Source organism: Micromonospora sp. NBC_01638, assembly GCF_045209745.1.
Classification (GTDB): Bacteria; Actinomycetota; Actinomycetes; order Mycobacteriales; family Micromonosporaceae; genus Micromonospora.
In genome coordinates this window covers 2,685,849-2,916,034 of record NZ_CP109273.1, presented here as the reverse complement: position 1 = coordinate 2,916,034, position 230,186 = coordinate 2,685,849, and the positions used below count along the sequence as shown (strand labels likewise).

The following is a 230,186-nucleotide window of genomic DNA, read 5'->3' as shown; positions in this document are numbered from 1 at the left end:
AGCCACGACGGCGTACGCCGTCACCGCGGCCAGGATGATCGCGAGCGTGCGCCAGCCCTCGCGGGCGCGGAGGCAATGCGCCCCGCCGAGCACGAACGCGAGGCCGAGCAGCACGAAGCCGATGATGTCGTCCTCGCGCGGGTTCTCGATGATGCCGCCGGCGAGCCGCCAGACGATCGCGCCGACCGCGATGAGGGCTCCTGCGACGACGAGCGCCCAGAGCGCCGCGAAGAGCAGCCCGCGCGGTCGGTCCTCCGACGCGACACCGCCTGCGGGCAGGCTGCGACGGTCGGGCGCGAGGAGCACGATCGGCACGACGAGCAGGGCGAGCCATCCGACCGCGAAGATCGCAGCGCCGACGAGGTCCTGACCCTGGATGGCCGACGAGACCACGCTGGTGATGCCAATCGCCGCGACCATCGCGACGAACCAGGCGGTGAGCGCCGACCGCCGGCGCGGCAGTACGGCGAGGACGATGCCGGCGGCGCCGACCGCGCCCATGACCGCGGCGCTCACGGTGTCGGCCATCCGGTGCAGTTCCGGCGTGCGGGTCCAGCCGTGGTCAATGGTGTCGGCGAAGCTCACCCACGGCGTGAGGATTGACAGCCACACGCCGAATCCGACGATGAGCAGCAGCGCGATCGCGGCGACGATGATGCGGAACGCGATGTGGCGACGGACTCGCGTGGGCGACGCGGGCACGGCCGGAAACGCTTCGGCGGACAGGGACATGGAATCTCCTCCGGATCATGAACTGGTGGACTGGGTCGTGCTCGACCAGCGTCGCGGCACGAGGGCGCCCCGGGACAGGGCGAGGGAACCCGTCGACTCGGGCGATGTGCCCGGCCGAACGGGACACTGGCCCGTGGCGTCCCGGGCGCACGGGCTCCAGACTGATCCCCATGTGGGTTCCGAGAGTCTTCGTCGGCGCAGTCGCCGTACTCGTCGGCGTGGCCGGCCTGGCGGGCGCGACGGCCGAGGGGTTCGCCGCGGCCGCCTACGGCGCACGGCTTCCCCTCGCGCTCGCGCTGGCCGGCACGCTGGTCGGTGTCGGATGGTCCGTCGCCGGTGCGCTCCTCGCCTGGCTCCGCCCCGCCAACGCGATCGGCTGGCTCCTCCTGGTCGTCGGGGCCATGACCCAGCTCTCGATGACCGAGGAGGCGTTCGCCGCAGCCGAATGGCTCGGCCCCGCAGCGGCTGCGGGCGACCGGATGGCACGCGCTCCCGGACTGGTCCTCACCCTGGTCGGCGGATGGAGCATCATGACGATGCTGGGCACGCTGCCCGCGTTCTTCCCCACCGGGCGCCCGCCCGGACGTACCTGGTGGGGGCCGGTGGGCGTCGTCGCCCTCGGCGCGGTGCTCATCCAGCTGCACTGGCTCGCGGGGCAGCCGTCGGACGGCCCGCTCGGCACCGTGTCGTTCGTCGTGTACCTGGCCGGTGCGGCGACGATCTGGGTGCTCGCGACCGTCAGGTTGGCCAGGTCGGCCGCGCCGCGACGCCAGCAGCTCGCGTGGCTGCTCGGCAGCGTCATCCTCATCCTCGTGGTGAACTTGCTCGGCGACAGCCTGGTCGCCCAGGTCGCTCAGGTCACGAGCCTGTACCTGCTGCCGGCGGCGATCGCGATCGCTGTGCTGCGTTATCGTCTGCTGGGCATCGACGCCTCACCGCGGGCGGATCCGGTGCGGGTCGTAGCCGAGATCGGCACGCACGTCGGCGCGCCGGCCGACACCGACGGTGAACTGCTCAACGCGGTACTCGCCGCCGTGCGGCGGTCGGTCGGCGCCCCCGGCGCCCGGATCCGCGACGCCTCCCGATCGGTGATCGCGTGCAGCGGCGACCTGCAGCCCGACGTCGAGCTTCCCGCCACGGCGTTCAGCGCCACCCTGGCGGTCGGCGACATGCCGCTCGGCGTGCTCGAGGTCGCGCCGAAATGGCCGCAGGAGGGGTTCGCACGGCGCGAGGAACGGATGCTCGCCGCGCTGGCCGCGCAGGTGGCCGCCGTGCTCCACGCGCGGGGCCTGGCCGAACAGCTGGAAGCGCAGCGGGATGCCACGGTGGACGCCCGCACCCGGGAACGCGAACGGCTCCGCCACGAGCTGCACGACGGGCTCGGGCCCGCCCTGACGGGGATGGGACTGGGGCTTGCCGGACTGGAGGACGCGATCCGGGCGTCCAGTGCGACCACCGCGCTGCAGATCACAGGGGTGCTCCGAGCCGAGGTGGCCGGGACCGTGTCGGAGGTGCGTCGCATCCTCGACGACCTGCAGCCGGCGGCGCTCGAGGAGCGCGGCTTCGCCGAGGCGATCCGGCGCGGGGTCGTCTCGGTGGCCGCGACCCTGCCGGTCAGCGTGGAGGTCGGTCCGCTGCCCGTGCTGCCGCCGAGGGTGGAGCAGACGGCCTACCGGGTCGTGGCCGAGGCGGTGACCAACGCCGTCCGCCACGCCGGCGCCACGCAACTCGACGTGCGCGTGCGAGGCGACGAGGACGACAACCTCGTTATCGACGTGCGCGACGACGGCGCAGGATTCGACCCGTCCCGGCCGCCGCGCGGCGGGATCGGCCTGGCCTCGATGCGGGCACGCGCCCGCGAGCTCGGCGGCGAGGTCGCGATCAGCTCGTCGGACACGGGCACCACGGTGACGCTGAGGGTACCGACGGCGGTGCGGGTCGCATGAGCATGTCGGTCGATGCATCCGCCCCCGTGCGTCTGGTCGTCGCCGACGACCACCCGATGTTCCGCTTCGGCCTGCGCGCGGCGCTGGCCTCCTCACCCGACGTCGAAGTCGTCGGCGAGGCCGCCGACGGCGCGGAACTGGTCCGTCTCGTGGAGGAACTCTCGCCCGAGGTCGCGCTCACCGACCTCGAGATGCCCGGGGTCGACGGGCTCAGTGCCCTCGCCATGCTCACCGCCCGCTTCCCCGACCTCGGGGTGCTCGTGCTGACGATGCACGCCGACGACGAGCGGCTGCTCGCCGCGGTCCGCGCCGGCGCCCGCGGCTACCTGCTCAAGGGCGCGGAGCGCGAGGAGATCACCCGCGCCGTCCTCGCGGTCGCCGCAGGCGGCACCATATTTGGCGGAGAGATCGGTCGCCGGATCGCCGCGTACGCGACACGGCCGCCCACCGCCGCGGGCAAGGTCTTCCCAGAGCTCACCGATCGCGAGCACGAGGTGCTCGGCCTCGTGGCGGCAGGGCTCGGCAACCATGAGATCGCGGCCAAGCTCGTCCTCTCCGAGAAAACCGTACGCAACCACGTCGCCGCCATCCTCGCCAAGCTCCAGGCACGCGACCGTGCGGCGCTCGTCGCGCGCGCCCGCGACCGCGGACTCGGGCAGCATCCGGTCGCGTGACGTTGTGCGCGGTCGAGGATCGGCGCCTGCGCCGCGTCTCGAGACCTGCACGTCGGTCTCAAGAGTTCGATCAGTTTTTCCGCGACGCTGGCGGGCCGGGCGTTGGCCTGCTCGGCCCGCCGGGTCGACGGCAGGCGGAATGGCCTACGGCAACCACCCACGGCCCGCGATCAGGAGAAGTGCGTCTTCGGCCGGCTGAGTCGCTCCCCGTTGGTGATCAGGTCGACCTTCTCGTTGTAGAAAGCGATCAGCCCGGCGATCGGCAGGAGCGCCGCGGTGGGGAAGGTGTACGACCAGGCCAGATCCGGGTGGACCGTGCCGGCGACACGCACGGACCAGTAGCGGCTGGTCCGGCCCTTGTACGGGCAGGAGGTCGTCGTCTCTGACGGCACAAGGTGCCCGAAGTTCACCTCAGTCCGGTTGAGGTAGTAGCGAGTCGGCAGACCGGTCTCGAAGACCAGCACCGGCGACGCCGACTCGGCCAGCACGACCCCGTCGAGTTCCACCCGCACGTGACGAGTGGACCGAATCGCGTCCACCCGGGCATACGGATTCCGGGGGTGTACGAAGACCTCCTCGTCCTCCTCGAACCAGCTGTCCATGGCGGCCCAGTCGAACCGCACGGTGTCCGCCAACCCTGGCAGCGCGTCGTCTCCGTACCACCGGGCGGACGAAGGACGGGACGTGTCGCCGACCCGCAGCCCATGCACCCGCCCGGTCCCACACCGGATCCGCTCCGTGCGGTGCTCATCGATCAGGAGGCTACGGTTCACGTCGGCGACCGGGATGTAGTACTGGGGGTAGAAGGGCTCCTCCCACACGTACTGCGCCCGCCTGGTGTCCAGCACCAGTTCGTCGGCAAGGTAGGCGCGGATCCGGCGCGGCACCGGCTCAACGCGGTCGTCCGGGGCGATTGCCTTCGGATAGTTCGGCACCCTGTCCTCCAATTCAGCAACAGCCCGGTTCGGGGGTATTGGCTCAACGATCAGGAGGGCTTGGGTGTATCGCCGATTCAGTGTCCAAGCGCTCGGCGACATCGTCGCCGTGCTTCGCGACGCGACCCCGCCGAGCGCCGCGATCTCGACCGGGCGCAGGACCGGGTCGCGGCGCTCGCCGACCCGGTCGGCTTCGTGGAGTCGGACGTGACCCGCGCCGATTACGCGGCCAGAATCGTGCGGGGCGGCCTGCCCGAGGCCACGGTCCGCGCCGACTCGCAGCGCCGCCAACAGTTTCCTCGACGCGTCCGTGGACGATGAAGATCAAAACATCGCTTTCGCTGGGCAGGCCGTCCACCATTTCGCTCACACCTCAACGGGGAGTCCGGCTTTCGAGGGTGCGGGGCCCTCAGGCGACGATCGGCAGCCGTCGCGTGTTCGGGGGAACCTCGTTGATGCACGCCACCGGATGCCCGGCGTCGCGCTCGACCAGGGCTGGCGGCGCCACCGCACAGGCGTCGAGCGCCTGCCAGCAACGGGTCCGGAACCGGCAGCCGCTGGGAGGGTTCTCCGGGCTGGGCGGGTCACCCCGGAGCAGGATCTGCTCGCGTCGGGCATGCGGGTCCGGCACCGGCGCGGCGGAGAGCAACGCCTGGGTGTACGGGTGCGCCGGCTGGTCGAAGATCTCCGACACGGTGCCGGTCTCCACGACGGTGCCGAGGTACATCACGGCGACCCGGTGCGAGATGTGCCGCACCACGGACAGATCGTGGGCGATGAAGATGTACGCCAGGCCGAGGTCCCGCTGCAACGTCCGGAGCAGGTTGATCACCTGCGCCTGGACCGATACGTCCAGCGCCGACACCGGCTCGTCGCAGACCACGATCTCGGGTTGCAGCGCCAGCGCGCGGGCGATGCCAATGCGCTGCCGCTGTCCACCGGAGAACTGGTGCGGATACCGGTCGACGTGCTCGGGATTGAGGCCGACGGTATCCAGCAGCTCCTGGACCCGGCGGCGGCGCCGTTCGGCGGTGCCTAGTTCACCGTGCACGGTGAACGGTTCGGCAATGATCTGGCCGACGGTCATTCTCGGGTCCAGCGAGGAGTACGGATCCTGGAAGACGACTTGAATTCGCCGGCGCAGGTCGCGTAGTTCCCGTCCGCGCAGGCCGGCGATGTCGGTGCCCCGGTAGCGGATCTGCCCGTCGGTGGGCTGTTCCAGTCGGGTCAGCAGCTTGGCGAGGGTGGACTTGCCGCAGCCGGACTCTCCGACGACGCCCAGCGTCTCGCCCGCACGCAGCTGGAACGAGACGCCGTCGACCGCCTTGACCACTCCCATCTGCCGGCGGATCAGGCCGCCCCGTCGGACCGGAAAGTGCTTGGTCAGCCCCTCCACCTCCAGCAGCACCTCGCCGGTCATGACGTGCTCCGACGGGTTCGGCCGATGACGAAGCCGAAGTTGTGCGGGTGCACCGGATGGCTGCGCGGCACCGAGAGCAGGATGCCGTCGCCGGGCGAGCGGTACTCCTCGAGGACGGTGAGGTCGACCGGGGAGAGCAGCCGGCCGAGCAGTTCCCCCTCGGTGGTGGCGGTCAGCAGCCGCTCCTCGGTGATCTCGGGTACCAGCATTCCGCCGTAGGTGGGCCGCAGGTCCCAGGCCACCTCGACGTCCGTGACCGACCGGGACGTTACCGGCTCATCGAGCATCCCCAGGGAGGCCATCACCCGGCGGACGCCGTCAACGTTGCGGGCGACCCACTCGTCCTCGCTGCGGAAACCGAAGCCGAGTCCGCCGACCTCGACGCCGATGGATGGCACCCCGGCTGCGGTGGCGGCGTCGAAGACCGAGTTCGGGAAGACGACCGCGGCGTCCTCACCCTGGATGTACGGCATCCCGAAAGCCACGGCCAGTTCCCGGCTGGCCGTGGACAGCGGACCGGTCGCGTCGTAGAGAACAACGCCCCAGGTGCTGCCCCACGGGCCGGGGTGGAAGTCCAGCAGGTGGGTGGAGCGCTCGACGATCTGCTCGACGAGCACCCGGCCGGTCCGCCCGGTAATCGACTCGGTGTCGCGCAGGATCGCCTTGTTCAGGTTGACGAAGCCGACCTGCTGGATGTCGTTGGAGTACCGGGTGACGGTGCGCAGCGCGTACGGGTTCGCGGCCGGCACCACCACCAGGGTTCCGCGCAGCGTGGCCGGGTCGGTGCCGGCCAGCACCGCGCGCAGCACCGCGTGCGAGAACCACTCGTTGCCGTGCACCCCGGACAGCAGGGTGAGCGTCGGCCCGTCGGCAGCGCCGGTCACCGCGTGGGCGTGGATGGCCAGTTCCGAGCCGTCCAGGTCGGTGAGTACGGGGAACCGGAAGAGTCGACGTTCTCCGGCCGGGGCTCGTAGCGGCGTGCGGTTGGTCATGTCGTCACGGCCTTTCCGGGATCGGCGAGGTGGGGGCGGGTTCCGGTGGGAGGGTCATCGTGCGGGGGCAGGTGCAGGCACGCGGCCCGGTGGCCGGCGGCCACCGGGACGAGATCCGGCACCGCCACCGAGCAGTCCGGGGTGCTGATCGTGCAGCGCGGGGCGAACGCGCACCCCGGCGGCAGCGCGGTCATCGTCGGCGGTGAACCGGGGATCGCCCACAGTTCCTCGTCGGCGGGCCGGTCGAGGCGGGGTACCGAGTTCAGCAGCCCTCGGGTGTAGGGCATCGCGGGGTGGTCGAACACGTCGGCGGCGGTGCCGACCTCGACCAGCCGGCCGGCGTACATAACCGCGATGCGGTCGGCGATCTCGGCCACGATGCCGAGATCGTGGGTGATCAGCAGGATTGCCGCGCCGGTACGCTCCCGGACCGCCCGCAGCGCGGCGAGCACTTGGGCCTGCACGGTCACGTCCAGGGCGGTGGTGGGTTCGTCGGCGATGATGAGGTCGGGATCGTTGGCGATGGCCATGGCGATCACGACCCGTTGGCGCATCCCGCCGGAGAACTGGTGTGGGTAGTCGCCGAGCCGGTTGCGGGCGTCGGGGATCCCGACGGTGTCCAGCAGTTCCACGGCGCGGGCCCGGGCCGCGGCCCGGGTGCAGGCCTGGTGGACCCGGACCGCCTCGGCGACCTGGTCGCCGATGGTGTGCACTGGGCTCAGCGAGGACATCGGGTCCTGGAACACCATGGCGATGCGGCTGCCGCGCAGCCGCCGGAACCGTGGTTCGGCCAGCCCGACGAGTTCCTGGCCGGCGAAGCGGATCGAACCGCTGACGGTGGCGGTGGGCGGCAGCAGTCCCATCAGCGCCGCGGCGCTGACGGACTTGCCGGAGCCGGACTCGCCGACCAGGCCGACCACCTCGCCCCGGCGCAGGTCCAGGTCGAGGTGGCGCACTGCCGGCACGTCGCCGTTGTCGGCGGCAAACACCACCCGCAGGTCGCGGACCGACAGCAACACATCGTCGGGTACCGGGTCGATGCGGGCCGCCGGCTGGGCCAGGTACCGGCGGCGCCGCGGCCCCTTGGTCTGGGTCGGGTCGAAGGCGTCGCGCAGCCCGTCGCCGATGAAGTTGATCGACAGCGCGATGAGCAGAATGACCAGGCCCGGGAAGTAGAACAGCCAGGGACGGGTGGCGACCGCGGACTGGGCGTTGGCCACCAGCAGGCCGAGCGAGGTGTCCGGGGGCTGGACCCCGAAGCCGATGAACGACAGCGCGGTCTCGGCGAGGATCGCGGTGGCGACCAGGATGGTCACCGACACGATGATCGGGGCGGCCACGTTGGGCAGAATGTGCCGCACCATGATCCGCAGATCGGAGGAGCCCAGCGCCCGGGCGGCCGAGACGAACTCGCGTTCCCGCAGGCCGAGCACGACCCCGCGGACCACCCGGGCGACGCTGGTCCACATCAGTGCGGCGAGGACGACCGCGATGAGCACCCAACCGCCATTGCCGGCGAAGTTGTGCCCGAGCACGGCGGCGACCGCGATCGTCGGCACGGTGAGGAACAAATCCACCAGCCGCATCAGCAACGCGTCGGTACGTCCCCGGTAGTACCCGGCGACGATGCCGATCACGGTGCCAACCAGTGCCGCGCCGAGCGCCACGGTAAGCGCGATCAGCAGCGACTGCTGGGTGCCCCGCATCACCTGGGCGAGCAGGTCATGGCCGAGCGAGTCGGTGCCCAGCGGGTGAACCGCCGACGGTGGCTGCGAGTTGTCGGGGGTGATCTCGTCGTGCCCGTAGCGCCACAGCAGCGGGCCGACGAAGGCGAACACCGCGACGAGGACGAGCACCACCGACGCGGCGGCGGCGAGCCGGTGCCGACGGAACCGGGCGAGGACGGTGCGCCGCTGTCCGGGCGTGGCGGCGTTGGCGGACACCGGTGGCGATTCAGCGGACACGGCGGATCCTCGGATCGAGAGCGGCGTACAGGATGTCGGCGAGCAGGTTGAACACGACCACGGCGACCGCTGCCACGAGCAGCCAGGCCATCACGGCGTTGACGTCCCGCCCGTTGATGGATTCCAGCAGGTAGTCGCCCATGCCCCGCCACTGGAAGACGGTCTCGGTGACCACCGCCCCGGCGAACACGGCCGTGAAGTCCAGCGCGATGACCGTCACCAGCGGGGTGAGCGCCGTGCGCAGGGCGTACTTGCGCAGCACGGTCCGCCGCCGCAGCCCCTTCGCGGTGGCGAGTTTCACGTAGTCGCTGCCGAGCACGTCCAGCATGGACGAGCGCTGGAAACGACTCCATGCCGCGAAATTGATCAGGACCAGGGTGATGGTCGGCAGCACCAGGTGCCCGGCGAGGTCGGCGATCCGGCCGCCCAGGGTGGGCGGCGGGATCACCGAACTGTCGCCGACGGTGTAGATCAGTGTATGACCGACCAGGGTGTTCAGCTCGATGCCGCCCTGCTTGAGCAGCACCGCCAGCCAGAACGACGGCATCGCCAGGAACAGGAAGCCGGTCGAGGTGAACAGGTAGTCCAGCCAGGAATATTGGCGGACCGCGCTGACGACCCCGACCAGGATCGCCAGCACGGTCGCGATCAGCATCGCGATGAGGACGAACCGCATCGTGATGCCCAGGCGCGAGCCGATCTCCATGCCGATGTCGGCGTTGCGGTCCACCGACGGACCGAGGTCACCCTGGAGGACCCCGGTCAGCCAGTTCCAGTACCGCTGTAGCACGGGCTGGTCCAGCCCAAGCCGTGCCTCCTCGGCGGCGATCGTGTGCGGCGGTACCGGTGGTTGTCGCTCCCGCAGTTCGGCCAGCGGATCACCAGACTTGGCGACGGCCAGGAATATCAGGAACGTCGACACGAACAGCACCGGTATGGCGACGAGCAGCCGCCGCAGGGCGAAGCCCACGATCTCCATGAGGAACCTTCCCGCGCCCGCTGCCGGTCAGCCTTCGCCGCCGGTGATCTTCCGGAGCCGTCCCCAGTGCCAGAACGGGATCCGGAAGTCGACCTGGTCGGCCCATCCATAGAACTCGTTGCTGCGCAGCAGGTAGATGCAGTACCAGAAGAGCGGGATCACGTTGACGTCCCGGGCCCACACCTCCTGCAAGCGCCGGTAGTGCTCGATCCGCTCGGCCGGGTCGGTGGTGGACCGGGCGGCGACGTAACAGGCGTCGGCGTCGGGGTTGGCCAACGCGAGGTGGTTGCGCTGCCCGCCGCCTTCCAGCCGGCTGGCGGTGATGTCCGGGTCCGGCATCATGTTGCCGCCGCTGATGGTCAGGTCGAAGTCGCCGTCCCGGCCGATCTGCCGCGCCCAGGTCTCCGAGTCCAGGCCGGCGAACTCGACGTGCACGCCGATCGCGGCGAGGTCCTCGGCGATGCTGCGGGCCAGCCCGCCGTGGCCGTCGAAGGTCGCCATGTAGAACATGCGCAGCGACAGTCGGCGCCCGTCGGCACCGCGCGGGTAGCCGGCCTCGTCGAGCAGCTTCTCGGCTGATGCCGCGTCGTGCCCGGCGGCGGTGACGTCGCGGGCCACGGCGAAGCTGCTGCCGGGGAAGAAGTTCGCCCACGGCTCGGACCAGCCCGGCTCGGCAAAGCGCTCGAGGCGGCTGCGGTCCACCGCGTGGGCGATCGCCAGCCGCAGCCCGCGGTCGGCCCACCGCTCCTGCCGGTAGTTGAAGCTCAGCAACGCCACGCCGGGCCCGCGCTCGCGGTAGACGGTGGCGTGGGCGGAGCCCTCGGCCAGCGGGAGCCGCTTCATGGTCAGCACGTCCTGCGGGGCGAAGTGCGCCCGGCCGTCGGCGATCATCCGGACGCACTCGTCGAGGTCCGGTTCGACGACGATGGTGACCCGGTCGACGCCGGCTGGGGGCCCCCAGTACCCGTCCCAGGCCTCCAGCACGATCCGCCCGCCGGGCTCCATCTCGACGAACCGGAACGGGCCGGAACCGACCGGCTTCTGGTTGTACGGGTTGGTCGCCCAGTCGGTGCCCTCGTACAGGTGCCTGGGCAGGACGTGGGTGGCGGCGAAGTTGCCGAGCTGGGTGAGGAAGGCGGCGTTTGGCTCCGCCAGGTGGTACTCGATCAGATGGTCGTCGAGCACCTTGATGTCGGCGATGCCGTGCAGGAAGGACGCGGCGTGGTAGCCGTTGGCCAGCGCGGTCAGGTGGGTGTAGGCGACGTCGTGGGCGGTCACCGGCTGGCCGTCGTGCCAGCGGGCGTGGCGGTTGAGGGTGAACCGCCAGCGCCGGGCGCCGTCCAGGCACTCCCAGTGCTCCGCCAGGTCCGGGTAGGACGCGGCCCCGCCAACCTCGGTGACGACGAGGCGGCTGAAGATGTTGTTGGCGACGAAGTAGCCGGCGCCCCCGACGACGTTGCGGTACGACTCGTTGATCTCGGTCGTGCCCTCGGGTACGACGACGATGTACTCGTCCAAGTCTCCTCCTCGGTGTAGTGGGTTGCCCGGGGATGCCCAGGCCGTTACGGAAGATCAGCGCCCGGGATGTCCGGGCGGCCGGCGGCGGGTCAGGCGGGCCGGATCCGGCCCCAGTGCCAGAACGGCACCCGGAAGCCAACCTGGTCCGGCCAGCCGAAGAAGCTGTCGCTGCGCAGGTAGTAGGCCGCGTACCAGAACAGCGGCACCCAGTCGACGTTGCGGGCCCAGACCCGTTGCAGCTCCCGGTAGTGCTCGCCGCGCCGGGTCCGGTCCGTGGTGGCTCGGGCGGCCGCGTAGCAGGCGTCGGCCTCCGGGTCGGAGAGTCGGGCGTGGTTGCGCCCGCCACCGGTCTCGAACCGGCTGGCGGTGATCTCCGGGTCGGGGACCATGTTGCCGCCGCTTATGATCAGGTCGAAGTCGGCGTCCCGGCCGATCTGCCGCGCCCAGGTCTGCGAGTCCAGGCCGACGACGTCGACCTCCAGCCCGACGGCCCGCAGGTCCTCGGCGACCGCGGCGGCGATGCCGGCGTGTCCGGTGAAGGTCTTCATGTACGCCAGCCGCAGTGCCGGCTGGTGGCCGGCTGAGGTGATGCCGGCAGCGTCGAGCAGCCGGACCGCTTCCGCCGGATCGTGGGCCGGCGCGGTGGCGTCCTCGGCGAACGCCCAGTCCACGGTGCGTGGCAGGTAGTGGGCGTACGGCTCGGACCAGCCGGGATCGGCGAGCGGGGCCAGCCGGCGGCGATCCACGGCGTGCGCGACCGCGGTCCGGGCCCGCTGGTCGCGCCACCGGTCCTGGGTGTGGTTGAAGCCGAGCACGGCGATGCCGGGGCCGCGCTTGCGCCACACCGAGGCGGTTGTGCTCCCCTCGGCCAGGTGCAGCCGGGGGAAGGTGAGCACGTCCTGGACCATGTAGTGGGCCCGCCCGTCGGCGACCTTGCGGACCGCCTCGTCCAGGTCGGGTTCGATGTCGAGGATGACCCGGTCGATCTGGGGACGGGGACCCCAGTACCCGTCCCATGCCTCAAGGACCACCCGCTCGCCGGGCACGTGCTCGACAAACCGGAACGGTCCCGAGCCGACCGGCTGCTGGTTGTACGGGTTGGTGGCCCAGTCGGTGCCCTCGTACAGGTGCTTGGGCAGGATGTGGGCGAACACCAGGTTGCCCAGCTGGGCGAGGAACCCGGCGTTGGGTCGCCGCAGCACGTACCGCAGCTCGTGCGGGCCGAGGACCTCGATGTCCTGCACGTCGTGCAGGAACGACGCGGCGTGGTACCCGTGGGCCAGCGCGGTCAGGTGGGTGTATGCGACGTCCTCGGCGGTGACCGGTTCCCCGTCGTGCCAGCGGGCGTGCCGGTTGAGCTGGAACCGCAGCGTCCGGGCGTCGGGGGCCATCTCCCAGTGCTCGGCGAGATCCGGGTAGGCCGCCGGGGAACCGGTGTCGAAGACGACCAGCCGGCTGTAGATGTTGTTCGCCACAAAGTAGCCGGCCGATCCGACGAAGTTGCGGTAGACCTCGTTGAATTCCACGGCCGGGGCCGGGACCTCCACAATGAAGTCCCGGCCGGGCCGGAGCTCAGCCGTCACTCTTGATACCCCACTCCTGAGTGTTGTAGCTGGTGCCGAAGCGGGTCGCGTTGGGCCGCACGTTGCCGAGGTCGCTGCGGTACGCGATCAGAGTCGGCGTCTGGTAGATCGGCAGCGTCACGGCCTGCTCGCTGATTCGGGCGTCGACCTTGTTCAGCAGGTCGATCACCTGCTGCGGGTCCAGGGTGCGGGCGGCGTTACTGAGCCAGCCGTCGATATCCTGGTCCTTGTAGCCGGTGTGGGTGCCCTTCGAGCCGAACACCGACTGGGCGGTGGCGGTCGCGATCACGTCCAGGTTGGTACCGAAGACGATCAGGTCGAAATCACCGGTGTTGACCGTGGTGCCGAGGCTGTCGGTCTCCTGGAGTTGGAGCGTGACGCCGAGCTGCTTGAGCTGGTTCTGGACCAGCACAGAGGTGTCCAGCCGGACCTGGTTGCCCTTGCTGTAGCGCATCCGCAGCGGCGGCACCGGCTTGCCCTTGGGGTCGGTGAGCCGGCCGTCGCCAATCACGTAGCCGGCGTCGGTGAGGATCTTCTTGGCCGCCTCGATGTTGCCGTCGCCGAGCCCCGCCGAGGTGACGTTGTCGGCGTACGCGTCGACGCCGTCCAGCTTCTGGCCGGGCATGAAGTTGCGGTTGCCCAGCGGCTTGCTGCCGGCCGCGAACTGGCCGATGGTCTTGTCGATGATCGCCTGCCGGTCGACCGCGGTGAAGATCGCCCGGCGCAGGGCGACGTCGGCCAGGGCCGGGTGAGCGGTGTTGATGTCCAGGTGCTCGTAAACCAGACCCGAGGCCAGCGCGGTGGTGACGTTGTTGATGCCCTTGAGCTGCTGGACGAGGTCGAGGGTGGGGCGGGGCACCACGACCTGGATCTCGTTGTTGGCCATCGCGGTGACGGCCTGCCGCTCGTCGGTGAGGATCCGGAAGACGAGCTGGTCGAGGTGCGGGCCGTCGCCGTACCACTTGGGGTTCTTCTTCATGGTGACCGACTGGTTCGGCACGTACTGGTCGATGAGGTACGGCCCGCCTGACCAGGTCGGCACGGTGGTGCTGAAGTAGTCGTTGAACGAGGTGGCCAGGTCGCCGTGCTGCGCGGCGATGTGCGCCGGCAGCAGGTGCGGGAACATCAGCCGCCATGGCTGGTAGGTGTTCTTGAACTCGACGGTGACGGTCTTGCCGTTGTCGCTGCCGGTGACTGAGGCGACCTGGTCGTACCCGGCCTGGGTGGCCGGCTCGCAGGTCGGGCACTGCTGCGGGTCCTGGACCTGCCAGGTGTACTTGAAGTCGTCGGCGGTGATCGGCGTGCCGTTGGACCAGGTGGCCTCCGGGCGGATCCGGTACTCGACGGTCTGCGGTGAGTCCTTGATGACCTTGGCCTCGGTGAGCAGCGCGTCGTTCTTGGCCATGGTGAAGTCCGGCAGGGAGATCATCGCGTGCGGAAGCACGGGGTTGAGGATCTGCCGGTAGCCGAAGACGTCACCGGTGGCGTGCAGGATGTTCCAGTTCTTGACGTCGACCTCGATCGAGTAGGCGAGCGTTCCGCCGTCGGCGACCTTGGCCTTGTTGGCGTCGACCTGGCCGGCTTTGACTCCGGAGCCGACGTCCTCACCCCCCGCCCCACTGGTGCAGGCGGCGAGGACGGGCAGCAGGGTGAACGCCGCTGCCGCCGCCCGGAGGCGGCGGTGGGGGTTTCGGTGTGGCACGGGGGACCTCCCGGTACGTGGACGTGCGTGGTGCTGCGAGGGGGCTGGCATCAGAGGGGTGATGCGCTAGTGCCGGGTGCCTGTACGTCAGCCAGCCGGTGTCACTCCGTCGTGCGCGGCGGGCCATACGGCCTCCGGCAACCCGGATGACTTTCCACACTGCGGATAGTAGTATCCGCAACGTGGGTGTCAAGTACTCGTTTAGCGGAACTCCCGTCGGCCGGGCGGACACTTCGCGGACGTCGGCGGATCGACTCGGGTGGCGGCAGCACCCGACCCCCCGCACCGCATACGATGTGCGCCGCGCGGGCATTGGCGAGCGCGAGACCACGGCGGCACGGGAATGAGGGATATGGCGCGCGGGAGCGAAGGCGACAGCGACGGCTCGGGCGGCGGCGTCCAGTCCGTCAAGCGGGCGTTACAGATCATGAATATGATCGCCGACACCGGAGCACCGTGCGGGCTGTCCGAGCTGGCGAGCGCCACCGGACTGCCGATCGCCACCATCCACCGGCTGCTCCGGACCCTGATCGGCGCCGGCATGCTCCGTCAGGAACCGGACCGGCGGTACGCGCTCGGCAGCGCGTTGATCCACCTCGGCGACCAAGCGCTATCGATGATCGCCCCGCTGGTCCGGCCGCACCTGGCGACGCTGGTGGACATCCTCGGCGAGACCGCCAACGCGGCCCGGCTCGAGGGGACGCAGATCGTCTATCTCGCCCAGGTGCCGTCCCGGCACCAGATGCGAATGTTCACCGAGGTCGGCCGCCGCGTGGAGGCGTACCGGACCGCGGTCGGCAAGGCGATGCTCGCCCAGCTTGACGACCAGGTGATCGCCGAGGTCTACGCCAACACCAAGTTCGTCGCCACAACGCCGACCACCATCACAGACCTGGACGACCTGATGCGGGAGCTGCGGACCATACGGGAGCACGGCTACGCGATAGACGACGGGGAGCAGGAGGTCGGGGTGCGCTGCGTGGCGGTGGCGGTGGCCGGCCCCCCCGGCACGCTGGCACTGTCGGTCTCCGGACCGACCGCCCGGATCAACGACAGCCTGGTCGCCAAGGCCGTACCGCTGTTGCAGCAGTCGTCCTCGGCGATCGCGGCGGCGAACCGGGCCAGCTACGCCGGGCCGCCGACCCCCCGGGCACCCCGCTAGCCTCGCCCGTCCGCCGGCCGGCAGGCACCGGCCGGCGGACATTGGGCACAGTTAACTGACGCTCCGGCAGCCGGTTCAGCTGGCGAGCAGCCGGTATGCCGGAAGGGTCAGGAAGTCGACGTAGGTCGCGCCGAGCGCGACCTCCTCGAACACCTCGCGGGCAGCCTCGTACCGGCTGGCGGCGAACCGCTCCGGGCCCAGCTCGGTCCGGAGCGCGGCGACCTCCTCGGCGATCAGATTCCGGACCAGCTCCGCCGTGACCACCTCACCGCTGTCCAGCGCCGTCCCGGTGTGCACCCACTGCCAGACCTGGGACCGGGAGATCTCCGCCGTGGCGGCGTCCTCCATCAGGTTGAAGATCGCCACCGCGCCGGTACCGTGCAGCCACGCCTCGACGTAGCGGAGCCCGACCGCGATGTTGTTGCGCAGTCCCGCCTCGGTCACCGCACCCGGCGTGGCCGCGATGTCGAGCAGATCGTCAGCGGTGACCTTCACGTCGTCCCGCTGCTGGTCGACCTGGTTGGGCCGATTTCCCAGGACCGCGTCGAACACCTCACGGCAGACCGGCACCAGGTCCGGGTGCGCGACCCAGGAGCCGTCAAAGCCGTCGCCAGCCTCGCGCTCCTTGTCCGCCCGCACCTTGGCCAGCGCCGCCGCGGTGACCTCCGGCTCCCGCCGGTTGGGGATGAAGGCTGCCATCCCGCCCATCGCCATCGCGTCCCGCCGGTGGCAGGTCGCGACCAGCAGGTCGGTGTACGACCTCATCATCGGAGCCGTCATCGTCACCGAATTGCGATCGGGCAGCACGAACCTGGAGCCTGCGTCACGGAAGGTCTTGATGATGCTGAACAGATAGTCCCAGCGGCCGGCGTTCAGTCCCGAGGCGTGCTCGCGCAACTCGTAGAGGATCTCATCCATCTCGAACGCGGCGGTGATGGTCTCGATGAGCACGGTGGCCCGAATTGTGCCGTTGGGGATGCCGAGCGCCTGCTGCGCGTAGCGGAACACGTCGTTCCAGAGCCGCGCCTCCCTGTGACTCTCCAATTTGGGCAGGTAGAAGTACGGCCCACTACCACTGGCGAGCAGCCGGCGAGCGTTGTGAAAGAAGTAGAGACCGAAGTCGACCAACGCCCCGACGGCCGGCGCCCCGTCCACCAGGAGGTGCCGTTCCTCGAGGTGCCAGCCGCGCGGCCGGACCACGATCGCCGGCAGCGGCCCGTCGGTAAGCTGGTACCGCTTGCCCTCCGGGCTCGTGAACTCGATTCGCCGTTCGATGGCGTCGGTCAGGTTGAGCTGGCCGGCGACAAGGTTCGCCCAGGTCGGGGCGGTGGCGTCCTCGAAGTCGGCAAGCCAGACCTTGGCCCCGGAGTTCAACGCGTTGATCGTCATTTTCCGGTCGGTCGGGCCGGTGATCTCCACTCGCCGGTCACGCAGGTCGGCCGGGGCGGGTGCCACCCGCCAGTCGCCCGCCCGGACATCCGCCGTGTCCGGCAGGAAGTCCAGCCGCCCGGTCCGGGCGATCTCGACACGCCGGCGCACCCGCTCTGCGAGCAGCCGGTCCCGGTCGCCTTGGAAGCGGCGGTGCAGGTCTGCAACGAACGCGAGCGCGTCGAGGGTGAGCACGTCCTCGCCGCCTGCTACGGCCGTTCCAACGATCGTCACCGAGGCGTCTGTGGCCACGCTCGACTCCCATCTTTCGTATCGTGAATACACAATTCCGCATGGCGGAAGACGAGGGGTACCATAACACCAGGGCGGGTCTTCCGAAACCACGTCCGACACCACGAGAACCCGGATGTGGCCCTCCCCGCCGATGGCTCCCCACGACCCCGGTCCGTACCTGGCGAGCCGGTCCCCCGCCGACCGGCTCGGGGCCGGCACCGGACTCAACCAGCGAGGCGAAGCTGCCGTCCGGAGTCCACACCGGACGGGTTCGAGCTCCTTCGGCGTGGTTGTCAGGCGATGCGGCGGGTCCGGGCAAGCGCGATCCCGCCGAGCAGTGCGGCGGTCAGCCCGAGACCGAGGGCCGCGTAGCCGCCGACGATGCCGTTGCCGGTACCGGGCCCACCGTCGGCGGTGACCACGACCAGCGCGCCGGCGACGATCCCGATGCCTCCCGCCGCGAGGGCCACCGCTGACGTCCACTTCGCGTTGCCGTTGGTGGAGCGGGCCAGAGCCAGCCCGCCGATGAACGCGCCAGCCAGCGCCACGAGGGCGGCGGCGGTGGCCACGACACGGTCGCCGGTCAGGGTGTACGCGTCGACGGTGGGCGCGGCGAGCAGCTCACTGATGGGCATGGGGGTCTCCTTCGTTTTCTCTGCCGGATGTCGCTAAATCCTGTCCGTTGGCCGGCCGGATGGCGTCGTGCAGACGTAGACATTCACGCTGCCGCCTGCGCGGCACGTGGCTGCTGCGGGTGCGGGCGGCGAGGCACGGCGATACCGCGTACGTGGTAGGACCTGGTCCGTCGTCGGCACGACTCGCCGGGGGCCGGCATCGGGCTATGGTGCGCGCATGAGCAGGATCGGTGTCCGGCAATGGCTGATCGCGGTCGGTGTGGCGGCGGTTCTGCTGCTCAACGGGCTGTCCGGTGACCGCTCCACCACCGGAGGTGATCCGCTCGGCTTCGCGTTGCTGGGCGCGGGCGGCCTGGCGCTGGCCGCGCGGCGACGCGCTCCGGTCGCCGTGCTGGTCGTCACCGGCGTGTGCGCGGTGGGCTATCAGGCCGTCGGTTTTAATGTGTTCGCGGTCGCGTATCTGGTCGCGGTGTACGCGGCGATGCGGGCCGGACACCGGACCGCCACCGCAGTGACCAGCGTGATCATGCTGGCTGCGCTTCCCGCGGCGGCGATGACCTCAGGCCTGCCCATCGGCGAGGCGTTCACGCAGGCCAGGGGTGTCCTCGAACTGGCCTGGCTGATCGCCGCCGGCGCGGCCGGTGAGGCGCTGCGCCAGGCCGAGCGCCGGGCGGACGAGGCCGAGCGCACCCGCGAGGAGAGCGCGCTGCGCCGCGCCGACGAGGAACGGCTGCACATCGCGCGGGAGCTGCACGACTCGCTCACCCACCAGATCTCGGTGATCAAGGTGCAGGCCGAAGCCGCCGTGCACCTGGCCCGCAAGCGCGGCGAGCCGGTGCCGCAGGCGCTGCTGACGATCCGCGACGCCGGTCGCGAGGCGTCCCGCGAGCTGCGCGCAACCTTGGAAGCGCTCCGCGACGACGGCAGCACCGTCGCGCACGGGCTCGACCAGGTTGCGGATCTGGTGCAGCGGGCACGGGTGAACGGCCTCGAAACAACGCTGACGATCGAGGGACACCGCATGGGATTGCCCGCCACGGTAGACCGGACCGCGTACCGGATCGTGCAGGAGTCGCTGACCAACGTCACCCGACATGCCGCGGCAGCCACCGCCTCGGTCCGCGTCGAATACCGTCCCGACGCGATCATCGTCCAGGTCGAGGATGACGGCACGGCCACGCCGGCGTCCGCGCTGGTGCCCGGTGTAGGGCTGCTCGGGATGCGTGAACGGGTAAGCGCCCTCGGCGGACGGCTCCGCGCCGGGGCTCGCAGCGAGGGCGGTTTCACCGTTCATGCCGAGCTTCCGGTGCCTGGGGCGTCGTGATCCGCGTCCTGCTGGTCGACGACCAGCCGCTGATCCGCAGCGGGTTCCGCGCGCTGCTCGATGCCGAGGACGACATCGTGGTGGTGGCCGAGGCCGCCGACGGTCGTGACGGGGTGACGCTTGCCCAACGGCACCTGCCCGATGTCGCGCTCATCGACATCCAGATGCCCGTCGTCGACGGCATCGAGGCGACCCGACGCATCGCCGCCGACCCGGCCCTGGCCGGGGTGCACGTGGTCATCCTGACCAACTACGGCCTGAACGAGTACGTCTTCAACGCCCTGCGAGCCGGCGCGGCTGGGTTTCTCGTCAAGGACATCCAGCCGGAGGACTTCCTGCACTCCGTCCGCGTCGCCGCACGCGGCGACGCGCTGCTCGCACCAGCGATCACCCGCAAGCTCATCGCCCGGTATGTCGCTGCGCCACCGCTGCGGTCCGACACCGGCGCGCTGGCGCAGCTGACCGCCCGCGAACGCGAGGCCGTCGCCCTGGTCGCACAGGGCCTGTCCAACGGCGAGATCGCCGAACGAATGGTGATCACCACGGTGACCGCCAAGACCCACGTCAATCGCGCCATGGCCAAGCTGAACGTCCGCGACCGCGCGCAACTCGTCGTGCTCGCCTACGAATCCGGCGTGGTGATCCGCGGCGGCCGATGACAGCTACGGCACCAGTTCACGCCAAGGCCGAGTCGGTCGACCCTGCTCAGTGGCGCGACGCCAGGCCGGGTACACGTAGGGCAAAGGCGGTCCGTGGGCGACTGGGCCTGGCAGGATGACGCCTCGTCAGGTGGCGGTCGGCGCGAGGCGGAGCAGCAGGTCGGCGTACCGGCTCGATTCGGCGATGGTGGCCGCGTTGGCCTGATCGCTGCCCTCGGCCCAGGCTCGGGCCGCGTCGGGGGTTTTTCCGAAGGCGACGTGGCGGGCGATGAGCCGTTCGAGGCGTACGGTCTCGTCCACCTCCAGGTACCAGGTGCTGTCGACAAGGTCGCGGATGAGCTTCCAAGGCTGCGTGTCGAGCAGCAGGTAGTTGCCCTCGGTGACCACGATCGGTGTCGCCCGGGGCACTGGGATGCTCGAACCGATCGGCTCCTCGATGTCGCGCCGGAACGCCGGAGCGTAGACGATCTCGTCGACCTGTTCGCGCAGCCGGCGGAGGAGGGCGACGTAGCCGTCCGCGTCGAAGGTGTCCGGAGCGCCCTTGCGGTCCCGGCGTCCCAGCGATTCGAGGACCTCGTTGCTCAGGTGGAAGCCATCCATCGGGACCAGGACGGCGTCCGAACCGAGCTGATGTACGAGGGCCTCCGCCACGGTGCTCTTGCCGGCACCGGGCGGTCCGACGATCCCGATGAGCGTCCGGTCGGATCCCACTGACAACGCCCGGGCGCGGTCGGCGAGTCCGGCGAGCGTGAGCGCCTCAGCGGGTGGCCTGGACATTGTCCGCTTTCCCGTGTTCCTGGTGCTTCTCGCGTGCGCAGCCGCACGAGTCTCGGTGCCGGAAGGCGGCCGGCACCACCACGGACTGCGGCGGGCGGTCCGGTTGCCGGATCCGGGCGAGCAGAAGCTCGACGGCGCTCGACGCAAGCCTGGCGGCGTCCTGCGCCATGGCCGAGATCTGGGGATCGAACAGGTCGGCCCACTCGAAGTCGTCGTAGCAGATCACGGCGATGTCGCGGGGCACCTTCAGGCCGGCACGGCGGATGGCTCGCATCGCCCCGAGGGTCATCTGGTTGTTCGAGACGACCAGGGCGGTGGCGGGTTCGTCCGAGGCGAGGTGTTCGACGAGACGCTGCTCCGCGACGTGTTCGTCGGACTCCCCGGCGATGACGAGGCCCGGATCGGTCGCCAGCCCCAGCTCCGCTACGGCCTTGCGGTATCCGGTGAGCCGGTCCTGGGCGGACATCTCCCTCATGGCGCCGCTGACGTAGCCGATCCGGCGATGTCCCTGCGTCGCCAGGTGGGCCGTGAGGTGGTGGATCGAGTCCACGCACTCGGAGTACACCTGGTCGCCCGGCAGGGTCGACCGGCGGTCGAGGAAGATGATCGGCAATTCCTCGTCAAGCAGCTTCCGCAGGCACTGGGTGAGTTCCTCGTTGCCTTCGAGTGGATTCACGATGAGCCCACTCACCCGCCGCGCCAGCAGGTGGTTGATCACGTCCAACTCGACCTCGGGGTCGTCGTTGGTGTCGGCCAGGATCAGGGTGTACCCGGCCCGGCGCAGGTGCCGCTCGATGTCCCGGATGAGCGCGGCGAAGTACGGGTTGGTGACCACGGACATCGCGAGCCCGATGGTGTCTGTCGACTGGGTGGCCAGGGCTCGGGCTGCGAGGTTGTGCCGGTACCCGGTCGATTCCAGCGCTTTGCGGACGAGTTCCTCGGTTTCCGGGGCGACGTTGCGGGTCTTGTTGAGCACGTGCGACACGGTCGTCGTCGACACCCCGGCGATCCGTGCCACCTCTGCCATCGTTGCCACTCGCGCTCTGCCTCTTTCCCGTGCGGCTACCTGTCCTGCGGCTGCTGCCGGCTGCCGGCGCACTGCGAGGAGCTTCAATCTAGCCAAACGCAAGCCCTTGCGCAAGCGGTTGCGCGTGGATACAGTTCCGCCATCATCTCGGCGCGCAAGCGGTTGCGCAGAAGAGAAGTGCTGGTGAGGGCTATCCGACGGCGTAGTACGGCCCGCATGGACATGGGGTGCGGAACTCCCCGCGGTCGGCCATATCAGCCCGACAAAGGAGCACGTGGCATGAAGAGAACCCTCCGGACAGTTATCGGCGTAGCCATGGCAGGCACCCTCGCCTTCTCGATGGCCGCCTGCGGCGACGGCTCGACCGCGAACAGCGGTGGCGACGACAAGCAACTGACCATCGGGTTCGTCCCGGGCATCGCCTCCGACCCGTTCTTCAAGGCGATGCAGATCGGTGCTGAGGCGAAGGCCAAGGAGCTGGACATCAAGCTGCTGTGGCAGGGAGCGCCGGGCGAGTACTCACCCCAGTCGCAGATCCCGTTCGTCGACTCGATGCTCACCCAGCGGGTGGACGGGCTCGTCCTCGTTCCCACTGATCCGGACGCGCTCCAGCCCAGCGTCACCAAGGCGCAGTCGGCCAAGATCCCGGTCGTGACCGTCGACACCACGGTCACCGACCAGAGCTATCTCACCTCGGCTATCACCGGTGACAACGTTGAGGGTGGCCGGCAGGCGGCCAAGACCCTGGCCGAGCAGATCGGCAGGTCCGGTGAGGTCTTCCTGATGTCCGGCTCGCCGACGGCGACCACCAACCAGCTGCGGGAGAAGGGCTTCACCGAGGAGTTGAAGAACTACCCGGACATCAAACTCGTCGGCAAGGAGTACGCCAACAGCCAGCCGGCCAGGGCGACCTCCGCCGTCAACACGATCCTGCTGAAGCACCCGAACCTCAAGGGCATCTTCGCCGTGGACGGAACGTCCGGCACCGGTACCGTCGCCGCGCTGCGAAACGCGGGCAAGTCCGGCCAGGTCCAGCTCATCGGCTACGACGCCTACGAGAACCAGGTGGCCGACCTGAAGGCCGATGTCTTCAGCGCCCTCGTTGCTCAAAAGCCCGGCGATCAGGCCGCGCTCGCGCTGCAGAACCTGGTGGACACGATCCGTAACCAGAACGTCGACAAGATCGAGAAGGACGTCGTGATGTCGAACGTGGTGATGACCAGGGACAACCTGGCCGAGACCGAGCAGTACCAGTACCCGGCCAAGTAATCGGCAACAGCGGCGAATCGTCACGAGGAGGGATTGCCATGACGGCCGACACGATGCAGCAGGACGCGACTGAGACCCGAGGCGCGCGCCTGAGAGCGGTACTACTACGGCAGGACGTGATCCTGCTCGGCGTGCTGGTCGTCATGGTGGTCTTCTTCACGACGATGAACCCGCTCTTCTTCACCCGGTTCGCCTTCGCCAACATCCTGCAGGACTGGGCGCCGGTCATGTTGCTGGCGATCGGGCAGACGTACGTCATCATCACCGGCGGCATCGACCTGTCGGTGGGGTCGACGCTCGGGCTGAGCGGCGTCGCCGCCGCCATGACGATGAGATCCCTGAACGAGGGCGGTACCGCCACCGGCGCGACGATCGCCGTCGGCGTGGTGGTGGCCCTGGCCACCGGTCTCGCGGTCGGCCTGGTCAACGGACTGCTCATCACCCGGGCCAAGCTGGCACCGTTCATCGCCACGCTGGCGACCATGGGCGCCGGGGCCGGCCTGACCCTGGTGCTCACCGGTGGGGTCCAGATCGCCGGCGGCCCGGCCGCGGTGATCCGGCTCGGCAACACGCAGTACCTGAACCTGCTGACCATCCCACTGATCATCGTCTTCGCCGTCCTGGCGGTCACCTGGCTGGTGCTCAGCTTCACCCGGTTCGGTCGCTGGACGTACGCGGTGGGCTCCAACGGCTTCGCCGCCCGGGGCGCCGGGATCGGCGTCGACCGGCACCTGCTGAAGGTCTACATGCTGGCTGGGCTGATGGCCGGCCTGGCCGGTCTGTTCGTCTACTTCCGGCTGGGTTCGGGCTCGCCCACCTCCGGGCAGGGCCAGGAGCTGGCGGCGATCGCCGCGGCGGTCATCGGCGGCACCAGCCTGGTCGGCGGCAGCGGGCGGATGTCCGGCACCGTGCTCGGCGCGCTCATCACGACCGCGGTGCTGAGCGGTCTGATCCTGATCGGCGTCGCGCCGAACTGGCAGCAGGTGGTCATCGGCCTCCTGATCGCCGTGGCGGTCGGAGTCCAGCAGATCAACGTTCGTACCAGGAAGGGAGCAGGCCGTGGCTGACGCGCCCATCTACGAGGCCCGCGGGGTCACCAAGTCCTACGGCAGCGTGCAAGCGTTGACCGACGTCGACCTCTCCATCCGGGCCGGCGAGATCGTCGGACTGGTCGGCGACAACGGGGCCGGCAAGTCGACCCTGGTGAAGGTGCTCTCGGGCGCACACCAGCCGGACTCCGGAAGCGTCTACCTCGACGGCGTGGCGCGGGCGTGGAAGTCGCCGCACGAGGCGCTTGAAGCGGGCATCGAGACGTTGTATCAGGACTCCGGCCTCTGCCCCGACCTGACGGTCAGCGGCAACGTGTTCCTCGGTCGGGAGAAGCTGCGGCCGGGGCTGCTCGGCAAGCTCGGGTTTCTCGACAACAAGGCCATGGCCCGCGTCGCGCACGAGGAACTGGAACGGGCCGGAATCGGCCTGACCGGAGTACGCCGGAACGTGAACCAGCTCTCCGGTGGGCAGCGGCAGGCCGTGGCCATCGGCCGCGCCGTCGCCTGGGCCCGCAAGGTGATCGTCCTGGACGAGCCGACCAACCACCTCGGCGCGCGACAGTCGGGCGAGGTGCTGAAGGTGGTCGCGGGGGCGCGGGAACGTGGCCTGGGCGTCGTCTTCATCTCCCACACACTCCCGCACGTGCTCCAGGTGACCGACCGCATCGTCGTGTTGCGCCTCGGCCGGGTGGTGGCCGACGAGCCGACATCCTCATTCACCCCGGACTCGCTGCTGAAGGTCATCACCGGACTGCAAGACACCGGGACGGGGCCCAGGACATGACCGTAAGACTGCAACTCGCCATCGACGCACCGGAGCACCTCGCACTCATCCCGCGCGTCGGTCAATACTTCGACGTCATCGAGGTCGGCACGCCCGTGCTCAAGCGCTTCGGGCTCGCCGCCATCAGCACCGTACGGGAGCTTGGTGGCGGCAAGCCGGTGCTCGCCGACACCAAGACGGCGGACGGCGGGGCGTTCGAGGCCGAGATGATCTTCGCCGCCGGGGCCGCCATGATGACGGTGCTCGCGCACGCCTCGCTCGCCACCCGCCGAAACGCCGACGAGGTCGCCCAGCGGTACGGGGGCGAGGTGGTGCTGGACACCATCCTCGACGGCGGCCTGGACGTCGAACCACTGCTGGACGGTCGCCCGCCGCAGGACGTCTGGCTGGCCCTGCACGCCCCGTCAGACGCCAGGCGGGCCGGCGTCGGGACCGAAGACCACATCGACCGGGTGGCCCAGCGGCGGCAGCGCGGATTCCGGGTCTCCCTGGCCGGCGGGATCCGACGCGCCAACCTGGCCCGCGCCCTCGAGGTGGCCCCCGAGATCGTGGTGATCGGCTCCGGCGTCACCGAGGCCACCGACCCGGAAGGAGAAGCGGCATGGATCAGGACCCAGGTCGACGCGTCGACTCCTGGCATCTGAGCGGCACCGAACTGAGGTCGGTCCTCTCCGGGCTGCCGGCCGACGAGTACGACCGGTTCGTCGCCGGCTTCGACCAGGTGACGAGCGGTCGGCTGTTCCTCTCCGGGCAGGGCCGATCCGGGCTCGCCGCGCAGATGGCGGCGATGCGTTTCATGCACCTCGGCCTGGCGGCGCACTTCGTCGGCGAGGCCACCGCACCGTCGGTGCGCTCCGGCGACACGTTGGTGATCGTGTCGGGCAGCGGGCGTACGCCGGTCAGCGTCGGCTTCGCGCGGATCGCCACGTCGCAGGGCGCGCGGGTCCTCCTCGTCACCCACCAGCGGGAGAGCCCGCTGCGGGACCTGGCGGACTCCTCGATCGTGCTCCCCGCGGCCACCAGCCAGCAGTTCGGCGGGACGCTCTTCGAGCAGTCGGCGCTGATCCTGCTCGACTCCGTCGTGCTGGAGCTGATGCGAACGCTGCCCGACCCGGACGCCACGATGAGCTACAACCACACCAACCTGCAATGACGGCGTCAGTAGGGCAAGGGTCGCCGGCCCCCGGCGTGGTCGTGGTGAGCGACGCGTTGGTCGACATCATCGAGTACGAGGACGGGACCCGCACCCGTCATCCGGGCGGTGCCGGGCTCAACCTCGCCGTCGGCGTACGGCGGCTCGGGACGGCGGCGGTGCTGGCAGCGCCGGTCTCCGCCGATCACCTCGGCGGGTGGCTACGGCACGCGATCGCCGACGCGGGCGTCACCCTGGTGCCGCTCGCCTGCTCGCTGCCGACCGGGACGGCGATCTCCCGACGGGTGGCCGGCGAGCCGGTCTACGAGTTCTCCGCCGCGATCCACGAACGGCGCTACTCGTACACCCCGGTGGACCTCGCGGCCATCGCCGCCGGCTCCGTCGTGGTGGTCAACTCGTTCCCGATGCACGACCCCGGCCAGGTAGCGGCGCTCGTCGAGGTCGTCCGCCGAGCCGGACGGACCTTCGTGGTCGACCCCAACGTGCGGCCCTCACTGGTCCGGGACGTGCCGGCGTACCGGTCGGGATTCCGGCGGCTCGCCGAGGTCGCCGACGTGGTCAAACTGAGCTTGCAGGACATCGCCGGCCTGGACGTCGGTGACCCTGCGGAGTTCGTGGCCGACCTGCTGCGCTCGGGCGTGCGGGCGGTCGTGTTGACCAGGGCCGCCGACGGAGTTTCCGTGCATACCGCGGACGGGGTGGTCGCGACCGCGCCGGTGCCGGTACGGCCTGGGCCGATCATCGACACGATGGGTGCGGGAGACGCGACGCTCGCGCGCCTCGTGTGCGGATTCGCCGAGTTTGGGATCGACCTGGACACATCCAAGTGGAGCGACCTGGCCCGCGAGGCGATGGACCTCGCGGCCGACGTCTGCCGGATCTCCGGCGGAAACCTGGCCGCCCTGCGGCTCACAGAACGGGAAGAGTGATGAAGCAACTGAGCAACGCCACCCTCGCCGCGCTGCCCGCCGAGGTGGACGCGCCCCGGTACGACCGGACGGCGCTGCGCGGCGGGATAGTGCACTTCGGTGTGGGGCACTTCCACCGCTCGCACCAGGCGATGTACCTGGACCAGCTGATGCGCCGCGGCCAGGCCACGGACTGGGCAGTCCACGGCGTGGGCGTCCGGCCCGCCGACGAAGGTGGCCGGAACCGGCTCGCCGCCCAGGACCACCTCTACACGCTGACGGTGAAGGAACCCGACGGCAACCGGCGCAACCGCGTGATCGGCTCGCTCCTCGACGTCCGGTACGCCCCGGAGGACCCGGCCAGCGTCGCGGAGCGGATCGCCGACCCGGCAACCCGCGTGGTGTCGCTGACCATCACCGAGGGCGGTTACGGCATCGACCAGGTGACCGGCGAGTTCACCGGGGAGTCTGCGGAGATCCAGTCGGATCTGCGCGCCGAGGTGCCGAACGCAACGCCCTTCGGGTTGGTGCTCCAGGCGATGCGCCTGCGGCGCGACCGCGGTGTGGGCGGACTGACCATCATGTCCTGCGACAACATCCAGGAGAACGGTGCCGTGTCCCGCACCGCGTTCCTCGGCTTCGCCCGGATGAAGGACCCCGAGCTGGCCCGCTGGATGGAGCAGGAGCTCTCCTTCCCGAACTCGATGGTCGACCGGGTGACGCCGGCGACCCTGGACGTCGACCGCGCCTACCTGGAGCGGACCTACGGCTACCGGGACCGGTGGCCGGTCACCTGTGAGCCGTTCCACCAGTGGGTGCTGGAGGACACGTTCGTCGCCGGCCGCCCTCCACTGGAGGACGTCGGCGTGGACATCGTGGCGGACGTCGAACCCTACGAACTGATGAAGCTGCGGCTGGCCAACGGCACCCACCAGGCGTTGTGCTACTTCGGTTTCCTGCTCGGGCACCAGTATGTGCACGAGGCCATCGCTGATCCGGACGTCCGAGCGATGCTGCTGCGTTACGTCGACGAGGAGGCGGTGCCGACCCTCAAGCCCATCCCCGGGGTCGACTTCCACGCCTACGGCCGCACCGTGATCGAGCGCTTCTCGAACCCGGAGATGAGCGACCCACTGACCCGCATCTGCGCCGACACCTCGGACCGCATCCCGAAGTTTCTGCTGCCCGTGGTCACGGCGCAGCTGAACAGCGGCGGACCGGTGGGCATCTGCGCCGCGGTCGTGGCGGCCTGGGCCCGGTACGCCGAGGGCGTCGACGAGCATGGCCGGCCCATCGAGGTGGTGGATCCGCGTCGGGACCGTCTCATGGCGACCGCCCGCCACAACGGGGACAACCCCACCGCGTTCATCGAGGACCGGTCGCTGTTCGGCACCCTCGCGCAGTCCGCCCGGTTCGTCGAGGCCTATACCGAGGCCCTGCGGCTGATCCGTGCCGACGGCGTCCGGGCCGCCCTCCGGCAGATCGTGGCGGCACCCTCGTCCTGAGCGTGGCCTCCCGGATCCGCACGGGCACCGCCAGACGGTTTCCGGTCTCCGGGCCGTCGCGGGCCGGTCGGCGGCGAGCTGGCCTTCAGTCACCTGGGGGCCCGGAGCCAACTGGCTCCGGGCCCGGTTTCTGCCACGCTCAGGGGCTGGTGCAGGTGACGTTGCTGGGTGGGGTGGCGCCGTTGCCAGTGGCGGTGAACCCGAACGTGGTCGAGGCGTTCGGGCCGACTGTGCCGTTGTAGGCGGCGTTCTTGACGGTGACGTTACCGGTGGTGCCCGTGTTGATTCCGCTCCAGAGGCTGCTGATGGCCTGGCCACTCGCCAGGGTCAGTCCTACGGTCCAGCCGTTGAGTGTCGTAGCGGTGTTGTTGGCTACGGTCACCTCAGCCTGGAAGCCGCCGGGCCAGCTGTTGATCGCCCGGTAGGTGGCGGTGCAGGTGCCCGGCTGACCGGTGGGCGGCGGGGTCGTCGGCGGCGGAGTCGTGGGGGGCGGGGTGGTCGGCGGCGGGGTGGTCGGCGGCGGGGTCGTGGGGGGCGTGGTGGACTCGAACTGACTGAAGAACCGCCAGATCTCACCCGAGGTCCACGTCCGGGAGTCGTTGGGGCTCGAAGACCCGTCGACTGGGCTGGGGGTGTGGTCACCATCGAACGCCGCCCACTGCACCGGGTACCCGGCTCGGCATCCTGAATAGGCAGTGGTGATGTGGGTGAGGCTGCCCCGGCTTGGCTCGCGTGGGCTCTGCGCGGTGCAGCCGTTGTTCCTGACGAACGTGTCGCGAATCTGCCGACCCTGGGAGATGTTCAGCACGCTGTCGTAAATGCCGTGGATGCCGAAGTAGGCGACCGGCTGGGTGCCGCCGTTACATCCGCTGAGGTTAGCCCCGGACAGGACGGTGACCGCGCGGATGACGGTGGGCCGGGCGCAGGCCACCGCGTAGCTCATGGCCCCGCCGTAGCTCCAGCCCAGGGCGAAGCGCTGGGTCGTGTCGACGCAAAGATCATTCTCGACCTGTCGGGAGATGTCGTCGAAGAGCGTCAGGTCCCGACCGTTGGTGTTGGCCCAACCGGCGTCGAGGCCCTGGGGCGCGACGAAGATGGTGCTGTTGTTCGACAGCGGCTGGAGCCCGTAGTAGCCGGCCGAGGTGACGTTGTTGGCCGAGCCGTTCAACCAGTGGAATCCGAAGATCAGTCGGTAGGGGTGGTTCCGGTCGTACCCGTCCGGGATCCGCAGGTTGTAGGTGCGACTCTGTCCGCTGCTCTGGATCGTGCGCGTCCCGCTGGTCAGTGTGGGGGCCTTGCCGCAGCCGGCGGTTGCCGCGAGGGTGCCGTTTGTCGCCGCCACCGCCGCCTGGCGGAAGCTGCCACTCAGCGCGCCGCCGGCGGTGGCCGCGAGGAGAACCGCTGCGGCTGCGATGGACGGGAATACCTGCCTACGTTTCAGCATTGCTTGACTCCTTGCCGTTGGGCGTCTTGTGCCGGCGGTGCTGCGTCGTCGATCGCCCTCGGTCCACTGGGCTGAGGGACGGGTCGCACCAGGCTGCCTGCGGCGGTGTGTCAGGAGCAGGGCATGTGGCCGGGGCGGAGTCGTCCGGCGACCAGCTGGGGTCGCCTGGCGTCGACGGAGTGGCCCGGACTGGTCACCGACCGGGAAGACGGCGGGAGGGACGCGCCCTCGGCATGTCTTCGCCGGCTGGCTGGGGTGACCTGGAGCGTGCCCTTCGCTCCCGGGCCAAAGATAGCATGTTATCGATAACATGCTGATCCAGATGAGCCCTCTGCCTGCGCGATTGTTCACGAACTGGCGACGCCCCGCAGGCGCTCATCAGCCTGCGGGGCGTCACTCGATCACTGCTGGAGCTGCGTTGGGCTGGTCAGCCCGACTTCACCGAGATGAAATACCAGACCTCGTCGGTGGTGCTGCCGTCGGCCTTGCGGCCCTTGACGACCAGGTACGTGCCGGTTGCCTCGGTCGGCGTCCAGGTGATCGACGCGCGGCCCTCCGCGTTGGCCTCGACCGCCCCGGGGACGCCACCGATGGTGTACTCGAACGACGTGATTCCGGGCGTACCGCCGCTGAACTCGAACCGGCCCTCGACGCCCACTCCCCCGCCGGAGGTGTCCTGCGGATACTCCTCGGAGAAGACGTACGGCGCGGTGCCGACCTGGAACGGGTACTCGGTGATCGGCGAGAGCCGGCCGTCCTCGGTGCGGCCCTGCACGGTGAGCATGTTGAGCCCGTTACGGTCCGGCACGACCGTGACCAGGGTGTTCCAACTGTCCCCGATAGGCACGGTCAGTTCTGGACCGTCGTTGAGCCGGTAGCGGTACTCCACCACTTCGGGAGTCCATGAGGTGCTGAAGCCGAAGTCACCGGGCACGCCGATGCCACCCCTCGGGCTCCACTCGGAGAACTGGCTCCACACCGAGACCCGCGTGTCGCGGACCGGGACCGTCATCTCGCGCTCCGGTGACGTCGTCCCGTCCTGAGCGACACCGGTGACCCTGGCCGAGAACCAGCCGCCGCCCGCCTGCGGTGTGAACGACACGGCCGCCGTGCCATCCGGCCGTGTCGCGACGGTCTGGTCTTCACCGAAGTCGAGCGAGTAGCGGAACTCCTTGGTGTCGGGCAGCACCGAGCGGAACGTCAGCGTCATCGGCTGACCGCCCGCACCGCCGTTTGCCGGGTCGGTGGTGACGACCGGCGCCTCGAACGGCTGCCAGGTGAAGGTCTTCTCGGGCGACCGGGTGCCATCGGCAAGCAGAGCCTGAACGATCAGCGTGTTGTCGCCGGTGTGCACCGGCGTCACGTTGATCTCCGTGCTGCCTCCGTAGCCGTCGAGCGCGACCTCCGGTCCGCCGTCGAACCGATAGGCGTACCCGGTCACGTCCGGCAGCTGGCTGCTCAGGTAGAACTGCACCGGCAGGCCGACGCCATCGATCCGCGTCAGGTGTTGCAGCGTCGGCGAGTACACGTTCGGTACCGGGTCGATGATGTTGAACTGGTGGTAGGTCTCCCTCGACTTGGTGCCGTCCGCCTGCACCGACTGCACGACCATGCCGTGCCATCCTGCGGTCGCCGTCCACGGCACCACAGCGGTGCCGTCCGCGGCCGCCTGGACGGTCTGTGCGACGCCGTCCAGGACATACTCGTAGGCAACGACGTCACGGTTGCGCGGCTTGAACGTGAACGAACCGGTCTTGCCGGCGATCTGGTCGGTGTCGAAGTTGAACTCGGCCGACTCCACCCCGGGAGCGTCGGTGACATAGACCCGCAGGGTGTCCTGACCGATGAGTTTGTTCTTCACGTAGCTGCTGACGACAACCTCGACCTCGCCGGTCTCGGTGAACGTCAGCTGACCGGTGGCTTCGCCGCCGACGGCCGTAACCCGGGTTTCGGGGCCGCCCTTGATCTGATAGCCAAATGCGGTCGTCTCGGGTTTCCGCGCGGTCAGCGTGAGCGTGCTCGGCAGGCCGACGCCGCCCTGCTCGATTTCCGCGCTCGGAGCGGTGGCGGCGACGTTGAAGCGGTAGCGCTTCTCCGGCCCCTGGTTGCCCACCGCGTCGACTGAGCGGATGGTGAGTTCCTCGAACCAGTCCCGCTTCGGGGTGTATTCGAGGACCGCCGTGCCGCCCGGACGCCGCGCCTTGACCTGACCGGAGTAACCGCTCGAGTCATGCCACGTGAACGCGACCACGTCGAGGTCGCCGCCCGCGTCGAGGCGGAACTTCCCCTTGAGGCCGGTGCCGCCGCCGGACGTGGTGCCCTCGGGGTAGAGCTTCGAGGCGACGGCCGGCGGGTTCGCCGGCGCCGTCTTGTCCATGACGAGGTAGCAGACCGTGCTCCACGGGCCGGCGTCGTAGTAGTCGCTGGCGCGGGCCTGCCAGGCAAGGAGGTCACCGTCGGCGTACTGACTCAGGTCGGTGCCGTAGTTGTAACTGTAGAACTCGCGGCGCTGGTCCGGGTGGTCCACCGGCCAGATCGCGTAGAGGATCGACGGGTTGTCGCCTTCGTCAGGGTCGTTCGCGGTGGACTTGAACGAGGTCGACGCCGCCGCTGGCGATGGCTTGGTGAGCGTGCCGCACGGGCGGGTCGGGCTCTCAAGGCGCAGGTCGGTCACGGTTGGCGGGTGGTTGGACGTGGAGCTCAGCGTCGGCTGCTGGAAGGTGCGGCCGGCGCGCGGGTCCGCCTCCTGGGCTGCCGTGATCCGGTATTCGATGGTGATCGATTTCTCGTGCCGGCCGAGCGCGGCGTTGAGAGTCGACACCATGTCGATGCCCAGGTAACTGGGGCAGTAGTAGGCACCCTGCCCGCGGTTGACGGAGATCAGCTTGTCGAGCTCGGCGGGCGGGTTGCTCCAGGTCGTCCCGGTCTTGACCGGGGCGGTCCGCCACAACTCGATCGTCGCGGCGGTGGAGCAGTCGGTGACGGTGTCCTCGTACGTGTACAGGTACGAGTTGTGCACCACCGTGCCCTTGAGCTGCGTCAGGTCGTAGGTGAAGTAGGAGCGGTAGGTGTGCGCCTTGTGCGCGTCGTCGACCAACGTGCCGACGGGCGGCGCGACCGACGGGTTGACGAATTTCGTCTTTGGGCTCTGCGAATCGAGATAGGCCCAGCTCGACAGAGGTAGATTGACCGAGGTGGCGGCGAGGGCCGGCTGGCCGGTGGCCAGGACGGCGGTGGCAACACCCACCACGGTTGCCAGCATCGCTGATCCGATGCGTTTCATTTGGACGGTTACCTCCACATGACGGCGCCCTGCTCGACTCCGTTCCGCGTCATCGTATCGACGAGCGACAAGGGTTTTTGATCCGAGGATCCACTGTGTAGCAAACCTGTCATTCCTGCGTTTTCACGGAAGCCACGTCGACGGCCGGTGTGCAACGGGATTCAGGCCCGCCGTTCCGCCCATTCGGCAGCAACCTCGTCCGGATCACCGGTGCAGAACAGCGGCGGATCGTGCAGCAGGAAGTCGCGGTGGCTGATGTTCCAGGCGTACGCCCCGGCCATGGCGAAGGCCAGCACGTCACCCACGCCGATCGGCCCGGCGCTGGCCGACCGGGACAGTACGTCCTTCGGGGTGCAGAGTTGCCCGACCACGGTGACCGGTCCTCCGTCGGTGCGCGGGCCGTCGCGGCCCCGCCGCCGGTGCACGCGGAATGGCTGCGCGTGCCCCTTCGCCGCCGGTGTGCGCAGGTGGTGGGTGCCACCGGCCACCACCACGAACCACTCGCCGTAGGAGCGCTTCACGTCGATGACCTCGGTGAGGTACGCACCGCAGTAGGCGGTGACCGACCGGCCCGGCTCGATGCGCAACCGCACTCCCGGGTACGCGTCGAGGACGTCCGCCAGGGCCCGGCCGTAGCCCTTCCAGTCGAACCGGGCCGCCGGATCGGTGTAGTCGACGGCCATGCCCCCGCCGACGTCGACCTCGACGGCACCGACCTCGGCGACTGCCCAGCGGACCACGGCATCGGCGACCGTGGCGGCGAGCGGGGCGTCCAGCCCGCTGGCCAAATGGGCGTGGATTCCGCGTACGTCGATGCCGGCGGGCGGGCGGCGGGCGCACTCGACCGCGTCGGCCGGGTCCATGCCGAACGGGCTGGGTCCGCCGCCCATGACCAGGCTCGCTCCGGGCGCGTCGACCGGCAGGTTCACGCGCAGCAGCACCTGGGCCGGCTCACCGCAGGCTGCGGCCAGCGCGCCGAGTCGCCGAAGCTCGGCGGGCGATTCGACGTGGATGCGGTGCACCCCGGCGGCGAGGGCGGCGGCGAGGTCCGCGTCGGTCTTGCCCGGCCCGGCGTACGCGGCCGGGGCCCGTCCCGGCAGAACCTCGGCCAGTCTCCGCAGCTCGCCACGGCTGGCGGCCTCGAACCCGTCGACGACCGGGGCGAGGGCACGCAGCACACCGGGATCCGGGTTGGCCTTGACCGCGTAGAGCAGCTCGACCTGCCGGGGCAGCGCCGCCCGGATGGCTCGGGCGTGCGCGGTCAGCGCGTCGAGGTCGTGGACGTACACGGGTCGCGTCACCGTGGCCCGCCCATCGGGTTGGGCACCGGCACGAACGGTGCTGCCCGGTCCGCGTCGCGCCGCCAGCGGAGCAGGAGGTTCGCCTTGGCCACCAGCGGCTCGCCACTCAGCAGCGCGCGCAACTCGGGCGGATCGTCGAGGTCGGCGGCCACCGCCTCGATGACGGCCCTCAGCTCCTGCCACAGCCGCCGTTCGATGCCCGGTCGCGCGTCGGCAAGGGCCCCGCAGATGCCACCGAGGTTATTGACGAACAGGCAGTAGACGATCCGGCGGCGGGCGTCGCGGGGGCCGTAGCGGACCTGCGCCGGGACACCGTCCGGCCAGGTGGTCCACCGATCGGTGTCGAGCTTCACCCCCTCCAGATCGCGCAGCAGCATTCGCACCGGGCGGCGGTCGCGGTCGAGCACGACGACCACGTTCTGCAGGTGCGCCTCGTGCACGACGCCGTGGCTGAGCCAGCAGTGCAGCACCGCCGGCACCAGCAACCCGACGTACGCACGCCACCAGGCCACCGGATCCGCTGTCCCGAGTGGTGCGGCGGCCAGCGCCGCCGCCAGGATCGGGGTGTCACCGGGACGCAGGTGCGGGCGCAGGCCGCTGCGCAGGATCGTCCCGTACGCCTCGTCCGGGCCGGGAGCGTCCACCGTCCGGTAGGCGGGCTCGGCGAGCAGCCCGACCCCGTCCGGCATCGGCACCCGGGCCAGCAGGCCGGTCAGGGCCACCGCGCCGGTGAGTTCGTAGCGGGCGTTCTTGCGGAGGCAGTTGGTGATCCGTACGTGCAGGCTGGTCTTGACGAACAGGTCGGCGTCCGGGGCGTAGAGCGTGCGGACGCTCGCCGTCGGCCGTACCGGCACACCGGCCTCCCCCAGGTCGCGCAGCCTCGGGTGCGTCGGCGGGATGAGCGACAGCTGCCAGGGATGCACCGGCAGGACGCGGTGACCGCGCGGGGGGCGCGGCGGGTCGAGGGCGGCCACGAGCGGATCGAACGGCCCGTCGCCGACGATCAGATCGTCCGGTACGGCGAGCCAGTGCAGCCGGAACGACGTGCGCAGCTCCGGCGCGTACGCCCGCCAGCTGTCCGGGTCACCGCTGCGCCACTTCGGGGTGGGGTGGTGCGGGTGGCCGAAGACCAGTGACTGCTCGGAGTCGACGTACGCGTCGATGGCGGGCTCGCCGGTAGGGGTCGGATCCTCGGCCGGCCGGTCGGCCAGCAGCCGGGCCACGGTGTCCCGGCTGGCCCGGACCTGCTCGGTGAACTCGTCGTTCACGAGGCCGGTACGGGTGGTGAGTTCCGCCGCGACAAGACCGGCCAGCCCGTCCGCGTCCAGGTCCTCCCACCGTCCGCCGTCGGTCATCCGCTGCACGGGGCCGGCGTAGCGGTGGGCGCCGAGCGGGGAGCCTCGCGTGACGACACAGCGCACGGTGACGCCGAGGTGCCGCAGCAGCAGACGTGCGGCACCGTCGACCACGGTCGGGGTGCCGTCCGGCAGGGCGAGCTCCCGGATCAGGCAGCCGAAGAGGGCGTGGGCGGCGGCCAGGTCGGCGAGCTGGCCGGTGTCGGTGGCCGGCCGGGAGCACAACCGCGCGCTCGTCATCGTGTCTCCCGGAGGTAGTTCGGGCCGGTACGCAGGTAGTACTTGTTGATGTCGGCGCAGCCCAGCCGCTGTTTGGGCAGCAGGGTGCCGGCGGTGAGCATCGCCTTGATGGGCAGGTGGGCGGCCCGCAGGACCCGCTCGGTGAAGGTTCGTATCGCCGGTCCGTCGCCCCAACGGTCGCAGGCGGCGGCGAGCCGGGGCGCCAGCGCTTCGGCGGGTGACGGCACGGGCAACCCTCGGGCGGCCAGGGCAAGCAGGGGTGCGGCGGCGGCCAGGTGCAGGGTGATGGTGATGAACACGTCGGCCAGCTCCGGTGGATCGCGTGCCCACATCCGGTCGTCGTCGAGGGCGAGCCCGCCGGGGCCGCCGTGGCGCGCGTCGAGTCGGGCGCCGTCGTTGTCCTTGTAGAGCAGGCCGACCGTACCGTCGGGGTGCACCAGCAGGTGGATGTTCTGCGGGTGCGCCTCGAGGGCGATCCCGTGGCGTAGCCAGAGGAAGACGTGCCAGTCGAGCAGCAGGTCCAGGTAGGACTCCAGGAGCGCCCCGGGCCGCTCGGGGATGATCCGTTCGAGGACGGTGCCCGCGACCGGGTCAGCCGCGGCGAGGGCGGCGACCGGCACCACGTGGACGCCAGCCAGGTCGCGGGGGAATCGGCGCAGCAGGAAGCTGCGCCGCTCGTCGCCACCGACGTGCGCCCAGGTGCTCTCGTCAGCGTGTCGGATCCGGCCGGCGAAGGCGGGTTCCGCGCTGGCGATCCGGTCGAGCAGCCCGGCGACGGCCGCGCCATCGCCGAGCGAGCCCGGGTGCAACGTACGTCGGTTGCGGGCGCCGAGGCTCGCGGTCGGCAGCGGCAGCTTGAGGTGCAGGTACGGGTCGTGGTCGAGCGCCACCGTCCGCATGGAGAGGGTGGGCCGCGCGGTGAGCACCGGCAGGTCCGTCACCGGTAGCGCGTCGCGGGCCGCGGTGATCGGGTGCGCCGGGAGCAACAGCTGATCCGGCCGCTGTGCGCGCGGCCACCAGGACGGGAGTTCGCCCACGAGCCGGACGTCCTCGGCGGAGGCGGCGTACCACCGCAGCGTGAGACGCGGGGCGTGCTCCGGGGCGTACCGGAGCAGTTCGTCGTCACTGAGACCGTGCCGGCAGCGGTCGGTGGGGTAGACCGAATGGCCGTGGTGGGCGGCGAGCACGTCGTCCAGGAGCGCCGCCGGCAGGCCGGTCGGGGTGATCGCACGTTCGGCGGCCACCTCGGCGAACACCCGTGCCTGGTTTCGGGCTGCGAGCCGCCGGGCGCGGAGGTCGGCGCGGCACTCGGCGCTGAAGTCCCGCCAACCGGTCTCGGCGTCGGCGTCGCCGTGTGGGGCGAGCAGGGTCAACAGTCCTTCCAGGGTGTCCGTACGGTGGGTGCCGTCGGCGCCGAGCAGCAGGACCCTCGGCGCGGCGCTGCGCAGGGCCTGCTGGAAGCCGTCCACCCGAACCGGGATGCGCAGCAGACCGGCGGGATGCGGCACCTGCCACCAGTCGGGCCCGTCCGGTTGGCCGGCGCTCAGCAGACCGAGGTGATCCTCGCGCAGCAGGGCGTCGAGCACCCGGGCGAACACCTCCCGCTCGCAGTCGTCGCTCACTCGACGATGGTCCACTGGAGGTCGCTGCGGAAGGCGGCCAGCGACTGCCGGACGACGCCCTGGTCGGGGCCGACCGCGTGCAGCACTGCGAGGTAGTCGCGGTTCGTCCCGGTGTGGTCGGCGGTGTGGCCCACCGCACGCAACGGATGGCAACCCAGCCGGACATCGCCGTGGACGATGTCCAGCCGGCCCGGTGCGGCGGCGAGCCGGCCGGACCGGTCCGCGCAGACGTACTCGACCTGGGCATACCTGTCGACGGTGGCGGGCAGGGCGAGAGCGGCCAACGGCTCGCCGAGGTGCAGCCGGATGACGTACTCGAACAACGGCACGCCGAGCAGCTCGGCGAGGATCAGGTCCATCCGGTCGCCGATGAGGCGATAGTTCACCTCGATCAGCCGGACCCGGCCGTCGGAGATGACGTACTCGGTGTGGCAGGCGCCGAAGCCGACCCCGAGCGCGTCGAGCCGCGCCCGCAACTGGGTGCTCGCCTGCTCCGCCGGGGGCGACCAGGCGAGGCGCTCCTCGGTGAAGGTCGGTGGCGGGCCGAGGCTGGTGCGCCACCCGCCGAGGGAGGCCAGCGCCGCGCCGTCGCCGAGGGTTTCGAAGGTCCGTAGTTCCCCGGCGAGATACTCCTCGACCACCAGGGCCACGTCTGGTCGCCGGCCACGGATCTCGGTGACCCGGGCGACCAGTTCAGGGTGATCGGCCACCAGGTAGGCGTCCTCGCTGGCCACCCCCTCGCGGGGTTTCACCACCGCCGGAAACATCCCGACCGGCACCTCCGGTGCGGCACCGGGGTCGAGGGTGATGGTGCGTACCAGATCGAGCCCCGCAGCCGCGATCGCCCGGCGGGCTGCGGCCTTGTCCTTGCAGCGACGGGCGGCGTCGGGGTCCTTGCCGGGCAGGCCGAGCTTGCGTGCGGCGATCGCGGTGGCCTCCTGGAGATGGTCGCTATTGGACAGTAGCGCCACCGGTCGGGTTGGTGCCGTCGCCGCGACCACCGCAGCCGCGTCCCGGACCGCGCACCGCGCCACCGGCGCATCCGCCGGCCATTGCGCGGGCCGGTCGGTCAGCACGGTGGTCGAGAGCCCGAGCGCCGCCGCCGCGGGGAGGAACCCGTCCAGGACGGCGTCGGTGGGGTTGAGCGCGGTCAGGTACAGCCGCATACCGTCGGTGCCGCCCGTGTCGGGTCGGGAGTAGTCCATGTCAGAGCGGTCAGGGTGCCGAGCCGGCCCTTCATGCCGCTTTCCAGTAGCCGAGGGAGGTCAGCCGGTCCTTGTCGACGCCCAGCGTCCGTCGGATGTGTCGGGTGATGCCACGGGTGGTGGCTGCCTCGCCGGCCACCCAGTAGTGACCCGCGCCGCTGGCCGGCAGGGCGGCGCAGACCGTGTCGACGAGGTGTTGGCCCGCGTCGCGCCGGGGCACCCAGGTGACGTCGTGGTGCGCCCGGGCCCGCGGCACGAGAGCCTTCGCGCCCTCGTGGGCGTACTCCAGCCAGACCGTCGCCGGGATGTCGGCGCTGGCGTCGAGCAGGCTGTTCACCGCGGGCAGGGACGCCGCGTCGCCGACGAGGTAGAGGTGCTCGGGCGCGGGGTCGGGCAGTTCGAACGCGCTGCCCTGCACGGTCGCGCCGATGGTGTCGCCGACCTGGGCCGTGGTGGCCCAGCGGGCGGCGCGGCCGTCGTGAATGGCGAATTCGAGGGTGAACCGGCCGGTGGACGGGTCCGGGTCCACCAGCGTGTACGCGCGCTGGTGTGCCCGGCCGTCGTTGTCGAACCAAAGCCGGATCCACATCGTGGGGTGCACGTCGCACGCCTCCAGCAGGCCACCCCCGTCCAGGAGAAGCCGCTGGTAGTGCCCGTCGATCGATTCGGTGCCCAGCACGGTCAACCGAAAGTCCCGGCCTCCCATGGCCTTGAGGACCAGGCCCTTCCAGTTCCGTTTCACGCACCCCTCCAGGTAAGGTCATATTTGGTTAGGGCAGGGTAACCTAAGTCGCGCCGCGGATGGAACAGAGGACAGCGCCCGATGACGTACCAGGAGAAGATCGCTGGTCTCGGCGAGTTGTCGTTGCTCACCGTGCGGCCCGACCGGGACGCCACACTCCTGCACGGCTGGGTCACTCTCCCCCGCAACTCCTTCTGGGGCATGGGGTCACACACCCTGGAACAGGTACGCGAGATCTACACCTTCGTGGACAGTCTGTCGACCCACCACGCGTACCTGATCATGGTCGACGGGGAGCCGATCGGCCTCTTTCAGAGCTACCAGCCCGAGGCGGACCCGGTCGGCGAGCGCTACCCGGTGCAGCCCGGTGACCTGGGGATGCACCTGCTGCTCAGCCCCGACCGGCGCCTCGCCCGCGGCCTCACCAACGCCGTCGGCCCCGCCCTCGCCCGCTTCCTGTTCCGTGACCCGGCCGCCCAGCGGATCGTCGTCGAGCCGGACGTACGCAACCACCTCGCCCTGCGCCGGCTGGAGATCGAGGGCTTCACCTTCGACTCGGAGATCGACATGCCGGACAAGCGCGCCCAACTCGCGTTCCTGACCCGCGCCCGGTTCGAGGCGAACCACCCGACGTCGGAGCGCACGCCCGCAGCGCCCGCGCTGACCGCCCTCAAAATCGGAGACTGACGGCAGCGGGTGGGATTACAGAATTCTCGGGCCGCCAGCCGGCCGGATGCGACCCGGGGGCCGTCAGCGGCGCACGATGGGCGGCGACGCCGGGTATGGTGCGGGGTGTCGGTGTCGCCGGGCGCTCGCCCGTGAACGAGACACCCTGATCGGGCGCCAGCGTGAGCGCCGAAACGTCACCAGGTCGCACGGCGCGAGTTGCCGGCGCCCAGACGCACTCCTTCGCAGAAGACAGGAATCCTGCATGACTTCGAACGACAACGGTCGCCCCGCCTTGTTTCTCGCCACGTCGAACGCCGATGGGCTCGATGGGGCGGCGGTGACCTTCGACGGCAGCGAGGAGGCCATGCGGCGTCTGCGCCACCCGTTCGCGGTAAAGCCTGCCCAGCAGGCCCCGACCGCTGGCGACGACTCCGATCAGCGCGGCTGATCCGGCCTTCGTCGAGCGTCACCCACCCGCACGGGTTCATACTTTCGGCTAGTAATTAATCCATCTTTCGGGTAGTGTCCGGGTCATCAAATGAATGACATGACGCGGTGGCGAGGCCCGTGATCGTGGCCTTGCGACAGCGCATTTTTGCCCGTACATGCGCCCCGGCGGCAGCCGGTTCGGAGATCTTCCGGTCGACTCGATCGACGGGCATGTCCGGGAAGGACCCACCCATGGCCATCATCGCCGGAACAGCGACCAGCACCCACCTCGGCCAGCGGAGCAGTGACCAGACCCCGGACGACCTTCTGGCCGTCATGGCGGCGACCCCGGCTGACGACCCTCGCCGCCCAGTTCGGCGGGACCGCGCCATCGAGGCCTGGTTGCCGCTCGCACGGCATCTGGCGCGGCGCTACGCCGGACGCGGCACACCCGACGACGACCTGGCCCAGACCGCCTCGGTCGGCCTCATCAAGGCCGTGGACAACTTCGACCACAGCCGCGGTGTCGACTTCACCGGGTACGCCATTCCCACCATCATCGGCGAGATCAAGCGGTACTTCCGGGACCGCACCTGGGCGGTACGCGTGCCTCGCCGCCTCCAGGAGCTGCGACTGTCGATCAGCGCGGCGAACAGCGCCCTGACCCAGACCATCGGCCGCTCGCCGACCGTGGCCGACATCGCGTCCTACCTCGACGTGTCCGAGGAGACCGTCCTGGAAGGGCTGGAGGGTGCACGCGCCTACCGGGCCACGTCGCTGTCCACCCCGATCGGGGTGGACGGCAACCGGGAACTCGCGGACACCATCGGCGGCGACGACCACGAGTTCGACCTCGTCGAGATCCGCGTCGCCCTCGGCCCGGCCCTCGCCACGCTGCCGGAGCGCGAACGCCAGATCCTGAGCCTGCGCTTCCATGGCAACCTGACCCAGGCCCAGATCGCCGACCGGATCGGTGTCTCGCAGATGCACGTCTCCCGGCTGATCACCCGATCGTTGGCCACACTGCGTCACCACCTCGTCGACGTCAGCGCCTTCTGACACCGGCACCCTCGCGCTGCCCCACCTCCCGGTCCACGCGCAGCAAAATCCACCGAATGCGGTCAGGAGCGGGTCGCGGCGAGGTTGCGGAGATGCGCGAGCGGCAGGTGCGGCGGCCGCCACTCCACGAAGAGGGCGGTCGCGTCGTCCTCAAGTCTGTCGTCCTGGTAGCCGACGACTGCGCGTACCAGGCGACGCATCGTCTCCGGGCTGGGCAGCCCGTCGTTGAGGGCGCGGTTGACGAAGTCGACGAGCCGGTCCAGCCCGAACTGCTCCCCATCCGCGCTCCGCGCATCGGTGATGCCGTCGGTATAGCCGAGGATGCGGTCGCCCGGGTGCAGATCCTCGACGTGCACCCGTGGGCGGCGGGGGGTCAGGTGGCCCAGGCCGAGCGGCAACGCGGTCGGCCCCGGCAACTCCCGAATGGCCTTGCCGTCGCGCAGCAACATGGCACCGGGATGACCCGCGTTGATCATGCTCAGTCGACCGGTCCGGTGGTCCAACTCGATGAGCAGCCCGGTCGCGAAGAAGTTCGGGTGCTCGGAACGCACCCACCGGTCGATGCTGATCGCCGTGTCGACCAGGTCGAGGCCACACCGGCGGGCGTTGCGGTACGCGCTGACCACCAGTGAGGCCAGGGTGCTCGCCTTGATGCCGTGTCCACAGGTGTCGAAGAGCCCGACGCTGAGCACGTCGTCGTTCAACGCGTAGTCGAAGATGTCGCCGCCGACGTCGTAGCACGGTTCGAGGATGGCGGTGATCACCAGGTCGTCGGTGGCGAACGTCAGCGGCGGAAGCAGGCCCCACACGATCTCGGCCGCGACCTGCATCGGGAGACGGCGCCGCATCCGCTCGACCACGTCACCGTAGAGCCGGCGGTTGACCAGGATCTGGGCGACGTTGACCGCCACCTCCCAGGCTGGCCCGTCCATGGCCTCGTCGGCGGCACCCGGCGAGACGACCTCCAGTACGCCCATCCGTTCGCACCCGAGCAGCAGGGGCACCCAGACCCGGTCCGGGTTGTCGGGCGCGCGCTGGATGTCGAGGTTGGTGAAGGCCCGGCCCGCGAGGGTCGTCTCGATCGACAGCTCGTCCCGGACGAGACCCGCGCCGAGCAGGGGCACAAGGAGGGACTGCGTGTAGTCGGCCAGATAGATCACGATCTCGCTGGCGTTGATGGCGGGAGCCGCGCGGGCGACCAGCTGAGACAGCTCGTCCGGCCCACCACGGGGCGCGTTGAGCTGCAGCCAACGCACCACCTCAGCGACGTCGACCACGCTCCACCTCCCCCTGTCCTCGCCGATCGTAGGAGCACGGTAGGGCGAGCGTGAGGCTACCCTGCCCCGCCGCGTTCCTCGCGTGCCGATCGCACCCTCCCGTCCCAGGCATCCCACCCATCTCACTAAATTCGCCATCTTTGCCGCATTAAGTGTGCAAAGGTCCGTTTTATCTATCGCTGCGGTTCGGTGCCGCCTCCAGTCGCCGCACGACCGGCGTCTGGTGAGATGCCTTCGCGAAAGGGCACGTCGTGACAACCAAAATGTTCAGCCATCCGCGGCGCGCGGTCCTGTCCGCACTGGCGGCCGTCGCCGCCAGCGGCACAGCCGTCGCCGTCCTGCTCATGAGCGGCACCGGCGCGAGCGCCGCCGAGGCACCGGTGAGTCTCGGGACGGCGGCGAACTTCTCCGTGCTGGCCGGCTCCACGGTCACCAACACCGGTCCGAGCTTCCTCGCCCAGAGCCTCGGCGTCAGCCCCGGCAACACCGCGCCAGGCTTCCCGCCGGGAACCGTCGGCGGAGAGACCCACCTCGGCGACGCCGTCGCACTCCAGGCCAAGAACGACCTGACCACCGCCTACAACGACGCCGCCGGCCGGACTCCGTTCACCAACCTTCCCGCGGAGCTGGGCGGCTCCACGCTGATCCCCGGGGTCTACCGGATCGGCGCCGCCCAACTGACCGGAACCCTGACGCTCAACAGTCAGGGCGACCCGGCGGCGGTGTTCATCTTCCAGATCGAGTCCACGCTCATCACCGCGTCCAACAGCAGCGTCGTGTTCATCAACGGGTCCTCGCCCTGCAACGTCTACTGGCAGGTGGGCAGCTCGGCCACGCTCGGCACCGGCACCCGGTTCATGGGCAACATCCTGGCTCAGGCCTCGATCACCATGAACACCGGTGCCACCCTCCAGGGCCGTGCCCTGGCACAGACCGGCGCTGTCACCCTCGACACCAACACCATCAACGCCCCGGTCTGCCTCCAGCCGACGGGAACGCCCACCCAGACCCCGACGGGCACGCCGACCGGCACACCGACGAGCACACCGACCGGCCAGCCCACGGGCACACCGACCGGCCAGCCCACGGGCACACCCACGGGCCAGCCCACGGCAAAGCCCACCCGTACGGCGCTGCCCGTCACCGGCGGCAGTGGCGGTAGCACCCTGCTGCCCGTCCTGACCGGAATCGGCAGCATCGCCGTCACCGCCGGCGCAGCCCTGCTGCTCCTCTACCGGCGCCGGACGTCCGAGTCCTGACCGATGTGCCCCGGCGGCCGGCGACCAGCCGGCCGCCGGGGCAGCACCACCAACGTCAGACACGCGCTCACCCAATTCCGTCACCCGGCGGTGGGGCCTCCACCATCGCGGTGAGGAGAGCGGGCACCGGCACGGTGGCGAAACCCACCCGGGCGTCACTCGCCCCGTACGGCAACCACAGCTCACCGTCGTGGACGAGCGCCCCGCAGGAGTAGACGACGTTGGGTACGTACCCGTCCCGGTCGTGCTCATCGGGTGACAGGAGCACACCAGGCAGGTGCGCGACGACCCGCTCCGGTCTGTGCAGGTCGAGCAGGAGCGCGCCGATCGCGTAACGGCGCATCGGCCCGACGCCGTGGGTGAGGACCAGCCAGCCGACGTCGGTTTCGATGGGAGATCCGCAGTTGCCGACCTGGATCAACTCCCAGCTGTCGCGCGGGGCGTGCAACGGGGTCGGGGCCTGCCAACGGTTCTCGCCGTCCAGAGCGGTCAGGCCAATTGTCTCGCCGTCGGCGCGGCACAGCGCCAGGTGCCGGCCGCCGACGGTACGCGGAAACAGCGCGATCCCCTTGTTACGAGCACCCGGCCCGCGCATCGGGGTCATCTCGAAGCGGCGCAGGTCGGTGCTGACCAGCGCACGGGTGGCGATGCTCCGACCGTCGTAGGCGGTGTAGGTGGCCCGGTACACCGGCCCGGACTCATCGACGAACCGGACGAAGCGCGCGTCCTCCATGCCGTTGCTCTCCGCCGGGGTGGCCGGCCAGAGCACCCGTTGGTGCAGAGCCGTGCCGGCGGGGAATGACGTGGCGTAGCTACCGGCGTTGGTGCGACGCAGTTGTTCGAGGGTGCCCAACCCGGTACTGCGGGAGAGCAGATCGGGTGGCAGGTTGCCGAGCACCCGCTCGAAGGTGGCCTCGTCGTACCACTCGGGCAGGGCGTCCAGCACGGTGGCGGCGACCTCGTTGTCGCAGTCCTCCTCGGCCAGGCCGGCAACGAGCAGGTCCCGGCGGTGCCGTACGCCCACCCGCTGCCCGACGGCCAACGGGCCGGACCGGTCGGCGATTGTGAGCTGTCGCCCGGGTCCGAGGACCGCGGTGGCGAACCCGATGGACGACACGTGGCCCTCGCCGACCTGGCGCAGGCTGACCGCGACGCGCAGTTGCCCGGCACCCAGATCGGTCTGGTCCGGGTGGACCACCATCGACGGGTTGCAGAGGGCGGCGGCCTCGACGGCGTACTCATGGCTGAAGTAGGCGCCGACCAGCAGTCGGCTGGTCGGCGAGAGATCCCGGGCCCGGGCGGCCCGGTGCCGGACGAGGTCGTAGTGGTGGTGGAACGTGCCGGCCAGGTCGCGGTGCCGGGCGCCGAAGCGGTCGAAGGTGTCCCGCAGCAGCCGGCCGGTCTCCTCGTCGTCGAGGTGCGCGACCCGGTCGATGAGGGCCTGCGCGCGGGTGCGTACCACCGCGGCGTCCTCACCCGGAACGAAGAGCTTGATGATGACCCGGCGTGGATCCGGTGTGAGGGTGACGTCCTGCCGGACGGCCAGACTCCGGGTCACGACCACCTCCGGGCGTGCTGCAGCGTGGAGATGAGCGCGAGGGTGGATTCGGCGCCCTGGTTCAGGTTGGGCCCGTGCGCGGTCAGCCCGTCGTAGCCGCCGCCGGTCGCCGGATCCCACATCACCGTGCCGAGGTCGTTGTCGCCGAGGAACCACCCGACCGCCTGCCGCACCCCGGTGTCCCACTCGGGGTCCCCGGTGACCATGGCCGCCGTGGCGCAGGCATCGGCGAGGGCGGCGACCTCGATCGGCTGCTGGTCGTGGTGCAGTCGTACGGCGCCGCGCCGCCACCCACCGGCGGGTACGACCGACAGCCGCCCGCCGCGGAGCTGGACAGTGCGCAGCCAGGTCAACATTCGCAGACCATCGTCGAGAGGTGGGCCACCCTCGCGAAGCTGGCTGGCCGCGATGACCACCTCGGCGAGGGCCGCGTTCGCGTAGGTCAGCTCCTGCCGTGGCCACGGCCACCGCGGGTCGGACCCGGCCGGGCCGACCGTGCTGGCCGCGTCCGCCAGCAGGGACGCGGCGGCGACGTGGCCCGGGTGCCGGCGGAGCACCTCGGCCGCGCCCAGACCGGCGAAGGCCATCGTGTGCGGGGCCTTGGTGCGCCGGGTGGCACCCCGGCTGAACGCGACCAGCGCCTCTTCGCGTACCCAGGACGCGGGGCTGCGGGCGACGGCCGTGCCCAGGCCCCACAGCGCCCGGCCCCACCAGTCGCCGAGCCCTGGTTCGTCGGCCCAGTGCCGGTCGTGCCCGAGTCGGTTGTGAAAGGCGCCGCCGGAGTCCTGCGCGTGGGTCAGGAACGCGAGGTAGCACTCCGCGAGCCGGAGCAACTCCTCGCTCGGCTCCGGCTCGCGGCTGACGACCACCAGGCCGCGGGCCACGTCGTCGGTGCAGTAGCCGTGCTCGCGGCGGACGATGCCGTGCCGGGCATGCTCGAACAGACCGGTGTCGTCGCTCAGCCGAGCCAGATGCGCGAAGCTCGGCGGGGGTGCCGTCACCCAGCGCCCACCCGTCGATGTCCAGGGGCGACCGGTGGTCGCCGTCACGCCGGCACGACGCTGACGGCGGGCGAGCGGGCATCAGTGAGCTCTACGGCGAGGGCACCGTAGCGGGCTGCCACCGCAGGCCAGCGCAGGTGCGCGGCCAGCGGGCGAACCCGGCCGGCCAACCGGGCGGTCAGGCCCGGTTCGGTCAGGACCCGCCGGATCGCCGCGGCCAGCGCCGCCGGATTCTGGTGGGGTACGACAAGACCCGGCCCACCGGTCAGCAACTCGACGGCATGCGGGAACGCCGTCGCCACGACGGGCACCCCGGCGGCCACCGCTTCGATGAGTACGCCGGAGGTGACCTGTTCGCGGGAGTCGTAGGGCAGGACGACCACGTCGGCGGAGCGGATCAACCGGCCCAGTGCCTCCTGGTCGTGGTAGACGTCCTGGTAGTCGACGGCGTGCGCGACGCCCAACTGGGCACCGAGCTGGTGCAGCCCCGCCCGGTACACCTCACCGTGGTGCTCGATCACCTTCGGGTGGGTGCGCCCCGCCACCGTGTAGGTCGGAGTCGGATCGAGATCCTGCAACCGCGCGAGGGCCCGCAACGACCACTCGATGCCCTTGCCGGGCCCGAGCAGCCCCCAGGTCAACAGGTGCGGGCGGGTGCGCCGGTCGACGGGCACACCGGCAAGCTCGGCAGCGCCGTGCGGGATGACCGTCACCTTGCCCGCTGACACGGCGTACCCGACGAGCAGCCGGTCGCGGGCGGTGTCGGTCATCGTGACAACCGCCCCGGCGGCGGCCACGATCTGCTCCAACAGGGACTTCTGCCGGGCGGAGGGCTGACGGAGCACGGTGTGCAGGACCACGATGCTCGGCACGCTGAGCCGCCGCAGTAACGGCAGGACCTCCTCGCCGTCGCTGCCGGGGTAGATGCCGTACTCGTGCTGGACGATCGCCACGTCGAAGGCGTTCAGGGCGGCGGCCGCGTCCCGCCAGCCGGCCGGGGTACGCGCCGACCACGTGTGCACGACCCCGGGCACGGGGCGCTGGTCGTCGCCGTGGTCAGTGACCCGGACGATGCCACCGTGGGTGCCGTCGGCGGTCATCTGGGCGGCGAGGGCGGCGTTGAACGTGGCCAGTCCACACCGGGTCGGTGGGTGGGTGCTGAGGAATCCGTAGCTGAGCATGGACGTCGGGCCTTCCGGTTGTCGGCCACCACCGGAGTACGGGGCGAGCCTCACGCGGGGACGGCGCACGCCGGTCAGCGTGTGTGACCGGCGGAACGGAGTTCGGGGCGGTCCTGTCAGTTGCGGACGAGCTGGTCGTAGACAGCGAGATAGTCGGTGACCATCCGGTCTGCGCCGAAGCGCTGCCGAGCCCGCGCCCGACACCCGGCCCGATCGAGGCCGGCGGCTTGGGTGACCGCCTCGACGGCCTGGTCGACGGTGTGGACGAGGAAGCCCGTCACCCCGTCGTCGACGACCTCCGGCATGGACCCCCGCTTGTAGGCGACGACCGGGGTGCCGCAGACCATCGATTCCACCACCGACAGTCCGAACGGCTCGTCGAAGGCGATCGGGTGCAGCAGCGCGGTGCTGCCGCCCAGCACCTCCGCGCGCCGTCGCGGACCCACCGACCCGAGGAAGATGACCTGGTCGCCGTCGATGTGCGGGGCCACCTGTTCGGCGAAGTACCGCTCGTCCTGCACGATCCCGCAGATGGTCAGGGGGCGGCCGGCGCGGCGGGCGACCTCGATCGCGGTGTGGGTGCCCTTGTCGGGATGGATCCGGCCGAAGGCGGCCAGCCCAGGGCCGGCGTCACCGCTGAACGGCAGCCCGCTGGGATCGACGCCGTGGTACACCGTGGCGACGTAGTCGAGCTCAGGTGCCCGGTCGGCGTCGGAGATCGACACGTACGACGAGCGGGCCCGGGCGTAGGCGGGCAGGATCCCCGCACCGGAGAAACCGTGCACTGTGGTCAGCAGCGGAGCGCGGCAGTGCTCCGCGAACGCCAGTGGCAGCCAGTCGAGGTGGCTGTGCACCAGGTCGAACTGCGCCGAGCGGGCCATCGCGTGGGAGACGTGCATCGCCTCCCACACCCGACCGTCCATGTCCGGATCGTCCGCGTACCCCCGTGGGCAGACTCCGTCGAGCTGTGCGGAGGTGACGGAGTCCAGTGTCGCGAAGAGCGTCACGTCGACGCCACGGCTGGCCAGCCCCTCCGCGAGCAGGCCGGTCACCTGCTCCCACGGGCCGTAGTGGTGCGGGGGCGTACGCCAGGCGACCGGGCCGAGCAGCGCCACCCTCACGGGGATGGCGCGTCGGCGAGGTCAGCTGGGTCGAGGTGCAGGGTGGCGAGCAGCCCGGAGTGCTTCGCCGGGTCCACCCGCTCCGGGAGCTCGCGCTCGACCCAGTCGGCCCGGGCCTGCTGGCCCCGGTCGCGAAGTGCGGAGACGATCCTGTGCCTGGCGATCCTCATCTGGTGCTCCCCTGGTTAAGGCGTTCAGAACGATCATTGGCACGGACAGCGGCGTGAACGCGCAGGTCACATCCGGACCATCAGCCGTCCGCGCCGCGCTGAGTTCGGCGAATCCGACAGCCGGGACGTGATCGGCGATCAAACAGCACGACCAGCACGTCGCGGCGATGGGGGATGACGATCGGTTACGCCCCGAATGGGCTGGTTGGCGACGACGTCTGGCGGCCACCGGGTCCCGGGCGACATGTTCACCGTACGCCCTCACGGTGTGTGGCTGCACGCGCACCGTCAGTCGGGCCTGTCGGAAGCGACCGCCTCAGTCCGCCCTCGCTGAGGCCAGCCAGCAACTCTACCCGAGTTGCAGGCGAAATGCGGAAAAGTCGCACAGGAAGCAGCCGTCGTAGAGGTTGACCACGACCAGGCACGGCGGCGCTGACGGCGAGATGGGCATCGAGGATCGCGTCGAGCGCCACCTCGACCTGCGGCACCGGCAGGTGCTGGAACGGATCCTAGGTTTCGGCCACCGATGCCGGGAACTCGTCCCAGCCTGAACCGACCTCCGCCGAGCAAACCCAGCGCGCAGCCAACCCGGGTGGAACTGGCGCTGCTCGACCACTGCCCCGGCGGTACCGTCCGCTGACCGGTGCGGCGGCCGACACCGCCGCCAGACATCGTTGGAGGCGCACCATGGAGCTGACCGAGCCGACCATCTGGAGCACCGACCGGTTGGAGCTGGGCGAAGGGCTGCGCTGGGTCGACGACCGGCTGGTCCTCGTCGACCTGCTGGCCGGACGACTGCTGGAGACCGACGGCGACGGCCCGGCCCCGCTACGGGAGTTGCGCCGCCTCGACGTTCCGCTCGGCGCGGTCGCCCCGGTGGCCGACCGGCCCGGCGACTGGCTGGCCGCCGCCGGGACCGGCGTCACCCTGCTGCCCGCCACCGGCGACCCCCGACCGGTCGTCGAGCTGGTCGCCGACGCGGCCGAGCCGACCCGGATGAACGACGCGGTCGCCGACCCGCACGGCCGCTTCTGGGCCGGCAGCATGACGTACGCCGGGGTGGCCGGCGGGGGCACGCTGTACCGGCTGGCCCCGGGCGCGGCGCCGGTGCCCGCGGTGACCGGGCTGACCATTCCGAACGGGCCAGCGTTCGACGCCGCCGGCACCACCATGTACCTGGCCGACTCGCCGCGCGGCGAGGTTGACCGGTTCAGCGTCGACCCCGGCACCGGGGCCCTGCACGGGCGGGAGCCGTTCCTGCGGCTCTCCCCCGCTGACGGCGGCCCGGACGGGATGACGGTCGACGCGGCGGGCCACCTCTGGGTCGCGCTGTGGGGCGGCGCGGCGGTACGCCGCTACCGGCCAGACGGCACGTTGGAGCGGGAGATCCGGCTGCCGGCGAAGCAACCTGCCGGTATCTGCCTGGGCGGCCCCGACCTGCGCCGACTCTTCATCGGCACCGCCCGCGTGGGGCTGGCTGCGGCAGGCCCGGCGGACGGCGCGCTGCTCGCGGTGGACGTCCCGGTCCCCGGCCTGCCCACCGCGCACGCCACCGCACCGGCGGGCTGACCGCTTCCCGGGCTGACCGCCTTCCGGGCTGACCGCCGACGAGCCTGACCACGGCGAGGCATACCGGACGCCCGGGCGGGAATAGCGGCAGGCGGGGTCACCCGCGGCCGGCGTGGGTCGGGCCCACCGGCAGGGGGCGAGACGATGAGCACCGTGGGACGGGCGTCATGAACGGGCCGGTGGGCGACGAGCCGATCGGCGAGTTGGAGCTGGTGCACACCTTCACCGGCCCGATGCCGACCGGGGTGAGCGTCTCGCACCGGGGCCGGATCTTCGTCAACTTCCCGAAGTGGGGCGACGAGGTGCCGGCCACCGTCGTCGAGCTGCGCGACGGCCGGGAGGTGCCCTACCCCGACCAGCCGTGGAACGACCCGTCCGGCGACGACGACGCGGGCGCCTTCGTGTCGGTGCAGAGCATCGTGGTGGACCCGGCCGACCGGCTGTGGGTGCTGGACACCGGCAGCCCGATGTTCCAGCCCACAAAACCCGGCGGCCCGAAGCTGGTCCGCGTCGACCTGGACACCGACACGGTCGCCCAGGTGATCACCTTCCCGGCGGACGTGGCGCTGCCAACCACGTACCTCAACGATGTCCGCTTCGATCTGCGGCGGGGCGAGGCGGGGGTCGCCTACATCACCGACTCGGCGGCCTCCGGGCCGAACGGCATCATCGTCGTGGACCTGGCCAGCGGGGCCTCATGGCGGCGGCTGCACGACCACCCGTCCACAAAGGCGGAGCCACTGGCGGCGTTCCGCCCGGTGGTCGAGGGCCGGCCGTTCCTCGAACGGCCGGCGGACGGGCCGCCGAAGCCAGTGACGATGGGCTCCGACGGCATTGCCATCTCGGCCGACGGCAACCGGCTGCACTACTGCCCGCTGGCGTCCCGGCGCTGGTACAGCGTTTCCACAGAGGCGCTGGCCGAACCGGGCGTCACCCAGGAGGCGGTCGCCGCGACCGTTCTCGACGAAGGCGACAAGGGCACCGCCTCGGACGGGTTGGAGAGCGACGACGCGGGCCGGCTCTACCTCACCTCGTACGAGCACAACGCGGTGCTGCGTCGGCTGCCGGACGGAGAGTACGAGACTCTGGTCCACGACCCACGGCTGCTCTGGCCCGACACCATGTCCGTGGCCACCGACGGGTACCTCTACGTCACCGCCAACCAACTGCACCGGCAGCCGCAGTACCAGCGTGGCCAGGACCTGCGGCGCCGGCCGTACGCGCTGTTCCGCACCCGCATCGACGCCGGCCCGGTCCTCCTGCGCCCCTGAGTCGGGCACCGGCCTAGTATGCAGTGATCAAGTGCTGGAAAGTAGGTCCACGGACCGCCTCCGACCTACTTTCCAACCCTTGATCACCACACTTCACGTCGACGTGAAGACGGGGACGGGCACGTCCGGCGTGGCTACGGCCGTTCGGCGACCTGGGCGACGAACGCAACCCACGCCGCCGGAGGGAAGGTCAGCGCCGGACCAGATGGATCCTTCGAGTCGCGCACCGCGACGACGCCCGAAAGGTTGTCGGCAACCTCGACGCAGTCGCCGCCGTTGCCGCTGCTGCGGGCGCTCTTGCGCCACCGTGCGCCGGTCAGTTCCATGTCTCTGCCATCTCCGTAATTAGGTCGACCGATTGCCAGTGGGACAGCGCCTCGCCACGTACGTTTTCCCACGCTGCCAGTATCGCCGCGATGTCTTCGGCACCGGTAACGACTTGCCCCTGAAGCTGATTGTCGAGATAGCCGGCGGTTCGGTGCTCGGGTCCTACGGCGATCACGAATGGACCGTTCAGCCCGGCGTACGCGCCGACCGATGACGGAACGATGTGGACGCGGACGTGTGGTGCCTCGCACGCGACGAGGAGCGCCTGCACCTGCGCGCGCATGGTGGCCCGACCGCCAACAGGCCGCCGCAACGCGGCCTCGTCGACAACGGCCGTGAAGTGGGGCGGGTCGTCGCGCGTCAGGATGCTTTGCCGGGCGAGCCGCGAAGCTAGGTGCCGCTCTATGTCGCCTCGCGCGATGACGTCGGCTCCGGCGAGCACGGCGCGAGCGTACGCCTCGGTTTGGAGCAGACCCGGCAGAACGACCGACTGATACGACCGCAGCGAGATCGCCTCGCGCTCGATTTCCTGCCATGGCCGGAACCAAATTGGCTCGCGACGTCTCGAAGTGTCCGGCCAAATGTCCCCAATGGGTCGCCGGAGCGCGCCCGCCGCCGCCTCCCGATGGCGTGGGTGGGGTATGTGGTCATGGTTGAGCCAGCGCGCGACCGTCTTTCGGTCTACCCCGACTCGCTCTGCCAGGGACTCGATTGTGTGCCCCGTATCGCCAAGGGCGGCGCGCAATGCGTCGTTCACGGCCTCTTCCCGTCGGATGCATGGAATGTCTAGCGACCATATCGCCTACGGGCTGTTTCTGTCCCGTCACGGCTCGCAGGGTGCTAGTAGACGGCGCGACCGGCAGGGACCACGTGCAACCCGGCGGACGTGTTCGTACCGGGACCGCCTTCTTGGGCAAGCACTCACGAGGCGGCCCCACCCAACGCCAGCCCAGGGGGAAACTTGCCGGACGAGAAGCCAGAAAAGCCGAAGCCAGCACAACCACAGCCGGCTGACCCGCCGCCCGCGAACCCGGACGCGCCGATCACCCCTTACGATCCGTGGCCGCCAGGATCGATGATCCCGCCGTTTGGCCGCCCCAGCATGAACAGTGTCCCGTCGCACCGCCGGGTGTCGCGGTGACCGCCCGGACGTTCATGGCGGGCGACGTGCTGCACCTGACCCGTGCGGCGAGCCCGCAATTCATCCGGCCAATCACCGTGCGGGTCATCCGCGAGCTTGTCGACCGGCACCCGCCGTACAGGTGGACGTGGATTGAGGCGTACGAATTGGCCGCGAACGGCGCTGCCGTCGCGCGCCGCGAACTCTTCCTGATGCCGGAGGGTGCGTGCCGGCAGACTGTCCCGCCGCCCACGCCGGTTCGGCGTCCGGTCCGTCGTGGCCCGACGAGGGCTTGCTGATGCCCGGCCGTCCGGAGCACTCTCCACTGAGACCGTCGTGGCGTTGCCCGATGTGCGGGATCGCCTGGCCCTGCTCGGCCGCGAAGCTGCGACTCCTCGGGAAGTACCGCGAGGATCGCCCGGCCCTACTCGTCCATCTGGCGTCGCTTCAGGCGGACGCCATGGCCGACCTCACCGCGCTTAACCCAAGCACCCCGCCGGCTGACCTGGCCTCGCGTTTCGTCGGCTGGGCCCAGGCTCGCTAGCTTCCTCCGGACCGCCCGCCCTGGGTCGCGCCTTTCCCTTGGAGAAAGGCCCCAGGGCGGGCCCCAACGGGCTCTTTCCCGAAGCAACGTCGGGGCGGCCGTCAGGTGGTCGGCAGGGTGCGGTCCAGCAGGTCGAACAGGGCGGCCCAGTGGCGCTCGGTGGCCTGCTGGTCGTACGCCGGGGTGTCGGCCATGGTGAAGCCGTGGTGCGCGCCCTCGTACACCTCGGAGCGGTGGCGCACACTGGCAGCGTCGAGCGCCTTCTCCAGCGTGGCGATCTGCTCGGGCGTCATCGACTGGTCCTCGTCGGCGTGCCCGAAATACACCTCGCCGGTGATCGAGTCGACGCCCAGGTGCGGACTGTCCGGCGCGTCGGTGACGAAGCGCCCGCCGTGGAAGCTGGCGATCGTGGCGATCCGGTCCGGGTGCGCCTCGATGGCCCGCAGCGCGTTCGTGCCGCCCATGCAGTAACCGGTGATCGCGACCGGGCCCGGCCGGACGTCGCTCCGAGCGGCCAGGAAGTCGAGGTACGCGGCGGTGTCCCGGCTGATCACGTCGGCGGTCAACGCGCCGATCAGAGGCATGGCCTTCGCGAAGATGGCGGCACGCTGGTCGGCCTCGCCGAGTCGGGACAGGTCGAACAGCGGTGACCGGCCGCCCCGGTAGAACTGGTGGGGCGTCAGCACGAGGTAGCCCCGGGCGGCGATCCGCTCCGCCATCTCCACCAGGCGTGGGCGCGGCCCGAAGGCGTCCATGAAGAGCAGCACCGCCGGGAAGGGTCCGTTGCCGTCCAGCCGCGTGAGGCACGCGTCCGCCACCCCGTCGCCGGTCGGGATGTCCACCGTCGTCGTCTGCACTGGAGCCTCCTCGTACGCCAACCGTCGGTCCACCGGAAACGCTACTCGCCACACCATCGACCCCGGCACCTGGCCGAGGGAGATCGACCCGCAACCGCGCGCAGCCGGCGGGCAAGCGTGAACGGGGCGTCAAGAATCGGCGGTGGCCCGTCAGAACGGCGCATCGGCCGGCGATCCAGCGTCGTCGGGCGGTGACCGTCAGCCCGCCCAAGACCCTCACGTCCTACGTCGACGAGTTCGGGCCGTCGACGACCTGGCGAAACTGGTACGGCTCACGGCCGACGGCGCCCTGGTGCCCGAGATCGGCTGGCGGGGCTCCTGGGAGCGCTTTGGCGGGGCGGCCGACGCACTACGCGGCCCGACGTGTGGCCGGAAAGGCGGTCTTCGACGTCGAGCCCCACGCGTGAGCACACGCCGGCCCTGCGCGAACCGGGCGCTCGACGACCACCGCGTGATGCCGGGGTCAGGGGACCGGCGGCTGGGGTTCCTGTTGCGTGTGGTGGTCCAGTAGGCGGGTGAGTAGTTGCACGAACTGGTCGCGTTCGGCGGGGAGCAACGGGGCTAGCAACTCTTCGTGGAGGTCGTCCAGGACCTTGTCGAGGCGGCGCAGGTGCCGGCGGCCCTGGGCGGTGATCGTGATGACGTTGCGGCGGCGGTCGCCGGGATCCGGTGCCCGCTCGACGAGGCCGCGCTCCGCCAGTTCGTTGAGGACGCCGACCATGTCGCTGCGGTAGATGCCAGTGCGTCGGCTCAGCGTCGCCTGGCTGCCCGGGCCGTATTCCTGCAACGAGGCGAGCACGGCGTAGTGCCACCTGCGGGCGTCGGTCTTGGCCAGCCCTTCGGTCATCAGCCGGTCCGACTGCGCGGACAGTTGTGACAGCAGGCGACTGGCCCGTCGGCGCAGCCTGTCCGGCGTCTTGATCCCGCCGTCGTCGGGCATGTCCGCGGCTTCGGCTCTGCTGGTCATGACGCTAATCATACCCGATTGCGTTAGTCGGACTAACGATGTACGTTCGTTTTTGTCATAAACGTTAGGGAAGTAAACGTTAGAACTAAAAACGGATTTGGAAGTCATCGTGACGACCACGGCCCATACCTTCGGTGCCGCGCTCATCGGCCAGACCGAGAAGGCGCTCAACGCGATCCTGGACCGGCAGCTCGCCGGGACCGGCATCACCGAACCCCAGTGGGTGACCCTCACGCTGACCGTGGCCAGTGGCGGGGCCATCGACCGGGCCGAGCTCATCCGCCGGGTCGGCGGTGCCACACAGTTCAGCCAGGCGGCGGTGGCCGAACGCATTACCGAGCTGACCGCCGCAGGGCTCCTGCGCGACGGCGGCGGCGGCCGCGTCCAGGTCACCGACGAAGGGCAGGCGCGCTGGACGCAGGTCCGCACCGCGATCGGCCCGATCACCCAGGGACTGTGGGGCGACCTGCCGGCCGAGGACCTGGCCGCCGCGGGCCGCGTCCTGGGCATCGTCCTGGACAGGGCCAACGCGGTGCTGGTCGGCCCCTGAACCCTTCTTCCTCGAAACTCGCCACCTGGCACTACCGCGACGGCCAAGCGGCATCCAAAACACCCGCCATCCAGGCATGACCATCCGCACTCGATCCTCCGCGCGCTCGACCTGACCCCGCCGGCGGACCCGCGTACCGCGCAGAACGCACCGGCGTGGGTCGCGCCCGGCCGGAGCGCGCCGGTCAGGGCCGGTAGCGGTAGCCCATCCCGGGTTCGGTGATGAGATGCCGGGGGCGGGCCGGATCGTCCTCCAGCTTGCGCCGCAGCTGGGCCAGGTACTGCCGCAGGTAGTTGGTCTCGTTCTGGTATTCCGGCCCCCACACGTCCTGTAGGAGTTGGCGCTGGCTGACAAGCTTGCCGGGGTGGCGCAGCAGTTTCTCCAGCACGCTCCACTGGGTGGGGGTCAGCTTGACCTCGGCGCCGTCGTCGCGCAGCACGCTGTGGTCGGCCAGGTCGACGGTGTGCTGGCCGATCCGCAGTGCCGGCACCGCCTCGCTGGGCGCGCCGAGGCGGCGGGTGACCGCGCGGATGCGGGCCAGCAGTTCCTCCACCCCGAACGGCTTGGTGACGTAGTCGTCCGCCCCGGCGTCGAGCGCCGCAACCTTGTCCTCGCTGCCGTCCCGGCCGGAGAGCACGATGATCGGCACGGCGGTCCACCCGCGTAGACCTCGGATCACCTCCACCCCGTCGATGTCGGGCAGTCCGAGATCCAGCACCACCAGGTCGGGCGGGTGGCTGGCGGCGGCCTTCAACGCGGCGGCACCGGTTGCGGCGATGTCCACCTCGTACCGGCGGGCGCGCAGATTGATCCGCAGGGCACGCAGGATCTGCGGTTCGTCGTCGACGACCAGGATGCGCGTCATTCCTGCGGCCCCTCCGAGCTGGTCTGCGCGGCTGGCAGCCGCAGCACCATGGTGAGTCCACCGCCGGGGGTGGTCTCGGGGGTGATGCTGCCACCCATCGCCTCGGCCAACCCCCGGGACAGCGCAAGGCCGAGACCGACGCCGGTCTGGTTGTCCCGGTCGCCGAGGCGCTGGAACGGCAGGAAGACGTGCTCCCACTGGTCCTCCGGGATGCCCGGCCCCCGGTCGATCACCCGCAGCTCGACCTGGCCGGCGTGTGCGCTGGCGGTGATGGTGAGGGGCTGGCCGGGCGGGCTGTAGCGCAGCGCGTTGGCCACGATGTTGACCAGCACCCGTTCCAGCAGGCCCGGGTCGGCGTTGGCGGCCGGCAGGTCGGCCGGGATGTCCGTGCCGACGGTCGCGGCCGCCGGGCCAAGTTCGTCCAACGCCAGGGGTACGGCGTCCTCCAGGCCGATCGCGGTCTTCGTGATGCCGAGGACACCGGCCTGGAGTCGGCTCATGTCCAGCAGGTTGCCGACCAGTCGGGCGAGGCGGTCCAGCGACTCCTCGGCGGTCTCCAGCAGTTCCTCACGGTCCTGCTCGTCGAATTCGATGTCGTGGCTGCGCAGGCTGGTCACGGCCGCCTTCGCCGACGCCAGTGGCGTACGCAGATCGTGGCTGACCGCCGCGAGCAGCGCGGTTCGCATCCGGTCCGCCGCCGCCAACGGTCTGGCGGTGGCGGCCTCCTCGGCGAGCCGCTCCTGACGCAGCGCGACAGCGGCCTGGGCGGCGAACGCCTCGATGATTCGTCGGTCGGCGGCCTCCAACCGCCGGCCGCTGAGCACGACGGTGATCCGGTCGTCGACCGGCACCGCCGTCTCGCCGCCGTCGGGTGTGCAGGCCGGCTGCTCGCCGACGCTGGCCACGACACACCAGGCGTGCTCCTCGCGGGCCCGCTCCGGACGCCCACTGGCGTCCTCGGCCAGCTCCAGCACGCTCACGGCGCGCAGCCCGAAGGTCTCCCGGAGCTGGTCCAGCAGCGCGGGCAGGGGGCGTTCGCCGCGCAGCACGCCACCGGCGACGGCGGCGAGGGTCTGCGCGTCGGCGGCGGCGCGAGCGGCCTCCCGCGTACGCCGGGCGGCCACGTCGACGACCCAGCTCACGGCCAGCGCCACACCGACGAAGACGGCCAGGGCGAGCAGGTTGTCCCCCTCGGCGATGGTCAACGTGCGGTAGGGCGGGGTGAAGAACCAGTTGAGCAGCAGCGAGCCGCCGAGCGCGGCGACCAGGGCCGGCCACACCCCGCCGACCAGGGCGACCCCGACGACCCCGGCGAGGAACAGCAGGATGTCGTTGGTCAGCGTCAGGTCGGGCAGCGTCTTCAGCAGCAGGGTCAGCAGCGGCACGCCGAGCACGGCCAGCGCGAAGCCGAGCAGCCGTCGACGCCGGGACAGCGCCGCCGGCACGGCTGCTGACCGCCGGCCCTTGCCGGCCTGCTTGTGGGTGACCAGGTGCACGTCGATCGACCCGGAGAGCGCGGTGGTGGTCACCCCGACACCACGGGCGAAGATCTGCGCGAAGCGGCCCCGCCGGCTGGCGCCGAGCACCAGCTGGGTGGCGTTCACGCCCTGGGCGAAGTCCAGCAGCGCGGCCGGCACGTCGGTGCCGAGCACCTGGTGGTACGTGCCGCCCAGGCTCTCCACCAGCACTCGCTGGCGGGCCAGTTGGGCCGGGTCGGCGCCGGCCAGGCCGTCACTGCGGGCCACGTGCACGGCGAGCAGGTCGGCGCCCTTGCTGCGGGCCGCGATCCGCGCCGCCCGGCGGACCAGCGTCTCGCCCTCGGGGCCACCGGTCAACGCGACCACGACCCGTTCCCGGGCCTCCCAGGTGGCCGCGATGCCCTGCTGGTTGCGGTAGCGGTCGAGCTGCTCGTCGACCTTGTCGGCCAGCCAGAGCAGCGCCAGTTCGCGCAGCGCGGTGAGGTTGCCGACCCGGAAGTAGTTGTCCAGCGCAGCGTCGATCTTGTCGGGTCGGTAGATGTTGCCGTGCGCCATCCGCCGGCGCAGCGCCTCGGGGGTCATGTCGACCAACTCGACCTGTTCGGCGGCGCGGACGATCTCGTCCGGCACGGTCTCCCGCTGGGTGGTGCCGGTGATCTGCGCAACGACGTCGTTGACCGACTCCAGGTGCTGCACGTTGACCGTGGACAGCACGTCGATCCCCGCGTCGAGCAACTCCTGGATGTCCTGCCAGCGCTTGCCGTGCCGGGAACCGGGCACGTTGCTGTGCGCCAACTCGTCGACCACCGCGATCTCCGGCCGGCGGGCCAGCACCGCGTCCAGGTCCATCTCGGTGAACTCGGCGCCGCGGTAGTCCATCCTACGGCGAGGCACCTGCTCCAGGTCGCCGAGCATCGCGGCCGTGTGCTGGCGGCCGTGGGTCTCCACGAAGCCGATCACCACGTCGGTGCCGCGCGCGGCACGCCGCTGGGCCTCCTCCAACATGGCGTACGTCTTACCGACGCCGGGGGCGGCCCCGAGATAGATGCGCAGTTCTCCGCGTGGCACGGGAACATCCTTCCTGGTCGGGCTCACCGAGGCGGGAACCGGGCGAGGCTGTCCCCGTGAAACGGCCTCGCCCGGTGGTGACGCCCAGGTGCTGCTCAGCGTGCTGCGAACTGCTTGTCGAGGGCGATGTTGAGTTCCAGCACGTTGACCCCCGGCTCGCCCATGAAGCCGAGCCCACGACCGCCGGTGTGCTCGTCCACCAGCTTGCGGACCGCCGCCGGGTCCGCGCCGCGCTCCCGCGCGACCCGGTTCACCTGCAGCTCGGCGTACGCCGGGCTGATCTGCGGGTCGAGGCCGCTGCCGCTGGCGGTGACCGCGTCGGCGGGCACTGCCGGGTCGGCGGGCGCGTTGCCGCGGATCGGGGTGACCACCCCGCCGGCAGCGACGTAGTCCTCGCCGGGCTGGGCCGGCTCCACCGGCACCCCCTGGTACGAGGTGACAAACGGAGTGGCCGGGGCGGCCTGGTTGACGCTGACCACCCGGTTGACCGGGCCGGTCAGACCCTCCGCGCGGAAGACCGCGAGCACGGCACCCACCCCGTCGTCGGTGCAGAAGGGGCGTCGCCCGTCGACACCGTTGAGCTCGCCGACCTCCTTGCTGCGCCCGCACACCTGGGTGAGCAGGCTCTCGCTGGACTCCTCCGGGTCGGTGGCCAAGGTGTCGACCACGCTCTCCGGGCCCAGGTTGCTGGCCGAGGTGGAGGTCGGGTCGTACCCGTCGCCAGCGGCGGAGGGACGGGACTGGAAGTAACGGGGAACGGGGTTGCCGTCCGCGTCGGTGAAGGACTGGCCGATCAGCGCGCTGCCGACCGTCGTCCCGCCCGACTCGATCAGCGAGCTGTCGGACTTGTGGTTGAGGCCGGGCAGCTTGCCGACTGCGACCAGGCCCAGCGGGTAGACCAGGCCGAGCAGGACCGTGAAGACGAGCACGGCGCGCAGGGCGGCGAGGTGTTGGGCGAGCCAGTTGGGTAGGCGCATCACGAAATCCCCGGGATGAACTGGATGAGCAGGTCGATGAGCTTGATCCCGATGAACGGCACGATGATGCCGCCCAGTCCGTACACCAGCAGGTTGCGGCTGAGCAGCTTCGACGCGGCGGCCGGCCGGTACCGCACGCCGCGCAGGGCGAGCGGGATCAGCGCGATGATCACCAGGGCGTTGAAGATGACCGCGGACAGGATCGCCGACTCCGGGCTGGACAGCCGCATGATGTTCAGCGCGTCCAGGCTCGGGTAGAGGCCGGCGAACATGGCCGGAATGATCGCGAAGTACTTCGCGATGTCGTTGGCGATGCTGAACGTCGTCAGCGCGCCACGGGTGATCAGCAACTGCTTGCCGATCTCCACGATCTCGATCAGTTTGGTCGGGTCGGAGTCGAGGTCGACCATGTTGCCGGCCTCCTTGGCGGCCGACGTACCGGTGTTCATCGCCACCCCGACGTCGGCCTGAGCGAGCGCCGGCGCGTCGTTGGTGCCGTCACCGGTCATCGCGACCAGCCGGCCACCCTCCTGCTCCCGTTTGATCAGCGCGAGCTTGTCCTCCGGCGTCGCCTCGGCCAGGAAGTCGTCCACCCCGGCCTCGTCGGCGATCGCCTTCGCGGTACGCGGGTTGTCACCGGTGATCATCACGGTTCGGATGCCCATCCGGCGCATCTCGTCGAACCGCTCCCGCATGCCGGACTTGACGACGTCCTTGAGGTGGATGACACCCAGCGCGCGGGCCGGCTCACCGTCGACGTGCTCGGCGACGACCAGCGGGGTGCCGCCGGTGCTGCTGATCCCGTCCACGATCTCGCCGACCTGCTCGGTCGGGTGGCCGCCGTTCTCCCGTACCCACTTCATCACCGCGGCTGCGGCGCCCTTGCGAACCCGGCGGGCCGTGCCGACCGCGCCGCCGTCCACGCTGGCGTCCGGGGTCAGGTCGACGCCGCTCATCCGGGTCTGCGCGGTGAACGGTACGAAGGTGGCGTGCGGCATCACGCCGGGCTCGCGCTCACGCAGCCCGAACTCGTTCTTCGCCAGCACGACCACCGAGCGCCCCTCCGGGGTCTCGTCGGCCAGGCTGGACAGCTGCGCGGCGTCGGCAACGGTCGCGGCCGTGACCCCCTCGACCGGTACGAACTCGGCGGCCTGCCGGTTGCCCAGCGTGATGGTCCCGGTCTTGTCCAGCAGCAGGGTGTTGACGTCGCCGGCCGCCTCGACGGCCCGGCCGCTCATGGCCAGGACGTTGCGCTGCACCAGCCGGTCCATGCCGGCGATACCGATGGCGGAGAGCAACGCGCCGATGGTGGTGGGGATCAGGCAGACCAGCAGCGAGATCAGCACCACCCCGGTGACACCGGAGTCGGTGATCGCGCCGGTGTTCGACGCGGCCGCCTGGTACGCCTTGGAGAAAATGGCCAGCGGCTGAAGGGTGACCACGGCCAGCAGGAAGATGATCGTGAGCGCGGCGAGCAGGATGTTCAGCGCGATCTCGTTCGGCGTCTTCTGCCGGTTGGCACCCTCGACCAGGGCGATCATCCGGTCGATGAAGCTCTCCCCCGGCTTCTGGGTGATCTGCACGACGATCCGGTCGGAGAGCACCTTGGTGCCACCGGTGACCGCGCTGCGGTCACCACCGGACTCCCGGATGACCGGGGCCGACTCGCCGGTGATGGCCGACTCGTCGACGCTGGCGATGCCCTCGACGATGTCGCCGTCACCGGGAATGATGCCGCCGGCCTCGATGAGCACGACGTCGCCCTGACGCAGTTCGGGCGCGGGCACCGCCTCGTCCCGGTACGTGTTGGCCCGCGCACCGGACTTCCAGTCGATCAACCGGGTGGCGATGGTGTCCTTCTTCGCCTGCCGCAGCGTCGCGGCCTGGGCCTTGCCCCGACCTTCGGCGACCGCCTCGGCCAGGTTGGCGAAGACCACGGTCAGCCAGAGCCAGATGGTGATCGCCCAGGCGAACACCGACGGGTCGGTCACCGCCAGGACGGTGGTGAACGCCGCGCCGACCTCGACGATCAGCATCACCGGGTTGCGCCACACCGTGGTCGGGTTGAGCTTGCGCAGCGCATCCGGCAGGGACCGGATCAGCTGCGTGGGGTCGAGCAGGCCCCCGCCGACCCGGTTGCCCTGGGTGGCCGGGGTGCCGGGGAGCTGCTCTGTTGGCGCGGACGTGACGGACATGTCCTCGTTCCTCATGATGGTCAGAGCCCCTCTGCCAGCGGGCCGAGCGCCAGCGCGGGCAGGAAAGTCAGTGCGACGAGGACCACCGTGACGCCGACGACCATCCCGACGAACAGCGGTCGGTGGGTCGGCAGGGTGCCCTCGGACGCGGGGGTGGGTGCCTGGCGGGCCAGCGAACCGGCCAACGCGAGCACGAAGATGATCGGCAGGAACCGGCCCAGCAGCATGCACAACCCGAGCGCGGTGTCCCACCAGGTGGTGTTCACCGTGATGCCGCCGAAGGCGGAGCCGTTGTTGTTGCTGGCCGAGGTGAACGCGTACAGCACCTCGGAAAGGCCGTGCGGGCCGACGTTGAGCGCGGTGGCGTTGTTGCCGGTGGCGAACGCGGCCGCCGTACCGACCAGCACCAGGATCGGCGTGATCAGGAAGTAGAGCGACGCGAACTTGATCTCCAGCGAGCCGATCTTCTTGCCCAGGTATTCAGGGGTGCGGCCCACCATCAGTCCAGCCACGAAGACCGTGATCACCGCGAGGATGAGCAGGCCGTAGAGACCCGAACCGGTACCACCCGGCGCGACCTCACCGAGCATCATGTTGACCATGGCCATCATGCCGCCGAGCGAGGTGAACGAGTCGTGGAACGAGTTCACCGCACCGGTCGAGGTCAGCGTGGTGGCTGCGGCGAAGGTGGCCGAGTTCGACACGTCGAACCGCACCTCCTTGCCCTCCATTGCCGCGCCGACCGCCTGCGGCACCGTGCCGTGGCCGGCCAGCTCGAAGATGTTGGTGATGGCGACGCTGGCGAACGCGAGGATGCCCATCACTGCGGCAATGGCGTAGCCCTGCCGGTTCTGCCCGACCATCCGGCCGAACACCCGGGGCAGGCTGAACGGGATCAGCAGGATCAGGAATATCTCCAGCCAGTTCGTCCAGGTGGTGGGGTTCTCGAACGGGTGGGCGCTGTTGACGTTGTAGAAGCCGCCACCATTGGTGCCCAGCTCTTTGATCACTTCCTGGCTGGCGACCGGACCACCGGTGATGGTCTGGGAGCCGCCGGTCAGCGTCGTGACGTCGGTGCCGCCGGACAGGTTCTGCACCGCCCCGCCGATCATCAGCGCGATGGCGCCAAGCACGGCGATCGGCAGCAGGATCCGCAGCACGATCCGGGTCAGGTCGACCCAGAAATTGCCGAGCTGGCCGGTGCGACTGCGGGCGAACCCGCGCAGCAGGGCCACCGCCACCGCGATGCCGACCGCCGCCGAGACGAAATTCTGCACCGCCAGACCGGCCATCTGCACCAGGTGGCCCATCGTCGACTCACCCGAGTACGACTGCCAGTTGGTGTTGGTCACGAACGACACGGCGGTGTTCCACGCGCCGTGCGGCACCACCGGGTCGAAGCCCAGCGACAGCCACAGGTGGTTCTGCACCCGCTGGAACAGATACAGGAACAGGAGCGAGATCGCGGAGAACGCCAGCACGCTGCGGGCGTACACACCCCAGGTCTGCTCGGCTGCCGGGTTGACCCCGACCAGTCGGAAGATTCCCCGCTCGACCCGCGACTGCTTGGTGCCGGAGACCGCCCGGAACATGTAGTCGCCGAACGGCTTGTAGACGGCGACGATGGCCGCCACCAGCGTCAGAACGAAGATGACGCCCGCTGTTGTCATGGTCATCAGAAGCGCTCCGGAAACAACAGGGCGAACACCAGGAACGCGCCCAGGACGATCGCGAGCACCAGACCAACGGCATTGACCGCGTTCACAGCTTCTCCACCGCCCGGACCACCAGGGCGAGCACTGCGAACAGCACCACCGTCAGGACCACGAACACCACGTCAGACACGCTGACTCCTCAGACCGGAAAGGTTCGTCGCGACCGCCTTCCGGTCGCGCGGGGCAATCAAAGCCCCAGAACCTGCCGGACGACAGGGGTCATAACGCGACCATGACGGGGCCGCACCTTTTCTTGACGTGGTTTTCACACCTGCTCCGCTAAACAGGTGAAATGCGGCACAACCCCCAGGAGGGGCGGCACGGGAAGGCGCGCCGAGGCGAACGCCCCCATCCTCGTCGATCTAGGGCGAATCGTTGTTCGAGGAGATCAACTCACGACGATCTGACCTAGATCGACGAGGGGTGGGGCGGGGGGCGGGGGGCGGGGGGCGGGGGGGCGGTCAGGCTGGGCGGCGGGCTACTAGGACGTCGCGCATGATCGACTGGTCTACCCGGTGTCGCAGCGCACGGTAGGGCTCGGCGTCGACCACGGTCAGGCCGGCGTCGGCCAGCGCCGCCGCCGCGTCGTCGCGGCTGGCTACGTGGGTGTTCCAGGAGATACCGAGCGCACCGCCGGGGCGCAGCAGCCGCGCCCAGACCGGAGCGGCGTCCGCGAGCAACGCCAGCGGATCGCGGGTCAATCCCTGCTGGGCGGTACGACTGCCGTGCTGCACGCCGTACGGCGCGTCGGCGACGACCAGGTCGACGGTCTCCGGGCGGAAGAACTCCGCCGAACGGGTGGTGTCGGCGTTGACCACGTCCAGCAACTGCACCTGACCGGCCTTGTGCTCCTCGCGGCTCGGCGCCAACTCGATCCGGACGCGCCGGCCGACCACCTTGCGCTCCCGCCGCACCGGCCCCGACTCCAGCACCCGGTGCTTGACCCGCTTCTGCTTCAGCCAGGTGGTGATGAACGCCCGGTACGCCTCGACGTCCTTCTGGTCGCGTTCGATCCCGGCAGCGTCGAAGCCGTACATCAGCGCCTGGTTGAGGGTGGTGCCCCGACCGCAGAGCGGGTCGAGCACCCGGAACCGCCGGCTGGTCAGCTCAGCGGCCCAGTCCGAGGCGAGCAGAGTGACGTTGAGCAGCAGCTTGGTGAACTGCTCGTTGGTCTTGCCCGGGTACTTCTGGATGGTGAGCAGGTCGTCGTCGTAGCGGTCCAGCCGGCTCCACTCGATCGGCCGTAGCAGCTCACCGACGATCTCGAACAGCGCGTAGCCCGCGGAGAGGTTGCCGAGCATGGTCAGGTCCCGCTCGGTCAACCCGTCACCGGTGAAGGTGACGTAGGAGGCCCCACCGACGATCTCGGTGCCCAGCTCGCCGATCCGGCCGTCCAACGCCGAACGGCCAAAGATCTCCAGCTCGGCCCGGGTGAGGTCGACAGCGGAGCGGGCGTACACCCGGTTGGTGGCGGGCAGGATCAGCAGGCCGTAACGCGTCATGATCCGGCGAGTATTCCACAACAGCCCCCGGTCGCCGGGAACCGGAGCGCCCATCGGAGCGACTACCGATACATGGGGTGTGAGCAGTGGCGGGAGGTCCTGTCCGCGCAGTTGGACGGGGAGGAGACCGCCGCCGAACTGACGGCGGCGCAGGGGCACCTCGACGGGTGCGCCGATTGCCGGGCCTGGTTCACGGCGGCGGCTGCGGTGACCCGTCGGGTCCGTACCCGGTTGCTCTCCGAAATGCCCGACCGGACCGAGGCGATCCTGGCCGCCATCGCTGCGGCTCCGGCCCGTCGGTCGTGGTGGCGGCGCCGGGCCGGACGCGGCCGGCTGGTCGCCAGGCTGCGCGCGGCGCTCGGGCTGCTCGGCGCGGCGCAGTTGGTGCTCGGCCTGGCCCAGGTCGGCCGGGGTGCGACCGCCGATCACCTGCACCCCACCGGTCAGCACCTGTGGCACGAGTCGGCCGCGTGGAACGTGGCGGTGGGCGCCGGGTTCCTCTTCGTGGCGGTGCGCCGCAGCCCGCCCGCCGGGCTGCTGCCGATGCTCAGCGCGTTCGTCGGCACGTTGCTGCTGCTCTCGGTCAACGACCTGGCCACCGGATCGGTGGGCGGGGAACGGCTGGTCAGCCACGGGTTCCTGGTGATCGGCTACCTGGTCATCGTGCTGCTGTCCCGGCCCGGTCTGCGCCCCGGTGGGCCCACGCCGCAGCGGCAGCCGGCACCGTCACGCTGGCGGTTCGGCGCCGACGAGGTGGACCGGCCGCTGCGGGTGGTCCGCCCCGAGTCGTACCCGGGTCAGGCCGCCAACCGCCACGCCGCCCCGGCGGCGCGTACGGGTCAGGCCGGCGGCCGACGCGCCGCCTGAGCGGGCGCGCTCAGCGCTCACCCTCAGCGCTCAGCCTCGGTCCGCAGCGCTCGCCCTCAGTCCTCTGGTCGAGGCGGTTCGCCGCCGGCGATGACCTGCGGGATGACCTGTTCGACGATGGTCAGCAGCGTGGTGGTGAGCAGCAGGTGCACCTGGGCGCGGGTCAACGCGCCCCGTTGGAGCCACTCCCGGGCGGTCGACGTGGCCAGCCCGCAGTACGCCCGGACCATCCCGCGCAACTCCTCGTGGTGCTCTGCCTCGCCGGCCAGCCCGACGGCGACGAGCATGCGGTCCGCGGCGACCTCCTCGGCCTCGGCGAGGACCCGCTCCACGTCGGCGTCGCCGCCCATCCCCCGCGCGGTGACCGCCGCCAGCCAGGAGGTGCTGTGCCGGGACACCACGTCGAGGAACCAGGTGACGCTCGCGTCGACGCGGGTCCGCAGGTCCCCCTTGGGCAACCGTTCGAGGGCGACCTCCGGGATGGTCACCATGACCCGGACAACCTCCAGGTAGAGGTCCTTCTTCGTGCCGAAGTAGTGGTTGACCAGCCCACGAGCGACACCGGCCTCCCGAGCGACGTCGGTGGTCGACACGTCCGCGTACGGGCGTTCACCGAACAGCCGGACCGCACAGGCCAGGATCTGCCCGCGCCGGGCGTCCGGCTCCAGACGGCGGCGGCGCGGAGCCGTCTCGACACTCATCTGCCCGACCCTATCGGCAGCTCACGACGTCGGCCTCGACCTCAACCGCCGCCCCACCTTGATCAAGTGATGAGAAGTAGGTCAACACCGTTGCGTTAGGGCGGGGCCGGCAAGGCAGGGCCTGGTCACTGGGAGTCCCTCCGGTGGCGAGGGTGTTCGGGTCCTCTCCTTTGCTCTGCTTCAGCGGAGGCAACACCCGGTGTCCGGATATCGGACGCGCGGTGTTGCCTGGGTTGAAGCAGAGCAAAGGAGGCGATGCATAGGTGCCGACGCCTCGTCCGACGTTCACCCTGCCTGGCCGGGTGGGGTTTCGGTGGCCACGACCCGGTGACGCATCCCGTTGATCGTGTCGAATAGTGACAGTTGCGCACCGGGGTGAGGCCGTTCCCGGCGGGCGATCAGGCGGGTGCCGGGCGGGAAGCCGCTGGTGTCGAGCAGCCCGGTGATCTCGCAGATCTCGGCGCCGTCACGCAGATCGCCGTCGGCGTCGCCGGCAGGCGCTGGAGCATCGAGCAATCCTTTCAAGCCAACATGAGCCGCTACGCCCGGCAAGCCCGCACAGAACCGTAAAACGGATCTCCTGTTGGATTACTAGCGGCGATCGATCCCGTTCTGTACATCTGGCGGCTATTGCATGGACAGGAAAACCCCTTATTCTCCACCCGCTCAACTCCCCCCAACGGAGGCTATCTCGATGGACCGGAACAGGCGTAAACGAACACAAAACGTGTTCGGCGTCCTCCTCGCAAGCGGCGCGCTCCTCTTGACCAGCGGGGCGCCCGCGCTGGCCGAATCAGCGGCCCCGGACCCCTTTATCAGTGAGATCCACTATGACAACGCCGGTACCGATGTCGGCGAGGCGATCGAGATTGAGGCGCCGGTCGGCTTCGACCTGAGCGGCTGGCAGATCGTTCTCTACAACGGCGCGAACGGTGCGGCGTACAACACCCGTACGCTGAGCGGCGCGGTCCCGGCGGCTGGCGTCGTCGTCGCCGAATACCCGGTCAACGGCATCCAGAATGGCGACCCCGACGGCGTCGCGCTGGTCTCCCCCACCAGCTCGGTGGCGGAGTTCCTCACCTACGGGGGAACCTTCACCGCGATCGGCGGCCCGGCCAACGGGTTGACCGGCATCGACATCGGGGTCAAGGAGAGCACCAGCACCCCGGTCGGTCAGTCGCTGCAGAAGATCAAGGGCACCTGGAACGCCCCGGCGGCCAACACGTTCGGTGCCCGTAACGGCGGCGGTAACCCGGATCCGGATCCGGACCCGGGCATCGGCTGCACCGTCACCGTCGACCGCACCATCGCGGAGGTTCAGGGCACGGGCAGCGCCACGTCGCTGGCGGGCACCCGGGTCACCGTCGAGGGTGTGGTGACCGCTGACCACCGCACCGGTGGTTACAACGGTGTCTACGTGCAGACCGCCGGCAGCGGCGGAGACCGTCCGGTCACCGGCGGCACCGCCTCCGACGGCATCTTCGTGTACCTGACGACGAACACCGCCAACCACCCGGCGACCGCGATCGGCGACCGGGTACGGGTCAGCGGCACGGCGAGCGAGTTCAACGGCCTTACTCAGTTGACCATCGCCGCCAAGGGCGACGTGCAGATCTGCGAGCACGGCGCGACGCTGCCGGCCCCGGTCCCGGTCAGCCTGCCGCTGGCCGACGACGCCCGCGAGTCGGTCGAGTCGATGCTGGTGGCGCCGGTCGGCCAGTACACCGTCTCCGAGGTGTACAACACCAACCGGTACGGCGAGGTCGTGCTGGCTGCCGGTGACCGTCCGGCCGCGAACGCGACCGACGTCGCCCGGCCGGGTTCGGACGCGGCGAAGCAGGTGATCGCCGACAACAAGCTCCGCCGGGTCCTGCTCGACGACGGCAAGACCACCAACCTGTCCACCTCCGGGCTGCTGCCGCCGTACCTGTCCAAGGAGAACCCGCTGCGGGTCGGCGACTCGGTCGAGGCGTATGGGCCGGTCGTGCTGTCGTACGGCTTCAACGAGTGGCGCCTGCAGCCGGCCAACCCGGTCAGCGCGGACACCTCGACGGTCGACCGCACCACCTTCAAGGCCACCAACCCGCGCACCTCGGCCCCGGCGAACGTCGGCGGGGACATCCGGGTGGCCAGCTTCAACGTCCTCAACTACTTCGTGCACTTCGGCGGCGACGCCCGGGGCGCGGCGAACGAGGCCGGGCTGGCCAAGCAGGAGGCGAAGATCGTTGCGGCGATCAGCGCCCTGGGCGCCGACGTGGTGGGCCTTGAGGAGATTGAGAACTCGGTCCGGTTCAACACCAGCGACCCGCAGCAGGCGCTGAAGCGCCTCGTGAACGCGCTCAACGTGAAGGACGGCGCGGGGACGTGGGACTACGTCCGCACCCCGGCGGAGCTGCCCGGCCCGGACCAGCAGGACTTCATCACCACGGCGATCATCTTCAAGCCGGCGAAGGTCCAGCCGAAGGGCCTGGGGCGGTCGGTCAACGACGAGACGGTCTGGTTCAACGCCCGTGAGCCGATCGCGCAGACCTTCACCGCGGGGAAGATCTCGTTCACCGTGGTCGTCAACCACCTCAAGTCCAAGAGCGGCACGGGCACCGGCGACAACGCCGACGCCGGTGACGGTCAGGGCAGTTGGAACGGCGACCGGGTCCGGCAGGCCAAGGCGCTGACCACCTTCGTCGACCGGGTCAAGGCCGACAGCGGCACCGAGGACGTGCTCCTGCTGGGTGACTTCAACGCCTACACCCAGGAGGACCCGATGCAGGTCCTCTACGGCAAGCAGTTCAAGGACCTGAACGACACCGGGAAGGCCACCTACGTGTTCGGTGGCGAGTCCGGCTCCCTCGACCACACTCTCGCCTCGCCGTCGCTGGCGTCGCGGATCACCGGGGTCGATGTCTGGCAGATCAACGCGGTCGAGTCGTTCGCCTTCGAGTACGACGGTCTGGCGGCCTTCTACGAGCCGACCCCGTACCGGGCCAGCGACCACAACCCGGTCGTGGTGGGCATCAGCACCAGCGCGAAGCCGGTCAACCTGCAGCTGCTGAGCATCAACGACTTCCACGGCCGGCTGGAGTCCCCGGCCACCGTGGGTGGTCAGCCTGTCGGCGGCGCCGCTCAGCTCGCCGGCCTGGTCGGCCAGCTGCGGGCGCAGAACCCGAACACGGCCTTCGTCTCCGCGGGTGACAACATCGGCGCGTCCACGTTCATCTCGGCGATCGACGGGGACGCCCCGACGATCGACGCGTTGAACGCCAGCGGGCTGGTCGCCTCGGCGGTCGGCAACCACGAGTTCGACAAGGGCGTCGCCGACCTCACCGGCCGGGTGTCCGACCGCGCCGACTTCCCGTACCTGGGCGCCAACGTCTACCGCGGCGACACCCGGGCGCTGTCGGCGCACTCGGTCAGCACCATCGGTGGGGTCCGGGTCGGCTTCGTCGGCGTGGTGACCGAGCAGACCGCGTCGCTGGTCAGCCCGGACGGCATCGCCGGCCTGACCTTCCGCGACCCGGTGGCCGAGGCCAACCTGGTGGCCGGCCAGCTCAAGGACGGCAACCCGGACAACGGTGAGGCCGACGTGGTGGTGCTGCTCGCGCACGAGGGCGCCGCGACGGAGAACATCACCTCCGCCGAGGCGCTGGCCAACGACCCGGTCTTTGGCAAGTTCACCCGGGTCAACGCCACCATCGACGCGATCTTCAGCGGTCACACCCACCAGCCGTACGCGTTCAAGCTTCCGGTCCCCGGGTCAGACAAGCTGCGTCCGGTGGTCCAGGCCGAGGACTACGGCCTGCGGTTGGGCAAGGTCGCGCTCACCTTCGACCCGAACACGGGCTCGGTGACCGCCGCCGACGCGCAGCTGGTCGACGTGGTCGGCGCGCCGCAGGACCCGGCGGTGGCCGACATCGTGGCCGCCGCCAAGACCAAGGCCGCCGAGCTGGGCAAGCAGAAGCTCGGCTCGATCACCGCCGACGTGAAGCGGGCCTACAGCGCCACCGGTGCCGAGGACCGGGGCAAGGAGTCGGCGCTGGGGAACCTCATCGCCGACGTGCAGCTCGCCGGGACCAAGGACGCCGGCCGGGGTGGTGCGCAGATCGCGTTCATGAACCCCGGTGGCCTGCGGGCCGACCTGCTCTACCGGACCGACGGCACGGTGACCTACGCCGACGCCTTCGCCGTCCAGCCGTTCGCCAACGACGTGGCCACCAAGAGCTACACCGGTGCCCAGGTCAAGCAGGTGCTGGAGGAGCAGTGGCAGCCGGACGGCGCGTCCCGCCCGGTGCTGTGGCTCGGTGTGTCGAAGGGGTTCAGCTACACCTACAACCCCGAGGCGCCCAAGGGCTCGCGGATCACCTCGATCAAGCTCAACGGCACCCCACTCGACCCGGCGGGCACCTACCGAGTCACGATGAACTCGTTCCTCGCCGCCGGTGGTGACAACTTCACCACCCTCGGCAAGGGCACCAACCCGGCCACCACCGGCGACAACGACCTCACCATGCTGGTGAGCTACTTCGCCGCGAACTCGCCGGTGACCGCGGACACCCAGCCGCGGTCGGCGATCGGCCAGGCCGGCCCGCAGTGCACCACGACCATCACGGGCCAGTACAACAAGCCGCTGGTAGTCACGGCCGGCCTGACCTGCCTGGAGAACGCCACGGTCTCCGGCCCGGTCACGGTCAACCCGGGTGCCTCGCTGGTGGCCACCGGCGGCACCATCAGCGGTCCGGTCTCCGCCACCCGCCCGGTGCTGTTCGACCTCTCCGGTGTGACGGTGTCCGGCCCGGTGACGGTGTCCGGCGCGACCGGCGAGCTGAAGATCATCAAGGGCAAGGTCAACGGCCCGCTGTCGGTCACCGCCAACACCGGCGGAGTACGGATCGACACGGTCACCGTCGGCGGTCCGATCTCCGTCAACAGCAACACCGGCAGCCAGCCGGTGGTTGTCGCCGGGAACACCATCAGCGGGCCGCTGGCCTGCTCGGGTAACACCCCGGCCCCGGTGAACGAGAGCCGGCCGAACAGCGTAAAGGGCCCCGCGTCGGGCCAGTGCGCGCGACTGTAATCCGAATGTGATCCCCGGTCAGCGGTCGGAGCCAGCCAGGCTCCGGCCGCTGATCCATTTGCGGGTGGGTGCCTGGCTGCTTGATCGACTCGGACTCCTTGAAGTCGGGGTAACCCAGCGCTGCGGATAGCCCGACTTCAAGGAACCCGAGTTGATCAACGTAGGCGCTGCCGGGCCCCGGTCGTCTACCCTCTGCGACCGCCCCGACGACCTGCTCCCGGCTGCCGATCGAGACTTATTGACATGCCGCCAACAGCGCGCGAGGGTGGTGCACATGCCGACGCCCCCGCCCGACGGTCCCCCCTCGCCCTGGCGCGAGCCGGAGCACGACGACCTGGCCGACCTGGCCCGCACCTTCTTCACCAAGGAGGTGCTGCCGCACACCGACCGCCTGCTGGCGCAGGGCCATCCGGACCGCGAGCACTATCGGCGCGCCGGTGAGCTGGGGTTGCTCGGCCTGTCCGTTCCGGAGGAGTACGGCGGCGGGGGCGGCGCGTTCACCCACGAGGCCGTGCTGCTGCACGAGCAGACGTACACCGGGGAGAGCAGCCTCGGGCTGGCGGTCCACAGTGGCATCGTCACCGGCTACCTGGTGGCGTACGGCAGCGAGGAGCAGAAGCGGCGCTGGCTGCCCGGCCTGTGCAGCGGGGAGCTGGTCGGCGCCATCGCGATGACCGAGCCGGACGGCGGCTCCGACCTTCAGGCGATGCGTACCCGGGCGGTCCGCGACGGCGACGACTACCTGGTCACCGGCGCGAAGACGTTCATCACCAACGGCGGCCTGGCCGATCTGATCATCGTGGCGGTGAAGACCGACCCCGAGCGGCGAGCGGCCGGCGTCTCACTGCTGATCTGCGAGGTCGGTGGGGATCCGGAGGGCTTCCGCCGGGGCCGACTGCTGTCCAAGATCGGGCTGCACGCCAACGACACCGCCGAGCTGTTCTTCGACGAGTTCCGGGTGCCGGTGGCCAACCTGCTCGGCGGCGCCGAAGGGCTGGGCTTCATCCAGCTCATGCAGCAGCTTCCGCAGGAACGGCTGGTCATCGGCGTCGGCGCGGTCGCCGCGATGGAACGCGCGGTCGCGCTGACCGTCGCGTACGCCAAGGAGCGCTCCGCCTTCGGCAAGACGCTGATGGGGCATCAGAACACCCGGATGGTGCTCGCCGAGTGCGCCACCCGTACCCGGGTCAGCCGGGTCTTCCTGGACGACTGCATCGTCCGGCACACCCGCCCACCGCGGCGATGGCGAAGTCATGGCTCACCGACGGGCAGTGCGAGGTCATCGACCGGTGCCTACAGCTCTTCGGCGGCTACGGCTACACGACGGAATACCCGATCGCCCGGATGTACGCGGACGCCCGCGTCCAGAAGATCTACGGCGGCACCAACGAGATCATGAAGGAGTTGATCGCCCGTGCCCTCTGAGGCGTACGTCTATGACGCGGTCCGCACCCCGCGCGGACGCGGCCGGGACACCGGCTCGCTGCACGGGGTCAAGCCGATCTCCCTGGTGGTCGGCCTGATCGACGCGCTGCGGGAGCGCAACCCCGGCCTGGACGTCAACCGACTGGAGGACCTGCTGCTCGGCATCGTCACCCCGGTCGGCGAGCAGGGCGGCGACCTGGCGCGGGCCGCCGCCCTGTTGGCCGGGCTTCCGGACCAGGTGGGCGGGGTGCAGCTCAACAGGTTCTGCGCCTCCGGGCTGGAGGCGGTCAACTCCGCCGCCGCGCGGATCCGCTCCGGCTGGGAGCACCTGCTGCTTGCCGGCGGGGTGGAGTCGATGTCCCGGGTGCCGATGGGCTCCGACGGAGCGGCCTGGGCCACCGACCCGCAGACCGCGCTGGCCACGTCGTTCGTGCCGCAGGGCGTCAGCGCCGATCTGATCGCCACCCTGGAGGGCTTCACCCGCGACGACGTGGACGGCTACGCGCTGCGGTCGCAGGAGCGGGCTGCCAAGGCGTGGGCCGGCGGGCACTTCGCCCGCTCGGTGGTGCCGGTCCGCGACGGCAACGGGCTGGACATCCTCGCCGTGGACGAGCACCCGCGCCCGGAAACCACCCGGGAGGCGTTGGCCCGGCTCACGCCGTCCTTCGCCACGATGGGCGAGGCCGCTGGCTTCGACGCGGTCGCGCTGCAGAAGTTCCACTGGCTGGAGGCCATCGAACACGTCCACCACGCTGGCAACTCGTCGGGCATCGTGGACGGCGCGGCGCTGGTGCTGATCGGCTCGGGCGAGGTCGGCCGGGACCTCGGCCTCACCCCACGCGCCCGGATCGTCGGCGCGGCGGTCACCGGCGCCGACCCGACGCTGATGTTGACCGGCCCGATCCCGGCCACCCACAAGGCGCTCGCCGCCGCCGGGCTGACCCTCGACGACATCGACCTCTTCGAGATCAACGAGGCGTTCGCCGCGGTGGTGCTGAAGTATGTCCGCGACCTGGGCCTCGACCCGGACCGGGTGAACGTCAACGGCGGCGCGATCGCTCTCGGCCACCCGCTCGGCGCGACCGGAGCGATGCTGCTCGGCACGGCGTTGGACGAGTTGGAGCGCCGTGACCTGCGCCGCGCCGTGGTGACCCTCTGCATCGGCGGCGGTATGGGCGTCGCCACCGTTCTTGAGCGCTGCTGACCCGGAGGACGACCATGACCAACACCATCCGGTACGACCGCGGCGCCGACGGCATCGTCACCCTCACCCTGGACGACCCCGACCAGCCCGCCAACACCATGAACCGGGCGTACGCCACGTCCATGAGCAGGGTGCTCGACCGGCTGGAGGCTGAGCGCGACGAGCTGACCGGGGTCATCGTGACCAGCGCGAAGTCGACTTTCTTTGCCGGTGGTGACCTGCCGGAGATGATCCGGGCCACCCGCGCTGACGCGCCTGCGCTGACCGAACTGCTCAGCACCATCAAACGGGACCTGCGCCGACTGGAGACGCTGGGCCGGCCGGTGGTCGCCGCGGTCAACGGCTCCGCACTCGGCGGTGGCCTGGAGATCGCGCTCGCCTGCCACCACCGGATCGCGCTGGACGTGCCCGGCAGCCGGCTCGGGCTGCCCGAGGTGACGCTGGGCCTGCTGCCCGGGGCGGGCGGTGTCACCCGGACGGTACGGATGCTCGGCCTGGCCGGGGCGTTGACCACGGTGCTGCTCACCGGCCGACGGATGCGCCCGGCCGACGCCCTGGCCGCCGGTCTGGTCGACGAGGTGGTCGCCACCCCCACAGAGCTGTTGGATCACACACGGGCCTGGATCGCCGCCAACCCGCACCCAACGCAGCCGTGGGACCGGCCGGATTACCGGATGCCCGGCGGCACCCCGGCCAGCCGTTCACTGGCCGCACAGCTGCCCGCCTTTCCGGCCACCCTGCGTAAGCAGCTCAAGGGTGCCCGGTTGCCCGCACCCGAGGCGATTCTGGCCGCCGCCGTCGAGGGCGCACAGGTCGACCTGGAAACCGCGTTCACCGTGGAGACCCGCCACCTGATCGGCCTGCTCACCGGCCAGGTCGCCAAGAACATGATCGGTGCGTTCTTCTTCGACCTGAAGGCGGTCAACGGCGGCGCGGCCCGACCGACGGGGATCGACGTCGCTCCGGTGCGCCGGGTGGCGGTGCTCGGCGCCGGCATGATGGGCGCGGGCATCGCGTACGCCTGCGCCAGCGCCGGCCTGGACGTGGTGGTCAAGGACGTGAGCCCCGAGGCCGCTGGCCGTGCCCGGGAGCACGCGGAACGGCTGCTGGCCCGCAAGGTACGCAAGGGCCGCGCAACGGAGGCGGACGCCCGCACGGTGCTGGACCGCATCACCACCACCGACCAGGTCGACGCGCTGGCCGGCTGCGACGCGGTGATCGAGGCGGTCTTCGAGGACCCGGCGCTGAAGCGGACCGTCTTCGCCGAGGTGCTGCCGGTGCTGGCACCGGACGCCCTGCTCGCCTCCAACACCTCCACCCTGCCGATCACCGCGCTGGCCGCCGGGGTGGACCGACCGGCCGACTTCATCGGCATGCACTTCTTCTCCCCGGTGGATCGGATGCCACTGCTGGAGATCGTGGTGGGTGAGCGGACCGGCGACGCCGCGCTGGCGCGGGCGTTCGACCTGGGCCGGCGGATCGGCAAGACCCCGATCGTGGTCAACGACGGCCGGGGCTTCTTCACCAGCCGGGTGATCGGTCGGTTCCTCGACGAGGCGGTCGGCATGGTCGCCGAGGGTGTCCCCGCCGCGTCGGTCGAGCAGGCCGCCCTCCAGGCCGGCTACCCGACCGGGCCGCTGGCGCTGGCCGACGAGGTCAGTCTCACCCTGATCCAGCGGATCCGCCGCCAGTTCGAGGCCGCCAGCGAAGAGTTCCTGCCGCTGCCGGCGCACCGGCTCGTCGACGAGCTGGTCGACGCGTACGACCGGCCGGGGCGCGCCACCGGACGCGGCTTCTACGCGTACGACGACGGCACCCGGGGCCGGTTGTGGCCCGGTCTCGCCGACCTGACCACCGACGCCGGCCGGGCGGTGCCGTTCACCGACCTGCAGGAGCGGATGCTCTTCGCCGAGGCGCTCGACGCGCTGCGCTGCCTCGACGAGGGCGTGCTGCGGACCGAGACCGACGCCAACATCGGCTCGATCTTCGGCATCGGCTTCCCGGCCTGGACCGGCGGGGTGATCCGCTACGTCCGGCAGTACGCGGGCGGCCCGGCCGGCTTCGCGGCCCGCGCCACCGAGCTGGCCGACCTCTACGGCGACCGGTTCACGCCCCCCACCGACCTGGTGGACCGGCTCGCCGCGTCGACCGCCCGCCCGGCCGAACCAGCGGGCGTCGCGTGACGGCGTCGGGCGGGTCGGCGCGTGGCGGGCCGCTCGCCGGGGTGCGGGTGGTCGAACTCGCGAGCCTCGCCCCGGCGCCGTTCGGCTGCATGGTGCTCGCTGACCTGGGCGCGGACGTGGTGCGGGTGGACCGGCCGGGTGGACCGGGTGCGGGACGGCTGGCCGCGCCGACCGGCGGGCCGTTGCAGCGCGGCCGGCGGGTCACCACGCTGGACCTGAAATCCCCGACCGGAGTGACGGACCTGCTGCGCCTTGTGGATCGGGCGGACGTGCTGGTCGAGGCGTACCGGCCGGGGGTGGCCGAGCGGCTCGGCTTCGGGCCGGAGGTCTGCCAGGCCCGCAATCCCCGTCTGGTGTACGCGCGGATGACCGGCTGGGGTCAGGACGGCCCGCTGGCAGCCCGAGCCGGGCACGACATCGACTACATCGCGGTGGCCGGGGCGTTGGAGCCGCTGGGCCGCGCCGGGGAGCGCCCGTACGCGCCGATGAACCTGCTCGGTGACTTCGGCGGGGGCGGCATGCTGCTCGCCGTCGGCGTGCTGGCGGCACTGCTGGAACGGGAGCGCTCCGGCTTCGGCCAGGTGGTCGACGCGGCGATGGTGGACGGCTCCGCGCTGCTCACCTCGTTCCTGCACGGGCTGCTCGGCACCGGCCTGTGGGCCGCACCGCGCGGGCGCAACATGTTCGACGGCGGGGCACCGTTCTACGACACGTACCGCACCGCCGACGGTGGATTCATGGCCGTCGGCGCGATCGAACCGGCCTTCTACGCCGTACTGCTCAGCGGCCTCGACCTCGCCGACGACCCGGACCTGCCCGCCCAGTACGACCCGAGCGGCTGGGACGAACTGCGCCACCGGTTCACCGAGCGGTTCGCCGAACGGACCCGGGCCGAGTGGACGGCGGTCTTCGCCGACCTGGACGCCTGCGTCGCGCCGGTGCTCGCCCCCGGCGAGGCTCACCAGCACCCGCACAATGCGGCCCGGGACACCTTCGTCGAGGTGGGCGACGAGATCCAGCCCGCCCCGGCGCCCCGCTTCGACCGGACACCGGCCGCCCTGCCCACGCCAGCGCCGGACCCGGAGCGGGACGTCCAACCCGTCGACACGATCCTCACCGGCTGGCAGTGACGGACGGCGGCACACCCCGTCAACCGGCGACCAGGGCTAGGCTGCACGGGTGGCAGCGTGCCCCGAGCTGACCTGGCCGCGAGCCCTTCGGGGACGCGGTCGAGGTTCCTCCGGGGTAACCCCGGGGGCGTCACATCCACCTGGGCAGCACACCACAGGTGCGTCGGCACGCTTCGCGAGCCTCTGCACCCGTACGACCGGGCATCGTCGGGGCGCGCTGCCACCCTTCCCGGTGCGGCCGTGACGACGGTCGCCTCCCTGGCCGTCGCGCTCGGCGACGCGTTCCTCGCCGCCGAGCGGTGGCAGCGCGGCGGCCTGGTCGAATCGGGCGGGCGGGTGCTGGGCGTACGCCGACGGTGGCTGTGGCCGCTCGCGGTCGCGGTGCTCGCCGCGTACCCCCGTGCCCCGCACGACCGGCCCCGGGAGCTGGCCGCCTTCCTCGCGGACCTTGCGCTGCTGACCGAGGTGGTCGACGCGGCGCGGCAGCGCGGCCAACCGATCGTGGTCCGCGCCCGGCCGGTCACTCCGACCCGGACGGTCCGTCGGCCCTGGTCGACCCCGGTGCTGGACGACCTGGGTGACCTGGCCCGGCTGCTCGACCTGACCCCGGAACAGCTCGACTGGTACGCCGACCGGCGGGGAATGAACCGCCGCGCCGACGATCATCGGTTGCACCACTACCGGTACCGCTGGGCGGCCGGCGGTCGGTTGATCGAGGCCCCAAAGTCGCGGCTGCGCGCGCTGCACCGGCGTTTGCTCGCCGAGGTGCTGGGCCCGCTGCCGGGCTGGTGGTCAACGAACGGCCGGCGGTGCCGCGCACCGAGTACGACCTACTGCGCGCGATCCTGCACAACGCCGCCTGCACTGGCCTGGCCGCGCAGAACCACGCCGGTCATCCGGCGTTCGCCGAGCACCTGACCGGCCGCGTCGCCTGGCTGAGCCACGCCCACCCCACCCGATCCGCGAAACTGGCGAGGCTCCTGACCGCCGCCCTGGCTGGGCCGGTGCCGCGATCGGATCTTCCACGGGAGTGAATGAGTATGGGTACGAACAGTTGGAAGGGCCACGTCAACGGGATCCTCTACGGTATCCAGTTCGACCGGGCGCTCGACGACACAGTGGTGACCCGGGTCGCCTACGGGGTGACCGGCGGCCTCTACCCAGGTGAACGGGCCGAGACGCTGGAGGCGCTGGCCCATGCGCTGCGCCATCCAGGCCCCCTGAACGACCAGATCGAAACCCACCACAGCGAGGAGAGCATCCGCATTTTCCTCACCCAGCTCTCCGCAGCCCTGACCACCCCATCTTCGGGTTGATCAAGAGGTTTGCCTCAGAGAACCGTCCTTTGGTGACGTAAACCTCTTGATCACTCGGTGTGGCCGGGGGTGCCGCGCCCGGGCGGGGCGGTTGTACCAGGTGGCGAAGAGGGCTATCGCCAGCAACAGCTCTGCCAGGTCACCGCCGTAGTACATGAGTTGGGCGGCCGACTGGAGTGCCGCCGGGTCACGGTCGGTGAGGCCGGGCGGGAGGGTTCCGGCTTGCGCGTACAGGTACTTGGCCAGCACGGCGTGGCCGCCCGCCGCGCCGAGTAGCGCGCCGACCCGGACCGCCAGCCCCGGGCGACGCGGCGCCGGGTCCGGGCCCGCCAACGACCAGGCGAAGAGGTACCCGGCGGCCAGGTAGTGCAGGTGCAGGGCGTGGTGCAGAGCAGGCTGACGCTCCGCCGCCGCGTACAGCGGGGTGAGCAGGACCAGCGCCAGCCCGCCCGTGCTCAGCAGCGCGGCGGTGACCGGGTGGGCGATCAGGTGCAGCGGGCGGGCGCGCAGCAGCCGGCCCACCGCCCGACGTACCGGCGTTGGGGCGACCCGCAGCAGCAGCGTCACCGGGGCGCCGAGGACCAGCCCGAGCGGGGCCAGCATGCCGAGCAGCAGGTGCTGCGCCATGTGCCCGCGCGGGTCCTCGGGGAGTTGGGCCAGCGGCCCGACGGCAACCGCCAGTAGGGCGCAGCCGACCAGCCACGCGGCGGTGCGGCGGTGGTCCCACCCCCGTGGGTCGCGTACGGCGGCCAGCAGGTAGCCGCCCGCCAGCAACGCGACCGGGAGCAGCGGAAACCAGCTCGGCGCATCCGCCCCGTGCCCACCGTGCGCGAGCGTGGGCGGCGCGGACCAGCCCGGCAGGCCGGCGAGGACCGCCGTCACCGGGGGCCGTCGTCCGGCCGGCGGGACCGGGCCCACCACACCACGGCGGCGCCGGCCAGCAGCAGCACCGCGCCGGCCACGTTCCACACCACGTCGTACGGCACCAGGTGTACGCCGTAGCGGATCTGGTGCAGCCGGAGCACCTTGTGGTCGACCAGCCCGTCGAAGAGCTGGAAGCCTCCGGCGCCGAGCAGGAAGCCACCCCAGGCCAGCCGGGCCGACAGGGCACGTCGCCGGCGCAGGTCGGCGAACCAGAAGAACCCGCCGACCAGGGCGATCACCTCGGCGGCGTGCAGCAGCCCGTCCGAGAGCAGCGCCACTGACGGGGTGGACCGGTCGTAGAAGTGGTGCCAGGCCAGCAGCTGGTGAAAGACGATCTCATCCACCGCGGCCATGATCGCGATGCCGATCAGGACGCCGACGAGCGTGGAGGAACGAACGTCGACAGTCCGTGCGCCTGGCAGGCTCCGATCGGCCATCACACACCTCGCATCCATGCCGGGTCAGGGCTCCGAACCGGACGGATCATATCTACCGGAGTTTCTCCGGACGCTGTGGGAGTGATCGACACAAGTTCGGTGATACCGGGGTGTCCGGCCTGGTGGGACACCCCGACTTCTGGGATTTCGTGTTGGTCAGGGCTGCTGGGCGCCGCGCCCCGTCGCGTGCCGGCGGTGACCTCCCCGTTTCGCGACTCCCGCACGACTCACGGCATGATCATGGAACCTGAAGGGGCAGCGGATCCCGAGAAGGCAGCGAAGCACGAGAAGGAGGTGCCCGTGCCGGACGCGGACGAACTCGTCGCCAACGCACTCGCGGCGGTGCGCGGTACCGACGTACGGCAGGCCGAACGACAGCTGGACCAACTGATGGTCGGCACCGGCGCGGCGGACGGCACCACGGCGGTGGACGCCGCGCTGCTGCGTCGCCTGGTCCGCGGCCTGAGCCGGCTCTGGCCGCGCGGTTGGCAGCCGGTCGACGTGGACCGGATCATCAGCCGACGGCTCGACGCCCGATCGGCCCGGTTGGTCCGCGACGCGATGGCCGTCCAACGGCGCGAGCAGGCAGAGCCGGTCCCGGCCTGGTGGGACGAGCAGCTGCGAGAGCTGGCCGCCGAAGTGCGGTGGGACGACGACCTGGCCGTGCTGACCTACTGGTCGGCACATGTCGGGCTGGACCGGCCCGACGCGCTCCGCGCGGCCGTGGACATACTCGCGCTGGTGGAGGGCCTGCCGCCGATCGCGGTGCTGCGCCCACCGCCGGGCACGACCGGCGCGGCGACCGCCCGGACGGCCGGTAGGACCCGCAGCGGGTCGCCGATGCTGGACCGGGTGCGGGCCCTGCTGGCCAAGGCCGAGTCGACGACCTTCCCGGCCGAGGCGGAGGCGCTGACCGGTAAGGCGCAGGAGTTGATTGCCCGGCACAGCATCGACGAGGCGCTGCTGGCCGCCGGGTCGGAGCGCGGCGACCTGCCCGGCGGGGTACGGCTCAGCACCGACCCCCCGTACGCGGGCGCGAAGGCACTGCTGGTGCAGGAGGTGGCGGCGGCGAACCGGTGCGAGGCGGTCTGGTCCGACGATCTCGGCTTCGCCACCGTGCTGGGCTGGCCGGCCGACCTGGTGGCGGTGGAGTTGCTCTACACCTCGCTGCTCGTCCAGGCCACCGGGGCGATGCTGCGGGGGCGCGCCGAGCGGCGGCCGGGGTCGGGGCGGCGGACAAAGGTCTGGGACGAGTCCTTCCTCAACGCGTTCGCGCTGCGGATCGGCGAGCGGCTGGGCGCGGCCACCGAGGCGGCAACCGACGCGGCGGACCGGGCGGCAGCCGAGACGGCCGGGTCGGAGCGGCTGCTGCCGGTGCTCGCGGCGCGAGGCGAGGCGGTCCGGGAACGGCTGGACACGCTCTTCCCCGGTGTCACCCGGCACCGGCTCAGCGTCCGGGACGCCGAGGGCTGGTCGTCCGGCACCTCGGCCGCCGACCGGGCGTCGTTGGACGTGGGCGGGGGGCGCAAGCCCCGACAGGTGCCCGGCCGGCCCGACCCGCGCTGACCCCGTCCGGCGTGGGACCGCCACCGGAGGACTTTTCTGCGATTTCCTTCGGTACGCCGTAGGGGACGGGGTCTCGGCTCCGACCTTCCGGTGAACCGCCCCCCGACCGGGGTGCGGCCAATGCCTGAGGAGCGTCGCCGTGAAGTACATGCTGCTGATCTGGAACCGGCCCGGCTTCACCGAGGAGCTGACCGAGCAGGACCGTACCGCCCTCTTCGGCGAGGTCGACGAGATCATGAAGGAGCTGACCGAGACCGGTGAGCTGGTCGACGGCCAGGCGCTGGCCAACCCGTCGCAGACGTTGACGGTCCGGCTCGTCGACGGCAACCCCGAGATCGTCGACGGGCCGTTCATGGAGAGCAAGGAGCAGTTCGCCGGCTACCTGACCGTCGACTGCGACAGCCCACAGCGGGCCGCCGAGATCGCCGCCCGCTGGCCGGACGTACGGCACGGCGGCGCAATGGAGGTCCGCCCGGTCATGGAGCAGGCCGGAACGGAGATGTGACCGGCGACCGGACGGTCGAGGATCTGCTGCGCATGCTCGCGCCGCAGGTCCTCGGCCTGCTGGTCCGTCGGCACGGCCAGTTCGACCGCTGCGAGGACGCGGTCCAGGAGGCACTGCTCGCCGCCGCGACACAGTGGCCCGGGCAGGGCGTACCGGACAATCCCCGCGCCTGGTTGCTCACCGTGGCCACCCGCCGGCTCACCGACGAGTGGCGCAGTGAGAGCGCCCGCCGGGACCGCGAGGTGGCGGTGGCACTGCGCGAGCCGACGTACGCCGGGGTGGCGCCGGCGGCCGACGCGGAGCCGGCCGTCCCGGACGCCGACGACACACTCACCCTGCTGTTCCTCTGCTGCCACCCGGCGCTGACCGGATCGGCGCAGGTGGCGCTCACCCTGCGTGCGGTCGGCGGCCTCAGCACCGCCCAGATCGCCCGAGCACACCTGGTGCCGGAGGCGACGATGAGCCAACGGATCCGCCGGGCCAAGCAGCGGATCGAGGCCGCCGGAGCCCGGTTCGCCATGCCCGAACCGGGGGAGCGGAACGAGCGGCTGCGGACAGTGCTGCGCGTGCTCTACCTGATCTTCAACGAGGGGTACACCGCGTCCAGTGGCCCGGACCTGCACCGGGCCGAGCTGACCGGTGAGGCGATCCGGCTGGCCCGCATCCTGCACGGGCTGCTGCCCGACGACGGCGAGGTGGCCGGGCTGCTGGCACTCATGCTGCTCACCGACGCGCACCGGGCGGCCCGGCTCGGCCCGGACGGGGAGTTGGTGCCGCTGGCCGAGCAGGACCGCACCCGGTGGGACGCAGCCGCCATCGCGCAGGGGATCGCGCTGATCACCGAGGCGTTGACCTGGTCGCCGCCCGGCCCGTACCAGCTCCAGGCGGCGATCGCCGCGGTGCACGCCGAGGCGTCGACGGCGGCCGAGACGGACTGGCGGCAGATCGTCGCGCTCTACCGACTGCTGGCCCGGATCGCGCCGAACCCGATGGTCACCCTGAACCAGGCGGTGGCAGTGGCCATGGTGGACGGGCCCAGGGCCGGGCTCGCCCTGCTCACACCGCTGGACGCCGACGAGCGCACCGCCGGGCATCACCGGCTCGCCGCCGTCCGGGCCCACCTGCTCGAGTTGGCCGGGGACGCCGAGGCGGCGCGGGCGGCCTACCTGGCCGCGGCACGCGGCACCACGAGCCTGCCCGAGCAGCGGTACCTGGAGGTCCGGGCCGCCCGGCTGGCCGGACACCAGTGAGCGTGACCGGGTTGCCGTTTTGGCAACAATCTTTGCGCATGAACCGGTCACCGGCCAGAGTCGGTGGCGACGCGCAAAGGAGCAGGCACAGGTGACCGAGCAGCACGAGTTCGACAAGGACTACTGGGAGCGGCACTGGCAGCAGGCGCACCACGACCGCCCCGGCGCGATGAGCACGAACCCCGCGCACCCGTACCTGGCCCGGGAGACCGGCGCTCTGGTGCCGGGCTCGGCGCTGGACGCCGGGTGCGGCGCCGGCGCCGAGGCGATCTGGCTCGCCTCCCACGGCTGGCAGGTCACCGCGGTCGACATCGCCCCCGTCGCCCTCGCCCGGGCCGCCGAACGCGCGACCGGCAGCGGGGTGTCCGAGCGGGTGCGGTGGGTGGCGGCGGACCTGACGGCCTGGGCCCCGGAGGCGCGGTTCGACCTGGTCACGACGCACTACGCGCACCCCGCGATGCCACAGCTGGACTTCTACCACCGCATCGCCGGGTGGGTGGCGCCCGGTGGCACCCTCCTGATCGTCGGGCATCTGCACACCTCCGAAGCCACCGAGCAGGGGCACGGGCACGCACACGGGCGTGGACACCACCCGCCCGACGAGGCATCGGTCACCCTCGCGGACATCACCGCCGGTCTGGACGGCGCCAGCTGGGAGATCATCACCGCCGAGGAGCACCGCCGCACGGCGCCGGGCCGGGAGGCCCCGCTGCGCGACGTGGTCGTCCGCGCCACCCGACGCCGCTGAGCACACCGCTGCCGGCCGTCGGGCGGCGCGGACCACCCGACGGCCGGCAACGGCGGCGGTCACACCTCGGGTTCGATGGCCGGGCAGCTGGCACCCCGAGCGGGCACCGCCTGATCGATCAAAACCAGCCCTTGCACATGCCAAGGAAAGTTAGCAGGTGCCGTCGGGCGGAAGCGGAATCAGCGGGATCTCAGGGTCGCTGGAAAGGCCCCGACACACAGCACGCCGGGCCGGTGATTGATCACCGGCCCGGCGTGCGGGTTACGTCGTACGTCAGCTCTTGAAGGCGTCCTTGATCTTCTCACCGGCCTGCTTGAGCTTGGCGGTGGACTGGTCGGCACGGCCCTCAGCCTCGAGCTGCTCGTTGTCGGTGGCCCGACCGGCGCCTTCCTTCAGCTTGCCGGCCGCGTCCTCGCTGGCGTTGTTGATCTTGTCGTCGATACCCATTGCCAACCTCCAATGCAAGCGTCGCTACCACCACAGAGGTACCCCCGCCGTCGCCGGCCCAACCATCACCGCCGTCACAGATCACCGACGGCCGGGCGGAACCGGCGCAGTCGCAGACTGTTGGCCACCACGAAGACCGAGGACAGCGCCATCGTGGCACCGGCGATCATCGGGTTGAGCAGCCCGGCGGCGGCCAACGGCAGGGCCGCCACGTTGTAGCCGAACGCCCAGAACAGGTTGCCCCGGATGATGCCGAGCGTGCGGCGGGACAGGCGGATGGCATCCACCGCAGCGTCCAGGTCGCCCCGGACGAGGGTGAGGTCGGACGCCTCGATCGCCACGTCCGTGCCGGTGCCCATGGCCAGCCCGAGGTCGGCCTGGGCCAGCGCCGGGGCGTCGTTGACCCCGTCGCCGACCATCGCCACCGACCGCCCCTCGGCCTGGAGCCGCTTAACCACGTCGACCTTGCCGGCAGGCAGCACCTCGGCGATCACCTCGTCGATGCCCACCTCGGCGGCGACCGCGCGGGCCACGATGGTGTTGTCCCCGGTCAGCAGGACCGGGGTGAGCCCCAGCGCGCGCAGCCGGGCCACCGCCGCCCGACTGGTCGGCCGAACCACGTCGGCGACCGCGAGCACGCCCCGGGCCCGCCCGTCCCAGCCAGCGACGATCGCTGTACGTCCGGCGGCCTCCGCGTCGCTGCTGGCCCGCTCGACCTCCGGCGGCACGTCGATCTCGTGCTCGCGCAGCAGCCGGGCCCGGCCGACCAGCACGACCCGCCCGTCGACCGTGGCGGTCACACCCAGCCCTTCGAGGTTGCGGAAGCCGGTCACCGGGGGCAGCGCGCCCGCCTCGGCGGCACCCGCCGCGACCGCACGGGCGATCGGATGCTCGGAGGCAGCCTCCACCGCGCCGGCCAGCCGGAGCAGCTCCGCCCGGTCCTCCCCGCTCGCCGGCACCACGTCCACCAGGGTCATCCGGCCGGTCGTCACGGTGCCGGTCTTGTCCAGCACCACGGTGTCCACCCGGCGGGTCGACTCCAGCACCTCCGGCCCCTTGATCAGCACACCGAGCTGCGCGCCCCGGCCGGTGCCGACCAGCAACGCGGTCGGGGTGGCCAGCCCGAGCGCACACGGGCAGGCGATGATCAGCACGGCCACGGCGGCGGTGAACGCGGCGGTCGGGCCGGCCCCGGTGCCGAGCCACCAGCCGAGGGTGCCCACGGCCAGCGTGATGACGATCGGCACGAAGACGCCGGAGATCCGGTCGGCGAGCCGCTGCACGGCCGCCTTGCCACTCTGCGCCTGCTCGACCAGGTCGGCCATCCGGGCGAGTTGGGTGTCCGCGCCAACCCGCGTCGCGGTGACGACCAGCCGCCCGCCCGCGTTGATCGTGGCACCGACCACGCTGTCACCCGGGCCGACCTCGACCGGCACCGACTCACCGGTGAGCATGCTGGCGTCGACGGCAGAGGTGCCCTCGTCGACCACGCCGTCGGTGGAGATCTTTTCCCCGGGGCGGACCACGAACCGGTCACCGACGGCGAGCCGGTCCACGGGAATCAGGGTCTCCACCCCGTCGCGCAGCACCGCCACCTCCTTGGCCCCGAGTTCGAGCAGAGCGCGCAGGGCGGCACCGGCGGTCCGCTTGGATCGTGCCTCGAAGTAGCGGCCGGCCAGGATGAACACGGTGACCCCGGCGGCCGCCTCCAGGTAGATGTTGCCGGCGCCGTCGGTGCGGGTGATGTCGAAGCGGAACGGGTGCGTCATCCCAGGCATCCCGGCGTCACCGAGGAAGAGCGCCCAGAGCGACCAGCCGAACGCCGCCAGTGTGCCGAGCGAGACCAGCGTGTCCATGGTTGCCGCGCCGTGCCGCAGGTTGGTCCAGGCGGCCCGGTGGAACGGCAGCCCACCCCAGACCACCACCGGGGCGGCCAGGGTCAGCGACAGCCACTGCCAGTAGTCGAACTGCCAGGCCGGGACCATGGCCAGCAGGACCACCGGCACGCTCAACGCCACCGAAACCCAGAGCCGGGTACGCGGGCCGCTCAGCGGATCCGCCGGCGGCTCGGCGGTCGGCGGGGCCGGCAGTGCGGCCTTGTATCCGGTCTTCTGCACGGTCTCGATCAGGTCGTCCGGCGTGACGCCGTCGGCGTACCGGACGGTCGCCTTCTCGGTGGCGTAGTTGACGGTGGCGCTCACCCCGTCCATCCGGTTGAGCTTCTTCTCGATCCGGGCGGCGCAGGCGGCGCAGGTCATCCCGCCGATCGACAACTGGATCTGGTTCGGCGCCTCGGGCAGCGGTCGGCTGGTGGTGGTCATCTCTGGTCCCGTCAGTTGTGCCCGTGCCCGGGGGTGCCGTGGTCGGCGCCGCCGGTCGGTGCGGGTCCGCTCGGGTCGCCCCCGGCCGGTGGAGCGTCGGCCGGTGAGGTGCCGGTGACGACGGTGAACTCGGCGGTGTGCACCGCCCCGCCGTGCCGGAAGTCAAGGTAGAGCCGGTAGCTGCCAGCCGAGGGCACGTCGGCGCGGAAGGTGACCGCCGGGCCGGGTTGGGTCCGGCCGTCGCCGGGCGTCCCGTCCGGGTGCACATGCAGGTACGCCAGGTCGCCCCGGCGCAGTGCCACCAGGTGCCCGTACGCGCCCAGGTAGGGCTCCAGGTCGGTGACCGGCTGCCCGCTCCGGCTCACGGTGAAGGTCAGCGGCGACGTGCTGCCGGGTTGCGGCGCACCGGTCAGGGTGACCGTGTAGCCGTCGACGGTGGTGCTGGTCGCCGGGGCGGGCAACGGCCGTTCGGTCAGCTCACCGGGAATTGTCACGTCCACGCCGAGGGTCAGCGGCTCGCCCCCGGTCGGGGTGAAGTCGGCGAACGCCCGCCACTGCCCGGGGCCGGCCAGCGGGGTGTCGACCCGCCAGGTGCCGTCCGGGGCCAGGTCGGGGTGCACGTGGCGGAAGCCGGAGAGGTCCCGTCGGGCGACGATCAGGTGCATCCGCTTGTCGTGCGCCACGTCGTACCGGGTCACCGGGCGCCTGTCCGGTCCGGTGACCCGGAAGGCGAACTCGTCGGCCGGGGCGTCGACCGGTTCGAGGGTGTAGCCGCGGTCGGAGACGAGCAGGCCGCCGGGGAGCCGGTCGGTCGCCTGGTCGTGCTCCCCCGTCGCGTGGGCGGCACCGCCGTCGTGCCCGCTGTCGGCGACCGGGGCGGGGTCGACCAGACGGCCGATCCCGTATGTCGCGCCAAAGACCGCCGCCAGACCGACGGCAAACCCGGCCAATCTCGTCACGGTGCGCATGCCGGCCCTCCGATCACGCGTCGACGAGGTCGTAGCCGGCCTCGTCGACAGCGGCCCGGACAACCCCGGTGTCCAGCGGCTGGTCGCTGCTGACGGTGACCCGGCCGGCCGCGAGGTCGACCTGGACGTCACGCACGCCCTCGATGGCGCCAACCTCGGCGCTCACCGCGCTGACGCAGTGCCCACAGGTCATGCCCTGCACCTGGTACGTCGTGTTGACCATCGAATCGTCTCCCTTGCGCCAGTACCGATACCCGGTTGGGGTATGTCGTCAGAACAGGACGTTAGCATACCCCCCAGGGGTAAGCTATCCTCGTCGCATGACCGCACCCACCCCGATCCGCGGATACACCGCCAGCAAGGACCAACTGCTCGCGCGGCTCCGCCGTGTCGAGGGGCAGGTCCGCGGCATCGAGAAGATGGTCGACGACGACCGCTACTGCATCGACGTGCTCACCCAGATCTCCGCGATCCAGGCCGCCCTCGACAAGGTGGCGCTCGGGCTGCTCGACGGGCACGCCCGGCACTGCATGCACGAGGGGGCGGCCGAGGGCCGGGCCGACGAGATGGCCACCGAGATGATGGCGGCTGTCGGCCGGCTGATGAAGCGCGGCTGACAGCCCTCAGTCCGGCGCCGGGTCGAGACGGACCCGGCGCAGCAACTGCGCGTTGAGCGCCACCACGATGGTGGACGCGGACATCAGCACCGCCGCCACCGCCGGGCTCAACGCCACCCCGGCCCGGGCCAGCACCCCGGCCGCCAGCGGCAGCGCCACCACGTTGTAGCCCGCCGCCCAGGCCAGGTTCTGCCGCATCTTGCGATACGACGCCCGGGACAGCCGGACCACGGCACCGACCCCGCGCGGGTCCGACGACGCCAGCACCACCCCGGCGGATTCGATCGCCACATCGGTGCCCGCGCCGATCGCGATGCCCACATCGGCACGGGCCAACGCCGGGGCGTCGTTCACCCCGTCGCCGACCATCGCCACGGTCAACCCCCGGCGCTGGAGTTCGGCCACCCGGTCGTCCTTCTCCGCCGGCAGCACCTCGGCGAAGACCTCGTCGACGCCGGGCCGGAAGCCGAGTTCGGCCGCGACCGCCTCGGCCACCGACCGAGCGTCACCCGTGATCATGGCGATCGTCCGGACGCCCTCGGCACGCAGCTCGGCGATGGCCCGCCGTGCCTCCGGACGCACCTCGTCGGTCAACGCGAACGCGCCGAGCACGGTCTGCGGCAGCCGCACCAGATGCAGCACCGCGGCACCCCGCGCCGACCACCGCCCAGTCGCCGCCTCCAGCTCCGCCGGGAGCGGCAGGCCCAGTTCCCGCAGCAGCACCGGCCCGCCCACCGCGTACTCCGTACCGTCGATGGTGGCCTGCACACCGCGGCCCGGCAGCGACCGGAACCCGGCGGCCGGGAGCGGGCCTGCGGGCCCGGCCGCCGCCACGATCGCCCGAGCCAACGGATGTTCACTGTCCGACTCGACGCCCGCCGCGATCCGCAGCACCTCGTCCCGCTCGGCGCCAGGTGCCGTCACCAGGTCGGTGAGGGCGTGCTCGCCCCGGGTCAGCGTGCCGGTCTTGTCGAAGAGCACCGCGCCGACGGTCCGCATCCGCTCCAACGCCAACCGGTCCTTGACCAGGATCCCGGACCGCGCGGCCAGCGCGGTGGAGAGGGCCACGACCAGGGGAATGGCGAGTCCCAACGCGTGCGGGCAGGCGATCACCAGGACGGTGACCGCGCGGACCACCGCCTCGTCCGGCTGGCCGAGGACGGTCCAGACCAGCACGGTCAACACAGCGGTGCCGGTGGCCAGGTAGAACAGCGCGGCGGCGAACCGGTCGGCCAGCAGTTGGGCCCGCCCGCCGGAGGCCTGGGCCTGCGCGACCATCCGCTGGATGCCGGCGAGCGCGGTGTGCTCGCCCAGCGCCTCGACGCGGACCCGGATCGCCGAGTCGGTGGCGACGGTGCCGGCCACCACCCGGTCGCCCGGCGAACGGGCGACCGGCCGCGACTCGCCAGTGATCATCGACTCGTCCAGTTCGGCGCCGCCGTCGACGATCCGGCCGTCCGCCGGCACCCGACCCCCTGGGCGGACCAGCACCACGTCACCAACCCGCAGGTCGGTCACCGGCACCGCCTCGACCCGTCCGTCCGCCGCCACCCGCTCGGCCTCGTCCGGTAGCAGCGCGGCCAGCGCCGCAAGCGCTCCCCGGGCCTGCCCGATGGCCTTCATCTCCTGCCAGTGCCCGAGCAGCATGATGGTGACCAGCGCGGCCAACTCCCACCAGAAGTCCAGGTCAAAGGCGCCGACGCTGGTGGCCAGGGACGCGGTGTAGGCGACGGTGATCGCCATCGCGACGAGCAGCATCATGCCGGGTGCCCGGTCCCGCACCTCCCGGACCGCGCCGACCAGGAACGGCCAACCGCCCCACCAGAACACCACCGAGCCGAGCACCGGACCCACCCAGGAACGGCCGGGGACCTTCCCGCTCAGGCCCAGCTGATCCGACACGAGGTGGCTGGTCAGGACCACCGGGACGGTGAGCACCAGGCAGACCCAGAAGCGGTGACGAAACATCGCGGGATCGTGCCCGGCGTGCTTGTCGTGCTGCACGTGCGCGGCGGGGGCCGCGTGCTGCTGGCGGTCCGGTTCGGGTGGCGACGGGTCGGGCATGTCTCCAACATGCCGCGCCGGGGGCCCCACATGGGCGGTTCAGCCGCCGACACTCCGCCACGACCTACAGCCCCGGATCGGGGTGGTTAGCATTCCCCACGATGATCCCCCGTCAACCGTCGCACAGTCGAGCACCGGCGCCTCCATCCCGTGGCCCAGCCCCCGCCCAGCCGGACCCGGCACTGACCGTCAGTGATCAAGTGCTCGTCAGCCAGCGATCCGCCGCGCCGCTCGGTCCGTATTCGCGGTGGCGGTGAACCGACCGGCCCGCTGACACGTACCCCGCACCGGATCGTTGGGAGTCTCGCCTTGGGTTCCGACCACACCCGTCCCGCTCCGTCCGCCCCGCCCCGGGTGCGACGGATCCTCGTCATGACCGTGGTGCCCCTGTTCGTCGCTACCGTGCTCGCCGCGGTGCTGCTCTGGCCGCGCGGCGGCCCACCGCAGACCGACGGTGGGGCGGACGTACCGCGCTATCCCGGCACGGTGACCCGGGTGGTCACCGAGCCGTGCCCGCCGGTGCCGTCGGCCCCCGAGGGCGCGCCGAGGTTCGGCGCCGGGCCGTGCGGCACGGTCGACGTCCGGGTCGACGACGGGCCGACCGCCGGCCAGAAGGTGCAGACACCGGTGCCCGACGGGCCCGGTGCCCCGAGGGTCGACGTCGGCGACGAGGTCATCCTGGTCGAGCTGACTGATCCGGCCGATCCCGCCACCAGCAGCTGGAACATCGCCGAGCACCAGCGCGGCACCCCGATGGTGTGGCTGGCAGTGGTCTTCGCCGCGGCGATCGTGGCGTTCGGTCGGTGGCGGGGCCTGGCCGCGCTCGCCGGGCTGGCCGCCAGCTTCGCCATCCTGCTCACCTTCGTGCTGCCGGGCATCGGCGCCGGCAGATCACCCCTGCTGGTGGCGGTGGTCGGCGCGGCCCTCATCATGTTCGTCGTGCTCTATCTGACGCACGGGGTCACCGCGCAGACCTCGGTCGCGGTCCTCGGCACCCTCGGCAGCCTGGTGCTGACCGGCGTGCTCGCCACCATCGCCACGGCCGCAACCCACCTCACCGGCTTCGGCAGCGAGGATGCCACCACCCTGTCGATGTTCCAGGGCGACGTGGACCTGCACGGCCTGCTGCTCGCCGGGATCATCATCGGCTCGCTCGGGGTGCTCGACGACGTGACGGTCACCCAGGCCGCCACCGTCACCGAGCTGGCGAACGCGAACCCCGGGCTGACCCGGTTGCAGCTGTACCGTGCGGCCACCCGGGTCGGCCGCGCGCACATCGCCTCCACGGTCAACACCATCGTGCTGGCGTACGCGGGCGCGTCTCTACCGCTGCTGCTCCTGCTCACCGCCGACTCGCGACCGATCGGGCAGATCCTCACCAGCGAGTTCCTCGCGCAGGAAATCGTCCGTAGCGCCGTCGCCACACTCGGTCTGATCGCGGCCGTGCCGCTGACCACCGGGCTGGCCGCGGTGGTGACCGCCGCCGGGCGCGCAGACGAGCCGGATCAACCGCGGACCCCGCCCTTATTCACCGCCGCCGATCGGTGGCCGGAGCCGGACAGGAGCACGGAAACGGCATGGTGACACTCCTCAGCGTGACCAGATCAGGTATCCGCCCTGAGAACCACGCCACTGGTCACTCAACGCTATGGCGAAATGACACTTTTGATCGGCATCCAGGCGTAGCTCACCCGGCCGGCTCTCAGGTAACCTCGCTGCCGGTTACCGATGAAGGCGCGACGCGGCGCCTGCGGTGCCACCGCCCAATCGCCAACCGGCGAACCGGGGACCCAGGTACCTGGGGTGAATCCGCGTCAGCGGTAGGGGCCACTTCCGCCCCGAACCCGTCAGCTAACCCGGTCGGCGGTCGACGGAAGGGAACATTGTGACGGCACCCCTACGCCGCTGGTTGACACCCGTGGTGGCCGTGATCGCCGCACTGACTGTGCTCGCCGGTCCCCTCCCGGCCAACGCCGCCCCGACGACCCCCACACCGTCCGGGCACGAGGAGGACAACGAGCCCAAGCTGCTCAACGACGTCATCGAGCAGGCCAACCGCGACTACTCCGCCGCCAAGTCCAAGCTGGACAAATCCAAGAAGCGGCAGCAGGAGCTGGCCCTGGAGGTCCACCGGGCCAAGGCCGACCTGGACGCGCTGGCCCCACAGGTCGGGCAGATCGCCGCCCAGTCGTATCGGACCGGCCGGATCGGGGCGATCGCGATGCTGCTGGAGAGCGACGCTCCCGACTCGTTCGTCGAGCGCGCCGCGGCGCTCGACGAGATGAACATGGTCAACGAGAAGAAGCTCGCCGAGGTCAACACGGTGAAGGCCCGCGCCGAGCAAGCCAAGCTGGCCCTCGACACGGAGGTCCGCGAGCAGCAGAAGCAGACCGCCGTGATGGCGAAGCGGAAGAGCGAGGCGGACAAGGCGCTTTCCCTGGTCGGCGGGAAGGGCTTCACCGGCGGTCTGGTGGACGCCACGTCGATGGTCGCGAAGATCGGCCCGGGTCGCACCGCGGACGGTGACTGGAAGCCCCAGTCGTGCAGCGAGAATGACCCGACCACTTCCGGCTGCGTCACCGCCCGGACGCTGCACGCGTACAAGGAGGTCAAGCGGGCGGGCTTCAACCGGTTCGTCGGCTGTTACCGCTCCGGCGGGCCGTGGGAGCACCCGAAGGGCCGCGCCTGCGACTGGTCGCTGCAGAAGAGCGGCTTCGCCCCGTGGCACAACGACGACACCCGGACGTACGGCAACAACGTCGCCGCGTTCCTCATCCGTAACGCCGACCGGCTCGGCATCTACTACGTGATCTGGAACCGGCAGATCTGGTTCCCGGCGACCGGCTGGAGTTCGTACAGCGGGCCGTCGAACCACACCGACCACGTCCACATGTCGCTGCTCTGACCCGCACAATCCTCTCGAGGGCCGTTCCGCGTCGCGCGGGGCGGCCCTCGACGCGTCAGGCGGCGGAAGGCGTGGCCGGATCGGTCGATCCGGCAGGCACGTCGAGCGTCCCGAAGCCGGCCGGCACGGCGGCCACCAGGCGCACCGCTCCGGCGGCGAGTCGGTACGACACACCCACCACCGCGCACCGCCCCTGCGCCACCTCGTCGGCCAGCACGGGCGACTGCCTCAGCAGCGTCTCGACGGTCTGCGCGATGTGGATGTCGACGATGCCGTCGATGTCGTCCACGCCCTCGGCTCCGGCCCGGCGCAGGCTGGGCAGCACGGCGTCGACCACCGCCCGCAGGTGCCCACGAGGTGGGGTGCCGGTCGCGGCGACCTCCCGGGCCGCCTGCACCGCGCCGCACGAGTCGTGGCCGAGCACCACCACCAGCGGGGTGCCGAGCACGGTCACCGCGTACTCCACGCTGCCGAGCACCTCCGGGCCGGCGGTGTGCCCGGCCGTACGGACCACGAACAGGTCACCCAGCCCGCGGTCGAAGATGATCTCGGCAGCCAGGCGGGAGTCGGAGCAGCCGACGATCACCGCGAACGGGTGCTGCCCGTCGGCCACGGCAGCCCGGTGCCCGGCATCCTGATTGGGATGGCGTGGGGCACCGCTCACGAAGCGCCGGTTGCCGGCGGCCAGCTCGGCGTACGCCCGGGCCGGTTCGCCGAGCGCGTACGCCCGGTCGGTGGTCCGCTGCGGACCCGGCTGCCCGCTGGGAGTTCCGGTCTGGCTCATTCCCGCACCTCGTCTCGACGCATTTGACCTGGTCAACGGGCTCTTCGCCCGGGCGGCGGGCGCTGGCTCGGTCACCACCGTCACACGCACCGTAAGGTACGTCAAGATATACGTGATATAGATTTCATACGTTGACCTCGGTTCGACCCTGGGTAACGGCCCGAGGGCAGGGCGGACAAGACTCCCGTCGTGGGCAGGACGGACATCCGGAGAGGCGGTCACACGATGACGAGCACCGCGACGGGCGACACCGGCGGCGGGCGGAACTGGACGTTCCTCACCAACCACGGGCACGTCCTGCTGGCCATCGCCCGCGACCCCACCGCCCGGCTGCGCGATGTCGCGGCCGAGGTCGGCGTGACCGAACGGGCCGCGCAGGCGATCGTCGCCGACCTGGAGGCGGAAGGCTACCTGCGCCGCACCCGCGTCGGGCGGCGCAACGAATACACCCTCAACCCGGCCGGCCGGTTCCGGCATCCCGCCGAGGCCGACCGCCAGGTCGGCGACCTGCTCGCGCTGTTCGCCGAACCACCCCCCGCGAAGTCCAGCCCTCGGGCCTGACCCCTCGGCGGGCCGCGACCCGCCAGGGCACAGCGGTAATCTTTGCGGGTGCGCGAATGCCCGCCGTTGAGCGCGACCAACACGTCCCGCCGTACCAGACGTGCCGTTCGGGGCGTCCTCAGCGCAACGCTGGCGGCCCTGCTCGGCACCGGCCTGGTGGCACCCACCCCAGCGACCGCAGCACCGCCCAACTGTGGTCCACGCGGTGATGAGCGCCTGACCGAGATGCCGTGGGCGCTGCGCCGGCTGGAGCCGTCCTCGGCGTGGCAGCTGTCCCGGGGCGCCGGAGTGACGGTGGCGGTGATCGACTCCGGGGTCTCCGCCACCCACCCGCTCCTTGAGGGCCAGGTGCTCGAGGGCCGCGACTTCAACGACCTGGCGGCCAACAAGGGCCAGTGCGACGAAGCCGGGCACGGCACGATGATCGCCGGCATCATCGCGGGTCGGGAGGGCATGGGCGTTCCGTTCAGCGGCATCGCCCCGGCCGCCCGCATCCTGCCGATCCGGGTCCTGCCGAAACTCGGGGGAACCAGCGACCCGAAGCTTCCCGGCGAGATCGCCGCGGCCATCGACTGGGCGGTCGCGCAGGGCGCCGACGTGATCAACCTGTCCCTGACGACAATTCCCAGCACCGAACTGACGGCGTCCGTCGAGCGCGCGCTGGCCAAGAAGGTCGTGCTGGTCGCCGCCGCCGGCAACGGGACGGGGCAGCAAACGGACCGGCCGGGATACCCGGCCGCGTACCCCGGGGTGATCGCTGTCGGTGGGGTGGACGAGCAGGGCGGTCACGTGGGCACCTCGATCAGCGGCGACTACGTCGACATCGCCGCACCGGGGTTGCAGATCATCGGGCCGGCACCCAACGGGCCCGGCTACCGCCTCGTGGCAGAGGGCGGCACCAGCTACGCCGCCGCGTACGTCACGGGAGTGGTCGCGCTGGTCCGGGCCGCCTACCCGAATCTCAACCCGCAGCAGGTCGCCGATCGGCTGGAACGCACTGCGGACAACCCACCGGAGGGCCGCAACGCCGACATCGGTTACGGGGTGGTCAACCCGTACCGGGCGGTGTCGAGCCTGCTCGGCACCCGGGCGAACCCGCCCGCCGGCGCGATCCCGGCGCCCGTCGTGCACGACGACCCGCTGAGCTGGCAACGCCCGGTCGCGATCTGGGCGGCGGCGATAGGCGGGCTGCTCACCCTGCTGCTGCTTATCGCGCGACCGATCGTGGCCCGGGGCCGTCAGCGCGGCTGGCGCCCGGGCCGACGCACGGACTCACCGGCTGCCGGCTGACCGGCGGGACGCCGCGCTGCCGACGCAACGCAATGCGGCTCCGGTCGGGGGCGAACCCGGACCGGAGCCGCAGCGGCGAATGCCTCAGCGCCACACCTTGGAGTTGCTCATCTCGGTGGAGACGTAGTTCTCACGGGCGATGCCGACGGCACCGCCGATCTCGTTCAGGATCCGGTTGATGTCCCGGACCGCCGTGTCCCACTTCGCCTGGTGCTGCTCGTAGGCAACCCGGTCCTCACCGTCCCAGTGGAGCTTGGACAGCATTGACCGCAGCGTGTCGAGCTTCTCGTCGATGGTCTTCGAGATGGCCAACATCTGCTGGTTGCTGCTCTCGAGGACCGCGTAGTCAACCTTGATCGTCACGATTTCCTCCTCTGCTCGCTGCAGATCACGGGTTGAGAGCAGAGTGGAACTTGTCCAGCATCTGCTGCTGCTCTTCGTCGTTGACCTGGTGCGTCGTACCCGACTTGTCGAGCAGTTCCGCGATGCTGTCCATCGCCGTCAGCAGTTTGACGGTGTCCTCGTTCCAGCGCGTCATCAGCGACTGGAAGCCCGTGGACGCCTGACCCTTCCACGCCATGGCCAGGTCGTCGACCACGTTCCACAGCTTCTTCAGCTCGCCGTCGACCTCGCTGCGCGTGGACCGCACGTCACTCGCGGCGGTATGCAGAGTCGCAGCTTCGACCTCGAACGCCATGCTTCACACCCTTCCGTCATGTTGTGGTGGCGGCTTCGCCGCACCCCTCCCCCGCGGCAAGGCACCAACACCCCACCGACGGACACTCCTGTGAAGACCGTAGCGGAACCTGTCCAGCCACCGCAGCCCTGGTCGGCGACGTTCAATGGATGGTGGTGAATCGGACCGGGATGGTTCACCACGCCCCACCGAACGCCCGATCCACTCAGGACGGCTCAGACCAGGCGGTCTGGATCAGCTGCTGGCCATCGCGACGGCGGACGAGGGTGCCCCGGCCGGGCGGTTGCGGGCTCGGGCGCAACGTGCCGAAGACCGCGCCCTCCTCTCGGTTGCCGGACATCAGTAGGCCCGGCGAGTCCAACTCGCGCAACCGCTGCAGCACCGGCTCGTAGAGCGCCCGGGACACCCCACCGACCCGACGTGTGATGATCAGGTGCAGACCGATGTCGCGGGCCTGCGGCAACAGCTCCTGCAGGGCGCTGAGCGGGTTGCTGCCACCGGAGGCGACCAGGTCGTAGTCGTCCACCAGGACATACAGGTCCGGACCCTTCCACCAGCTGCGATCGCGCAGCTGTGCGGTGGTCACGTCCGGACCGGGCAGCCGGTTGGACAGCGCGCTGCGAATCGAGCCGAGCCCCTGGGCGAATGCCTGGTTGGACGGTGCGTAGTCGAGCAGGTGATCGCCCTCCACCGCCCCCAGCAGGCCACGCCGGTAATCGGCGATCACCAGCCGGGCCTGAGCGGGCGTGTACCGCTCGGTGATGCCCTGGGCGATCAACCGCAGCAGGTTGGTCTTGCCGCACTCCGCGTCGCCGAACACCGTCAGGTGCGGCTCGTTGGTCAGGTCGAGGTAGACCGGCGCGAGCGCCGACTCGTTGACCCCGATCGGCAGACCGGGTGCCGACCGATCGATGATCCGGGCCAGCTCGGTCACCGGCAGCCGACGCGGCAGCAGCCGCACCTTCGGCGCCGGACGGCCCGGCCAATTCGCCGCCACGTGGCCGGCCAGGGACAGCGATGCCTCGCTGAGATCCTCAATGTCCCGACGGCCGTCGACCCGCGAGATGGCGGTGAGGAAGTGCAACTTGTCCCGGGTCAGGCCGCGACCCGGCGACTTCTCCGGCACGTTCATCGCCGCGCGGCGGTCGATCTCGGACTCGGACGCGTCGCCGAGGCGCAGCTCCAGCTTGGTGCCGAGCAGATCCCGCATGTTGATCCGGATTTCCGCCCACCGCACCGCGGTGAGCACCACGTGCACGCCGAAGCCGAGGCCCCGGTTGGCCAGCGTGGTGATGGTCTGCTCCAGCTCCTCGTACTCCTGGCGCAGCGTGTTCCAGCCGTCCACCACCAGGAACACGTCACCGAACGGGTCATCGGCGAACTCGCCGGCGGCGCGGCGACGACGGTAGCTGGCCACCGAGTCGATGCCGTGCTGGGCGAAGCGGTTCTCCCGGTCGTCCAGGACGGCGACCACCTCAGCCACCGTCCGGCGGACCGCCTCGACGTCCCGGCGACCGGCCACCCCGGCCAGGTGCGGCAGGCGCTCCAGGCTGCGCAGCGCGCCCCCGCCGAAGTCCAGGCAGAAGAACTGCACCTCACGCGGCGTGTGGGTGAGCGCGAGCGAGGCGAGCAGCGTACGCAGCAGCGTGCTCTTGCCACTCAGTGAGCGGCCGACGATGACCACGTTGCCGCCGGCCCCGGCCAGCTCGACCATCATCGGGTCGCGGCGCTGCTCGTAAGGGCGGTCGACCACGCCGACCGGCACGGTCAGCCGTCCGCGCCCGGACCAGGACGCCGTGCACAGCCCGTAGGTCGGGTCGACCGCCAGCGGGCCGAGCAGCTCGCCCAGACCCGGCGGGTCCGCCAGTGGCGGCAGCCACACCTGGTGGGCAGGGCGGCCCCGACCTCTGAGCTGGTCGATCAGCACGTCGAGCATCGCCACGGCCTTGCCGTCGGCCGGCTGGTCCGGCTCCGGAGCGGTGTCCACCGGCATCTGCGGGACCTGTGCCGGAATGAAATCGAGGCCGTACGGCACGATCCGACGTTGCACCAGCGCCTGCGAGGCGGAGGCCTGCTGCCCCGGCGCCCGGTACGCCCCGGACACGTACGCGGCCCGGAACCGCAGCATCGTGCTGGTGTCCGTCTTCAGGTAGCCGTGGCCCGGCGCGTTCGGCAGCTCGTACGCGTCCGGCACGCCAAGCACGATCCGGCTCTCCACGGCGGAGAAGGTACGCAGACCGATCCGGTACGACAGGTGGGTGTCCAGGCCGCGCAGCTTGCCCTCTTCGAGCCGCTGACTGGCCAGCAGCAGGTGCACGCCGAGCGATCGGCCCAACCGGCCGATCATCACGAACAGGTCGATGAAATCCGGCTTGGCGGCGAGCAACTCGCTGAACTCGTCGCAGATGATCAACAGGCTGGGCATCGGGGCCAGCGGCTCACCGGCCGCACGGGCCTTTTCGTACTCGAAGCGCGAGACGTAGTTGCCGGCCGCCCGCAGCAGCTCCTGCCGGCGCACCATCTCGCCAGCGAGGGCGTCGCGCATCCGGTCGACCAGCGGCAGCTCGTCGGCCAGGTTGGTGATCACCGCGCTGGTGTGCGGCAGCGCCTCCAGCGAGGCGAACGTCGCGCCGCCCTTGAAGTCCACCAGGACGAAGTTCAGTTCCTCCGACGAGTGGGTCACCGCCAACGCGGCCACCACCGTACGGAGCAACTCGCTCTTGCCGGACCCGGTGGCACCGATCACCAGACCGTGCGGGCCCATGCCTTCGTGCGCCGACTCCTTGAAGTCGAGCTCGACCACGTTGCCATCCGGGCCGACGCCGAGCGGGATACGCAGCCGGTCCCGGTGACCACGCGGACGCCAGGTGTTTTGCACGTCCACCGTCGCGGCGTCACCCACGCCGAGCAGGTCCGGCAACTCCGTGCTGCGGGCCAGCGGCTCGTCACTGCTGGCCTGCTGCTGGGAAAGCCGGTAGGGGGCGATCTGACGGGCCAGCCCCTCGGCGGCCTCGGCGCTGAGCCGGTCGGGCCGACCCAGCGGCGACGACGAGCTGCCCCGGACCAGGTCGAGCGAGCTTCCGTCAGCCACGTCGAGGCAGAGCAGCCAGCGGCCGGCGTCGCGCGGCACCGTCCCGGAGAGGTCGATCACGGTGGCGCCGAGCAGCCCCGGGCCCACCAGCTGGCAGGTTGGCGAGATCTCGCCACCGTCGATCACCACGACCAAATGCGGGGCGGTGGTCAGCGGCTTGGCCTCCGGCGCGAACCGAGGCCGCCCAGCCAGCTCACCGGCGAGCGACGCCTCGGCCTCGGTCAGGCTGGCGAAGACCAGCCGGCGTGCGCCGGCCGCGTCGGTCCGGCCACTGTGGTGCGCGTGCGGCAGCCACTTCACCCAGTCCCAGGACGACTGGCGGTCGGGCGCGGCGACCACCGCGATCACCAGGTCGTCCGAGGCGTGGAAGGTGGCCAGCTGCCCGAGCGCCGCCCGGGTCAGGTCGAGCACGGCGTCACGGTCGCCGCGCAGCACCACCCGGCTGAACGCGCGCACCGACAGCGCCGTCGGCAGATCGGGCACGCTGGAGTGCGCGCGAACGAAGCGGCGGAGCGCGATGGCGCTCATCGGCTCCAGGTCCTCCACCGGCTTCGTCTCCGGTGGAACGATCTCCACCGCCAGACGCTGCGGGCCGAGCGCGATCCGGGTCTCGCCGAAGTCGTCCTCGGTGATCCGTCGCTCCCAGAGTCGCCGGGATGCGGCGATCGACCAGAGCGCGTCGGGCTCCGGGTGCCGCCAGGCCATAGCGGCCCGCTGCTGCTCGGCGGCACGCCGGGTGCGCTTACGCATCTGGGCCAGGTAGCGCATGTAGTCGCGGCGGTCGGCGTTCAACTCGGCCTTGTCCTTGCCACCGCTGTTGGCCAGCGAGCCGATCGCCATGCCGAGCATCGAGACACCGAACAGACCACCGGCGACGTACGTCATCATGCCGCCGCCCCTGCCGGCGTAGAGGAACGCCATCGCGCCGACCCCGCAGAACATCGGCAGGATCATGAGCAGTTGCCCCATCCCGCGGGGTGTCGGCTCGGGCAGCTCCGGAGGAGACTCCAGCAGCACCTCGCCGCGCGGTAAGGCCGGCCCCGGCTGACGCGGGAGCCGGCGGAAAACCACCGTGCTCACGGCTGTCTCCTCCCCAGAAGCGGCCCTGATGACGTGCGCCCACGGAACACAGCCCGCGGGTGGGCATCGTACGTGCCCGTCATCGTAGGTAATCTGCCGTGGACGCAGTGGACCCGGACCGCAGCATCGCAGCCAGCCGATCACAGACGCACACCTGGAGGCCACCGTGGCGACGAAGACGGCGACCGGTGGTCTGAGCCGGATCACCATCGTGGCTCCCCGTACCCGGATGGACCTGGCGCTGCCATCGGACGTGCCGATGGCCGATCTGCTGCCCACCCTGCTGCGCTACGCCGGTGAGGACATGGCCGACGAGGGCGCGCGGCACGGCGGCTGGGCTCTGTCCCGGTTGGGCGGTGCACCCCTGGACGGCGGGCGCACCGCTGCGCAGCTCAGCGTCCGTGACGGTGAGGTGCTCTACTTCAACCCCCGGTCCGCGGCGGCCCCGGAAATCGTCTTCGACGACGTGGTGGACGCGGTCGCGACCGCGACAAATCAACGCCCCGGCGCCTGGCAGGTCGCCGCGACCCGGTCCTTCGCGGTGCTCTTCGCCGCGGCGGCGCTCGGCGCGGGCGCGCTGGCCGCGCTCTTCGCCGGCCCGCCGCACCTGCCCGGCGCGGTGGCGGCCCTGCTCGTCGCGGTGGCGCTGCTGGTAGGCGCGGCGGTGCTGTCCAGGGCCGCCGGCGACAGCCGCACCGGCGCGGTGCTGGCCATGGTCGGCCTGGCGTATGCCGCCACCGGCGGCCTGCTGCTGCTCGCCGGCGATCGACCGCTGACCGAGCTGGCCAGTCCGCACGTCCTGCTCGCGGCGACCGCCGCGGTGGTCGCCGGTGCGGTGGCCGTGCTGGCGGTCGGCGACCGGTACCCCCTCTTTTTCGCCGCGATCGGGGTGGGGGCCGCGACCGGCCTGGGCGCGATGCTCTGTCTGGTTTTCGACCTCGACGCGCCGGCCTCCGCCGCGGTGGTGGCGGCGGTCGCGTTCGGCGTGGTGCCGGCGTTGCCGATGGCGGCCTACCGGCTGGCCCGGCTGCCGGTGCCGTCGATCCCGACCGGTCCGGAGGACCTGAAGACCGACAGCGAGTCGGTGGACGGCCGGCAGGTGCTCCAGCAGAGTGAACGCGCCGACCAGTTCCTGACGGGTCTGCTGTGGACGGTGTCCCTGTTGGTGCTGGGCGCGCAACTGGTGCTGGCCCTGGACGGGCGCCTGTCGGCGGTGCTGCTCTGCCTGGTGCTGGCCCTGCTCTCGCTGCTCCGGGCCCGACCGCTCCTGGGCCGCGCCCAGCGCACCCCGGTGCTGCTGGCCGGCACCGTGGGGCTGGGTCTGGCCGCCGCGACCACCTTCACCGGCGGGTCGCTGCCGGTCCGGCTCGGCCTGATCCTCGGCGGGCTGGTGCTGGCCGCCGTGGTCAGCCTGATCTACGGTCTGACCGTCGCCGGCAAGCGCATCTCGCCGGTCTGGGGCCGGCTGCTCGACATCGCCGAGATCCTGCTGATCATCTCGCTGGTCCCGCTCGCCTTCTGGGTCTGCGGCCTCTACGGCTGGATCGTCAACCTCCGGCCCTGACCGCGCGTGCCGCCCCGCGCGGTCACGGACGGGTGGAGACGCCCAGCGCCGACGCGACCGGAGCGGTGGCGTAGACGCCCGGACCGTGTTGACCGTCCATGGGCCGGGTGGACGTGCCTGCCCGCTGCGCGACCTCACTCACCACCTTGACCAGCGCCTCGACGTGATTGTCCATCGCTGCGACCCGCAACAGCGGCGCCGCCACCCGGCCGTCCACCGATACCGTCGCGGCCACCGTGTGCGACGGCGCCGAGGTCGCGGTGATCGCGTCCACGAGCGGGCCGAGCGGCGCGTCCGAACGGCCCCGCAGAGCCATGCAGCGGTGGGTCCAGCCGCCGCCGCGCAGCCCGCGCCAGGTTTCCGCCGGCGCCTCCGGCACCAGGTCCAGGCCGGCGGCCGAGACGATCGCCGCCCGCAGTTCCTCACGGCCCAGCGGCCGATGGGCCAGGCCCGCGGAGGTGAGCGCCTTGCCGAGCCGACCGATCCCCGCAGCCACTGTCCGGTGCACCCCGGGCAGCCCGCCGCCCCGGCTCACCGCCTCCACCCGGGCGTCGCGGACGGTGAGCCGCAGCGCCACCCAGACGGTCCGGTGCGCCGCCGGCGGGGCACCGGGCGCCGGATACCAGACCAGGGTGTGTGCGACAACCTGGGCCCGGGACACCGGGGCGCTGAAGTCCGCGAGCACCCGCAGCACGGCATCCACCGTGGAGGCATCCACGGAGCCAACCGTCGCGCCACTGACGGACTGCAGCGCGACCGCGGCGAACCAGCCCTGGTCGTCCTGCCCGATGCCGAGCCGGGTGCCCCGGTCGGTCAACTCGATGACGCTCAACTCGGGGGCGAGCGCGGCCAACCGTGGGTCCGTCGCCGAGCCGCCAGCCAGCGCGGCTGACGCGCGCTCGCCGCGTCGCCGCAGCCGCCGGCGCAACAGCAGGTCCTCGAACCACCAACGGCCACCTCGGCGGGCGAAGGCCGCAACAATGATCAGCACCGCCAGGGCGCCCACCGCGGCGAACACCCAGCTGGGCCCGGCCGCCGCCGCCCAGACACCGAGCGCGCACAGCTCCAGCACGACGAGCTGCCCAACCAGAACGGGGCCGACCCGTCCACGGCCGGGCCGGTCGGTCGGGGGCGCCGACCGCGTCGGAACGTCGGACGGGTCCGCTGCCGCTCGGGCGGGTCGCACCTGAACCTGTGTCATCGCTGACTGTCCCTCCTGCACGGTACGGCTCTGCGCCGGGTCGGTCCGGTGCCGGCCACGAGCGGTGGTCCCGAGGAACCGCCGTCGGCCCCTTATCGTAGGGAAGCCCGCGACGGCACCCCGACCTGATCGTCGCGGATCCACCCTGCCGGAGGTAAGTCATGCGGACCCGCCGCGATCAGGTGCAGGCGTACCGCTTCGTCACCCGTCGGATCGTCTCCGCGTTGCTGTCGGGCGATCCGGAGACCACCAACCTGCCGATGCGACGGCTCGGCATGGCCGTCTTCGGCAGTGTCGTCGCCGCCGCCGTTGTGCTCGGCGGGGTGGGCGCCTACGGCCAGTTGACCGGAAACGCCGCGCCGCTGCAAGACCAGGCCCTGGTCATCGAACGGGAGACCGGAGCGACGTACGTGTTCATGAGGGGGCAGCTACATCCGACGCTCAACTACACCTCGGCCCGCCTGATCCTGAACAAGCCGGATGTGGTGCCGCGGACGATGTCCCAGGCGTCGCTGCGGGACCGACCACGCGGGGTCACCCTCGGCATCGTCGGGGCACCAGACGCCCTGCCGGACCGCAAGTCGCTGACCGGGCTGCCCTGGTCGGTCTGCGACGTACCCGACCCGGTCGATATGAAGCGTTCCAGCACCCGGGTGGTGATCGACCGTGCGCTGCCCGGCGGCACGCCGCTGGGCGACGGCGCGGCGCTGGTCGCGGTGGACGACCAGCAGTACGTGCTCACCAACAACACCCGGCTCCAGGTACTCGGCGGGCCACGGACCAGCACCGCGTTGAATCTGCCCGACGCCGCGAAGCTGTGGGTTGGGCAGCAACTGATCAACGCCGTACCGGCCGGGCCACCGCTGCGCAAGCCGTCGCTGCCCGGCGAGGGTCAATCCAGCAGCCGGGACGTGGCCGGGCGGTCGTCCACCATCGGTCAGGTGTTCAGGGCCGCCGGGCGGCACTACGTACTGGCCCGGGAAGGCCTCGTCTCGATCAGTGAGATCACCGCTCTGCTGATGGTCAGCAACGGCGGTCGGATCACCGACATCACGCCGAACCAGGCTGCCGATTCATCTGTCGAGCAACGGGTGGAGGAGGAAGGGCTGCCGCCGAGGATGCCCACCTTCTACCCGACGGTTTCCGGTCAGACCGTGCTGTGCGCGACGTACCGGGCGGGCAGCGCGGGCGGTCCGCCGACCACCACCCTGGAGGTCTTCGACCGGGCGCCGGCTGAGCTGACCGCGAGCGATCCGGGCCTGGTGCCGGTGCGACAGACCAGGCGCGACGCCGTACGCACCGCCGAGGCAGTGCTGCTGCCCGGCGGCAAGGGTGTCATCGTGCAGGCCTCGCCCGGTGCCGGGACCAGCGGATCCGGTGCCGCCGGGTCGACGGTCTACCTGATCACCCCGCAGGGCATCCGGTATCCGCTCGGCTCGGCGGCGACGCTGGGCGTGCTCGGCTACGACGGGATCACCCCGCTGGCGGTGCCCGGCTCGCTGCTCTCGCTGATCCCGACCGGGCCGACGCTGAATTACGAGGACGCGCTGGCCGTCTTCTCACCCGAAGGGCCAGCACCGGCCGCGCCGCCGCCCCCGGCACTGCCGTCGGGGTCGACGTCCGCGGCGCCGTCGTCAGGATCCGTGACGCCCTCGGGGTCGACGCCGTCCGCTCCGGCCAGCGGCGCTCCGCCGACCGGCGGAGCGGGGGGTGGGATGCCGATGGGATCGACCGGGGCCGGCGGCTGAGCAGCTTTGACGGGTCGCACCGAGTCGCAGCGGTGGACTAACCTGAATGGTGCTGACGGTTGTCAACCAGAACGACGGGGATGTTGCCATGACCGGGCGTACGGAAGTCGATTTGCTGTCCCTTGAGGACTTCCATCGGCACCTGGCGTCGCGCTTGAGCCAGGTCGAGTCAGTGCTGCGCAAACTCAACACCGAGATGCAGTGCAGCCCTCCGGCGTTGGGCTCGTTTTTCGACGCCACCGACAAGGCCCGCCGCTACAGCGAGGTCCACCAGTCCTATGTCGACCAGGCCGAACGGGTCCGGCAGGCGGTGCTGGCAGCACAGCAGGCGACCAGCACGATCCTGACCAACTACCGCACCGCCGAGGCGCGTAACGCAGCCAACGCCACCGATGTCACCGCCGCGCTGAACGGGGTTGATCGGGCGTTGCAGCCGAAGGAGGACGGGCGTGTCTGAATACACCCAGCGTTACCAGGGCAGCAGCCACCAACAGCTGTACGACGGCGTGATGGCGGGCAAGCCGGAGCAGATCGAGGGCGTAGCCGCCCAGTGGGCCGAGCTCAAGGGAATTCTGGACGGTGTCGGCCGGGAGTTGAGCGGCGACCTCGAGAAGCTCGGCAACACCTGGACAGGTTCGGCAGGTCGGGAGTTCCATCGGCGACTCAGCCTGATCGTCGCCCACTCCGATGCGTTGGGCGAGGGGATGGCCGGCATCAAGCAGGGGCTGACCATGATGGCCGACCACCTGCGCACCGGCCAGAAGCAGGCCGAGAGCCCGGAGGAGACCGACGACAACGACAAGGCGATCTCCGGTGCGCTCAAGGGTGCCGCCACGTTCGGTCTGCCCGGCGCTGTCGTGATGGGCGTCATGGGTCACCAGCAGGACAAGGAAGAGCAGGACAAGGCCCACCAGCGGATGGTGAACCTGGTGGCCGAGCTGGCCTCCGGTTACGAGCTGTCCGCCTATGACCGGGTGGTCGATCCGCCCCAACCCCACCCGGACACTCCGAGCACGGTCAGCAAGGATCCGACGACGCCCCAGAGCGTTTCGGCCATCGCCAAGGTGACCTCGGGGCCCAACACCACCGACGGCAGCGCACACACCGGTGTCAGGACCATTGCGACACCCGACCGCGCAGCCCCGCCGCCGGTCGTCGGCGACGGCTCGGTCCCTGTTGACAACGGTTCGGGCACCGTTGGCACGCCGGCTGTCGGCACCGGCCCGGATGGCACTGGCAGCGACTCCGACACCCCCGGCACCTCACTCGCCGGTGCGGACCCGCTGGTCGGCGGCGCGCTGCTCGGCGGGGGTGCCGTCGGGCTGGCCGGCCTGTCCGGGTCGACCACGGTGACCCCTGGTGCCGGCACCGGCCCGGGTCTGCTCTACGCAGCACAGGGCGGGGCACCGGCCGGCGGAGTGCTGCGCACCGCCGCGCTTGCCGGTTCGGGCAGCACGCCCCCCACCTCGGCTCGTCCGACCGGTGGTGCGACCCCGGCCGAGAGTCGCTCCGCCAGCGGGGTCGGGCGCAGCATGGACGGCCAGCGCGGCACCAACGGCGGGCGGGCGGCCACGGCCGGCGGCAACGCCCGACCGGGCTCCGGCAGCGGCGCGGGACGGCCCGGGGTGCTCGGCGGGCGCGGTCGACCTCAGGACGACGACTCCGATGAGCGGCTGACCTGGTTGACCGAGGACGAGATGGTGTGGCGGGACGGCGGGAGCGCCGCGCCTCCGGTGCTCGGCACCGGGGACTGACCACGATCCGCCGCCGGCAACGTTGACCACCGGTGGTGCCACAGGAACGATGTGCGGTGCCCCCGACCGGATCTGATCCGGCCCGGGGGCACCTCCGTTTTCGGGTGTCGATCGTTGCCGTCCACAGTGCGCATGGTGGTGGCGGTCACGCCGGACCGGACCGTCGCCGTGCTGCGACATGCCGGGGCGGGCGATAGGTTGGTCTGGTGTCGTCCGCAGCGTGTGTCCGCCCAGCCCGACGGGCTGTGCTGCGGTCACTGCGGGACCTGACCAGGCTGGCGGTCACCGCGCTGGTGCTCGCGGTCGGCCTCGGTGGCGTTCTCGCCGCGACACCACCGCCTGCCCCGACGCAGCTGCGGCCCAGTGCCGTGAGCAGCCGGGTGGCCACTGTCCGCCCCGATGCCGCCCCGGTCACCGAGCGGGCGGGCCAGCCCGCTGCCGCCCCGCCGGCTGGCACGGTCGATACCGCCGCGGTGGCCGCTCCGTTCACAAAGGGCCCGGGGCACACACCGGCCATCGACCCCGGCCGTGGCACTCCAACGCGACGCGGCCCACCCGCCCGCTGATCCAGGCCCGGCGCTAGCTCCGGGGCCCGGTCCCGGGTAATCCGTCGCGGCACCTGAGCTGTCGTCGACGGGATGACCCCGCCACCCGGCCGACCGGTGCTGTCGGGCCCCTCCTGCCGCCCGTCGATACCCGCCTTCGACCGCAAGGTGCTGATCATGCAATCCATCCTCTCCGCCGCCCTGCCCGACCTGTCCCGCGCCGCCGTCATCTGGCTGAGCCTGCTCGGGGTGGTCGGGGTCGCTGTCTCCGCTCTCCTGCTGCGGCCCGGCCGGCTCCGCTTCGACCCGGGCGCCCGGATCCGCCGCGCGGCCATGCCGAGCCAACTCGAACAGGCGCAGGAGGAACGGGAGCAGAGCCGCTACGCGCAGGAGGTCGCGGTGGCCGCGGAGGGGGCGACCAGCACCGCGCAGCGCCGCCGGGCGGAGTGGGTGGCCGCGCAGGAGGCGGTCGAGGCAGCCTGGCAGACGTACGAGGCGGCTGAGGCGGCCGTGCGGCGGCTCGGCGCTGCGGCCGCGATGCCGCTCCCGCACACCGCCCGGACTCCCTCCGAGTACGTGGACCGCGAGCGCTACCTGCACCGCGCCGCCCTGGACGCGTACTGGCGGCGGGAGCTGTCGGTGGAGCAGCTCAGCGGCGTCTTCGCGCACCGCGACGGCTGGGACCCGCGGCTGCACCCGGTCGAGCAGGAGCTGGTGCTGCAGCGAGCGATCCGGGACAACCTGGCGGCCAGGCACGCCGCCGCCCGCGAGCAGGAGCAGGTTGCCTGGCGGGCGGCGGAGCTGGCCGTGGCGGCGGCCCGCAGTCTGCGCGAGGAGGCCCACGCTGCCACCGGACGACGGGTCGCGGAGTCGGCGTCGGTGCTTTCGCTCAGCGAGGTTGCCCGGCCGTCGGTCGAGCAGACCCGGGACAACAAGGTGATCGCCCGCGGCCGAGCGACGGTGCCCGCGTTCTGAGCCGAGCGGTGTCGGGTGGGTTAGCGTGACGGCATGTCCCGACAGGCCTGGGTCCTCGTGGTGATCGCCGGCATCCTGGCGATCGCCACACTGGTCGGTGCCGTGCTGCTGGCGGTGCGGGTGGTGCGTACGCGACGGCTGCTGACCGGGCTCGGCGCGGGCGGCAAGGTCGCCTTCTACGGGGCGCTGATCTACACGATCTTCCCGATCGACGTGCTCCCCGATCCGATCTACCTGGATGACATGGGTGTCCTGGCCGCCGCGTTGATCTACCTCACCCGGCTGGTGCACCAACGCCGGGCGACGGGTCGCCAACTGCCCGGTCAGCCGGACGCCCCGCCGGATCGGGACCGGGTACGCCGCCGCGTGCCATGATCGAGGTCGGTTCGGCGGACAGGGGACGGGCATGGCGGGCGATCATCGGTTGGACGTGCGCGATGAGTGCGTTGTCGCCTTCTGCGCGGAACGGCACCTCGCGACGCTGACCACCCTGCGTGCCGACGGCACCCCGCACGTCGTACCGGTCGGGGTGACCCTCGACCCGGCGGCCGGACTGGCCCGGGTCATCACCTCCGGCACCTCGCGCAAGGCCCGTCACGTGGCGGCTGCCGGCGCGGCTGGAGCGCCCGTGGCCGTCTGCCACGTGGATGGCCGACGCTGGCTGACCATCGAGGGCCGCGCGGTGCTCCGGTCGGATCGGGGCGCGGTGGCGGAGGCGGAGCGCCGCTACGCCGAGCGCTACCGGCCCCCGCGCCCGAATCCGGAGCGGGTCGTCATCGAGATCACCGTGACCGGGCTGCTGGGGAGCCTCTGACCTGCCGCGTGGCCCAGGCAATGCCCGGTGTCAGGTTTAAGCCTTTTGGGCCGTTTTGGTGACGGTGCGTTCGCGACGCCCGCACTCCCTCCGTCGGCGGAATGCCCGCCAGAGCGGAGCCGTTACGTACCTGGTACGCCCAGGTCCGAGAGCACGCCTGGTCGTCGCCGTGCTGTTGCCGAGCGCCATTCCCGGTGCTGCCGCCCTCCGCCAGTCGGAGGCGCCAACCCCGAACGGAGACTCGACCATGAACCCGATCGCCCAGAAGAGCGGTCTGTCCGTCGTCGGCCTGCTGGTCGCCGGCGGTTGCGCCCTCGGTCCGGCGGTAGCCGCACAGGCTGCCCCGGTGCAGGCCGCCCCGACCTCGTCGAACCAGACCGACCGGTCGGCGGAGCGGATCCTCGGCATCGACTACCAGGCCCAGCCGAACTTCTACTACTGCGGCCCGGCCGCGACCCGGATGGCGTTGTCCGCCCAAGGCAAGGCGTTCTCCCAGGATGAGGTGGCCCAACTGCTCGGCACCACCGAGGCGGGCACCCCTTCGGCCCTGGACACCACCCGGGTGCTGAACGAACTGGCCGGCGGCAAGTACCGCACCACCGAGATCCGTGACTCGGTGGCCCGCCCGGATCAGGTCGAGCAGCTACGCCGGGACGTGCGGGCCGCGGTGGACGCCGGCCGACCGGTGGTCGCCAACGTCAAGGGCACGACCGTGGACACCGACGGCAACCCGCACTCGTACGAGGGCGGCCACTACCTGACCCTCGTCGGCTACCGCGACGGTGGCGACATCATCCGGGTCGCCGACCCGGCCAACCCGGCGCTGGGCGAGTACTGGATGAGCCTGCCGAAGATCGCCAACTGGATCGCGGAGCGCGGCTACTCCTCGTGATCCTGACGGTTCACCGGGCCGGTCTCCCTTTCAGGGAGGCCGGCCCGTCCTGCGTACGCGTCCGAACAGCAAGCTGCGGCGCGGGAGGCATCCGGCACGTCAACGGACCTGGTCGCCCTCACCGGTGCGCGCCTGGGCCTGGTCCACGCCCTTGTCGATCTGGTCCTCGTACTTGCCGCCGGTGCGCTTGTCGGCCATGTCGCCAGCCTTTTGCACACCCTGGTCGACCTGCTTGTCGTGCTTGTCGGCGAAGTCCTCGGCCTTGTCCATGAAGTCACCCACGGCGCGCTCCTCCTCCAGTCGGTCTGTCCCAGAGACGTTCCCTTGGACAGAAAGTGCAAACGCGGTCGTTCTGGGTGCGGTCCGCGAACCCCCACCTGGGACGTCGCGGCCGGCGTACGGTCCGCGCGGACAGCGGCCTGCCCAGCGGTGGCGATACGGGTGTCGGCACACGCCCGGCCGGGTACCGACCTCGTCGAGATCGAGGAGGACCGACATGGCGGCAGAGGAACCCGAAGTGACGACGGGCGGCACCGGGCCGCGCCAGACGTGGGCGACGCTGCCCTGGCTGGTCCGGACCGCGGTGTTGTGGAGCGCCTGCCTGGTGGTGACAGTCGCCGGGCTCTACCTGCTGAGCCGGATCGCCGTCCTGCTGGCACCGCTGGCCATCGCGCTGGCCGCCACCATCTTCCTCACCGCGCTGCTCGACCCGGTGCTGCTCCTGCTGCGCCGGCTGCGACTGCCGGCGGCACTGGCCGCCCTGTGCACCGTCCTCCTGCTGCTCGGCATCCTGGTCGGCGTCGGCGCGTTGGTATGGAACCTGACTGCCAGCCAGTTCGACCAGCTCAGCCAGGAGTTGACGCAGGGGGCTGAACGCACCCGGGACTTCGTGACCTCCACGCTGCCGGTCACCGAAGCACAGCTGGACCGCCTCGTCGACCAGGCCCGAGAAGGGCTGGGCGGCAGCTCGCCGGACCCGGTGGCGGGTGCCCGGACCGTGACCGAGGTGTTCGGCTCCGCGCTGCTCGCTCTGGTGCTGCTCTTCTTCCTGCTCAAGGACGGCCGGTCGATGTGGCACTGGGTGCTGTCGCGGGTATCCGGCCCGAACCAGGCCGTGATGGCCGAGGCCGGCCGGGCAGGTTGGCAGACGTTGGGTGCGTACAGCCGGGGCACCATGTTGATCGCCGCGATCGACGCGATCGGCATCGGCCTGGCTCTGGTGGTGCTGCGGGTGCCGCTGGCCCTGCCACTGGCGCTGATCACCTTCCTCGGCGGTTTCGTGCCGATCATCGGGGCGACGGCGGCCGGCGCGGTGGCGGTGCTGGTCGCACTTGCCGCGAACGGCCCCACCACCGCACTGCTCACCCTCGCCGCGGTGATCGCCGTGCAGCAGATCGAGGGCAACCTGCTGGAGCCGCTGGTCATGAAGCGGCAGGTCCGACTGCACCCGGCGGTGATCCTGGTGACGGTCACCGCGGGCACCCTGATCGCGGGCATCGCTGGCGCCTTCGTCAGCGTCCCGATCACCGCCGTCCTCTGGCGCGTCATCGACACCGTCCAACAGCGTCGCTCCACCTCGACCCTCCTGCCGGCGGACTGATCATCGGCTGAGGTGGGTGACGAACCAGCTGCCCGCCTGGTCGGCGACCTGTTCAAGGGTGCCGGGCTCCTCGAAGAGATGGGTCGCGCCGGGAACCACACGTAGCTCACCGACCTCCCCCAGCTCGGCCAGCGCCCGCTCGTTGAGCGTGATCACTTCCTCGTCCAGGCCGCCGACCAGCAGCAACGTCGGGGTACGCACCTGAGCCAGCGCGTCGGCGGCCAGGTCCGGCCGACCGCCCCGGCTGACCACAGCACTCACCCGATCCGCGCGGGACGCCGCCGCGACCAGGGCGGCGGCGGCCCCCGTACTGGCCCCGAACAGGCCGATCGGCACGTCGCCGGCGGGGCGCTCGACCGCCAACCAGTCGACGATCCCGGCGAGCCGACTGGCCAGCAGCCCGATGTCGAACCGCAGTTCGGCGGTGCGTGCGTCCACCTCGTCCTCGGTCGGGGTGAGCAGGTCCACCAGCACCGTGCCGAGCCCCCGACCGTTCAGCGCACGGGCCACCGACACGTTGCGTGGGCTGTGCCGAGAGCTGCCGCTGCCGTGCGCGAAGAGCACGACACCGACCGACTGAGCGGGCAGCATCACGTCGGCGGGGAGTTGAGCGTCCCCGACCGGAATGGTCACCGTGTTGCGCTGCTCGTCCATGCCCCACCTCCACGTGCTCGCCGGCGACCTGGATACCCCGCCCGCCGCGCCGCACGCATCGGGCGGACCCCGCCGCAGGTCGCGTTTGCGGGAAGGGCCGTCGGGTACGCGACGAACGACCGCAGACCGTGTCGGCGCAACCGCGCCCCGACGGATCGCGAGGATCGCCATGGCCAAGCAGCAGACGTCCCAGCAGCAGCAGATGGACGACGAACGGAACCGGCGGGAACAGGACGCCGAGCGCAACAAGGACTTCGGAGACCGGGCCGTCGAGGCCCGCCTGCCCGACGATCCCCGGGCGATGGCGCCCCGAGACGCGATCGGGCGCCCGTCGACCGGAGAGCCGGTCTGACACCGGCGCGAGGCGGTCGGGGCGGGGAAACTCCCGCCCCGACCGTCACTGCTCGTGCTCGGGCAACCGCAGCAGCGGCGACCTGCCCGGTGGGTGCTCCGGCGGAGGCCCGGACGGCTCGGCCGGCGGCACCGGCACCGTCACCGGCTCATCGCAGGTGACCCGTATCACCTGGTCGTGGTGGCGCAGTTCCACCACGTCATCCGGGCCGCCGTGGCGGAGCGAGTATGTCGTCTGGTGCGGCCGGACATCCACCCGCAGTGACAGCCCCCGCCATTGCAGGGAGAACTCCAGCCGGTTGAGCCGGCTGGAGAGCCGGGGCGTGAAGGACAGCTTGCCGTCATGGTCCCGCAGACCGCCGAACCCGCTGACCAGGGCGAGCCACGCACCAGCCAATGAGGCCATGTGCACGCCGTCCCGGGTGTTTTCGTTGAGGTCGTGCAGGTCCATCAGTGCGGCCTCGCGCAGGTAGGTGTGCGCCAACTCCGGGTGGCCCACCTCGGCGGCGAGCACCGCCTGGGTGCAGGCCGACAACGACGAGTCGCGTACGGTACGGCGCTCGTAGTAGAGGAAGTTGCGCACCTTCTGCTCGGGGGTGAACGCGTCCCCTCGCCAGTGCATGGCCAGGACCAGGTCAGCCTGCTTGACCACCTGCTTGCGGTACAGCTCGAAGTACGGGTAGTGCAGCAGCAGCGGGTATTTTTCCGCCGGTGTCTTCGTGAAGTCCCACTCCTCAAGACGGGTGAAGCCGTCCACCTGCTGGTGGACGTCGAGCTCCTCGTCGTACGGGACGTGCATCGAGGTCGCGGCGTCCCGCCAGCTCGCGGCCTCCTCGTCGGTGACCCCGAGGTGGAACGCCTCGTCCCGGTGGCGCATCACCGCGTCGGCGGCGGTCAGCAGGTTCCGCTGCGCCATCAGGTTGGTGTAGATGTTGTCGTTCTTCACGGCCGTGTATTCGTCCGGGCCGGTGACACCGTCGATGTGGAACTGCCCGTGCCGATCGTGGTGGCCCATCGAGCGCCACAGCCGGGCGGTCTCCACCAACAGCTCCAGCCCGATCTCCCGCTCCAGCTCGGTGTCTCCGGTGACCATCACGTAACGGCGCACGGCATCAGCGATGTCGGCACCGATGTGAAAGGCCGCCGTGCCGGCCGGCCAGTATCCGGAGGATTCCGGCCCCTCGATGGTCCGCCACGGAAAAGCGGCACCCTTGAGGTTGAGCGTGTCGGCACGCTCCCTCGCCGAGTCCAGCGTGCTGTGCCGCCACTGCAACGCGCTGCGCACCGCGCTCGGCTGGGTGTACGTGAGCACGGGCAGGACGAACATCTCGGTGTCCCAGAATGCGTGCCCGTCGTAACCGGGGCCGGTCAGCCCCTTTGCCGAGATCGGTCGCTGCTCGGCGCGGGCGCCGGCCTGGAGCACGTGGAAGAGACCGAACCGGACCGCCTGCTGCACCTCCGGGTCACCCTCGACCAGCACGTCGGCTGCGTCCCAGAACGCGTCAAGATAGTTGCGCTGCTCCCGGTGCAGCCCGTCCCAGCCGTCCAGCCGTGCGCCAGCGAGGGCCGCGCCAACCTGGTCGCGCAGCGCGGGTAGCGACCGCCGGCTCGACCAGCTGTACGCCAGATACTTGATCACCCGCAGCTTCTCGCCGGGCTGGAGCACGCAGGCGATGGTGGTGCGTACCCAGTCCTCGTATCCCTCGGACTCGATGGTGATGTGGTCCGGGCCGTGCACCTCGTGCTCCATGGCGGCGGCGACCCGCAGGCCAGAGACCTTGGTGCGGTGGATCAGCTGCCCCCCGTCCGGGGTGGTGAGCTTCTCCTCGGCGTGCAAGGGCGATTCCAGCACCGCTGCGACCCGGGGGTCCTTGCTCTGCGCGGGCAGCGACTCGTTGGCCACCAACTCGGACTGCACGATCAGCCGCAGCGGGCCTTCGACGGCCTCCACCTCGTAGCTGATGGCGGCCACCGACCGCTGGGTGAACGAGACGAGTCGAGTGCTGCGGACCTTGACCTCGCGGCCGGCGGGCGAGCGCCAGTGCAGCTCCCGGTGCAGAGTGCCGGCCCTCAGGTCGAGGATCCGCTCGTGGGCCAGCAGCTCCCCGTAGCGCACGTCGAGCGGTTCGTCGTCGACGAGCAGGCGGATCAGTTTGCCGTTGGTGACGTTGACGATGGTCTGCCCGGACTCGGGGAACCCGTAGCCCGCCTCCGCGTACGGCAGCGGACGCAACTCGTAGAACGAGTTGAGGTAGGTGCCGGGCAGGCCGTGCGGCTCACCCTCGTCGAGGTTGCCGCGCAGCCCGACGTGCCCGTTGGAGAGCGCGAAGACCGACTCCGACTGGGCCAGCACGTCCATGTCCAGCTGGGTCTCCCGGATGTGCCACGGTTCGACCGGATAGGCCCGCTCCCGGATCACGCGAGACCCCCTTCGGCGGTCGAGTGGTGGGCGGCAGCGCCGCGGGTCGGTGCCGACGGATCGGCGGAGTCGAGCAGGTCGGCGAGGTCCTTCACCACGATGTCGGCGCCGTGCGCGAGCAACTCGTCGGCCTGCCCGACCCGGTCGACGCCGACCACGTAACCGAAGCCACCGGCGCGGCCGGCGGCCACCCCGGAGAGTGCGTCCTCGAAGACGGCGGCTTGCGTCGGGTCGACGCCGAGCAGCCTGGCCCCGGCGAGGAAGGTGTCCGGCTGCGGTTTGCCGCGCAGCCCCTGAGCCCGGGCGACCAGCCCGTCGACCCGGGCCTCCAGCAGCGGCTCCAGCCCTGCTGCGGCGACGACCTCGCTTCCGTTGGCGCTCGCGGTCACCACGGCCCGGCGGAGCCCGGCGGACGCCGCCGTCTTCAGGTAGCGCACCGAGCCCGGGTAGACCTCGACGCCGGAGGTGCGCAGACGCTGTAGCAGCAGGACGTTCTTACGGTTGCCCACGCCGTTGACGGTGTCGGCGTCCGGCGGGTCGTCCGGGCTGCCCTCGGGCAGCACGACGCCCCGGGAGGCGAGGAACGACCGGACGCCGTCGGCGCGGGGCCGGCCGTCGACGTAGCGGTTGTAGTCCGAGCCGGGATCGAATGGTTGGAACGGTTCCCCGGAGGCCGTGGCGCGCTGCCGGAGAAAATCATCGAACGTCTGCGTCCAGGCGGTGTTGTGCACACTGGCGGTCTGCGTCAGCACACCGTCCAGATCGAAGAGACAGGCAGTCACGTGAGCAGGTAAGCCCAGCACGGTACGAATCTATCCCACTGGGCTCGCAGACCTGTTTCCACCCCGCCAGCACGGTTCAGTTCGGTCGCAGCGTCCAGACCACGGTCATCGCCGAGGTGGGTTTGCCGTCCCCGGTCGTGATTTCCACGTCGACAGGGAACTCCGGCCGCCGGCCGGACTCCAGCTCGTCGATCACCTCGAGAGCCGGCCGGCCGAGCCGCGCGGTGGCCAGCACCGGGCCCATGGCGAGCTTGCGGTAGGCGATCTCGGCCCGGACGGCGAGCGGCACGGCGCGGTCGAGAAGCTGCCCGAAGGCGGCCAGCACGACCGCGCCGGAGGCCGTCTCACCGAGGGTGAACATGGCACCGGCGTGCGGGCCACCGATGTGGTTGTGGGTGGCCGGCGAATCGGGCATCCGGACGACTGCCCGCACCCCGCCCTCCGCCTCGCGTGCCACCTCGACGAATTCGAAGCCAAGCGTACGGGCGAAGGGCACCGCTTCGAGCATGCCGGCCGCCACCAGGCGGGAGTCGATGGTCATGGCCTGACGTTACTAGTCAGTAACCAGGCCGGCAACCAGGGACTTACCCGATATCGACGAAGCTCAGAGGTTGCCGATGGTCCGCAGGATCTCCGCGTAGAAGTTGCCGTCGATGCTGCGGAAGAAGGAGAAATCCTTCCCTGGGTCACCGAAGAACGGGCGCAGCGTCCACGCCAGCTGGGTGCCGACGAAGCCGAAGAGCAGGATCCAGACGTAGAGCAGGGTCATGCTGGCCGGCCGCTGCGTCGGCTCGCCGCGTCGGACCGGGCGGCCCTCCCACGGGCGGTGTGGCGCCGGGTAGCCGGGCGGGAACGAGGTGCCGGCCGGCTGGCCGGTCCACTGCGCCGGAACCTGGGCCGGAGCTGGCGCGGCGGTGGCCGCACCGTTCGAAGCCGACCCGGCCACCGCCGCCCCGGTCGGCACGGCGACCGGCTCGGCACTCTGCACAGCGACCGGCGCCGCAGCCGGCACCGACCCGGCTGGCACGGCAACCGGCGCGGGCTGGGCCGGAGCCTGGGCCTGGGCCGGCGCGTGAGCGTTGGCGGCCTCCGGGGCGAGCAGGCCGTTATCGTTGAGCACCTGCATTCCGCCGGTCAGGAAGCGCAGCCCGACCAGCGCCGACAGCGTCAGGATCGCCACGTTGAGCAGTTTGAAGAACCCGTAGTCGGGCGCGGTGATCAGGAAGAAGAGGCTGATCGGCGCGAACGCCACCGCGAGCATCGAGGTGACCGTGATCGCCACCATCACCAGCGCCAACGACTGACGCACCGAGAGCCGGGCACCGAAGACCAGGTTGAACAGGTAGAGCGTGGGCAGGCAGATGGCCAGCGTGACCAGGAACAGCAGCGGCAGCTTCAGCGCCGAGGTCAACGCCATCAGCGGGCTGTGGAACGCCCCCAGCACCGCCCCATAGCAGGCCAGCGCGATGGCGGAGCTGGCCAGCATCCGCCCGGTCAACGCGTTCAGGTCACGCTCGGCCACGATCTGCTGCCAGATCCCCCCGCGATCCCGGAGGATGCGCTCGATGACGAGCGGGCTGGGACGGTCACCCGACACGGGTGCACTCCTCTCGGTGAACTTTCACAGTGGACTGATGCGCAGACCGTAGGACACCGGCTGGCAGGCCCGCCACCCTGCTCCGGCGGGCCGTCAGCGCCAACCCACGTCGATCCGGGCGCCGCGCTCGTCGAAGAAGTGCAGCGCGTCCATCCGCACCGAGACGGCGAGCTGGTGACCCGCGGCGACCGCCGGGTACGGTGCCAGCCGCACCGCCAGTTCCGCCGGGCGGCGGTGGTGCCGGCCCGGATCGGGAAGCACACTGGTCTGGGTGCCGCCACCACTGGGCACCTCCTGCGCCTCCACCGGCTTGCCGGTGAGTCGCTGCATCACCGAGCCGAACCGACGTAGGCCGCGCTGGCCCACCGGCGGCGGCTCGAGTGGCGCGCCCATCTCGTCGACCACGATCGCGGTCGCACCGATGTCGAGGAACGCCAGCGACTCGTGCCCGTGGTGCTCCAGGTAGCGGATGCGTCCGCGCAACACGTCGCCGGGGCTGTCCGGGGCGACCGGGGTGAGCGCCTCGGCACGCATGCCGACCACGATCCGCTCACCGTGGTAGTGCGCCACCGCCCGACTGCGGATGTCGTCCCAGGGCAGGTAGAGCGACTGTTCACCGAGGTTGAGCGTCACGTACCGGTCGAGGTGGACGTAGACCGACGCCTCCAGCAGATTCATCCGCGGGCTGCCCAGGAAGGCGGCCACGTAGAGCGTCGCCGGTCGGCCATACACCTGGGTGGGTGTGCCCACGTCCTGGAGCACGCCGCGGCGCATGATGGCCACCCGGTCAGCCATGGTGAGTGCCTCGGCCTGGTCGTGCGTGACGTAGACGGTGGTGACGCCCAGCTCCCGCGTCAGGCCCGAGATCTCCGCGCGCAGCTCGGCGCGGAGGCCGCTGTCCAGGTTGGACAGTGGCTCGTCCATGAGGAACAGGCCGGGCCGGCGGACGATCGCCCGGCCCATCGCCACCCGCTGCCGTTGCCCACCGGAGAGCTGGCCCGGCTTGCGGGCCAACACGTCACCGATGCCCAGCGCGCTGGCCACGTCACTGACCCGCTCACCCCGCGGTTCCGGTTCGATCCCGGCCAGCCGCAGCGGAAAGGCGATGTTGTCGCCGACGGTCATGTGCGGATAGAGCGCGAAGTCCTGGAAGACCATGGCGATCTTGCGATCCCGCGGCGGCAGGTCGTTCGCCAGCTCCCCGTCGAGCAGGACCGCGCCCTGGGTCGGATCCTCCAACCCGGCGATCATGCGCAGCACCGTGGACTTGCCGCAACCGGACGGCCCAAGCAGCACCATGAACTCGCCGTCGTTCACATCAAGATTGATGCTGTCGACGGCCAGCGTGCCATCCCTGAAGACCTTGGTCACATCCTTGAGCGTTACGGTGCTCACCGTCTCCCCCCCAGCTCGTCGGCCGACCCCTGAAGACTGTGACCAGGATCATCAGATAAGCACATCGGGTAAACGTCTCATGTTCGGCTCATGACGCTGCTATTACACGACATACGGCGGCGCGGCGCGATCAGCAGCGCGACGAGCGCTCGCTCGGCTCCCCCAGGAACACCCGGCGCACCACCCGCTCCGCCGCCCGCCCGTCGTCCAATGTGCAGAACCGGCCCCGGAAATGCTCGCGGGCCTTGGCTGCCGCGTCCGAGCGCACCGCGTCGGTACGGAACAGGTCGAGCAGGTCGGCGAAGGTGGTGGCCACCGCACCCGGTGGCTCGGCCGTGACGTCGAAGTAGACCCCCCGGGCCAGCCGGTACGCCTCCCAGTCCGGGGTGTACAGCACGATCGGACGGTCCAGCAACGCATAGTCGAACATCGCCGACGAGTAGTCGGTGACCAACACGTCGGCTACCAGGTAGAGATCTTCCACCCGTTGGTAGGCGCTGACATCGCGAACCCGCTCCCAGTCCATTGGCCGGCCGGGACGTCGATCACGATCGTGGAAGTAGTGGCTGCGCATCAGCAGCCGGCCCGAGTCACCCAGCGCCCTCACGAACCGGTCCGGGTCGAACGGCGGCCGGTAGCCGGGGAGGTGCTCCCGGTGCGTCGGGGCGTACAGCACGACCTGCTCGTCGGGGCCGAGGCCGAACTCCGTGCGTAGCCGGCGCACCTCGTCCGGGCCCGCCGTGACCAGGCGGTCGTTGCGTGGGTAGCCGACCTCCAGGGTCGTGTACGTGGCCGGGTACGCCCGGTCCCACATCTGGGTGGAGAAGCTGTTCGCGCTGACGCTGTAGTCCCACCGGTCCACCCGGCGCAGCAGCCCGGCGAAGTCCATCCGGCCCGCACCGATCGGGTAGCGCTGCTGATCCAGCCCCATCACCTTGACCGGCGTGCCGTGGTGGGTCTGCAGGTGCACCTGGTCTGGTCGTTTGCGGACGAAGTCCGGAAAGTTGACGTTGTTGATCAGCCACCGGGCGCGGGCGAGCGTCCGGTAGTACGCCGGAGTGCCGGCGACCACGTACTCGACCCCGGCCGGCACGCTGTCCACCCGGTCCCGGCTGACGATCCACACCCCGCGCACCTCTGGCGCCAACCGGCGGGCGACCTCGTAGATCGCCGCCGGATTGCAGGAGTACCCCCGGTACCAGTAGGCGGCGTACACCGCGAGCGTCGGATCGACCGGCCGACGCAACTCCGCCCGGTAGTACTCGCGCAGCAGCCCGTCGCGGGTCAGCCGGGCACCGCGCCGAACGACCGGGCCGACCCGGCGCCGGGCGGTGCGGGCCTGCCGGCGGGTGGCGTCGCGGGCCCGGCTGGCAGCCCGCAACGCGCTGAAGGTACGCCAGCGGCCGGCGGCGACGAGCCGGTGCTTGACCCCCTCCACCCCGTCCGGCACCGGATAGCCGCCGGGCGGCAGCCAGCGTTGGTAGTCGGCGGTGATCTGCGCGAAGAACGCCGGCCGCAGCTCCGTGGCGATCCGCTGGCCGTTGCCGAGCACGGTCAGGTAGTGCCAGATCATCCGCTCGAAGACCGCCGGCCGGAGCGCGTCCGTCGCCGACCCCCACGAATCCATCAGGTGGAAGACCCGGTGCCACTGTGGGAAGACCTCGAAGTGCCGGTCACCCCGGGTTCGGGTGATCGCGCCGGCCCGGCGTTGCCGGTAGTTGACGCAGACCCGATCGAGTACGCCGATCCGCTGCGCCGCCATCAGCACCGGGTAGCTGAACGAGACGTCCTCATACCAGCCGGGCGCGAAGCGCAGCCCCAGGTCGACCAGGAACTCCCTGCGGACCAGCCGGTTCCACGCGGTGTGCAGCAGGCGCATCGCCTCCGGCCGGTCCCGCAGTCGGAAGTTGCCCGCACCGGGCGACTCCGGGAACACCTCCGCCATCGCGCTGCGGGTGGCGGTGTCGTTCCAGTGGGTGCGGACGTGGTCGACCAGCAGCACGTCCGGGCGGGCGACGCGCAACCGCTCGGCGACCTCCGGCAGGCACTCCGGCGCCAGCCAGTCGTCGCCGTCGAGGAACCACACGTACTCGCCGACGGCCCGGTCCAGCCCGATGTTGCGGGCTGGACCGAGGCCGACGTTCTCCGGCAGCCGGACCGAGCGGACCCGCTGGTCGCGGGCCGCGTACTCGTCGATGATGTCGCCGCTGGCGTCCGGCGAGCAGTCGTCGACGGCGAGCACCTCGACGTCGGTCTCCGGCTGACCGAGGATGGAGTCCAGGCATTCGCGCAGGTAGCCCTGCACCCGGAAGGCCGGCACCACGAAACTGATCAGGGTCATCCGGCCGTCCCTCCGTCAGCGCGGTGCGGCACCTCCAGCGCCCACCGGCGCGACCGACGCCCGCGCGCTACGGGCCGGTCGGACGAACCAGGCCAGGACGACGCTCACCACGAAAACCACGAGAAGGTACGCACCGAGTGTAGCCAGCCCGACACCCGCGATGCCGACAATCGCCGCGAGGGCCAGCAGCACCGAACGCCCCTCCCAGCCCAGCGTGGCGGCGTGCAGCGGCGGTGCCTCCTGCCGCTTTTCCAGACGGGCGGTCAGGTCGTAGTGATGCACGGTGAGCACGAAGACGTACCCGAAGATCAACCAACCTGGCGCTCCGCCGACCACCCCGACCGCGATGGCGAACAGGAACTCGGCGGCCCGCAACGCCGCGGGTACCAACCAGTCCAGCGGACCGTTGTGCGCCGCCCCGGCACCCAGACCGCCGACCAGCAGCACCAGCAGCGCCACCGGCACCGCCCAGCGCAGATCGTCGGGCGCGTCGCCCAGCAGCGCCGCGACCAGCAGCACCGCCGGGCCGAGCGCGGCGATCACCGCCAGGGTGAGCGGCCCCATCGGGCGGACCACCGGCAGCCAGCGGGCCAACGGCCCGTCGTCGCGGTGCAGGGTGGCATCGACCGTGTCCAGCACCGGCACCCACATCCAGCGGGCCCGCAGCGTCCGCAGAGCCCCGGTGTACGCGAACGCCAGCACACCCCAGACCAGCACCGCGATCAGGCTGACCAGCGGGTTGAACAGCGCAACGGTCACCGCGATCAGAGCCCACCGCTCACCGATCGGGAAGACGACGGTCCGCTTCAGCCAGTACGACACGGAGCCGGTGTCCGCCTGCACCCGGGTCGACGCCGCGTTGAGCCGGTCGCCGATCCCGCCGCTGGCACCCGTCGCCGTTCGCGGTCGACGGGCCGCCTCGTCGTGCAGCACCCCGTACCAGGTGTCGGTCATGTGCCGAACGGTCTGCAACGTCATCGCGGCGATCGCGAGCGCCCAGCCGTTGCCCAGCCCGGCGTGGCTCACCCCGAAGCCCAGCCCGGCGTAGACCAGGTATTCCTTGGCCCGATCGGCCATCGTGTCCAGCCAGCCACCCCAGGCGCTGAAGTGCCGGGTGTAGCGGGCCAACTGGCCGTCCACGCAGTCCAGCACGAAGCCGAGGTAGAGCAGCACCGCGCCGCTGACCAGCGCGGGTCGCCCGCCGACCCCGAACAGCACCGCCGCGGCCAGCGCGAAGAGCACCGAGATCACCGTCACCCCGGTCGGGGTGAGCCGGAGCCGGGCCGACAGCCGGACCAGGTATGGAGACCAGGTGCTGACGAAGAAGGTGGAGAAGAAGTCGTCCTTCTCCTTGACCGACAGCCGCAACTCGGCCCGGTCCTCGTCGACCGCGGTCACCGCCGCCTCGGCAGCGGCCAACCCGGCCGCGTCCTCGACCCGGTGCGCGACGAGCAGGCGTACCCGCTGGGCGAAGATCAGGGTGCCGAGCGCCGCGAGACCCGCGAAGAGCCGGTCCACGGCGGACCCCGGTCCACCAGCCGCGACCGACCCTCCGGGCCCCTGCTCGACGGCCGCTGACAGCGGTGCCACGTCCCCGACCGGGCCGACGGGAGTGGCGACGGGGAGCATCCCGGACGCGGCGGCCCGGGCTGCGGCGGCGAGGGTCGACAGGTCGTCCACGCCGACCCGCAGCGCCCCGCCGAAAACGCCGGTGGCGTCCCCGTCGAGGGCGTCCAGCGCGCCGGCGTCGACCACCTGGCCGCGCTCCTCCCGCACGACGGTGCGCCCGGGCACCGGCGGGTCGCCGAGCACCAGTGCCACCGTGGGCCCCACCGGGCTGGTGGCCAGGTGGCGCAGCACGGCGGCGTGCGCGACCAGGTCGGTGCCGGTGATCAGCACGGGGGTGGTGGCGGTGGCGACCAGGGCGGTCAACTCGTCGAGGTTGGCGGCGAAGCGCACCTCGTCCGCCCCGGCCCGGCGCAACTGGGCGGCGAGCCGGTCGGCCAGCGGCTCGCCGGTCGCGGTGGTCAGGCCCGCCGCGGGTGTCCCGGCGGCGAGCACGATCGCGAGCGTCACCGCGGAACCGCGGCGTGGTACGCGTCGAGCGCCTCGGCGATGGTGCCGTCGAGCGTCAACCGGCCCGCGTCGAGGTACAACCCCCGACGGCAGAACCGGGTCAGGTCCTTTTCGTTGTGTGACACCAGCACGAGCGTGCGCCCCTCCCCGAGCAGACGATCAATCGTCGCGTAACACTTCTTGCGGAACTCCGCGTCTCCGACCGCGGTCACCTCGTCCATCAGCAGGATCGGGTGCGGCAGATGCGAGATGATCGCGAAGCCGAGCCGCACCTTCATTCCCGACGAGTAGTGCCGCACCGACGTGTCGATGGCCCGCTCCACCTGCTCACCGGCGAACTCGACGATCTCGTCGAAGTGCCGCTTCAGATAGCTCGTCGACAACCCGTGCAGCCCACCGACCAGGTGCAGGTTCTCCCGCCCGGTCAGGTCGTTGGAGAAACCGGCGGACAACTCCAGCAGCGGGGCCACCGCGCCGTGCACCCGGATGCTGCCCTCGTCCGGGATGAGCACCCCGGCGATCAGCCGCAGCAGCGTGCTCTTGCCGGTGCCGTTGCGGCCGACCACTCCAATGGTCTCGCCGGGCTCGACGGTGAAGGACACGTCGCGCAGCGGCCAGAACTGGCCCGGCAGGGCGCCCCGCGCACCGCGGTGGATGAACAGCTCCCGCAGTCGCAGTTGGCGGCGACGGTTGCGGACGAACCGGATGCCCAGGCCGTCGGCCTCGATGATCGGCGCGGCCATGTCAGAGTTCCTTGAGCACGGCGGGTTCCAACCGGCGGAACGACCACCAGCCGGCGACCAGCACCAGCAGGCTGCCGACGATCGTGGTGGCGAGCAGCCGGGCGTCCGGGAACTCGTCCGGATACCAGATCGCGTGGTGCAGCTGGAAGATCCCCACCAGCGGATTCAGCTCGTACACCACCTTCAGCCAGCCGGGCAGGCCGGACTCCCGGACCAGGCTGAGCGGATAGATGATCGGCGTGGCGTAGAACAGCACCCGGATGATCAGCCGCATGAGCCGTTCCACGTCGCGCATCAGCACGTTCCACGCGGACAGCAGCAGGGCGAGCCCGGTCAGCAGGACGGCCTGGACGGCCACCGCGAGCGGCAGGGAGAGCAGCGACCAGCCGGGGTGGATCCGACCATGCGCCGCGTAGATCACCGCGATGGCGATGAGGATCGGCAGGCCGGCCGCGTACTCGGCGAACCGGCCGGTGACCCGGCCGATCGGAAAGACCTGACGCGGCACGTTCATCGTGGTGATCAGCCGGGACTGGCCGGTCAGCGCGTTCGTCGCCTCGCTCAGCGCCGAGTTGGTCCACATCCAGGCGAAGATCCCGGTGATCAGGAACAGCGGGTACGACCCGGCCGCCTCGCCGAGATGCCGACCGGTGTCCCGGGAGTAGAGCACCCCGAAAACGAACCAGTAGATGGCTCCCATACCGAGCGGTTCGATCAACGACCAGAAGTAGCCCAGCACCGACTGCTGGTACTTGACCGCCAGATCCCGCCTGACCAGGATGCGCAGTGAATTGCGGTGCGACCACAACGCCGCGACGCCAGAGGTCACCGCAGCCTCCCGCCTCCTGAAACGGACGACAGGTTAGCAGTCGGTGAACGATTGCCCCGAATCCGTCGGACTCAGCACTCGATCACGTTGACGGCCAAACCGCCACGCGCCGTCTCCTTGTACTTGACCTTCATGTCGGCGCCCGTCTCCCGCATGGTCTTGATGACCTTGTCCAGCGACACCTTGTGCACACCGTCGCCGCGCAGCGCCAGCCGGGCGGCCGTGATCGCCTTGATGCTAGCCACCGCGTTCCGCTCGATGCAGGGGATCTGCACCAGGCCACCCACCGGGTCACAGGTCAACCCGAGGTTGTGCTCCATCCCGATTTCGGCCGCGTTCTCCACCTGCTCCGGGGTGCCACCGAGCGCCTCGGCCAGCCCTCCCGCCGCCATCGAGCACGCCGAACCAACCTCACCCTGGCAGCCGACCTCCGCGCCGGAGATCGACGCGTTCTCCTTGAACAACACGCCGATCGCCCCGGCCGTCAGCAGGAACCGCACCACCCCGTCGTCGGAGGCACCCGGTGAGAACCGGGTGTAGTAGTGCAGCACCGCCGGAATGATCCCGGCCGCGCCGTTGGTCGGCGCGGTGACCACCCGGCCGCCAGCGGCGTTCTCCTCGTTGACCGCGAGGGCGAACAGCGTCACCCAGTCCATCGCGTGCAGCGGGTCGGGCGTCCCGGCGTCCGCCTCCAGGCCGCGCCGCAACTCCGCCGCGCGCCGCCGGACCTTCAACCCACCAGGGAGTACGCCGTCCCGCTCGCAGCCGCGCTCCACGCACTCCCGCATCACCCGCCAGATCTCCAGCAGGCCGCCCCGGATGTCCGCCTCGCTGCGCCAGGAACGCTCGTTGGCCAGCATCACCTCGCTGATCGACAAGCCGGTCCGGGTGGTCACCTCCAACAACTGCGCCCCGGTCAGGAAGGGGTACCGCACCGCGGTGCTGTCCGGCTTGATCCGGTCCGCGCCAGCCGCAGCCTCGTCCACCACGAAACCGCCGCCGACGGAGTAGTAGGTGCGGCTGCGCAGCTCGGCACCAGCCCTGTCGTACGCCGCGAAGGTCATCCCATTCGGGTGGTACGGCAGCGAACGGCGGCGGTGCAGCGTCAGGTCCCGATCCGGGTCAAAGTCGATCTCGTGCGCGTCCAGGATGCTGATCCGCCGCTCGGCCCGAATCCGCTCGACCCGAGGACCGACGGTGTCCGTGTCGACGGTCTCCGGCGACTCGCCAGCCAACCCGAGCAGCACCGCGCGGTCACTGCCGTGACCATGCCCGGTGGCGCCCAACGAGCCGAACAGCTCAGCCTGCACCCGCGCGGTGTCGGTGAGCAGCCCGTCGGCCTTGAGCCCGGCAACGAACGTGCGCGCGGCCCGCATCGGCCCTACCGTGTGCGAGCTGGACGGACCGATACCGACGCTGAAGAGGTCGAAAACACTGATCATGGCTGCGCTTCCTCGCCGTCGTCCCGGCGTACGGAACCCCGGCCGGGTCGTGGCCACCGGTCTGGCGGCCCCGCTCTTGGCCGCCCGGGGGTGTGGGGTGCCGGCCACCCGGGGTGTGGGTGCCCGATCAACCAGCCTACCCGCCCAGCTCAGCACCCACCCGGCCACCGTGACGTGTGCAGCTGGTGAAGATCGCGCTCGATCCTGGATGTAGTGGCCACGGAGGGCGGGCGAAACCACTGGAACCTGGATCGAGCGTGACCTTGCGGGTGGCACGGCGGGCGGCGGGTGTGGCGGCGTTGGGCGGTAGGCCCGGCGGCCGGGAGGTCGGGCGACGAAGGCGGGCCGCGCGGGGAGGCGTCAGTGCGGGGCTGCCCGGGTAATGCACCTACGGGTCCACGGGTGGCCGCTCCTCCTCGGGACCGAGGGCGAGCTGCTCATCCCCTTCTACCGTGGATTGCAGACGCGGCGCACCGCCGCAGAGTGGGAGTACGACGATGAGTCGCAAACTGGTTCGGCCCCGCGCGGGGCGCATGATCGCCGGTGTCTGTGCCGGCCTCGGTCAGCGGTTCGGCATGTCCGTCGGGATGGTCCGGCTGCTGTTCCTGCTGTCCCTGCTGCTGCCCGGCACCCAGGTGATCGTCTACCTGATCCTCTGGATTCTCATGCCGAACGAGGACCGCTACCTGGCCTCCACCGGCCACTGACCCGCGCCCTCGTGCCAAGTCGACGCCGGTCGGGGCCAGCGCCGTTGCGCAAGGCCGAAGGCACCAGGCCGCACGGCGCCAGGCCGCGAGGCACCAGGCCACACCTGACGGAAGCGGCCCGCCCCGACGACAGTCAGGGCGGGCGCTTCGGTGCCCGAGGTGCGGCAGGTCAGGGAGCCGTGTAGGTGACCGTGATCTGCTGATAGCCGAGGGAGCGCAGCAGCCCCTCCAGCATCTTGCGGGTGTTTTCCTCGGCTCGGGCGGAGAGCCCGCTGTCCCGGGCGGCGGCGGTGATCCGGTCCTCGGCGAGCTGGTAGACCTGCTGCTGCCGGTTGGGGTCGTTGCCGACCAGGTCACCGAGCCGGTTGAGCAGACCGCGCTGCTCCGCGAAGACGTAGCTCTTTTCCATGTCGAGGTTGGTCTCGCCGAGCTGCGGCGCGGGCAGCTTGATCTCGACGGACTTGCCGTCGGCGGACTGGACGATCGCACCCTCACCGATCTTGGTGAAGTCGACGTACGCCTCGACACTGCCGGCCCCGACGAACAGGGTGCGCTCGTTGAGCAGGAAATCCGGAACGTTGCGCCGGTCGTTCTGGGTGTCGACCACGACCTGGAAGTTGCCCTCGGCGGCCACGTAGCGGCTGAGGTCCTGGATCGACTTCAGCAGCGGTGGCTGGCTGCGGTCGGTCTGCTCCTTGGCGAACGGGTTGCGGAAGTCCGGCAGGAGGCCGGTCGCCTGAATGCCGAGCAGCACAACCACGGCCAGCGCGGCGGCGCCGAGCAGCAGGAGCAGGCCACGGGCCGCCCCACCACCACCGCCACCGGTCGCCGGGCCGCCGGTGCCTCCGGGCGGGTCTGTGGTCGGCTCGGGTGTCGCGGCCGACCGCTCCTTGAGATCGTCGCCGGTCGGGTAACCGGGGAACTCCCTCGTGGGCTCGTTGATGCCAGCGTCGCGGGCCATCACGCTCACCGTCCTCGTCAGACACGTCGTCTGTCAATGACGGTACGGCCCCCGTACGACAGGCGCGCGTCGAGCGGCCGGAAAGTGCAAACGGGCAGGTCAGGCGAATGCGGAGAGCCCGGTGAGCCGCTGCCCGATGACCAGCTGGTGGATTTCGGAGGTGCCCTCGTACGTCAGCACGCTCTCCAGGTTGTTGGCGTGCCGCATCACCGGGTATTCACCGGAGACGCCGTTGGCACCGAGGATGGTGCGGCACTGCCGGGCGATGGCCAGGGCCTCCCGCACGTTGTTCAGCTTGCCCACACTGACCTGCTCGGGCCGCAGCCGGTGGGCGTCCGCGAGTCGACCCAGGTGCAGCGCGAGCAGTTGCCCCTTCACCAGCTCGACAGCCATGTCGGCGAGCTTCGCCTGGGTGAGTTGGAAGCCGGCCAGCGGGCGACCGAACTGGGTGCGGGTGGTGGCGTACGTCAGGGTGGTTTCCAGGCAGTCACGGGCGGCGCCGACCGCGCCCCAGACGATGCCGTACCGGGCCTCGGTGAGGCAGCTCAGCGGCGCCTTGAGCCCGACCGCCTCGGGTAGTTGGGCGTCCGCCGGGAGCCGGACGTCGTCGAGCACGATCTCGCCGGTCACCGACGCGCGCAGCGACATCTTGCGACGGATCTCCCGGGCCGTGACACCGGGCGTGTCCATGGGGACGAGAAATCCGCGTACGCCCTCGTCGGTGCGCGCCCAGATCACCGCGACGTCGGCGATCGGCGCGTTGGTGATCCACATCTTTCCGCCGGTGAGCACCCAGTCGTCGCCGTCGCGGCGACCCCGGGTGGCCATCGAGGCGGGGTCGGAGCCGTGGTCCGGTTCGGTCAGGCCGAAGCAGCCGATCGCCTCACCGGTGGCCATCGGCGGCAGCCAGCGTTGCTTCTGCTCCTCGCTGCCGAAGCGCCAGATGGCGTACATGGCGAGCGAGCCCTGCACCGAGACCAGGGAACGGACGCCGGAGTCGCCGGCTTCCAGCTCCTGGCAGGCCAGCCCGTACGCGACCGCGGAGGCACCGGCACAGCCGTAGCCGGTCAGGTGCATGCCGAGCAGTCCGAGTTTGCCGAACTCGCGCGCCAGCTCCCGGGCGGGCACCCGGCCGTCCTCGTACCAGTCGGCGACGTGTGGGCGCACCCGGTCGTCGATGAGCTGGCGGACGACGTCGCGGATCTGTCGCTCTTCCTCGCTGAGCGACGGGTCCAGATCGAGGAGGTCGAGCGGTGCGGTCATGGACGCCACCCTAACGAAGATTCAGGCCGATGGGCGGTCGCGTCACTCGATCGCTTCGGAGAGCACCAGCACCCGCGCGTGGATCTGGTTGCGCTGCTGCAGGGCCGCGCGCAACGCACGGTGCAGCCCGTCCTCCAGGTACAGCCCGCCGTTCCACTGCACGACGTGCGGGAAGAGGTCACCGTAGAAGGTGGAATCCTCGGCGAGAAGCTTGTCGAGCGCCAGCTCGCGCTTGGTGGTGATCATCTGGTCCAGGCGCAGTGGCCGCGGAGGGATCTCCGCCCACTGCTTGAGCGTCAGATTGTGCTCCGGATAGGGACGCCCGTCCCGAACCGCTCTGAAGATCACGACGGCACGCTCCCCTCCCGTGACTGGGCCGATTTTGACGGCACCGAGCCGGGCCGCGGCGGGCACCGCTCGGCGCGGCACCGATGACCGTGCCAGCGTAGCCGCCCAGCGCACGCTGCGTTCTGCTCCCTGATGTCAGTTTCGCTACCGCTCGTCCGATCCTCTACCGGACGAACGGGACGTCGCGCTCAGCTCCACCGGCCGCGCCGCACCACCTCGTCCACCGGACGACGTCCACGGCGCAGCGACGGTGACCTATGGTCGGCCGCTCGGTAACCGATTGTGACCGCACCGATGGGTTGGTACTCCGCCGGCACGCCGAACGCCTCCCGGTAGGTGGCCAGCCGCTGCGGCGGAATGCCGAAGAAACACGCCCCCAGCCCCTCGTCCACTGCGGTGAGCAGCATCAGCAGCGCCGCGAAACCGGTGTCCACGTGCCAGTACGGCACCGGCCAGCGGTCGGTGGCCCGGTCCGTCCAGCCCTTGTCCGGCTCCGCGTAGCGCTGCAGGTAGGCCGACTCGTTGGCGTGCGGCACCACGATCAGCGGCGCCCGGCGCATCCCCGCGAGCCAGCGCTCCCGCCCGCCGCCATCCGGTGTGGTGGCGGCCCAGAACCGCTCCCGGTCGGCCGGCTCCTCCAGCACCAGGAAGCCCCAGCCCTGGGCGAATCCGGCCGACGGGGCGCGGATCGCGTGGTCGAGCAGCCGGTTCACCACGTCGGGCGGGACCGGGCGGTCCGGGTCGTAGTTGCGCACCATCCGCCGACGCCGGACGACCTCGGCGAACTCCATCAGGCCCCGGGCCGGATGCCCCAGGCACCCCGCCAGGTCGTACCAGGCTTGAGCGTGAGCACGTCCTTGCCCGAGCGGAACGCGTCCGGTGGGCAGGTCATCGGCTCGATCGCCACCGAACGGCGATGCCGCTCACCGGTGAGCGCGTCCCCGGTGAACACCTGCCACCAGCCGAACTCCGCATCCGCCCAGATGCTCACCCCCGCCGAACCGTCCGGCGTCCAGAGGCTCACCGACGAGCCGCCGTCGGCGTCGCGGATCACCTGGCCGAAGCAGAGGTCCAGCTCGGCGGCGCCGATCCGGCGCGGGCTGGTCCAGTCGTACTCGGTGCCGGCCACCGGGGTCGCGCCGATCGGCAGCAACCGGCCGTCCACCAACAGCCGGGTACGGGTCGGCAGCCGCAGGACCAGGTCGTCGACCGCGACGCCCGGCAGTTGCAGGTACGGGTGCACGGAGAAGCCGAACGGCGCGGCCTCGCCACCGATGTTGGTCACCTCGTGCTCGGCGCGCAGGCCGTCCGCGCCGGCGCTCCACCGGCTGAGCAGCCGCAACGGCCACGGGTAGCCGGGCTGCGGCGCAAGGTCGTAGCCAACCGTCACCGCGTCCTGCGACTGCTCCACCAGACGCCACGGCACCCAGTTGACCAGCCCGTGGATGGCCACGTGCCGCTCCGGCTCGGTCAGCGGGAGCTGGTGCGTCCGCTCGCCGAACGGGTAACGGCCATCGCGGATCCGGTTCGGCCAGGGTGCCAGCACCTGCCCGGCGCAGCCGGGGCAGACCTCGTCGGTCTGGTACCCGTCGACCAGGTCGACACCGTCGTGCCGGTACGTCCGAAGCCCACCGCCCACCTCCACGATGACGGCCTCGTGGCCAGCGGCGGAGATGGTCCACTGGGCGCCGGAGAACGGGCGCTGATCGCGGCTTTCCATGTCGGCGACCCTAACCGGTCACGTCCGTTCGCCGCTCGACGCCGTCGCGGCCCGATAGCGCAGCAGTGCTGGGAAAGCGACCGCGAGCACCACCACGAGCACCGCCGAGGCAAGACCGCCGGCCACCCAGGCCACCCCGCCGCCGAACCCCGCGGCCATGGTGCCGGCCCGCAGATCGCCCAGGCGCGGGCCACCCGCCACCACGACCGTGTTGACGCCCTGGAGCCGGCCGCGCATCCGGTCCGGTGCGTAGACCAGCAGCATCGACTGGCGCAGCACCGCGCTGACCAGGTCGGCGGCCCCGGCCACGGCGAGCAGCAGGACCATCAGCCAGAGCTGGTGGGCCAACCCGGCAGCGGCGATCGCCAGGCCCCAGGCGACCACCGCGATCACCAGGCCGAGCCCCTGCCGGCGGAGCCGACCGATCCAGCCGGAGGTCAGCCCACCGATCATCGAACCGATCGCGATGGCGCTGTAGAGCAGACCGACCGCTGCACCGCCGCCGAACCGTTCGTCGGCGATCTCCGGGAAGAGCGCCCGCGGCATGGCCAGGATCATCGCGATCAGGTCCACCCCGAAGGACAGCAGCAGCACCGGAGTGGTGGCCAGGTAGCGGAACCCGCCGATCACGCTGGCCAGGCCGGCGCGGCGGGGCTCGCCGTCGGCGGTCAGCTCGGGCGGCAGCGCGGGCAGGCGCAGCGCCGCCCAGAGCATCGCGGTGAACAGCACCGCGTCCACCCCGTACGCGATCGGCAGGACCACCGCGGTGTCCGGCGAGGCGGCGAGGATCAGGCCGGCGGCGAGCGGTCCAGCGACCGATGCCGCGGTGAAGGTCGTGTAGTTCAGCGTGGTGGCGGCCGGCACCAGATCGTCCGGAACCAGCCGGGGCAACATGGCACTGCGGGCCGGCGAGCTGATCGCGAACGCCACCGACTGCAACGCCATCAGCGCCAGCAGCAGCACGGGGCTGCCCACGCCCAGCAGTGCCTGCACCAGCAGCCCGAGGGTGGACGCCCAGAGCAGCACCGACCCGCCGAGCAGCACCGCACGGCGGTCGCGGGCGTCGGCGACCGCGCCGCCCCAGAGCCCGAAGATCAGCAACGGTACGAAGGCGGCCACGCCCAGCAGGCCGACCCAGAACGAGTCCCGGGTCAGGGCGTACATCTCCACCGGTACCGCGACGGCGGTGAACTGGAAACCGAACATCGCCACGGTGTTGCCGAGCCAGAGCCGTCGGTACGCCGCCACGCGCAGCGGACGTACGTCGAGCGCCCAGCGGCGCGCTCCGCGCGGCCGAGCCTCCTGCACACCCGTCACGGCGCCAACCGCTCGACGATCCAGCCGCCCTCATCGAGGCGGCGGAAGCGGAGTCGGTCGTGCAACCGGCCGGCCCGGCCCTGCCAGAACTCCACCGAATCAGGTTGGACCCGCAACCCACCCCAGTGCGGCGGGGCCGGGATCACAGCCTCGTCGGCGAACCGCTCGGCCACCGCCTGGTAACGCTCCTCCAGCTCGGCTCGGCCCGGCACCACCTGCGACTGCGGGCTCGCCCAGGCACCCAGTTGGGAGCCACGCGGCCGGCTGGCGAAGTACGCCTCGCTCGCCGCGCGGTCGACATGCGCGATCCGCCCGGCGACCACCACCTGACGCTGCATGGGAAACCACGGGAAGACCAGGCTGGCGTACGGGTTGGCGGACGCCTCGACGCCCTTGCGCGACAGGTGGTTGGTGAAGAAGACGAAGCCCTCGGGGTCGTACCCCTTCAGCAGCACCGTCCGTCCGCTCGGCCGGCCGGCCGGGTCGGCGGTGCCCACCACCATCGCGTTCGGTTCGGGTAGCCCGAAGGCGACCGCGTCGGCGAACCAGCGGTCGAACTCGGCGTGCCAGTCGGCGGCCAGGTCAGCCTCGGTCAGGCCCAGGTCCGCGGCGTACTCGTTACGCATCGCAGCCGGGGCGGGTGTGTCACCCGTCACGTCCCCACTCCTTCTCGGCGGCCCTGCCAGCGCCCCTCCGCGCTGGCCAGTCCGCACTGTCTCACCGAGGGGAGCGGAGGTTGCGCATCCGGGGATGTCGCGTGCAGCACAGTCGCAGCGGGTCGCGTATCCCGTACTCAGCAGGCAGTATGTTCCGAACACATCCCTGAGGGTCGCCTACGGCGCTCGGCCGATCGGGCCGGATGAGCTGATCGGGCGCACCGAGCAGATCCAGGAGAGCGGCATGGCTGATTTCAAACCCGGGCTGGAGGGCGTCGTCGCCTTCGAGACCGAGATCGCCGAACCTGACCGTGAGGGCGGCGCGCTGCGCTATCGCGGGGTCGACATCGAGGATCTGATCGGGCAGGTGTCGTTCGGTAACGTGTGGGCGCTGCTGGTCGACGGCCGGTTCGGGCCGGGCCTGCCGCCGGCGGAGCCGTTCCCGGTGCCGGTGCACTCCGGTGACATCCGCGTCGACGTGCAGTCCGCGGTCGCGATGCTGGCCCCGTACTGGGGGCTCAACCAACTGCTCGACATCTCCGACGAGCAGGCCCGCGAGGACCTCGCCCGGGTGTCGGTGACCGCGCTCTCCTTCGTCGCCCAGTCCGCCCGGGGCCTCGGCCTGCCGGCGGTGCCGCAGAAGGAGATCGACAAGGCGCAGACCATCGTCGAGCGGTTCATGAAGCGCTGGCGCGGCGAGCCGGACCCACGGCACGTCAAGGCCGTCGACGCGTACTTCATCTCGGCCGCCGAGCACGGCCTGAACGCGTCCACCTTCACCGCTCGCATCGTCGCCTCCACCGGGGCGGACGCGGCTGCGTGCATCTCCTCCGGCATCGGCGCCCTCTCCGGCCCGCTGCACGGCGGCGCCCCGTCCCGGGTGCTCTCCATGCTGGAGGCGGTGGAGCGCAGCGGTGACGCGGAGGGCTATGTCAAGGGTGTGCTCGATCGCGGCGAGCGGCTGATGGGCTTCGGCCACCGGGTCTACCGGGCCGAGGACCCGCGGGCCCGAGTGCTCCGGCGCACCGCCAAGGAGCTGGGCGCGCCGCGCTTCGAGATCGCCGAGGCGCTGGAGAAGGCCGCCCTCGCCGAGTTGCAGGCCCGCCGCCCGGACCGGGTGCTGGCCACCAACGTCGAGTTCTGGTCGGCCGTGGTGCTGGACTTCGCCGAGGTGCCGGCACACATGTTCACCTCGATGTTCACCTGCGCGCGGATGGGCGGCTGGAGCGCGCACATCCTGGAGCAGAAGCGCCTGCAGCGGCTGGTACGCCCGTCCGCCCTCTACGTCGGCCCGCAGACCCGCAAGCCGTCCGACGTCGAGGGCTGGGCCGCCATCCCGCACGGCTTCTGAGCTGCAGGAGGGCGCCCCTTCCCAACGCCTGGCGTTGCGGAGGGGCCCCTTCCTCATTTCGACCGAGCTGATCGCGTCGGTGTGGCGAAGGACTCAGACCGGCCGTCGGGGGCTCGGCCTTTTCCGATGGGTCCGGGTGCGAGGATGGGGGCCGGCAGTGTCGCCGGGCCCGCCCTCGCTCTTTGCGGAAGGATCTTCAAGACCGTGGCTGACGCACCGACCATCCGGATTCCCGATGACATCAAGCCCGCCGACGGACGCTTCGGCTGCGGCCCGTCCAAGGTCCGTCCGGCGGCCGTGTCCGCTCTTGCCGAGGTAGCCACCAGCTATCTGGGCACCTCGCACCGGCAGAAGACGGTTCGCGACCAGGTGGCCCGGCTGCGCTCCGGCATCGCCGAGTTCTTCTCGCTGCCCGAGGGCTACGAGGTCGTGATCGGCAACGGTGGCACCACCGCGTTCTGGGAGGTCGCCACCTTCAGCCTGATCCGCGATCGGGCCCAGTTCGCCAGTTTCGGCGAGTTCGGCGCCAAGTTCGCCAAGTCGGTCAAGGACGCGCCGTTCCTGGGCGAGCCGACCGTCCGCAGGTCCGAGGCGGGCAGCGCGCCGACCCTGGTCGCCGAGTCCGGCGTGGACGCGTACGCGACGCCGCAGAACGAGACCTCGACCGGTGTGGCCGTCCCGATCAACCGGGTGGCCGGGGCGGACGAGGGCGCACTGCTGCTGGTCGACGCGACCTCCGGCGCAGGTGGCCTGGAGGTCAACGTCGGCGAGACCGACGTCTACTACTTCGCTCCGCAGAAGTGCTTCGGCTCCGACGGTGGTCTCTGGTTGGCCCTCATGTCGCCGGCCGCGCTGGAGCGGGCCGCCGAGATCAAGGCGTCCGGGCGCTACATCCCCGCCTTCCTCGACCTGGTCACCGCGATCGACAACTCGCGGCTGGAGCAGACCTACAACACCCCGGCGCTGGCCACCATCTTCCTGGCCGCTGAGCAGACCGACTGGATGAACGCGCAGGGTGGTCTGGCCTGGGCGGCCAAGCGCACCGCCGAGAGCGCGGCCACGGTGTACGGCTGGGCAGAGCGGTCCACTGTGGCCACTCCGTTCGTCAGCGACCCGGCGCTGCGTTCCAACGTGGTCGCCACGATCGACTTCGCCGACGGGGTGGACGCCACCGCGATCGCGAAGGCGCTGCGCGCCAACGGCATCGTGGACACCGAGCCGTACCGCAAGCTCGGTCGAAACCAGCTGCGGATGGCACTGTTCCCGGCTGTCGAGCCGGCCGATGTCGAGGCGCTGACCGCGTCCATCGACTACGTGGTCGAGCGACTCTGAGCTTCGTCACGGTCGGTGTCCATGGGAGCCTCCACGGACACCGACCGTGATCATCGCCGCAGCTCAGTCACGACATGCGGAGTGTCGCTTCCCCCACCCCGAGACAGATGCGCGTACGGTGGTCCGAGACGCCTGGGTGGCCGACTCGTGGCGTGCGGCCAGCGAAGCGGGACGGAGGCAACGTTATGCGCCCAGTACGCTTCGTCGCCCTCTCCGAGGACGGCCATGCCCTTGTTCTCGCTGACGAGGTCGGGCGGCTGCTCGCCCTGCCGATCGACGATCGGATCTCGGGGGCGCTGCACGCCGAGCCCGGCGCACCGCCGCTCCCGGCGGCACCGACCGCCGCTGACCCGATCCCGTCGCTGTCCCCTCGGGACATCCAGGCCCGCATCCGCTCCGGTGAGTCCGCCGAGGACGTCGCCCGGATCGCCGGGGTGCCGGTCGACCGGGTGCTGCGCTACGCCGGCCCGGTGCTGCAGGAGCGGGCGATGCTCGCCCAGCACGCCCGCCGGACCCGGCTCAAGGGTGCGGAGAAGCCCACCCCGCTGGCCGAGGTGGTCAACGGTCGGCTGAGCCAGCACGGCATCGACACCGAGAAGATCTCCTGGGACGCCTACCGGCGCGACGACGGCACCTGGCGGATCATCGCCACCTGGCCGTCCGGCAAGGCCACCGCGCAGGCCATCTGGGATCTCGACAAGACCCGGCAGTCGGTCGCCCCGCACGACGACATGGCGCAGTACCTGTGCGCCGAGCGGCCCGTGCCGATCCTCGGCCAGGAGCCGGCGCCGGAGCGGGGCGGGCATGCCCTGCCCGGTCCGTCGCGTGGCGAGCCGAGCCGTGGTGGGCACGGGTTGCCGGCGGCGTCCGAGCACCCGCGCCCGGGCCGGGATCCGATCCGGGCCGGACGGGACGCGCTGCTCGCTTCACTGGACCGCCCGCTCGGCGCCTCGTCGGGTCGTGGCCTTGAGCCGCGTACCCCGGCTGCTCTTGCCGGTTCGGACGCGCCCCGGCAGCGGCCGGTCGGTGGGGGTGCCGCCGCGCTGCTCGGCGGCGGCCAGGGGTCGGCCTTCGACGACGACTCGGACGCACCCAAGGAGGTGCCGGCCGTGCCGTCGCTGGCGGTGCTGCGGCCCCGCCGCACGGGCGCTGCGGCGGCTGCTGGCGGCGAGTCCACCGATGCCAACGGCAAGCCGCGCAAGCGACTGCCGAGCTGGGACGACGTGCTCTTCGGCAGCGGACCGGCCGCGCGCGAGTCCTCCTGACGCTTCGCGGCGTCGGGGCAACCTGTCACTGCCCGACGCCTGTCACTGCCCCACGATCGACTCGGCTTCCTTGAGGTCGCGGTGTCCGCGCCTCAGCAATACCCCGCCTTCGGGGAAGCCGGGTCGATCAGGGCGGCCTCAACGAGCCGCAAACGTCTGGTCGCTCAGCGGTGCCGTTGCCGGTGCCCGGCACGGGCCGCCGGCAGGGACAGGCCGGCCGCGTGCAGCACACCCTCCACCCGGACCCGCTCGATCTCCTGGTCGACGCCCTCCAGCTCGGCGAGGTGCTCGGTGATGCCGAGAGCGCGGCAGGCCAACCGGAGCCGGTCGTCATACACCTGGAGCAGCTCGCCGTGCCAGACCATCGACCGGCCGGTGCTGCCGAGCCGCTGACCGCCGAGGCGGCGCAGGTCGGCGGCGAGCTGTTCCAGGGGCCGACGGTCGACACGGTCGAAATCACTGAGGTCGATGTCTCGGGTGAGCGCGTCGGCCTCGATGGCCCGGTCGAGTCGGGCGATCGTGCGTTCCTCCCGCCGGCGCTCACGCCACTCGGACCAGCCGCACACCACCCGGTCGAGGATTTCGTCGTAGCAGAAGAGCAGGGCGACCGCCGCCGGCAGACTGGCCACGGCGAGGAACGCCAGGGCCAGCATCAGCGCACGTCCGACTCCCACGTATCGACGCTAAGCCCCACCGTGCCACCCCGCCAGCGATTTGGCCGCATCCGCACAATCCACCCCGAGCGGACGCGGCCCGGTTCGCCTTCGGTGAACCCTCAGCAGTCGGTGGAGGTGACGTAGAAGCGGGGCATCGGCAGCACCCGGAAACGCAGCCGGGCACCGGAGTGGCGCAGCTGCCAGGTGAGCGCGATCAGCGCGGCGGCCAGCGAGACCAGACCACCCATCCAGATGCTGGCGCCGGCACCGTAGCGCTCCGCGATCCAGCCGATCAGCGGCGCCCCGACCGGGTTGGTACCCAGGAACACCAGCACCCACAGGGCCATCACCCGACCCCGGAAGGCCGCGTCGACGCCCATCTGGATCCGCTGGTTGGCGGCCTGGGCGAAGAAGACCATGCAGAAGCCGGTCGGCACCAGCAACGCCACGACCAGCCAGTACGCCGACGCGAAGCCGACCAGGGTGCCGAAGCTGGCGCAGGCGATCGCGGCACCGAGCACCAGCCAGACCGACGGACGACTACGCCGGCCGGTGCCACTGAGCGCGCCGCCCAGCGCGCCGACCGCCAGCGCGGTGCTGAACAGACCGAAGGAGGCAGCGCCCGTGTGGAAGACCGTCTTGGCCAGCGCGGCCAGGGTGAGCTGGAAGTTGAACAGCGACATGCCGACCACCGACATCATCGCCATCGGCATCAGCAGATCCGGCCGGCGCCACACGTACCGCAGCCCGTCGACGACCCGGGCGGACGCCCGCTCATCGCGTGGCAGCAGGGCGTCACGGTGCAGTTCGGTCGTTCGCATCCGGACCACGTTGACCAGGGGCGCGATGGAGCTGAGCGCGGTGAAGAGGAAGACCGGCCCGACGTCGAAGGCGGCGATGGCCAGCCCGGCGACGGCCGGACCGACGATCCGGGCGGAGTTGAAGACGGCCGCGTTCAGCGACAGCGCGTTGGGCAGCAGTGACGTACCGACGAGTTCGGAGACGAACGACTGGCGGACCGGGGTTTCCACGGCGTTGGCCGTGCCGAGCAACGCAGCGAAGGCGAAAACGTGCCAGAGCTGCACCATGTCGGTGAGGACCAGCAGGGCCATGCCGAGCGCCAGCACCGTCCAGAAGGCGTTCGCGGCGAAGAGCAGCACCCGCTTGTCGTACCGGTCGGCGAGCCGGCCGGAGAGCAGGGTGAGCAGCAGCACGGGGGTGAACTGGCAGGCGGTGACCACGCCGAGGGCGGTGGCCGAGTTGTCGGAGAGCTCAAGGACGAGCCAGTCCTGGGCGATGAACATCATCCAGACGCCGATCAACTTGATCAGCTGCCCGGAGGCGAAGAGGCGGTAGTTGCGGACCTGTAGCGACTGGAACATCGTGCTCAACTTGGCCTGCACTCTTGGTGCGCCTCCTCCGGACGTACGCGTCATCGACAGGTGACGGCACGAACCCGGTGGCGCCGGTGTGGCTCAGGCGCGGGCGAGCTTTTGAAGAATCTCGGCGGCCCTGTGCAGGGTCTCCCGTTCGTCCTCGTTGAGCTCGACCAGCCGGCGGGCCAGCCATTCGTCGCGGACCCGCTCGAACTGCTCGATCACGGTCCGCCCCCCTTCGGTCGCCGCGAGGATGACCTGCCGGCCGTCGGTCGGATGGGGTGTCCGCTGCACAAGGCCACGGTCCTCCAACTTCGCGACGATCCTGGTCATCGTCGGTGGCTGCACCCGCTCGACATCGGCCAACTCCCGGGGCGTCAACGCGCCCGCCAGCCGCAGGCTGGTGAGCGCGGAGAGCTGGGTGACCGTGAGGTCGCCGACCGGTCGGGTCTGGCGGACCCGCCGGTTGAGTCGGGTGATCGCATCACGCAGCTGGGGAGCCAGCTGCGCCGGTGGCACGCGTTCCGCCGTCACCGTCCGCTCCGTCACAGTAGTTAGCCTAACTAATGAGCATGGCTAACGACATCCGTTATGACCAGGCTCACGAGAGGGTTCATGATGTTACGGGCGGGGAATCCTGCTCGACTCCCCGCCCGGACGCGTCAGAGCATCAGAGACTCGATGGGCCCCCGCAGGAAGTACAGCACGAACAACGCGGCCACCCCGTACAGCAGCGGGTGGACCTCCCGGGCCTTACCCCGGGCCAGCTTGACCACCACGAAGGTGATCAGACCAGCGCCGATTCCGTTGGAGATCGAGTAGGTGAACGGCATCAGCACGATGGTGAGGAACGCCGGAATGGCGATCTCGTAGTCGGACCAGTCGATCGTCCGCACCGCGGTCATCATCAGGAAACCGACCACCACCAGGGCCGTCGACGCCGCCTCGAACGGCACGACCACCACCAGCGGCGCCAGGAACATCGCCAGCAGGAAGAGCACGCCGGTGACCAGGTTGGCCACGCCGGTCCGGGCACCCTCCGCGACACCGGCGGCGCTCTCGACGAACGACGTGTTGCTGGAGGTGCTGGCCACGCCGCCGGCCGCGGCGGCGATCGAGTCGACCAGCAGGATCTCCTTGGCCCTCGGTGGGGTGCCCTTATCGTCGAGCAGGCCACCCTCCTGACCGACCGCGACCATCGTGCCCATGGTGTCGAAGAAGTCCGTAATGAGCAGGGTGAAGATGAACATCAACACGACCAGCCAGCCGGCCCGGCCCCACGAGTCGAGCACGTTGAACTTGCCGAGCAGCGACAGGTCCGGCACGTCCACCACCGTCTTCGGCAGCTCCGGCACGTTCAGCGACCAGCCCTTCGGGTTGTGCTTGCCGTTGACGAAGGACGGGCCGATGTTGCCGACCGCCTCCACGATCACCGCCAGCACGGTCGAGGCGAAGATGCCGATCAGGATCGCGCCCCGCACCCGCCGGACCACCAGCACCAGGGTGAGCAGCAGACCCACCACGAAGACCAGCATCGGCCAGCTCACCAGCTTGCCGCCGATGCCCAGGCCCACCGGGACGGTGGTGTTGGCGGCGTCCGGGATACGCCGGACGAAACCGGCGTCCACCAGACCGATGATGGTCAGGAAGAGGCCGATGCCCACCCCGATCGCGGTCTTCATCTGGGTGGGCACCGAGCGGAACACCGCGGTCCGCAGACCGGTCAGCACCAGCACCGCGATGATCACACCTTCGATCACCACCAGGCCCATCGCGTCGGCCCAGGTCATCTCCGGAGCGATCTCGTACGCCACCAGCGCGTTGACGCCCAGGCCGGCGGCGAGCGCCAACGGGAACCGGCCGACCACACCCATCAGGATGGTCATCAGGCCGGCAACCAACGCGGTCCCCGCAGCCAAGGCGTGAAGCGGGAGGCTCTTGCCGTCACCATCGACGGCGCCGCCCAGGATCAGCGGGTTGAGCACCACGATGTACGCCATCGTGAAGAAGGTCGCCAGGCCACCGCGTACCTCACGGCTCATCGTCGAGCCGCGGGCGGAGATTTCAAAGAACCGGTCGAAACCGTTACGCGGGTGAGCGGGGTCGGGTACTGTGCCGTTCTCGGGCGGCGCTACTGCCATCAGGTCCTCGCAGGTGATCTTCCGGTTTGTCGCGCGCATCGTCCCAGATCAGCGGCGAGTAGGGGAAATAGGTCGCGTACGCTTGCCGAGTGTCGAACGAGCAGCCCCCACGGCCCGCGCCACTGGACCCACCGATGGTGCCAATCGCCGTCGCCGGGTTGATCGGCTGGGCGGTGGCCGGGCTGATCCTGCTGATCTTCTTCCGGGGCTGGCTGACCGACCACGGTCACCAGAACTGGCTCTGGACCTGCCTGGCCGGATTCCTGTGGGGCTTCCCCGGTCTCGCCGTGATGATGCGGCACGACGCCAACCGACGCCGCCGCCGCGCGAGCTGACCCTGCCAGCGCCGGTCCACCCGGCGCGGACGAGTCAGGAGTGCCCGTACGGCTCCGCCGGCTCGGCGGTTTCCACCGAACCCGGGGCGCGACTGACCGACATTGACTCTACCGCGCTGTCGTCGTACACCGTGGGCAGCTCGTCCACCGCGGTCTCGGCCGCCTCGATCAACGTCTCGGAGTGGGCGCCGCAACCGTGGTCGGCGCTCACCACCCGGCCGTCATCGGGGGCGTAGAAGTTGCCGCACGCCCCGAAGGCCTGCCGCATCGCACCGGCCAGCGGCAGGTAGAAGCCGCAGGTGCCGCAACGGGCGGCGGCCGGAGCGGCGACCGAGATGGGCGCGGCGGGGCCGTGGTCGCCGTCGTACCAGCGCTGCGCCGCCTCGATGCGGCCTTCCCGGGAGAGCACCCGCGCTCGCCCGAGGCCCAGCTCCCACGCCGTCTCCTCGACCGCTGGGTCGTCGGAGAGCAGGTAGCCGGGGACCAGCCGGTCGTCATCCGGCGAGCTCGGCAGCAGATCGCCCGGGCCCAGGTCGCCCGGCTTGAGCCGCTCCTGCCAGGGCAGCCAGCCGGGCGCGAGCAGCGCGTCCGGGCCGGGCAGCAGCACCGTCTCGCAGATGGTCACCGTCTTGCTGCGCGACACCCGGGTGACGGTGACCGCCCACCGCCAGCCGCGATAGCCGGCCAGCCGGCACTCGAAGTAGTGGGTGACCAGACGATCACCCTCGGCCACGACCTGCAGGTGGTCGCCGACATCGTCGGCGTCCACCTCGGTGATGCCAGCGCGGGCCACCTCGACGGCAGCGGCGCAGACCTGGTCGAGACGGGCGGCACGGGTGGAGACAGGCCTGGTCACCCAACCATTGTTCCCTATGCGCCTCGCAGGGGTGACAGGGACTCCCGGGGAACCTTTCCCCGCGGTGGTGCGGCGTACCTGGATCGAATGGGCAAGGATGGTGCACATGCCGTCGTACTCCCCCTCCGGGCGATCGGTCCTCGGGCGCACCGTCGGCACCGGTATCCGCGCCATTCGTCTGCTGCTGCGTGGTTCGGTGGGCAGCGGCCGCTGGGTGACCCGCCGGGCCGGTCGGGCCCGGGCCCGGGGTGCGGGCGGCGAGACCGGCATGGTTCGCCTGTTCGACCTGCACGCGGTCTCCTGTGCCGGGGACACGCTGATCGCCATCGGCCTGGCCGGGACGATCTTCTTCAACGTGCCGCTGGGCGAGGCCCGCAGCAAGGTCGCGCTGTACCTGCTGGTGACCATGGTGCCGTTCGCGATGCTCGCCCCCGTGGTCGGGCCGCTGCTGGACCACTTCCGACACGGCCGACGGTACGCGCTGGCGGCCACGATGCTCGGCCGCGCGTTCCTGGCCTGGTTGATCTCCGACTACATCCACGGCTTCGGGCTCTATCCGGCCGCGTTCGGGGTGCTCGCGCTCTCCCGGGCGTACGGCGTGGCCCGGTCCGCGGCCGTGCCCCGGTTGTTGCCGGAAGGGCTCGGCCTCTCCCAGGTGGGTGCCCGGGCCAGCATCTACGGCACGGTCGCGGGCGCGCTGGTCGCGCCGATCGGGTTGGCCGCGTTCTGGTTCGGCCCGCAGTGGCCACTGCGCGTCGCGTCCGTGATCTTCCTGGTCGGCATGGTGATCGCGCTGCGCCTGCCGCCGAAGGCCGACTCGGAGCCACCGGAGCGGGTCCCCCGACCACTGCGCGCGCTGGGCCGACGCCGGGGCGACCGGCCGCTGGGCCGGGGCCGCCCGGCCGGCCGGCTGGTGATCGCCACCCTGATCGGCGCCGCGACGCTCCGCGCGATGTACGGCTTCCTGCTGCTCTTCCTCGCCTTCGCGATCAAGAAGGGCGACCTGACCACCGTCGTGTTCGGCCGGGATCTGGGCGCCAAGTGGGCGCTGGGAGTGGTCGGGGGCGCGCTCGCGGTCGGCAGTTTCCTGGCCACCGCCATCGGCACCCGGCTGCGCATCCACCGGCCGACCGCCATCCAGTCCAGCAGCATGATCATCGTGGCTGGGGTGGCGGTGCTCGCCGTCATCCAGTTCTCACTGGTGATGGTCGCTCTGCTCTGCCTGGTCGCCGCGCTGGTCAGCGGAATAGCGAAGCTGGCCGTGGACGCCTCGATCCAGGAGCGCATCCCGGAACGGCTGCGAGCCAGTTCCTTCGCCCACTCCGAGACAGTGCTGATGCTCGCGTTCGTCGTCGGCGGCGGGCTCGGGCTGGTCCCGTTCAACGGGCGGACCGGCATCGCGGTCGCCGCCGGAGTCGGCGTACTGGCCGCGATCCGGGGTGTGCTGGTCGCCGCCCGACTGCGCGGCGAGAAGCTGGCCGGCCGGCCGCTCGGCGACGACGAACTGACCGAGGACGAGCCGGCCGACGAACCCGGGGACGTCGCACCCACCTCGCCGGCACCGGCCCAGTCCAGCTCTCCGCAGTACGACAGCCCCGGCCTGACCCCGCCGGGCTACCACATCTACCGCCCGTCCTCGGCGGTCGGCCGCCCGGGTGGCGGAGCCGACGACGAGACCTCCCGCGAGTCCCCCGGCTCACTCTCGTGACCGGTCTGCTGGTGGTGACGGCGGTGCCAGCCGAGGCGGACGCGGTCCGCGCCGGGCTGACCGACCCCACCGTGACCGTCACCCCGGTCGGCGTGGGCCCGGCCGTCGCCGGCGCCGCCACCGCACGGCTGTTGGCGCTGGCCGAGGCCGCCGGGCGCCCGTACCGGGCGGTGGTCAGCGTCGGCGTGGCCGGCGGCTTCAGCGGGCGGGCCGAGGTCGGCGACACCGTGCTCGGCACCGCCAGCATCGCCGCCGACCTGGGCGCCGAGTCACCGGAGGGTTTCATCCCCGTCGACGAGCTGGGCATGCCGCCCGCGCTGCTCGGTGGCGGCAGCGTGGTGCCGGCCGACCCGGACCTGCTGGCGGCACTGTGCGCCGCCCTGCCGGCGGCCACGACCGGCCCGGTGCTCACGGTCAGCACGGTCACCGGCACCGCCGCCAGCACGGAGGAGCTGCGCCGCAGGCATCCGGAGGCGGTCGCCGAGGCCATGGAGGGGTACGGGGTGGCGGTCGCCGCCGCGCAGGCCGGGGTGCCCTTCGCTGAGCTGCGCACCATCTCCAACCCGATCGGCCCCCGCGACCGAAACGCCTGGCGGCTGCGCGAAGCCCTCACCGCCCTGACCACGGCGGCCCCAGCGCTGCGCTGACTACGGCTCAGCCGTAGCGCCGTCGCGGGGGACTCAGCCGTAGCGCGGCGGGCCGGCGGGCCTCGATCTCGAAGCCGCACGCGAGCAGCAACTCGATCCCGAAGCCTTCGGCGATCGCGGCCGCGCTGTCGATCCCCGCCGCACGCATCTCGGTGATCAGCGCGGTCACCAACCGACGCCCGAGCCCCAGCCGTCGGTACCGGGCAGCAACGAGCACCCCGTCGAGCACCATCTCCCGCTCCGGCATGCCCGGGTACCACTCCCCGTATTCCAGGAGCGGGCTCCGCTCATGCGCCCGCAACTCACCGACCAGCTCACCGTCCGGCAGCTCGGCGACGAACCGCCAGCAGGTGTCCGGCAGGTCGCCTCCGCTGAACCGCCGCACCCGGGCCGTCCGGCGAACCTCCGCACACCAACGCCGGTTGTCCCGGTACCGCCGATTCACCTCGTACGCCGCCGGTGGCAACGGAAGCGGATACCGCTCGGGTGGCAACCGGTACCACTCCGCCCACCACGCACCTGGCCAGTCCCGAGGCTCATGGACCTCCCAGACGTCCAGGTGAGCCGGGTATCGGCGCCCCGCCTCGTCCCGCATGTCGTCGTGCGGGACGGGAGTCGGCTCGGTGGTGGCGGGGGCCGCTGATGGCATACCGATGGCCACGTCCCCGCCCGCCGCCCGGACGAGGCGCTCCACGGTCCGGAAACGGGGATCGACCGCTCGCCCCGACTCGATCCGCGCAAGCGTCGGCTGCGGCACCCCGGATCTCTCGGCCAGCTGCCGCTGACTCAGATCGGCCCGGCGGCGCAGAGCTCGAAGTACCCGGCCAAGATCGGCTCCGTCGGTCTCGTCGGTCTCGTCGGTCTCGTCGGTCTCGTCGGTCTCGTCGGTCACAGGCCGATGTTCCCGGGCCGTCAGCGAGCTATCAACACCCTCACCGGAGCTGTGGATAACGCTGTGGACAACCTCTCGGGCCGGTGGACGACCGCTCCGCAGTCCCTTTGGAGCTGAATCGTTTGCGGCATCATCACGCCGACCCACCACTCCCGAGCCGTTCCCCGAGCCACCAGCCCCGAACCACCAGTCCCGAACCCTCACGTCCCGAACCCTCACCGCCCAAACCCTCACCGCCCAAACCCTCACCGCCCAAACCCTCACCGCCCGAACCACCAGTTCCGAACCCTCACGGCCCGAAACCTCCTCACGGCCCGGACCCGCACGGCCCGAACGCACAGCTCGGCTTGGTGCGATTCGTTTACGACATCAGCTCCAAAGGGAGTTCGAGGTAGGTGCCCGACCCCGCCAGCGCAAACCCCCCACGACGGCGAGGGTCGTCTGCCGCAGTTCGTGCTGCCGCACCGCCGTCGCGGATCACAGTGGGCGGGGTGGGCACGAGCCGCGTGCCGGAGGCGGGGCTAACGTGAGGGGCGTGGCGCTCTCCCTGGCGATCTCGCCCTGCCCCAACGACACGTTCGTTTTCCACGCCCTGGTGCACGGGCGGGTGCCCGGCGCGCCACCGGTCGAGGTGACGTATGCCGACGTGGACGTGACCAACACGGCGGCCGAGCGGGGCGCGTTCGACCTGGTGAAGGTGAGCTTCGCGGCGCTGCCCTGGCTGCTCGGCGACTACCACCTGCTGCCCTGCGGTGGCGCGCTCGGTCGCGGCTGTGGCCCGCTGGTGCTCACCCGGGGCGACCGCGACGGCGGGCCGGAGCGCACCGACCTGACCGGCGCCACGGTGGCGGTGCCGGGCGACCGGACCACCGCGTACCTGCTGTTCCGGCTCTGGTCGGCCGGGCGGCCGCCGGCCCGGATCGAGGTCGTCCCGTTCCACGAGATCATGCCGGGCGTCGCCGCTGGCCGCTATGACGCTGGGCTGGTCATCCACGAGGCCCGGTTCACCTACCACCGGCACGGCCTGAGCGCCCTGGTCGACCTGGGCGAGTGGTGGGAGGCCGACACCGGCCTACCCATCCCCCTCGGCGCGATCCTGGCCCGACGCGGCGCGGTGGACCCGGAGGCCGCGGCCGGCTGGGTCCGCGAGTCGGTCCGGCAGGCCTGGGCGGACCCGGCGGCCAGTCGGGAGTACGTGCTGGCGCACGCCCAGGAGATGGAACTCGACGTGGTGGACCGACACATCGGCCTCTACGTCAACGAGTTCACCGCAGACCTGGGCGAGGCCGGTTTCGCCGCGGTGGCGGCACTGCTCGACCGGGCCGCCACCGCCGGGCTGGTGCCTCAGACCTCCAGCTCGTTCGCAACCGCGTGGACCAGCTGAGCGATCTTCTGCGCGGCCTTCTTGTCCGGGTACCGACCCCGGCGCAGGTCCGGCTGCACCTTCGCCTCCAGCACCTTGATCATGTCTTCGACCAGGCCGTGCAGTTCCTCGGCCGGCCTGCGGCGCAGCTCCGCCATCGACGGCGGCGCGTCCAGCAGCTTGACCCCCATGGCCTGCGAGCCCCGGCGGCTGTCCACCACGCTGAAGTCGACCCGCTGGCCACCCTTGAGGTCGGTGACGCCCGCCGGGAGCGCCCCCTTGGGTAGGAACACGTCGCCGCCCTCGTCACTGGTGACGAAGCCGTATCCCTTGGCCGTGTCGTACCACTTCACTCGACCCGTAGGCACCTGAAAACCCCTGCTTCACTTGAGCCGCTACTGCTCCAAGGCTAGCTGGATCATCCGGTCGAGCGCCGCTGGGAATTCGGTGAGCTCGTCCAGCACCACTTCCGCCCCGGCCGCGCGCAGCTCATCGGCGGAGCACGGGCCGGTCGCGACGCCGATGCCAGGCACCCCGGCGGCCCCCGCAGCCACCATGTCCGCCACGTGGTCACCGACGTAGTGGGTCGCGTCGTGCTCGCGCAGGGCGGTCGCCTTCTGCTCGGCGAAAAGGTCACCGGCCAGCTCGTCGACCGTGAGGCCGAGGTGGTCCAGGTGCAGCCGGGCCAGCCGGCCGATCTTGGAAGTGACGACCAGCACACGGCCGCCCCGCGCGCGGATCGCGTCGATGGCCTCCCGCGCACCGGGCAGCGGGACCGTCGGGGTGATCGCGTACGCCGGGTACAGCTCGCGGTACACGCGCACAGCCGACTCGATCTGCTCGGCCGGGAACCAGTGCGCGATCTCGGTACGCAGCGGCGGCCCGAGCCGGGACACCGCCAGCTCGGCGTTCACCGGGACGCCGGTCCGCGCGGTCAGCGCCCGATAGGTCGCGGCGATGCCGGGGCGGGAGTCCACCAGGGTCATGTCGAGATCGAATCCGACGGTCAGTGCGGGCATGTCGAGAAACGTACCGGTGACCCCCGGTCGGCCGGACGTCCGAGGGGCGCAAGAGCCCGGTGCCGGGCTAGCGTGGAAAGACGATGACCACCTCACTCGCCGACCACCTGCGGTCGCTGCCCGACGAGTCCCTGGCTGCGCTCCTCCAGCTGCGGCCCGACCTCGTCGTGCCCGTGCCGGCCGACGTCTCCGCCCTGGCCATCCGGGCCCAGTCCCGGGTCTCGGTGGCCCGTGCGCTGGACGGACTGGACCAGTTCACCCTCCAGATCCTCGACGCCGCCCGCCTGACCCGGAACCCGGACGACGGCACCACGACCACCGACTCCGTGCTCGCCATGGCGACCGCCGGGCCGCGCCCGCCGGCGCCGACGGCCATCCGGGCCGCCGTGGGCCGCCTGCGCGCGCTCTTTCTGCTGTACGGCCCGGAGCACGCACTGCAGGTGGTGCCCGCCGTCGACGAAGTCGCCCCGTACCCCGCCGGGCTCGGCCGACCGGCCGCGGAGCTGGACCCGCGCACGGCCGCACTCTGCGCGGACCCGGCGAAGCTACGGCGGACGCTGCTCGCCGCCCCGCCCTCGGCCCGGGCGATCCTGGACCGGTTGGCGGACGGCCCGCCGGTGGGCAGCGTGCCCCCGGGCGCGTTGCAGGCGCCGCCGCTCGGCGCGGAGGACCCGGTGCTCTCCGACCCGACCAACGGCGGTGCCCCGACCGGCTCCCCGGTGCGTTGGCTCGTCGACAACCGGCTGCTGGTCCCCGTGACGAACGGTTCGTCGACGGCCAGCGGCACGGTGGAGCTGCCCCGCGAGGTCGGTCTGCTGCTGCGCCGCGACAGCGGCCCGCTCGGGCCACTGCGCACCAGCCCACCGCCGGTGGCCGCCTCGCCGCGTGAGCCGAAGGCGGTCGACTCGGCCGGAGCCGGGCAGACCATGGAGGTGGTCCGGCACACCGAAGGGCTGCTGGAGCAACTCGCTGACGAGCCCGCGCCGGTGCTGCGCTCGGGCGGCATCGGGGTCCGTGACCTGCGCCGGTTGGCACGTACCGCCGGGCTGGACGAGCCGACCGCCGCGCTGCTGCTGGAGGTCGCGTACGCGGCAGGGCTCGCCGGTGAGCTGGAGCTGCCCGGCACGACCACGAGCCGGTACGGGGTGGATCAGCAGGTGCTGCCGACCGGCGGGTACGAGGTGTGGCGGGCCGCCTCGCTGGCCCAGCGGTGGGAGCAGCTCGCCCGCGCCTGGCTGACCATGACCCGGCAGGTGGGGCTGGTCGGCCGCCGTGACGACCGGGACCGGCCGATCACCGCGCTCTCCGCCGAGGCCGAGCGGGCCAGCGTGCCGGCCACCCGGCGGGCGGTGCTCGGCGTACTCGCCGACCTGGAGCTGGCGACCGCGCCCACCGCCGAGGAAGTGCAGGATCTGCTGGACTGGCGGGCGCCGCGACGCAGTCGGGGCCGGGACGCCGCCCACCGGGAGGTGCTGGCCGAGGCCGCACAGCTGGGCGTCACCGGCCTGGGGGCGCTCACCTCGTACGGTCGGCTGCTCCTGGGTGACCTGACGTCGACCGACGAGCGGGGCGGCGGCGACCCGCTGGGTGTGCACGCGGACGTCGAGAGCGGTGACCCGTCCAGTGCCGCCCGGACGTTGGACGCACTGCTGCCCGCCCCGGTCGACCACTTCCTGGTGCAGGCCGACCTGACCGTGGTGGTGCCCGGCCCGCCCGAGCCGGCGCTCGCCGCCGAGTTGGAGTCGATGACCGACCTCGAGTCGGCCGGCGGGGCCAGCGTGCACCGGGTCAGCACGGCGAGCGTGCGCCGAGCACTGGATTCCGGCTACACGGCCGACGACCTGCACGACGTGTTCCGGCGACGATCGCGTACCCCGGTGCCGCAGGGGCTCACCTACCTGGTGGACGACGTGGCCCGTAAGCACGGCGGGCTGCGGGTCGGTCTGGCCGGGGCGTACCTGCGCAGCGACGACGAGACGCTGATCAGCGAGGTGCTGGCCGACCGGCGGTTGGAGTCGTTGGCACTGCGCCGGCTCGCACCGACGGTGCTGTGCACGCCGTACCAGGTCGGCCGGTTGCTGGGTGCGCTGCGTGACGCCGGGTACGCCCCGGTGCAGGAGGACGGCACCGGCAGCACCGTGCTGGCCCGGCCACGGATCCGGCGGGCCCCGGCCCGGGTGTCGGTGACCACTCGGACACTCGATCCGCTGGCTGCCCCGAAGCTGCCCATGCCACGGCTGCTCGGGGTGGTGGAGCACATCCGGCGGGGTGATGCGGCGGCGCGGGCGGCCCGCCGGGCACCGGCGGTGGTACGCGGCGGTGCGGCGGGGCTGGGCGGCGGCCCGGTGCTGGCACACACGCACAGCGAGGCCCTCGCTGTGCTGCAGCAGGCGGTCCGGGACAAGGCGCTGGTCTGGGTCGGTTACGTCGACGCGCACGGGGCGACCGCGTCCCGAATGGTCAAACCGGTCTCGATCGGTGCCGGCTACCTACGTGCCGAGGACGAACGGACCGAGATGCTGCACACGTTCGCGCTGCACCGGATCACCGCGGCGGTGCTGGCGGACTGACCGGCTCGCGCGGGCCTGACCGGCATCGCCGCAGGGTGGTGCCGGTCAGCGGCGGCTGCGGCGTACGGTGCCGACCACCGAGATGATCAGAAGCAGTGCGAAGCCGGCACCGGCCGACTCCCCGACCGAGTCGATGAAGCCCTGCTGGAGCACCAGCCAGCCGAAGAGGAACCACCCGATGAGGAGCGTCGCCGCGACGGCGTAGGCAATCACGGTCGCGCGGGACACCTCGTCGGATGGTGCGTACTCATGTTCTGCGATCACGTCACGGTCGACCGTCATACCCAGCCTCCCCGCCCGTCCGGTCCTGGACTCCCAAGGGTGACACTCGTAAGACCGGTCGGACAGGGGGTTATACCCGCGATTCGCCCAGTGTCGGTCAGGTGCCGGGACGGCGGCCGATCAGCACCACCCGGGTGCCGACCTTGCCCAGCTCCCACATTCGGACGGCGTCGGCGTGCAGCAGGTTGACGCAGCCGTGCGAGCCGATCGACTTGTCGTGCAGGTAGGTGGTTGTCTCGTGGAAGCCCATTCCCTGGGTGAAGTGCTGCCAGTACGGCAGCCACACCTCGTACGGGTCGGACCACTCCTTGGGGTTGCGGTAGTTGACGGTGAACGTGCCGGCCGGGGTGCGGTAGCCGGACATGCCGGTGCGGGTCACCGTCGGCGCCATGATCACCTTGCCGCCGCGGATCGCCCAGACGGTCTGCCGGGTCAGGTCGATGCAGAACGTGGTGCCTGTGCCGGCCTTGCAGCGGGCCGGGTCGGTGGTGGCGAGGCGCTGGGCCACGTCGAGGGTGGTCGGCCCGGCGCGACCCTCGACGGGGCGAATGCCGTACCTCTTCTGGAACTTCTTGATCGCGGCGCAGTCGGCGGCGGACTGCCGGCCGTCCACGGTCACGGCCCCGAACCCGCCCAACCGGGCCAGGTAGGTCTCCACCTCGCGCTGGTGCTGGCCCTGCGGGCAGCCGGCGACGGTCGGCGTACCAGTGCTGGGGGTCGGCTTCGGCGGTGCGCTGCGGGTCGGCTTCGGCGTCGGTGGCCGGGTCGCCTTCGGTGTCGGGGTGGGCGCGGCCGGCGTGGGCCGGCCGCGCTGGTCCGGGCCGGGCGTGTCGCTCGCCCCCGCTGCCTGTTCCGCCGCACCGGCTGGGGCGGCTCCCCCGCCACCACTCCCACCGGACTGCGGATCGAACGCGCACGCACCAGCGCCGACCAGCACGACCACCACCAGGGCGACCAGCCGGGAAGTGATCCGAACACGCTTCATGTGGCCTCCCCCAGACAGTCGTCCCTTTACTAGACGTTCGCGAGTGCCATCACGGTTGCGCCCGGTGCGCATCTTTCTTCCGACATCCCGCATCGTGCAACACTGGATGGTCGGCCGACGGCGGGTATGCGACCCGTTCCGGCCGGACGGCCAACCGAGGAGAGGACGCTGGCGTGAGCGGTGGACCACTGATCGTGCAGTCGGACAAGACCCTGCTGCTGGAGATCGACCACCCCGACGCCCAGGCCTGTCGAATGGCGATCGCGCCGTTTGCCGAGCTGGAGCGCTCACCCGAGCACGTGCACACCTACCGGCTGACCCCGCTGGGCCTGTGGAACGCCCGGGCGGCGGGGCACGACGCCGAGGGTGTGGTCGACTCGCTGATCAAATACTCCCGTTACCCGGTGCCGCACGCGCTGCTGGTGGACGTGGCCGACACGATGGACCGGTACGGCCGGCTCCAACTCGCCAACGACCCGGCGTACGGGCTGGTGCTGCGCGCTCTGGACCGGCTGGTGCTGATCGAGGTGGCCAAGAGCAAGAAACTCGCCGGGATGCTCGGCGACAAGATCGACGATGACACCATCCGGGTGCACCCGTCCGAGCGTGGCCGGCTCAAGCAGGCGCTGCTCAAGCTGGGCTGGCCGGCGGAGGACCTGGCCGGGTACGTCGACGGTGAGGCGCACCAGATCGACCTGGCCGAGGCCGGTAAGGACGGGCGCAAGCCGTGGACGCTGCGGTCGTACCAGCGGGAAGCTGTCGAGGCGTTCTGGGCCGGTGGGTCGGGTGTGGTGGTGCTGCCCTGCGGCGCGGGTAAGACCCTGGTCGGCGCGGCGGCGATGGCCGAGGCGAAGGCGACCACCCTGATCCTGGTCACCAACACGGTCGCCGGCCGGCAGTGGAAGCGGGAGCTGATCGCCCGCACCTCGCTGACCGAGGAGGAGATCGGGGAATACTCCGGGGAGCGCAAGGAGATCCGCCCGGTCACCATCGCCACGTACCAGGTGCTCACCGCACGGCGCGGCGGCGCGTTCACCCACCTCGACCTGTTCGGGGCCCGCGACTGGGGTCTGGTCGTCTACGACGAGGTGCACCTGCTGCCCGCGCCGATCTTCCGGTTCACCGCGGACCTCCAGGCCCGCCGCCGGCTGGGCCTGACTGCCACTCTGGTACGCGAGGACGGCCGCGAGGGTGACGTGTTCAGCCTGATCGGCCCCAAGCGGTATGACGCGCCGTGGAAGGACATCGAGTCGCAGGGCTGGATCGCCCCGGCCGAGTGCACCGAGGTCAGGGTGACCCTGACCGACGCGGAACGCATGTCGTACGCGACGGCGGAGGCCGAGGAGCGCTACCGGATGGCGGCGACCGCCCGCACCAAACTGCCGGTGGTCAAGGCGCTGGTCGACCGGCACCCAAACGACCAGGTGCTGGTGATCGGCGCGTACATCGACCAACTGCACCAGCTCGGCGAATACCTCGACGCGCCGATCATCCAGGGCTCGACCACCAACAAGGAACGCGAGCGGCTCTTCGACGCGTTCCGCACCGGAGAGATCCGCACGCTGGTCATCTCCAAGGTCGGGAACTTCTCCATCGACCTGCCCGAGGCTGCGGTGGCAATCCAGGTGTCCGGCACATTCGGGTCACGCCAGGAAGAGGCCCAGCGGTTGGGACGGGTGCTGCGCCCGAAGGCCGACGGCCGACAGGCACACTTCTACACGGTCGTCTCCCGCGACACGATCGACACGGAGTACGCGGCGCACCGGCAGCGCTTCCTCGCCGAGCAGGGCTACGCGTACACCATCGTGGACGCCGACGACGTCCTCGGCCCGTCGCTGCCGTCCTTCGACTGACGCCGACGTCCTTGATCCACTCCAGGTCCCCGATGTGGCGGTGTCCGGGTTGCTCGGACACCGCCACATCGCCGATACGGAGTCGATCAGCGCGAGTTTCGCGGCGACCGGGCCGGGGCGGCAACTGCCCTCGTGCTCGCTTTGGACCTGATGTCGTCAACGACTCAGCCGTCGGCGCTTCCTCGACTCGGCAGCGAGTTGACCTGATTAACAGGATCAGCAAGGCGGCGGCCGACGGGGGCGTGAGCTTCGAGAAGGCCCGCGAGGGTGGCAGCCACACGATCTACCGGTACGACTCGCAGAACGTCGTCATACCTCGTCACAAGGAGATCAACGAACTGACGGCGCGGGGAATCCTCCGCAGCCTGGGCTTGAGGTAAGGGGGCGCTCGTCGATGACGTACACCGCGAAGTGCGTACGCTCGGGCGACTGGTGGGCCATCACCGTGCCAGAGATTAAGGGCGTGTTCTCCCAGGCACGTCGCCTCGACCAGGTCGAGGCGATGGCACGCGAAGCCATCGCCCTCATGCTCGACGTCGACCCGCACAGCTTCGACATCGAGGTGCAGCCGGAGCTGCCGCAAGAGGTGTCCCGTGCCCGCGAGGCGCGCAGCGCCCTGCGCAAGGCCGAACAGTCCGCCGAAGAGGCGACCGTCACCGCCGCACAGGCACTCCTGGCGAAGGGCTACACGGTTCGCGACGCCGGTGCACTCCTTGGCATCTCCCCACAGCGCGTGTCGCAGCTGGCGCCAAAGAAGGCAACCGGCGGCAGCTCCAGCAAGACGAGCAAAGGTGCGGGGGCCGGGTTCCAGCAGGAGCAGGAGAGCGCCGCCGCTTGACAGAGTCGCTCGGCCCGAAGCGGTACGACGCGCCGTGGAAGGACATCGAGTCGCAGGGCTGGATCGCCCCGGCCGAGTGCACCGAGGTCCGGGTGACGCTGACCGATGCCGAGCGGATGTCGTACGCGACGGCGGAGGCTGAGGAGCGCTACCGGATGGCGGCGACCGCCCGCACGAAGCTGCCGGTAGTCAAGGCGCTCGTCGACCGGCACCCGAACGACCAGGTGCTGGTGATCGGCGCCTACATCGACCAGCTACACCAGCTCGGCGAAGACCTCGAAGCGCCGATCATCCAGGGCTCGACCACCAACAAGGAGCGCGAGCGGCTGTTCGACGCGTTCCGCACCGGTTCGCTGCGGACGCTCGTCATTTCGAAGGTCGGCAACTTCTCCATCGACCTGCCCGAAGCGGCGGTGGCGATCCAGGTGTCCGGGACGTTCGGGTCACGCCAGGAGAAGGCGCAGCGGTTGGGGCGGGTGCTCCGACCCAAGGCCGACGGCCGACAGGCGCACTTCTACACGGTGGTCTCCCGCGACACGATCGACGCCGACGACGTCCTCGGCCCGAAGCTCCCGACTGTCGACTAGATACATTTCCCCAACGGAATTAGGCCCGAACGCTCTTGCTACGAAGCCAGCCAACTAGCTCGACTGCTTGCGCCCGCAAGACATTGTCTAGCAAGAGCACCTCAACCGCCGTCCGCACCGCAGCCTGCAAACCGCCGCTTTCCCTTCCGAACTCGACAATCCAATCATGGAGGTCGTAGCCATCGAGGCGCTCCAGAATTAGGCGGAGACGCGGGGCGCCCCCCGGACTAGAGGGCTCCCAATCAGCGAAATTGCCCGATCGCCAAGCCAGTAACGCACCTCGTAATACAACTTCCGGCGCAGTATCGCCAACAAGATACGCAATCCTCTCAGAACCCTCGAGCGCTCCACGCTGGTCGCCGTCATATATACCGAGAACCGATACCTGGTCACCGGCTCCGTCCGATACTTCCTGCAATACTCGCTTTATGCCGGATTCGCCGTTGGCAACAAATCGCACCTCTACGTGACGGGCAACTTCAGCGTCAAGAACGGCGAGTAGCTCAAGAAGGAACGCCGCCGCTATTCGATCTTCCACAAGAGCGATGACCGACACAGTGGACGAAAGTCCAAGATGGTAGGCAATTTCGGAAGTTGCAAGGTCCGAATCAATGCGCGGTGTCGGAAGGGACGATATTAGCGAGACGTTTCTAGAAGGAAGTCGCTGGAAGAATCCAGGCGAGTGCGTCGAGACGACCATGCATAGGTCACGCTCAACAACCGACGCAACGATCACGTCAGCTAAGTGGGATTGCGAGAACGCTGCGAGGTGGTTTTCCGGCTCCTCTAGAAGAACAACGGCGCCAGCAGGAAGTGACCACAGCTTCCAGATCAGGTATGCGGCCGACAGCTCACCCCTGCCCATATTCAAAATGGAATACCGCTGCGCCATGGACGTCACCTCGAAGAAGGGCCGAGGCGCGTCGTCCGAACTAAGTTCTGTAATCTCGTATGCCAATACTTCACTGTATTGCCTGCGTAGGACGTAGGAAAGACTTTCCACCTGAGTCTTTCCAAAGGGCGAAGGGTCGACGCCCTCCAAGAGATCATGAGGCTGCGCATCGAGACGGACTTGGCGAAGCAGTTCTTCGGTTTCAGCGGCTGGATCTATGTAGAAGACGCCCAGTGACTGTTCGACGGTTGCAGCAGGAACTCGGAAGTCACACGAGACCTGTGACTCAGCCCCGTCCTTCAAAAGCGTCACTTCCATTGAATCCAACCAAGGCGGACTTCCTGGAACGGACTGACCACCATTGGCAGCTTTTCCCGATAGGCAGCGATGCAGGGCGCCTAGTAACGTCGACTTTCCCGCACCGTTTCCTCCAGACAGGATAGTTAATCCTGGCGAGAACGGCAGCCTCTGTGTCTCGCCCCTACTTGTTAGGAGACTCGCGCCAATCAACTGAGTGGAATACTTCCGTTTATTTAGCGTAACCAGGCGCGCCTGGCGTTCCGCAAATCTCACAACCATCCCGGCGCCCCCCAGTTCATGCGGGAAGCGAGTCCGACAAGCGCACGCTCGGGATCTGAAACCTCATTAAGATCCGTCCAGGCGTCCTCCAACTGCCCTACTAAGAATCCAAGAAATGGATGGTCTTTGCGGATCGCGTAGAACACCATCCAGGCACAACAATCTCGAAGGATGACGGAGGATACATCCGCAACGCGAGCGGTCGCGCGATCATGGAAAATCGCCAGTGGCACGTCGTTCGGCATACTAGAAGATGCTTCTCGGGTTGCGCGCCACCGCTCGACGACCAGGATCGTTTGCACGAGGGGCTCTTGCAGCTCGTCAAGCAAACCTTCCCCTGCCAGCTTTGAAGCTATGCACAGCCAGGTATGAATCGTCGCCTTATTTGGCCTTATCTTGTTTTGCCCCTCTAGCACGGATATCTTGAGGAAGAAGGCAAGAGCCTGCTTGGCCCTTTCGATGACGGCCTGGTCGAAGGCCCGCCTTTCACGATAACGAGCCGCAACTCTCGCAGAAGTAATCTTCTCAGTAAAGCCCCGCTGCTCCAAGGTCACGAGGAATCTGGAAAGAAGGTCATCGTAAGCCATTCTGGCATTCGAAAATCCGAGCCGCTGCTGCGTCATTCCTTGAGATTCAGCCCACGCCACCAAGTCTTTAACTTGATTCCGGGCCGGGCCGATGAAGGCATTTCTCTTTTCAGCTTCGGTCAAGGCCACCGGCTGATTCAGCCTGAAAAACAACTCGTGGGGCTCGTCGGGCGTGAAGTCGCGCAGCTCGAATACTCGAATAGCGAAGGCCTCGAATTCGTCTTGAACTCCCTGTGGAAGCTGACCAAAACGCAGACCGTCGAGGTTCTGGATGAAATCAAGAGAGGGTTCGACAGTGCCGTCTACAGGGAAGTCGCCGCGCATAAAGTCGCGAATGGCAGTCAGGCGTTGCTGACCATCAAGGACGTCGAACTTACCGTCGCCCTTAGCGACAAGATGGATCGGAGGCACGTGCCACTGCCGCAAAATAGTGTCGATCAGCCTCTGCTTTTTAGGAGTTGACCAAACCTCACCGCGCTGGAAATTCGGCTGAAGATCGATAACAGCTCGGCTGATGCGGCGATAGATCGTTGCGATGTCTGGATCACTGGTTTGAAATCGCAAGAGCATACTCCAATTGGGGATCCAAGCGGTCAGCCATGAACATCAACCAGCAGTGCCTAGAGCCGAGCCTCCCGCACGCCAAGCCGGAGCTTCTTCTCCTAGCCCGCCAACGAGCCAGGCTGCGGGTTCTACGCTCAAGGACCAAGGCTTCGCGGGCGGGGTCAGCTGCACTTCAGAGCTTCCTCGACTCGGCGACGAAGACGCCGCGACCTGGGCGGCCAACCAGCACACCCTGCTCCCGCAACCTGGCCACCGCCCGACTGATCGTGGACTGCGAGACGTCGTACTCGTCTGCCAGCACCCGCCCAGAGGGGAGCTGGGAGCCGGGTGGATAGGTCCCGTTCTTGATCTTGGTCAAGAGATCATCGAGCAGTTCGTCCATCGTGGGCGGAATAGGCACGTCAGGCCCCTTGCAGTCGGTTGGCCCGCCCAGTATTGATCAACCCCGTCGGCACAGGCAACGCACGTAGCACGAATGACATAGGTGGGTAGATGACTCGGAGACATGCTTGACATAGGTGACTCGGTGGCAATAGCGTCGCTCTCGGTGATGCGGTGCTGCTGCGGTCGGTTGGCGCCTCTCGTACCGGTCTCGCATCGCCGCCGAGACCCAACCCTCCGCGCTCCCCCGGCGCGGCCCTGCTGTCGTACCGCCGATCAAGGCTGCGGTGGCAGGGCGGGACGGTCTCCGCCGCCCGCAACCGGCAGAGGCCGCCCCTTCCACCTTGACGCGACCCGACGAAGGGCGGTCACCGCGTGCGCAAGCTGATCCGCCGGCTGGTGAGCCGGCACAAGGAAGCACAGCCACCGAGGGAAATACCCCGCAACCTGCGCCCGTGGCAGATCCGCGAGCGGTGCTTCAACGTGCGCCGGCGCGGCCTCGACCCCGTCGAGATCCGCGCGTTCCTGTACCGCGTGGCCGACGAGCTCACCGTCGCGCAGACCGCCCTGGTCGCCGTGCAGGAGGAGAACGTACGGATCAAGAACGCACTGCGCGCCTGGCAGAGCGCCCAGTCGGCGAACCACCGCTACCGATGACCGACCGTTGGGTGATCCACCTGCCGGTCACCGCACCCGACCTGCTCCGGGCCCGGATCTTCGCCCGGGCCGCCGCCCGGGTGCTGGCCCGGCTCAGCGCACACGTCGAGCCGGGCGGGGTGACCGTCTCGGCCGAGGACCAGCAGGGCGTACGACATTGGGTTTTCTGCGACCGGCCTCTGGCCCACGGGCGCGGGCGGTGTGCGCTGTCGGTGGATCACACCTCAGCGTGCGAGCCGCGCCCGCCGTGGCCCCGGCGGCGCTGAATCGTTTACGTCATCAGGTCCATAGTCACTCACGTAGAGACAGCCACGCGGACGTGCACGCGCCCCGCAAGGCGGGGCGGAGCGGGGTTCAGCGGCTCAGGACGGTCTCCCGCTGCATGTGGGACAGCTTCTCTGGATTACGGACGGCGTAGAGCCCGGTGATGCGCCCGTCGTCGATGCGGACGGCCACGACGGTGTCCAGCTCACCGTCGAGGTGGACGATCAGCGCCGGGTGGCCGTTGACCTGCGCCGGCTGCCACGACGTGTGTCCCGGGACCTTGCCCCACCCGCCGGCCAGCAGGCGGGCCACCTTGTCGGCGCCGAGGATGGGCCGCGGGACGGCCTGTTTGACGCCGCCGCCGTCGCCGAGGAGGACGACGTCCGGCGCGAGGATGTCGAGCAGGCTCTGGAGGTCGCCGGTTTCGACGGCCCGCTGGAACGCGTCGAGCGCGCTCCGGGTCTCGGCCGCGGACACGACCTGACGGGGCCGGCGCGCGGCGACGTGTGCGCGGGCACGGTGGGTGATCTGGCGGACGGCGGCGGGGCTCTTGTCGACGGCTTCGGCGATCTCGTCGTACCCCAGGTCGAACACCTCGCGCAGCACGAACACCGCGCGTTCGGTCGGCGCGAGGGTTTCCAGCACCAGCAACATGGCCATCGAGACGCTGTCGGCCAGCGCGATGTCCTCGGCCACGTCGGGGGCAGTGAGCAGCGGCTCGGGCAGCCAGGAGCCAACGTAGGACTCCTTGCGGCGACCGAGGGTGCGCAGCCGGGTGAGCGCCTGGCGGGTGGTGATGCGGACCAGGTAGGCGCGCTGGTCGTGGACCACGCCCAGGTCGACGCCCGCCCACCGCAGCCAGGTTTCCTGGAGTACGTCCTCCGCGTCGGCGGCCGAGCCGAGCATTTCGTACGCGACGGTGAAGAGCAGGTTGCGGTGGGCGAGGAACGCCTCGGTGGCCCGGTCCGGGCGGTCGTCGGCGGCGGTCTGCGGCGTGCCCACCATGGGTGACTCCTGTTCGCTCTCGACTGCGTCGCCCATCAGATGCCGGACCCGGCGGTTCTGTGACACCTGCGGCCTGTGGCGGTCGTCACCCCCACCGGCCGTCACAGACCGGGGAGGGCCGGCATCTCATGGTCGTCCGATTGAAGAAGCGAGTGGAGGACGGAACCATGGACGCCCGATTCAACCTGTTCGACAACGAGATCGCCATGAAGTTCTTCAAGCGATTCGCGAACGCCGGCCTGGTGGTGCAGCAGTCGCCGCTGCCGAAGTCCACGCAGGAGCTGGTGTCGCTGCGGGCCAGCCAGATCAACGGCTGCGGCTGGTGCATCGACATGCACACCAAGGAGGCCGTGACGGCCGGTGAGAGCGCGGTCCGGCTCAACCTGGTGGCCGCCTGGCGCGAGTCCACCGTCTTCACCGAGGCCGAGCAGGCCGCGCTGGCGCTCGCCGAGGAGGGCACCCGGCTCGCCGACGCCCACCAGGGCGTGTCCGACGAGACCTGGGCTCAGGTGCGCAAGCACTACGACGACGACCAGGTCGCGGCGCTGATCGCCCTGGTCGCCCTGATCAACGCGGCCAACCGGCTCGCCGTGATCGTGCACCAGCGGGGCGGTTCGTACCAGCCGGGCATGTTCGCCGCCGCGTTCGACTGAACCAGAACCAGGCCCAGCCCTGGATCACCCGATCCAGGAGTGGACGGGCCGCTGAGCGCGGCCCGTCCACCCGGCAGTGCTTTGAATCGGGTCCAGACCGGGTGCGGTGCAGGTGTCCGCGCCCACCGGGCAGTTGAACTGCGGCGCCGCCTCCCGCGGGGTGTCCGCGACGAAGTCACCGGAAGCCGAGCACCCGTGCGCGAAGGTGTGCTCCAGCATCACCCAGTGCCCGACCTCGTGCGTCAGCGTGTCGCCCAGGGAGTACTTGCCCGCCGTCCCGCCCGGCATCGACTCATCCAGCTCCGCGCGATCGACCAATCAGGCGGCCCGGAGCTTCCGTAGGACGTACTGATTCAGGCTCATCCCATCCTCGGCCGCCTGCATGGCGAGTTCGCGGTGCAGGCTCTCCCCGACGCGGAGGTTGAACTTGCCGGAGTAGCTGCGCCTGCAACGCGTCCGCCGGAAGCTGTCCACGCCCGAACTGGACTTAACGGCCAGATGCACCGGGATCCCGGTAGGCGACACGGGCAAGATCGTGCTTGATCCATGAAGTAGTGGCGTCCTCAGGCTCTGATGCCACTGTTTCCAGGATCGAGCACGATCACTCGCGTCCAGCCTCAACCCGGGCAAAAGCGCGCGACGTCACGACGTGGGGGGTGGGCAGCGGTCGGGGAGGGTGACCACGCCGGGCCGGGCGTCGAACGTCGTCATCGTGAGCCACTCGTCCAGCTCCGGATCGAAGAGGTTCTGCAGGCCGAACTGCAACACCTGCCACCACCGGCTCGGATCCTGCTGGTCGACGTAGATGTCACCGAGCGCGAGCGGGAACCGAAAGAACTCGCCCGGCACGGTGGAACCCCCGACGACACCGACCCGCCAGTGATCGACGTGCCGATCCTTCTCCCCTTGCAGGATCTCCGGCCCCACGAAGCGCGCGGTCTTCAGCTTGTCGTTGAAGATCTGCCGGTTGAAGAATCCAGGGACCTTGCTGCACGCGCGCGGCGGAAACAGCGGGATGTTCGGCCACTTGTAGGTGAGCGTGTAGAGCGTGTTCTCGTAGATCAGGTTGGTGAACCAGATCGGATACTCGGCGCCCCCGGCGATCATCTGGCTGTTGCCGTCTTTGCCCTGCCAGGTGAACGGCACGTCGATGCCCAGGTCACGGACGATGTACCGGCCGGTGCCCTGGAAGTCCGCCGGGAGCTGCGGAGGGCGGGGTTCCCTCGAAACTGGGACCGAAGCGCCATCGGCCTGGGCCGCGCGGGGCAGCGGCGGCGCGGCGGCCGGGCCGGGTGCGATCACCCCGAGGGCGAACAGGCCGCTGGCCACCGCCGAAACCACAGTCCGACGTGTACGCCTCGACCCCATTTTCCCTCCGCCAATGTGCACAGTGGCTGGCGCTCCGACAGCGCACGTGCCTTCGGCGAAGCGTATGAGCAGGCGAATGTCGCGGATGTCCGAATACGTCGGCTCCACCGGGACGGGTGAAGCAGACGAGGCCGTCTACAGGACCCGGGTGACCTGCTCGGCGGCGACCAGCGCGTCCCGCTGCGCCGGGTCGAGGTTGGCGCTGATCACCACGGACGCGCCAGCGGAGAGCGGCGCGAGCAGCCACTTCAGCGGCTGCTCGTGCTCGGCGGCGTCGACCAGCAGCCGGTCACCGGCGCGGAGGTCCAGCATCTCGGCGATGCCCTGGGCAAGCGCACCCCACTGGCCGTAGGTGGTGCCGTCCGCGCTGGCCGGGTCCGACGGGTGGATGGCCGCGTGGTCGGGCGTGACGTCCGGATAGCGGAGCACCTCGGCGGACCAGTCCAACCAGCCCAACGGCACGTCGGCCAGCCGCCCCGGCCCGGTGCCGACGAGGTAGCGGTGCGGGGCGTCCGGCACGTCCTCCAGCCAGTCGTCCTGCCGCTCCGGGGTCACGAAGACCGCGTCGAACGGCCGGTCGCCGCCCGGTTCCAGCACCGGCAGGCCCGCGGTGGCGCGAGGCCGGAACGACACCGCCAGGCCGGAGGCCCAAGCGCCCAACAACACCGCGGCGGTACGCCAGTGCGGAGGCAACAGCACCGCTACGCGGCTGCCCGGGCCGAGCCCGCAGCCGTCCCGCAGCAGGCTCGCGCTGCGCGCCGCCCAGGATCCAACCTGGTTCGCCGTCAGGTCGACACGCTCGCCGGTCGCCTCGTCGCGGTAGCTGAGCAGGGGGCGCTCGGCGTCGGCGGGCCGAGCCGCCAGGTCGGCCGTGCCGGTTGGCTGCATCTCCACGCTCCCCGAGTGCGACGTCGGCCCCACCCTACTCACCGACTTTGGTCGCGCCCGTCGTCTGCCGATGGCCGTAGCGGCTGTCCGGGTGGCCCCCGCACGGTACGAGGTGACCCCGCCAGCCGCCGAGGAGCGCCCATGCCGGCCGAGCCCCACCCCGCCACCGACCGCCCCGCCACCGCCGACCGTCTTCCGCTGCGCCGCCGGCTCCTGCCGGTGATCGCGTTACTGCTGCTCGCGCCCTGGGCGGCCGAGTGCTCGTGGGGTGGCTTCGCCATCGACGACTTCCTTCCGGTGCTGATCTTCCTCGGCCCGATGTACGGCGGTGCGGCGATCCTGATCCGGGAGACCGCCCGGCACCTCGGCGCGGGTTGGCCGGCGATCGTGCTGCTCGCCGCCGCGTTCGGCGCACTCCAGGCCGGCCTCGTCGACCAGTTGCTGTTCAACCCCGACTACCTCGACGACACGCAGTACGCCGACACCCGTGCCGCCGCTGAGGCGACGTTGGTGCCGGGGCTCGATGTCAGCCTCCGGCAGGCCTTCGACTACGTGGGCAACCACATCGTGCTGACCATCTGCGCGCCGATCGTGCTCATCGAGTCGTTCCTCGGGGCGGACCGTCGGCTCCGGCCGTGGCTGGGCCGGCCCGGGCTCGTCGTGGTCAGCCTGATCTACCTGCTCGGCAGTCTGCTGATCTTCTCCGACAGCAGCGGCCGGAAGGGCTTCCTGGCCAGCCCGCTCCAGGTGGCCTTCGCCGCCGTGGTGGTCCTCGCCCTCATCGTGGCCGCCCTGCTGCCCCGCTGGCGCCACCCCCGCCCACGACCCGCCGCCTCAGCGACGCCGGAGAAGGGCCCGGCGCGCCGGGCACCGCACCCGCTCTGGGTGGGTCTGCTGGTCGTCCTCGTTCGTTTCGGCACCAACCTGACATCCGGCTGGACGGGGGTGGGCATCGCGCTGGCGCTCGCGGCAACCGTCGGAGGGCTGATCGCCTACTGGTCGTCGCGCGCCGCCTGGGGGCAACGGCACGTGCTCGCGGCTGGCTCAGCGAGCCTGGTCACCGCCGCCGCGTTCGCATACCTGGTGCCGCCGTACTCCCCGGCCTCCCCGGCGGCGGCCCTGGCCGGCGACGTCGCGGTCACCATCATCACGGTCGCCCTGGTCGTGGGTGCCTGGTGGCGGCTGCGGTGCCAGAACGGGGCCTAGCGTCAGCCCGGAAGTTCCGGGCCGCCGTCGAGCAGGGGGGCGAGCAGGTCGTCGTACTCCTCGACCCGGGCCAGAACCTCGGCGGCGGTGAACTGGCGGACGGCCGGTTTCCGGCCGCGGGCGCCGGCCTCCACCTCGTCCCAGGTCAGCGGTGTCGACACCGATGGCACCGACTGGGCCCGCAGGGAGTACGGCGCCACGGTGGTCTTCGCCGCGTTGTTCTGACTCCAGTCGATGAAGACCTTGCCCGGGCGCAGGTTCTTCGCCATCTTCGACACGATCAGCTTCGGGTGGGCCTGCTCCAACTCCTGGGCGATCCGCCGGGCGTAATCGGAAACGACATCGGACGGCTGGGTGCCGGCGATCGGGCAGCAGAGTTGCATGCCCTTCTTGCCGGAGGTCTTCGGGTACGAGTCGATGCCGTCGGCGGCGAGGCGGTCGCGCATCAGCACCGCCACCGGGCAACACTCGGCGAGCCCGGCCGGCGGCCCCGGGTCCAGGTCGACCACCATCATGTCCGGGTGCTCGCCGACCTTCCACTGCGGCGTGTGCAGCTCCAGGGCGGCCAGGTTGGCCAGCCAGACCAGGGTGGGCAGGTCGTCGGCGACCACATAGTCGATGGTCTCCCGGCCCTTGGTCGACCCGGGCGCGGGCAGATTTTCCACGCGCACCCAGTCCGGGGTCGCGGCCGGCGTGTTCTTCTCGAAGAACGACTTGTCGTCCACCCCGTTGGGGAAGCGGATCCGGGTGACCGGTCGGTCCCGCAGGTGCGGCAGCAGCACCGGGGAGATCCGGGTGTAGTAGTCGATCACCTCGCCCTTGGTGAAGCCGGCCGCCGGATAGAGCACCTTGTCCAGGTTGGACAACTCCAGTGGGCGGCCCTCGACATCCACCCGTAGTCGCTCAGCTGGCATCGTCGACCTCCTCCGGCGGCTTGTCGGGGCGCAGCCGCAGCACTCGGGGGAAGCGCAGCCGGCCGTCGGGGGTGCGCTGGCCGTACTTCACCTCCACCACCACGTTGGGTGTTACCCAGATGGCACCTCGGGCATCCTCGCGCGGCACGCCCGGCGCGAACGGGGACACGCCGGAGCGCAGCGGTTCCAGCTCGGCGAGGAGTTGGCGTTCGATGGCGGCACCGATCCCGCCGCCGACCCGCCCCCGGTAGATCAACGCACCATCCGGGCCGGGCACCCCGACCAGCAGCCCACCGATCCGACGCGCGCCCGGTCGCCAGCCGCCGATGACGAAGTCACCGGTCACCTCCAGCTTGACCTTCACCCAGTCCGGCGAGCGCACCCCCGGGCGGTAGACGGCCGCTACCCGCTTGGCCATCACGCCCTCCAGTCCGTGCTCGCCGGCCGCCTCGTAGGTGGCCGGCCCGTCCGCGAACATCGGCGGCACCGCCCACCGGGCGCTGCCGAGCGCGAGCGCTTCCAGGGCCTCCCGGCGACGCTCGTACGGCCAGCCGGTCAGGTCGTCGCCGTTCAGGCGGAGCAGGTCGAAGATCATGTACGTCACCGGCATGACCGCGGCCAACCGGGCCGCCTTGTTCCGGTCCCGCACGTGCATCCGCTCGGCCAGCGCGGTGAACGACGGCTGACCGCCCTCGCCGAGCAGCACCACCTCGCCGTCGAGCAACGCGTCGTCGACCTGCTCGGGCAGGGTCGCCAGTTCGGGGTACGCGGCGGTGATCTCCACGCCGGAGCGGGCGTACAGGTGCTGACCACCGCCGGAAATGTCGGCGAGCGCGCGGACCCCGTCCCACTTGAACTCGTACGCCCAGCCGTCACCCGCCGGGAGCGGCCCGGTCATCGCGAGCATCGGCTTGAGCGGCGCGCCGGGCACGACCCGACTGTAGTAGCAGGCCGAACACCTCGCGTCCGGTTCTCTCGGATGCGAGCATGGTCGATACCGGGGAAGGGAGCGCAGGATGCGTGCCATCTGGAAGGGAGCCGTGTCGTTCGGGCTCGTCTCGATCGGGGTGAAGCTCTACTCCGCCACGGAGGAGAAGGACATCCGGTTCCACCAGGTGCACCGCGAGGACGGTGGCCGGATCCGCTACAAGCGCACCTGCTCGGTCTGCGGCGAGGAGGTCACCTACGACGACATCGCCAAGGGCTACGACATCGGCGGCGGCGAGATGGTGATCCTCACCGACGAAGACTTCGCCGATCTGCCACTGACCAGCTCACGCGCGATCGACGTGCTGGAGTTCGTTCCGGCCGAGCAGGTCGACCCGATCCTCTACAACAAGGCGTATTTTCTCGAGCCGGAGGGCGCGGCGACCAAGCCGTACGTGCTGCTGCGCGACGCGCTGATCGACTCGGAGCGGGTGGCCATCGTCAAGGTGGCGCTTCGCCAGCGGGAGCAGCTCGCCACGCTGCGGGTCCGTGAGGGCGTGCTGCTGCTCAACACCATGCTCTGGCCGGACGAGATCCGTACCCCGGACTTTGGTTTCCTGGACGAGGACCTCAAGGTGCGCCCGCCGGAGCTGGCGATGGCCAGCTCCCTGGTCGACTCGATGACCGGCGAGTTCGAGCCGGACGTCTTCACCGACGACTACCGGGCCGCGTTGCAGGAGGTCATCGACGCCAAGGTGGAGGGTCGGGAGGTCGTCCAACCGGAGGAGGTCGAGGAGGCGCCAGCCGCTGCGGTGGACCTGATGGCCGCGTTGAAGGCGTCGGTGGAGCGCGCCAAGGCGGCCCGCGGCGAGCAACCCGCAGGCGGCGGTGGCGGCGGTGCGCCGACACCCATCTCGTCGGCCCGGTCGGCACAGAAGGCGGCCGAGAAGAAGGCCGCCGAGGCTCCGGCGAAGAAACCAGCGGCGAGGAAGACAGCCGGGAAGAAGGCGGCGGAGCCGGCGAAGAAGACCGCCGCCAAGAAGACCCCCGCAAAGAAAGCCGAGCCGGCGAAGAAGACGGCCGCGCGCAAGACCGCACCCCGCAAGAGCGCCTGACCGTACGGCAGCGACGGCGGCGTCCGCCGGGCCGGGTACGCTCCGCCGGCCGCTGGCCACCGGAGGAGCCCTCATGCCGTACACCCCTGATCTGGACCGGTTGCTGACGCCCGGCTCCCGCTTCACCGACGAGCACGGCGAGTACCTGATCGAGGCCCACCCGGTGGGCGACATCGTGCTGCCGACCGGCCGGGTGGTCGGGTGTGACCCGCTGGTCTGCCCGGAGGCCGAGCCGTTCACGGTGACCGTGCCGCCGGGGCGGCATCCCGCCCGCGCCTGGGTGGCCGTGGTGCTCCGCGAGGACGCCGAGGTGGATCGGCGGGTGGCCGCGCTGGAGCTGGTGGTCTCCGACGAGCCGACGACCCGCTGGGAACCGGCCATCGCGGGCGACCAGAACGTCACCACGCTCGGCGCGGACGACTACTTCGGGTACGGGGTGGACGCGGGCGTCGGCACCCTCGCCGACCCGACGGCGCTCGCCGTTCTCGAAGGCTGGGACGAGGACCAGGTCGAGGAGGTCTTCATCCCGACCGAGCTGCCCTCGTCGCCGGTTCCAGGGCTGATCACCGCTGTCCTGGACGACGCCACCGGCGCCAACGTCGTCACCGTGGCCACCGGCTGGGGCGACGGCTGCTACGGAACCTGGATCGGGCGCGCCGCCGATGGCCGGGTCACTTCGTTCGTGACGGACTTCATGGTGGTCCCGGAATAATCGCCCGGGAACGCATCGGAACTGCCCCATTGAGCAATCCGAGGAGTCCGCGGCGGGCACGGTAGGCGGCGGTGCGGGTACCGTGTGCGTCGGCTTTCCCCCCGGCACCAGGTGCCGGCCACACCTCAGCAGGGAGTCGACGACGTGAGCGAGCGGACGCAGCAGAACCGGTCGGCAGGCCAGGACCAGAGCACGGCGACCAAGTCGGGCCGCCGGCTGGCCGCCCAGCTGGCGGAGAAGCAGGCGGCTGACGCGAAGCGGAAGCGCAACGCGGTGATCAGCAGCCTCGCCGCCCTCGCCGTGGTCGGGGTGCTGATCACCGTCTTCGTGACGATCGGCGGGGGCAAGGACAAGCCCGCCAACCAGGCCGACGCGACGCCGTCCGCCTCCGCCCCGGCCCCCGACGCGGCCGGCGCACCGCCCGCCCCGCAGCTGCCCGAGGGCGCCGACCCGGCGCTGGGCACCAAGCCGACGGTCGCCCCGGGCACGGGTGAGCTCAAGAAGCTCGCGGTCACCCCGCTGATCAAGGGGACGGGCCCGGCCGTGCAGAAGGGTCAGACCATCACCACCAACTACGTGGGGGTGTTCTTCAAGGACGGCAAGGAGTTCGACTCCTCCTGGACGAACGGGCAGCCGGCCTCCTTCCCGATCGGCGTCGGCCAGGTCATCCCCGGCTGGGATCAGGGCCTGGTCGGCGTGACCGTGGGCAGCCGGGTGCAGCTCGACATCCCGGGCGAGCTGGCGTACGGCAACGACGAGGCCGCCGCCGGTGGACGCCCGACCGGCCCGCTGCGCTTCGTGGTGGATGTGCTCGCCGCCCAGTGATCTGTCCGGATCGCCCCGGTTGTCGCCGGGCCGCGATGGAGTTGTTCACATGGGGCTTCCGGCCCGTCACCCTGCGGCAGTAGGTTCGGCGTCACCCCGGGCGGTTCACCGCCCGGGGTGGGTGAGCATCCGGGACCGGGACGCGGAGGTGCATGTGACGGCGCTGGACGAGCCTGGGCGGACCGCCCGGTTGATGTGGACGTACTTCGAGCCGGTGCACGCGGTCACCTACTTCCACCCCCGGGCCCGCGCGGCGTACGAGGCGGTCGGGCTGCGCGGCTACTGGCGGGGATACTTCGCCGGCCGGGCCGCTCCGCTGGGCGCGACCGAGGCGGCCCCGGTGATCGCCGCCTTCTTCAGCTTCGCGCCCCCGATGGTTGCCCGGGCGCTGCCCGCGGTGTGGCGGTTGGCCACCCCGCAGGAGGCGCTGCGTGCCCGGCTGACCGGCGCGGTGCAGGCCCTCGCCGAGCTGACCTACGAGCTGCCGGAGACGCACCTGGTGGAGGCCGCCGATCTGCTGGAACGGGCCGCCAGGTCGGCGCAGACGGCGGGCCGGGTGCTCGGCGCGGTCAACGCGGCGCTGCCGATCGGGGAATACCCGCTGGCCCGGATCTGGCAGGCCACCACCACGCTGCGCGAGCACCGGGGCGACGGGCACGTGGCGGCGCTGGTGGCCGCCGGCCTGGACCCGGTGGAGACGCTGGCCTGGCGGGTCGCGGTGGACATGTCGCCGGTGAATCTGCTGGGCCGGGGCTGGTCCGAGGAGCAGTGGTACGCCGCCCGCGAGCGGCTGGCGCAGCGGGGCTGGCTGACCGGGGACGGCACAGCCACCGAGCACGGCCGGGCCGAGTTCCAGGCCGTCGAGGACGCCACCGACCGGGCCGCCGCGCACCCGTGGCAGGCGCTCGGCCAGGACGGCACGGACCGGCTTCGGGAGCTGCTGGAACCGATCGCCCGGTCCTGCCACACATTGATCCCGGCGGGCAGCCCGATCGGGCTGCCCGCGCTGCCCGGCTGACCGGGGCGCCCATCGGTCGGGCAGGATGGGCCCGTGGCGGATGCGGTGGTCTTCGACCTGGACGGCGTGATCGTGGATTCCGAGCCGGTGTGGGAGGAGGTCCGCCGGGCGTACGTGGCGGCGCACGGCGGGACGTGGCAGCCGGACACGCAACGGCGGCTGATGGGGATGAGCACCGGCGAGTGGGCCGACTACCTCAGCGGCGAGCTGGGCGTTGGCCGTAGCGCCGAGCAGGTCGCCGGCGAGGTCGTCGAGGAAATGACCCGGCGCTACCGGGACCACGTACCGCTCATCGACGGCGCCGACCAGGTCGTCCGCCGGCTGGCCGCGCGGTGGCCGCTGGGGTTGGCCAGTTCGTCGCCGACCCGGCTCATCGAGGCGGCGCTGGCCGCCACCGGCCTGACCGACGCGTTCGGAGCGACCCTGTCCACCGAGCAGACCGAGCGGGGCAAGCCAGCGCCGGACGTGTACCTGAGCGTCGCGCAGCGCCTCGGCGTCGACCCGGTCCGGTGCGTGGCCGTGGAGGACTCGTCCAACGGGGTGCGTTCAGCCGCCGCGGCGGGGATGCGGGTGGTGGCGGTGCCGCACGGCTCGTACCCTCTCGACCCGGATGCCGCCCGGCTGGCCGTGGCGACGCTGGACGCGATCGGTGAGCTGACCCCCGAGCTGGTGGCCGGCCTGGGTTGACGGAGGCTGAGCGGGGTACGGCAGCCGGCGGTGCTCGACCCGGGTGCCGCGCGCCGGACGGGTGAGGAGACCACGGATGAAAGCCATCGTGTACGAGCGCACCGGCGATCCGTCGGTGCTGGATCTGGTCGACCGGCCGGTGCCGGAGCCGGGTGCGGGCGAGGTCCTGGTGCGGATGGCGGTCGCGGGGGTGAACCCGACCGACTGGAAGTCCCGCCGCAACTCCGCACCAACTGGCTGGCAGATCCCCGGGCAGGACGGCGCCGGGGTGGTGGAGGCCGTCGGCGAGGGTGTCGACCCGGACCTGATCGGTGAGCGCGTCTGGATCTGGGAGGCCGCCTGGCAGCGGCCGTGGGGCACCGCCGCGGAATACACGCTGGTGCCGGTCCGGCAGGCGGTCCGACTCGGCGACGCCTCGTTCGAGCTGGGGGCCGCCCTGGGCATCCCGTTCCTCACCGCGCACCGCTGCCTGACCGCTGGCGAGTTCATGCCGGACACGCTCCGCGCCGGTGCGCTGGCGGACCACACCGTGCTGGTGCAAGGCGGTGCGGGCGCGGTCGGCAACGCCGCGATCCAGCTCGCCCGTTGGGCCGACGCCACGGTGATCGCGACGGTGAGCAGCGCGGAGAAGGCGCAGCTCGCGGCGGCGGCGGGAGCTTCCTACGTCATCAACTACCGGGAAGAGGACGTGGTCGAGGAGGTCCACAAGATCGTCCCCGACGGGGTGCACACGATCGTCGAGGTGTCACCGGCCCGGAACGCCGCGATGGACGCGCAGTTGCTGCGGCACGGCGGCGCGGTCTGCATGTACGCCGACGACGGAGGGGGTGAGGTGACCATCCCGATCCGGCCGATGATGGTGCCGAACGCGCGCTGGCAGTTCGTGCTGGTCTACACGGAGCCGAAGGCGGCCAAGGCGCAGGGCGTGAAGGACGTGGCGGCGGCGGCCAACCAGGGTGGCATCCGCGTCGGCGCGGAGGCCGGCCTGCCGCTGCACTACCACCCTCTGGCCGAGACGGCTGCGGCGCACCAGGCTGTGGAGGACTCGGCAGTGGGCAAGGTGCTCATCACCACCAGCGACGCCTGATCGGGTCGCTGACCACCCGATTTCCCCGTCATCAGGACAGAGGCGAATAAATTTCGCAACAATGACGGTGCGGGTCGCCCCGCGTGGAGCGGGCGGCCCCGGCGCGGTGCGAACGCCGGGGCCGCCCCTGGGGAGGAATGTCAGGAGTCCCCCCGCCCCAACAGGCGAGAGCGCTGGGGAAAACGTTACGGGGCCGTCAGCTCCCGGACAGTCAGCTCGCCCCCGGCGTACCGCGAACGGACGACCTTCTTGTCGAACTTGCCTACGCTGGTCTTCGGCACCGTATCGATGAACGCCCAACGCTCGGGCAACTGCCAGCGAGCCACCGAGCCGGCCAGGAAGTCCCGAAGGTCCTCGGCGGTCACCGAGGCGCCCTCCCGGACCACCACGGTGGCCAGTGGTCGCTCGTCCCATCGCTCGTCCGGCACACCCACCACGCACGCCTCCAGCACCGCCGGGTGGGCCATCAGCGCGTTCTCCAGCTCCACCGACGAAATCCACTCACCCCCGGACTTGATCACGTCCTTGGCGCGGTCGGTCAGCATGATGTACCCGTCCCGCGAGAGGGTGCCCACGTCGCCGGTACGCAGCCAGCCGTCGCGGAACTTCTCCTCGTCCGGGGTGTCGTCACCGACGTACCGGGCGGTCACCCACGGCCCACGGACCTCCAACTCGCCCACGGCCCTGCCGTCGGCGGCCAATGGCTCGCCCGACGGCCCGACGATCCGCGCCTGCACGCCCGCCGGCACCCGCCCCTGGGTGTAGCGGTAACGCCACGCCTGCTCGCCGGTCGCACCTGCGGGCGAGCGCGAGACCGACCCCAGCGGGGACATCTCGGTCATCCCCCAGGCGTGGATGACGTCGATCCCGTGCCGCTCGTCGAACGCGTGCATCAGCGCCGGCGGGCAGGCCGAGCCGCCGACGATCACCTCGGTGAGCGAGGAGGTGTCCACGTCGTGGTCGTCCAGGTAGGCCAGCAGATCGGTCCAGATGGTCGGCACCGCGCCGGCCAGGGTGGGCCGCTCGGCGGCGATCATCTCGGCGATCGGCGCGGCCTGGAGGAAGCGGTCCGGCATGATCAGCGACGCGCCGGAGAGGAAGGCCGCGTACGGCAGGCCCCACGACATGGCGTGGAACATCGGCACGATGGCCAGCTCCCGGTCGGTCGGCCCGAGACCGAAACCCTCCGGCATGCAGACCTGCAACGAGTGCAGATAGATCGACCGATGCGAGTAGGCCACGCCCTTCGGGTTGCCGGTGGTGCCCGAGGTGTAGCAGAGCGCCGCAGCGTCGCGCTCGTCCACCTCGGGCCAGTCGTACGTGTCGGGCCGGTCGGCGAGCAGCGCGTCCCAGTGGTGCACGGTGATCCGATCACCGGCCGCCGCCAGCAGGGGCGCCGGGTCGCCGCCACCGACCACCACCACGTGCCGCAGCGTGGTCAGCTCGGCGATCACCCGGGCCAGCAGCGGGATGAGCGTGCTGTCGACCAGCACCACCCGGTCCTCGGCGTGGTTGGCGATGTAGGCGACCTGGTCGGGAAAGAGCCGGATGTTGAGCGTGTGCAGCACCGCACCCATGCTCGGCACCGCGAAGTAGGCCACCAGGTGCTCGTTGTTGTTCCACATGAAGGTGGCGACCCGCTCATCGCCGGTCACCCCACACTCGTCGCGCAGCGCGTGTGCCAGCCGGGCCGCGGCGCGGCCCACCTCGGCGTACGTCATTCGGCGGGGTTCGGCGCCGGTCCAGGTGACCACCTCGGCCGTGCCGTGCACTCCTGCGCCGTGGTCGAGGATCCGGGAGATCTGCAGAGGGGCGTCCATCATCGTGCTACGCATGGGTAACAAGCTAGTGTCGGCGGTCACACGTTGGGAACCCCCGTAAGTTGTCGCAGGTGAGCATCTCCTGGGCCGACTCATATGTGGGGCAGTTACGCGCGCTCGCCGGGGACCGGACGCTGATGTTCGTGGGGGCCCGTGCCGTGGTCAGCGACAACGCCGGACGCATCCTGCTGATTCAACGCTCGGACAACGGCCAGTGGGCCATGCCGGCCGGGGCGATGGAGTTGGGCGAGTCGATCGCCGACTGCGCGGTCCGCGAGGTCCGCGAGGAGACCGGCCTACGCGCGCTGCGGGTCTGCGCGTTCGCCCTCTACACCGGCCCGGACCGAACCAGCACCAACATGTACGGGCACACCTACCAGGTCTTCACGACGGCGTTCAAGGTGGAGGAGTGGGACGGGCAGCTGACCCGGGTCACCGACGAGACCACCGACGCCGGCTTCTTCCCCCGCGACCGGTTCCCCGCCCCACTCTCCGCCTCGGTCAATGAGACCTTGGCCGACCTGGACGTCTTCGAGCAGACCAACCGGCTCATCCTCAAGTAGGGCCGCGCCCGGGCTGACTCAGATCATCGTCTGGGACTTGGCCTCCATGTCGGCGGCTGCTTCGTTCTTGGATTCGCGGGTCAGCGGCCTGCCGCCCGGTGCCGGGGCCTCCCCGCCGAGCGGGTCCGCACCGCCGGTGGCGCCCTGCGGGCCGGCACCCCGCAGCTTTGCGTTCGGCAGGGCCAGGGTGACCACCACCGCCAGGATCGCGATCAGGCCGGCGGTCAGGAAGACCATGTCCAGCGCGTCGACGAAGGCGCCCTGGATGGCCGCGCGCACCGGCCCCGGCAGGGCCAGGATGGTGGCCGGAGCGTTGATCGAGATGCTCGTTCCGCCGCTCGCCGCCACCGCGGCCTGCTCCTGCGGCGAAAGCTGTGCGATCGCGCCGGGCAGCCGCTCCCCCAACCCGCTGCTCAGCCGGGACGAGAGCACCGTGCCGAGGATCGCCACCCCGAACGAACCGCCCAGCGACCGGAAGAAGGTCGCCGAGGAGGTGCCGGCCCCCAGGTCGCGTACGGAGACCGCATTCTGCACCGCCAGGATCAGCGACTGCATACACAGGCCCAGCCCGACGCCGATCACCACCATGTACCCGAATGCGACCCAGAGTGAGGTGCCCACCTCCAGCCGGGCGAACAGGAACATGCCGATCAAGAGGGTCACCGAGCCGGCCACCGGGAACCACTTGTACCGGCCGATGCGGGTCATCGCGCGGCCGGTCAGGATCGAGGTGACGATGATGCCGGCCATCATCGGCAGCATCAGCAGACCGCTGCGGGTCGGCGAGGCACCCTTGACGATCTGCAGGTAGAGCGGGATGAAGATGATCGAACCGAACATCACCAGACCGATGACGAGGAGTGCCGAGTTGGCCAACGCGAAGGTGGCGCTCCGGAACAGCCGCAGCGGCAGGATCGGCTCGGCGACCCGGGCCTCCTGAAGTACGAAGAGCACCCCCAGCACCACACCGGCGATGAAGAGCCCGATGATCACGCCGGAGCCCCAGGCGTACTCGTTGCCGCCCCAGCTCAGCGCGAGCAGCAGGGAACTGACCCCGGCGACCAGCAGGCCGGCACCGAGCCAGTCGATCGAGTGGTCCCGGCGCTCGAACGGGATCAGCCGCATCACGTGGTAGCAGACCACGATGGCCAGGATCGCCAGCGGCACGTTGATGTAGAAGATCCACCGCCAGTTGGTCTCCGCGAAGTAACCACCGACCAGCGGCCCGGCCACCGACGAGATCCCGAAGACCGCGCCGAACAGACCCTGGTAGCGACCACGCTCCCGGGGTGACACCACGTCCGAGATGATGGTGAACGCGAGCGTCAACAGACCACCGGCCCCGAGGCCCTGGATGCCCCGGGTGATGATCAGCTGGGTCATGTTCTGCGACAGCCCGGCGAGCAACGACCCGACCAGGAACGTGCCGATCGAGAAGAGAAAGACCGGTCGGCGCCCGTACAGGTCGGCCATCTTGCCGTACAGCGGCGTCGACGCGGTCGAGGCGAGCAGGTACGCGGTGACCACCCACGAGTAATGGTTGATCCCGCCCAGCTCGCCAACGATGGTCGGCAGCGCCGTACCGACGATGGTCTGGTCGAGTGCGGCCAACAGCATGCCGGTCATCAGGCCGATCATGAGCAGCCGGATCTGCTGACGATTCAACACCGGCGCGGCGGAGGCTTCGGTGGTCATCTCGCCTTCTTTCCCGACCAATCCGAAAAAAACCTCCCGCCCCACCAATGCTGCCCGCCCCGAGCGCCGTCGATCATGAAGTTAGCGGTGCCGTCGTCGGCGTGTCATGCCGCTAACTTCATGATCGACGAGGTGACAACCGGGGCGGGAACCGGGGCGGGCGCAGGTTTGGTTGGGGGGGCGGTGGGGACCCGGGGAGGTATGGCAGGAGCAGCAGCGGAACAGCGCCGGCTCGCCACCGTCGTGGAGAGCTGGCTCGGACGCCCAGTCCTGATCGTCGGAGACGCCATGTTGGACGAATGGCGGTTCGCCGACTCCGACCGGCTCTGCCGGGAGGCGCCCGCCCCGGTCCTCACCCTGCGCCGACGGATCTCCGCCGCCGGCGGAGCCGCGAACACCGCGGTCAACGTCGCCACCCTCGGCGGCCGGGCGGTGCTGGTGGCACCGGTCGGCGCGGACGTGGCCGGCGACGAACTGCACGACTGTCTGGACCGCGCCGGCGTCTGGGACCGTACGGTCAACCAGCCCGGACGGCCCACCCCCGTGAAGCGGCGGATGTTGGCCGGCAACCAGATTCTGCTGCGCGAGGACTCCGGCGACCCGGACGACGCACTCGACCCGGAGGGCGTGACCCGGCTGCTCACCGCCCTGGCCTGCGCCACCGAGGAGCTGCGCGCCGCCGCCGGTGGTGCGGCGCCGACCCTGGTGGTCTGCGACTACGGCCTGGGCGCGCTGCCCGCGCCGGTTCGCGCATGGCTGGTCGAACAACGCGAGCGGTACGCCACGGTCGCGCTGGACGCCCACGACCTGGCCGACTGGCGGGGCCTCGCGCCGACCGTGGTCACCCCGAGCTTCGCCGAGGCGACCCGGCTGCTGGCCCGGGCTGGCGGCACGACCACCCGACCGACGGCTGGAGCGGAACTGCACCTGGAGCACCTCGACGGTGACCCGGCCGACGGGCCGTCCGAACTGACCGTCGGCGCCGCGCCGGGCGGGGTACGCGCCGACGACAGCACCGCCGAGCCGACCCTGAAGCCGCCACGGGCCGGTCGCCCCGGGCCGGTCGGTGAACCCACTCCGGGCGAGAGTCGGGTAGCCCTCACCGGCGACGGGCTCAGCGTCACCGGCACCGGCGTCACCGTGAACACGCAGGCCGGGGAGGGTGTCGACCGGGCCGTCCTGGCCGGGTCGCGCCTGGCCGAGCTGCGCGCGCACACCGGTGCGGACGTGGTCGCGGTGACCCTGGACACCGACGGCGCGGTGGTCGGCGGCGCCGACGGGGAGCCGCGACGCAGCCACAGCACCCCGGTCCCGGCGAGCCACGCCGTGGGCGCCGGCGACGCGTACCTGGCGGCGATGACGTTGGCCCTGGCCGCCGACGCACCCCTGCCCACCGCCGCCCAGCTCGCCCAGTTGGCGGCGACCATCACCGTCTCCGACACCGGCACCTGCGTGTGCCGGCGGGAGGATCTGCTCACCGCGCTCAACCAGCCGAGCGAGACCACGAGCCATCCCGCCCTGGTCGGCAGCGACGAGTTGGACGCGATCGTCGCCGAGCACCGCGAGGCGGGGCGGTCGGTGGTCTTCACCAACGGCTGCTTCGACGTGCTGCACCGGGGGCACGTGCGCTACCTGGAGCAGGCCCGCGCGTTGGGCGACCTGCTCATCGTGGCCGTCAACTCGGACGACAGCGTACGAAGGCTCAAGGGTCCGGACCGGCCGGTCAACCCGGTCGAGGACCGGGGTGCCCTGCTCGCCGCGCTCGCCTGTGTGGACCATGTGGTGATCTTCGAGGAGGACTCGCCCGCCGTGTTGATCGAGGCGGTCCGGCCGGACACCTACGTGAAGGGCGGGGACTATCCGCCGGAACTGGTGCCGGAGGCGCCGCTGGTGCGCCGGCTGGGCGGCCAGGTGCGCACCCTGGGGTACGTGCCGGACCGGTCCACCTCAGCGATCATCGAGCGGATCCGGTCACACAGCCAGGACCGGGAGCCCGACCCGTCGCTGCGCATCCGCACCCAGGCGTCGTGAACCGCCCCCCGGACCTCGGCAACCCGGAGGGCTTCCGCGCCGACCGGCTGGTCGACGTGCTGATTCCGACCCGGAACCGGCCCGCCGAGCTGGCGGTCACCCTGGGCGGGCTCGCCGCTCAGGACGGGGTGCCCGGCTTCGGGGTGGTCGTCAGCGACCAGTCCGACGGGGATCCGGCGTACGCACACCCCGCCGCGGCCACCATGGTCCGGGCGCTGCGCCACCGGGGTCACCCGGTGCTGCTGACCCGCCGGCTGCCCCGACGAGGGTTGGCCGAACACCGGGCGTACCTGCTCGCCGCCTCGGCCGCCCGGTACGTCCTCAGCCTCGACGACGACATCTGGCTGGAACCGGGGGCGCTGCACCGGCTGGTCACGGCGATCGGTGAGCTGGGCTGCGGGTTCGTCGGCAACGGCGTGCACGGGCTCTCGTACGCCGACGACGTGCGGCCGGAATCGCACGGGCACTACGAGGAGTGGATCGGCCCGCCCACACCGGAGCGGATCCGGCCCGACACCCCGGAGTGGAACCGCGCTCGGATCCACTCGGCGGCCAACCTGCTGCACATCACCGAGGACCTGGCGCTGCCGCCCGGCGCGTGGCGGGCGTACAAGGTCTCCTGGATCGGCGGGTGCGTGCTCTACGACCGGGCCAAGCTCGTCGACGTCGGTGGCTTCGACTTCTGGCGTCGGGTGCAGGAGAAGCACCAGGGTGAGGACGTGGCCGCGCAGCTCGCGGTGCTGGCCCGGTACGGCGGGGCGGGCATCCTGCCCAGCGGCGCGTACCACCTGGAGTCCCCCACCACGGTCACCGACCGGGACGTTGAGGCGTGGGAGGTCGTCCTCGCCGACGAGGACACCCCGCAGCCGGCCTGAGCGCCGTCACTACGGGCTGAGCAACTCCCGGGCGGCTTCCAGCACCTCGATCACCGGTACGTCGGTGACGAACGAATCCCGGTGCGGGCACTCGCCGTCGCCGGGCCGGTGCGGGTAGATGCCCGGCGTGCAGTCCACCCCGCAGACCGGGCAGTGCACCATCCAGGAGCAGATCGGCCGGTGCCGACCACGTAAGGGATTCGCCGTGTTGATCAGGTTGCCGACCCAGAAGATGCCCACCGTCGGCGTGCCCACCGCCGCAGCCAGATGCAGCGGGCCGGTGTCGTTGGAGACGACAAGCGCGCAGCCGGCGTAGCACCCCACCAGACCACCGAGGCTGAGCGTGCCCACCTGCGGCCGGACCGGCACCCCCGCCGCGGCGACCACCCGGTCCACCACCTCCTGTTCAGAGGGCGTGCCGGTGACCAGCACCTCGTAGCCGTCGCCGTGCAGCTCACGGGCCACCTCGGCGAAGCGCTCGGCGGGCCAGCGGCGGCGCGTGTCGCTGGCACCCGGATGCAGCGCCACCCGGGGCCGGCCCGCCGGGCCGAGCACCCGGGCCGCCTCGGCCCGGTCGGCGTCGGTCACCGCCAGCGTCGGCACGATGGTGGTCGCCGACGCTCCCACCAGCGCCACCACCTCCAGGTAGCGGATCACCTCGTGCTGGTAGTAGACGTAACGGAGCCACCGGTCCAGCGGCGGCGCGTCCTCGGCGCGCAGGCCGACGGTCACCCGGGCACCGAGGCGACTGATCAGCGGGTTGGAGTTGGCGCCACCGCCGTGGATCTGCACCGCCAGATCGAAACCCTCACCACTGGCAACGGCCAGGAAGTCGTCCATCGACGACTCCGCCTCGCCCGGGTCGGGCGTACGGATGCCGGGCGCCGGCGGCATCACCAGCACCCGGTCCACCGGGCCGGGCCGGTCGCGCCAGAGCTTCGCGTGCCACGGCGCGCCGAGCAGCACGATCTCCGCCGAGGGGTACGCGGCACGCAGCGCGTCCAGCGCCGGCAGGGCGAAGATGAAGTCGCCAAGCGCGTTGGCGCGCAGCACAGCGATCCGCTGCACGTCGGGAAGGCGCTCGGCGGCCGGGCCGAGCACCGACGGGGTGGTGGCCACCCTGTCCGCTAGCGGCGGTCGGTCTCGCCGACGGTGTCCGGGCGGTGCAGCTCCCGGTCCGCGGCGGGATCGGCCGGCATCGGCGTACCCGTGGAAGGGCCACCGGAACGCGGCCCGGTGCGGCCCACGGTGATGGTGCGCGGCGCAGGCCGGGCCGCCCGAGGCAACCGGACCCGGAGCAGGCCATGATCCATGACGGCGTCGATGCCCTCCGGGTCGACCCGCGACGGCAGGTTGACGCGGTACTCGAAGCCGCGGGTCTCGAAGCCGCCGGGGATGCCCTGGTCGGCGTTGACCTCCGCCTCGGAGCGCGCCCGCACGCACAGCTCCCGGTCGTCCAACTCGACCGCCACCTCCTCCGGTGCCACCCCGGGCAGCCGGACGACGACCTCCCAGCCGTCCGCGATTTCGGTCAGCTCGACGTCGGACCCCCCGGCTCGACCACCGACCAGCCGACTCAGCTCGGCGCGCAGCGACTGCAGCTCCCCCATCGGGTCCCAGCCCTGCTGCCGACTGCCCCGCCACCCCCGGCCGAAGCCGCCGGTCTGCTGCTCGCTCATCACACCTGTCCGATCCGCTGACCGGCCGCGGACGGCCGTAGTGAGCTGGGCGCGTCCAGGCCGGCGTCGCGGTCGACGCCCACACCGAGCCGGTCGACGAGCTCACCACCGAGCCAGGCGCTGAAGCCGAGGATCACCACCGCGACCACCTCGATGGCGACCAGGGCGCCGCCGGCAGCCCGGGAGTCCGCATTGAGCCGGACCACCCACACGGCGGCGAAGAGCAGGATCACCGCGACGTTGGCGCCGGCGTGCAGCAGACCCACCCGCTTGGCGCGGGTGCCGGTCGGGATCGCCAACAGGTCGAACGAGCCCGCCGCCGCAGCGAGCAGGCCACCGATCAGGCCGACCGTGATATTCCAGTACGCGACCTCGCCGAGGAAGTCGGGCCCACCGAGGGTATCCACCACGTCGAACAGCACCGCCGTGACCAGCAACGCGACTGGAAACATGACCAGCATCGGATGGACTGGGTGACCCAGCACCTTGAGTCGGCTCTCCATCTCCCGGCCTCCACTGGTCGGCGTCCTACGGAACGGTCACGTGCGGCGGGCGCATCGGTGCGGCCGTACCCCCGACGACCCGGCACAAACCTCGCGCTGGTCACGGCGGCCTAGGCTGACGAATGGTTGCGCCCCCAACGGGTCAACGGCTGAGGGAGGAACAACGTGACGGTGGAGATCACCTCGCACGAGCAGTTGCGCGAAGTGCTCGGCGTGCCGAACGCGCGGGCCGCCAACAAGGAACGCCCCCGCCTGCACGAGCGGGACCGCCAGTGGCTCGACGCATCGCCGTTCTGCCTGATGGCCACGGCCGGCGCGGACGGCAGCTGCGACGTTTCGCCCAAGGGCGATCCGGCCGGCTTCGCCCTGGTGCTGGACGACACGACCATCGCGCTGCCCGAGCGGCCGGGCAACAAGCGGGGCGACGGCTACCGCAACATCCTCGACAACCCGCACATCGGGTTGCTCTTCATGATCCCCGGGCGGACGGACACCCTGCGGATCAATGGGCGAGCCCGACTGGTGAGCGACGCGCCATGGTTCGACGACATGGTCATCAAGGGTCACCGACCGGTGCTCGCCGTGGTGGTGGAGATCGAGCAGATCTTCTACCACTGCGCGAAGGCGTTCCTACGGTCGGCGCTGTGGCAACCGGAGACCTGGCAGCCCGACGCACTGCCGTCCCGAGCACGCCTGATCAAGGAAGTCGAGGCGCCGGTGGAGAGCCTGGAAGACCTGGAACGGCACTACGGCCCGGAGTACGCCAAGAAGATCTACGTCTGATCCCGCTGTCGACTCAGGCCGACCAGCCGGCCGGATTGCCGAACGATTCCCGAGAGATGCCGGAGCCGGTCTCCGGCCAGGAGCCGAACCGGTCGTTGTGCAGGTGCGCGAAGAAGTAGCACATGCTCTCGCAATCGGCATCCGGCAGAGCCAGGGCAGGGTCGGCGCGGACCGCCTCGTAGTACGCCCGGCCGAGGGCGACGATGAAACCTCGGCAATAGAGGAAGCCGTCGTCCGACCCGTCGGTCACCTCGTGGATGTCCTCCCGATCGATGTCGTGCAACTTGCGCTCCACCACCCGGTCGAGGTCGGTCAACTCCTGCCCGGTCAGCTCGACGGTCAGGTCCCCGAGGCGGGCCAGGAAGGCGTCCAGCCAGGCGTCGATCGCATAGGAGGGGCCGTCCTCGTCGTGGCCGTCGTCATCGGCGGGGTCGCGCTCGACGAGGGCCTGCCGCAGCGCCAAGGGCTCGGCGCCCAACCCGGCCCACGCCGACTCGATGAGTGCCCACAGCCGGGCCTCGTCAGCGGGGGTGGGCAGCGTCCCAGGGGCATCGATGGTCACGATCACCGCCAGACCGTATCCAGCACCACCGACACTCTCGGAACTCCTGCTGCAGGACCCGGCGTCCAAGCGAGCACAGAGGACGACCGTGATGGACAGATCCGTCGTGCCCGCGCTCGTGACCACCGCCTGGAACCAGGGCCGACGCGAGGCATCACGCGGACGCGGAGTGATCGACCTCGGAAACGGCGAAGCCCAAGTCGTTGACCTGGGCTTCCGTGCCGAGCCGCCTGACGGAATCGAACCGTCGACCTACGCATAACGAGATCAAGTTGCCCACCTCGGTCTACGTGCGCTAGCCCTGCCTGGCCTGCGGAAATCCCTCTCGGCATCTCTGAGTGTCGGTGGTCGCGGTCCGGCCTCTTGAGGACTAAATGAGGACTGACCCGGTGCCGTGTCGCCATCTGATCCGTAGATTCCCAAGACCACTCCGCAGCCGTTCGGCAACGTCCGCGTCGCCCTGGCCGCCGTGCTCTCGGCAACTGGATCGGTCCGGGCTCGTCCGGCTCCGTTCGGCCCGGTGGCTCCCGGCCCTGGCTCCCAGACTGTCAGCTTGGGAATCGGATTGATCTACACGGCATGTAGCCGCGCTGGTCGGTCAATCCGCTCTAGTCGGCCCCTAGCGGCCAAAAATCGTTAGGACAACGCCGCGCAGAGGTCAAGTTCGGTGCCGCTGGCGGCCCGCACCGTTCGGCTGGACGCCGAGATGTCGACGGTGTAGTGGCCGGTAAGAAGGTAAAGGCCCGGTGCGTGATTGCTGTGACCCGCAGCAAACCCCATCAGGACAGGGCCTGCCCAGTTCCAGGTCTGGCTGCCGTCGGGGTTGTAGTCGATGGTCGCGTGTCCGCTTGCGTTCACGTCGAGCGATGCTCCGGTCGCCATGTTCGTCACGGTGTCCACCAGGGGCCCGACGAACTCGCGCTGCTTTACAGACCCATCCGGGTAGGTCGCGAGCACCCGCGTCCGGACCCCGTCAACGGACTGCTCGATGTGGACAGCGAAGGCGCACCGCACGCCGGCCGGGGCAGTGATCGGTGAACTGGGGCTCAGCTCCCAGTCGCTCTCGGCGACGTTCGCCGAGGCGGGAGAGGCGGTCAACCCGAGCATGACTGCGCAGGCCAGAGCGATGAGACGGGTGCGAGGCATAGTTTCTCCTGTGAGGGGGCTAGCGTGGTGCACGGCCGTCTGCCGCATTGGTGGAAACGTTTGACGCGAAGGCGCCAGTTGTCGTTACCCGGGGGTTGGGACCACCTTGTGATCAAGAGGCGCGGATCGCCATCGGCCGCGGGCCGACGTGAAGCGTGGGCCGTTGCGGAGGATGGGGGCGAATGCCGTGTCACTGACCCTGGGCTCACGGACCGGCGAGGCTCGCCGACCTCGTGGCCCGGACGGGACCCCAACACACGGCCCGGAAGCGCGACGAGCGCATCGCCGACCGGCTCAGTGGCCAGATCAAGAAGGCCGCGATAAGGACTCAACCCGCCAGCAGCGGCGTGGTCGACCTCGGGAAACGGCGAAGCCCAGGCCGTTGACCTGGGCTTCTGTACCGAGCCGCCTGACGGAATCGAACCGTCGACCTACGCATTACGAGATCAAATTGCCCACCCGGACGACCTGGGTACACGGGGCCCTAGCAGCGGAAACACCTCTCGACATCTCGCACCGCTCCCCCCGCCGTCCGCCAACCTCTTGCGGACTAGATGCGGATCGCATGCTCGACTGAAGGTCGGCGCTACTCCTCCGCCGGCAAGTCGTGAAACCACCGCCGAGACGATGCGGGCACCAGCAACAGGCCAACGATGACTGATGGACCAACGATCTGCAGCAGCCCTAAAGCATCGGCCCTGGTGATCGCGACAACGCCGTACACAACGCTGACGGTCGAGAGAATGGTTGTCCAAAACCGGGCCCGCCCGCTACCACGCCACAGGCCGTAAGCCAACGCCAGGAGAAGAAGCACCCCTATCAACCCGGTGGCGATGGATGGGCCACTCCCAAACATCATCGACGCCGAGAGCGCGGCCGCCACGAGCAAAATCACGGAGGCGGCGGCGACCGGCACAGGAACGCGTCGCTGGCTCTGCTCAATCATCGGCTCATGGTAGGAGTCGTTCGCTCGGTCCACTAGCGCACTGGTCGTCGGCTTCGACCAGGTGCTGAGTCACGTGCCAACAGAGAACCTGACCCGCCTCGGATTTACCGGCTCCGCCGGTGGCAGCAGGGGTAGCGGGCTCAGGGGCTTGGCGGATCTCTGAGGAGGGTCGGGGTTCGGGGCGGAGCCCAGAGGTTCTAAGAGGTCTTGTCGTCCCGAAGCGTGGCCGGCCGGACAAGGCCCTGGTGGGGCAGGCCAGCCGCAGGATGTGGGGACCATTCGTGCCCGCTGGCGACCGTCGGGGGTACGGGCTACTGGCACGTGGATGGCACGGCGACCAAGGATGCGAGGGGTAGCAGGCACCTCGTACGGTTGACGGGGTGTTGTTCGAGCCTGTGACTGCGGAGCTGTCGTTCGAGGACGACGGGAACGAGCTGGCCGGCGATTTCGTCCGACCGCCCTGGCTGGGTCCGTACCCGGCAGTGGTCTTCGTCGAAGGCTCTGGTCCGGGTGGTCGCAACCAGGGGCCGTGGCAGACGAGGCTTGCCGCAGCCGGCTTTGCGAGCCTTGCCTATGACAAGCCCGGTTCTGGAGCCTCAACGGGCGATTGGACCCGTCAGACCATGGCCGACCGCGCTGAGGAGACCGTGGCTGCGGTCCAGGCCGTGAGAAGCCGCGAGGACGTGCTATCCGATGCGGTCGCGCTGATCGGGGGCAGCCAGGGAGGCTGGGTGGCGCAACTGGCGGCGTCAGCGGACGACAAGGTAGCGGCGGTGGTGACGGTGTCGGGGCCGGGCGTGAGCGTGCGAGTTCAGGAGGAGTACCGGCTCCGCCACCAATTCGCGGCGGAGGGCTTCAGCAGCGCGGACATCCGGCAGGCGCTTGTTCTGCTACACGACCAGATTCAGCGGGTTCAGTCAGGCGACGACCCGGCGCGAGTGCACGCCGCGCAAGCGCACTGGCATGCCGCCCCCTGGTATCCGCTACTCGCCGGAACAACACCCCAGTCCATCGCCTTCATCGCGGGCATCGCTGACTACGACCCTGCCCCGGCGCTGGCAGCCCTAAAATGCCCGCTGCTGGCAATCTTCGGCGCCGATGACCTGCTGGTGCCGGTAGAGGCGAGCGTGCGCGCCATCAGTAACACCCTGAAGGATGCACGCCATGCCGATCACGCGATGGTGGTCTTTCCCTGCGCTGACCACAACATTCGCGTCTACACGGGCAAGGGACCCACGCAGGTCAAGCAGGGCCGCTACGCTCCTGCCGAGCGGGCTCCGGGCTTCGACGAACTCATCGTCACCTGGCTACAGCGCCGCTTGCCGCTGAGACCTGATCTCTGAGGAGGGCCGGGGTTCGGGGCGGAGCCCAGAGGTCTTCGAGGTCTTGTGTCCCGTCAGTGTGGCCGGCCGGCCCGGCCGATGCCGGCCGGAGGTCGCCAGCAGGCCGGGGCCGGGCCGGCGCGGCCCGCTTGCGGGCCGCCTTGATCGGTTATGGCAGAACCTGCGTCGGGCGGTCGGCTGGAACGTCCAGTACGCCGGTGCCGTTGAGCCGCAGCGCCGGTTGGCTTCGCACGCGCACTTCGCCATCCGGGGCACCATCCCTCGGGCGCTGGTGCGTCAGGTCGCCGCCGCGACGTATCACCAGGTGTGGTGGCCTTCGATCGACGCGCGGATCTACGAGCAGGGGAGGGCGCCGCAGTGGGACGCTGACGCCGCCGGTTACACCGACCCGGCCACCGGGCTGCTGCTGCCATCGTGGGATGACGCCCTGGACCTGGTCGACGCCGACCCCGACGCCTCCCCGGTGCACGTCGCACGCTTCGGTGCCCAGGTCGACGCCAAAGGCGTGCTCGCCGGCACCACGGACGCCGACCGCTGCGTCGGCTACATCACCAAATTCCTCACCAAGCAAGCCGCCGACTGCCACGACGTGACCACCGGACGGCAACGCGCCCACCTGGAACGGCTGTGGGCAGAGCTGCGGCACACGCCTTGTTCGGAGCGGGTGCGCCAACTGGCTGCTCTACGGCGTCCAGCCCAAGAAAGCGAAGCAGGGACTGCCGCCGGGCAACTGCAAGAACAAGGTCCACAAACGGGAAACCCTCGGCATCGGCGGCCGACGCGTCCTCATCTCCCGGCAATGGTCCGGCAAGACTCTCACCGACCATCGCGCCGACCGCCGCGAGTGGGTCAAGGCCCTGCTTGGCGTCACCACCGACGCCAACACCGCCCCGCCGGGCGGCGAGCAGCGCCACGCCTGGGAACTCGCCAGGCCGACCGACCCGGACGTTGCACCCCTCGGGCATCGGGTCCTGCGCGCCATCTCTGAACGCATCCAATGGTGCACCCAACTAGACGCCGCGAAACGCAACCAGGCACCGCCCGATGTTTCGGCAACCGTCACACCCCAGGAGGGAGCAGCATGAGGACCCGGACCATCGAACCGCTTTGGACGGCTGAGGACGTATCGACGTTCCTCGGCGTGCCGGTGAGCACCCTCTATCAGTGGCGGTACCGACGGATCGGGCCTCGGGCGTCTCGGGTCGGTCGGCACCTGCGCTATGACCCGGTGGACGTACGGGCCTGGCTCGCCAAGCAGGCGGGGTAAACGTGAGCCTCGAGAAGCGGCCTAACCGGAAGTGGCGGGCGCGGGTCCGGGATGCCTCGGGCAAAGAGATCGCTCGGCACTTCGACAGGAAGTCGGACGCGGAACGGTGGGAAGCATCTGCCAAGGCAGCCATTTTCCCGGGGCGACTGGATCGGCCCCGCTCGGGCACGGGTGACGGTGGGCACGCGGGCGACCCAGTGGATGGCGGCTCAGGTGCAGCTCAAGCCGACAACCCGTGCCCGGTACGAGGTGGCGTTGCGGCGGCAAATCTTTCCGACCTGGGAGGGCTTCCCGCTTTCGGCAGTCTCGTACGCGGAGGTCGCGGCCTGGGTACAGCGGCTCACCGCGTCCGGCCTCGCCCCGGCAACGGTCCGGTACGCGCATCGGGTGCTGTCGCTGGTTCTGGCCCATGCCGTGCGGGATGGGCGCATGTCCCGGAATCCGGCAGAGGGCATCTGGCTGCCTCGGGTGGTCAAGGAGGAACCGGTGTTCCTCGACCACGACCAGGTGGCGAGGCTCGCGGAGGCGTGCGGTCGGTACGGCTTGCTGGTGCGATTCCTGGCCTACACCGGGTTGCGGTGGGGTGAGGCGTCGGCGCTGCGGGTGTCGCGGCTGGACCTGCTGCGGCGTCGGGTGACGGTGGCCGTGGCCTTCGCAGAGGTCGGCGGGGAGCTGGTGGAGGGCACACCGAAGAATCACCAGCGGCGGTCGGTGCCGATTCCACGGTTCCTCGTCGACGAGCTGGCCGCGCACGTGGCCGGGAAGCGCCGAGAGGAGCTGGTGTTCACCGCGCCCAACGGTGGGCCGCTGAGGAACACCAACTTCCGATCACGGGTCTTCGCGCCAGCGGCGGCGTCGGTCGGGCTGGCCGGTGTGACTCCCCACGACCTGCGGCACACAGCGGCGAGTCTGGCGGTGGCGGCTGGTGCCAATGTGAAGGCGGTGCAGCGGATTCTCGGGCACGCGTCGGCGTCGATGACCTTGGACGTGTACGCGGGCCTGTTCGGTGACGACCTGGACGCGGTTGCCACCCGACTGGACGAAGCGTTCGCGGCGCGGGGTGCGGACTATCTGCGGACCGACACCACCGACGGCGGTGTGATTGACCTTGGGAAACGGCGAAGCCCAGGCCAATGACCTGGGCTTCCGTGCCGAGCCGCCTGACGGAATCGAACCGTCGACCTACGCATTACGAGTGCGTCGCTCTAGCCGACTGAGCTAAGGCGGCAACGATCAGCAAGTGTACGGCACCCCACGGTCCCCGACCGAACGGGATACCCTCTCCCAGCCGTCCGACCGCCAACGGGACATCGGCCGCTATCTGGACGTTTACCGGACAGCGGATGATCGGGTGCGGGACTACGCTGCGGCGGGTGAGCGACGAACGCGACGACCCCGACCGCCAGGGCGAGGCGAACGAACGTCCTGACCGTGCACCATCCAGCGAACGCGCCGCCCCTCGGCCGCGCAGCACCGACCCCCTGGAGTTGGGCTTCACGCCGCGCAAGCCGGTGCCGTGGCTGGCGCCGTTCCTGCTGATCAGCACCGGCATCCGGACGCTGCTGGCGATGCTCTTCGGGGCGTACCTGGACAAGCGCGAGTTGCAGAACGCGTTCGGCGACGACATCTTCCGCCAGATCGGACCGGACGGCGGGCTGTGGCTCGACTACGTCGCCGACCTTGGTGACGGCTTCAACGCCACGTACTCGGTGGCGTACCTGCTGGCGCAGCCGGAGCTGACCGTGGACGGGCACCGGCTGCCCCGGGCGCAGACCCTGGTGATGGGCGGCGACCAGGTATACCCGTCGGCGGCCTACGCCTCGTATGAGGACCGGTGCAAGGGCCCCTACCAGGCCGCACTGCCGGTGGTGCCGCCCGAGAAACCCACGCTCTTCGCGGTGCCCGGCAACCACGACTGGTACGACGGCCTGACGGCGTTCCTGCGGTTGTTCGTCCGCTCCCGGGACCGGTATTTCGCCGGGTGGTGCACCGGGCAGTCACGGTCGTACTTCGCGGTGGAACTGCCGGCCGGGTGGTGGCTGCTCGGCGTGGACGACCAGTCCGGCTCATACCTGGACGACCCGCAGCTGGTCTACTTCGACGAGGTGGCCCGGCGGCTCGGCCCGGAGTCGAAGGTGGTCATCGCGGCTCCGGCGCCGACCTGGGTCAAGGCTGCCGACCACCCGGCGGCGTACGACTCGATCGACTACTTCATCCGGACGATCATCGACCCGACCGGCGCGCAGGTGCGGCTGATGCTCTCCGGCGACCTGCACCACTACGCCCGTTACTCCGGGCCGGACCGGCAACTGATCACCTCCGGCGGGGGTGGCGCGTACCTCTACCCCACCCACAAACTGCCGGAGCGCATCGAGGTGCCGCCGCGGGACACGCTGACCCGGCGGGCCAGCGCTGCCCTGCCGTACGACCTGGTGGCCCGCTATCCGGACGCGGCCCGCTCCCGTCGCTACGGCTGGGGCATCTTCCCCCGGCTGCCGTTGCGCAATCCCGGCTTCACCACGCTGCTCGGCACTCTGCACACCCTGCTGATGCTGGCCATGGCGGGTGCGACGGCGAACTGGTCCAACAGCACCGACCAGCGGCTGTTCAGCGTCCCGCTGGTGCTGATGGTGCTCGTGACCGTGCTGGCAGCGGCCCTGTTCGCCAAGCCGCCCAGCGCGAGCGGCAAGCGTCACGCACGGCACTGGATCCTCGGCGTCGGACACGGCGTGGCCCATGTGGCCCTGGCGGCCGCCGGCACGTGGGCGTGGTTGGCGCTGCCGTTCTATCACTGGCCGTGGCCACTGCCGGCGGTCGCCGCAGCGGTGCTCTACGGCCCGGTGATCGGTCTGGTCGCCAGCCAACTGGTGGCGGCGTATTTGCTGGTGGCGGGCTCGTTCGGGGTGAACGTCAACGAGCTCTTCGCCGGCCAGGGCATTGAGGACTCCAAGTCGTTCCTGCGGCTGCGCATCGACCCGGACGGAACGCTGACCATCTACCCGATCGCGGTAGACCGGGTCTCCCGCGACTGGCGGGTGAACCAAGACCAGTCCCCCACCACAAGCTGGCTGATCCCCAAAACCCCCCTGACCCCCCACCTAGCCGAACCCCCCACAGTCCTGCACTAACTCGGAAGTAGACCTACTTCCTCCCGATTAGGGCCGCTTCGCGAAGCGAAGCAGCAAGGACTAACCCACCCACCCCCGCCCCCACCTGCCCCCGCCCCCCACCCGCCCACCCCGTTGATCATGAAGTTGTTGTCCCGACACGCCGGGCGGGATGGCAATAACTTCATGATCAACGGGGTGGGGTGGGGTGGGATCACCGCCGTGAGCGACGAGGCACGCCGATCATCGTGCTGCACCCTCCGGGCCTGACTGGTCACGGCTTTCATAGGCGCGGCGGGAGCCGCAGACGTCGGCGCGGGAGCACATGGAGCGTGAGCCGTCGGCGTCCAGGCGGACGGTCACCGCATCTCTCGGGACGCTGTGGCCGACCACGCGGCCCTCCCCTTCCGGCGTGGTGACGCGGGCGCCGATCGCCGGGGCGGACTCGGCAAATTTGGCGTACAGGGGATGTTCGTACTTCAGGCAGCACATCAACCGGCCACACGCGCCGGAGATGCGCAGCGGGTTCAGCGGAAGGTCCTGGTCCTTCGCCATCCGGATGGTCACCGGTTCGAAGTCGTTAAGAAACGTCGCGCAGCACAGGTCCCGGCCGCAGGAGCCGATGCCGCCCTGCACCCGCGCCGAGTCGCGTGCGGAGAGCTGGCGCAGCTCGACCCGACAGTGCAGGGTGGCACCCAGGTCACGGACCAGGGAGCGGAAGTCCACCCGGTGCGGGGCGGTGAAGTACACGGTGCTGCGCTCACCGCCGCCCTCGGCGGAGCCGAGCACATGGTCGACGGCCACCACCTTCATCGGCAGGCCGTGCGCCCGGATCAGCCGCTTCGCGGCCACCTTGGCCTCGGCCTTACGGCGACGCAGCGACTCGTCCCGGCTCAGGTCCTCGTCACCGGCCAGCCCCACCAGCCGGGGGAAGCCGTCGGTCTCCTCGGTCACCCACTGCGCGGCCCACACGCACTCCGCCACCTCGGGCCCGTCGTCGGTGGGCACCAGCACCTTGTCGCCCACCTGCGGGCGTAACTCACCCGGGTCGAGGTAGTAGAGGCGCCCGTACCGGTTGAAGCTGACCGCGCAGAGCATGCCCATCCCCCCACCCTACGACGGTCGGCCGCCAAGGGGCGCGGCGGCGGTCGTCAGGCGGTTACGCCCCGCTGCCATCCATGACCGTCGACCTGACCGATCGCCGGGCGGCCCGTCGCGCCGTTGCTCCTCGCCCGGACGGTTGAATCCGGTCCCGGGGAGGAGACAAAACGCGCCCCGGCGGCGTTGAGTGGAGGCAGACCTGCGGGGGTGCAGGGGGAAGGCCACGGCGTCGCCGTGGGTGCCGGCCACGGTAGGGCGCCCGCGAGCGACGCCGTGGCCTGTCCGCGGCTCGGTCGCCACGAGCGAAGGATGCTTGGACCGGCTACCAGCCGACCCGGGTGGGCTGGTCGTAGCGGGGCCGCCCGTCCGTTGGCGGCCGCCACGCGATCTCGGCGAGGCTCGGCGCCCACTGACGCAGCAGCGTCTCCGCACCGTCGTACGCGACGCAAAGGACCGCCAGCACCCGCGCGGCGATCTCAGCCGCGTCGGCCACACCCGGGCCGGGCGGCCCGGGGCGCGTCGACACACCTGTGGCGGTGGCGGCGACCACGGCGACCGCCTCGGCCGAGCGGAGCACGTCGGCCAACGTCCGGGCCAGAGCGAGACGGCTGCCCTCCACCCAGTCGGCGAGCGCGTCCGCGTACCCGGCGGTGGATTCCAGTCGCCCGACCAGGCTGTCCGGCCCCTCGTCGAGGTGGCGAAGCAGCGCCGCCCGCTGTTGCCCGTACGCCGTGGCGGCCGGGCCGGACCAGAGCACCGAGTCGGTGAGCGTGGCGGAGACGTCGTCGTACCCCCGGACCAGCCGGCGCACCGCGTGCCCGGCGCCGGCGAGCGGCGCGGGGTGGAGGTCGAGGAAGCCACGGACCGCGTCGCCCGGCAGCACCTGCATCCGGCGCAGCAGCGGCCAGACCCGGTGCCCCTCCGGGACGCCAGCGGCGATCAGTGCGTCCACCCGGCGCAGCAGGTTGAGGCCGGGCTCGGCGAGCCGGTCCAGTGCGTCCATCACGGCTCTCCGGCGAGCCTGCGGCGGGCCGCATGGTCGACCTCGGCATAGCGGTCGGCGGCTTCCCGCACAGCCGAGGCTGCGGCGGCCAGCCGACCGGCGGCGGCGCGGGCCTCCCGGGCCCGGTCGTCGGTGGCGGTCGCCCACTGCCGGTGCAGCGCGCGACCGATCTCGCCGGGACGGCCCGGGGTGTCGACACCGAACGCGGCCTGGGCCGGATCGCTGGCGGTGACGGTGCGGGAAACGGCGGTGAGCGTGGCGCTCGCCTCGTCCAGCCGAGCGGAGAGCGCACGCAGCGTGTCCATTTCAGGCCCCCGCGAGCGGTCGGTAGGCGGCGAACGTCTCGTTGTGCAGCTTCTCGCGAGCCCACTCGGCGGCGTCGGCCGCCGCGGTGACCGCGGCCTGCACGGAACCGGCCACGTCCCGCGGGCTGCGGGTGTGCAGCGCCCCGAGGAACCGGACGTCGGTGATCCGCCCACCGGCGGTGACCACCACCTCGACCAGACCGTCCGGCGACCGGACGGTCACCTCGACGGTCGACACCGCCTGGTCGAACTCGGCCTGGAGCGACTCGATCCGGCGGTAGCGCCGCACCGCCTCCTCGATCCAGGCTTCGTCGATCTCCCCCCGCGGCATCGGCCGACTCCTCCCGGGTGATCCCTCACTCAGCGTGCCGCCACCGTCACCACGGCACACCGGACCGTACCGCACAGTAAATGCGTGTGTCGATGCCTGTGGATGACCGGTCCGGCAAGCGGGACCACGGCCGGGGAGAGCGGGTCAGCCCTTCCAGAGGGCGAGCATCATCGCCTCGACCGCGATCCGCGGCTTGACGTTCGCCTCGATCGCCGCGCGGCAGGCGAGCACGGACTCCAGCCGGCGCAGCGACCCCTCGGCGTCCCACTTCTGGGCACCAGCGCCGGCCAGCGCGGCGGTGTCGGTGTGCACCGGGGCAACGGGCGCGCGCAGCGCCATGGTGAGCGCATCCCGGTAGAAGCCCGCCAGATCGACAAGCGCCCGGTCCAGCGCGTCCCGCTGGGCCCGGGTGGCCCGGGACTTCTGCCGCTTCTCCAGCTCCTTGAGCTGCCCGGCAGCACCCCGTATCGCGCCGGCCGCGCCCCGACCGGTGCCGCCCGCGCCGAGCGCGGTCTCCAGTGCCGTCCGCTCGGCCGTGTCGGCTTCGGTAACTGACGCCTCGGCCTCCGCCTCGGCTGCCTCGATCAGCGCGGACGCCGCGTCGAACGCCGCGCCGACACCGGTCAACCGGCGTGGCACCGCGAGCACCGCCTCACGCCGCTTGCGGGCCTCCGGGTCGCGGGCCAGCCTGCGGGCCCGACCCACGTGCCCCTGCGCGGCCGCCGCCGCCCACTGCGCCACGTCGGGCGCGATGCCGTCTCGACGAACCAGCACCTCAGCCACCGCGGCGGCCGGCGGCTGCCGCAGGGGTACGACCCGACAGCGCGACCGGATGGTCACCGAGATGTCGTCCGGGTGGGTGGACGGGGCGCAGAGCAGGAAGACGGTACGCGGTGGAGGCTCCTCGATCGCCTTGAGCAGCGCGTTGCCGGCTGCCTCGGTGAGCCGGTCGGCGTCGGAGATGACCACCACCTGCCAGCGCCCGCCGGACGGGGTGCTGGCCGCACGGAGCACCAGCGCGCGCATCTCGCCGACGCCGATGGAGAGCCCTTCCGGCACCACCAGTCGGACGTCGGCGTGGGTGCCGCCCAGCGTGGTGCGGCAGCCGGGGCACTCACCGCAGCCGGTGCCGTGCACGCACTGCAGGGCGGCGGCGAACGCCCGTGCGGCGACCGAGCGGCCGGAGCCGGGCGGCCCGGTGAAGATCCAGGCGTGCGTCATACCGGCGGACGGATCCACCCCGCCGGCCGTGAGCGCGGACCCGGCATCGCTGGCCGGGCCGGCGGCGATCAGCGCGGGTGCCCGGTCGGCCGCGCCAGCGCGCAGCACGGCAGTCGCAGCGGCGGCGGCCCGGCGCAGCTCGGCCACCGCCTCGTCCTGACCGACCAGGTCGGCGAAGACCTCCGGCATCAGGTTTTGTGCTCCATCGTCACAAGCTCCGCGTCGGATAACTCAGGCTGCACCGAGGTGTCCGGGCCCTGCGCCGGCCGAGGGTGCACGATGCCGCCCGGGCTGCCGAGCATCTCCGCGACCCGCCGGACCACCCGCCCGGTGATCTCGTCGGCCGGTCGGGACGCGTCGAGGACCAGGTACCGCTTCGGGTCGGCGGCGGCGAGGTCGAGGAACGCGTACCGGACGCGCTCGTGGAAGGCGATCGACTCGGCCTCCAACCGGTCGGTGCCGGCGTTGCGCGAGGCCACCCGGGACAGGCCGGTGTGCGGCTCGACGTCCAGCAGCACCACCAGGTCGGGCTTGAGCCCACCGGTGGCCCAGGAGGAGAGCCAGGAGACCTCGTCGACGGGCAGCGTCCGACCGGCGCCCTGGTATGCCAGGGACGAGTCGACGTACCGGTCGCTGATCACCACACCACCCCGGACCAGTGCGGGCCGGACCACGGCGGCCACGTGGTGCGCCCGGTCGGCGGCGTAGAGCAGCGCCTCGGCCCGTGGGGACGGCGCCTCGTCGCCGGAGGTGTCCAACACCAGCGACCGGATCCGCTGACCGACCGCGGTCGCCCCCGGCTCGCGGGTGACCACGACGTCGCACCCCTGGCCGCGCAGTCGCTCGGCGAGCGCGGCGAGCTGGGTGGACTTGCCGGCGCCCTCGCCGCCCTCGAACACCACGAACAGCCCGGTGGAGACGAACGGCTCGGAGGGCATCAGCGGTCGACCTCGGATCGAGCCCCAGAGGTCGGCGAGGACGGGGACGCCCTTCTTGTCGTCCATCTGGCCGAACGCGCTGATCCCGGCGAAGATGCCAGCGGCACCGGCGGCGAGCAGCAGCAGCCGGGTCGACGAGATGGAAATGCCCAGGTCGGCGATGTCCAGCTTGCGCGAGCCACCGGCACCGGCGAGCAGGCTGCTCAGCGCGATGGCCAGGATCAGCACGAGTCGGGTGCCGATCTGCACCACGGCGAAGACCCGACCGCGCACCTCGTCCTTGATCTCGCCGCCGAGCAGAGTGGTGCCGGCCAGGAAGGCCATCCCGGCACCGGCGCCGACCAGCACCGCGCCGACGATCGCCATGGACAGGTGGATGGCGAAGGCGAGGGTCATCACGGCGGCGCTGGCCAGCACGATGCTCATGCCGAACCAGCGGCGCCGGGACATCTCCTTGACGATCATCGGGCCAAGCCCGATGCCGAGGGCCAGGCCGACGAAGATGGCACCGAAGAGCAGCGAGAACGCGGCGTCACCGGCGCCGAGTGAGCTGGCGAAGAACTTCGCGGTGCCGATGACGATGCCGCCACCGGCGAACGCGCCCAGGATGCCGAGGACCAGCCCGCGCACCAGCGGGGTCTGGCCGATGAACTGCCAGCCCTCCTTGAACTGGCGCAGCATGCTCTGCTCGTGGCGGTCGCCGTCGGCGGTCTGCCCCCGGCTGATCTCCTTGATCCCGAACGCCACCACCAGCGCGGTGGCCAGCCGGGACAGGGAGTTGAACCAGAGCGCCAGTTGGGCTGGCTCGGCCCAGTTCGGGAAGTTGCCGCCGGTCACACCTCGGACGCTGCGGTCCAGACCGGCGCTGACCGCTGCGGCGAGCACCGGCGTCAGGCCGTACGTGGTGATCAGCGTGAGCTGGTTGGCCGCCTCCAGCCGGGCGCGCGGGATCAGGTTGGGGACCGCAGCTTCCTTGGCCGGGATCCAGATCAGCGTGATCGACTCGATCAGGAACGTGGCGATGGTCGCCCACAGAACGACCAGCGCGCCGCTGGCGCCGGCCAGCGCCACCAGCGGAATCGAGGCGAAGAGCACGAACCGGAGCAGGTCGCAGATGACCATCGTCCACCGGCGGTCGAACCGGTCGGCGAGCACGCCGGCGACCGGACCGAGCACCAGGGCGGGGAGCAGCCGGATGGCGATGACGCCACCGAACACCGCGCCCTTCGCGGTGTTGCCCTGCACCTGGGATGCGGCGAAGACCGAGGTGGCCAGCAGGCCGAGCCAGTCACCGAAGGAGGCCGCGCCGAGCACGATCCAGAGCCGCCGGAACGGCCGGATCCGCAGGACCGAGCGGATCGCGGCGTAGCCGGACGGATCGACCTGGCCGGTGCTGGACTGGTTGGCGGCGTTGCCCGACTGGTCACCCGAGCGCGACACGCCGGGCGACTCGCCGCTGTTCTGGCTTTCGATGGCCGTACCTCCACGTGCCGGCCCATCCCTGGGCATCCCCGGTGGAACACTCTAGACCCGGTGGGGGGCCGCCCCACCGGCGACATTCTCCTGCTCGCTGAGCCTAGGCCGCCGGAGACGCAGACCGCAGCCCGGACATACGCGAGGGTATTTCGCATTCATCGTCAGACAGTTAGCGTGCTCACGTGGCCATCGAAAGCGACAAACTTCGCGAGCGCCTGGATCGGGCGACCGCTCACCTCGACCCGCCGTACGCGGTGGTCAACCTCACCGCCTTCGACGCCAACTCGGCCGCCCTGGCCGAGCGCGCCGCCGGCAAGCCGGTCCGATTGGCCAGCAAATCGGTCCGTGCCCGTGAGTTGATCAGCCGAGCCCTCGCCCGACCCGGCTGGCAGGGCGTGATGGCGTTCACCCTGCCCGAGGCGATCTGGCTGGTCCGGGCCGGCGTGAGCGACGATGTCCTGGTCGCGTACCCGAGCGTGGACCGCGCGGCGCTCGCCGAGCTGGCCACCGACCCGACGCTCGCCGACGCGATCACCCTGATGATCGACGGCACCGGGCAGCTCGACCTGATCGACGACGTCCGCGCACCCGGGCAGCGCGCCGAGCTGCGAGTCTGCCTGGACCTGGACGCTTCCTGGCAGCCGATACGCGGGGTGCACGTCGGCGTTCGCCGCTCACCGGTGCACAGCGCCCGGGCGGCCGGCCTACTCGCCGCCACCGTCACCCGCCGCGCCGGCTACCGGCTGGTCGGCCTCATGTCGTACGAGGCGCAGATCGCCGGTCTGGGCGACGCGCCGCCCGGGCAGGCGCTGCTGGCCGGTGCGATCAGGCTGGCCCAGCGCAGGTCGTACCGCGAGTTGCTGGCCCGCCGGGGCGCGGCGGTGGCCGCGGTACGCGAGCACGCCGACCTGGAGTTCGTCAACGGCGGCGGCACCGGCAGCGTGGCCGCCACCAGCGCCGATCCCGCGGTCACCGAGGTCACCGCGGGATCGGGCCTGTACGGGCCGACGCTGTTCGACGCGTACCGCGCCTGGCGACCCACCCCTGCGGCGTTCTTCGCCTGCGCGGTGGTCCGCCGGCCGACGCCGGAGTTGGCGACGGTGCTCGGCGGCGGCTGGATCGCCTCCGGCCCGGCCGCCGACAGCCGACTGCCCCAGCCGTGGCTACCGGCCGGGCTCAAGCTGGTTGGCACCGAGGGCGCCGGCGAGGTGCAGACCCCGCTGTCCGGTGCGGCGGCGGCCACCCTGCGCGTCGGCGACCGGGTGTGGTTTCGGCACGCCAAGGCCGGCGAGCTGTGTGAACGGGTCAACGAGCTGCACCTGGTCGAGGGGGATCAGGTCGTGGCGACCGTCCCCACCTACCGGGGTGAGGGGCAGGCATTCCTCTGAGGCGCCGCCCGCCCCGGGCCCGTGAGCGCGGCTCAGGCGGGCTGGGCCGTCCCGGCCTGTTGCTCGGCGATGGACCGGCCGCTGTCCGGGCCGTCGACCTGGCGGTGCAGGTATTCCCGGATCAGTGCCTTCGCCTCGAGCAGCACCCGCTCGTCGCCGTCGGACTTCCGCCGGAACGCGAGCTTGATCAGCGCGTCCGCCGCCTCGACCGCGATCTCCAGGACGAAGCGCAGCTTAGGTACGTCAGTGAGCCCGAAACGCTCGGTGAGCACCCGGGCCAACTGATCGGCGATCACGCCGTTGTTGTCCCGCTGCTCGTCGAGCAGGTGCAGGTCGACCACGTCGCCGAAGTGCAGAGTACGGAAGCCGGGGACGGTGCGGTGCATCGTGATGTATTCGTCGATCCCCGCGTCGACGCCGTCCCACCAGTGGGTCATCTCGTCGGAGGCGAACCGCTCGTCGAGGCGCTGGAGGTAGGACTCCATCGTGCGCAGGGTCAACGCCTGCACGATCGCCCGCTTGTCCGGAAAGAACTGGTAGACCGACCCGATCGCCACTTCGGCACGCTCGGCGAGCAGGGTCGTGGTCAGCCCCTCGTACCCCACCTCGTCGACGAGTTCGGCGCAGGCATCCAACATGCGCTGTACGCGCGCGACACTTCGACCCTGCACCGGTACGCGGCGCAGCGGCCCGGTCGTGGCGGCTGGTGTGGACACTCGGTGCCACCCCCCTTCGACGGATGAACATATCTCCACGTCACGAGTCCGTGACTACCGGTACAACGAGCGGATCGCAATTGCGGTATTTACCAGCTAGAACGTTCCTGATATGAAGTCAGTTCATATTCATGAATGAGGAGCGCGCATGGTTGGCACCGCATCGCTCACCGCCCCGTGGTCCAACTGGGCGGGCAACCAGCGTGGCAGCGCCACCACGATCCTGCGCCCCGGCTCGCCGGGCGACGTCGCAGAAGCAGTCCGACTGGCTGCGGCCGACGGTGGTCGGATCCGCGTGACGGGCAGCGGCCACTCGTTCACCGCCGTCGCGCTCGCCGACGACCGCCGGATGGAACTGTCCGAACTGAACACCATGGTGAGCGTCGACGTCGCACACCGACTGGTCACCGTACCGGCGGGAATGACCCTGCACGCCCTCAACGGCCTGCTCGCCCGACACGGCCTCGCGCTGCCCAACCTCGGCGACATCGACGCGCAGACCGTCGCCGGGGCGATCTCCACGGGCACCCACGGCACCGGCGCCGGGTGGGGGTGCCTGTCCACCTTCGTCGAGGCGATCACCCTGGTCACCGGCACCGGCGAGGTGCTGCACTGCTCCGCCGACGACAATCCTGACGTCTTCGCCGCCGCCCGGGTGTCACTCGGTGCGCTCGGCGTCCTGGTCGAGGTGACCCTGCGCTGCGTGGACGCCTTCGTGCTGCGCGCCCACGAACGCCCGGCCGAGCTGGCCGAGGTGCTTGGCGACCTGCCCGCGCTGATCGGCGGGCACGACCACGTCGAGTTCTACTGGTTCCCCTACACCCAGCGGGTCCAGGTCAAGACCAACGACCGGGTACCCGCCAACGACCGGCCACTGCCCCGCTGGCGCGGCTGGTTGGACGACGACTTCCTGGCCAACACCGTCTTCGCCGGCGCCTGCCGACTCGGCCGGGCCGTGCCCGCGCTGGCCCCGCGGATCAGCGCGGTCTCCGCCCGCGCCCTCACCGAACGCCAGTACACCGGCCGCTCCGACCGGGTGTTCTGCACCCCGCGCCGGGTCCGTTTCGTGGAGATGGAGTACGGCCTGCCCCGCGAGGCACTGCCCGAGGCACTCGCCGCGCTCCAGCGGATCGTCGACGGGCTGCCGTTCAAGGTGCTCTTCCCGGTGGAGGTGCGATTCACCGCCGCCGACGACATCTGGCTGTCGCACGGCTACGGCCGGGACAACGCCTACATCGCCGTGCACCAGTACGTCGGCATGCCGTACGAGCCGTACTTCCGGGCCTTCGAGGAGGTGGCCGCCGGGCTGGGGGGCCGCCCGCACTGGGGCAAGCTGCACTACCGCGATGCCGCCTCGCTGGCTGGCGCCTACCCCCGCTTCGCCGACTTCCAGGCGCTCCGCGACCGGCTGGACCCCAACCGCGTCTTCACCAACCCCCACCTGAACCACGTCCTCGGCGCCTGACGACCGCACCGGCCATGATCGACTCCGGATCCATGAGACCGGGCTATCCCGACCGGGCGGGATACCGCGACATCACTGAAAACGGTGACGATCACGCGAGGAGCAGAGCAGGGTCACTCCGTGCGGGGAGCGGCCTTGCGGGGGGCGGCCTTCTTGGCCGGGGCCGTCTTGGCCGCAGTGGTCGCCTTGGCCGTCGTGGTCTTCTTCGCGACGGTGGACTTGCTGGCGGCGGCCGTCTTCTTGGTGGCCGTGGCCTTCTTCGCCGGGGCCTTCTTCGCCGCCGCCTTCTTACGCGGCGCCGGACCCTTTGCCCGCTTCTCGGCCAGCATCTCGGACGCTTCCTCGATGCTCAACTCCTCCGGAGTCTGCCCGCGCCGCAGCGACGCGTTGAACTCTCCGTCGGTGACGTACGGGCCGAACCGGCCGTCCTTGATCACCAGCGGCTTCTCGGTCGCCGGGTCGACGCCCATCTCGCGCAGTGGCGGTGCCGCGGCACGCCGTCCACGGGCCTTCGGGGCGGCCAGCAGGACCAGCGCCTCGTCCAGGCCGATCGTAAACATCTGGTCCTCGGACTCGAGCGAACGGAACTCCTCGCCCCGCTTGACGTACGGGCCGTAGCGGCCGTTGTTCGCGAAGACCTCGACGCCGTCGGGCGCGACACCGATCAGCCGGGGAAGGCTGAGCAGCTTGAGCGCCTCATCCAGGGTCAGCGAGTCCGGTGTCTGTGTACGCAGCAGCGAGGACTTCCGCTCACCGCTGGACACGTACGGGCCGAACCGGCCGGACTTGAGCACGATCGGCTCGCCGGTCGCCGGGTCGTCGCCGAGCTTGCGCTCGCCGCTGCCGCCGAGGAACAGCTCGTGCACCTTCTCCGGGGTCAGCTCGTCCGGGGCCAGGCCCTCCGGGATCGGCGCCCGGTCACCCTGGGCGCTGCCCTCCTCGCCCTCGCCGGCGGCGGCCGGTGTCGGCTGCTCGCCGCCGGGCAGCTCCCGCTGCAGGTACGGCCCGTACCGGCCGACCCGCACGACGATCTCGCGGCCGTCGTCGTCGGTGAAGAGCGGGATGGAGTTGACGCTGCGGGCGTCGATGTCGCTGAGGTTCTCGGTGACCAGCTTCTTGAGCCCGCCGGAACGAGCGATGCCCTGGTCACCGGCGCCGTTGGAGCTGCCGAAGTAGAACGCGGTGAGGAAGTCGATCGCGGCGTGGTCACCGCCGGCGATCTCGTCCAGCTCGTTCTCCATGGTGGCCGTGAAGTCGTAGTCGATGAGGCGGGGGTAGTGCCGCTCCATCAGCCCGATCACCGCGAAGGCCAGGAAGGTCGGGATCATCGCCTGGCCGCGCTTGGTGACGTACCCCCGGTCCTGGATCGTCTGCATGATCGACGCGTAGGTGGATGGGCGGCCGATGCCCAGCTCTTCCAGGGCCTTGACCAGCGACGCTTCGGTGTAGCGCGACGGCGGCTGAGTGTGGTGGCCCTGCGCGGCCAACTCGTCGGCGGTCAACGGCTGGTCCTTGACCAGGGTGGGCAGCCGGCGCTCGGCGTCCTCGGCCTCGGCGTTCTCGTCGTCGCTGGACTCGACGTACGCGCGCAGGAAGCCCGGGTCGGTGATGGTCTTGCCGGTCGCGCCGAAGTCGGCTTCCTCCTGCGAGGTGGAGACCGCGCGGATGCGCACCGAGACGCTGGAGCCGACCGCGTCGGTCATCTGCGAGGCGATGGTGCGCCGCCAGATCAGCTCGTAGAGCTTGAACTCCTCGGCGGACAGCTCCTTGGCGACCTCGCCCGGGGTGCGGAAGTTGTCCCCCGCCGGGCGGATCGCCTCGTGCGCCTCCTGCGCGTTCTTCACCTTGCCGGTGTAGCGGCGGGGCTCCGGCGGCACACTGCGCTCGCCGTACAGCTCGACGATCTGCCGGCGGGCCGCCGAGATGGCGGTTTCCGACAGGTTCACCGAGTCGGTACGCATATAGGTGATGTAGCCGTTCTCGTACAGGCGCTGCGCGGTGCGCATCGTCTGCTGCGACGACAGGCGCAGCTTGCGGGCCGCCTCCTGCTGGAGCGTGGAGGTGATGAACGGCGCGTACGGGCGGCGACGGTAGGGCTTCTCCTCGACCCGGGTGACCGTGAACGGCCGCCCGTCGAGCCGGGCCGCGAGCCCACGGGCGCCGCTCTCGTCCAGGTGCACGACACCGGCACCGGGCTTCACCCGGCCAGTGGTCGGCTCGAAGTCCCTACCGGAGGCGATCCGGTCGCCGTTCAACGCGATCAGGGTGGCGTTGAACGCACGCGGGCCCTCGCCGGCGTTGGTCACGGCGAGGGTGGCCAGGATGTCCCAGTACTCGGCGGTGCGGAAGGCCATCCGCTGCCGCTCCCGCTCAACCACGATGCGGGTCGCCACGGACTGCACCCGGCCGGCCGAGAGCCTCGGCATGACCTTCTTCCACAGCACCGGGGAGACCTCGTAGCCGTACAGCCGATCGAGGATCCGCCGGGCCTCCTGGGCGTCGACCAGGTCGCGGTCGATCTCCCGGGGGTTGGCCACCGCCGCCTGGATCGCCGGCTTGGTGATCTCGTGGAAGACCATCCGCTTGACCGGGACCTTGGGCTTGAGCGTCTCGACCAGGTGCCAGGCGATCGCCTCGCCCTCGCGGTCCTCATCCGTCGCCAGGAAGATCTCGTCGACTTCCTTGGCCAGCTTCATCAGCTTGCTGATCTGCTGCTTACGGTCGGCGGAGACGACGTAGAGCGCGTGGAAGCCGTTGTCCACGTCCACCCCGAGCCGGGCCCAGGGTTCCTTCTTGTATTTGGCCGGCACGTCGGCGGCGTTGCGCGGCAGGTCGCGGACGTGACCGAAGCTGGCCTCCACGACGTACCCCGGGCCGAGGTAGCCCGAGATCGTCTTGGCCTTCGCCGGTGACTCGACGATGACCAGACGGGTGGTTCCAGCGTTACTTGGCACGTCTCTCCCCGACCTCACTCCTGCTCGTGGCCTGCTGGCGCCCGGACAGCGGCCGCTTTCGACCCCGCCGTCGCACCGGCGGTCCGGATGTCCAACGTAACGCGCCGCCCGCGTTTCGGGTTTCGCGGGCCACAAACCGCTACGGCGCGGCGGTCGACGCCCGCCCCGCCGCGCTCAGCACTGCCGGACGGCGCCACCGTACACCGTGAGTAGGGCTCGAAGCGGGTCACTGTGCGGATGGCGGGCCCACGGACGGGGTCCGACCCGTCCGTTTTTCGCCTGGATCGGCCCGCCGGCTGTCCGGCACCGGACACCCGGCAGCCGCCCCCACATTGTTAACAATTGGGCGAGATGACCGGTTCAGGGTCGGGTCGGCCACGCGTCGGCAGGTGCCGCGCGCGGCGGCCCACCGACCAGCTCGGCGAGCCGGCCCAACCTGCGCCGACCAGTGATCCGGTACGCCGGGCCGCCCTCAGCCGGGCCGAGCAGCGTGCCAGCGAGCCCGGCGGCGGCGAGCGCCACCCCGATCGCCTCCCAGCACTCCTGGTCGTCCGCACCGAGCCGCAACAGGAAGCCGCCGGGTTGCTCCGGCGTCCCGGCGGCGGCGAGCCACAGCCGCAGCCGCCGGCCGGTCAGATGAAAGGTGGCCGGTGGGCGTTTCGCCGGACCGTGCAGCCAGGCGGCCGCGAGCGGCTTCAAGACCCGGGTGTACGACGTACGGACGGCGTGTCGCTCGCCCTCGGTCGGCTCCCAGCTCGCCGCCAGCCCACGCGACGCCAGTTCGGCGACGAGCACGTGCACCCGCCACGCGGCGTCCACCTGCACCGACAGGCGGGCCGTGCCACCCATCCGGACCACCTCGCCTGGCCCGGCGAGCAGACCGGCCAGGTCGGCGACGGTTGGCTCGGCCGCCTCCGCGCCGAAGAAGACAAGTTGCCGGCCCGCGTCCTCGGTCGGCGGGGGGCCGGGCTGAGCTGGCCCACCGCGGCGGCGCGGCAGGCCGGATACCGGTGAGCCTGGTGTCGGTGTGCCTGGTGTCGGCTCGCCGGGCTCGGGGGCGGGAAACAGTGCCGGTGGCTGCGCCGCCGGGGAATCGCCGAGCCCGCTCAGCGACACTCCGGCACCTCGTCGAATGCCTGTTTCAACTCCTCGGAGTTGAGCTTGCTGGTGTCCAGTGCGCTGGCGTCGTACTCCTTGTTGAGGGTCTCCACCGCGGACCGCACGCCGTCGTAGAAGACCGTCGGCTCGCCGATGCCCAACCCGTCGATGGTGTCCCGGGCACGGCCGTAGGCGTCCCGCATCTTCCCCAGTGAGCTGCGGAAACCGGCGGAGATGGCCGGGCCGTTGTCGGTCTCCGGGACGCCCGCCTGCTCCACCTTGCGGCGCGCGGCCTCGCTGGCCTGCTCCGCCCCATCGAAGAGCCGCACCAGGTTCTCCTTGGCCTGCGCCGGCGTGGTCTGCGCGGTCATCTGCTCGTCGGTGCTGCTGGTCAACTTGCTGATCTCCGAGCGCCACGGGGTGAGCGCGCCGCAGACCGAGGCCGCCCAGGCCCGTGGGCTGGGGCCCCCGCCGCAGCCGGCGAGCACGACGACGATCGCGGCCAGGACCACCGTGAACTTTCCGGCGGCAGACGCCCGGCACGTACGCATGCGTTGCAGCGTACGGCCTTTGGCCAGGTGTGGCATCGGGCCGGACGGCCCGGGTCCCCGGTCGACGGGTACGTCGACCGGGGACCCCGTGCCGGTGCTGGATCAGGCGTTGACCGTCTCCGGCCGGTGGTCGGTGCTCCCCGCGCCGGTGTTGCCATCGGCGTCGGAGTCCATCGCGATGCCCTTGCGCTTGCTGAACACCACCGACGCCACGATGATCAGCGTCGCGACCAGCGCGATGCCGACCCGCAGGCCGACGTTGCGGTCGTCGCCGACGCTGTACGCCACCACGGCGGGCGCGATCAGCAGCGAGACCAGGTTCATCACCTTGAGCAGCGGGTTGATCGCCGGGCCGGCGGTGTCCTTGAACGGGTCGCCGACGGTGTCGCCGATGACCGTGGCGGCGTGCGCCTCGGATCCCTTACCGCCGTACGCGCCGTCCTCGACCAACTTCTTGGCGTTGTCCCAGGCCCCACCGGAGTTGGACAGGAAGACCGCCATCAGGGTGCCGGCACCGATCGCACCGGCCAGATACGCCGCGAGTGCGCCGGGCCCGAGGCCGAAGCCGACCGCGATCGGCGCCAGGATGGCGAGCAGGCCGGGGGTCACCAGCTCGCGTTGCGCGTCCCGGGTGCAGATGTCGACGACCTTGCCGTACTCCGGGCGCTGGGTGCCGTCCATGATGCCGGGCAGCTCACGGAACTGCCGGCGGACCTCCATCACCACGGCGCCGGCCGAGCGGGACACCGCGTTGATGGCCAGCCCGGAGAAGAGGAAGACCACCGCGGCACCGATGATCAGGCCGACCAGGTTGCGCGGGTTCGCCACGTTCAGCGAGTTGAGGATCTCGGTGCCGACGTCGCCCACGTTGGCGTCCGCGTACGCGCTGCGCAGCGAGTCGGTGTACGAGCCGAACAGCGCGGTCGCGGCGAGCACCGCGGTGGCGATCGCGATGCCCTTGGTGATCGCCTTGGTGGTGTTGCCCACCGCGTCCAGCTCGGTGAGCGTGCGAGCGCCGTGCTCGTCGATGTCACCGGACATCTCAGCGATGCCCTGGGCGTTGTCGGAGATCGGCCCGAAGGTGTCCATCGCGACGATCACGCCGACCGTGGTGAGCAGGCCGGTGCCCGCCAGCGCCACCGCGAACAGCGACAGGGTGATGGAGCTGCCGCCGAGCAGGAACGCGCCGAAGACACCCGCGCCGATCAGCAGCGCCGAGTAGACCGCCGACTCCAGACCGATGCTGATGCCGGCCAGGATCACGGTGGCGGCACCGGTCTGCGAGCTCTTGCCGATGTCCTGCACCGGGCGCCGGTTGGTCTCGGTGAAGTAGCCGGTCAGCGCCTGGATCGCGGCGGCCAGCGCGATACCGATCACGACCGCGCCGATCGCCACCAGCCGCGGGTTGCCGTCGATCGGGGTGCCGTCGGCGTTGCGGAGCCCACCCTCCAGGCCACCGAAGGTCGCCGGCAGGTAGGCGTAGGCGGCGATCGCCACCAGCACCGCGGAGAGCACCGCGGACAGGTAGAACGCCCGGTTGATCGCGGTCAGGGCGTTGCGGTCGGACGCGCGCAGCCGGGTGATGAAGACGCCGACGATCGCGATCAGCACGCCGATGGTGGAGATGATCAGCGGGAAGACCAGGCCGTCCTCGCCGAACGCGGCGCGGCCGAGGATCAGCGCGGCGACCAGGGTGACCGCGTACGACTCGAACAGGTCGGCGGCCATGCCGGCGCAGTCACCGACGTTGTCGCCCACGTTGTCGGCGATGGTGGCGGGGTTGCGTGGGTCGTCCTCGGGGATGCCCTGCTCGACCTTGCCGACCAGGTCGGCGCCGACGTCGGCGGCCTTGGTGAAGATGCCGCCGCCGACCCGCATGAACATCGCGAGCAGCGCGGCGCCGAAGCCGAAGCCCTCCAGCACGGTCGGCGCGTCACCCCGGTAGACCAGGACGACCAGCGCGGCACCGACGAGGCCGAGACCGACGGTGAGGAAGCCGACGACGCCGCCGGTCCGAAACGCGATCTTCATGGCCACCTCGCGGCCGCCTGCCCGCTCCCTCGCGGCGGCGGCCACGCGCAGGTTGGCGCGGGTTGCCAGCCACATGCCGGCGCCGCCGATGAAGGCGCTGAACAGGGCGCCCACGACGAAGAAGAGCGAGCGGCCGATCTTCACCGCGAGCTCGCTGCCATCGGTGTCGCGCACCGGGAGCAGGAAGAGCAGCACCACGGCAACGACGACGAAGATCGCCAGGGTGCGGAATTGGCGGAGCAGGTAGGCCGAGGCGCCCTCCTGGACCGCCTCCGAGATCTCCTGCATTTTGTTGGTGCCCTTACCAGCGGCCAGCACCGTTTTTGTCAGGGCGGCAGCGAAACCGAGCGCCACCAGCGCGACTACCGCGGCGATGACGACGTAGGTGACATTGCTTCCGGTAAGGGAAAGCCCGCCGCCGTCGGCGGCCAAGGTCTCGGACATCTGTGTCCTCCTGTTACCGAACAATCGCGCCGGTGAGTGGAGACGCACTGACCGACGCCTGAATGCGGACTCGCAAGCGCGCGCCAACCCACCAGCGGACCAGCGATGACCACCCAAACCCGCTGGCTGCGGGATGGATCACTTGCTGACAACCCGGGTACTGTAGCCCTCCGCAGTGTTGGAGGTCACACGCAGGTGCCACCGTGTCGCGATGATCTTCGTCGCTGTGTTATGAAACGAAATCTGATATAGGGATCGGTCCATGAAAACAAGGCCGCGTCCCCAGCTGGGGACGCGGCCTGGGAATCGGAATGGGTCAGCGGCCGACCGGCCACACCATCCGCACCTCAGTGCCGATGCCCTCGTCGACCGGGCGCACCTGCAGGTCCTCGACGAAGCCGGCGAGCAGCGCGAAGCCGACGCCGGTGGTCAACGCCTCATCGGTGAGCGACTCGTTGGCCAGCTCGTCCGGCGGCAACGCGGTCAGACCGATGCCAGCCTCGATCGGTGCCCGGTCCACCACCCGCACCGAGTACGAGCCGCCGTCGGACATCTCCACCAGCACCGGGTCGGGCAGGCCGTACTGCCGGTGCAGGGCCACCGCGCGGGTGCACGCCTCGCCGATGGCCAGGCGCACCTCGTCCAGCAGATCCTCCCGCACGCCGGCACGCCGGGCGACGGCGACGCCGACCAGCCTGGCGGTACGCACATGCACCGGGGCGGGCGAGAACGAGAGCTTGACGGTCGCCATCACGCGCCGGCGCCCGCCGAGTCGGCGCTGATCGCCGCGTCGACCGTCGGGTGCAACGGAAACACCTGGTCCAGTGCGGTGATCCGAAAGATCTTGAGCAGTGGCTCCTTGTCGCAGACCAGGGCGAACGAACCGCCGGCCGCGCGGAGCCGCTTGAGCGCGCCGACCAGCACGCCCAACCCGGTGGAGTCGAGGAAATCCACCCGACCGAGGTCGACCACCACGTGACGGGCGCCACCGTCAATCAGTTCGAGGAGCCGTTCGCGCAGCCGGGGCGCGGTGTAGACGTCCACCTCACCACCAACCTCGAGCACCGTGTGCTCGCCCACGGTGCGGGTCGCCAGCAACAGCTCCATCGGTCCTCCTCGCCAGAGCCGTAAACTCTCGTGGGCATCTAACCACTACCGCCGGGACACCCTGCGGTCACCGGCGGCGGCTTCCCTATACCCCCCGGCCCGACTTTTCATCTCCGAACACCAGTGCGAGAGTGCAGGGCGTGACCTCCAACGACTTCAGCTCGGCGCGTCCTACGCCGCGCCACGACCTGGAGTCGTCGTCCGCGGCCACCGTATCCGCTGGTCCCGACCCCGGGCCATCGCCGGCCGACCTGCTGCGCCGGCTGCGTGCCCGGAGCGCCGGCGACCCGGTCACCCACGTCGAGCGGGTGCCGGCCCGCGCCGGGGTGCCCGCGCCATGGCCGTCGTGGGCGCCGGTGGAGTTGCGCGCGGCGTTCACCCGGCGCGGCGTGGTCGCGCCCTGGCAGCACCAGGCCGAGGCGGCCAACCTGGCGTACGAGGGCGAGCACGTGGTGGTCGCCACCGGCACCGCGTCCGGCAAGTCATTGGCGTACCAGCTCCCGGCGCTGGCCACCCTGCTCGCCGACCCCCGGGCCACCGTGCTCTATCTGGCGCCGACCAAGGCGCTCGCCGCCGACCAGCTGCGGTCCGTCGCCGCGCTGGAGCTGGAGGGAGTCCGCCCAGCCTGCTATGACGGGGACACTCCGCGCGCCGAGCGGGAGTGGATCCGCCGGCACTCCCGGTTCGTGTTGACCAACCCCGACATGCTGCACCACGGCGTCCTGCCCGGGCATGCCCAATGGTCCGGTTTCCTGCGCCGACTCGCGTATGTGGTGATCGACGAGTGCCACACCTACCGAGGGGTGTTCGGCTCGCACGTGGCCCACGTACTGCGTCGGCTGCGCCGGCAATGCGCCCGGTTCGGTGCCACCCCGGTGTTCGTACTCGCCTCGGCGACCTCCGGTGATCCGGCGACCGCGGCCGGACGGCTGACCGGCCTGCCGGTGACGGCGGTCACCGAGGACGCGTCACCGCGCGGCGGGGTGACCTTCGCACTCTGGGAGCCGCCGCTGCTGCCACCCGACTCCTCGGCGTCCTCGGCGGTGCCCGCACAGGCGACGGGCGGGCACGACGGCGCGACGGACCTCATCCAGGTCCGCCGGTCGGCGCTGCGCGAGACCGCGGACCTGCTCGCCGACACGGTCGCCGAGGGAGTACGCACACTCGCGTTCGTCCGCTCCCGCAAGGGCGCCGAGGTCGTGGCGGCCAGTGCGCGCCGGGCGCTGGACGACGCGGTGCCCGGGCTCGGCGACCGGGTGGCCGCCTACCGGGGCGGCTACCTGCGCGAGGAGCGGCGCGAACTGGAACGGGCGCTGCTGCACGGCGACCTGCTCGGCCTGGCCTCCACCAACGCGCTGGAGCTGGGCGTGGACCTGGTCGGGCTGGACGCGGTGCTGATCTGCGGCTACCCGGGCACCCGGGCGTCACTGTGGCAGCAGGCGGGCCGCGCCGGACGCTCCGGGCAGGAGGCCCTCGCGGTGCTGGTGGCCCGGGACGACCCACTGGACACCTACCTGGTGCACCACCCGGAGGCGATCTTCGGCGCGCCGGTGGAGGCGACGGTGCTCGACCCGACCAACCCGTACGTGCTGGCACCGCAACTCGCCTGCGCCGCGGTCGAGGCGCCGCTCACCCCGGCCGACCTGGCACTCTTCGGTGACGGGGCGAAGGAGGCGGTCGACGAGCTGGTGGCGGCCGGGGCGCTGCGGCAGCGGCCCACTGGTTGGTACTGGCGACACCGGGAGCGGCCCGAGGTGGACCTGCGCGGCCAGGGCGGTGCCCCGGTCTGCGTGGTGGAGTCGTCGACCGGCCGGCTGCTCGGCACGGTCGACGGCGGCTCCTCGCATTTCCTGCTCCACTCCGGCGCGGTCCATCTGCACCAGGGAGTCTCGTACGTGGTCGACGAGCTCGACCTCGCCGACGGTTGCGCGTTGGTGCACGCCGAGGAGCCGGACTGGTCCACCCATGCTCGCGACGTCACCGATCTGTCCGTGGTGTCGGTGCGCTCCTACGTGGACGCCGGTCCGGTCGGCATGTTCCTCGGCGAGGTGGACGTGACCAGTCAGGTGGTGTCGTACCAGCGGCGGCGGATCGCCACCGGCGAGGTGATCGACACCCGACCGCTCGACCTGCCCACCCGGGAACTGCGCACGGTGGCGGTCTGGTTCACCCTGTCGCCGCAGTCGTTGGCTCTTGCCGGAGTCCAGTCGGCCGACGTGCCGGGCGCGTTGCACGCCGCCGAACACGCCGCGATCGGTCTGCTGCCGCTGATGGCCACCTGCGACCGGTGGGACATCGGCGGGCTCTCCACTGCGGTTCACCCGGACACCGAGGCGCCGACCGTCTTCGTCTACGACGGGCACCCGGGCGGCGCCGGGTTCGCCGAGCGGGCGTACGGGACGGCGTCGGCGTGGCTGCGGGCCACCCGGGACGCGATCGCCGAGTGCGGCTGCGAGGCCGGCTGCCCGTCCTGCGTGCAGTCCCCGAAGTGCGGCAACGGCAACAACCCGCTCTCCAAGCCGGACGCGATCCGGGTGCTCGACGTGGTGTTGGCGAACCTGCCCGCCTGAGTCCGGGTTGCATGAATCCGCCCGACGCGGGGCACAATGATGTGGGAGCGCTTCCATCGATGCCTGTCCTGCCGTTCACCCCCGCGACCCGAGGAGGAGCCGTGGCCGACACCATCGCCGAGACCGTCGACCTGCTCTACACCATCGACCAGGAACAACTCACCCTGGACCAGCAGATCGCGCTCGGGTCCGCGCTGGCTGCTCTGGCCCAGGCGGAACGGCTGGAGCAGATCAACGAACGACTGCGCGACATCCACCAGGTCCTCAACGGCTGGGCGCTGCGGGCCGCAACAGCCGACGGTCGCTGACGTCTTCTCCCCGATCCGGCACAGGCGCCACTGATCTGCGGGCAGGAACGCAGGGGTTGGCGGGCTGTGCGAGACTCCGGCGGACCAACCCCTGAGGAGTTTGAATGCAGCTCGACAATCTGCAGAACCAGCAGCAGTTCTACGTTCGCCAGCGACTGCGCATGATGGTCAACCAGTACGAGGTTCGGACGGTTTCCCCGGACGGCACCGAGGGTGAGCTGCTGGCATTCGCGCAGCAGAAGCGGCTCGCCTTCAAGGAGCAGGTGACGATCTACACGGACGACTCCAAGCAGCAGCCCCTGCTCGGGTTCAAGGCCCGCCAGCGCATCGACCTCGGCGCCACGTACGACGTCACCGACGCGGCCGGCAACCCGATCGGCTTGTTCCGCAAGGACTTCGCCCAGTCGCTGCTCCGCTCCACCTGGCACGTCGAGCAGGCCGGCCTGCCGCAGGTGACGGGCCAGGAGCGCAGCATGCCGGTGGCGCTGCTCCGCCGGTTCGTCGACTCGCTGTCCTGGCTGCCGTACCACTTCGACTTCACCGCTGGCGGCCAACCGGTCTTCACCGTGGTCAAGAAGTGGGGCCTGCGCGACAAGTACATCGTCGAGGTGCAGAACCCGCAGATCGATCGCCGCCTGGTCATCGCGATGGCCGTCGCCCTCGACGCGCTCCAGTCCCGCTGACCCACCCGGCCTCACCGGCCGCCCGCTCCTCGGCCGCTTGCCGGGACATGGCCCTGGGCCTGGTCCCGGCCAGCAGGCCGTCGGTGGCTGGCTTGGTCCCGGCCGGCAAGCCGTCGAGTGCTCGACTCCCGGGCCGCAGGCCGTCGAGTGCTCGACTCCCGGGCGGGAGGCCCGGATGGGGTCGGGCGCCCCTATCGAACTGATGTCGTAAACGCATCGCGCCGCCTGATATCGCAACCGATTCAGCTCCACAGCGCGCTCATCGACCCCGCACCGACGGACCCCGTCTCGCTCAGTCGCGAACCGGGCCGGCGCGGGCCGTTGACGAGACGACCCGGGTCAGCCCGGGAAGTGGTGTGAACGCCACCTCGACGGTCACCAGCAGGTCCAGTCCGTCGAGGCGACAGCCGACCAGCCGACCACCGTTGCGGCTGGTGATGTCGGCAGCGGACGCGCAGGCCGTCGGTTGGCCGTCGAGTGCCCGGGCGGCCCCGGCCAGCGCGCCGAGATCGGCTGCCACCGCCGCCCGCTGACCTGCCATCCCGACTGCGACGATGGCGGCGGCGTACGTCCCGAACAGCACGAAGACCAGCCCTATCGCCAACAGCAGGATCGTCGCACCACCCCGTTCCGCGTCCGGCCGATCATCATCGTGCCGCTCGGCGTTCGGTCTGTTGCCGAAGCGGAGTGACCGACCATCAGTTCGTCGCACTACCAACTCCCCCGCCAGAGCCCGGTTCCACGGCTGCGACGGCGGTGGCGACCACGGTGATCCGCGGTAGTCGGCCGCCCAGCGTGCGGACGGGCGCGCGTACCGTCGTCTGCACCCGGTCGCCGTCGACGGACACCGACACCTCCGCCCCCGGCGGCGCCGCGCGCCCGCCTTCCGCGCTGCCGTCGGCACCCCGGGCGGCGGCCAACGCCGCCTCCCGGGCCGCGTGCAGGCAGCTCGCCTGTGCGCTGACGGCGTTGACCGCGGTCAGGCCGGCCAGCAGGAGCAGGAGCAGCGCCGGCAGGCCGGCCGCCAGTTCGGCGGTGAACGACCCTCGGTCCCCGCCGGCAGCGCGTTCGACAGCGCGGAATCTCCACCCGTCGCCAGCCGGCCGACCAGGAGCGCCAGACCTCGGATCGCGGCCGGCCTGCCGGCGCCCGATCACTTCAGTGCCCGGTCGATGACGGCGGTCAGTGCCGACTGGACGTTGCCGGAGGTCAGCACCTTCAACAGGATTCCGGCGAAGGCGACTGCGGCGAGCGTGCCGACGGCGTACTCGGCCGTGTTCATTCCGGCGTCACCGCGCAGGCGTGCGAAGAGTTTGCGCATGGCTGTTTCCCTTCTCGATGGGTCAGAGCACGTCGCCGAGAACGGCGACGATCACCGGCACCAGGCCGGCGAGAATGAACGCCGGCAGGAAGCAGAGCCCCAGCGGCAGGACGATGAGCACGCCGGCCCGACGAGCCGACGCCTCGGCAGCGGTGGCCCGGTCGGCACGTAGGTCATCGGCGAGCCGGGTCAGTGCACCGGCCAGGGCGGCACCACTGTTGGCCGAACGCAACGCCGCCGCGGTCAGGCGCTCCGCGCCGGGCACCCCGTCCAGCGCGGACCACGCCTCCGCCGGGCCACCGCCGAGGAGCAGCGTGCGGCCGACTCGGGCCAACCGGCCGGCGAGCGGCCCGTCCAACGCTTCGGCGACGGCCAGCACCGAACGATCCACCGGAGCACCCGCCCGCATCGCCGCAGCCAGAAGGTCGACGGCGAGTGGCAGGTCGGCGGCCTCCTGGAGCCGCCGCTTACGCACGCTCGGCGACTCGATCCGCCGCAACAGGAGATCCAGCAGGAATGCGGCCGGGACCGCACCGAGCAGCCCAAGCCAGCCCTCGACGACCACGGCCACGGCGAGACCGCCCAACGCCGCGGCGATCCGGATCGCGTCCGGTCGCCGAATGGCTGAGCTGCGTCGGCTTACTGAGCTGCGCCGGCTCGCTGAGCTGCGCCGGATGGCTGAGCTGCGTTGGCTCGCCAGGCCCTGGGACTTCATCCGGCCCGCCCCGGTGCCGCGCCCAGCCGTTCAGCCCAGAGAAGGCCCACGACCTGCAGGGCGACCGCGAGAACCGCACAGGCTCCGCCGACCGTGCTGTGCAGAAGTACCGCCACGGGATCGACGCCTATCCCGTACCCGAGCGCGATCCCGCCGATCGGCAGCGCCGCCAGCAACCAGGCCGTGGCCCGGGCGCCGGCGGCCTGGGCCGCTGCGGCCGCCAGACCCCGGTCGGTCGCCCGAGCGTCGGCCTCGATCCGCTCGACGAGTTCCGCCAGCGGCGCGCCGGTCCGGTCGGCCAGTCGCACCGCCGCGGAGGTCAGCTGGCGCAGCCGGTCCGACCCATCCCGCTCACCTGCGGTGACCTCGAGCGCGTGCGGGACAGGCAGGCCGGCCCGAAGGTCCGCCGCCAGGCCGCAGAGTTGGTCCAGCCCACGTCGTCGGGATCGCTCAGCGCTCCGGTGCACCCGCCAGCGCAGCACGGCGCGCGCGGTCAGCGTGCCGTACCCGGCCAGCGCGACCGCAGCCACCGGGCCGCCGACCACGGCACCGACACCGCCTCCCAGCAGGCCGACCAACGGCAGCACACGCGCCGTCGACCGCGAGCCGCGCACCGGAGCACCCGCGCTCGGCCGAGCGGACGTCATGCCGGCCGGGCCGACGGAACGGTGGCCACGGCGATCGATATCCCTGCGCCCCTCAGCCGTTGCCGCGCCGAAGGTGTCCCCCCGACGGTCCGCCTCCGCGCCTGCGCGTCCATCGGCCGTCGCCGTGCCTGAGGCGTCGCCCCGACGGTCCGCCTCCACTGCTTCGCAGTCGATCGTGATCGCGACCGGGGATGTGCCGCCCCGCCGTTGCGCGTCCAGGATCGTGGCCTCGGGCCGGGCGATGCCGGCGGGTCGCCGGGGATCCCGACGGATCGGCGGGCGCGTCGGGCCCGCCGGACGCGTGGGCCCCACCGACCCGCCCGTCGCCCCGGGCCAGCTCGGGCTGCCGGTGGCGTCCCGGCTGGGCCAGCCGAGCGCCGTCCGTCTCCCGCTGGCACCCGCAGCGGTTACCGCCGGGAATGGAACGCCGACCACTTGATCTGAGGTTAGAGCGTCGCCGGACCCGTCGACCGGCCCGTCCAGCGTGCGACCGAGTTCCCGGATCCACTCCACCAGCGCGTCATCCGGATCTGTGCCGCCGCTTTCACGTCCCGTCGCGAGCACGCGACGTCGGCGGACCCGGATGCTGTGTACGGGCCACGCCACCAGGGCGGCGGCGACCAGGAGCAGCGCCGCGACCAGCATCGTCCCGCCGGTCATGCCGGGCCTGCCGATCCGGGCCACGGCTCGCTGAGGATCGGCGGCACCGCCACTCCACGCTCCCGCAGTAGCGCCCCGAGCGCACGGGCGGCCAGCCCGAGCCCCCGGCCGCGTACCCAGGCGGGCACCACGGTCACCAACCGTTCGGGACCCTCGGGCAGCAGCAGGCAGACCGACTCCAGGACGCGTCCCCGGTCGCCACGGCGCACCTGGAACAGCACCTGCAAAGCGGCGGCTACCTGGGCGTGCAGCGCGGCGCGGGGCAGCCCACCCAGCATGCCCAGCGCTTCCAGCCGGGCCGGCACGTCGGACGGGGTGTTGGCGTGCAGCGTGCCGGCGCCCCCGTCGTGGCCGGTGTTGAGCGCGGCCAGCAGGTCGACCACCTCACCGCCCCGGCACTCCCCGACCACCAGGCGGTCCGGTCGCATCCGCAACGCCTGCCGGACCAGGTCGCCGAGGCTGACGACGCCCGTCCCCTCCACATTGGCGGTACGCGCCTGGAGCCCCACCACGTGTGGATGCCCCGGATGCAGCTCGGCGGCGTCCTCCACCAGCACGATCCGCTCGGTGGCTGGCACCAACCCCAGGAGCGTGTTGAGCAGGGTCGTCTTGCCCGACCCCGTGCCCCCGGTCACCAGGTATGCCAGCCGGGCCGCGACGACGGCGGCGAGCAGTGGCGCCACCGGTCGGGGCACCGTCCCGTGGCGCACCAACTCGTCGAGGGTGAAGGGCCGGTGTCGGAAGGTCCGCAGGGACAGATAGGGGCCCTCGGTCGCCACCGGCGGCAGCACGGCGTGCAACCGGGTGCCGTCGGGGAGCCGGGCGTCCGCGTACGGGGAGCCGTCGTCGAGCCGCCGCCCGGCGCTGGCGATCAGCCGCTGCGCCAGCCGGCGAACGTCCTCCACCGAGCCCACCGGGACCGCGACCTGCTGCAGCCCCGAACCACGGTCGACCCAGACCCGAACCCCGTTGACCAGGACGTCAGTGACCTCCGGGTCAGCGAGCAGTGGGGCCAGGGGCCCGGCACCGACGAGGTCGTCGTGCACCCGGTCGGCGATCCGCAGCACGGCGGTGTCGCCGAGCACTGCGGCGGTGGGTTCGGCCCGTACCGCGGAGACGATCGCCGCCGGTGTCACCGGGGTGGTGGCGGCAGCGATCCGCTGCCGTACCCGGGCGGCGAGGGTGCCGTCCTCCGGCCGGCCGGTCATGCCGCACCCGTCACGGGCACACCGGTGAGGTCGGTGACGATCCGTTGGCAGAGGGCGGCCAGTGGCCCCTTGCCGGCAGCGGCCGGCGCCTCGCCTCGTTCCAGCCCCCGGCAGATGCCTGGCTCGGGGCGCAGGGTGCCGGCCAGGGGAAGCCCGAGCGCCCGTGCCACCTCGGTCGCGCGCAGCCGGCCCGGGGCCGGCCCGCGCACCACCACCGAGAACGCGGCGCAGTGCGGGGCGGCGGCGGCCACCACCCGGGCGGCCGCAGCGGTGGCACGCAGCTCGGCCGGAACCACGACGAACGCCTGGTCGGCCGCCTGCAACGCCACCACGGCCGCGTCGTCCAACTGCCGGGGCAGGTCGACAACCACGAAGTCCCGACCACGCCGGGCGGCGTCGAGGGTCGCCGCCATCGCCGCCACCGGGAGTGGCAGCATCTCGCCGCGGTCCCAGGAGAGCACCACCAGATCACCTCGGCTGGGCAGGGCCTGCACCAGCGCCGGGGCATCCACCCGCCCGTCGGCGCCGGTGAGCGACGGCCAGCGCAACCCTTCCAACTGCTCCCAGCCGAGCACGAGGTCGAGGCCACCACCGAGCGGGTCGGCGTCGACCAGCAGCGTGCGCAACCGGGCCCGGGCGGCGGTCACGGCAAGGCCACCGGCGAGCACACTCGCTCCTGCACCGCCCCGACCACCGAGCACCGCGACGACCCGGGCGCCGACGCCGTCCGGGCGCTCCGGACCATGCTCGGCGAACCGATCCACCAGCCACGGCTCTGCGGCGGGCAGCATGGCGACGTGCTCGGCCCCGATCAGCTCAGCGATCTGCCAGCCGGGGTCGAGCTGGCCGGCCCGGCCAACCAGCACCAGCCGGGGCCGCTGCGGCAACCGGGCACGCAGACACGACTGCGCCTGGTCGGCGCCGAGCAGCACCAACGGCGCGGGAAGCCACCGGGTACGGGCGGCCGCCGGGTCGTTGGCGAGCTCCACCTCGGTCCCGCCAGCGGCGGCGAGCCGGAGCACATCATCGAGCAGATCGTCGTCGCCGGTGACGACCAGCGGAAGCCGGCGGATCGGCGGAACCGAGGTACGGGATGGCATCGCAGCCTCCAGCGGTCGGGCTTGTTGTGCCGCCGACCCTGCTCGGAATCCGCCTGACGAACCGCCCCGACCGCGCTGCCTGTGGACAACTTGGCGGGCTGTGGACAACGCCCGGCCAGACAGTTGATCTGCTACGCGCGCGGCCTGTCCGACCGATGTTCCGCCGCCGCTGGTACGCAGCGGGGCCGCTCCCGGGGGAGCGGCCCCGCCGTCGTCGCGTCAGCCGAGTCGGTCGGTCCAGTGGCAGCAGCACTGCGGCGACCGGTTCGGCCGAGGCATCGGGGACGTGCCAGTTCAAGCCGACGTTCGTCCCGGCGGGACCCGAAAGTTACGGCCCGACAACGACGTTCGCGAGCGGCTCGCCCGCCGCGTACCGCCGGACCTGGTCGACCAGCAGCCGGCGGGCCCGGGGCGCCAACGCGGCGGTCAGGCCGCCTACGTGCGGGCTGATCAGGACGTTCGGTGCGGACCACAGCGGGTGATCAGAGGGCAGCGGCTCGGGCTCGGTGACGTCCAGGGCAGCGTGCAGCCGGCCCGCGCTGAGCTCGGCGAGCAGCGCCTCGGTGTCCACCACCCGCCCCCGTGACACGTTCACCAGCAGGGCACCGTCGGCCATCCTGGAGAGGAAATCCTTGTTCACCAGGCCCTCGGTCTCGGAGGTCAGCGGCGTGGCCAGGATGACAACATCCGCTCGTGGCAGCATCTCCGAAATCTCGGAAATTGGCAGTACGCCCGGGCGGGGGCTCCGAGCCACCCGGCTGATTTCCACCTCGAACCCAGCGAGCCGGCGCTCGATCGCGGCGCCGATCGAGCCGTACCCGACGATCAGCACCCGGGCGTCAGCCAGCCCGGTCGACCAACCCGAGGCCCAGCGGCCCTCGTCCCCCGCCCGGACGAAATCCGGCAGCCGGCGCCGGGCGGCAAGGGTGAGCGCCACGGCCAACTCGGCGGCGGCCGCGTCGTGCACGCCCCGGCCGTTGGCCAGAGTCAGGCCGGGCCGCAGGTAAGGCAGGACATGGTCGTAGCCGGCGGTCACCGTCTGCACCACTTTGAGCCGGGGCATCCGGGCGATCGGCTCGCAGAAGCGCGGATCGATAATCCCGTACGGAACCGCATAAAACTCGACATCGTCCAGATTTTCGGGCATGGGTTGAGTGCCGTCGTACAGCGCGACGTCCAGGTCGCCAAGCTCGGCCAATGCATCGGGGTTAGAGATCAAGTAGCGCACGGCGGCAATCATGCTGCGTTCCCCGTCATCGGCAACGGATCGACCCGCGCAAGTTGCGTCCGACTGCCGACGACTTTCGGCTCCTAGAGCCGGAGGCCGCAGAGCGACAGCGGCCTTCTGGGACGGACCCTGGCCGAGATTTGCGCTGCCTTCTTGCTGCCTCGCCGATGCCAGCTCTCCGAAGTTGGCGGGGGTCGCCGCGCGGCTAGGCGGCTTCCCCGACCAGACACCCCTCCTGACGGACATTCTGGAGAATACTGGCCAAACAGGGATGAAGGCGGGTGATCCAGTATGGCCAGGTCAGACGGGCCGGCCGAGGCCGTGACGAGCCGGCAGCATCCGCAGCAGGTGGGCTTCGTGGAGCTGTTCTTCGACGTGGTGTTCGTCTTCGCGTTCACCCGGTTCTCCGAGCGGCTGGTCGAGGATTTCAGTTGGCCGAATTCCTGGGCGACGCTGGTGCTGATGCTGGCCATGTGGTGGCTCTGGTATCGGACGGTGTGGACGACCAACAGGTACGACCCGGAGCGCCCAGCCATCCAGCTCATGGTCATCGTGGCCATGCTCGCCAGCCTGCTGATGTCGGCCGCGGTGCCCGCGGCGGCTCTCACCGAGCGCGGCGTGGTCTTCGCCTGGATCTACGTCACCGTCCAGGTGCTCCGCCCACTCTGGCTCGTGCTACTCGGCGGCGAGGACGCTTACCCGCGACTCGTCCACATCCGGATCCTCTTCTGGACAGCCATGTCGGCGGTGCCCTGGATCGCCGGGACCTTCGTCCGGGACGGCCCGCGGTTGGCCCTGTGGACCGTGGCGATCGTCATCGACTACGGCGGGGGGATTCTCGACTACCCGACACCGCGGCTCGGCCGTGCGGGACTCCGGGGTCAGCCGATCTCGGAGGAGCATCTGACCGAGCGCTGCCGCCAACTGCTCATCATCGCGCTCGGCGAGGCGGTTTTGGCTTCGGGCATCCAGTTCAGCCCGTACGGCTTCGAGCGGGACCGGACGGTGGCGTTGCTGGTGTCGTTCGTCATCACGGTGCTGCTCTGGCAGCTCTACTACTACCGGGCGGGCGTACTGCTCCGCGCCGCCATCGCCTCGGCCTCGGCCCCTGCCCGCATTAGCGAACTCGCGGCGTACGCGCACCTGATCATGGTGATCGGCATCAGCCTCAGCGCCGTGGGTGACACGCTGATCATCACGCACCCCTTGGGGCACACCAAGTGGACCTGGATCGCGGTCATCTTCGGTGGGCCCGCGCTCTTTCTGGTCGGGCGGAGCATGCTCGACTACGCGGTCTTCAGCCGCGTCCCCTGGTCCCGTCCAATTGGGGTGCTCCTGCTCGCCGCGCTGGCCCCGGCGGCGCTCAGGCTGCCCCCGGTCGTGGTCGCCATGGTCGCCGCGGTGGTGCTGGCCGCGATCGCCCTATCCAACGTGGTTACGTGGCGGTTGGTCCCGCGGGCAATCGCCCCGCCGCGCACCGTCCGTTGAGCCCGCGAGGGATCGAACGGGGACGTCTCGCTCACAACACTCGCTGCACGGCTCCGGTGGGATTTGCTCACGCACCTGGTGCAGCGGGTCATGGGCCACGAGCAGGCCTCCACGACGCGCTCAACCGGTACACCCACACCCCGGACGACTACGCCGCCCGCGTCCTGGAGGCGTTCGACGGTTCTGCTGCCTCCGACCGCAGAAACGCCGTCTGAGGATGGCCTGGACGGGCCGGAAGACGACCAGTGAACTGCTGCGGAGCGCTCCCAGGGAAAAGGGACGACCCCCGTCGGGGGGAAAGTGACCTGACGTAGCAGCGAGTGTGATCCAGTGCCGTACTGCGTGGTCAAGCGCATCGGTCGTGCCGTCAAGCATGATCGAGTCGGACCACGCGGTACGGCGTTCGCTGACGATCCGCTGACTGTCTGCGTAGGTCAGCCTGGCTGAACCGATGGCGGTAAACTCAGTGCTTCTGCGTCTCGTAGCAGGCTTCGGCTTCTGGCGTATGGCCCCAGGAGATGACGACTTCGTCGACGTCGTCGCTTGGCCCCTGCCCTGTGCCGAGGTTGATGTCCCACTCCTGCACCGACGCGCCGCAGTCGGCGATGCCCATGATGCAGACGGGTGAGTGGGGATTCTGCTGCGATAACCACTCCTGGAGTTCCTCCACGATCATGGACAGCATGGTACGTAAACGCCGCGCGTCGGTACCGCCAGTTTGGAAGGTCGAAGATCACGGCCGACAAGGACCTGGTGGGGCAGGCCAGCCGGAGGGCGTGGGGACCGTTCGTGCCCGCTGGTGACCGCTGGAGGTACGGGCTACTGGCACGTGGATGGCACGGATGACCTACGCATTACGAGATCAAGATGGGCGATCGGCCGACCTGGGCACATGGCGGTCTAGCAGCGGAAACACCTCTCGACATCTCACACCACTCCCCCGCCACCCACCGACCTCTTGCGGTACCGGGCGGGCAACGTGGGGCACACCGGCTGGCTCGACGTCGACCAGGGCCGGTTGATCCCGCTGCCGTACCGCGTGAACACCACGAACCCGGGCCGTATCGTGCTCACCTCGACACACCTGCTGTGGTGGCAGGACAACACTGTTTCAGGATCCTGGGTTGGCCGGGTTTGCCGACGTGTCCCAGGTCGAGCGCGGGATCGAACACGGTCACCCGCATGATCGCGGGTGACCCGGCGTCCTCGGCCGCCTGTCGGGCCAGCTCGCGTACGCGGACCGGATCGAGGTCGGCGGCGAGGACGGTCCGGCAGTCACGCACCAGCCGCTCCAGGTGCAGGCCCAGGCCGCGCACGCCGGCACCGTCCACGGTCATCGTGGTGAAGTGGCCGTAGTTGATCAGCGCCAGGTTGCGCAGCTGCTCGGGCGTGACCGGCTCACCGTCCAGACGCATCATGCGGCCATGGTGCCACCGGTCGCATGATGCGTCTGGACGGTGACCGACGGTCGGGACCCGCGCTGTACGACGGGCGGGGCGCCGGGCGGCGGAGACGACGAGCGTGGCCGGCGTGCTGGCCCTCGGTGTCGGGTTACTGACGAGCTGATCCCGACCAATCGGACCCGCCCAGCCGATTCCGTGGAGTTTCCGCTGCCCAGGGGCCGCCGATCGAGGCGGCACTGGTTGTCATCATGGCCGCACCGATCTGGTGATCAATGCCTACTGTGGCTCCGGCGCCACGATCATTTCCGTCAAGGCGCTTCGAGCGGCCGGCCCGATGATGATCGGCGCGGTCAGGTGGGCTGATCGGCGGAACAGGTGAGGACGATGCGAGATGGGTTCGACGTGGCCGCGGCGCCAGCTCCGGCGGCCGACACCGCCAAGCCGGCCACAACCCCCGAAGTACGGGTGCTCGGGCCGGTCGAGGTGCTCGGGCCGGCCGGCCCAGCGGTGCTATCCGGATCACGGCAGCGTGTCCTCGTCGGCCTACTCGCGTTGCATGCGGGCGCGACGGTCGCACCGCCACGGCTCATCGACGCCATGTGGGGCGACGATCCACCACGCACCGCGCTGAAGACCCTTTACAGCCACGTCACCCGGGTCCGGAGGGCGCTGGCTGATTGCGGTTTACCGGACGCCCTGACCAGGCGTAGCTCCGGTTATCTGCTCGCCATGCCCCGGGCGGCGGTCGACGCCTACCGCTTCGAGGAGCACGTAAGGCTGGCGAGCGTTGAGCTGGCTTCCGGCGGCAACCTGACCGAAGCGGTGGTCGTACCCGCCGTGGCACGGCTGCGGGCGGCCCTCGCGCTGTGGCGCGGTGACGTACTGGCGGATGCCAACCCGGCCGGCTGGGCGATCGCCGAGGCCGCCCGATTGCAGGAGATGCGGCTCAGCGCACTGGAGGACCGCTGGGACGCCGAGCTGCGGCTGGGCCACCGTCCCGCGGTGAGCGAACTGGAGCGGCTGGTGGCTGCCCATCCGTACCGGGAACGCCTGGTCGGCCTGCACATGCTGGCGCTGCACCGCTGCGGCCGGCACGCCGATGCGCTGAATTCCTACCTCCGGCTGCGGGCCGGCCTAGCCGAGAATCTGGGCATCGATCCCGGCGCCGCCGTGCAGCAGCTGCACGCGGCCATCCTGCGCCGCTCGCCCGGGTTGGACCCGCCGAGCCGACATCCTGCCCCTGCCGGACAACCGCCCGAGGTCACGTCGATCCCACGACCAGCACAACTGCCGGCACCGGTCGGCCACTTCATCGGCCGGACCATCGAGCTGGACGCGCTGGAGCGGATGGCCCGGGAACGTGACCGGGACGACCAGATCGCGGTGATCTCCGGCCCGGCGGGAATGGGCAAGACCGCCCTCGCCGTGCAGTTCGCCCACCGGGTCGCCGATCACTTCCCGGACGGCCAGATCTTCGTAGACCTGCGCGGCCACGACCGGGGCGTGGCGGCCACGGTCGGTGAGGTTCTCTGTCAGGTGCTGCGCAGCCTGGGGGTACCCGCCGAGCGGACGCCGACCGAGCCGATGGAACAGACCGGCCTGTACCGATCGCTGGTGGCCGGGCGGCGGATCCTCATCGTGCTGGACAATGCCGGCTCGGTCGACCACGTGCTTCCGTTGGTGCCGGCGACCACGGCCAGCCTGCTGGTGGTCACCAGCCGGTCCCGGTTGACCGGCCTAACCTGGCACGCGATCCGGGCGATCGTGCCCGACGTGCTCACCCGGCAGGAGGCGGTGGCGCTGCTGGAACGAGTTGTCGGACGCGACCGGATACGGCGGGAGCCGGACGCGACGACCGACCTGGTCGAGCTGTGCGGGCAGATGCCGCTGGCGTTGCGGATCGCGGCGGCCACGCTCGCCGCCGACGGCCACACCATCGGTGAGCTGGTCTTGAAACTGGCGACTGAGGGCCGGCTGAGCGGGTTGTCGGTGGAGGACGATTCGCGCAGCGGAGAACGGTCTTTGCCAGCGCCTACCATGGCCTGACCAAGCCGGCCGCCACGTCGTTCCGGCTGATCGGGGTGTTTCCCGGGCCGGCGACGGTGACCCACGCGGCCCGCGCCGTGGTGTCCGGCGCCGCCGCTGAGGCGGCGCCGGACACCACGGCAGGCATGGCGGATGGCCACTGGGTCAATCGGGTACGACCAGACAGGCGACGGAACCGCCCGGCAGCCGGTGCCGGTGGACGGCGACCAGCCGATACGAGCCGGCAGCCAGCCAACTTCCAGGCGGCCAGCGCAGGGCGTAACCGAGCAGTGGCCAGGCGCCCCGACCGTACCGGGCGAGCTGAGCAAACGCCGCCGCGCCAGCCAGCCGGCCACCGTCCGGCCGGATCAGGTACGCGGCCCAGCGCACGTCGTACGACGTCAACCCGTACCGGGCCAGGTCGACCGATCGCCACGGCGCAAAGTTCACCACACCCCGGGCAGCTGGCCGCAACCTTCGCTGGGCGAAGTGGACGGACGCCGCACAGAAGCCGCAGTCTCCGTCGTACACGAAGAGATACCGGTCCGGCACGGTCGAGGCCGCCACCGCCGACGCCTGCGGCACCGGCTCGGCCGGCGTCCGCTTGTCCGGCGCCGCTGATGCGTCCGGATCCCCGGGCGCCGCTGGCTCCCCTGGCGCCGCTGGCGGGCTCGGCGGCCCGGGCCGGCGTACCGTGGCGGCGACCCATTGGCCCAGCCGTGCCGGCCACCGGACGTGATGACCGACCGGCAGCAGGTACAGCAGGAGCGCCCCCGACATGGCGGCCCAGAAGCTCACCAGCCCCATGTCCAGTGCGATCGCGGCGTGGAACAGCAGACCGACGGGGAGCAGCACCCGCCGGGCGGCCGGGCTGAGCACGATGCCCAACGCGAGCGCGAACTCCAGCGCCACCGTCCCCCACGTCAGCGCCACCACCCCGAACGGCGAATGAGTGATCAGGTCGGTGACCGGGCGCAGCCAGGGCGGTGAGCCGTACCCCGGGTGACTCGACCAGTAGAAGAGGGCGGTGCCGTTGGCCCACTCTTCGACGCCGAGCTTGGCCACCGACGCCTGGAGATAAAGCACGGCCACCTGGATCTGGATGAGCAGCAGCGTCATCCGGGCGGTGATTCGAGCAAGACTCGGCACGCTCGGCGCGGACGCATCATCCTGGCCGGCGCCGGTCGAGGCGAGCGGCTTCCAGTGCCAGCGCCGCGGATCGGTCAGGCAGATCGGCATGAGCAGCAGGGTGAGCACCGTGGTGGCCTGATCCCCACCGTCCTGGACGGTGGCGTTGATAACCAGGCTCCAGGAGACGTACCAGTGTGGGAGCGCGGTGATCCGGGGCCGCCAGCCGCTGGCGACGACCAGGAGCACCACCACCGACAGCCACCGACCGGCCGCCAGGTTCGGCGTGACACACCAGATTCCGGCCTGGGCGATGCCGTTGCAGACCGGCGGCACGATGCCGTTGGCCAGCGGCGACATCAGGGCGATCGGGTCGGTGGCCAACATCGTGCCGAGCGTGCCCAACGCCAGCAGAGTACGGGCGAGTCCGATCCCGGACGACCAGACCGGTACCTCGAATTGGGGCCGGGCCCACCGGCCGAAGCGGGTCAGCATTGCACCCTCACTCTCAGCACTTTGGACGCCATGACGGTCGGCGCATCTCGCCAGGCCCAGGGCAGCACCTCCTGCACCACCACGCCGACCTCTCCGCAGACGCTGTGATGGTTGGACCGGTTCGGCAGGGTGATCCTGGTGGTCGCCTCGGAGAGGCAATTGGTCGGGGTGCGGTCGCAGGCCTGCCATGCCTCCTTCGGAAGCGGGCCGAGCATCAGGGCCAGTTCGGTGCCCTGGGCCCGACTCATCCGGTCCAGGCCCATCAGATTCCTGGGCCGGGCCCGCGGGCCGGACGCGATGTCCCGCCAGCCGCCATCAGCCTCAAGCTGGTACACGATCGGCGTCGGGTCCCGAGGGCTCTTGGTGAAGAAGGCCCAGCCCTGCGGTGCCAGGATCCGCACGGTTATGGGGTCCGGACCGGGCAGGGTGAACGGGGTGGCCGGCAGCGCGGCGTACAGGACGTACGCCACCACCACAAGGGCGATGGCGAGCGCCGCCGCCACCCGCCGACCGGTACGGGCATCGACGTCATCTGTCGCGGCAGGTGTCGCCGCGCTGCCGCCCGTCATCTCAGTACGCCCTCAGGCCCTGGGCGATGCCCTGGACCATGATTTCGTGCGCGAGCAGGGTCCGGTCAGAGAACACCCGCGGCGTAAAGTCGATCGCCACGACGACCAATACCAGCGCGACCGCAGCCGCAACCCACGCGTACAGGACGTACTCGGTATCCACGTACCAGTCCGCGCCCGAATCCAGCGCGAAGGCGTAGTCCTTGGCTGCGATCTTGTAGAGTTTCTCCCCGCTCCAGTCCCGGTCGACCCAGTCGACCATCTCGTCGACCTTCGACTGGCCGTACAGGTTGTCCAGCACCTCGCGGGCGACGACCCCGAGGCCGCGCATGCCGAGGCTGACCTTCTGCGGGTCACCCGACTGCATCAGCTCCACGAACCGGCTGGCCCTCTTCTCTTCACAGGCCTGCTCTTCGCACCTCTTTACTTCACAGGCCTTCTCTTCGCACCTCTTCTCTTCACACGTCTTCTCTTCGCACCTCCAGTCTTCACACCCCTTCTCTCCACACTTCTCGTCCGCCTGGAGGCGCTCGTGAATGTGCTTCTGGATGTTGCGCAGTTCCTCGGTCCACACCATGGGGTAGCGATGCAGCTCACCCAGGTACTTTGCGGCGACGCCCTCGTTGAAGAGCACCCCGTCGGCGATCTCGACTGCGGTGAACTCCGGCGCCGTATTGGCGCTCGCCGTGCCCGGCCGCCAACCGGTGAACGCGACGACGAGCACGGCCGCCAGGGCGGCCATCATCAGTGGACGCCATCGTCCGGTGAAACGTGCCATGGACTCCTTCTCTCTCCTCGATTGACTCGTGCACGAGCCACGTTCGGGGAGAGCGGTTGCGAAAAACCTGTCCCAGGTTGCGAAGACCTTGCGCCGGTCGACCGCGAGGACCGTCGACGAGCCGAGCAAGACGCGCTATTGGAAATGCCCGGGGCGACAGGCGACGATGAAGGCGCTACCGATGGACCTGGATCCGGAGGCGGGGAAGTTCGGCCGGTCGACTGAGGTGAAGGTGAAGGTGGTCGCGCCGCAGCAGCCGGTGCCGCCGCCGTCGACGGTGCCGGGTTACCCGCCGGCCGTGGAGTTCGAGGGCCTAACCCTCACTCCGTATGTGGATTCGCAGCGGTGCAAGCCGGGCCGGTCTTCGGGTGACTGCCGCTCCCGCATGGCGTACTCGCTGCGGGCTACCGCTGCCCGTCCGGCGTCGGTGGTGCCGGGTTCAGTGGCTACCTGACCGGTCGCTGTTTGGTGCGCGGGGCGGGTCGTTTCCCCGCCAAGAGTCCCGGCCCGCTCCCGCGCTCTCCCATCCCTCGTCTGATGAAGGAGGGCGTGATGCCCACCGTAGTTCACCCTGCCCTGGTCATTGCCGTGCCGCTGCTGGTCGGCGCGCTGCTGGTGGTGTTCCGCCCCCACCTGGCCGGCCTTCGGCACGCCTATCGGGAGGTGGAGGCGGTCGTCCGTTCGGCGCTGCGGCTGCCGCCAGCTCTCGGCTCGGTCTCGGCGATCCGTTGCCCCCGCTGCCTGGAGTGGGTGAAGCCGCGCCGGTTTGACCTGCGCCGGATGTCGTGCCGGTCCTGTGTCTCGACGCTGGGCCGCGGCCGTCGTGGTCAGGGCGGTGACCTGCGCCTCTGATCAACATCATTCCGGGGGACAATTTCCCGTGATGCCGATGAACGTGCGTCTTCCCGCGTGGCGGGTTCCGGGCTGGCTGCTGGTCTTCTGGTGGCTGGGTCGGGGCCTGTTCCGCCTGGCCGTGCTGGCCGCCCGCTACTGGTGGATGAGCCCACCATCCGTCGTCGTGGCTGCGCTTCGGTTGATACCCGCTCGTCGTGGCTGGTTCATACCGTCGCTGACGATTCGCTGACTTTCCGCCCATCGCCTCGACTGGCCGACTCGGAAGGTGCGCCTTCACCTGGCCGGGAGCGCTCCCCAAAAAGGGACGACCCCCGTCGGGGGGAGACGGGGGTCGTCGAAGGTTCGGCTCCGGGGGGGCGAGCCGAACCACTCAGCGGTCACGGGGGGTGCAACCGCTGAGGGTCTTGTCTGTTTTCGAGGATGTGAAAACTCGTCGTGCGGACAAGTCTGCCTGAGCGTGCCCGTCACGTCGAGTGGCGTCGACTCCACTCACTGCGAAAATCTCCTCGCAGAGTGTGATCGTGATCACGCGGAGCGGAGATATTGGTGCCAGCCCGCAGGTCTGGGGGGTGGCCTGACCCCGGGCACCCGCCGACGATAGACCATCCGGCTAGACTTTCGCGCCGTGGGCCGAAGTGCCGCTTTCTTCGATCTGGACAAGACCGTCATCGCCAAGTCGAGCGCCCTGGCGTTCGGTCGGCCGTTCTACCGGGACGGGCTGATCACCCGGCGTGACGTGGTCAAGTCGGCGTACGCGCAGCTGATGTTCCGGCTGGGCGGCACCGACGAGCAGACCATGGCCCGAACACGGGACTACCTGGCTGCGCTCTGCAAGGGCTGGCAGGTGGAACAGGTCCGCCAGATCGTCGCGGAGACACTGCACGAGCTGATCAACCCCTACGTGTACGCCGAAGCCGCCGCCCTGATCGAGGAGCACCAGGCGGCAGGGCGGGACGTCGTGCTGGTGTCGGCGTCCGGCGAGGAGATGGTCCGGCCGATCGGCGAGCTGCTCGGGGTGACCGACGTGATCGCCACCCGGATGACGGTT

Annotated in this window: 210 protein-coding genes, 1 tRNA gene, 8 pseudogenes and 1 riboswitch (2 of these 220 cut by a window edge); of the genes and pseudogenes, 92 read left to right on the top strand and 127 right to left on the bottom strand. The window is 70.8% G+C overall.

Going from position 1 to position 230,186, the window contains the following annotated elements:
• Positions 1–732, bottom strand: partial view of a hypothetical protein gene (locus OG811_RS13790; protein WP_406076026.1) — the 5' portion only. Its footprint begins 24 nt before the window's first position; only the first 732 of its 756 coding nucleotides appear in the window; its start codon is at positions 730–732; its stop codon lies beyond the left edge, outside the window.
• 170 nt (positions 733–902) lie between these two features.
• Between OG811_RS13790 and OG811_RS13785 the strand changes: the two genes are divergently transcribed.
• A complete protein-coding gene (locus OG811_RS13785) occupies positions 903–2,678 on the top strand; it encodes an ATP-binding protein (RefSeq protein ID WP_406074662.1) in 1,776 nt (591 codons plus the stop codon).
• Positions 2,675–3,352 carry a response regulator gene (locus tag OG811_RS13780; RefSeq protein WP_406074661.1) on the top strand — a complete coding sequence of 226 codons (678 nt, stop codon included), beginning with the start codon at positions 2,675–2,677 and terminating at the stop codon, positions 3,350–3,352. The genes OG811_RS13785 and OG811_RS13780 overlap by 4 nt, the downstream gene beginning before the upstream one ends.
• Before the next feature lie 170 nt (positions 3,353–3,522).
• Here the strand turns inward: OG811_RS13780 and OG811_RS13775 are convergent, their stop codons facing one another.
• From OG811_RS13775 to OG811_RS13740, 8 genes are all read right to left on the bottom strand, one after another.
• Positions 3,523–4,287: a DUF427 domain-containing protein gene (locus OG811_RS13775; RefSeq protein ID WP_406074660.1), complete on the bottom strand. Its 765-nt coding sequence runs from the start codon at positions 4,285–4,287 to the stop codon at positions 3,523–3,525.
• 409 nt (positions 4,288–4,696) lie between these two features.
• Positions 4,697–5,707, bottom strand: coding sequence for an ABC transporter ATP-binding protein (locus OG811_RS13770; protein ID WP_406074658.1), 1,011 nt, complete (start codon positions 5,705–5,707; stop codon positions 4,697–4,699).
• On the bottom strand, positions 5,704–6,699 hold the full coding sequence (locus OG811_RS13765) for a succinylglutamate desuccinylase/aspartoacylase family protein (protein WP_406074657.1): 996 nt from the start codon (positions 6,697–6,699) through the stop codon (positions 5,704–5,706). Before OG811_RS13765 ends, OG811_RS13770 begins: the two co-directional genes overlap by 4 nt.
• On the bottom strand, positions 6,696–8,663 hold the full coding sequence (locus OG811_RS13760) for a dipeptide/oligopeptide/nickel ABC transporter permease/ATP-binding protein (RefSeq protein ID WP_406074655.1): 1,968 nt from the start codon (positions 8,661–8,663) through the stop codon (positions 6,696–6,698). Before OG811_RS13760 ends, OG811_RS13765 begins: the two co-directional genes overlap by 4 nt.
• Positions 8,653–9,642 (bottom strand): ABC transporter permease, encoded by a 990-nt coding sequence (locus OG811_RS13755; protein ID WP_406074654.1) that lies wholly within the window; start codon positions 9,640–9,642, stop codon positions 8,653–8,655. The genes OG811_RS13760 and OG811_RS13755 overlap by 11 nt, the downstream gene beginning before the upstream one ends.
• A gap of 27 nt (positions 9,643–9,669) precedes the next feature.
• On the bottom strand, positions 9,670–11,160 hold the full coding sequence (locus tag OG811_RS13750; protein ID WP_406074653.1) for an ABC transporter substrate-binding protein: 1,491 nt from the start codon (positions 11,158–11,160) through the stop codon (positions 9,670–9,672).
• Positions 11,161–11,249: 89 nt separating this feature from the next.
• Complete coding sequence (locus OG811_RS13745; protein WP_406074652.1) at positions 11,250–12,743, bottom strand: ABC transporter substrate-binding protein; 1,494 nt, start codon at positions 12,741–12,743, stop codon at positions 11,250–11,252.
• Entirely contained in the window at positions 12,733–14,445 is a 1,713-nt protein-coding gene (locus OG811_RS13740; RefSeq protein WP_406074651.1) for an ABC transporter family substrate-binding protein, read from the bottom strand. Before OG811_RS13740 ends, OG811_RS13745 begins: the two co-directional genes overlap by 11 nt.
• A 352-nt stretch (positions 14,446–14,797) precedes the next feature.
• Here OG811_RS13740 and OG811_RS13735 point away from each other — a divergent pair, with 352 nt between their 5' ends.
• Positions 14,798–15,607 carry an IclR family transcriptional regulator gene (locus tag OG811_RS13735; RefSeq protein WP_406074650.1) on the top strand — a complete coding sequence of 270 codons (810 nt, stop codon included), beginning with the start codon at positions 14,798–14,800 and terminating at the stop codon, positions 15,605–15,607.
• 75 nt (positions 15,608–15,682) lie between these two features.
• Here OG811_RS13735 and aceB read toward each other — a convergent pair whose 3' ends face one another.
• Together aceB and OG811_RS13725 are read right to left on the bottom strand one after the other, a co-directional pair.
• Entirely contained in the window at positions 15,683–17,269 is a 1,587-nt protein-coding gene (gene aceB, locus OG811_RS13730) for a malate synthase A (RefSeq protein WP_406074648.1), read from the bottom strand.
• A 293-nt stretch (positions 17,270–17,562) separates the two neighbouring features.
• Entirely contained in the window at positions 17,563–17,904 is a 342-nt protein-coding gene (locus tag OG811_RS13725; protein WP_406074646.1) for a DUF6223 family protein, read from the bottom strand.
• Between the two features lie 217 nt (positions 17,905–18,121).
• On the opposite strand from OG811_RS13725, the gene OG811_RS13720 reads away from it, so the two are divergent.
• Together OG811_RS13720 and OG811_RS13715 are read left to right on the top strand one after the other, a co-directional pair.
• On the top strand, positions 18,122–19,228 hold the full coding sequence (locus OG811_RS13720) for a sensor histidine kinase (protein ID WP_406074644.1): 1,107 nt from the start codon (positions 18,122–18,124) through the stop codon (positions 19,226–19,228).
• Positions 19,225–19,887, top strand: a complete 663-nt coding sequence (locus OG811_RS13715) for a response regulator (RefSeq protein ID WP_406074642.1) — start codon at positions 19,225–19,227, stop codon at positions 19,885–19,887. Before OG811_RS13720 ends, OG811_RS13715 begins: the two co-directional genes overlap by 4 nt.
• A 126-nt stretch (positions 19,888–20,013) precedes the next feature.
• On the opposite strand, the gene OG811_RS13710 is transcribed toward OG811_RS13715, so the two are convergent.
• A complete protein-coding gene (locus OG811_RS13710) occupies positions 20,014–20,664 on the bottom strand; it encodes a nucleoside/nucleotide kinase family protein (protein ID WP_406074641.1) in 651 nt (216 codons plus the stop codon).
• The gene (locus OG811_RS13705; RefSeq protein ID WP_406075716.1) at positions 20,645–21,691 is read right to left on the bottom strand and encodes a LacI family DNA-binding transcriptional regulator; all 1,047 of its coding nucleotides are present in this window, start codon (positions 21,689–21,691) and stop codon (positions 20,645–20,647) included. Before OG811_RS13705 ends, OG811_RS13710 begins: the two co-directional genes overlap by 20 nt.
• A 279-nt stretch (positions 21,692–21,970) precedes the next feature.
• On the opposite strand from OG811_RS13705, the gene OG811_RS13700 reads away from it, so the two are divergent.
• The 7 genes and pseudogenes from OG811_RS13700 (at position 21,971) to OG811_RS13670 (ending at position 28,359) form a co-directional block, all read left to right on the top strand.
• Entirely contained in the window at positions 21,971–22,960 is a 990-nt protein-coding gene (locus OG811_RS13700; RefSeq protein WP_406074639.1) for a substrate-binding domain-containing protein, read from the top strand.
• A gap of 38 nt (positions 22,961–22,998) precedes the next feature.
• A complete protein-coding gene (locus OG811_RS13695) occupies positions 22,999–24,027 on the top strand; it encodes an ABC transporter permease (protein ID WP_406074638.1) in 1,029 nt (342 codons plus the stop codon).
• Positions 24,028–24,070: 43 nt separating this feature from the next.
• Positions 24,071–24,793: pseudogene (locus OG811_RS13690) on the top strand (ATP-binding cassette domain-containing protein); the annotation flags it as partial.
• Entirely contained in the window at positions 24,790–25,437 is a 648-nt protein-coding gene (locus tag OG811_RS13685) for an orotidine 5'-phosphate decarboxylase / HUMPS family protein (RefSeq protein ID WP_406074637.1), read from the top strand. The pseudogene OG811_RS13690 and the gene OG811_RS13685, both read left to right, overlap by 4 nt.
• Positions 25,395–25,946 carry an SIS domain-containing protein gene (locus OG811_RS13680; protein WP_334604803.1) on the top strand — a complete coding sequence of 184 codons (552 nt, stop codon included), beginning with the start codon at positions 25,395–25,397 and terminating at the stop codon, positions 25,944–25,946. The genes OG811_RS13685 and OG811_RS13680 overlap by 43 nt, the downstream gene beginning before the upstream one ends.
• On the top strand, positions 25,943–26,875 hold the full coding sequence (locus OG811_RS13675; RefSeq protein ID WP_406074634.1) for a PfkB family carbohydrate kinase: 933 nt from the start codon (positions 25,943–25,945) through the stop codon (positions 26,873–26,875). Before OG811_RS13680 ends, OG811_RS13675 begins: the two co-directional genes overlap by 4 nt.
• Positions 26,875–28,359 (top strand): mannitol dehydrogenase family protein, encoded by a 1,485-nt coding sequence (locus OG811_RS13670; protein ID WP_406074632.1) that lies wholly within the window; start codon positions 26,875–26,877, stop codon positions 28,357–28,359. The genes OG811_RS13675 and OG811_RS13670 overlap by 1 nt, the downstream gene beginning before the upstream one ends.
• 139 nt (positions 28,360–28,498) lie before the next feature.
• Here OG811_RS13670 and OG811_RS13665 read toward each other — a convergent pair whose 3' ends face one another.
• From OG811_RS13665 to OG811_RS13635, 7 genes are all read right to left on the bottom strand, one after another.
• Positions 28,499–29,803: a cellulose binding domain-containing protein gene (locus OG811_RS13665; RefSeq protein ID WP_406074631.1), complete on the bottom strand. Its 1,305-nt coding sequence runs from the start codon at positions 29,801–29,803 to the stop codon at positions 28,499–28,501.
• A gap of 427 nt (positions 29,804–30,230) precedes the next feature.
• Entirely contained in the window at positions 30,231–33,086 is a 2,856-nt protein-coding gene (locus OG811_RS13660; protein ID WP_406074629.1) for a hypothetical protein, read from the bottom strand.
• Positions 33,087–33,247: 161 nt separating this feature from the next.
• Positions 33,248–34,387, bottom strand: a complete 1,140-nt coding sequence (locus OG811_RS13655; RefSeq protein WP_406074628.1) for an alanine racemase — start codon at positions 34,385–34,387, stop codon at positions 33,248–33,250.
• A complete protein-coding gene (locus OG811_RS13650) occupies positions 34,384–35,982 on the bottom strand; it encodes an IucA/IucC family protein (RefSeq protein ID WP_406074627.1) in 1,599 nt (532 codons plus the stop codon). Before OG811_RS13650 ends, OG811_RS13655 begins: the two co-directional genes overlap by 4 nt.
• Positions 35,979–37,604 carry an IucA/IucC family protein gene (locus tag OG811_RS13645; RefSeq protein ID WP_406074626.1) on the bottom strand — a complete coding sequence of 542 codons (1,626 nt, stop codon included), beginning with the start codon at positions 37,602–37,604 and terminating at the stop codon, positions 35,979–35,981. The genes OG811_RS13650 and OG811_RS13645 overlap by 4 nt, the downstream gene beginning before the upstream one ends.
• A complete protein-coding gene (locus OG811_RS13640; RefSeq protein ID WP_406074624.1) occupies positions 37,601–38,809 on the bottom strand; it encodes an acetyl-CoA carboxylase biotin carboxylase subunit family protein in 1,209 nt (402 codons plus the stop codon). The genes OG811_RS13645 and OG811_RS13640 overlap by 4 nt, the downstream gene beginning before the upstream one ends.
• 31 nt (positions 38,810–38,840) lie before the next feature.
• Positions 38,841–39,551 (bottom strand): siderophore-interacting protein, encoded by a 711-nt coding sequence (locus OG811_RS13635; protein WP_406074622.1) that lies wholly within the window; start codon positions 39,549–39,551, stop codon positions 38,841–38,843.
• A gap of 81 nt (positions 39,552–39,632) precedes the next feature.
• Here OG811_RS13635 and OG811_RS13630 point away from each other — a divergent pair, with 81 nt between their 5' ends.
• From OG811_RS13630 to OG811_RS13620, 3 genes are all read left to right on the top strand, one after another.
• Entirely contained in the window at positions 39,633–40,238 is a 606-nt protein-coding gene (locus OG811_RS13630; RefSeq protein WP_406074621.1) for a GNAT family N-acetyltransferase, read from the top strand.
• 244 nt (positions 40,239–40,482) lie between these two features.
• Positions 40,483–40,668, top strand: a complete 186-nt coding sequence (locus OG811_RS13625; protein WP_406074619.1) for a hypothetical protein — start codon at positions 40,483–40,485, stop codon at positions 40,666–40,668.
• Between the two features lie 317 nt (positions 40,669–40,985).
• The gene (locus tag OG811_RS13620; protein ID WP_406075715.1) at positions 40,986–41,708 is read left to right on the top strand and encodes a SigB/SigF/SigG family RNA polymerase sigma factor; all 723 of its coding nucleotides are present in this window, start codon (positions 40,986–40,988) and stop codon (positions 41,706–41,708) included.
• Positions 41,709–41,770: 62 nt separating this feature from the next.
• Here OG811_RS13620 and OG811_RS13615 read toward each other — a convergent pair whose 3' ends face one another.
• Positions 41,771–42,985, bottom strand: a complete 1,215-nt coding sequence (locus OG811_RS13615) for a PP2C family protein-serine/threonine phosphatase (protein WP_406074618.1) — start codon at positions 42,983–42,985, stop codon at positions 41,771–41,773.
• A gap of 251 nt (positions 42,986–43,236) precedes the next feature.
• Between OG811_RS13615 and OG811_RS13610 the strand changes: the two genes are divergently transcribed.
• The gene (locus tag OG811_RS13610) at positions 43,237–44,244 is read left to right on the top strand and encodes an ice-binding family protein (protein ID WP_406074616.1); all 1,008 of its coding nucleotides are present in this window, start codon (positions 43,237–43,239) and stop codon (positions 44,242–44,244) included.
• Between the two features lie 67 nt (positions 44,245–44,311).
• On the opposite strand, the gene OG811_RS13605 is transcribed toward OG811_RS13610, so the two are convergent.
• From OG811_RS13605 to OG811_RS13585, 5 genes are all read right to left on the bottom strand, one after another.
• A complete protein-coding gene (locus OG811_RS13605; protein ID WP_406074615.1) occupies positions 44,312–45,802 on the bottom strand; it encodes a glycoside hydrolase family 130 protein in 1,491 nt (496 codons plus the stop codon).
• A complete protein-coding gene (locus tag OG811_RS13600) occupies positions 45,799–46,803 on the bottom strand; it encodes a glycosyltransferase (RefSeq protein ID WP_406074613.1) in 1,005 nt (334 codons plus the stop codon). Before OG811_RS13600 ends, OG811_RS13605 begins: the two co-directional genes overlap by 4 nt.
• Before the next feature lie 44 nt (positions 46,804–46,847).
• Complete coding sequence (locus OG811_RS13595) at positions 46,848–47,984, bottom strand: glycosyltransferase (RefSeq protein WP_406075713.1); 1,137 nt, start codon at positions 47,982–47,984, stop codon at positions 46,848–46,850.
• Between the two features lie 116 nt (positions 47,985–48,100).
• Positions 48,101–49,105, bottom strand: coding sequence for a glycosyltransferase family 4 protein (locus OG811_RS13590; RefSeq protein ID WP_406074612.1), 1,005 nt, complete (start codon positions 49,103–49,105; stop codon positions 48,101–48,103).
• The gene (locus OG811_RS13585) at positions 49,102–49,275 is read right to left on the bottom strand and encodes a hypothetical protein (RefSeq protein ID WP_167517360.1); all 174 of its coding nucleotides are present in this window, start codon (positions 49,273–49,275) and stop codon (positions 49,102–49,104) included. Before OG811_RS13585 ends, OG811_RS13590 begins: the two co-directional genes overlap by 4 nt.
• 687 nt (positions 49,276–49,962) lie before the next feature.
• Here OG811_RS13585 and OG811_RS13580 point away from each other — a divergent pair.
• Together OG811_RS13580 and OG811_RS13575 are read left to right on the top strand one after the other, a co-directional pair.
• Positions 49,963–50,844: an SMP-30/gluconolactonase/LRE family protein gene (locus OG811_RS13580; RefSeq protein WP_406074610.1), complete on the top strand. Its 882-nt coding sequence runs from the start codon at positions 49,963–49,965 to the stop codon at positions 50,842–50,844.
• Between the two features lie 167 nt (positions 50,845–51,011).
• Positions 51,012–52,115 carry an L-dopachrome tautomerase-related protein gene (locus tag OG811_RS13575; protein ID WP_406074608.1) on the top strand — a complete coding sequence of 368 codons (1,104 nt, stop codon included), beginning with the start codon at positions 51,012–51,014 and terminating at the stop codon, positions 52,113–52,115.
• A 134-nt stretch (positions 52,116–52,249) separates the two neighbouring features.
• On the opposite strand, the gene OG811_RS13570 is transcribed toward OG811_RS13575, so the two are convergent.
• Positions 52,250–52,441 carry a DUF397 domain-containing protein gene (locus OG811_RS13570; RefSeq protein WP_406074606.1) on the bottom strand — a complete coding sequence of 64 codons (192 nt, stop codon included), beginning with the start codon at positions 52,439–52,441 and terminating at the stop codon, positions 52,250–52,252.
• Positions 52,432–53,199 (bottom strand): Scr1 family TA system antitoxin-like transcriptional regulator, encoded by a 768-nt coding sequence (locus OG811_RS13565; RefSeq protein ID WP_406074605.1) that lies wholly within the window; start codon positions 53,197–53,199, stop codon positions 52,432–52,434. Before OG811_RS13565 ends, OG811_RS13570 begins: the two co-directional genes overlap by 10 nt.
• A 380-nt stretch (positions 53,200–53,579) precedes the next feature.
• Here OG811_RS13565 and OG811_RS13560 point away from each other — a divergent pair, with 380 nt between their 5' ends.
• Complete coding sequence (locus tag OG811_RS13560; protein ID WP_406074604.1) at positions 53,580–53,861, top strand: hypothetical protein; 282 nt, start codon at positions 53,580–53,582, stop codon at positions 53,859–53,861.
• 346 nt (positions 53,862–54,207) lie between these two features.
• Here the strand turns inward: OG811_RS13560 and OG811_RS13555 are convergent, their stop codons facing one another.
• Positions 54,208–54,963, bottom strand: coding sequence for a dienelactone hydrolase family protein (locus tag OG811_RS13555; protein WP_406074603.1), 756 nt, complete (start codon positions 54,961–54,963; stop codon positions 54,208–54,210).
• 463 nt (positions 54,964–55,426) lie between these two features.
• Entirely contained in the window at positions 55,427–55,930 is a 504-nt protein-coding gene (locus OG811_RS13550; protein WP_406074601.1) for a MarR family winged helix-turn-helix transcriptional regulator, read from the bottom strand.
• A 109-nt stretch (positions 55,931–56,039) separates the two neighbouring features.
• Between OG811_RS13550 and OG811_RS13545 the strand changes: the two genes are divergently transcribed.
• Positions 56,040–56,480: a hypothetical protein gene (locus tag OG811_RS13545; protein ID WP_406074600.1), complete on the top strand. Its 441-nt coding sequence runs from the start codon at positions 56,040–56,042 to the stop codon at positions 56,478–56,480.
• Between the two features lie 184 nt (positions 56,481–56,664).
• Here OG811_RS13545 and OG811_RS13540 read toward each other — a convergent pair whose 3' ends face one another.
• From OG811_RS13540 to OG811_RS13510, 7 genes are all read right to left on the bottom strand, one after another.
• Positions 56,665–57,345, bottom strand: coding sequence for a response regulator (locus OG811_RS13540; protein WP_406074598.1), 681 nt, complete (start codon positions 57,343–57,345; stop codon positions 56,665–56,667).
• Positions 57,342–59,891 carry a DUF4118 domain-containing protein gene (locus OG811_RS13535; protein WP_406074597.1) on the bottom strand — a complete coding sequence of 850 codons (2,550 nt, stop codon included), beginning with the start codon at positions 59,889–59,891 and terminating at the stop codon, positions 57,342–57,344. The genes OG811_RS13540 and OG811_RS13535 overlap by 4 nt, the downstream gene beginning before the upstream one ends.
• A 95-nt stretch (positions 59,892–59,986) precedes the next feature.
• Positions 59,987–60,868 (bottom strand): potassium-transporting ATPase subunit C, encoded by an 882-nt coding sequence (locus tag OG811_RS13530; RefSeq protein WP_406074596.1) that lies wholly within the window; start codon positions 60,866–60,868, stop codon positions 59,987–59,989.
• A complete protein-coding gene (kdpB, locus tag OG811_RS13525) occupies positions 60,868–63,063 on the bottom strand; it encodes a potassium-transporting ATPase subunit KdpB (RefSeq protein ID WP_406074594.1) in 2,196 nt (731 codons plus the stop codon). The genes OG811_RS13530 and kdpB overlap by 1 nt, the downstream gene beginning before the upstream one ends.
• Before the next feature lie 20 nt (positions 63,064–63,083).
• The gene (gene kdpA, locus OG811_RS13520) at positions 63,084–64,739 is read right to left on the bottom strand and encodes a potassium-transporting ATPase subunit KdpA (RefSeq protein WP_406074593.1); all 1,656 of its coding nucleotides are present in this window, start codon (positions 64,737–64,739) and stop codon (positions 63,084–63,086) included.
• Entirely contained in the window at positions 64,739–64,828 is a 90-nt protein-coding gene (kdpF, locus tag OG811_RS13515) for a K(+)-transporting ATPase subunit F (RefSeq protein ID WP_036390805.1), read from the bottom strand. Before kdpF ends, kdpA begins: the two co-directional genes overlap by 1 nt.
• Positions 64,829–65,239: 411 nt before the next feature.
• Positions 65,240–66,280, bottom strand: a complete 1,041-nt coding sequence (locus OG811_RS13510) for a TRM11 family SAM-dependent methyltransferase (RefSeq protein WP_406074591.1) — start codon at positions 66,278–66,280, stop codon at positions 65,240–65,242.
• Positions 66,281–66,352: 72 nt separating this feature from the next.
• Between OG811_RS13510 and OG811_RS13505 the strand changes: the two genes are divergently transcribed.
• Positions 66,353–67,147 (top strand): zf-HC2 domain-containing protein, encoded by a 795-nt coding sequence (locus tag OG811_RS13505; protein ID WP_406074590.1) that lies wholly within the window; start codon positions 66,353–66,355, stop codon positions 67,145–67,147.
• Between the two features lie 56 nt (positions 67,148–67,203).
• On the opposite strand, the gene OG811_RS13500 is transcribed toward OG811_RS13505, so the two are convergent.
• Both OG811_RS13500 and OG811_RS13495 read right to left on the bottom strand, forming a co-directional pair.
• The gene (locus OG811_RS13500; protein WP_406074588.1) at positions 67,204–67,848 is read right to left on the bottom strand and encodes a TetR/AcrR family transcriptional regulator; all 645 of its coding nucleotides are present in this window, start codon (positions 67,846–67,848) and stop codon (positions 67,204–67,206) included.
• Between the two features lie 297 nt (positions 67,849–68,145).
• A pseudogene (locus tag OG811_RS13495) lies at positions 68,146–68,346 on the bottom strand (IS1380 family transposase); the annotation flags it as partial.
• Between the two features lie 229 nt (positions 68,347–68,575).
• Between OG811_RS13495 and OG811_RS13490 the strand changes: the two are divergent.
• The 7 genes and pseudogenes from OG811_RS13490 (at position 68,576) to OG811_RS13460 (ending at position 80,174) form a co-directional block, all read left to right on the top strand.
• Complete coding sequence (locus OG811_RS13490) at positions 68,576–72,916, top strand: ExeM/NucH family extracellular endonuclease (RefSeq protein ID WP_406074587.1); 4,341 nt, start codon at positions 68,576–68,578, stop codon at positions 72,914–72,916.
• 274 nt (positions 72,917–73,190) lie between these two features.
• Positions 73,191–74,341 (top strand): annotated as a pseudogene (locus tag OG811_RS13485) (acyl-CoA dehydrogenase family protein).
• On the top strand, positions 74,331–75,545 hold the full coding sequence (locus OG811_RS13480; protein WP_406074585.1) for an acetyl-CoA C-acetyltransferase: 1,215 nt from the start codon (positions 74,331–74,333) through the stop codon (positions 75,543–75,545). Before OG811_RS13485 ends, OG811_RS13480 begins: the two are co-directional and overlap by 11 nt.
• A 14-nt stretch (positions 75,546–75,559) precedes the next feature.
• Positions 75,560–77,728: a 3-hydroxyacyl-CoA dehydrogenase NAD-binding domain-containing protein gene (locus OG811_RS13475; RefSeq protein ID WP_406074583.1), complete on the top strand. Its 2,169-nt coding sequence runs from the start codon at positions 75,560–75,562 to the stop codon at positions 77,726–77,728.
• The gene (locus OG811_RS13470; protein ID WP_406074581.1) at positions 77,725–78,858 is read left to right on the top strand and encodes a CaiB/BaiF CoA transferase family protein; all 1,134 of its coding nucleotides are present in this window, start codon (positions 77,725–77,727) and stop codon (positions 78,856–78,858) included. Before OG811_RS13475 ends, OG811_RS13470 begins: the two co-directional genes overlap by 4 nt.
• Positions 78,859–79,098: 240 nt before the next feature.
• On the top strand, positions 79,099–79,776 hold the full coding sequence (locus OG811_RS13465; protein ID WP_406074580.1) for a hypothetical protein: 678 nt from the start codon (positions 79,099–79,101) through the stop codon (positions 79,774–79,776).
• Between the two features lie 122 nt (positions 79,777–79,898).
• Entirely contained in the window at positions 79,899–80,174 is a 276-nt protein-coding gene (locus OG811_RS13460) for a hypothetical protein (RefSeq protein WP_406074578.1), read from the top strand.
• Here OG811_RS13460 and OG811_RS13455 read toward each other — a convergent pair whose 3' ends face one another.
• Both OG811_RS13455 and OG811_RS13450 read right to left on the bottom strand, forming a co-directional pair.
• The gene (locus OG811_RS13455; protein ID WP_406074576.1) at positions 80,175–81,056 is read right to left on the bottom strand and encodes a cytochrome c oxidase assembly protein; all 882 of its coding nucleotides are present in this window, start codon (positions 81,054–81,056) and stop codon (positions 80,175–80,177) included.
• Entirely contained in the window at positions 81,053–81,535 is a 483-nt protein-coding gene (locus OG811_RS13450; protein ID WP_272615097.1) for a DUF2243 domain-containing protein, read from the bottom strand. Before OG811_RS13450 ends, OG811_RS13455 begins: the two co-directional genes overlap by 4 nt.
• 234 nt (positions 81,536–81,769) lie before the next feature.
• Here OG811_RS13450 and OG811_RS13445 point away from each other — a divergent pair, with 234 nt between their 5' ends.
• The 4 genes from OG811_RS13445 to OG811_RS13430 all read left to right on the top strand — a co-directional run bounded on the left by OG811_RS13445 (position 81,770) and on the right by OG811_RS13430 (position 85,604).
• Positions 81,770–83,101 (top strand): DUF2786 domain-containing protein, encoded by a 1,332-nt coding sequence (locus OG811_RS13445; RefSeq protein WP_406074574.1) that lies wholly within the window; start codon positions 81,770–81,772, stop codon positions 83,099–83,101.
• A gap of 148 nt (positions 83,102–83,249) precedes the next feature.
• The gene (locus tag OG811_RS13440; protein WP_406075712.1) at positions 83,250–83,606 is read left to right on the top strand and encodes a YciI family protein; all 357 of its coding nucleotides are present in this window, start codon (positions 83,250–83,252) and stop codon (positions 83,604–83,606) included.
• A gap of 32 nt (positions 83,607–83,638) precedes the next feature.
• A complete protein-coding gene (locus OG811_RS13435; protein WP_406075710.1) occupies positions 83,639–84,856 on the top strand; it encodes an RNA polymerase sigma factor in 1,218 nt (405 codons plus the stop codon).
• A 91-nt stretch (positions 84,857–84,947) separates the two neighbouring features.
• A complete protein-coding gene (locus OG811_RS13430; RefSeq protein ID WP_406074573.1) occupies positions 84,948–85,604 on the top strand; it encodes a class I SAM-dependent methyltransferase in 657 nt (218 codons plus the stop codon).
• 273 nt (positions 85,605–85,877) lie between these two features.
• Here the strand turns inward: OG811_RS13430 and OG811_RS13425 are convergent, their stop codons facing one another.
• From OG811_RS13425 to OG811_RS13410, 4 genes are all read right to left on the bottom strand, one after another.
• Positions 85,878–86,051 carry a CsbD family protein gene (locus tag OG811_RS13425; protein ID WP_139583988.1) on the bottom strand — a complete coding sequence of 58 codons (174 nt, stop codon included), beginning with the start codon at positions 86,049–86,051 and terminating at the stop codon, positions 85,878–85,880.
• A gap of 74 nt (positions 86,052–86,125) precedes the next feature.
• Complete coding sequence (locus tag OG811_RS13420) at positions 86,126–88,372, bottom strand: heavy metal translocating P-type ATPase (protein ID WP_406074571.1); 2,247 nt, start codon at positions 88,370–88,372, stop codon at positions 86,126–86,128.
• A gap of 11 nt (positions 88,373–88,383) precedes the next feature.
• Positions 88,384–89,340, bottom strand: coding sequence for a hypothetical protein (locus OG811_RS13415; RefSeq protein WP_406074570.1), 957 nt, complete (start codon positions 89,338–89,340; stop codon positions 88,384–88,386).
• A 13-nt stretch (positions 89,341–89,353) separates the two neighbouring features.
• Positions 89,354–89,563 carry a copper ion binding protein gene (locus tag OG811_RS13410; protein ID WP_354993094.1) on the bottom strand — a complete coding sequence of 70 codons (210 nt, stop codon included), beginning with the start codon at positions 89,561–89,563 and terminating at the stop codon, positions 89,354–89,356.
• A gap of 97 nt (positions 89,564–89,660) precedes the next feature.
• Here OG811_RS13410 and OG811_RS13405 point away from each other — a divergent pair, with 97 nt between their 5' ends.
• Positions 89,661–89,957, top strand: coding sequence for a metal-sensitive transcriptional regulator (locus OG811_RS13405; protein ID WP_030329541.1), 297 nt, complete (start codon positions 89,661–89,663; stop codon positions 89,955–89,957).
• A 6-nt stretch (positions 89,958–89,963) separates the two neighbouring features.
• Here OG811_RS13405 and OG811_RS13400 read toward each other — a convergent pair whose 3' ends face one another.
• Positions 89,964–92,021, bottom strand: a complete 2,058-nt coding sequence (locus tag OG811_RS13400) for a heavy metal translocating P-type ATPase (RefSeq protein ID WP_406074569.1) — start codon at positions 92,019–92,021, stop codon at positions 89,964–89,966.
• 309 nt (positions 92,022–92,330) lie between these two features.
• Between OG811_RS13400 and OG811_RS13395 the strand changes: the two genes are divergently transcribed.
• Positions 92,331–93,605: a YibE/F family protein gene (locus tag OG811_RS13395; RefSeq protein ID WP_406074567.1), complete on the top strand. Its 1,275-nt coding sequence runs from the start codon at positions 92,331–92,333 to the stop codon at positions 93,603–93,605.
• Between the two features lie 166 nt (positions 93,606–93,771).
• Positions 93,772–93,902: riboswitch (cyclic di-AMP (ydaO/yuaA leader) on the top strand.
• A gap of 4 nt (positions 93,903–93,906) precedes the next feature.
• Positions 93,907–94,926, top strand: coding sequence for a coiled-coil domain-containing protein (locus OG811_RS13390; protein WP_406074565.1), 1,020 nt, complete (start codon positions 93,907–93,909; stop codon positions 94,924–94,926).
• Between the two features lie 55 nt (positions 94,927–94,981).
• Here the strand turns inward: OG811_RS13390 and OG811_RS13385 are convergent, their stop codons facing one another.
• Positions 94,982–95,710: a carbonic anhydrase gene (locus tag OG811_RS13385; protein ID WP_406074563.1), complete on the bottom strand. Its 729-nt coding sequence runs from the start codon at positions 95,708–95,710 to the stop codon at positions 94,982–94,984.
• Between the two features lie 225 nt (positions 95,711–95,935).
• On the opposite strand from OG811_RS13385, the gene OG811_RS13380 reads away from it, so the two are divergent.
• Both OG811_RS13380 and mycP read left to right on the top strand, forming a co-directional pair.
• Positions 95,936–96,271, top strand: coding sequence for a helix-turn-helix transcriptional regulator (locus OG811_RS13380; RefSeq protein WP_406074561.1), 336 nt, complete (start codon positions 95,936–95,938; stop codon positions 96,269–96,271).
• Positions 96,272–96,319: 48 nt separating this feature from the next.
• The gene (mycP, locus tag OG811_RS13375) at positions 96,320–97,561 is read left to right on the top strand and encodes a type VII secretion-associated serine protease mycosin (RefSeq protein WP_406074559.1); all 1,242 of its coding nucleotides are present in this window, start codon (positions 96,320–96,322) and stop codon (positions 97,559–97,561) included.
• Between the two features lie 84 nt (positions 97,562–97,645).
• Here the strand turns inward: mycP and OG811_RS13370 are convergent, their stop codons facing one another.
• The 3 genes from OG811_RS13370 to eccCa form a co-directional block, all read right to left on the bottom strand.
• On the bottom strand, positions 97,646–97,924 hold the full coding sequence (locus OG811_RS13370) for a WXG100 family type VII secretion target (RefSeq protein WP_406074557.1): 279 nt from the start codon (positions 97,922–97,924) through the stop codon (positions 97,646–97,648).
• Between the two features lie 25 nt (positions 97,925–97,949).
• Positions 97,950–98,258, bottom strand: a complete 309-nt coding sequence (locus OG811_RS13365) for a WXG100 family type VII secretion target (protein ID WP_406074556.1) — start codon at positions 98,256–98,258, stop codon at positions 97,950–97,952.
• A 205-nt stretch (positions 98,259–98,463) separates the two neighbouring features.
• A complete protein-coding gene (gene eccCa / locus OG811_RS13360; protein ID WP_406074554.1) occupies positions 98,464–102,429 on the bottom strand; it encodes a type VII secretion protein EccCa in 3,966 nt (1,321 codons plus the stop codon).
• A gap of 166 nt (positions 102,430–102,595) precedes the next feature.
• On the opposite strand from eccCa, the gene eccD reads away from it, so the two are divergent.
• On the top strand, positions 102,596–103,993 hold the full coding sequence (gene eccD, locus OG811_RS13355) for a type VII secretion integral membrane protein EccD (protein WP_406074552.1): 1,398 nt from the start codon (positions 102,596–102,598) through the stop codon (positions 103,991–103,993).
• Between the two features lie 22 nt (positions 103,994–104,015).
• Here eccD and OG811_RS13350 read toward each other — a convergent pair whose 3' ends face one another.
• Entirely contained in the window at positions 104,016–105,194 is a 1,179-nt protein-coding gene (locus tag OG811_RS13350; protein WP_406074551.1) for a type VII secretion protein EccE, read from the bottom strand.
• Positions 105,195–105,355: 161 nt separating this feature from the next.
• On the opposite strand from OG811_RS13350, the gene eccB reads away from it, so the two are divergent.
• From eccB to OG811_RS13310, 8 genes are all read left to right on the top strand, one after another.
• Complete coding sequence (gene eccB / locus OG811_RS13345; RefSeq protein ID WP_406074549.1) at positions 105,356–106,942, top strand: type VII secretion protein EccB; 1,587 nt, start codon at positions 105,356–105,358, stop codon at positions 106,940–106,942.
• A gap of 88 nt (positions 106,943–107,030) precedes the next feature.
• Positions 107,031–107,399, top strand: a complete 369-nt coding sequence (locus OG811_RS13340; protein WP_406074547.1) for a hypothetical protein — start codon at positions 107,031–107,033, stop codon at positions 107,397–107,399.
• The gene (locus OG811_RS13335) at positions 107,392–108,696 is read left to right on the top strand and encodes a hypothetical protein (protein WP_406074545.1); all 1,305 of its coding nucleotides are present in this window, start codon (positions 107,392–107,394) and stop codon (positions 108,694–108,696) included. Before OG811_RS13340 ends, OG811_RS13335 begins: the two co-directional genes overlap by 8 nt.
• Before the next feature lie 206 nt (positions 108,697–108,902).
• Positions 108,903–109,262 carry a hypothetical protein gene (locus OG811_RS13330; protein ID WP_406074543.1) on the top strand — a complete coding sequence of 120 codons (360 nt, stop codon included), beginning with the start codon at positions 108,903–108,905 and terminating at the stop codon, positions 109,260–109,262.
• Positions 109,263–109,418: 156 nt separating this feature from the next.
• Entirely contained in the window at positions 109,419–110,216 is a 798-nt protein-coding gene (locus tag OG811_RS13325; RefSeq protein ID WP_406074541.1) for a hypothetical protein, read from the top strand.
• A 33-nt stretch (positions 110,217–110,249) separates the two neighbouring features.
• Positions 110,250–110,591 carry a hypothetical protein gene (locus OG811_RS13320; RefSeq protein ID WP_406074540.1) on the top strand — a complete coding sequence of 114 codons (342 nt, stop codon included), beginning with the start codon at positions 110,250–110,252 and terminating at the stop codon, positions 110,589–110,591.
• Between the two features lie 31 nt (positions 110,592–110,622).
• Entirely contained in the window at positions 110,623–111,030 is a 408-nt protein-coding gene (locus OG811_RS13315; RefSeq protein ID WP_406074538.1) for a pyridoxamine 5'-phosphate oxidase family protein, read from the top strand.
• Positions 111,031–111,277: 247 nt separating this feature from the next.
• A complete protein-coding gene (locus tag OG811_RS13310) occupies positions 111,278–111,922 on the top strand; it encodes a C39 family peptidase (protein ID WP_406074536.1) in 645 nt (214 codons plus the stop codon).
• A 99-nt stretch (positions 111,923–112,021) separates the two neighbouring features.
• On the opposite strand, the gene OG811_RS13305 is transcribed toward OG811_RS13310, so the two are convergent.
• Positions 112,022–112,204: an antitoxin gene (locus tag OG811_RS13305; RefSeq protein ID WP_406074534.1), complete on the bottom strand. Its 183-nt coding sequence runs from the start codon at positions 112,202–112,204 to the stop codon at positions 112,022–112,024.
• A gap of 214 nt (positions 112,205–112,418) precedes the next feature.
• Between OG811_RS13305 and OG811_RS13300 the strand changes: the two genes are divergently transcribed.
• Positions 112,419–113,522, top strand: coding sequence for an AI-2E family transporter (locus tag OG811_RS13300; RefSeq protein WP_406074532.1), 1,104 nt, complete (start codon positions 112,419–112,421; stop codon positions 113,520–113,522).
• Here OG811_RS13300 and OG811_RS13295 read toward each other — a convergent pair whose 3' ends face one another.
• Complete coding sequence (locus OG811_RS13295) at positions 113,523–114,176, bottom strand: dienelactone hydrolase family protein (RefSeq protein ID WP_406074530.1); 654 nt, start codon at positions 114,174–114,176, stop codon at positions 113,523–113,525. It lies immediately after the preceding gene.
• Between the two features lie 169 nt (positions 114,177–114,345).
• Between OG811_RS13295 and OG811_RS13290 the strand changes: the two genes are divergently transcribed.
• On the top strand, positions 114,346–114,528 hold the full coding sequence (locus OG811_RS13290; protein ID WP_406074529.1) for a hypothetical protein: 183 nt from the start codon (positions 114,346–114,348) through the stop codon (positions 114,526–114,528).
• A 45-nt stretch (positions 114,529–114,573) separates the two neighbouring features.
• Here OG811_RS13290 and OG811_RS13285 read toward each other — a convergent pair whose 3' ends face one another.
• From OG811_RS13285 to OG811_RS13240, 10 genes are all read right to left on the bottom strand, one after another.
• A complete protein-coding gene (locus OG811_RS13285) occupies positions 114,574–116,946 on the bottom strand; it encodes a glycoside hydrolase family 65 protein (protein ID WP_406074527.1) in 2,373 nt (790 codons plus the stop codon).
• Entirely contained in the window at positions 116,943–117,749 is an 807-nt protein-coding gene (locus OG811_RS13280; RefSeq protein WP_406074526.1) for a beta-phosphoglucomutase family hydrolase, read from the bottom strand. Before OG811_RS13280 ends, OG811_RS13285 begins: the two co-directional genes overlap by 4 nt.
• A gap of 55 nt (positions 117,750–117,804) precedes the next feature.
• Positions 117,805–118,269 carry a DUF4442 domain-containing protein gene (locus OG811_RS13275; RefSeq protein WP_406074525.1) on the bottom strand — a complete coding sequence of 155 codons (465 nt, stop codon included), beginning with the start codon at positions 118,267–118,269 and terminating at the stop codon, positions 117,805–117,807.
• Positions 118,270–118,332: 63 nt separating this feature from the next.
• The gene (locus tag OG811_RS13270; RefSeq protein ID WP_406074523.1) at positions 118,333–119,325 is read right to left on the bottom strand and encodes a hypothetical protein; all 993 of its coding nucleotides are present in this window, start codon (positions 119,323–119,325) and stop codon (positions 118,333–118,335) included.
• Between the two features lie 93 nt (positions 119,326–119,418).
• Positions 119,419–120,720, bottom strand: coding sequence for an ABC transporter ATP-binding protein (locus OG811_RS13265; RefSeq protein WP_406074521.1), 1,302 nt, complete (start codon positions 120,718–120,720; stop codon positions 119,419–119,421).
• A 130-nt stretch (positions 120,721–120,850) separates the two neighbouring features.
• Complete coding sequence (locus OG811_RS13260; protein ID WP_406074520.1) at positions 120,851–123,061, bottom strand: CDP-glycerol glycerophosphotransferase family protein; 2,211 nt, start codon at positions 123,059–123,061, stop codon at positions 120,851–120,853.
• 15 nt (positions 123,062–123,076) lie between these two features.
• Entirely contained in the window at positions 123,077–125,137 is a 2,061-nt protein-coding gene (locus tag OG811_RS13255) for a DUF5941 domain-containing protein (RefSeq protein ID WP_406074518.1), read from the bottom strand.
• Positions 125,134–125,880, bottom strand: a complete 747-nt coding sequence (locus tag OG811_RS13250; protein WP_406074517.1) for an ABC transporter ATP-binding protein — start codon at positions 125,878–125,880, stop codon at positions 125,134–125,136. The genes OG811_RS13255 and OG811_RS13250 overlap by 4 nt, the downstream gene beginning before the upstream one ends.
• A gap of 1 nt (position 125,881) precedes the next feature.
• A complete protein-coding gene (locus OG811_RS13245) occupies positions 125,882–126,709 on the bottom strand; it encodes an ABC transporter permease (RefSeq protein ID WP_406074515.1) in 828 nt (275 codons plus the stop codon).
• Positions 126,710–126,780: 71 nt separating this feature from the next.
• Entirely contained in the window at positions 126,781–128,151 is a 1,371-nt protein-coding gene (locus tag OG811_RS13240) for an L-serine ammonia-lyase (protein ID WP_406074514.1), read from the bottom strand.
• Between the two features lie 497 nt (positions 128,152–128,648).
• Between OG811_RS13240 and OG811_RS13235 the strand changes: the two genes are divergently transcribed.
• A complete protein-coding gene (locus tag OG811_RS13235; RefSeq protein WP_406074512.1) occupies positions 128,649–128,858 on the top strand; it encodes a PspC domain-containing protein in 210 nt (69 codons plus the stop codon).
• 169 nt (positions 128,859–129,027) lie between these two features.
• On the opposite strand, the gene OG811_RS13230 is transcribed toward OG811_RS13235, so the two are convergent.
• The 7 genes from OG811_RS13230 to pdxH all read right to left on the bottom strand — a co-directional run bounded on the left by OG811_RS13230 (position 129,028) and on the right by pdxH (position 135,093).
• Positions 129,028–129,819, bottom strand: coding sequence for a DUF4230 domain-containing protein (locus OG811_RS13230; RefSeq protein WP_406074511.1), 792 nt, complete (start codon positions 129,817–129,819; stop codon positions 129,028–129,030).
• A 99-nt stretch (positions 129,820–129,918) separates the two neighbouring features.
• Positions 129,919–131,082, bottom strand: coding sequence for an acyl-CoA dehydrogenase family protein (locus tag OG811_RS13225; RefSeq protein ID WP_406074509.1), 1,164 nt, complete (start codon positions 131,080–131,082; stop codon positions 129,919–129,921).
• 42 nt (positions 131,083–131,124) lie between these two features.
• A complete protein-coding gene (locus OG811_RS13220) occupies positions 131,125–131,430 on the bottom strand; it encodes a type II toxin-antitoxin system VapB family antitoxin (RefSeq protein WP_396787271.1) in 306 nt (101 codons plus the stop codon).
• A 188-nt stretch (positions 131,431–131,618) separates the two neighbouring features.
• Entirely contained in the window at positions 131,619–132,221 is a 603-nt protein-coding gene (locus OG811_RS13215; protein ID WP_406074508.1) for a nitroreductase family protein, read from the bottom strand.
• Positions 132,221–133,150, bottom strand: coding sequence for an aldose 1-epimerase family protein (locus OG811_RS13210; protein WP_406074506.1), 930 nt, complete (start codon positions 133,148–133,150; stop codon positions 132,221–132,223). Before OG811_RS13210 ends, OG811_RS13215 begins: the two co-directional genes overlap by 1 nt.
• Before the next feature lie 18 nt (positions 133,151–133,168).
• Entirely contained in the window at positions 133,169–134,467 is a 1,299-nt protein-coding gene (locus OG811_RS13205) for an MFS transporter (protein ID WP_406074504.1), read from the bottom strand.
• Positions 134,464–135,093 carry a pyridoxamine 5'-phosphate oxidase gene (pdxH, locus tag OG811_RS13200; protein ID WP_406075708.1) on the bottom strand — a complete coding sequence of 210 codons (630 nt, stop codon included), beginning with the start codon at positions 135,091–135,093 and terminating at the stop codon, positions 134,464–134,466. The genes OG811_RS13205 and pdxH overlap by 4 nt, the downstream gene beginning before the upstream one ends.
• A 274-nt stretch (positions 135,094–135,367) precedes the next feature.
• Between pdxH and OG811_RS13195 the strand changes: the two genes are divergently transcribed.
• The 3 genes from OG811_RS13195 to sepH all read left to right on the top strand — a co-directional run bounded on the left by OG811_RS13195 (position 135,368) and on the right by sepH (position 139,071).
• Positions 135,368–136,474 (top strand): citrate synthase 2, encoded by a 1,107-nt coding sequence (locus OG811_RS13195; RefSeq protein WP_406074503.1) that lies wholly within the window; start codon positions 135,368–135,370, stop codon positions 136,472–136,474.
• A gap of 204 nt (positions 136,475–136,678) precedes the next feature.
• The gene (serC, locus tag OG811_RS13190) at positions 136,679–137,806 is read left to right on the top strand and encodes a phosphoserine transaminase (protein WP_406074502.1); all 1,128 of its coding nucleotides are present in this window, start codon (positions 136,679–136,681) and stop codon (positions 137,804–137,806) included.
• 185 nt (positions 137,807–137,991) lie between these two features.
• A complete protein-coding gene (sepH, locus tag OG811_RS13185) occupies positions 137,992–139,071 on the top strand; it encodes a septation protein SepH (protein ID WP_406074501.1) in 1,080 nt (359 codons plus the stop codon).
• A 164-nt stretch (positions 139,072–139,235) separates the two neighbouring features.
• On the opposite strand, the gene OG811_RS13180 is transcribed toward sepH, so the two are convergent.
• The 4 genes from OG811_RS13180 to OG811_RS13165 form a co-directional block, all read right to left on the bottom strand.
• On the bottom strand, positions 139,236–139,745 hold the full coding sequence (locus OG811_RS13180; RefSeq protein ID WP_406074499.1) for a hypothetical protein: 510 nt from the start codon (positions 139,743–139,745) through the stop codon (positions 139,236–139,238).
• Positions 139,746–139,846: 101 nt separating this feature from the next.
• Positions 139,847–141,130 carry an MFS transporter gene (locus OG811_RS13175; RefSeq protein ID WP_406074497.1) on the bottom strand — a complete coding sequence of 428 codons (1,284 nt, stop codon included), beginning with the start codon at positions 141,128–141,130 and terminating at the stop codon, positions 139,847–139,849.
• A gap of 72 nt (positions 141,131–141,202) precedes the next feature.
• Complete coding sequence (locus OG811_RS13170; protein ID WP_406074496.1) at positions 141,203–141,652, bottom strand: MarR family winged helix-turn-helix transcriptional regulator; 450 nt, start codon at positions 141,650–141,652, stop codon at positions 141,203–141,205.
• 113 nt (positions 141,653–141,765) lie between these two features.
• Positions 141,766–143,244 (bottom strand): NCS2 family permease, encoded by a 1,479-nt coding sequence (locus tag OG811_RS13165; protein ID WP_406075706.1) that lies wholly within the window; start codon positions 143,242–143,244, stop codon positions 141,766–141,768.
• 89 nt (positions 143,245–143,333) lie between these two features.
• On the opposite strand from OG811_RS13165, the gene OG811_RS13160 reads away from it, so the two are divergent.
• Entirely contained in the window at positions 143,334–143,579 is a 246-nt protein-coding gene (locus OG811_RS13160; RefSeq protein WP_406074495.1) for a DUF2530 domain-containing protein, read from the top strand.
• A 34-nt stretch (positions 143,580–143,613) separates the two neighbouring features.
• On the opposite strand, the gene OG811_RS13155 is transcribed toward OG811_RS13160, so the two are convergent.
• Positions 143,614–144,543, bottom strand: a complete 930-nt coding sequence (locus OG811_RS13155) for a DUF3027 domain-containing protein (protein WP_406074494.1) — start codon at positions 144,541–144,543, stop codon at positions 143,614–143,616.
• On the opposite strand from OG811_RS13155, the gene OG811_RS13150 reads away from it, so the two are divergent.
• Both OG811_RS13150 and OG811_RS13145 read left to right on the top strand, forming a co-directional pair.
• Positions 144,542–146,143, top strand: coding sequence for an MFS transporter (locus OG811_RS13150; RefSeq protein ID WP_406074492.1), 1,602 nt, complete (start codon positions 144,542–144,544; stop codon positions 146,141–146,143). The genes OG811_RS13155 and OG811_RS13150 overlap by 2 nt on opposite strands.
• Entirely contained in the window at positions 146,140–146,790 is a 651-nt protein-coding gene (locus OG811_RS13145; protein ID WP_406074491.1) for a futalosine hydrolase, read from the top strand. Before OG811_RS13150 ends, OG811_RS13145 begins: the two co-directional genes overlap by 4 nt.
• A gap of 7 nt (positions 146,791–146,797) precedes the next feature.
• Here OG811_RS13145 and OG811_RS13140 read toward each other — a convergent pair whose 3' ends face one another.
• On the bottom strand, positions 146,798–147,682 hold the full coding sequence (locus OG811_RS13140; protein WP_406074489.1) for a helix-turn-helix domain-containing protein: 885 nt from the start codon (positions 147,680–147,682) through the stop codon (positions 146,798–146,800).
• Between the two features lie 535 nt (positions 147,683–148,217).
• Between OG811_RS13140 and OG811_RS13135 the strand changes: the two genes are divergently transcribed.
• The gene (locus tag OG811_RS13135) at positions 148,218–149,066 is read left to right on the top strand and encodes a 1,4-dihydroxy-6-naphthoate synthase (RefSeq protein WP_406074487.1); all 849 of its coding nucleotides are present in this window, start codon (positions 148,218–148,220) and stop codon (positions 149,064–149,066) included.
• Here the strand turns inward: OG811_RS13135 and OG811_RS13130 are convergent.
• Together OG811_RS13130 and OG811_RS13125 are read right to left on the bottom strand one after the other, a co-directional pair.
• A complete protein-coding gene (locus tag OG811_RS13130) occupies positions 149,027–149,413 on the bottom strand; it encodes a cold-shock protein (RefSeq protein WP_406074485.1) in 387 nt (128 codons plus the stop codon). The two genes, OG811_RS13135 and OG811_RS13130, sit on opposite strands and share 40 nt — an antisense overlap.
• A gap of 27 nt (positions 149,414–149,440) precedes the next feature.
• The gene (locus tag OG811_RS13125; RefSeq protein WP_406074483.1) at positions 149,441–150,064 is read right to left on the bottom strand and encodes an HAD family hydrolase; all 624 of its coding nucleotides are present in this window, start codon (positions 150,062–150,064) and stop codon (positions 149,441–149,443) included.
• An 83-nt stretch (positions 150,065–150,147) separates the two neighbouring features.
• On the opposite strand from OG811_RS13125, the gene OG811_RS13120 reads away from it, so the two are divergent.
• Positions 150,148–152,634: a helicase-associated domain-containing protein gene (locus OG811_RS13120; RefSeq protein ID WP_406074482.1), complete on the top strand. Its 2,487-nt coding sequence runs from the start codon at positions 150,148–150,150 to the stop codon at positions 152,632–152,634.
• A gap of 45 nt (positions 152,635–152,679) precedes the next feature.
• On the opposite strand, the gene OG811_RS13115 is transcribed toward OG811_RS13120, so the two are convergent.
• A complete protein-coding gene (locus OG811_RS13115; RefSeq protein WP_406074481.1) occupies positions 152,680–152,916 on the bottom strand; it encodes a hypothetical protein in 237 nt (78 codons plus the stop codon).
• A 97-nt stretch (positions 152,917–153,013) separates the two neighbouring features.
• Positions 153,014–153,901, bottom strand: a complete 888-nt coding sequence (locus OG811_RS13110; RefSeq protein ID WP_406074479.1) for a L,D-transpeptidase family protein — start codon at positions 153,899–153,901, stop codon at positions 153,014–153,016.
• Positions 153,902–154,074: 173 nt separating this feature from the next.
• On the opposite strand from OG811_RS13110, the gene OG811_RS13105 reads away from it, so the two are divergent.
• From OG811_RS13105 to OG811_RS13090, 4 genes and pseudogenes are all read left to right on the top strand, one after another.
• Complete coding sequence (locus tag OG811_RS13105; protein WP_406074477.1) at positions 154,075–155,754, top strand: DNA repair helicase XPB; 1,680 nt, start codon at positions 154,075–154,077, stop codon at positions 155,752–155,754.
• A 32-nt stretch (positions 155,755–155,786) separates the two neighbouring features.
• A complete protein-coding gene (locus tag OG811_RS13100) occupies positions 155,787–156,134 on the top strand; it encodes a type II toxin-antitoxin system HicA family toxin (protein WP_406075705.1) in 348 nt (115 codons plus the stop codon).
• A 14-nt stretch (positions 156,135–156,148) separates the two neighbouring features.
• Complete coding sequence (locus OG811_RS13095; protein WP_406074476.1) at positions 156,149–156,592, top strand: type II toxin-antitoxin system HicB family antitoxin; 444 nt, start codon at positions 156,149–156,151, stop codon at positions 156,590–156,592.
• A gap of 8 nt (positions 156,593–156,600) precedes the next feature.
• Positions 156,601–157,179: pseudogene (locus OG811_RS13090) on the top strand (helicase-related protein); the annotation flags it as partial.
• A gap of 19 nt (positions 157,180–157,198) precedes the next feature.
• Here OG811_RS13090 and OG811_RS13085 read toward each other — a convergent pair.
• From OG811_RS13085 to OG811_RS13070, 4 genes and pseudogenes are all read right to left on the bottom strand, one after another.
• On the bottom strand, positions 157,199–158,389 hold the full coding sequence (locus OG811_RS13085; protein ID WP_406075703.1) for an AAA family ATPase: 1,191 nt from the start codon (positions 158,387–158,389) through the stop codon (positions 157,199–157,201).
• 48 nt (positions 158,390–158,437) lie between these two features.
• A pseudogene (locus OG811_RS13080) lies at positions 158,438–158,650 on the bottom strand (ATP-binding protein); the annotation flags it as partial.
• A complete protein-coding gene (locus tag OG811_RS13075; RefSeq protein WP_406074474.1) occupies positions 158,641–159,807 on the bottom strand; it encodes a DUF262 domain-containing protein in 1,167 nt (388 codons plus the stop codon). The gene OG811_RS13075 and the pseudogene OG811_RS13080, both read right to left, overlap by 10 nt.
• Positions 159,808–159,973: 166 nt before the next feature.
• Positions 159,974–160,183 carry a GntR family transcriptional regulator gene (locus OG811_RS13070; RefSeq protein WP_406075701.1) on the bottom strand — a complete coding sequence of 70 codons (210 nt, stop codon included), beginning with the start codon at positions 160,181–160,183 and terminating at the stop codon, positions 159,974–159,976.
• A gap of 383 nt (positions 160,184–160,566) precedes the next feature.
• Here OG811_RS13070 and OG811_RS13065 point away from each other — a divergent pair, with 383 nt between their 5' ends.
• Positions 160,567–160,839, top strand: coding sequence for a DivIVA domain-containing protein (locus tag OG811_RS13065; RefSeq protein WP_406075700.1), 273 nt, complete (start codon positions 160,567–160,569; stop codon positions 160,837–160,839).
• Positions 160,836–161,105 carry a hypothetical protein gene (locus OG811_RS13060; RefSeq protein WP_406074472.1) on the top strand — a complete coding sequence of 90 codons (270 nt, stop codon included), beginning with the start codon at positions 160,836–160,838 and terminating at the stop codon, positions 161,103–161,105. The genes OG811_RS13065 and OG811_RS13060 overlap by 4 nt, the downstream gene beginning before the upstream one ends.
• An 88-nt stretch (positions 161,106–161,193) precedes the next feature.
• Here the strand turns inward: OG811_RS13060 and OG811_RS13055 are convergent, their stop codons facing one another.
• Positions 161,194–162,108, bottom strand: a complete 915-nt coding sequence (locus tag OG811_RS13055; RefSeq protein WP_406075699.1) for an RNA polymerase sigma-70 factor — start codon at positions 162,106–162,108, stop codon at positions 161,194–161,196.
• A 167-nt stretch (positions 162,109–162,275) separates the two neighbouring features.
• Between OG811_RS13055 and OG811_RS13050 the strand changes: the two genes are divergently transcribed.
• The gene (locus OG811_RS13050) at positions 162,276–162,761 is read left to right on the top strand and encodes a carboxymuconolactone decarboxylase family protein (protein ID WP_406074470.1); all 486 of its coding nucleotides are present in this window, start codon (positions 162,276–162,278) and stop codon (positions 162,759–162,761) included.
• A gap of 24 nt (positions 162,762–162,785) precedes the next feature.
• Here OG811_RS13050 and OG811_RS13045 read toward each other — a convergent pair.
• The 4 genes and pseudogenes from OG811_RS13045 to OG811_RS13030 all read right to left on the bottom strand — a co-directional run.
• Positions 162,786–163,061: pseudogene (locus OG811_RS13045) on the bottom strand (M43 family zinc metalloprotease); the annotation flags it as partial.
• An 18-nt stretch (positions 163,062–163,079) separates the two neighbouring features.
• Positions 163,080–163,286, bottom strand: a complete 207-nt coding sequence (locus OG811_RS13040; RefSeq protein WP_406074469.1) for a toxin-antitoxin system HicB family antitoxin — start codon at positions 163,284–163,286, stop codon at positions 163,080–163,082.
• A 117-nt stretch (positions 163,287–163,403) separates the two neighbouring features.
• On the bottom strand, positions 163,404–164,090 hold the full coding sequence (locus OG811_RS13035) for a hypothetical protein (RefSeq protein WP_406074467.1): 687 nt from the start codon (positions 164,088–164,090) through the stop codon (positions 163,404–163,406).
• Between the two features lie 174 nt (positions 164,091–164,264).
• On the bottom strand, positions 164,265–165,017 hold the full coding sequence (locus tag OG811_RS13030; RefSeq protein ID WP_406074465.1) for a TIGR03089 family protein: 753 nt from the start codon (positions 165,015–165,017) through the stop codon (positions 164,265–164,267).
• A gap of 141 nt (positions 165,018–165,158) precedes the next feature.
• On the opposite strand from OG811_RS13030, the gene OG811_RS13025 reads away from it, so the two are divergent.
• A complete protein-coding gene (locus tag OG811_RS13025; protein ID WP_406074464.1) occupies positions 165,159–166,223 on the top strand; it encodes a hypothetical protein in 1,065 nt (354 codons plus the stop codon).
• A 2-nt stretch (positions 166,224–166,225) separates the two neighbouring features.
• Here the strand turns inward: OG811_RS13025 and ligD (OG811_RS13020) are convergent, their stop codons facing one another.
• A complete protein-coding gene (gene ligD / locus OG811_RS13020) occupies positions 166,226–167,137 on the bottom strand; it encodes a non-homologous end-joining DNA ligase (RefSeq protein ID WP_406074463.1) in 912 nt (303 codons plus the stop codon).
• A complete protein-coding gene (gene ligD, locus OG811_RS13015; protein WP_406074461.1) occupies positions 167,127–168,068 on the bottom strand; it encodes a non-homologous end-joining DNA ligase in 942 nt (313 codons plus the stop codon). Before ligD (OG811_RS13015) ends, ligD (OG811_RS13020) begins: the two co-directional genes overlap by 11 nt.
• An 85-nt stretch (positions 168,069–168,153) precedes the next feature.
• Here ligD (OG811_RS13015) and OG811_RS13010 point away from each other — a divergent pair, with 85 nt between their 5' ends.
• From OG811_RS13010 to OG811_RS12985, 6 genes are all read left to right on the top strand, one after another.
• Entirely contained in the window at positions 168,154–169,179 is a 1,026-nt protein-coding gene (locus tag OG811_RS13010; protein ID WP_406074459.1) for a Ku protein, read from the top strand.
• Between the two features lie 73 nt (positions 169,180–169,252).
• The gene (locus OG811_RS13005) at positions 169,253–169,891 is read left to right on the top strand and encodes a DUF4241 domain-containing protein (protein WP_406074458.1); all 639 of its coding nucleotides are present in this window, start codon (positions 169,253–169,255) and stop codon (positions 169,889–169,891) included.
• A 111-nt stretch (positions 169,892–170,002) separates the two neighbouring features.
• Entirely contained in the window at positions 170,003–170,716 is a 714-nt protein-coding gene (locus tag OG811_RS13000) for an FKBP-type peptidyl-prolyl cis-trans isomerase (protein ID WP_406075697.1), read from the top strand.
• A 193-nt stretch (positions 170,717–170,909) separates the two neighbouring features.
• On the top strand, positions 170,910–171,734 hold the full coding sequence (locus OG811_RS12995; RefSeq protein WP_406075696.1) for an SCO6745 family protein: 825 nt from the start codon (positions 170,910–170,912) through the stop codon (positions 171,732–171,734).
• 33 nt (positions 171,735–171,767) lie between these two features.
• Positions 171,768–172,421 (top strand): HAD family hydrolase, encoded by a 654-nt coding sequence (locus OG811_RS12990; protein ID WP_406074456.1) that lies wholly within the window; start codon positions 171,768–171,770, stop codon positions 172,419–172,421.
• A 76-nt stretch (positions 172,422–172,497) separates the two neighbouring features.
• Positions 172,498–173,508, top strand: coding sequence for an NADPH:quinone reductase (locus tag OG811_RS12985; RefSeq protein ID WP_406074454.1), 1,011 nt, complete (start codon positions 172,498–172,500; stop codon positions 173,506–173,508).
• Positions 173,509–173,693: 185 nt separating this feature from the next.
• Here the strand turns inward: OG811_RS12985 and OG811_RS12980 are convergent, their stop codons facing one another.
• A complete protein-coding gene (locus tag OG811_RS12980) occupies positions 173,694–175,328 on the bottom strand; it encodes a fatty acid--CoA ligase (RefSeq protein ID WP_406075695.1) in 1,635 nt (544 codons plus the stop codon).
• A gap of 71 nt (positions 175,329–175,399) precedes the next feature.
• On the opposite strand from OG811_RS12980, the gene OG811_RS12975 reads away from it, so the two are divergent.
• Complete coding sequence (locus tag OG811_RS12975) at positions 175,400–175,891, top strand: NUDIX domain-containing protein (protein WP_406074452.1); 492 nt, start codon at positions 175,400–175,402, stop codon at positions 175,889–175,891.
• Between the two features lie 18 nt (positions 175,892–175,909).
• Here the strand turns inward: OG811_RS12975 and OG811_RS12970 are convergent, their stop codons facing one another.
• Entirely contained in the window at positions 175,910–177,586 is a 1,677-nt protein-coding gene (locus OG811_RS12970) for an MDR family MFS transporter (RefSeq protein WP_406074450.1), read from the bottom strand.
• Between the two features lie 201 nt (positions 177,587–177,787).
• Here OG811_RS12970 and rfaE2 point away from each other — a divergent pair, with 201 nt between their 5' ends.
• Positions 177,788–179,617, top strand: a complete 1,830-nt coding sequence (gene rfaE2 / locus OG811_RS12965) for a D-glycero-beta-D-manno-heptose 1-phosphate adenylyltransferase (RefSeq protein WP_406074448.1) — start codon at positions 177,788–177,790, stop codon at positions 179,615–179,617.
• Positions 179,614–180,492, top strand: a complete 879-nt coding sequence (locus tag OG811_RS12960) for a glycosyltransferase family 2 protein (protein ID WP_406074447.1) — start codon at positions 179,614–179,616, stop codon at positions 180,490–180,492. The genes rfaE2 and OG811_RS12960 overlap by 4 nt, the downstream gene beginning before the upstream one ends.
• 9 nt (positions 180,493–180,501) lie before the next feature.
• On the opposite strand, the gene OG811_RS12955 is transcribed toward OG811_RS12960, so the two are convergent.
• From OG811_RS12955 to OG811_RS12945, 3 genes are read right to left on the bottom strand one after another with little or no spacing between them, the layout of a single operon-like run.
• Complete coding sequence (locus OG811_RS12955; protein WP_406074445.1) at positions 180,502–181,611, bottom strand: glycosyltransferase family 9 protein; 1,110 nt, start codon at positions 181,609–181,611, stop codon at positions 180,502–180,504.
• Positions 181,612–181,619: 8 nt separating this feature from the next.
• Positions 181,620–182,171 carry an Hsp20/alpha crystallin family protein gene (locus OG811_RS12950; protein ID WP_406074443.1) on the bottom strand — a complete coding sequence of 184 codons (552 nt, stop codon included), beginning with the start codon at positions 182,169–182,171 and terminating at the stop codon, positions 181,620–181,622.
• On the bottom strand, positions 182,171–182,674 hold the full coding sequence (locus OG811_RS12945) for a DUF2231 domain-containing protein (protein WP_406074442.1): 504 nt from the start codon (positions 182,672–182,674) through the stop codon (positions 182,171–182,173). The genes OG811_RS12950 and OG811_RS12945 overlap by 1 nt, the downstream gene beginning before the upstream one ends.
• Positions 182,675–182,839: 165 nt before the next feature.
• On the opposite strand from OG811_RS12945, the gene OG811_RS12940 reads away from it, so the two are divergent.
• Positions 182,840–183,457 (top strand): pyridoxamine 5'-phosphate oxidase family protein, encoded by a 618-nt coding sequence (locus OG811_RS12940; protein WP_406074440.1) that lies wholly within the window; start codon positions 182,840–182,842, stop codon positions 183,455–183,457.
• Positions 183,458–183,470: 13 nt separating this feature from the next.
• On the opposite strand, the gene OG811_RS12935 is transcribed toward OG811_RS12940, so the two are convergent.
• The 3 genes from OG811_RS12935 to OG811_RS12925 all read right to left on the bottom strand — a co-directional run bounded on the left by OG811_RS12935 (position 183,471) and on the right by OG811_RS12925 (position 186,111).
• Positions 183,471–184,025: a DUF4240 domain-containing protein gene (locus OG811_RS12935; protein ID WP_406074439.1), complete on the bottom strand. Its 555-nt coding sequence runs from the start codon at positions 184,023–184,025 to the stop codon at positions 183,471–183,473.
• A 630-nt stretch (positions 184,026–184,655) separates the two neighbouring features.
• Positions 184,656–185,126 carry a hypothetical protein gene (locus tag OG811_RS12930; RefSeq protein WP_406074437.1) on the bottom strand — a complete coding sequence of 157 codons (471 nt, stop codon included), beginning with the start codon at positions 185,124–185,126 and terminating at the stop codon, positions 184,656–184,658.
• Positions 185,127–185,751: 625 nt separating this feature from the next.
• Positions 185,752–186,111 carry a hypothetical protein gene (locus OG811_RS12925; RefSeq protein WP_406074436.1) on the bottom strand — a complete coding sequence of 120 codons (360 nt, stop codon included), beginning with the start codon at positions 186,109–186,111 and terminating at the stop codon, positions 185,752–185,754.
• Between the two features lie 380 nt (positions 186,112–186,491).
• On the opposite strand from OG811_RS12925, the gene OG811_RS12920 reads away from it, so the two are divergent.
• From OG811_RS12920 to OG811_RS12900, 5 genes and pseudogenes are all read left to right on the top strand, one after another.
• The gene (locus tag OG811_RS12920) at positions 186,492–187,454 is read left to right on the top strand and encodes an alpha/beta hydrolase family protein (protein ID WP_406074434.1); all 963 of its coding nucleotides are present in this window, start codon (positions 186,492–186,494) and stop codon (positions 187,452–187,454) included.
• A gap of 58 nt (positions 187,455–187,512) precedes the next feature.
• Positions 187,513–188,103 (top strand): annotated as a pseudogene (locus OG811_RS12915) (replication initiator); the annotation flags it as partial.
• Positions 188,104–188,131: 28 nt separating this feature from the next.
• A complete protein-coding gene (locus OG811_RS12910; protein ID WP_406075693.1) occupies positions 188,132–188,539 on the top strand; it encodes a replication initiator in 408 nt (135 codons plus the stop codon).
• The gene (locus OG811_RS12905) at positions 188,536–188,721 is read left to right on the top strand and encodes a helix-turn-helix domain-containing protein (RefSeq protein ID WP_406074432.1); all 186 of its coding nucleotides are present in this window, start codon (positions 188,536–188,538) and stop codon (positions 188,719–188,721) included. Before OG811_RS12910 ends, OG811_RS12905 begins: the two co-directional genes overlap by 4 nt.
• Before the next feature lie 201 nt (positions 188,722–188,922).
• Positions 188,923–189,858: a tyrosine-type recombinase/integrase gene (locus tag OG811_RS12900; protein WP_406074430.1), complete on the top strand. Its 936-nt coding sequence runs from the start codon at positions 188,923–188,925 to the stop codon at positions 189,856–189,858.
• 17 nt (positions 189,859–189,875) lie between these two features.
• On the opposite strand, the gene OG811_RS12895 is transcribed toward OG811_RS12900, so the two are convergent.
• Positions 189,876–189,949, bottom strand: a tRNA-Thr gene (locus OG811_RS12895).
• 115 nt (positions 189,950–190,064) lie between these two features.
• Between OG811_RS12895 and OG811_RS12890 the strand changes: the two genes are divergently transcribed.
• Positions 190,065–191,849, top strand: coding sequence for a metallophosphoesterase family protein (locus tag OG811_RS12890; protein ID WP_406074429.1), 1,785 nt, complete (start codon positions 190,065–190,067; stop codon positions 191,847–191,849).
• A gap of 222 nt (positions 191,850–192,071) precedes the next feature.
• Here OG811_RS12890 and OG811_RS12885 read toward each other — a convergent pair whose 3' ends face one another.
• The 6 genes from OG811_RS12885 to tmk form a co-directional block, all read right to left on the bottom strand.
• A complete protein-coding gene (locus OG811_RS12885) occupies positions 192,072–192,932 on the bottom strand; it encodes a stage 0 sporulation family protein (protein ID WP_406074428.1) in 861 nt (286 codons plus the stop codon).
• Between the two features lie 319 nt (positions 192,933–193,251).
• Positions 193,252–193,932 carry a hypothetical protein gene (locus OG811_RS12880; RefSeq protein ID WP_406074427.1) on the bottom strand — a complete coding sequence of 227 codons (681 nt, stop codon included), beginning with the start codon at positions 193,930–193,932 and terminating at the stop codon, positions 193,252–193,254.
• Complete coding sequence (locus OG811_RS12875) at positions 193,932–194,237, bottom strand: hypothetical protein (RefSeq protein WP_406074425.1); 306 nt, start codon at positions 194,235–194,237, stop codon at positions 193,932–193,934. Before OG811_RS12875 ends, OG811_RS12880 begins: the two co-directional genes overlap by 1 nt.
• A 1-nt stretch (position 194,238) precedes the next feature.
• Complete coding sequence (locus OG811_RS12870; protein ID WP_406074423.1) at positions 194,239–194,568, bottom strand: YbaB/EbfC family nucleoid-associated protein; 330 nt, start codon at positions 194,566–194,568, stop codon at positions 194,239–194,241.
• A 144-nt stretch (positions 194,569–194,712) separates the two neighbouring features.
• A complete protein-coding gene (locus OG811_RS12865; protein ID WP_406074421.1) occupies positions 194,713–195,978 on the bottom strand; it encodes a DNA polymerase III subunit delta' in 1,266 nt (421 codons plus the stop codon).
• The gene (tmk, locus tag OG811_RS12860; RefSeq protein WP_406074420.1) at positions 195,978–198,236 is read right to left on the bottom strand and encodes a dTMP kinase; all 2,259 of its coding nucleotides are present in this window, start codon (positions 198,234–198,236) and stop codon (positions 195,978–195,980) included. Before tmk ends, OG811_RS12865 begins: the two co-directional genes overlap by 1 nt.
• Positions 198,237–198,385: 149 nt before the next feature.
• On the opposite strand from tmk, the gene OG811_RS12855 reads away from it, so the two are divergent.
• Positions 198,386–199,591: an amino acid deaminase/aldolase gene (locus tag OG811_RS12855; protein ID WP_406074419.1), complete on the top strand. Its 1,206-nt coding sequence runs from the start codon at positions 198,386–198,388 to the stop codon at positions 199,589–199,591.
• Between the two features lie 32 nt (positions 199,592–199,623).
• On the opposite strand, the gene OG811_RS12850 is transcribed toward OG811_RS12855, so the two are convergent.
• Positions 199,624–200,229, bottom strand: coding sequence for a TetR family transcriptional regulator (locus tag OG811_RS12850; protein ID WP_406075691.1), 606 nt, complete (start codon positions 200,227–200,229; stop codon positions 199,624–199,626).
• A gap of 226 nt (positions 200,230–200,455) precedes the next feature.
• On the opposite strand from OG811_RS12850, the gene OG811_RS12845 reads away from it, so the two are divergent.
• Complete coding sequence (locus OG811_RS12845) at positions 200,456–201,772, top strand: D-arabinono-1,4-lactone oxidase (RefSeq protein WP_406074418.1); 1,317 nt, start codon at positions 200,456–200,458, stop codon at positions 201,770–201,772.
• 113 nt (positions 201,773–201,885) lie between these two features.
• Here OG811_RS12845 and topA read toward each other — a convergent pair whose 3' ends face one another.
• From topA to OG811_RS12815, 6 genes are all read right to left on the bottom strand, one after another.
• A complete protein-coding gene (topA, locus tag OG811_RS12840) occupies positions 201,886–204,726 on the bottom strand; it encodes a type I DNA topoisomerase (protein WP_406074417.1) in 2,841 nt (946 codons plus the stop codon).
• 360 nt (positions 204,727–205,086) lie between these two features.
• Entirely contained in the window at positions 205,087–205,842 is a 756-nt protein-coding gene (locus OG811_RS12835; protein ID WP_406074415.1) for a hypothetical protein, read from the bottom strand.
• Positions 205,833–206,375, bottom strand: a complete 543-nt coding sequence (locus tag OG811_RS12830) for a hypothetical protein (protein ID WP_406074414.1) — start codon at positions 206,373–206,375, stop codon at positions 205,833–205,835. The genes OG811_RS12835 and OG811_RS12830 overlap by 10 nt, the downstream gene beginning before the upstream one ends.
• Positions 206,376–206,477: 102 nt before the next feature.
• Positions 206,478–208,850, bottom strand: coding sequence for a sodium-translocating pyrophosphatase (locus tag OG811_RS12825; protein ID WP_406074412.1), 2,373 nt, complete (start codon positions 208,848–208,850; stop codon positions 206,478–206,480).
• 316 nt (positions 208,851–209,166) lie between these two features.
• A complete protein-coding gene (locus OG811_RS12820) occupies positions 209,167–209,604 on the bottom strand; it encodes an ATP-binding protein (protein ID WP_272614928.1) in 438 nt (145 codons plus the stop codon).
• Positions 209,601–209,957 carry an STAS domain-containing protein gene (locus OG811_RS12815; RefSeq protein ID WP_406074411.1) on the bottom strand — a complete coding sequence of 119 codons (357 nt, stop codon included), beginning with the start codon at positions 209,955–209,957 and terminating at the stop codon, positions 209,601–209,603. Before OG811_RS12815 ends, OG811_RS12820 begins: the two co-directional genes overlap by 4 nt.
• A 140-nt stretch (positions 209,958–210,097) precedes the next feature.
• Between OG811_RS12815 and OG811_RS12810 the strand changes: the two genes are divergently transcribed.
• From OG811_RS12810 to OG811_RS12800, 3 genes are all read left to right on the top strand, one after another.
• A complete protein-coding gene (locus OG811_RS12810) occupies positions 210,098–212,527 on the top strand; it encodes a DEAD/DEAH box helicase (RefSeq protein ID WP_406074409.1) in 2,430 nt (809 codons plus the stop codon).
• A 101-nt stretch (positions 212,528–212,628) separates the two neighbouring features.
• Positions 212,629–212,835, top strand: a complete 207-nt coding sequence (locus OG811_RS12805; protein WP_406074407.1) for a hypothetical protein — start codon at positions 212,629–212,631, stop codon at positions 212,833–212,835.
• 104 nt (positions 212,836–212,939) lie between these two features.
• Positions 212,940–213,518, top strand: a complete 579-nt coding sequence (locus tag OG811_RS12800) for a hypothetical protein (protein WP_406074406.1) — start codon at positions 212,940–212,942, stop codon at positions 213,516–213,518.
• A 292-nt stretch (positions 213,519–213,810) separates the two neighbouring features.
• On the opposite strand, the gene OG811_RS12795 is transcribed toward OG811_RS12800, so the two are convergent.
• From OG811_RS12795 to OG811_RS12760, 8 genes and pseudogenes are all read right to left on the bottom strand, one after another.
• Positions 213,811–214,230, bottom strand: a complete 420-nt coding sequence (locus OG811_RS12795) for an Rv3654c family TadE-like protein (RefSeq protein ID WP_406074404.1) — start codon at positions 214,228–214,230, stop codon at positions 213,811–213,813.
• Entirely contained in the window at positions 214,217–214,675 is a 459-nt protein-coding gene (locus OG811_RS12790) for a TadE family type IV pilus minor pilin (RefSeq protein ID WP_406074403.1), read from the bottom strand. Before OG811_RS12790 ends, OG811_RS12795 begins: the two co-directional genes overlap by 14 nt.
• On the bottom strand, positions 214,672–214,839 hold the full coding sequence (locus OG811_RS12785; RefSeq protein WP_088997060.1) for a DUF4244 domain-containing protein: 168 nt from the start codon (positions 214,837–214,839) through the stop codon (positions 214,672–214,674). Before OG811_RS12785 ends, OG811_RS12790 begins: the two co-directional genes overlap by 4 nt.
• Before the next feature lie 22 nt (positions 214,840–214,861).
• Complete coding sequence (locus OG811_RS12780) at positions 214,862–215,554, bottom strand: type II secretion system F family protein (protein ID WP_406074400.1); 693 nt, start codon at positions 215,552–215,554, stop codon at positions 214,862–214,864.
• A pseudogene (locus OG811_RS12775) lies at positions 215,551–216,464 on the bottom strand (type II secretion system F family protein). Before OG811_RS12775 ends, OG811_RS12780 begins: the two are co-directional and overlap by 4 nt.
• A gap of 393 nt (positions 216,465–216,857) precedes the next feature.
• On the bottom strand, positions 216,858–218,069 hold the full coding sequence (locus tag OG811_RS12770; protein WP_406074398.1) for a TadA family conjugal transfer-associated ATPase: 1,212 nt from the start codon (positions 218,067–218,069) through the stop codon (positions 216,858–216,860).
• Positions 218,066–219,169 carry a septum site-determining protein Ssd gene (ssd, locus tag OG811_RS12765; RefSeq protein ID WP_406074396.1) on the bottom strand — a complete coding sequence of 368 codons (1,104 nt, stop codon included), beginning with the start codon at positions 219,167–219,169 and terminating at the stop codon, positions 218,066–218,068. Before ssd ends, OG811_RS12770 begins: the two co-directional genes overlap by 4 nt.
• A gap of 328 nt (positions 219,170–219,497) precedes the next feature.
• Complete coding sequence (locus OG811_RS12760) at positions 219,498–220,397, bottom strand: 2-hydroxyacid dehydrogenase (RefSeq protein ID WP_406074394.1); 900 nt, start codon at positions 220,395–220,397, stop codon at positions 219,498–219,500.
• A 291-nt stretch (positions 220,398–220,688) separates the two neighbouring features.
• On the opposite strand from OG811_RS12760, the gene OG811_RS12755 reads away from it, so the two are divergent.
• Positions 220,689–221,885: a low temperature requirement protein A gene (locus OG811_RS12755; RefSeq protein WP_406074393.1), complete on the top strand. Its 1,197-nt coding sequence runs from the start codon at positions 220,689–220,691 to the stop codon at positions 221,883–221,885.
• 463 nt (positions 221,886–222,348) lie between these two features.
• On the opposite strand, the gene OG811_RS12750 is transcribed toward OG811_RS12755, so the two are convergent.
• The 3 genes from OG811_RS12750 to OG811_RS12740 form a co-directional block, all read right to left on the bottom strand.
• Positions 222,349–222,561, bottom strand: a complete 213-nt coding sequence (locus OG811_RS12750) for a hypothetical protein (protein WP_406074391.1) — start codon at positions 222,559–222,561, stop codon at positions 222,349–222,351.
• A gap of 251 nt (positions 222,562–222,812) precedes the next feature.
• Positions 222,813–222,959, bottom strand: a complete 147-nt coding sequence (locus OG811_RS12745; protein WP_406074390.1) for a hypothetical protein — start codon at positions 222,957–222,959, stop codon at positions 222,813–222,815.
• Entirely contained in the window at positions 222,956–223,303 is a 348-nt protein-coding gene (locus tag OG811_RS12740; RefSeq protein ID WP_406074388.1) for a hypothetical protein, read from the bottom strand. Before OG811_RS12740 ends, OG811_RS12745 begins: the two co-directional genes overlap by 4 nt.
• Before the next feature lie 369 nt (positions 223,304–223,672).
• Here OG811_RS12740 and OG811_RS12735 point away from each other — a divergent pair, with 369 nt between their 5' ends.
• Entirely contained in the window at positions 223,673–225,334 is a 1,662-nt protein-coding gene (locus tag OG811_RS12735) for a BTAD domain-containing putative transcriptional regulator (RefSeq protein ID WP_406074387.1), read from the top strand.
• Positions 225,335–225,478: 144 nt separating this feature from the next.
• Here the strand turns inward: OG811_RS12735 and OG811_RS12730 are convergent, their stop codons facing one another.
• Genes OG811_RS12730 through OG811_RS12720 form a run of 3 tightly spaced genes read right to left on the bottom strand, consistent with a single transcriptional unit; the run spans position 225,479 to position 228,283 of the window.
• Positions 225,479–226,936, bottom strand: a complete 1,458-nt coding sequence (locus tag OG811_RS12730) for a sporulation-delaying protein SdpB family protein (RefSeq protein ID WP_406074385.1) — start codon at positions 226,934–226,936, stop codon at positions 225,479–225,481.
• A complete protein-coding gene (locus OG811_RS12725; RefSeq protein ID WP_406074384.1) occupies positions 226,930–227,505 on the bottom strand; it encodes an SdpA family antimicrobial peptide system protein in 576 nt (191 codons plus the stop codon). Before OG811_RS12725 ends, OG811_RS12730 begins: the two co-directional genes overlap by 7 nt.
• 1 nt (position 227,506) lies before the next feature.
• Positions 227,507–228,283, bottom strand: coding sequence for a hypothetical protein (locus OG811_RS12720; RefSeq protein WP_406074382.1), 777 nt, complete (start codon positions 228,281–228,283; stop codon positions 227,507–227,509).
• A 181-nt stretch (positions 228,284–228,464) separates the two neighbouring features.
• Between OG811_RS12720 and OG811_RS12715 the strand changes: the two genes are divergently transcribed.
• The 4 genes from OG811_RS12715 to OG811_RS12700 all read left to right on the top strand — a co-directional run.
• Complete coding sequence (locus OG811_RS12715; RefSeq protein ID WP_406074380.1) at positions 228,465–228,737, top strand: hypothetical protein; 273 nt, start codon at positions 228,465–228,467, stop codon at positions 228,735–228,737.
• A gap of 98 nt (positions 228,738–228,835) precedes the next feature.
• Complete coding sequence (locus OG811_RS12710) at positions 228,836–229,135, top strand: hypothetical protein (RefSeq protein ID WP_406074379.1); 300 nt, start codon at positions 228,836–228,838, stop codon at positions 229,133–229,135.
• Between the two features lie 37 nt (positions 229,136–229,172).
• Positions 229,173–229,367 (top strand): hypothetical protein, encoded by a 195-nt coding sequence (locus OG811_RS12705; protein ID WP_406074377.1) that lies wholly within the window; start codon positions 229,173–229,175, stop codon positions 229,365–229,367.
• 396 nt (positions 229,368–229,763) lie between these two features.
• A protein-coding gene (locus OG811_RS12700) for an HAD family hydrolase (protein WP_406074375.1) crosses the window boundary here: on the top strand, positions 229,764–230,186 show its 5' portion. Its footprint extends 384 nt past the window's final position; 423 of the gene's 807 nt are visible here — the first part of the coding sequence; the start codon lies at positions 229,764–229,766; the stop codon falls past the right edge of the window.

Coding starts and splice junctions, on each gene's coding strand:
- OG811_RS13785 (WP_406074662.1), top strand. CDS start 903: ATGTGGGTTCCGAGAGTCTTCGTCGGCGCAGTCGCCGTACTCGTCGGC.
- OG811_RS13780 (WP_406074661.1), top strand. CDS start 2,675: ATGAGCATGTCGGTCGATGCATCCGCCCCCGTGCGTCTGGTCGTCGCC.
- OG811_RS13770 (WP_406074658.1), bottom strand. CDS start 5,707: ATGACCGGCGAGGTGCTGCTGGAGGTGGAGGGGCTGACCAAGCACTTT.
- OG811_RS13765 (WP_406074657.1), bottom strand. CDS start 6,699: ATGACCAACCGCACGCCGCTACGAGCCCCGGCCGGAGAACGTCGACTC.
- OG811_RS13755 (WP_406074654.1), bottom strand. CDS start 9,642: ATGGAGATCGTGGGCTTCGCCCTGCGGCGGCTGCTCGTCGCCATACCG.
- OG811_RS13735 (WP_406074650.1), top strand. CDS start 14,798: ATGGCGCGCGGGAGCGAAGGCGACAGCGACGGCTCGGGCGGCGGCGTC.
- OG811_RS13725 (WP_406074646.1), bottom strand. CDS start 17,904: ATGCCCATCAGTGAGCTGCTCGCCGCGCCCACCGTCGACGCGTACACC.
- OG811_RS13720 (WP_406074644.1), top strand. CDS start 18,122: ATGAGCAGGATCGGTGTCCGGCAATGGCTGATCGCGGTCGGTGTGGCG.
- OG811_RS13710 (WP_406074641.1), bottom strand. CDS start 20,664: ATGTCCAGGCCACCCGCTGAGGCGCTCACGCTCGCCGGACTCGCCGAC.
- OG811_RS13705 (WP_406075716.1), bottom strand. CDS start 21,691: ATGGCAGAGGTGGCACGGATCGCCGGGGTGTCGACGACGACCGTGTCG.
- OG811_RS13700 (WP_406074639.1), top strand. CDS start 21,971: ATGAAGAGAACCCTCCGGACAGTTATCGGCGTAGCCATGGCAGGCACC.
- OG811_RS13695 (WP_406074638.1), top strand. CDS start 22,999: ATGACGGCCGACACGATGCAGCAGGACGCGACTGAGACCCGAGGCGCG.
- OG811_RS13685 (WP_406074637.1), top strand. CDS start 24,790: ATGACCGTAAGACTGCAACTCGCCATCGACGCACCGGAGCACCTCGCA.
- OG811_RS13680 (WP_334604803.1), top strand. CDS start 25,395: ATGGATCAGGACCCAGGTCGACGCGTCGACTCCTGGCATCTGAGCGGC.
- OG811_RS13675 (WP_406074634.1), top strand. CDS start 25,943: ATGACGGCGTCAGTAGGGCAAGGGTCGCCGGCCCCCGGCGTGGTCGTG.
- OG811_RS13670 (WP_406074632.1), top strand. CDS start 26,875: ATGAAGCAACTGAGCAACGCCACCCTCGCCGCGCTGCCCGCCGAGGTG.
- OG811_RS13665 (WP_406074631.1), bottom strand. CDS start 29,803: ATGCTGAAACGTAGGCAGGTATTCCCGTCCATCGCAGCCGCAGCGGTT.
- OG811_RS13660 (WP_406074629.1), bottom strand. CDS start 33,086: ATGAAACGCATCGGATCAGCGATGCTGGCAACCGTGGTGGGTGTTGCC.
- OG811_RS13650 (WP_406074627.1), bottom strand. CDS start 35,982: ATGACGAGCGCGCGGTTGTGCTCCCGGCCGGCCACCGACACCGGCCAG.
- OG811_RS13640 (WP_406074624.1), bottom strand. CDS start 38,809: ATGGACTACTCCCGACCCGACACGGGCGGCACCGACGGTATGCGGCTG.
- OG811_RS13630 (WP_406074621.1), top strand. CDS start 39,633: ATGACGTACCAGGAGAAGATCGCTGGTCTCGGCGAGTTGTCGTTGCTC.
- OG811_RS13625 (WP_406074619.1), top strand. CDS start 40,483: ATGACTTCGAACGACAACGGTCGCCCCGCCTTGTTTCTCGCCACGTCG.
- OG811_RS13620 (WP_406075715.1), top strand. CDS start 40,986: ATGGCGGCGACCCCGGCTGACGACCCTCGCCGCCCAGTTCGGCGGGAC.
- OG811_RS13595 (WP_406075713.1), bottom strand. CDS start 47,984: ATGCTCAGCTACGGATTCCTCAGCACCCACCCACCGACCCGGTGTGGA.
- OG811_RS13585 (WP_167517360.1), bottom strand. CDS start 49,275: ATGAGGATCGCCAGGCACAGGATCGTCTCCGCACTTCGCGACCGGGGC.
- OG811_RS13580 (WP_406074610.1), top strand. CDS start 49,963: ATGGAGCTGACCGAGCCGACCATCTGGAGCACCGACCGGTTGGAGCTG.
- OG811_RS13575 (WP_406074608.1), top strand. CDS start 51,012: ATGAACGGGCCGGTGGGCGACGAGCCGATCGGCGAGTTGGAGCTGGTG.
- OG811_RS13570 (WP_406074606.1), bottom strand. CDS start 52,441: ATGGAACTGACCGGCGCACGGTGGCGCAAGAGCGCCCGCAGCAGCGGC.
- OG811_RS13550 (WP_406074601.1), bottom strand. CDS start 55,930: ATGACCAGCAGAGCCGAAGCCGCGGACATGCCCGACGACGGCGGGATC.
- OG811_RS13540 (WP_406074598.1), bottom strand. CDS start 57,345: ATGACGCGCATCCTGGTCGTCGACGACGAACCGCAGATCCTGCGTGCC.
- OG811_RS13530 (WP_406074596.1), bottom strand. CDS start 60,868: ATGCGCCTACCCAACTGGCTCGCCCAACACCTCGCCGCCCTGCGCGCC.
- kdpB (WP_406074594.1), bottom strand. CDS start 63,063: ATGTCCGTCACGTCCGCGCCAACAGAGCAGCTCCCCGGCACCCCGGCC.
- kdpA (WP_406074593.1), bottom strand. CDS start 64,739: ATGACCATGACAACAGCGGGCGTCATCTTCGTTCTGACGCTGGTGGCG.
- OG811_RS13510 (WP_406074591.1), bottom strand. CDS start 66,280: ATGACGCGTTACGGCCTGCTGATCCTGCCCGCCACCAACCGGGTGTAC.
- OG811_RS13505 (WP_406074590.1), top strand. CDS start 66,353: ATGGGGTGTGAGCAGTGGCGGGAGGTCCTGTCCGCGCAGTTGGACGGG.
- OG811_RS13500 (WP_406074588.1), bottom strand. CDS start 67,848: ATGAGTGTCGAGACGGCTCCGCGCCGCCGCCGTCTGGAGCCGGACGCC.
- OG811_RS13475 (WP_406074583.1), top strand. CDS start 75,560: ATGACCAACACCATCCGGTACGACCGCGGCGCCGACGGCATCGTCACC.
- OG811_RS13460 (WP_406074578.1), top strand. CDS start 79,899: ATGGGTACGAACAGTTGGAAGGGCCACGTCAACGGGATCCTCTACGGT.
- OG811_RS13450 (WP_272615097.1), bottom strand. CDS start 81,535: ATGGCCGATCGGAGCCTGCCAGGCGCACGGACTGTCGACGTTCGTTCC.
- OG811_RS13445 (WP_406074574.1), top strand. CDS start 81,770: ATGATCATGGAACCTGAAGGGGCAGCGGATCCCGAGAAGGCAGCGAAG.
- OG811_RS13440 (WP_406075712.1), top strand. CDS start 83,250: ATGCTGCTGATCTGGAACCGGCCCGGCTTCACCGAGGAGCTGACCGAG.
- OG811_RS13435 (WP_406075710.1), top strand. CDS start 83,639: ATGCTCGCGCCGCAGGTCCTCGGCCTGCTGGTCCGTCGGCACGGCCAG.
- OG811_RS13425 (WP_139583988.1), bottom strand. CDS start 86,051: ATGGGTATCGACGACAAGATCAACAACGCCAGCGAGGACGCGGCCGGC.
- OG811_RS13420 (WP_406074571.1), bottom strand. CDS start 88,372: ATGACCACCACCAGCCGACCGCTGCCCGAGGCGCCGAACCAGATCCAG.
- OG811_RS13415 (WP_406074570.1), bottom strand. CDS start 89,340: ATGCGCACCGTGACGAGATTGGCCGGGTTTGCCGTCGGTCTGGCGGCG.
- OG811_RS13410 (WP_354993094.1), bottom strand. CDS start 89,563: ATGGTCAACACGACGTACCAGGTGCAGGGCATGACCTGTGGGCACTGC.
- OG811_RS13405 (WP_030329541.1), top strand. CDS start 89,661: ATGACCGCACCCACCCCGATCCGCGGATACACCGCCAGCAAGGACCAA.
- OG811_RS13400 (WP_406074569.1), bottom strand. CDS start 92,021: ATGCCCGACCCGTCGCCACCCGAACCGGACCGCCAGCAGCACGCGGCC.
- OG811_RS13385 (WP_406074563.1), bottom strand. CDS start 95,710: ATGAGCCAGACCGGAACTCCCAGCGGGCAGCCGGGTCCGCAGCGGACC.
- OG811_RS13380 (WP_406074561.1), top strand. CDS start 95,936: ATGACGAGCACCGCGACGGGCGACACCGGCGGCGGGCGGAACTGGACG.
- OG811_RS13365 (WP_406074556.1), bottom strand. CDS start 98,258: ATGGCGTTCGAGGTCGAAGCTGCGACTCTGCATACCGCCGCGAGTGAC.
- OG811_RS13350 (WP_406074551.1), bottom strand. CDS start 105,194: ATGACACAGGTTCAGGTGCGACCCGCCCGAGCGGCAGCGGACCCGTCC.
- eccB (WP_406074549.1), top strand. CDS start 105,356: ATGCGGACCCGCCGCGATCAGGTGCAGGCGTACCGCTTCGTCACCCGT.
- OG811_RS13340 (WP_406074547.1), top strand. CDS start 107,031: ATGACCGGGCGTACGGAAGTCGATTTGCTGTCCCTTGAGGACTTCCAT.
- OG811_RS13325 (WP_406074541.1), top strand. CDS start 109,419: ATGCAATCCATCCTCTCCGCCGCCCTGCCCGACCTGTCCCGCGCCGCC.
- OG811_RS13320 (WP_406074540.1), top strand. CDS start 110,250: ATGTCCCGACAGGCCTGGGTCCTCGTGGTGATCGCCGGCATCCTGGCG.
- OG811_RS13315 (WP_406074538.1), top strand. CDS start 110,623: ATGGCGGGCGATCATCGGTTGGACGTGCGCGATGAGTGCGTTGTCGCC.
- OG811_RS13310 (WP_406074536.1), top strand. CDS start 111,278: ATGAACCCGATCGCCCAGAAGAGCGGTCTGTCCGTCGTCGGCCTGCTG.
- OG811_RS13300 (WP_406074532.1), top strand. CDS start 112,419: ATGGCGGCAGAGGAACCCGAAGTGACGACGGGCGGCACCGGGCCGCGC.
- OG811_RS13295 (WP_406074530.1), bottom strand. CDS start 114,176: ATGGACGAGCAGCGCAACACGGTGACCATTCCGGTCGGGGACGCTCAA.
- OG811_RS13290 (WP_406074529.1), top strand. CDS start 114,346: ATGGCCAAGCAGCAGACGTCCCAGCAGCAGCAGATGGACGACGAACGG.
- OG811_RS13275 (WP_406074525.1), bottom strand. CDS start 118,269: ATGACCATCGACTCCCGCCTGGTGGCGGCCGGCATGCTCGAAGCGGTG.
- OG811_RS13260 (WP_406074520.1), bottom strand. CDS start 123,061: ATGACCCTGATCAGTTTCGTGGTGCCGGCCTTCCGGGTGCAGGGCTAC.
- OG811_RS13250 (WP_406074517.1), bottom strand. CDS start 125,880: ATGGCCGCGCCGATCATCGAGGCCGACGGCCTGGGCATCCGGTTCGTC.
- OG811_RS13240 (WP_406074514.1), bottom strand. CDS start 128,151: ATGATCAGTGTTTTCGACCTCTTCAGCGTCGGTATCGGTCCGTCCAGC.
- OG811_RS13235 (WP_406074512.1), top strand. CDS start 128,649: ATGAGTCGCAAACTGGTTCGGCCCCGCGCGGGGCGCATGATCGCCGGT.
- OG811_RS13230 (WP_406074511.1), bottom strand. CDS start 129,819: ATGGCCCGCGACGCTGGCATCAACGAGCCCACGAGGGAGTTCCCCGGT.
- OG811_RS13225 (WP_406074509.1), bottom strand. CDS start 131,082: ATGACCGCACCGCTCGACCTCCTCGATCTGGACCCGTCGCTCAGCGAG.
- OG811_RS13215 (WP_406074508.1), bottom strand. CDS start 132,221: ATGGAGTTCGCCGAGGTCGTCCGGCGTCGGCGGATGGTGCGCAACTAC.
- OG811_RS13210 (WP_406074506.1), bottom strand. CDS start 133,150: ATGGAAAGCCGCGATCAGCGCCCGTTCTCCGGCGCCCAGTGGACCATC.
- pdxH (WP_406075708.1), bottom strand. CDS start 135,093: ATGCGTAACGAGTACGCCGCGGACCTGGGCCTGACCGAGGCTGACCTG.
- OG811_RS13195 (WP_406074503.1), top strand. CDS start 135,368: ATGGCTGATTTCAAACCCGGGCTGGAGGGCGTCGTCGCCTTCGAGACC.
- sepH (WP_406074501.1), top strand. CDS start 137,992: ATGCGCCCAGTACGCTTCGTCGCCCTCTCCGAGGACGGCCATGCCCTT.
- OG811_RS13165 (WP_406075706.1), bottom strand. CDS start 143,244: ATGGCAGTAGCGCCGCCCGAGAACGGCACAGTACCCGACCCCGCTCAC.
- OG811_RS13150 (WP_406074492.1), top strand. CDS start 144,542: ATGCCGTCGTACTCCCCCTCCGGGCGATCGGTCCTCGGGCGCACCGTC.
- OG811_RS13155 (WP_406074494.1), bottom strand. CDS start 144,543: ATGTGCACCATCCTTGCCCATTCGATCCAGGTACGCCGCACCACCGCG.
- OG811_RS13125 (WP_406074483.1), bottom strand. CDS start 150,064: ATGCCCGCACTGACCGTCGGATTCGATCTCGACATGACCCTGGTGGAC.
- OG811_RS13120 (WP_406074482.1), top strand. CDS start 150,148: ATGACCACCTCACTCGCCGACCACCTGCGGTCGCTGCCCGACGAGTCC.
- OG811_RS13115 (WP_406074481.1), bottom strand. CDS start 152,916: ATGACGGTCGACCGTGACGTGATCGCAGAACATGAGTACGCACCATCC.
- OG811_RS13110 (WP_406074479.1), bottom strand. CDS start 153,901: ATGAAGCGTGTTCGGATCACTTCCCGGCTGGTCGCCCTGGTGGTGGTC.
- OG811_RS13100 (WP_406075705.1), top strand. CDS start 155,787: ATGTGGCGGTGTCCGGGTTGCTCGGACACCGCCACATCGCCGATACGG.
- OG811_RS13095 (WP_406074476.1), top strand. CDS start 156,149: ATGACGTACACCGCGAAGTGCGTACGCTCGGGCGACTGGTGGGCCATC.
- OG811_RS13085 (WP_406075703.1), bottom strand. CDS start 158,389: ATGGAAGTGACGCTTTTGAAGGACGGGGCTGAGTCACAGGTCTCGTGT.
- OG811_RS13075 (WP_406074474.1), bottom strand. CDS start 159,807: ATGCTCTTGCGATTTCAAACCAGTGATCCAGACATCGCAACGATCTAT.
- OG811_RS13070 (WP_406075701.1), bottom strand. CDS start 160,183: ATGGACGAACTGCTCGATGATCTCTTGACCAAGATCAAGAACGGGACC.
- OG811_RS13060 (WP_406074472.1), top strand. CDS start 160,836: ATGACCGACCGTTGGGTGATCCACCTGCCGGTCACCGCACCCGACCTG.
- OG811_RS13055 (WP_406075699.1), bottom strand. CDS start 162,108: ATGGTGGGCACGCCGCAGACCGCCGCCGACGACCGCCCGGACCGGGCC.
- OG811_RS13050 (WP_406074470.1), top strand. CDS start 162,276: ATGGACGCCCGATTCAACCTGTTCGACAACGAGATCGCCATGAAGTTC.
- OG811_RS13030 (WP_406074465.1), bottom strand. CDS start 165,017: ATGCAGCCAACCGGCACGGCCGACCTGGCGGCTCGGCCCGCCGACGCC.
- OG811_RS13025 (WP_406074464.1), top strand. CDS start 165,159: ATGCCGGCCGAGCCCCACCCCGCCACCGACCGCCCCGCCACCGCCGAC.
- ligD (WP_406074463.1), bottom strand. CDS start 167,137: ATGCCAGCTGAGCGACTACGGGTGGATGTCGAGGGCCGCCCACTGGAG.
- OG811_RS13010 (WP_406074459.1), top strand. CDS start 168,154: ATGCGTGCCATCTGGAAGGGAGCCGTGTCGTTCGGGCTCGTCTCGATC.
- OG811_RS13005 (WP_406074458.1), top strand. CDS start 169,253: ATGCCGTACACCCCTGATCTGGACCGGTTGCTGACGCCCGGCTCCCGC.
- OG811_RS12995 (WP_406075696.1), top strand. CDS start 170,910: ATGTGGACGTACTTCGAGCCGGTGCACGCGGTCACCTACTTCCACCCC.
- OG811_RS12985 (WP_406074454.1), top strand. CDS start 172,498: ATGAAAGCCATCGTGTACGAGCGCACCGGCGATCCGTCGGTGCTGGAT.
- OG811_RS12980 (WP_406075695.1), bottom strand. CDS start 175,328: ATGGACGCCCCTCTGCAGATCTCCCGGATCCTCGACCACGGCGCAGGA.
- OG811_RS12970 (WP_406074450.1), bottom strand. CDS start 177,586: ATGACCACCGAAGCCTCCGCCGCGCCGGTGTTGAATCGTCAGCAGATC.
- rfaE2 (WP_406074448.1), top strand. CDS start 177,788: ATGGCAGGAGCAGCAGCGGAACAGCGCCGGCTCGCCACCGTCGTGGAG.
- OG811_RS12950 (WP_406074443.1), bottom strand. CDS start 182,171: ATGAGCGAGCAGCAGACCGGCGGCTTCGGCCGGGGGTGGCGGGGCAGT.
- OG811_RS12945 (WP_406074442.1), bottom strand. CDS start 182,674: ATGGAGAGCCGACTCAAGGTGCTGGGTCACCCAGTCCATCCGATGCTG.
- OG811_RS12930 (WP_406074437.1), bottom strand. CDS start 185,126: ATGCTCGGGTTGACCGCCTCTCCCGCCTCGGCGAACGTCGCCGAGAGC.
- OG811_RS12925 (WP_406074436.1), bottom strand. CDS start 186,111: ATGATTGAGCAGAGCCAGCGACGCGTTCCTGTGCCGGTCGCCGCCGCC.
- OG811_RS12905 (WP_406074432.1), top strand. CDS start 188,536: ATGAGGACCCGGACCATCGAACCGCTTTGGACGGCTGAGGACGTATCG.
- OG811_RS12900 (WP_406074430.1), top strand. CDS start 188,923: ATGGCGGCTCAGGTGCAGCTCAAGCCGACAACCCGTGCCCGGTACGAG.
- OG811_RS12890 (WP_406074429.1), top strand. CDS start 190,065: ATGATCGGGTGCGGGACTACGCTGCGGCGGGTGAGCGACGAACGCGAC.
- OG811_RS12885 (WP_406074428.1), bottom strand. CDS start 192,932: ATGGGCATGCTCTGCGCGGTCAGCTTCAACCGGTACGGGCGCCTCTAC.
- OG811_RS12880 (WP_406074427.1), bottom strand. CDS start 193,932: ATGGACGCACTGGACCGGCTCGCCGAGCCCGGCCTCAACCTGCTGCGC.
- OG811_RS12875 (WP_406074425.1), bottom strand. CDS start 194,237: ATGGACACGCTGCGTGCGCTCTCCGCTCGGCTGGACGAGGCGAGCGCC.
- OG811_RS12870 (WP_406074423.1), bottom strand. CDS start 194,568: ATGCCGCGGGGGGAGATCGACGAAGCCTGGATCGAGGAGGCGGTGCGG.
- OG811_RS12865 (WP_406074421.1), bottom strand. CDS start 195,978: ATGCCGGAGGTCTTCGCCGACCTGGTCGGTCAGGACGAGGCGGTGGCC.
- tmk (WP_406074420.1), bottom strand. CDS start 198,236: ATGCCCAGGGATGGGCCGGCACGTGGAGGTACGGCCATCGAAAGCCAG.
- OG811_RS12850 (WP_406075691.1), bottom strand. CDS start 200,229: ATGTTGGATGCCTGCGCCGAACTCGTCGACGAGGTGGGGTACGAGGGG.
- OG811_RS12845 (WP_406074418.1), top strand. CDS start 200,456: ATGGTTGGCACCGCATCGCTCACCGCCCCGTGGTCCAACTGGGCGGGC.
- OG811_RS12830 (WP_406074414.1), bottom strand. CDS start 206,375: ATGCGTACGTGCCGGGCGTCTGCCGCCGGAAAGTTCACGGTGGTCCTG.
- OG811_RS12825 (WP_406074412.1), bottom strand. CDS start 208,850: ATGTCCGAGACCTTGGCCGCCGACGGCGGCGGGCTTTCCCTTACCGGA.
- OG811_RS12815 (WP_406074411.1), bottom strand. CDS start 209,957: ATGGAGCTGTTGCTGGCGACCCGCACCGTGGGCGAGCACACGGTGCTC.
- OG811_RS12800 (WP_406074406.1), top strand. CDS start 212,940: ATGCAGCTCGACAATCTGCAGAACCAGCAGCAGTTCTACGTTCGCCAG.
- OG811_RS12785 (WP_088997060.1), bottom strand. CDS start 214,839: ATGCGCAAACTCTTCGCACGCCTGCGCGGTGACGCCGGAATGAACACG.
- OG811_RS12780 (WP_406074400.1), bottom strand. CDS start 215,554: ATGAAGTCCCAGGGCCTGGCGAGCCAACGCAGCTCAGCCATCCGGCGC.
- OG811_RS12770 (WP_406074398.1), bottom strand. CDS start 218,069: ATGACCGGCCGGCCGGAGGACGGCACCCTCGCCGCCCGGGTACGGCAG.
- ssd (WP_406074396.1), bottom strand. CDS start 219,169: ATGCCATCCCGTACCTCGGTTCCGCCGATCCGCCGGCTTCCGCTGGTC.
- OG811_RS12755 (WP_406074393.1), top strand. CDS start 220,689: ATGGCCAGGTCAGACGGGCCGGCCGAGGCCGTGACGAGCCGGCAGCAT.
- OG811_RS12750 (WP_406074391.1), bottom strand. CDS start 222,561: ATGATCGTGGAGGAACTCCAGGAGTGGTTATCGCAGCAGAATCCCCAC.
- OG811_RS12740 (WP_406074388.1), bottom strand. CDS start 223,303: ATGATGCGTCTGGACGGTGAGCCGGTCACGCCCGAGCAGCTGCGCAAC.
- OG811_RS12735 (WP_406074387.1), top strand. CDS start 223,673: ATGCGAGATGGGTTCGACGTGGCCGCGGCGCCAGCTCCGGCGGCCGAC.
- OG811_RS12730 (WP_406074385.1), bottom strand. CDS start 226,936: ATGCTGACCCGCTTCGGCCGGTGGGCCCGGCCCCAATTCGAGGTACCG.
- OG811_RS12725 (WP_406074384.1), bottom strand. CDS start 227,505: ATGACGGGCGGCAGCGCGGCGACACCTGCCGCGACAGATGACGTCGAT.
- OG811_RS12720 (WP_406074382.1), bottom strand. CDS start 228,283: ATGGCACGTTTCACCGGACGATGGCGTCCACTGATGATGGCCGCCCTG.
- OG811_RS12715 (WP_406074380.1), top strand. CDS start 228,465: ATGGACCTGGATCCGGAGGCGGGGAAGTTCGGCCGGTCGACTGAGGTG.
- OG811_RS12710 (WP_406074379.1), top strand. CDS start 228,836: ATGCCCACCGTAGTTCACCCTGCCCTGGTCATTGCCGTGCCGCTGCTG.
- OG811_RS12705 (WP_406074377.1), top strand. CDS start 229,173: ATGAACGTGCGTCTTCCCGCGTGGCGGGTTCCGGGCTGGCTGCTGGTC.